This is a genomic window from Frigoribacterium sp. PvP121 (assembly GCF_017833115.1).
Lineage (GTDB): Bacteria > Actinomycetota > Actinomycetes > Actinomycetales > Microbacteriaceae > Frigoribacterium > Frigoribacterium endophyticum.
On the sequence record NZ_JAFIBR010000001.1, the window covers coordinates 1533446 to 1763449 of the forward strand.

206 protein-coding genes, 7 tRNA genes, 1 other RNA gene and 3 pseudogenes (2 of these 217 only partly in view) are annotated in these 230004 nt (G+C 73.6%); 138 read left to right on the forward strand and 79 right to left on the reverse strand.

Annotated elements, in window-relative coordinates:
- Window positions 1-1479 carry the 5' portion of an Ig-like domain repeat protein gene (locus JOE43_RS16160; protein ID WP_209516419.1) on the reverse strand. It extends 723 nt beyond the left edge of the window, so 1479 of the gene's 2202 nt are visible here — the first part of the coding sequence; it begins with the start codon at window positions 1477-1479; the stop codon falls past the left edge of the window.
- A gap of 174 nt (window positions 1480-1653) precedes the next feature.
- Between JOE43_RS16160 and JOE43_RS07165 the strand changes: the two genes are divergently transcribed.
- From JOE43_RS07165 to ribH, 5 genes and pseudogenes are all read left to right on the forward strand, one after another.
- A complete protein-coding gene (locus JOE43_RS07165) occupies window positions 1654-2358 on the forward strand; it encodes a pentapeptide repeat-containing protein (RefSeq protein WP_209516422.1) in 705 nt (234 codons plus the stop codon).
- Window positions 2359-2431: 73 nt separating this feature from the next.
- On the forward strand, window positions 2432-3019 hold the full coding sequence (locus JOE43_RS07170) for a DUF1349 domain-containing protein (protein ID WP_209516425.1): 588 nt from the start codon (window positions 2432-2434) through the stop codon (window positions 3017-3019).
- A gap of 386 nt (window positions 3020-3405) precedes the next feature.
- Window positions 3406-4047 (forward strand): riboflavin synthase, encoded by a 642-nt coding sequence (locus JOE43_RS07175; RefSeq protein WP_209516428.1) that lies wholly within the window; start codon window positions 3406-3408, stop codon window positions 4045-4047.
- A gap of 113 nt (window positions 4048-4160) precedes the next feature.
- Window positions 4161-4697 (forward strand): annotated as a pseudogene (ribB, locus tag JOE43_RS07180) (3,4-dihydroxy-2-butanone-4-phosphate synthase); the annotation flags it as partial.
- Window positions 4698-4768: 71 nt separating this feature from the next.
- Window positions 4769-5275 carry a 6,7-dimethyl-8-ribityllumazine synthase gene (gene ribH / locus JOE43_RS07185; RefSeq protein WP_209516434.1) on the forward strand — a complete coding sequence of 169 codons (507 nt, stop codon included), beginning with the start codon at window positions 4769-4771 and terminating at the stop codon, window positions 5273-5275.
- A 75-nt stretch (window positions 5276-5350) separates the two neighbouring features.
- Here the strand turns inward: ribH and JOE43_RS07190 are convergent, their stop codons facing one another.
- From JOE43_RS07190 to upp, 9 genes are all read right to left on the reverse strand, one after another.
- A complete protein-coding gene (locus JOE43_RS07190) occupies window positions 5351-6151 on the reverse strand; it encodes a dienelactone hydrolase family protein (RefSeq protein ID WP_209516438.1) in 801 nt (266 codons plus the stop codon).
- Window positions 6152-6170: 19 nt separating this feature from the next.
- Complete coding sequence (locus JOE43_RS07195; protein ID WP_209516441.1) at window positions 6171-6728, reverse strand: TetR family transcriptional regulator; 558 nt, start codon at window positions 6726-6728, stop codon at window positions 6171-6173.
- A gap of 140 nt (window positions 6729-6868) precedes the next feature.
- Entirely contained in the window at window positions 6869-7312 is a 444-nt protein-coding gene (locus JOE43_RS07200) for a GNAT family N-acetyltransferase (RefSeq protein ID WP_209516444.1), read from the reverse strand.
- A 91-nt stretch (window positions 7313-7403) separates the two neighbouring features.
- Window positions 7404-8189 (reverse strand): NAD(P)-dependent oxidoreductase, encoded by a 786-nt coding sequence (locus JOE43_RS07205; protein ID WP_209516447.1) that lies wholly within the window; start codon window positions 8187-8189, stop codon window positions 7404-7406.
- 4 nt (window positions 8190-8193) lie between these two features.
- Window positions 8194-9603, reverse strand: coding sequence for a serine hydrolase (locus JOE43_RS07210; protein WP_209516450.1), 1410 nt, complete (start codon window positions 9601-9603; stop codon window positions 8194-8196).
- Between the two features lie 66 nt (window positions 9604-9669).
- Window positions 9670-11049: a deoxyribodipyrimidine photo-lyase gene (locus JOE43_RS07215; protein WP_209516453.1), complete on the reverse strand. Its 1380-nt coding sequence runs from the start codon at window positions 11047-11049 to the stop codon at window positions 9670-9672.
- Window positions 11046-11546, reverse strand: coding sequence for a MarR family winged helix-turn-helix transcriptional regulator (locus JOE43_RS07220; RefSeq protein ID WP_209516455.1), 501 nt, complete (start codon window positions 11544-11546; stop codon window positions 11046-11048). Before JOE43_RS07220 ends, JOE43_RS07215 begins: the two co-directional genes overlap by 4 nt.
- 324 nt (window positions 11547-11870) lie before the next feature.
- Window positions 11871-12638: a winged helix-turn-helix domain-containing protein gene (locus tag JOE43_RS07225; RefSeq protein WP_209516458.1), complete on the reverse strand. Its 768-nt coding sequence runs from the start codon at window positions 12636-12638 to the stop codon at window positions 11871-11873.
- Between the two features lie 524 nt (window positions 12639-13162).
- Complete coding sequence (gene upp / locus JOE43_RS07230; RefSeq protein ID WP_167258435.1) at window positions 13163-13795, reverse strand: uracil phosphoribosyltransferase; 633 nt, start codon at window positions 13793-13795, stop codon at window positions 13163-13165.
- An 89-nt stretch (window positions 13796-13884) separates the two neighbouring features.
- Between upp and JOE43_RS07235 the strand changes: the two genes are divergently transcribed.
- A complete protein-coding gene (locus tag JOE43_RS07235; protein ID WP_209519126.1) occupies window positions 13885-14391 on the forward strand; it encodes a nucleoside deaminase in 507 nt (168 codons plus the stop codon).
- Here the strand turns inward: JOE43_RS07235 and JOE43_RS07240 are convergent.
- Window positions 14388-15350, reverse strand: a complete 963-nt coding sequence (locus tag JOE43_RS07240) for a cation diffusion facilitator family transporter (protein ID WP_209516461.1) — start codon at window positions 15348-15350, stop codon at window positions 14388-14390. The genes JOE43_RS07235 and JOE43_RS07240 overlap by 4 nt on opposite strands.
- Window positions 15351-15397: 47 nt before the next feature.
- On the opposite strand from JOE43_RS07240, the gene proC reads away from it, so the two are divergent.
- Entirely contained in the window at window positions 15398-16249 is an 852-nt protein-coding gene (gene proC, locus JOE43_RS07245; RefSeq protein ID WP_209516464.1) for a pyrroline-5-carboxylate reductase, read from the forward strand.
- Window positions 16250-16310: 61 nt separating this feature from the next.
- On the opposite strand, the gene JOE43_RS07250 is transcribed toward proC, so the two are convergent.
- Both JOE43_RS07250 and JOE43_RS07255 read right to left on the reverse strand, forming a co-directional pair.
- Window positions 16311-16982, reverse strand: coding sequence for a TrkA family potassium uptake protein (locus JOE43_RS07250; RefSeq protein ID WP_056052929.1), 672 nt, complete (start codon window positions 16980-16982; stop codon window positions 16311-16313).
- On the reverse strand, window positions 16975-18345 hold the full coding sequence (locus JOE43_RS07255; protein WP_307803423.1) for a potassium transporter TrkG: 1371 nt from the start codon (window positions 18343-18345) through the stop codon (window positions 16975-16977). The genes JOE43_RS07250 and JOE43_RS07255 overlap by 8 nt, the downstream gene beginning before the upstream one ends.
- Before the next feature lie 121 nt (window positions 18346-18466).
- Between JOE43_RS07255 and JOE43_RS07260 the strand changes: the two genes are divergently transcribed.
- The 4 genes from JOE43_RS07260 (at window position 18467) to JOE43_RS07275 (ending at window position 20104) form a co-directional block, all read left to right on the forward strand.
- Window positions 18467-18988 (forward strand): helix-turn-helix transcriptional regulator, encoded by a 522-nt coding sequence (locus JOE43_RS07260; protein ID WP_209516472.1) that lies wholly within the window; start codon window positions 18467-18469, stop codon window positions 18986-18988.
- A 92-nt stretch (window positions 18989-19080) separates the two neighbouring features.
- A complete protein-coding gene (locus tag JOE43_RS15940) occupies window positions 19081-19275 on the forward strand; it encodes a helix-turn-helix domain-containing protein (protein WP_082514421.1) in 195 nt (64 codons plus the stop codon).
- Window positions 19276-19383: 108 nt separating this feature from the next.
- Window positions 19384-19482: a 30S ribosomal protein bS22 gene (locus tag JOE43_RS07270; RefSeq protein WP_003792170.1), complete on the forward strand. Its 99-nt coding sequence runs from the start codon at window positions 19384-19386 to the stop codon at window positions 19480-19482.
- 355 nt (window positions 19483-19837) lie between these two features.
- A complete protein-coding gene (locus JOE43_RS07275) occupies window positions 19838-20104 on the forward strand; it encodes a glutaredoxin family protein (RefSeq protein ID WP_209516475.1) in 267 nt (88 codons plus the stop codon).
- Window positions 20105-20258: 154 nt separating this feature from the next.
- Here the strand turns inward: JOE43_RS07275 and aspS are convergent, their stop codons facing one another.
- A complete protein-coding gene (gene aspS / locus JOE43_RS07280; RefSeq protein ID WP_209516478.1) occupies window positions 20259-21593 on the reverse strand; it encodes an aspartate--tRNA(Asn) ligase in 1335 nt (444 codons plus the stop codon).
- A 108-nt stretch (window positions 21594-21701) separates the two neighbouring features.
- On the opposite strand from aspS, the gene JOE43_RS07285 reads away from it, so the two are divergent.
- Genes JOE43_RS07285 through ccsB form a run of 5 tightly spaced genes read left to right on the forward strand, consistent with a single transcriptional unit; the run spans window position 21702 to window position 26626 of the window.
- Window positions 21702-22349: a histidine phosphatase family protein gene (locus JOE43_RS07285; protein ID WP_209516480.1), complete on the forward strand. Its 648-nt coding sequence runs from the start codon at window positions 21702-21704 to the stop codon at window positions 22347-22349.
- Window positions 22346-23008 (forward strand): TlpA disulfide reductase family protein, encoded by a 663-nt coding sequence (locus tag JOE43_RS07290; protein ID WP_209516484.1) that lies wholly within the window; start codon window positions 22346-22348, stop codon window positions 23006-23008. Before JOE43_RS07285 ends, JOE43_RS07290 begins: the two co-directional genes overlap by 4 nt.
- Window positions 23009-23773, forward strand: a complete 765-nt coding sequence (locus tag JOE43_RS07295; protein WP_056052949.1) for a cytochrome c biogenesis CcdA family protein — start codon at window positions 23009-23011, stop codon at window positions 23771-23773.
- A complete protein-coding gene (locus tag JOE43_RS07300; RefSeq protein ID WP_209516488.1) occupies window positions 23757-25610 on the forward strand; it encodes a cytochrome c biogenesis protein ResB in 1854 nt (617 codons plus the stop codon). The genes JOE43_RS07295 and JOE43_RS07300 overlap by 17 nt, the downstream gene beginning before the upstream one ends.
- Window positions 25607-26626, forward strand: coding sequence for a c-type cytochrome biogenesis protein CcsB (gene ccsB, locus JOE43_RS07305; protein WP_374072902.1), 1020 nt, complete (start codon window positions 25607-25609; stop codon window positions 26624-26626). The genes JOE43_RS07300 and ccsB overlap by 4 nt, the downstream gene beginning before the upstream one ends.
- A gap of 40 nt (window positions 26627-26666) precedes the next feature.
- Here the strand turns inward: ccsB and JOE43_RS07310 are convergent, their stop codons facing one another.
- On the reverse strand, window positions 26667-27680 hold the full coding sequence (locus tag JOE43_RS07310; protein WP_209516491.1) for an o-succinylbenzoate synthase: 1014 nt from the start codon (window positions 27678-27680) through the stop codon (window positions 26667-26669).
- Window positions 27681-27722: 42 nt separating this feature from the next.
- On the opposite strand from JOE43_RS07310, the gene JOE43_RS07315 reads away from it, so the two are divergent.
- The 4 genes from JOE43_RS07315 (at window position 27723) to JOE43_RS07330 (ending at window position 31304) form a co-directional block, all read left to right on the forward strand.
- Window positions 27723-28136, forward strand: coding sequence for a hypothetical protein (locus JOE43_RS07315; RefSeq protein WP_209516494.1), 414 nt, complete (start codon window positions 27723-27725; stop codon window positions 28134-28136).
- A 115-nt stretch (window positions 28137-28251) separates the two neighbouring features.
- The gene (locus JOE43_RS07320) at window positions 28252-29160 is read left to right on the forward strand and encodes a 1,4-dihydroxy-2-naphthoyl-CoA synthase (RefSeq protein WP_209516498.1); all 909 of its coding nucleotides are present in this window, start codon (window positions 28252-28254) and stop codon (window positions 29158-29160) included.
- A gap of 28 nt (window positions 29161-29188) precedes the next feature.
- Window positions 29189-30328 carry an AMP-binding protein gene (locus JOE43_RS07325; RefSeq protein ID WP_209516500.1) on the forward strand — a complete coding sequence of 380 codons (1140 nt, stop codon included), beginning with the start codon at window positions 29189-29191 and terminating at the stop codon, window positions 30326-30328.
- Window positions 30329-30359: 31 nt separating this feature from the next.
- A complete protein-coding gene (locus JOE43_RS07330; RefSeq protein WP_056052963.1) occupies window positions 30360-31304 on the forward strand; it encodes a 1,4-dihydroxy-2-naphthoate polyprenyltransferase in 945 nt (314 codons plus the stop codon).
- Here the strand turns inward: JOE43_RS07330 and JOE43_RS07335 are convergent.
- Window positions 31301-31660, reverse strand: coding sequence for a DUF4229 domain-containing protein (locus JOE43_RS07335; RefSeq protein ID WP_209516503.1), 360 nt, complete (start codon window positions 31658-31660; stop codon window positions 31301-31303). The genes JOE43_RS07330 and JOE43_RS07335 overlap by 4 nt on opposite strands.
- A 107-nt stretch (window positions 31661-31767) precedes the next feature.
- On the opposite strand from JOE43_RS07335, the gene JOE43_RS07340 reads away from it, so the two are divergent.
- The 3 genes from JOE43_RS07340 (at window position 31768) to JOE43_RS07350 (ending at window position 34925) form a co-directional block, all read left to right on the forward strand.
- Complete coding sequence (locus JOE43_RS07340) at window positions 31768-32127, forward strand: PLD nuclease N-terminal domain-containing protein (RefSeq protein WP_167258456.1); 360 nt, start codon at window positions 31768-31770, stop codon at window positions 32125-32127.
- A gap of 82 nt (window positions 32128-32209) precedes the next feature.
- Window positions 32210-33982 carry a 2-succinyl-5-enolpyruvyl-6-hydroxy-3-cyclohexene-1-carboxylic-acid synthase gene (gene menD, locus JOE43_RS07345; protein ID WP_209519128.1) on the forward strand — a complete coding sequence of 591 codons (1773 nt, stop codon included), beginning with the start codon at window positions 32210-32212 and terminating at the stop codon, window positions 33980-33982.
- A gap of 91 nt (window positions 33983-34073) precedes the next feature.
- Window positions 34074-34925 (forward strand): PPK2 family polyphosphate kinase, encoded by an 852-nt coding sequence (locus JOE43_RS07350; RefSeq protein ID WP_209516506.1) that lies wholly within the window; start codon window positions 34074-34076, stop codon window positions 34923-34925.
- A gap of 32 nt (window positions 34926-34957) precedes the next feature.
- On the opposite strand, the gene JOE43_RS07355 is transcribed toward JOE43_RS07350, so the two are convergent.
- Both JOE43_RS07355 and JOE43_RS07360 read right to left on the reverse strand, forming a co-directional pair.
- Window positions 34958-36319: an MFS transporter gene (locus JOE43_RS07355; protein WP_209516509.1), complete on the reverse strand. Its 1362-nt coding sequence runs from the start codon at window positions 36317-36319 to the stop codon at window positions 34958-34960.
- 101 nt (window positions 36320-36420) lie between these two features.
- Window positions 36421-37653, reverse strand: coding sequence for an isochorismate synthase MenF (locus JOE43_RS07360; RefSeq protein WP_209516512.1), 1233 nt, complete (start codon window positions 37651-37653; stop codon window positions 36421-36423).
- A 52-nt stretch (window positions 37654-37705) separates the two neighbouring features.
- On the opposite strand from JOE43_RS07360, the gene ubiE reads away from it, so the two are divergent.
- The 5 genes from ubiE to cls all read left to right on the forward strand — a co-directional run bounded on the left by ubiE (window position 37706) and on the right by cls (window position 43155).
- Window positions 37706-38440 (forward strand): bifunctional demethylmenaquinone methyltransferase/2-methoxy-6-polyprenyl-1,4-benzoquinol methylase UbiE, encoded by a 735-nt coding sequence (gene ubiE, locus JOE43_RS07365; RefSeq protein WP_056052980.1) that lies wholly within the window; start codon window positions 37706-37708, stop codon window positions 38438-38440.
- Window positions 38441-38485: 45 nt separating this feature from the next.
- On the forward strand, window positions 38486-39571 hold the full coding sequence (locus tag JOE43_RS07370; protein WP_167258464.1) for a polyprenyl synthetase family protein: 1086 nt from the start codon (window positions 38486-38488) through the stop codon (window positions 39569-39571).
- Between the two features lie 119 nt (window positions 39572-39690).
- Window positions 39691-41067 carry an FAD-dependent oxidoreductase gene (locus JOE43_RS07375; protein ID WP_209516515.1) on the forward strand — a complete coding sequence of 459 codons (1377 nt, stop codon included), beginning with the start codon at window positions 39691-39693 and terminating at the stop codon, window positions 41065-41067.
- A gap of 126 nt (window positions 41068-41193) precedes the next feature.
- Window positions 41194-41682, forward strand: coding sequence for a YajQ family cyclic di-GMP-binding protein (locus JOE43_RS07380; RefSeq protein WP_056052987.1), 489 nt, complete (start codon window positions 41194-41196; stop codon window positions 41680-41682).
- 6 nt (window positions 41683-41688) lie between these two features.
- Window positions 41689-43155: a cardiolipin synthase gene (cls, locus tag JOE43_RS07385; protein WP_307803278.1), complete on the forward strand. Its 1467-nt coding sequence runs from the start codon at window positions 41689-41691 to the stop codon at window positions 43153-43155.
- A gap of 345 nt (window positions 43156-43500) precedes the next feature.
- Here the strand turns inward: cls and JOE43_RS07390 are convergent, their stop codons facing one another.
- Window positions 43501-44076 (reverse strand): endonuclease domain-containing protein, encoded by a 576-nt coding sequence (locus JOE43_RS07390; protein WP_209516518.1) that lies wholly within the window; start codon window positions 44074-44076, stop codon window positions 43501-43503.
- Between the two features lie 180 nt (window positions 44077-44256).
- Window positions 44257-44598 (reverse strand): annotated as a pseudogene (locus tag JOE43_RS16265) (type IV toxin-antitoxin system AbiEi family antitoxin domain-containing protein); the annotation flags it as partial.
- A 118-nt stretch (window positions 44599-44716) separates the two neighbouring features.
- Between JOE43_RS16265 and JOE43_RS07395 the strand changes: the two are divergent.
- The 3 genes from JOE43_RS07395 to JOE43_RS16165 all read left to right on the forward strand — a co-directional run bounded on the left by JOE43_RS07395 (window position 44717) and on the right by JOE43_RS16165 (window position 47148).
- Window positions 44717-44798: transfer RNA gene (locus tag JOE43_RS07395), tRNA-Tyr, on the forward strand.
- Window positions 44799-44904: 106 nt separating this feature from the next.
- Window positions 44905-45756, forward strand: a complete 852-nt coding sequence (locus JOE43_RS07400; RefSeq protein ID WP_209516521.1) for an inositol monophosphatase family protein — start codon at window positions 44905-44907, stop codon at window positions 45754-45756.
- Window positions 45757-45978: 222 nt separating this feature from the next.
- Complete coding sequence (locus JOE43_RS16165) at window positions 45979-47148, forward strand: M23 family metallopeptidase (RefSeq protein WP_209516523.1); 1170 nt, start codon at window positions 45979-45981, stop codon at window positions 47146-47148.
- A 66-nt stretch (window positions 47149-47214) separates the two neighbouring features.
- Here the strand turns inward: JOE43_RS16165 and JOE43_RS07410 are convergent, their stop codons facing one another.
- On the reverse strand, window positions 47215-48972 hold the full coding sequence (locus JOE43_RS07410) for an alpha-amylase family glycosyl hydrolase (protein WP_209516525.1): 1758 nt from the start codon (window positions 48970-48972) through the stop codon (window positions 47215-47217).
- Between the two features lie 110 nt (window positions 48973-49082).
- Between JOE43_RS07410 and JOE43_RS07415 the strand changes: the two genes are divergently transcribed.
- A complete protein-coding gene (locus JOE43_RS07415) occupies window positions 49083-50015 on the forward strand; it encodes an aldo/keto reductase (RefSeq protein ID WP_167258476.1) in 933 nt (310 codons plus the stop codon).
- Here the strand turns inward: JOE43_RS07415 and JOE43_RS07420 are convergent.
- On the reverse strand, window positions 50012-50611 hold the full coding sequence (locus JOE43_RS07420) for a 2'-5' RNA ligase family protein (protein WP_209516528.1): 600 nt from the start codon (window positions 50609-50611) through the stop codon (window positions 50012-50014). The genes JOE43_RS07415 and JOE43_RS07420 overlap by 4 nt on opposite strands.
- A gap of 125 nt (window positions 50612-50736) precedes the next feature.
- Here JOE43_RS07420 and JOE43_RS07425 point away from each other — a divergent pair.
- From JOE43_RS07425 to JOE43_RS07445, 5 genes are all read left to right on the forward strand, one after another.
- Window positions 50737-50811: transfer RNA gene (locus JOE43_RS07425), tRNA-Thr, on the forward strand.
- 31 nt (window positions 50812-50842) lie between these two features.
- Window positions 50843-50916, forward strand: a tRNA-Met gene (locus tag JOE43_RS07430).
- Window positions 50917-51096: 180 nt separating this feature from the next.
- Entirely contained in the window at window positions 51097-52362 is a 1266-nt protein-coding gene (locus JOE43_RS07435) for a type III polyketide synthase (RefSeq protein ID WP_209516531.1), read from the forward strand.
- Window positions 52359-53120, forward strand: a complete 762-nt coding sequence (locus JOE43_RS07440) for a methyltransferase domain-containing protein (RefSeq protein WP_307803279.1) — start codon at window positions 52359-52361, stop codon at window positions 53118-53120. Before JOE43_RS07435 ends, JOE43_RS07440 begins: the two co-directional genes overlap by 4 nt.
- Window positions 53117-54277 carry an NAD(P)/FAD-dependent oxidoreductase gene (locus JOE43_RS07445; protein WP_209516534.1) on the forward strand — a complete coding sequence of 387 codons (1161 nt, stop codon included), beginning with the start codon at window positions 53117-53119 and terminating at the stop codon, window positions 54275-54277. Before JOE43_RS07440 ends, JOE43_RS07445 begins: the two co-directional genes overlap by 4 nt.
- 85 nt (window positions 54278-54362) lie before the next feature.
- On the opposite strand, the gene JOE43_RS07450 is transcribed toward JOE43_RS07445, so the two are convergent.
- Both JOE43_RS07450 and JOE43_RS15610 read right to left on the reverse strand, forming a co-directional pair.
- Window positions 54363-55208 carry a UbiA family prenyltransferase gene (locus JOE43_RS07450; RefSeq protein WP_209516536.1) on the reverse strand — a complete coding sequence of 282 codons (846 nt, stop codon included), beginning with the start codon at window positions 55206-55208 and terminating at the stop codon, window positions 54363-54365.
- Window positions 55209-55316: 108 nt separating this feature from the next.
- Window positions 55317-55526, reverse strand: a complete 210-nt coding sequence (locus JOE43_RS15610) for a DUF3072 domain-containing protein (RefSeq protein WP_056055668.1) — start codon at window positions 55524-55526, stop codon at window positions 55317-55319.
- A 278-nt stretch (window positions 55527-55804) separates the two neighbouring features.
- Between JOE43_RS15610 and JOE43_RS07460 the strand changes: the two genes are divergently transcribed.
- From JOE43_RS07460 to JOE43_RS07470, 3 genes are read left to right on the forward strand one after another with little or no spacing between them, the layout of a single operon-like run.
- The gene (locus tag JOE43_RS07460; RefSeq protein WP_185231778.1) at window positions 55805-56254 is read left to right on the forward strand and encodes a MaoC family dehydratase N-terminal domain-containing protein; all 450 of its coding nucleotides are present in this window, start codon (window positions 55805-55807) and stop codon (window positions 56252-56254) included.
- Window positions 56251-56682, forward strand: a complete 432-nt coding sequence (locus tag JOE43_RS07465) for a MaoC/PaaZ C-terminal domain-containing protein (protein ID WP_209516541.1) — start codon at window positions 56251-56253, stop codon at window positions 56680-56682. Before JOE43_RS07460 ends, JOE43_RS07465 begins: the two co-directional genes overlap by 4 nt.
- Entirely contained in the window at window positions 56679-57770 is a 1092-nt protein-coding gene (locus JOE43_RS07470) for a UDP-N-acetylmuramate dehydrogenase (RefSeq protein ID WP_209516544.1), read from the forward strand. The genes JOE43_RS07465 and JOE43_RS07470 overlap by 4 nt, the downstream gene beginning before the upstream one ends.
- Before the next feature lie 68 nt (window positions 57771-57838).
- Here the strand turns inward: JOE43_RS07470 and JOE43_RS07475 are convergent, their stop codons facing one another.
- A complete protein-coding gene (locus tag JOE43_RS07475; protein WP_209516547.1) occupies window positions 57839-59041 on the reverse strand; it encodes a pyridoxal phosphate-dependent aminotransferase in 1203 nt (400 codons plus the stop codon).
- Between the two features lie 155 nt (window positions 59042-59196).
- Between JOE43_RS07475 and JOE43_RS07480 the strand changes: the two genes are divergently transcribed.
- The 6 genes from JOE43_RS07480 to JOE43_RS07505 all read left to right on the forward strand — a co-directional run bounded on the left by JOE43_RS07480 (window position 59197) and on the right by JOE43_RS07505 (window position 62939).
- Window positions 59197-59269, forward strand: a tRNA-Trp gene (locus JOE43_RS07480).
- A 136-nt stretch (window positions 59270-59405) separates the two neighbouring features.
- On the forward strand, window positions 59406-59687 hold the full coding sequence (gene secE, locus JOE43_RS07485) for a preprotein translocase subunit SecE (RefSeq protein ID WP_209516550.1): 282 nt from the start codon (window positions 59406-59408) through the stop codon (window positions 59685-59687).
- An 87-nt stretch (window positions 59688-59774) separates the two neighbouring features.
- Window positions 59775-60866, forward strand: a complete 1092-nt coding sequence (nusG, locus tag JOE43_RS07490) for a transcription termination/antitermination protein NusG (RefSeq protein ID WP_209516553.1) — start codon at window positions 59775-59777, stop codon at window positions 60864-60866.
- Window positions 60867-61044: 178 nt separating this feature from the next.
- Complete coding sequence (gene rplK, locus JOE43_RS07495; RefSeq protein WP_056053026.1) at window positions 61045-61476, forward strand: 50S ribosomal protein L11; 432 nt, start codon at window positions 61045-61047, stop codon at window positions 61474-61476.
- Between the two features lie 100 nt (window positions 61477-61576).
- Complete coding sequence (gene rplA / locus JOE43_RS07500; protein WP_043592944.1) at window positions 61577-62266, forward strand: 50S ribosomal protein L1; 690 nt, start codon at window positions 61577-61579, stop codon at window positions 62264-62266.
- Window positions 62267-62402: 136 nt separating this feature from the next.
- A complete protein-coding gene (locus JOE43_RS07505; RefSeq protein WP_209516556.1) occupies window positions 62403-62939 on the forward strand; it encodes an N-acetyltransferase in 537 nt (178 codons plus the stop codon).
- 32 nt (window positions 62940-62971) lie between these two features.
- Here the strand turns inward: JOE43_RS07505 and JOE43_RS07510 are convergent, their stop codons facing one another.
- From JOE43_RS07510 to JOE43_RS07520, 3 genes are all read right to left on the reverse strand, one after another.
- Window positions 62972-63937, reverse strand: coding sequence for an NADP-dependent oxidoreductase (locus JOE43_RS07510; RefSeq protein WP_374072907.1), 966 nt, complete (start codon window positions 63935-63937; stop codon window positions 62972-62974).
- 183 nt (window positions 63938-64120) lie between these two features.
- Window positions 64121-64825 (reverse strand): YqaJ viral recombinase family protein, encoded by a 705-nt coding sequence (locus JOE43_RS07515; protein ID WP_235491144.1) that lies wholly within the window; start codon window positions 64823-64825, stop codon window positions 64121-64123.
- Between the two features lie 88 nt (window positions 64826-64913).
- On the reverse strand, window positions 64914-66104 hold the full coding sequence (locus JOE43_RS07520; RefSeq protein ID WP_209516559.1) for an ROK family transcriptional regulator: 1191 nt from the start codon (window positions 66102-66104) through the stop codon (window positions 64914-64916).
- Window positions 66105-66278: 174 nt separating this feature from the next.
- On the opposite strand from JOE43_RS07520, the gene JOE43_RS07525 reads away from it, so the two are divergent.
- The 12 genes from JOE43_RS07525 (at window position 66279) to rplL (ending at window position 78681) form a co-directional block, all read left to right on the forward strand.
- The gene (locus tag JOE43_RS07525; RefSeq protein WP_307803280.1) at window positions 66279-67016 is read left to right on the forward strand and encodes a sugar phosphate isomerase/epimerase; all 738 of its coding nucleotides are present in this window, start codon (window positions 66279-66281) and stop codon (window positions 67014-67016) included.
- Window positions 67013-68167: a Gfo/Idh/MocA family protein gene (locus JOE43_RS07530; protein ID WP_209516566.1), complete on the forward strand. Its 1155-nt coding sequence runs from the start codon at window positions 67013-67015 to the stop codon at window positions 68165-68167. The genes JOE43_RS07525 and JOE43_RS07530 overlap by 4 nt, the downstream gene beginning before the upstream one ends.
- Before the next feature lie 172 nt (window positions 68168-68339).
- The gene (locus JOE43_RS07535) at window positions 68340-69671 is read left to right on the forward strand and encodes an extracellular solute-binding protein (protein ID WP_209516568.1); all 1332 of its coding nucleotides are present in this window, start codon (window positions 68340-68342) and stop codon (window positions 69669-69671) included.
- A gap of 77 nt (window positions 69672-69748) precedes the next feature.
- Window positions 69749-70747 carry a carbohydrate ABC transporter permease gene (locus JOE43_RS07540; RefSeq protein WP_082514255.1) on the forward strand — a complete coding sequence of 333 codons (999 nt, stop codon included), beginning with the start codon at window positions 69749-69751 and terminating at the stop codon, window positions 70745-70747.
- Window positions 70740-71579: a carbohydrate ABC transporter permease gene (locus tag JOE43_RS07545; protein ID WP_056053048.1), complete on the forward strand. Its 840-nt coding sequence runs from the start codon at window positions 70740-70742 to the stop codon at window positions 71577-71579. Before JOE43_RS07540 ends, JOE43_RS07545 begins: the two co-directional genes overlap by 8 nt.
- 59 nt (window positions 71580-71638) lie before the next feature.
- Window positions 71639-72745 carry a Gfo/Idh/MocA family protein gene (locus JOE43_RS07550; RefSeq protein WP_374073171.1) on the forward strand — a complete coding sequence of 369 codons (1107 nt, stop codon included), beginning with the start codon at window positions 71639-71641 and terminating at the stop codon, window positions 72743-72745.
- Between the two features lie 197 nt (window positions 72746-72942).
- Window positions 72943-73956 carry a sugar phosphate isomerase/epimerase gene (locus JOE43_RS07555; RefSeq protein ID WP_209516571.1) on the forward strand — a complete coding sequence of 338 codons (1014 nt, stop codon included), beginning with the start codon at window positions 72943-72945 and terminating at the stop codon, window positions 73954-73956.
- Window positions 73957-73971: 15 nt separating this feature from the next.
- Window positions 73972-74937, forward strand: a complete 966-nt coding sequence (locus tag JOE43_RS07560; RefSeq protein ID WP_209516575.1) for a PD40 domain-containing protein — start codon at window positions 73972-73974, stop codon at window positions 74935-74937.
- 122 nt (window positions 74938-75059) lie between these two features.
- On the forward strand, window positions 75060-75818 hold the full coding sequence (locus JOE43_RS07565; protein WP_374073172.1) for a response regulator transcription factor: 759 nt from the start codon (window positions 75060-75062) through the stop codon (window positions 75816-75818).
- Window positions 75815-77476 carry a HAMP domain-containing sensor histidine kinase gene (locus JOE43_RS07570; protein ID WP_307803282.1) on the forward strand — a complete coding sequence of 554 codons (1662 nt, stop codon included), beginning with the start codon at window positions 75815-75817 and terminating at the stop codon, window positions 77474-77476. Before JOE43_RS07565 ends, JOE43_RS07570 begins: the two co-directional genes overlap by 4 nt.
- Window positions 77477-77730: 254 nt before the next feature.
- Entirely contained in the window at window positions 77731-78246 is a 516-nt protein-coding gene (gene rplJ, locus JOE43_RS07575) for a 50S ribosomal protein L10 (RefSeq protein ID WP_056053061.1), read from the forward strand.
- Window positions 78247-78297: 51 nt separating this feature from the next.
- A complete protein-coding gene (gene rplL / locus JOE43_RS07580; RefSeq protein WP_056053063.1) occupies window positions 78298-78681 on the forward strand; it encodes a 50S ribosomal protein L7/L12 in 384 nt (127 codons plus the stop codon).
- 222 nt (window positions 78682-78903) lie between these two features.
- On the opposite strand, the gene JOE43_RS07585 is transcribed toward rplL, so the two are convergent.
- On the reverse strand, window positions 78904-80355 hold the full coding sequence (locus tag JOE43_RS07585; RefSeq protein WP_209516580.1) for an APC family permease: 1452 nt from the start codon (window positions 80353-80355) through the stop codon (window positions 78904-78906).
- A gap of 91 nt (window positions 80356-80446) precedes the next feature.
- Entirely contained in the window at window positions 80447-82045 is a 1599-nt protein-coding gene (locus JOE43_RS16170; RefSeq protein ID WP_209516583.1) for a LuxR C-terminal-related transcriptional regulator, read from the reverse strand.
- Window positions 82046-82273: 228 nt separating this feature from the next.
- Between JOE43_RS16170 and JOE43_RS07595 the strand changes: the two genes are divergently transcribed.
- Entirely contained in the window at window positions 82274-84211 is a 1938-nt protein-coding gene (locus tag JOE43_RS07595; RefSeq protein ID WP_209516586.1) for an ABC transporter ATP-binding protein, read from the forward strand.
- On the opposite strand, the gene JOE43_RS07600 is transcribed toward JOE43_RS07595, so the two are convergent.
- Together JOE43_RS07600 and JOE43_RS07605 are read right to left on the reverse strand one after the other, a co-directional pair.
- Window positions 84208-84948 carry a DUF305 domain-containing protein gene (locus JOE43_RS07600; protein WP_307803283.1) on the reverse strand — a complete coding sequence of 247 codons (741 nt, stop codon included), beginning with the start codon at window positions 84946-84948 and terminating at the stop codon, window positions 84208-84210. The two genes, JOE43_RS07595 and JOE43_RS07600, sit on opposite strands and share 4 nt — an antisense overlap.
- Window positions 84945-85607, reverse strand: coding sequence for a DUF3105 domain-containing protein (locus JOE43_RS07605; RefSeq protein WP_307803284.1), 663 nt, complete (start codon window positions 85605-85607; stop codon window positions 84945-84947). The genes JOE43_RS07600 and JOE43_RS07605 overlap by 4 nt, the downstream gene beginning before the upstream one ends.
- A 397-nt stretch (window positions 85608-86004) precedes the next feature.
- Between JOE43_RS07605 and JOE43_RS07610 the strand changes: the two genes are divergently transcribed.
- The 8 genes from JOE43_RS07610 to JOE43_RS07645 all read left to right on the forward strand — a co-directional run bounded on the left by JOE43_RS07610 (window position 86005) and on the right by JOE43_RS07645 (window position 96387).
- Complete coding sequence (locus tag JOE43_RS07610; protein ID WP_209516592.1) at window positions 86005-87369, forward strand: cystathionine beta-synthase; 1365 nt, start codon at window positions 86005-86007, stop codon at window positions 87367-87369.
- Between the two features lie 92 nt (window positions 87370-87461).
- On the forward strand, window positions 87462-88640 hold the full coding sequence (locus JOE43_RS07615; protein WP_209516594.1) for a cystathionine gamma-synthase: 1179 nt from the start codon (window positions 87462-87464) through the stop codon (window positions 88638-88640).
- 29 nt (window positions 88641-88669) lie between these two features.
- Window positions 88670-90055 carry an MFS transporter gene (locus JOE43_RS07620; RefSeq protein WP_209516596.1) on the forward strand — a complete coding sequence of 462 codons (1386 nt, stop codon included), beginning with the start codon at window positions 88670-88672 and terminating at the stop codon, window positions 90053-90055.
- Between the two features lie 112 nt (window positions 90056-90167).
- Window positions 90168-91187 (forward strand): LacI family DNA-binding transcriptional regulator, encoded by a 1020-nt coding sequence (locus tag JOE43_RS07625; RefSeq protein WP_307803285.1) that lies wholly within the window; start codon window positions 90168-90170, stop codon window positions 91185-91187.
- Window positions 91188-91594: 407 nt separating this feature from the next.
- The gene (gene mmsA, locus JOE43_RS07630; protein WP_056055678.1) at window positions 91595-93118 is read left to right on the forward strand and encodes a multiple monosaccharide ABC transporter ATP-binding protein; all 1524 of its coding nucleotides are present in this window, start codon (window positions 91595-91597) and stop codon (window positions 93116-93118) included.
- A complete protein-coding gene (mmsB, locus tag JOE43_RS07635; protein WP_209516603.1) occupies window positions 93115-94488 on the forward strand; it encodes a multiple monosaccharide ABC transporter permease in 1374 nt (457 codons plus the stop codon). The genes mmsA and mmsB overlap by 4 nt, the downstream gene beginning before the upstream one ends.
- Before the next feature lie 108 nt (window positions 94489-94596).
- Complete coding sequence (locus JOE43_RS07640; RefSeq protein ID WP_209516607.1) at window positions 94597-95694, forward strand: sugar-binding protein; 1098 nt, start codon at window positions 94597-94599, stop codon at window positions 95692-95694.
- Between the two features lie 99 nt (window positions 95695-95793).
- The gene (locus tag JOE43_RS07645) at window positions 95794-96387 is read left to right on the forward strand and encodes an MOSC domain-containing protein (RefSeq protein ID WP_307803286.1); all 594 of its coding nucleotides are present in this window, start codon (window positions 95794-95796) and stop codon (window positions 96385-96387) included.
- 121 nt (window positions 96388-96508) lie between these two features.
- On the opposite strand, the gene JOE43_RS07650 is transcribed toward JOE43_RS07645, so the two are convergent.
- Window positions 96509-97078 carry a TetR/AcrR family transcriptional regulator gene (locus JOE43_RS07650; protein ID WP_209516609.1) on the reverse strand — a complete coding sequence of 190 codons (570 nt, stop codon included), beginning with the start codon at window positions 97076-97078 and terminating at the stop codon, window positions 96509-96511.
- Between the two features lie 258 nt (window positions 97079-97336).
- Between JOE43_RS07650 and JOE43_RS07655 the strand changes: the two genes are divergently transcribed.
- Genes JOE43_RS07655 through JOE43_RS07665 form a run of 3 tightly spaced genes read left to right on the forward strand, consistent with a single transcriptional unit; the run spans window position 97337 to window position 101187 of the window.
- Window positions 97337-98566: a multidrug effflux MFS transporter gene (locus tag JOE43_RS07655; protein WP_209516612.1), complete on the forward strand. Its 1230-nt coding sequence runs from the start codon at window positions 97337-97339 to the stop codon at window positions 98564-98566.
- Window positions 98567-98593: 27 nt separating this feature from the next.
- Window positions 98594-99322 carry a phosphatase PAP2 family protein gene (locus tag JOE43_RS07660; RefSeq protein ID WP_245187126.1) on the forward strand — a complete coding sequence of 243 codons (729 nt, stop codon included), beginning with the start codon at window positions 98594-98596 and terminating at the stop codon, window positions 99320-99322.
- Window positions 99319-101187, forward strand: coding sequence for a helicase HerA-like domain-containing protein (locus JOE43_RS07665; RefSeq protein WP_209516615.1), 1869 nt, complete (start codon window positions 99319-99321; stop codon window positions 101185-101187). Before JOE43_RS07660 ends, JOE43_RS07665 begins: the two co-directional genes overlap by 4 nt.
- A gap of 16 nt (window positions 101188-101203) precedes the next feature.
- Here the strand turns inward: JOE43_RS07665 and JOE43_RS07670 are convergent, their stop codons facing one another.
- Together JOE43_RS07670 and JOE43_RS07675 are read right to left on the reverse strand one after the other, a co-directional pair.
- A complete protein-coding gene (locus JOE43_RS07670; RefSeq protein WP_209516618.1) occupies window positions 101204-101830 on the reverse strand; it encodes a hypothetical protein in 627 nt (208 codons plus the stop codon).
- 204 nt (window positions 101831-102034) lie between these two features.
- On the reverse strand, window positions 102035-102406 hold the full coding sequence (locus tag JOE43_RS07675; RefSeq protein WP_209516621.1) for an RNA-binding S4 domain-containing protein: 372 nt from the start codon (window positions 102404-102406) through the stop codon (window positions 102035-102037).
- A gap of 102 nt (window positions 102407-102508) precedes the next feature.
- On the opposite strand from JOE43_RS07675, the gene JOE43_RS07680 reads away from it, so the two are divergent.
- Window positions 102509-102593, forward strand: a tRNA-Ser gene (locus JOE43_RS07680).
- A gap of 173 nt (window positions 102594-102766) precedes the next feature.
- On the opposite strand, the gene JOE43_RS07685 is transcribed toward JOE43_RS07680, so the two are convergent.
- Window positions 102767-103282, reverse strand: coding sequence for a GNAT family N-acetyltransferase (locus JOE43_RS07685; protein ID WP_209516624.1), 516 nt, complete (start codon window positions 103280-103282; stop codon window positions 102767-102769).
- A gap of 64 nt (window positions 103283-103346) precedes the next feature.
- Here JOE43_RS07685 and JOE43_RS07690 point away from each other — a divergent pair, with 64 nt between their 5' ends.
- Window positions 103347-103565 carry a hypothetical protein gene (locus tag JOE43_RS07690; protein ID WP_056053120.1) on the forward strand — a complete coding sequence of 73 codons (219 nt, stop codon included), beginning with the start codon at window positions 103347-103349 and terminating at the stop codon, window positions 103563-103565.
- A gap of 13 nt (window positions 103566-103578) precedes the next feature.
- Here the strand turns inward: JOE43_RS07690 and JOE43_RS07695 are convergent, their stop codons facing one another.
- Window positions 103579-104151, reverse strand: a complete 573-nt coding sequence (locus JOE43_RS07695; protein ID WP_209516627.1) for a Fic family protein — start codon at window positions 104149-104151, stop codon at window positions 103579-103581.
- A gap of 5 nt (window positions 104152-104156) precedes the next feature.
- Window positions 104157-104351, reverse strand: a complete 195-nt coding sequence (locus tag JOE43_RS07700) for a hypothetical protein (RefSeq protein WP_209516630.1) — start codon at window positions 104349-104351, stop codon at window positions 104157-104159.
- 159 nt (window positions 104352-104510) lie between these two features.
- Here JOE43_RS07700 and JOE43_RS07705 point away from each other — a divergent pair, with 159 nt between their 5' ends.
- The 3 genes from JOE43_RS07705 (at window position 104511) to JOE43_RS07715 (ending at window position 109417) form a co-directional block, all read left to right on the forward strand.
- Window positions 104511-105947 (forward strand): amino acid permease, encoded by a 1437-nt coding sequence (locus JOE43_RS07705; RefSeq protein ID WP_209516633.1) that lies wholly within the window; start codon window positions 104511-104513, stop codon window positions 105945-105947.
- A gap of 81 nt (window positions 105948-106028) precedes the next feature.
- A complete protein-coding gene (gene pta / locus JOE43_RS07710) occupies window positions 106029-108227 on the forward strand; it encodes a phosphate acetyltransferase (protein ID WP_209516636.1) in 2199 nt (732 codons plus the stop codon).
- Entirely contained in the window at window positions 108224-109417 is a 1194-nt protein-coding gene (locus JOE43_RS07715; protein ID WP_209516639.1) for an acetate/propionate family kinase, read from the forward strand. Before pta ends, JOE43_RS07715 begins: the two co-directional genes overlap by 4 nt.
- 105 nt (window positions 109418-109522) lie before the next feature.
- Here JOE43_RS07715 and JOE43_RS07720 read toward each other — a convergent pair whose 3' ends face one another.
- On the reverse strand, window positions 109523-110203 hold the full coding sequence (locus tag JOE43_RS07720) for an SDR family oxidoreductase (RefSeq protein ID WP_209516643.1): 681 nt from the start codon (window positions 110201-110203) through the stop codon (window positions 109523-109525).
- A 54-nt stretch (window positions 110204-110257) separates the two neighbouring features.
- Here JOE43_RS07720 and ffs point away from each other — a divergent pair.
- The 4 genes from ffs to recR all read left to right on the forward strand — a co-directional run bounded on the left by ffs (window position 110258) and on the right by recR (window position 125157).
- Window positions 110258-110354: signal recognition particle sRNA small type (gene ffs, locus JOE43_RS07725), an RNA gene on the forward strand.
- Between the two features lie 625 nt (window positions 110355-110979).
- Complete coding sequence (locus tag JOE43_RS07730; RefSeq protein ID WP_209516646.1) at window positions 110980-121992, forward strand: hypothetical protein; 11013 nt, start codon at window positions 110980-110982, stop codon at window positions 121990-121992.
- A gap of 144 nt (window positions 121993-122136) precedes the next feature.
- The gene (locus JOE43_RS07735) at window positions 122137-124554 is read left to right on the forward strand and encodes a DNA polymerase III subunit gamma and tau (RefSeq protein WP_209516649.1); all 2418 of its coding nucleotides are present in this window, start codon (window positions 122137-122139) and stop codon (window positions 124552-124554) included.
- A gap of 3 nt (window positions 124555-124557) precedes the next feature.
- Window positions 124558-125157 (forward strand): recombination mediator RecR, encoded by a 600-nt coding sequence (gene recR, locus JOE43_RS07740; RefSeq protein WP_209516652.1) that lies wholly within the window; start codon window positions 124558-124560, stop codon window positions 125155-125157.
- A 24-nt stretch (window positions 125158-125181) separates the two neighbouring features.
- Here recR and JOE43_RS07745 read toward each other — a convergent pair whose 3' ends face one another.
- Entirely contained in the window at window positions 125182-125988 is an 807-nt protein-coding gene (locus tag JOE43_RS07745) for a DUF1206 domain-containing protein (RefSeq protein WP_209516655.1), read from the reverse strand.
- A gap of 134 nt (window positions 125989-126122) precedes the next feature.
- Between JOE43_RS07745 and JOE43_RS07750 the strand changes: the two genes are divergently transcribed.
- The 9 genes from JOE43_RS07750 (at window position 126123) to JOE43_RS07790 (ending at window position 135922) form a co-directional block, all read left to right on the forward strand.
- The gene (locus tag JOE43_RS07750; protein WP_056053143.1) at window positions 126123-127388 is read left to right on the forward strand and encodes an aspartate kinase; all 1266 of its coding nucleotides are present in this window, start codon (window positions 126123-126125) and stop codon (window positions 127386-127388) included.
- Window positions 127389-127460: 72 nt separating this feature from the next.
- Window positions 127461-128531, forward strand: coding sequence for an aspartate-semialdehyde dehydrogenase (locus JOE43_RS07755; protein ID WP_209516658.1), 1071 nt, complete (start codon window positions 127461-127463; stop codon window positions 128529-128531).
- Between the two features lie 67 nt (window positions 128532-128598).
- A complete protein-coding gene (locus tag JOE43_RS07760; protein WP_209516661.1) occupies window positions 128599-129282 on the forward strand; it encodes an SGNH/GDSL hydrolase family protein in 684 nt (227 codons plus the stop codon).
- Between the two features lie 115 nt (window positions 129283-129397).
- Window positions 129398-130879 (forward strand): malate:quinone oxidoreductase, encoded by a 1482-nt coding sequence (locus JOE43_RS07765; RefSeq protein WP_209516664.1) that lies wholly within the window; start codon window positions 129398-129400, stop codon window positions 130877-130879.
- A 46-nt stretch (window positions 130880-130925) separates the two neighbouring features.
- Entirely contained in the window at window positions 130926-132038 is a 1113-nt protein-coding gene (locus JOE43_RS07770; protein ID WP_209516668.1) for an Rv2578c family radical SAM protein, read from the forward strand.
- Window positions 132039-132164: 126 nt separating this feature from the next.
- Window positions 132165-133442, forward strand: a complete 1278-nt coding sequence (locus JOE43_RS07775) for a sensor histidine kinase (protein WP_209516671.1) — start codon at window positions 132165-132167, stop codon at window positions 133440-133442.
- Window positions 133439-134581 (forward strand): hypothetical protein, encoded by a 1143-nt coding sequence (locus tag JOE43_RS07780; RefSeq protein WP_209516673.1) that lies wholly within the window; start codon window positions 133439-133441, stop codon window positions 134579-134581. The genes JOE43_RS07775 and JOE43_RS07780 overlap by 4 nt, the downstream gene beginning before the upstream one ends.
- Window positions 134568-135317, forward strand: coding sequence for a response regulator (locus tag JOE43_RS07785; RefSeq protein ID WP_082514262.1), 750 nt, complete (start codon window positions 134568-134570; stop codon window positions 135315-135317). Before JOE43_RS07780 ends, JOE43_RS07785 begins: the two co-directional genes overlap by 14 nt.
- Complete coding sequence (locus JOE43_RS07790) at window positions 135317-135922, forward strand: thymidine kinase (RefSeq protein ID WP_209516675.1); 606 nt, start codon at window positions 135317-135319, stop codon at window positions 135920-135922. The genes JOE43_RS07785 and JOE43_RS07790 overlap by 1 nt, the downstream gene beginning before the upstream one ends.
- Before the next feature lie 207 nt (window positions 135923-136129).
- On the opposite strand, the gene JOE43_RS07795 is transcribed toward JOE43_RS07790, so the two are convergent.
- The 3 genes from JOE43_RS07795 to JOE43_RS07805 form a co-directional block, all read right to left on the reverse strand.
- Window positions 136130-136203 (reverse strand) — tRNA-Pro (locus JOE43_RS07795).
- 103 nt (window positions 136204-136306) lie between these two features.
- A complete protein-coding gene (locus JOE43_RS07800; RefSeq protein ID WP_209516678.1) occupies window positions 136307-137257 on the reverse strand; it encodes a metallophosphoesterase in 951 nt (316 codons plus the stop codon).
- Entirely contained in the window at window positions 137254-139815 is a 2562-nt protein-coding gene (locus tag JOE43_RS07805) for a transglycosylase domain-containing protein (protein ID WP_209516681.1), read from the reverse strand. The genes JOE43_RS07800 and JOE43_RS07805 overlap by 4 nt, the downstream gene beginning before the upstream one ends.
- Window positions 139816-139865: 50 nt before the next feature.
- Between JOE43_RS07805 and JOE43_RS07810 the strand changes: the two genes are divergently transcribed.
- Both JOE43_RS07810 and JOE43_RS07815 read left to right on the forward strand, forming a co-directional pair.
- Window positions 139866-140027: a hypothetical protein gene (locus JOE43_RS07810; RefSeq protein WP_167258574.1), complete on the forward strand. Its 162-nt coding sequence runs from the start codon at window positions 139866-139868 to the stop codon at window positions 140025-140027.
- Entirely contained in the window at window positions 140027-140497 is a 471-nt protein-coding gene (locus JOE43_RS07815; protein ID WP_209516684.1) for a RidA family protein, read from the forward strand. The genes JOE43_RS07810 and JOE43_RS07815 overlap by 1 nt, the downstream gene beginning before the upstream one ends.
- Window positions 140498-140581: 84 nt before the next feature.
- Here JOE43_RS07815 and acs read toward each other — a convergent pair whose 3' ends face one another.
- Complete coding sequence (gene acs / locus JOE43_RS07820) at window positions 140582-142564, reverse strand: acetate--CoA ligase (RefSeq protein WP_209516687.1); 1983 nt, start codon at window positions 142562-142564, stop codon at window positions 140582-140584.
- Between the two features lie 392 nt (window positions 142565-142956).
- Between acs and JOE43_RS07825 the strand changes: the two genes are divergently transcribed.
- The 14 genes from JOE43_RS07825 (at window position 142957) to JOE43_RS07890 (ending at window position 156243) form a co-directional block, all read left to right on the forward strand.
- Entirely contained in the window at window positions 142957-144081 is a 1125-nt protein-coding gene (locus tag JOE43_RS07825; RefSeq protein WP_209516690.1) for a TadA family conjugal transfer-associated ATPase, read from the forward strand.
- Window positions 144078-145079 (forward strand): type II secretion system F family protein, encoded by a 1002-nt coding sequence (locus JOE43_RS07830; RefSeq protein ID WP_209516693.1) that lies wholly within the window; start codon window positions 144078-144080, stop codon window positions 145077-145079. Before JOE43_RS07825 ends, JOE43_RS07830 begins: the two co-directional genes overlap by 4 nt.
- Before the next feature lie 126 nt (window positions 145080-145205).
- Window positions 145206-145523, forward strand: a complete 318-nt coding sequence (locus JOE43_RS07835) for a DUF4244 domain-containing protein (protein ID WP_209516696.1) — start codon at window positions 145206-145208, stop codon at window positions 145521-145523.
- Between the two features lie 36 nt (window positions 145524-145559).
- Window positions 145560-145871 carry a TadE family type IV pilus minor pilin gene (locus JOE43_RS07840; protein WP_307803288.1) on the forward strand — a complete coding sequence of 104 codons (312 nt, stop codon included), beginning with the start codon at window positions 145560-145562 and terminating at the stop codon, window positions 145869-145871.
- Between the two features lies 1 nt (window position 145872).
- Window positions 145873-146259 (forward strand): Rv3654c family TadE-like protein, encoded by a 387-nt coding sequence (locus JOE43_RS07845; protein WP_209516704.1) that lies wholly within the window; start codon window positions 145873-145875, stop codon window positions 146257-146259.
- Between the two features lie 155 nt (window positions 146260-146414).
- Window positions 146415-149309 (forward strand): type I DNA topoisomerase, encoded by a 2895-nt coding sequence (gene topA, locus JOE43_RS07850; protein ID WP_209516707.1) that lies wholly within the window; start codon window positions 146415-146417, stop codon window positions 149307-149309.
- Complete coding sequence (tmk, locus tag JOE43_RS07855) at window positions 149309-149935, forward strand: dTMP kinase (protein ID WP_209516710.1); 627 nt, start codon at window positions 149309-149311, stop codon at window positions 149933-149935. The genes topA and tmk overlap by 1 nt, the downstream gene beginning before the upstream one ends.
- Entirely contained in the window at window positions 149932-151074 is a 1143-nt protein-coding gene (locus JOE43_RS07860; RefSeq protein WP_209516713.1) for a DNA polymerase III subunit delta', read from the forward strand. The genes tmk and JOE43_RS07860 overlap by 4 nt, the downstream gene beginning before the upstream one ends.
- Before the next feature lie 14 nt (window positions 151075-151088).
- Window positions 151089-151766: a TetR family transcriptional regulator gene (locus JOE43_RS07865; protein WP_209516715.1), complete on the forward strand. Its 678-nt coding sequence runs from the start codon at window positions 151089-151091 to the stop codon at window positions 151764-151766.
- Between the two features lie 60 nt (window positions 151767-151826).
- Window positions 151827-151899: transfer RNA gene (locus JOE43_RS07870), tRNA-Thr, on the forward strand.
- Between the two features lie 111 nt (window positions 151900-152010).
- Entirely contained in the window at window positions 152011-153015 is a 1005-nt protein-coding gene (locus JOE43_RS07875; RefSeq protein ID WP_209516718.1) for a Gfo/Idh/MocA family protein, read from the forward strand.
- Window positions 153016-153025: 10 nt separating this feature from the next.
- On the forward strand, window positions 153026-154540 hold the full coding sequence (locus tag JOE43_RS07880; RefSeq protein WP_209516721.1) for a D-alanyl-D-alanine carboxypeptidase/D-alanyl-D-alanine-endopeptidase: 1515 nt from the start codon (window positions 153026-153028) through the stop codon (window positions 154538-154540).
- A gap of 51 nt (window positions 154541-154591) precedes the next feature.
- Entirely contained in the window at window positions 154592-155179 is a 588-nt protein-coding gene (locus JOE43_RS07885; RefSeq protein ID WP_209516724.1) for an isochorismatase family protein, read from the forward strand.
- Window positions 155176-156243 (forward strand): Gfo/Idh/MocA family oxidoreductase, encoded by a 1068-nt coding sequence (locus tag JOE43_RS07890; RefSeq protein WP_209516728.1) that lies wholly within the window; start codon window positions 155176-155178, stop codon window positions 156241-156243. Before JOE43_RS07885 ends, JOE43_RS07890 begins: the two co-directional genes overlap by 4 nt.
- 27 nt (window positions 156244-156270) lie before the next feature.
- Here the strand turns inward: JOE43_RS07890 and JOE43_RS07895 are convergent, their stop codons facing one another.
- The 8 genes and pseudogenes from JOE43_RS07895 to JOE43_RS07930 form a co-directional block, all read right to left on the reverse strand.
- Window positions 156271-158199, reverse strand: a complete 1929-nt coding sequence (locus JOE43_RS07895) for an ABC transporter ATP-binding protein (protein WP_209516731.1) — start codon at window positions 158197-158199, stop codon at window positions 156271-156273.
- Window positions 158200-158382: 183 nt separating this feature from the next.
- Window positions 158383-159729, reverse strand: coding sequence for an MFS transporter (locus tag JOE43_RS07900; RefSeq protein ID WP_167258608.1), 1347 nt, complete (start codon window positions 159727-159729; stop codon window positions 158383-158385).
- Window positions 159730-159953: 224 nt separating this feature from the next.
- Window positions 159954-160568: pseudogene (gene ribA / locus JOE43_RS07905) on the reverse strand (GTP cyclohydrolase II); the annotation flags it as partial.
- Between the two features lie 62 nt (window positions 160569-160630).
- Window positions 160631-161632 (reverse strand): bifunctional diaminohydroxyphosphoribosylaminopyrimidine deaminase/5-amino-6-(5-phosphoribosylamino)uracil reductase RibD, encoded by a 1002-nt coding sequence (gene ribD, locus JOE43_RS07910; protein WP_209519136.1) that lies wholly within the window; start codon window positions 161630-161632, stop codon window positions 160631-160633.
- Between the two features lie 29 nt (window positions 161633-161661).
- Window positions 161662-162375: a GNAT family N-acetyltransferase gene (locus JOE43_RS07915; protein ID WP_209516737.1), complete on the reverse strand. Its 714-nt coding sequence runs from the start codon at window positions 162373-162375 to the stop codon at window positions 161662-161664.
- Window positions 162376-162377: 2 nt separating this feature from the next.
- The gene (gene trpS, locus JOE43_RS07920) at window positions 162378-163424 is read right to left on the reverse strand and encodes a tryptophan--tRNA ligase (RefSeq protein ID WP_209516740.1); all 1047 of its coding nucleotides are present in this window, start codon (window positions 163422-163424) and stop codon (window positions 162378-162380) included.
- A gap of 27 nt (window positions 163425-163451) precedes the next feature.
- The gene (locus JOE43_RS07925) at window positions 163452-164297 is read right to left on the reverse strand and encodes an exodeoxyribonuclease III (protein ID WP_056053214.1); all 846 of its coding nucleotides are present in this window, start codon (window positions 164295-164297) and stop codon (window positions 163452-163454) included.
- Window positions 164298-164307: 10 nt separating this feature from the next.
- Complete coding sequence (locus JOE43_RS07930; protein ID WP_209516742.1) at window positions 164308-165420, reverse strand: YihY/virulence factor BrkB family protein; 1113 nt, start codon at window positions 165418-165420, stop codon at window positions 164308-164310.
- A 131-nt stretch (window positions 165421-165551) separates the two neighbouring features.
- On the opposite strand from JOE43_RS07930, the gene ptsP reads away from it, so the two are divergent.
- On the forward strand, window positions 165552-167201 hold the full coding sequence (gene ptsP, locus JOE43_RS07935) for a phosphoenolpyruvate--protein phosphotransferase (protein WP_209516745.1): 1650 nt from the start codon (window positions 165552-165554) through the stop codon (window positions 167199-167201).
- 81 nt (window positions 167202-167282) lie between these two features.
- On the opposite strand, the gene JOE43_RS07940 is transcribed toward ptsP, so the two are convergent.
- Window positions 167283-168206, reverse strand: coding sequence for a hypothetical protein (locus tag JOE43_RS07940; protein ID WP_209516747.1), 924 nt, complete (start codon window positions 168204-168206; stop codon window positions 167283-167285).
- A 195-nt stretch (window positions 168207-168401) separates the two neighbouring features.
- Between JOE43_RS07940 and JOE43_RS07945 the strand changes: the two genes are divergently transcribed.
- Window positions 168402-169601, forward strand: a complete 1200-nt coding sequence (locus tag JOE43_RS07945; protein ID WP_209516750.1) for a DUF6177 family protein — start codon at window positions 168402-168404, stop codon at window positions 169599-169601.
- Window positions 169591-169938, forward strand: a complete 348-nt coding sequence (locus tag JOE43_RS07950) for a hypothetical protein (RefSeq protein WP_209516753.1) — start codon at window positions 169591-169593, stop codon at window positions 169936-169938. Before JOE43_RS07945 ends, JOE43_RS07950 begins: the two co-directional genes overlap by 11 nt.
- A gap of 114 nt (window positions 169939-170052) precedes the next feature.
- Here JOE43_RS07950 and JOE43_RS07955 read toward each other — a convergent pair whose 3' ends face one another.
- The 5 genes from JOE43_RS07955 to JOE43_RS07975 form a co-directional block, all read right to left on the reverse strand.
- Entirely contained in the window at window positions 170053-170808 is a 756-nt protein-coding gene (locus JOE43_RS07955) for a succinate dehydrogenase iron-sulfur subunit (protein ID WP_167258628.1), read from the reverse strand.
- A 2-nt stretch (window positions 170809-170810) separates the two neighbouring features.
- On the reverse strand, window positions 170811-172619 hold the full coding sequence (gene sdhA / locus JOE43_RS07960; RefSeq protein WP_209516756.1) for a succinate dehydrogenase flavoprotein subunit: 1809 nt from the start codon (window positions 172617-172619) through the stop codon (window positions 170811-170813).
- A 76-nt stretch (window positions 172620-172695) separates the two neighbouring features.
- A complete protein-coding gene (locus tag JOE43_RS07965) occupies window positions 172696-173142 on the reverse strand; it encodes a succinate dehydrogenase hydrophobic membrane anchor subunit (RefSeq protein ID WP_167258631.1) in 447 nt (148 codons plus the stop codon).
- 4 nt (window positions 173143-173146) lie between these two features.
- Window positions 173147-173608, reverse strand: coding sequence for a succinate dehydrogenase, cytochrome b556 subunit (sdhC, locus tag JOE43_RS07970; RefSeq protein ID WP_082514271.1), 462 nt, complete (start codon window positions 173606-173608; stop codon window positions 173147-173149).
- Between the two features lie 149 nt (window positions 173609-173757).
- Window positions 173758-174927, reverse strand: a complete 1170-nt coding sequence (locus JOE43_RS07975) for a glycosyltransferase family 1 protein (RefSeq protein WP_209516759.1) — start codon at window positions 174925-174927, stop codon at window positions 173758-173760.
- Between the two features lie 194 nt (window positions 174928-175121).
- Between JOE43_RS07975 and JOE43_RS07980 the strand changes: the two genes are divergently transcribed.
- The 10 genes from JOE43_RS07980 to JOE43_RS08025 all read left to right on the forward strand — a co-directional run bounded on the left by JOE43_RS07980 (window position 175122) and on the right by JOE43_RS08025 (window position 185499).
- Window positions 175122-176240 carry a mannose-1-phosphate guanylyltransferase gene (locus JOE43_RS07980; protein WP_209516762.1) on the forward strand — a complete coding sequence of 373 codons (1119 nt, stop codon included), beginning with the start codon at window positions 175122-175124 and terminating at the stop codon, window positions 176238-176240.
- A 165-nt stretch (window positions 176241-176405) separates the two neighbouring features.
- Window positions 176406-177485 (forward strand): BMP family protein, encoded by a 1080-nt coding sequence (locus JOE43_RS07985; protein ID WP_209516766.1) that lies wholly within the window; start codon window positions 176406-176408, stop codon window positions 177483-177485.
- A gap of 119 nt (window positions 177486-177604) precedes the next feature.
- Window positions 177605-179125 (forward strand): ABC transporter ATP-binding protein, encoded by a 1521-nt coding sequence (locus JOE43_RS07990; protein WP_167258639.1) that lies wholly within the window; start codon window positions 177605-177607, stop codon window positions 179123-179125.
- Window positions 179122-180399 (forward strand): ABC transporter permease, encoded by a 1278-nt coding sequence (locus JOE43_RS07995; RefSeq protein ID WP_209516769.1) that lies wholly within the window; start codon window positions 179122-179124, stop codon window positions 180397-180399. The genes JOE43_RS07990 and JOE43_RS07995 overlap by 4 nt, the downstream gene beginning before the upstream one ends.
- Complete coding sequence (locus JOE43_RS08000; protein WP_209516773.1) at window positions 180396-181685, forward strand: ABC transporter permease; 1290 nt, start codon at window positions 180396-180398, stop codon at window positions 181683-181685. The genes JOE43_RS07995 and JOE43_RS08000 overlap by 4 nt, the downstream gene beginning before the upstream one ends.
- Window positions 181682-182101 carry a cytidine deaminase gene (locus JOE43_RS08005; RefSeq protein WP_307803289.1) on the forward strand — a complete coding sequence of 140 codons (420 nt, stop codon included), beginning with the start codon at window positions 181682-181684 and terminating at the stop codon, window positions 182099-182101. Before JOE43_RS08000 ends, JOE43_RS08005 begins: the two co-directional genes overlap by 4 nt.
- 110 nt (window positions 182102-182211) lie before the next feature.
- Window positions 182212-183504 (forward strand): thymidine phosphorylase, encoded by a 1293-nt coding sequence (locus JOE43_RS08010; protein WP_209516776.1) that lies wholly within the window; start codon window positions 182212-182214, stop codon window positions 183502-183504.
- 111 nt (window positions 183505-183615) lie between these two features.
- The gene (locus JOE43_RS08015) at window positions 183616-184740 is read left to right on the forward strand and encodes an adenosine deaminase (protein ID WP_209516778.1); all 1125 of its coding nucleotides are present in this window, start codon (window positions 183616-183618) and stop codon (window positions 184738-184740) included.
- A gap of 1 nt (window position 184741) precedes the next feature.
- Window positions 184742-185230 carry a PTS sugar transporter subunit IIA gene (locus JOE43_RS08020; RefSeq protein WP_209516781.1) on the forward strand — a complete coding sequence of 163 codons (489 nt, stop codon included), beginning with the start codon at window positions 184742-184744 and terminating at the stop codon, window positions 185228-185230.
- A complete protein-coding gene (locus JOE43_RS08025) occupies window positions 185227-185499 on the forward strand; it encodes a PTS sugar transporter subunit IIB (protein ID WP_209516784.1) in 273 nt (90 codons plus the stop codon). Before JOE43_RS08020 ends, JOE43_RS08025 begins: the two co-directional genes overlap by 4 nt.
- Window positions 185500-185576: 77 nt before the next feature.
- On the opposite strand, the gene JOE43_RS08030 is transcribed toward JOE43_RS08025, so the two are convergent.
- From JOE43_RS08030 to JOE43_RS08045, 4 genes are all read right to left on the reverse strand, one after another.
- Window positions 185577-187253, reverse strand: a complete 1677-nt coding sequence (locus JOE43_RS08030) for a phospho-sugar mutase (protein ID WP_209516787.1) — start codon at window positions 187251-187253, stop codon at window positions 185577-185579.
- Window positions 187250-188083, reverse strand: coding sequence for a purine-nucleoside phosphorylase (locus tag JOE43_RS08035; RefSeq protein ID WP_209516790.1), 834 nt, complete (start codon window positions 188081-188083; stop codon window positions 187250-187252). The genes JOE43_RS08030 and JOE43_RS08035 overlap by 4 nt, the downstream gene beginning before the upstream one ends.
- A 50-nt stretch (window positions 188084-188133) precedes the next feature.
- Window positions 188134-189888: a biotin carboxylase N-terminal domain-containing protein gene (locus JOE43_RS08040; RefSeq protein WP_209516793.1), complete on the reverse strand. Its 1755-nt coding sequence runs from the start codon at window positions 189886-189888 to the stop codon at window positions 188134-188136.
- A gap of 79 nt (window positions 189889-189967) precedes the next feature.
- Window positions 189968-190657 (reverse strand): nucleoside triphosphate pyrophosphatase, encoded by a 690-nt coding sequence (locus JOE43_RS08045; RefSeq protein ID WP_209516796.1) that lies wholly within the window; start codon window positions 190655-190657, stop codon window positions 189968-189970.
- A 26-nt stretch (window positions 190658-190683) separates the two neighbouring features.
- Between JOE43_RS08045 and JOE43_RS08050 the strand changes: the two genes are divergently transcribed.
- From JOE43_RS08050 to JOE43_RS08065, 4 genes are all read left to right on the forward strand, one after another.
- Window positions 190684-191925 (forward strand): class I SAM-dependent RNA methyltransferase, encoded by a 1242-nt coding sequence (locus tag JOE43_RS08050; protein WP_209516799.1) that lies wholly within the window; start codon window positions 190684-190686, stop codon window positions 191923-191925.
- A gap of 81 nt (window positions 191926-192006) precedes the next feature.
- A complete protein-coding gene (locus tag JOE43_RS08055; RefSeq protein WP_056053280.1) occupies window positions 192007-192711 on the forward strand; it encodes a response regulator transcription factor in 705 nt (234 codons plus the stop codon).
- Window positions 192701-193963, forward strand: a complete 1263-nt coding sequence (locus tag JOE43_RS08060; protein ID WP_209516802.1) for a sensor histidine kinase — start codon at window positions 192701-192703, stop codon at window positions 193961-193963. The genes JOE43_RS08055 and JOE43_RS08060 overlap by 11 nt, the downstream gene beginning before the upstream one ends.
- Window positions 193960-195021 carry a hypothetical protein gene (locus tag JOE43_RS08065; protein WP_209516805.1) on the forward strand — a complete coding sequence of 354 codons (1062 nt, stop codon included), beginning with the start codon at window positions 193960-193962 and terminating at the stop codon, window positions 195019-195021. Before JOE43_RS08060 ends, JOE43_RS08065 begins: the two co-directional genes overlap by 4 nt.
- 427 nt (window positions 195022-195448) lie before the next feature.
- On the opposite strand, the gene JOE43_RS08070 is transcribed toward JOE43_RS08065, so the two are convergent.
- Both JOE43_RS08070 and JOE43_RS08075 read right to left on the reverse strand, forming a co-directional pair.
- Complete coding sequence (locus JOE43_RS08070; RefSeq protein WP_209516806.1) at window positions 195449-195661, reverse strand: acyl-CoA carboxylase epsilon subunit; 213 nt, start codon at window positions 195659-195661, stop codon at window positions 195449-195451.
- On the reverse strand, window positions 195658-197286 hold the full coding sequence (locus JOE43_RS08075) for an acyl-CoA carboxylase subunit beta (protein WP_167258662.1): 1629 nt from the start codon (window positions 197284-197286) through the stop codon (window positions 195658-195660). The genes JOE43_RS08070 and JOE43_RS08075 overlap by 4 nt, the downstream gene beginning before the upstream one ends.
- A 101-nt stretch (window positions 197287-197387) precedes the next feature.
- On the opposite strand from JOE43_RS08075, the gene JOE43_RS08080 reads away from it, so the two are divergent.
- The 3 genes from JOE43_RS08080 to JOE43_RS08090 all read left to right on the forward strand — a co-directional run bounded on the left by JOE43_RS08080 (window position 197388) and on the right by JOE43_RS08090 (window position 200086).
- Complete coding sequence (locus tag JOE43_RS08080; RefSeq protein WP_209516814.1) at window positions 197388-198164, forward strand: biotin--[acetyl-CoA-carboxylase] ligase; 777 nt, start codon at window positions 197388-197390, stop codon at window positions 198162-198164.
- Window positions 198157-198720 carry a PH domain-containing protein gene (locus JOE43_RS08085; protein WP_209516817.1) on the forward strand — a complete coding sequence of 188 codons (564 nt, stop codon included), beginning with the start codon at window positions 198157-198159 and terminating at the stop codon, window positions 198718-198720. The genes JOE43_RS08080 and JOE43_RS08085 overlap by 8 nt, the downstream gene beginning before the upstream one ends.
- 61 nt (window positions 198721-198781) lie before the next feature.
- Window positions 198782-200086: a UDP-glucose/GDP-mannose dehydrogenase family protein gene (locus tag JOE43_RS08090; RefSeq protein ID WP_209516820.1), complete on the forward strand. Its 1305-nt coding sequence runs from the start codon at window positions 198782-198784 to the stop codon at window positions 200084-200086.
- Here the strand turns inward: JOE43_RS08090 and JOE43_RS08095 are convergent.
- Entirely contained in the window at window positions 200083-200589 is a 507-nt protein-coding gene (locus tag JOE43_RS08095) for a GtrA family protein (RefSeq protein ID WP_209516823.1), read from the reverse strand. The two genes, JOE43_RS08090 and JOE43_RS08095, sit on opposite strands and share 4 nt — an antisense overlap.
- Before the next feature lie 100 nt (window positions 200590-200689).
- On the opposite strand from JOE43_RS08095, the gene JOE43_RS08100 reads away from it, so the two are divergent.
- From JOE43_RS08100 to JOE43_RS08110, 3 genes are all read left to right on the forward strand, one after another.
- Window positions 200690-201826, forward strand: a complete 1137-nt coding sequence (locus JOE43_RS08100; RefSeq protein ID WP_209516826.1) for a 5-(carboxyamino)imidazole ribonucleotide synthase — start codon at window positions 200690-200692, stop codon at window positions 201824-201826.
- 98 nt (window positions 201827-201924) lie between these two features.
- Window positions 201925-202392: a 5-(carboxyamino)imidazole ribonucleotide mutase gene (gene purE, locus JOE43_RS08105; RefSeq protein WP_209519138.1), complete on the forward strand. Its 468-nt coding sequence runs from the start codon at window positions 201925-201927 to the stop codon at window positions 202390-202392.
- Complete coding sequence (locus JOE43_RS08110) at window positions 202389-203735, forward strand: LCP family protein (protein WP_209516829.1); 1347 nt, start codon at window positions 202389-202391, stop codon at window positions 203733-203735. The genes purE and JOE43_RS08110 overlap by 4 nt, the downstream gene beginning before the upstream one ends.
- 78 nt (window positions 203736-203813) lie before the next feature.
- Here JOE43_RS08110 and JOE43_RS08115 read toward each other — a convergent pair whose 3' ends face one another.
- The 3 genes from JOE43_RS08115 to rfbB are packed head-to-tail and all read right to left on the reverse strand — an operon-like array spanning window position 203814 to window position 206814.
- Window positions 203814-204953 (reverse strand): glycosyltransferase family 1 protein, encoded by a 1140-nt coding sequence (locus JOE43_RS08115; RefSeq protein ID WP_209516833.1) that lies wholly within the window; start codon window positions 204951-204953, stop codon window positions 203814-203816.
- Window positions 204950-205831, reverse strand: coding sequence for a dTDP-4-dehydrorhamnose reductase (gene rfbD / locus JOE43_RS08120; protein WP_209516837.1), 882 nt, complete (start codon window positions 205829-205831; stop codon window positions 204950-204952). Before rfbD ends, JOE43_RS08115 begins: the two co-directional genes overlap by 4 nt.
- Entirely contained in the window at window positions 205831-206814 is a 984-nt protein-coding gene (rfbB, locus tag JOE43_RS08125; protein WP_209516840.1) for a dTDP-glucose 4,6-dehydratase, read from the reverse strand. The genes rfbD and rfbB overlap by 1 nt, the downstream gene beginning before the upstream one ends.
- 39 nt (window positions 206815-206853) lie before the next feature.
- Between rfbB and JOE43_RS08130 the strand changes: the two genes are divergently transcribed.
- The 4 genes from JOE43_RS08130 to JOE43_RS08145 all read left to right on the forward strand — a co-directional run bounded on the left by JOE43_RS08130 (window position 206854) and on the right by JOE43_RS08145 (window position 209563).
- Window positions 206854-207462 (forward strand): dTDP-4-dehydrorhamnose 3,5-epimerase family protein, encoded by a 609-nt coding sequence (locus JOE43_RS08130; protein ID WP_209516845.1) that lies wholly within the window; start codon window positions 206854-206856, stop codon window positions 207460-207462.
- 6 nt (window positions 207463-207468) lie between these two features.
- Window positions 207469-208329, forward strand: a complete 861-nt coding sequence (gene rfbA, locus JOE43_RS08135; RefSeq protein WP_167258683.1) for a glucose-1-phosphate thymidylyltransferase RfbA — start codon at window positions 207469-207471, stop codon at window positions 208327-208329.
- Between the two features lie 69 nt (window positions 208330-208398).
- The gene (locus tag JOE43_RS08140; RefSeq protein ID WP_209516848.1) at window positions 208399-209295 is read left to right on the forward strand and encodes a D-alanyl-D-alanine carboxypeptidase family protein; all 897 of its coding nucleotides are present in this window, start codon (window positions 208399-208401) and stop codon (window positions 209293-209295) included.
- Window positions 209296-209332: 37 nt separating this feature from the next.
- On the forward strand, window positions 209333-209563 hold the full coding sequence (locus JOE43_RS08145; RefSeq protein WP_167258687.1) for a hypothetical protein: 231 nt from the start codon (window positions 209333-209335) through the stop codon (window positions 209561-209563).
- Between the two features lie 72 nt (window positions 209564-209635).
- On the opposite strand, the gene JOE43_RS08150 is transcribed toward JOE43_RS08145, so the two are convergent.
- The 6 genes from JOE43_RS08150 to JOE43_RS08175 all read right to left on the reverse strand — a co-directional run bounded on the left by JOE43_RS08150 (window position 209636) and on the right by JOE43_RS08175 (window position 216408).
- A complete protein-coding gene (locus JOE43_RS08150; RefSeq protein WP_307803290.1) occupies window positions 209636-210499 on the reverse strand; it encodes a glycosyltransferase family 2 protein in 864 nt (287 codons plus the stop codon).
- Window positions 210496-211635: a glycosyltransferase family 1 protein gene (locus JOE43_RS16175; protein ID WP_209516851.1), complete on the reverse strand. Its 1140-nt coding sequence runs from the start codon at window positions 211633-211635 to the stop codon at window positions 210496-210498. The genes JOE43_RS08150 and JOE43_RS16175 overlap by 4 nt, the downstream gene beginning before the upstream one ends.
- Window positions 211636-211681: 46 nt before the next feature.
- A complete protein-coding gene (locus JOE43_RS08160; RefSeq protein WP_209516854.1) occupies window positions 211682-212635 on the reverse strand; it encodes a GDP-mannose 4,6-dehydratase in 954 nt (317 codons plus the stop codon).
- Window positions 212636-212638: 3 nt separating this feature from the next.
- A complete protein-coding gene (locus JOE43_RS08165; RefSeq protein WP_209516858.1) occupies window positions 212639-213628 on the reverse strand; it encodes a GDP-mannose 4,6-dehydratase in 990 nt (329 codons plus the stop codon).
- A 78-nt stretch (window positions 213629-213706) separates the two neighbouring features.
- Window positions 213707-215839, reverse strand: a complete 2133-nt coding sequence (locus JOE43_RS08170; protein ID WP_209516861.1) for a carbohydrate binding domain-containing protein — start codon at window positions 215837-215839, stop codon at window positions 213707-213709.
- Window positions 215836-216408, reverse strand: coding sequence for a hypothetical protein (locus JOE43_RS08175; RefSeq protein ID WP_209516864.1), 573 nt, complete (start codon window positions 216406-216408; stop codon window positions 215836-215838). The genes JOE43_RS08170 and JOE43_RS08175 overlap by 4 nt, the downstream gene beginning before the upstream one ends.
- Window positions 216409-216567: 159 nt before the next feature.
- Between JOE43_RS08175 and JOE43_RS08180 the strand changes: the two genes are divergently transcribed.
- The 3 genes from JOE43_RS08180 to JOE43_RS08190 are packed head-to-tail and all read left to right on the forward strand — an operon-like array spanning window position 216568 to window position 219865.
- Window positions 216568-216816 carry a hypothetical protein gene (locus tag JOE43_RS08180; protein WP_167258701.1) on the forward strand — a complete coding sequence of 83 codons (249 nt, stop codon included), beginning with the start codon at window positions 216568-216570 and terminating at the stop codon, window positions 216814-216816.
- Complete coding sequence (locus JOE43_RS08185; RefSeq protein ID WP_209516867.1) at window positions 216813-218336, forward strand: glycosyltransferase; 1524 nt, start codon at window positions 216813-216815, stop codon at window positions 218334-218336. The genes JOE43_RS08180 and JOE43_RS08185 overlap by 4 nt, the downstream gene beginning before the upstream one ends.
- Window positions 218333-219865 carry a glycosyltransferase family 1 protein gene (locus JOE43_RS08190; RefSeq protein WP_209516870.1) on the forward strand — a complete coding sequence of 511 codons (1533 nt, stop codon included), beginning with the start codon at window positions 218333-218335 and terminating at the stop codon, window positions 219863-219865. The genes JOE43_RS08185 and JOE43_RS08190 overlap by 4 nt, the downstream gene beginning before the upstream one ends.
- A 52-nt stretch (window positions 219866-219917) precedes the next feature.
- Here JOE43_RS08190 and JOE43_RS08195 read toward each other — a convergent pair whose 3' ends face one another.
- The 5 genes from JOE43_RS08195 to JOE43_RS08215 all read right to left on the reverse strand — a co-directional run bounded on the left by JOE43_RS08195 (window position 219918) and on the right by JOE43_RS08215 (window position 226344).
- Window positions 219918-221111 (reverse strand): glycosyltransferase family 2 protein, encoded by a 1194-nt coding sequence (locus JOE43_RS08195; RefSeq protein WP_209516874.1) that lies wholly within the window; start codon window positions 221109-221111, stop codon window positions 219918-219920.
- Window positions 221108-222073: an NAD-dependent epimerase/dehydratase family protein gene (locus JOE43_RS08200; protein WP_209516876.1), complete on the reverse strand. Its 966-nt coding sequence runs from the start codon at window positions 222071-222073 to the stop codon at window positions 221108-221110. The genes JOE43_RS08195 and JOE43_RS08200 overlap by 4 nt, the downstream gene beginning before the upstream one ends.
- A 16-nt stretch (window positions 222074-222089) precedes the next feature.
- A complete protein-coding gene (locus tag JOE43_RS08205) occupies window positions 222090-223103 on the reverse strand; it encodes a glycosyltransferase (protein WP_307803291.1) in 1014 nt (337 codons plus the stop codon).
- Window positions 223104-223168: 65 nt separating this feature from the next.
- Window positions 223169-225427 (reverse strand): hypothetical protein, encoded by a 2259-nt coding sequence (locus JOE43_RS08210; protein ID WP_209516884.1) that lies wholly within the window; start codon window positions 225425-225427, stop codon window positions 223169-223171.
- Window positions 225428-225489: 62 nt separating this feature from the next.
- Window positions 225490-226344 (reverse strand): glycosyltransferase family 2 protein, encoded by an 855-nt coding sequence (locus JOE43_RS08215; protein WP_209516887.1) that lies wholly within the window; start codon window positions 226342-226344, stop codon window positions 225490-225492.
- A 173-nt stretch (window positions 226345-226517) separates the two neighbouring features.
- Here JOE43_RS08215 and JOE43_RS08220 point away from each other — a divergent pair, with 173 nt between their 5' ends.
- The 4 genes from JOE43_RS08220 to JOE43_RS08235 all read left to right on the forward strand — a co-directional run.
- Window positions 226518-227471 carry an ABC transporter permease gene (locus JOE43_RS08220; RefSeq protein WP_209516890.1) on the forward strand — a complete coding sequence of 318 codons (954 nt, stop codon included), beginning with the start codon at window positions 226518-226520 and terminating at the stop codon, window positions 227469-227471.
- A gap of 3 nt (window positions 227472-227474) precedes the next feature.
- Window positions 227475-228218: an ABC transporter ATP-binding protein gene (locus tag JOE43_RS08225; protein ID WP_374072938.1), complete on the forward strand. Its 744-nt coding sequence runs from the start codon at window positions 227475-227477 to the stop codon at window positions 228216-228218.
- Between the two features lies 1 nt (window position 228219).
- Window positions 228220-229605, forward strand: coding sequence for a hypothetical protein (locus tag JOE43_RS08230; RefSeq protein ID WP_209516894.1), 1386 nt, complete (start codon window positions 228220-228222; stop codon window positions 229603-229605).
- A 64-nt stretch (window positions 229606-229669) separates the two neighbouring features.
- On the forward strand, window positions 229670-230004 hold the start of the coding sequence (locus JOE43_RS08235) for a polyprenol monophosphomannose synthase (RefSeq protein ID WP_307803292.1). Its footprint extends 466 nt past the window's final position; 335 of the gene's 801 nt are visible here — the first part of the coding sequence; the start codon lies at window positions 229670-229672; the stop codon falls past the right edge of the window.

The following is a 230004-nucleotide window of genomic DNA, read 5'->3' on the forward strand; positions in this document are numbered from 1 at the left end:
GGTGCCCACGGGCACGGTCGACAGCACGGTCGAGCCGTCCACCAGGCTCACGGTGCCCGCGGGCGCCGTGCCGTCGGCGCGGGAGACGACGGCGGTCGCCGTGGCGCCGGCGCCGCCGTAGGTCTGCGAGGCGGTCGAGAGGGTCAGCGCGGTCGACGTGGACACGGCGCCGCGGGGCCCGCGGAGGGAGACGTCGAGCACGGCGCCGCCCTGGGGCGAGAGGCTCGCGACGGCGACGGTGAAGCCGCCGCCGGCGCTCGTGAACGACTCGCCGGCGTCGAGGTGCGTGTCGCGGCGGGCGGGGTCGGCGGCCGCGTCGGTGCCGACGGCGAGGGCCACCGTCGTGGCGAAGCCGCCGGGCTGGGGGAGGGCGCGCAGCACGCGCACGCTGCCCGTGGCGGCCGAGCTGTCGAGCGCGCACTTCGTGAAGCCGGTCGCGACGACCGTGCAGCGGGGGGCGCCGCCGGCGAACTCGGCGCTCGACCGGTCGCGACCGGTCGCCGTGCGGTACTCCAGCACGTAGTGCTGGCCGCTGACCGGGTCGGTGACGTCGACGGCGCGGCCGGCGTCCGCGGTGTCGAGCGAGGGCAGCACGACGCGCTTGCTGGTCGCCGGCGTGCTCAGCGCGACGGTGCTCGGCATCCAGCCGAGGCGCATCCGCTGCGGGGACGACAGGTGGGGGCGGGCGCCCGACACCGAGTAGCCCATGATGTCGAGGTGGTCGCCGTACTCCTCGGTGGGGCAGGCGGCGTCGGCCGTGCTGCGGAAGTCGCCGGGGGCGCCGTCGAACGAGGTCGTGCTGCGGCAGAGCGCCGAGCCGGCGTGGCCGAGCCCGAGGTTGTGGCCGAACTCGTGCAGCAGCACGGGCACGCCGAGCTGCTGGCCGAGGCCGTACGAGCTGACGATCTCGCCGCCGTCGCCGCCGATGGTGCCGAACGCCTGCGTGCCGCACGCCTCGCGGGGCAGCACGAGCAGGTGCTTCTCGGTGCCGGCCCAGCCGTACGAGGCGAAGGAGCCGCCGAAGGCCGAGGCCTTGACCTTGCTCAGGGTCGCGGAGGCGTCGCAGCTCGTGCCGCCGAGCGAGCGCTCCTCGACGCCGCCGAGGCGGACGTCGACGCGACCGCCGGACTCCTCCCACCAGTAGTCGTGCAGGGCGGTGACGGCGGCGTCGACCGACGCGCGGTCGAGCGAGGTGACCGTGTCGTCGGTCGTGGCGGCGGTGGCCGACACGGTGCTCACCCAGAGGGTGTGGACGACCGGGCCGGTCGTGGGCGCGTCGTCGAGGGCGTCGGCCCGGGCGAGCGCCGAGGGCGGCACGACGAGCTGGTCCTTCGGCAGGGAGGCGGTGGTCGGGGCGGGCGCCGGCGCGGCGCTCGCGGGCGCGGCGGGCGCGGCGACCAGGCCGGCGAGCAGCAGGCCGGTCGCGAGGAGGCCGGCGGCGAGGGCCGACGGCAGGCGGGCAGGGAGGGATGACGGCACGGGGGTTCTCCGGTCGGGGCGGGGGAGGGGCGCGGCCCGACCGTCGGGTGGTCAGGGCAGCGGCGCGCAGCGTTCATGCATGCGCATGGAGTTGATCGTGCCCCCCTCCTGCCGGGGCGGCACTCCCCAGAACGAGTCCGTCCGGTGTCGGCGGCCATCGGTAGCCTCGTCCGCATGGCCGCTCCCCGTCGTTCCTCCTCCCGCGCCGGGCGCTCGGGCGCCGTCCCGGGCGGCGGCACCGACGCGCCCCGCATCGACCACGTCGACCCGACCGGCCTCGTCGACGTGACGGGCGACTCCCTCGCCCCGCACGACGACCGCGAGCGGGAGCGCCTCGTCGACGCCGACCTCGCCGACCGCGACCTCGAGGGCGTCGTCCTCCGCGAGTGCGTGCTCGAGGCGCCCCGGCTCGGCGGGGCGCGCCTGCGGGGCGCGCGGTTCGTCGAGATGGTCGTCGCCGACTCGTTCGCCCCCGAGCTCGCCGCCGGGCGCAGCACCTGGCACGACGTCCGCGTCGAGCGCCCGCGCTGGGGCTCGGCCGAGCTGTTCGACGCCGACTGGCGCTCCGTCCGGGTCGTCGGCGGCAAGATCGACTACCTGAACCTGCGGGGGGCCCGGCTCACCGACGTCGTGCTCGAGGGCTGCAGCATCGGCGAGCTCGACCTCGGCGGTGCGGAGGCCCTGCGGGTGGCCCTCGTCGACTGCCGCGTGGGCACGCTCGACGTGACCCGCGCCTCCCTCGCCCACGTCGACCTGCGCACGACCTCGTTCGACCGCGTCGACGGGCTCGACGGGCTCCGGGGGGCGACCGTCGACGCGCTGCAGCTGCAGGTGCTGGCGCCTGCCCTGGCGGCGCACCTGGGGCTCGTCGTCGACTGATCCCGCCACCGTGTCGCGGCGTCGCGGCGTCCGCGGTCGGGGCGCCGCGGCCCGGCGGCGTAGCCTCGAGCGCATGATCGACGTCGACTGGAGCACCGGCAGCTGGACGACCGCGCCCGCGCGCGTGGAGGTGGGCGACGACGGGATGCGCGTGACCGCCGTCGAGGGCAGCGACGCCTGGCGGGTCACCTCGTACGGGTTCGTGCACGACACGGAGCACGCCCTCCTCGCGCCGCTCGAGCAGGGCACCGCGGTGGAGGTCTCGTTCCGCCTCGACCTCTCGGCCCAGTTCGACCAGGCCGGCGTCTTCGTCAGGGTCGACGACGAGACGTGGACGAAGGCCGGCGTCGAGCGGAGCGACGGTGAGGACGGCCTCGGCGCCGTCGTCACGCGGGGCGTCTCGGACTGGTCGCTCGCGCCCGTCCCCGGCTGGCACGGCCGCGAGGTCACCGTCCGGGCCAGCCGCTCCGGCGACGCCCTGACCGTCCGTGCCCGGGTGGACGACGAACCGTGGCGCCTGGTCCGGGTGTCGCCGCTCGACCCCGACGCGGCGGCGACGGCCGGGCCGATGTGCTGCGCCCCCTCGCGCGACGGCCTCACCGTGCACTTCACCGCCTGGCGGACCGGGCCGGCCGACGAGGGCCTGCACCCGCCGACCTGACCCGACGGGGCGACGTGACGGGGCGTGACGGCGGCCGAGGCCGCTGTCGGGGCCCGGTGCTATCGTCGCCGGTGAGCAACGCGCTCCGGGGTCAGCGAAAATCTGAACCGGCGGTCACAGTCCGCGACCCGGTGCGGCCCCCAGACGGTGGTCGCCCCGGTTGAACCGGTGGAACTCCGGTACCGACGGTCACAGTCCGGAAGGGAGGCAGCGCGGGCCAGGGCTCGTCGACGACGGCGCCCGGGCTGGCCGCGACCTCGCGTCGTCCCCGGAGAGCCCCAGCAGGCTCACCGACGGAGACAGCATGACCCCCACCCTCGCCCCGCGGCGCCGGCCGACGCCGGTGCTCGCCCTCCCGTCCCTCCTGCCGACGGCGGTGATCTGACGTGTTCACCGGTCTCGTCGAGGAGAAGGGCCGCGTCGTGCGGCTCGCCGACGCGGGCGACAGCGTCCGGCTCACCGTGCACGGGCCGCTCGCGGTCGACGGTGCCGGGCACGGTGACTCCATCTCGGTCAGCGGCGTCTGCCTCACCGTGGTCGAGCGCGACGGGGAGTCCTTCACGGCCGACGTCATGAAGCAGACGCTGGTCATGAGCACGCTCGGCGACCTGGCGCCCGGCCTCCCCGTGAACCTCGAGCGGGCCGCCCGCGTGGGCGACCGGCTCGGCGGCCACATCGTGCAGGGCCACGTCGACGGCACGGCGACCGTCCTCGAGACCGAGGAGGGCGACGCGTGGCGGCGCGTGCGCCTCAGCCTCGCCGACGACCTCTCGCCCCTCCTCGTCGACAAGGGCTCCGTCACGCTCGACGGCGTGAGCCTCACCGTCAGCGGCATCAGCGAGCCGGGGGCCGACGAGGGGTGGTTCGAGGTCAGCCTCATCCCCGAGACGCTCGCGGCCACGACGCTCGGCGAGAAGGCCGCGGGCGACCGCGTCAACGTCGAGACCGACGTCCTGGCGCGCCACGTGCGGCGCATGCTCGCCCTCGACGCGACCGCCGGGGCCCACCGCTCCGGCCGGGCGTCGTGACCGGGGCGCCGAGCGCCCGCGGGGGCGCCTCCGAGGCACCCCGGCGCACGGGCACCGAGCGCCTCGACGACGTCGCGACCGCCCTCGACCACCTCCGTCGCGGGCGCCCGGTCATCGTCGTCGACGACGAGTCGCGCGAGAACGAGGGCGACGTCGTGCTGAGCGCCGAGCTGGCGAGCCAGGAGTGGCTGGCCTGGACGGTGCGGGTCTCGTCCGGGTTCGTCTGTGCCCCGATGTCGGCGGAGATCGCCGACCTCCTCGACCTGCCGCCCATGGTCGCCCGCAACGAGGACGCCCGCGGCACCGCCTACACGGTCAGCGTCGACGCCGCCGAGGGCGTGACCACCGGCATCAGCGCCTCCGACCGCGCGCGCACCCTCCGGGTCCTGGCCGACCCGGCCTCCGTCCGCGACGACCTGCACCGCCCGGGCCACGTCATCCCGCTCCGGGCGCGGCCCGGCGGAGTGCTCGAGCGTGACGGCCACACCGAGGCCGCCGTCGACCTGATGGTGGCCGCCGGTCTCCGTCCCGTCGCCGCCATCAGCGAGATCGTCGCCGACGACGGCGAGATGATGCGGCTGCCGGGGCTGATCGAGCTGGGGCGCCGCGAGGGCGTCCCCGTCGTGACCATCGCCCAGGTCGTCGCCCACCGCCTCGCGGCCGCCCCGGCCGTCCCCGGCGACCTCCCCGGTCGCCCCGCCCCCACCGAGAGGACCACCGCATGAGCGGCGCAGGAGCACCCACCGAGCAGGAGCCCGTCGACGGCCGCGGCCTCCGCGTCACCGTCGTCGCCGGCACCTGGCACACCCAGATCAGCGACGGGCTGCTCGCGGGCGCCCTCGCGACGATCGCCGAGCTCGGCGCCGAGGCGACCGTCGTCCGCGTGCCGGGCAGCTTCGAGCTGCCCGTGGTCGCGAAGGCCGCCCTCGAGGCCGGGGCCGACGCCGTCGTGGCGCTCGGCGTGATCATCCGCGGCGGCACGCCGCACTTCGAGTACGTCTCCGACGCCGCGACGTCGGGCCTGCTCCGCGTGACGCTCGACACCGGCAAGCCGGTCGGCTTCGGCGTGCTCACCCTCGACGACGAGCAGCAGGGCCTCGACCGGGCCGGGCTGCCCGGCTCGAAGGAGGACAAGGGGCGCGAGGCCGCCCACGCGGCCGTCTCGACCGCCGTCCAGCTGCGCGACCTCGCGCGCCGCGCCTCCTCGGGGCGTGTCGTCGGGTTCTGACGCCCCCGGGGCCTGACGGCCGAGGCGACGACGGCCGGCCCCCGAGGGGGCCGGCCGTCGTCGCGGAGGGGGCTACTAGTGCTCGCCGAGGACCTCGTCCAGGAAGCCGCGCATCTGCAGCCACGACCGGCGGTTCGCCGTCTCCTGGAACTGCGCGCCGTGCTCGGGGCTGTCGGTGCCCGGCACCGCGAAGGCGTGCATCGCCCCGCTGTAGCTGACGACCTGCCAGTCGCCGACCTCGGCGTCGCGCAGCTCGTCCTCGAAGCCGACGACCGCGTCGTCCGGCACGACCGGGTCGGCCGCGCCCGTCAGCACGAGCAGGGGCGCCTTGACCGCGCCCTTCTCGGCGGGCGCGCCGGTGCCGAGACCGCCGTGGAACGACACGACCCCCGCCACCTCGGCACCCGAGCGGGCGAGCTCGAGCGCGCCGGAGCCGCCGAAGCAGTAGCCCATCACGGCGATGCGCTCGGGGTCGACGCCGGGCTCGGAGCGGAGGCGCTCGAGGTTCGCGGTGAGGCGGGCGCGGAACGCCGCGACGTCGCCGTACCAGGCGCCGGCCTCGGCCGCCGCCTCACCGGGGCCGGGGCGGACGCCCTGGCCGTAGACGTCGCCGGCCAGCGCGACGTAGCCGAGGCGGGCCAGCATCTGGGCGCGCACCTTGACGTGGTCGACGACGCCGAACCAGTCGTGCAGCACGAGCACCGCGGGCCGGAGGGCGCCCTCGGCGTCGCCGGGCGTGGCGAGGAAGCCCTCGAGGGGCGTGCCGTCGTGGTCGTACACCACGTCGCCCGCCTCGACGGTGCCGGTGTCGGGCACGCTGTCGAGCAGGTCGCGGAGGTCGGGGGAGAGGTCGGGGGCAGGGGTCGTCGTGGTCACCCCGTGACGGTACTCCCGCTCAGCCGACGAGTCGCCGGACCGCCTGCTCGACGACGTCGCACCGCCGCTGGTGCGGGCCCTGGTGCAGGTTCGTCGCGGTCGGCGTGACGAACCAGGCCAGCACGCTGCCGAACACCATCGTCAGCAGCTCGTCGGCGTCCCAGTCGGAGGGGATGTCGCCCGACGCCTGCGCGGCCCGGACGGCCTCGCGGCGGCGGTCGAGCTGCTCGTGGTCGACGACCCCGGGGCTCGGCAGCGTGACGCCCTCGATCTGGCCCCAGAGCAGCAGGCGTGCGTCGTCGGCGTGCGTCGCCAGGTGGTCGTAGAGCCTGCTCGCCCACTGCGGCAGGTCGTGCGCGTCGAACGGGACGGCCTCGAGCCACCGGTCGATGCTCTCGCCCAGGGCGGCGTCGAACAGGTCGCGCTTCGTCGAGAAGTGGGCGTAGAGCCGCTCCTTGCTCGCCTCGGCCTCGCGGGCGATGGAGTCGACGCGGGCACCGGCGAGGCCGCGGGCGGCGAACTCGACGTGCGCCGCCTCGAGGATGCGGTCCCGCGGAGGGGTTGCTCGACGTGGCATGGCCCGAGCTTAGGGCGCGCGCGGACCGGACGGAACGGTCCGGACGACCCCCGTCCAGGTCCGGCCAGGACGGGGGCGGCGGCGCCGACGACGGGGCGGACGACGTGCGGGAGGGGCAGGGCCTGCCCGGAGGCGCGGGCTCAGACGGCCGGGACGACCCGCGACATCGGCACGTGCGGGATGCCGTCCTCCAGGAACGGCCCGCCGTCCACGGCGAAGCCGAAGCGCGCGTACCAGCCCTCGAGGTGCGCCTGGGCGTCGAGCCGCACGAGGCGGCCGGGGCAGTCGGCGAGGGCCCGCTCCATCAGCTGGGCGGCGAGCCCGCGGCCCCGGGCCGACGCGGCGGTCGCGACACGGCCGATCCGCCGGTCGTCGCCGTCGCAGAGCAGCCGGACGGTGGCCAGCACCTCGCCGTCCTCCTCGACCCAGAGCATCTGCGCGTCGGGCTCGACGTCGCGCCCGTCGAGCTCGGGGTAAGGGCAGTCCTGCTCGACGACGAAGACGTCGACCCGCAGCTTCAGCAGGCCGTAGAGCGCGAGGGGGTCGATGTCACGGACGGCGGAGGCGCGGTGCAGGAGGGTCACGGAGTCACGGTAGCGTCCGGTCGCCCCGAGCACCTTCCCGGCGACGCTGCGTCGGCAGGGGCCGCTGCGCCGGCGCGCGACCGGGCGCGGCTCACATCGGCTCCCCGAGCGGATGGTCGACGAAGCCGCCGCCGATCGGCGTCGAGCCGCCCACCGGCGGCTCGTCGACCTCGTCGGCGTACGCCTCGGCGTCGTCGACCGGGTGGTAGCCGATCGCCTCGCCCGCCGCGAGCGAGACCGGGCGCCGCGTGTTGCGCGAGACGCCCCAGACGACGTGGTGGCCGGTGGCCGTGGTGGTCAGGGCGGCCTCGACGAGGCGGGCGGCGTCGCCGGCCGAGAGCCAGGTGCCGAGGCTCCGGGCGTCGAAGGGCCGCTCGACCGCGGTCATGATGCGCGCCGAGACGACGAGCTGGCCCGCGCGGTCGGCGTAGAGGCTGCCCATGGCCTCCAGCACGACCTTGCTCAGGCCGTAGAACGTGTCGGGACGCGCGGCCGGCACCTCGTGCTCGGCCGCGGCGCTCCAGGGCAGGTAGCCGGCGGCGTGCACCGAGCTCGCGGCGAGCACCCGCCGCACCCCGGCCCGCACGGCGGCCTCGTGCACGGCGTGGGCCCCCTCGACGTTGACGTCGCGGATGTCGTCCCACGACCGCTCGTCGGCGTACGCGGCGAGGTGCACGACGAGGTCGGCGCCGCGGATCGCCTCGGTCAGGGCGTCGAGGTCGGTCACCCCGACGACCGCGGCCGACTCGGTCGGCGCGAGCGGCTCGGCCGGGGCGACCAGGTCGAGCAGGCGCACGTCGTGCCCCGCCGCGGCGAGGTGCGGCCGGAGCATGGCCGCGACCTTGCCGGCGCCCCCGGTGACGGCGATGACCGACACGGCGTCAGCGCCCGGTGTCGGCGCGCACCGACAGGGTCTGCACGCGGGGAGGGTCCTCCGGGGTCAGCCGGACCTCGAGCCGCAGGGCCCCGCGTCGCCCCGGCAGCCACCACACGCGGTGCGACGGGGTCGCCGACTCCGCGGTGGGCAGATCGCGTGCGTCGTCGTCGTCGAGCAGCCCGCCGACCGCCTCGAGCTCGCGGGCCCACAGGGCGCGACGTCGAGCGAGCGGCACGTCGAGCTCGACGTTCTCGCTGAGCAGGCCCTCGGGCACGTCGCGACCGCGCACCACGGCCTCGACGAGGGGCATCGCCGCGAGGGTCTCGGGCCACGGATCGGCGACGACCCGCGCCTCCGCCGCGTCGGCCATCATGCCGTCGAGGGCCCGGCTGACAGGTACGGCGACCTGGGCGTAGGTGGCGTTCTCGAGGCCGACGGCACCGAGGCCGGTGGCGGTCTGCCAGCGCATGTGGGCCGAGAAGCCCGGGTAGCCGCCGGAGTGCGAGACGACGGTGCCGAAGTCGGGGTACTGCTCGACGAAGAGGCCGAAGCCGTAGCCCGAGGGGTGGGCCCCCCGGCCGGGCACGAGCCGGTGGAGCTGCTGCATCTCGCGGCGGGAGGCGCGGCTGAGCACCCCGTCGACGTCGCCGCGGCCCTCGGGGTCGAACGCCGACGACAGCCACCGGGCCCAGCGGGCGAGGTCGGTCGTGGTGCTGAACAGCCCGCCGATGGGCGAGAAGGCGCCGGGGCCCGAGAAGGGCAGGGGGTCCCAGCCGTCGTCGACCGGCCGGTGCCCGACGGCGACGCCGCCGGTGGCGGGCACGTCGGCCTCGAAGCCGGTCGAGGGCAGCCCGAGGGGGCCGAGCAGCGTCTGCTCGACGACCTCGCGGTAGGGCCGGCCGGCCGCGCTCGCGACGACGCGGCCGAGCAGCGCCCAGCCCAGGTTCGAGTAGGCGAACGTCGTGCCGGGCACGCTGTCGAACCGCAGGCCGCGCCGCAGCAGGGCGTCGAGCTCGTCGTCGGTGATCGACTCCTGCCGGTCGCCCCAGGGGTCGTCGGTCGGCAGGCCGCCCGACATCGTCATCAGCATCCGCACGGTCGGCACGGGCGAGTCGCCCGTGGGCAGCGCGACGTCAGCGAAGGCGGGCACGAAGTCGGTGACGGGCGCGTCGAGCACGAGCTGCCCCGCGTCGCGCAGGGCCAGCAGCGCCGCCGCGGTGAAGCTCTTGGTGCAGGAGGCGATCCGGTAGGCGGTGTGCGGACCCGGCAGGGCGCCCGCCACCTCGCCGCGGGCGCCGTGGTGCGTGACGCCGTCGTGGTCGAAGGTCGCGAACACGACGCTCGGCGCTCGGCGTTCGGCCTGACGCGCGTCGAAGACGGCGTCGATGCCGGAGGGGCGGGCGGAGTCGGTCATGATGCCTCTCGGTGCTCGGTGCTCGGTGCTCGGTGCTCGGTGCTCGGTGCGCGGGCGGCGCGGCGGTCAGGGCGACGCGGGGGAGGAGCGGCGCATCGTCTCGTAGGCGTCGAGGGCGCGACGCCGGGACTCCTTGAGGTCGACCAGCGGCTCGGGGTAGTCCTCGGTGTCGATCTCGGGCACCCACGCCCTCACGTAGTTGCGCTCCTTGTCGAACTTCTCGCCCTGCAGCACGGGGTTGAACACCCGGAAGTAGGGCGCGGCGTCGGCGCCGGAGCCCGCCGTCCACTGCCAGTTGGCGGGGTTGTTCGCCTCGTCGGCGTCGACCAGGGTGTCCCAGAACCACTGCTCGCCGACCCGCCAGTCGACCAGGAGGTTCTTGATCAGGAAGCTCGCCGTCACCATCCGCACCCGGTTGTGCATCCACCCGGTCGTCCAGAGCTGACGCATGCCGGCGTCGACGAGCGGCACGCCCGTCCGGCCGTGACGCCAGGCGTCGACCTCCGACTCGGGCACGTCGGCCCACGGGAACGCCTCGAACTCGGGGCGGTAGCTGACGGTCGCCAGGTCGGGCGAGGTGAAGAGGATGGTGTGGTTGAACTCGCGCCAGACCACCTCGCGGAGGAACGACTGCGCCCGCTCCCGCGAGGCGGGCGGGAGGTCGCCCCGCATGCGGTGCCAGATCTGGAACGGGCTGACCTCGCCGAAGCGCAGCCGGGGCGACATGCGGCTCGTCGCCTCCTGGGCGGGGAAGTCGCGCTCGCCGTAGTCGGCCAGGTGGCCGGTGGCGAACTCCTCCAGGGCGTCCAGCGCGGCGGCCTCGCCCGGGGTCCAGGTCTCGCGCAGCCCGGCGGCCCAGTCGGGCTGCGTCGGCAGCAGCTGCCACGAGTCGAGGTCGTCGCTGGCCGGGGCGGTCTCGGGAGGGCGCAGGGAGTCGGGAGCGTCGAGCGGGTGCCGGGGCTCGGGCCGGTCGAGGCAGGCCCGCCAGAACGGGGTGAAGACCTTGAACGGCTGGCCCTGGCCGGTCTGCACCGTCCACGGCTCGAAGAGGAGGTTCGCGGCGAAGCTCTCGGCCACGAGGCCCTCGTCGCGGAGCGCGGTCTTGAGGGCCGCGTCGGTGTCGCGGGGCACCTTGCCGTAGCGGCGGTTCCAGTACACGGCGCCGGCGCCGACCTCGGCCACGACGGCCGGGAGCACCTCGGCGGCGGGGCCGCGGCGGAGCGTCAGGCCGGCCCCGAGCTCGCGGAGCGCGCCGTCGAGCGCCACCAGGCTGTGGTGGAGCCACCAGCGCGCGGCTCCGCCGAGGGGGCGGATGCCCGGGGTCTCGTCGTCGAGGACGACGAGCACGACCACCGGCTCGCCACGGTCGACCGCGGCGACGAGGGCGGGGTTGTCGGCGACGCGGAGGTCGTCGCGCAGCCAGACGACGGAGGGGGACGAGGTCACGAGGCGGCACCGACCTCGGCGTCGACCCGGGCAGACCCGCCCGGGGCGCCGCCACCGCCGCCCGTCTCGCCGAGGCGGAGCCGCGTGCAGAGGTCGGTCAGCGCGACGAGCTCGTCGTGGTCGAGGCTGCCGCCCACGCGGCGTCGGATCGCGGCGGCGTGGTCCACGGCGGTGCGCCGGTAGAGGTCGTAGCCGTGGTCGGTGAGGGCGACGATGATGCCGCGCCCGTCGCCGGGGTCGGTCTGCTTCTCGACGATGCCCTTGCTCGCCAGGCGGTCGACGAGGCGGCTGATGCTCGGCTGGGTGAGCAGGAGGTGACGGGTGAGGTCGCGGATGCGAGCCCGCCGCTCGGGCTGGCTCGACAGGTTGAACAGCACGTCGTACTCGTTGAACGAGATGTCGTCGGTCGGGAAGGCGGCGTTCAGCTCGCGCATGATGCTCACTTGTGCTCGGAACAGGGCCTCCCAGGCCCCGACGGCCACGGCTGTCTCGCTCATGTCGCCACCTCGTCTCGTGTCGACGTCGAGTCTACGAAGAACGGCCGACAGGGGGACGCCGCGGTGCGGGCGGGCCGGAGTGCGAGCCGGTGAACGGACCGGCGAGCATCGGCGAGCGGCGGGCCGGCCCGGACGTGACAGAGGGCCGGTCGCGAGGCGACCGGCCCTCTTCCCTTGCACCAAGAGTGTCCTGCAATCACATTCCGTGTCGGCTGCCACAGCAAACAACCTCAACGCGGTCAATCTATAACGGTGCGGTAACGGAGGTCTAGTTACCGAACCGTTATCTTGCTGGGAACTTCCCCTGAGGGGGACCCCGGTGCCTCAGAAGACGTCGGGCGACGGCGTCGACGCGTGGCGGATCGACACGTCGGCGTGGCGGTCGAAGCGGTAGCCGACCCCGCGGACGGTGCGCACGATGTCCTCGAAGGCCCCGAGCTTCGACCGCAGCCGCCGGACGTGCACGTCGATCGTGCGCTCGTTGGGCGCTTCGCCGTCGTCCTCCGACCAGAGGCTCGAGATCAGCTCGGCGCGCTCGATCGTGCGCCCCTCCCGCAGCACGAGGTACTGCAGCAGCTCGAACTCCTTGTAGGTCAGCGGGGCGGTCTCGCCGTCGAGCAGGAGGCGCTTGCGCGAGATGTCGACGACGACGCCCCCGCGGGCCCCGGGCTCCTCGTCCTCGACGGTCGGCCGCCGGGCCGCGAGGGCGGAGGGGTCGTGCAGGGCGAGGCGGACGACGTCGACGTCGCGTCCGCCGGCGCCGGTCGGGGCGAGCGCCACGGCCGCGTGGGTCTCCGCGGCGGGGGCGATCCGCGCGACGAGGGCCTTGATCTGGGCGACGATCTCGCCGAGGTCGGTGTCGGCCTCCGCGGCCTTGAGCTCGTCGATGCCGACGTACAGGGCGAAACCGCGGGCCTCGGTGCCCTCGGGCACCGTGCGGGGCCGGGGGGCGGCGGGCCGGGCCGAGGCGCTCGCCTCGGGAGCCGGGGCGGCGACCGGCGCGGCGCTCAGGGGGCGGCCGCTCGGAGCGACGGCGCGGGGGCTGGTGGCGACGGCGGGGGCGGTGACGGGGCGGTCGAGGATGAGGGACATGGGTACGCGGGATCCTTGCGTGAGGTGAGCCGCGCCCCCGGGCGTCGTCGGCCGGGGGAGTGCTCGGTGTGTGTCGGTGCCCGGGGCCTCGATGTCGAGGGCTCTGCCGGTGGGCAGCGGTGCCGGGGCGGACGGCCGGTCGAGCGGGAGCTCAGGGCCGTGGGGATGCGCGTCGGAGGTGGTGACGCGTGTGCATCCGGGAGTCGCGGTTCAGCTGCAGGGTCGTGCGGCGAACTCGGCAGCGCGCGGGGCGCGGCACGGCGACTCGGCGAGGTGCGGCCGGATCAGGCACACATTCGACACAGGACGACGGCGCTCGGCATCATCATGCCGGTGCTCCCGGAGGCCTCGGGGGAGGTCGGGATGAACACGCTGTCAGTCATGGGGTCGATCTTCTGTCACCCGTGCACGACCTGTCAAGGCAGCACGACGAAGCGCCCGATCCGTGCGCCACGTCGAGTGGCGTGGCCGGATCGGGCGCTGCGGGGAGGGGGAGAGGGGGAGGCGCCGGTGCGGTGCCGAGGTCAGGCCAGGCCGTAGAGGCGGTCGCCCGCGTCGCCCAGCCCGGGCACGATGTAGCCGTTCTCGTCGAGCTTCTCGTCGACGGCGCCGAGCACGATGCTGACGTCGCGGCCGTGCATCGCGGCCTCGACCGCGGCGAGGCCCTCGGGGGCCGCGATCAGGCAGACGGCCGTCACGTCGACGGCGCCGCGCTCGAGCAGGTAGTCGATGGCGGCGATCAGCGAGCCGCCGGTCGCGAGCATCGGGTCGAGCACGAAGCACTGGCGGTTCGACAGGTCGTCGGGCAGCCGCTCGGCGTACGTCGTCGGCTGCAGGGTCTCCTCGTCGCGGACCATGCCGAGGAACCCGACCTCGGCGGTCGGCACCAGCGTCGTCATGCCCTCGAGCATGCCGAGGCCGGCGCGGAGGATCGGCACCACGAGCGGCCGCGGCTGGCTGATCGCCAGCCCGGTGGTCGGGCCGACGGGGGTCTGGATCTCGATGGGCGTGGTGCGGACCCCCCGGGTGGCCTCGTAGGCCAGCAGCGTGACGAGCTCCTCCGTCAGGGCCCGGAAGGTCGGTGACGGCGTGCTCGCGTCGCGGAGCACGGTCAGCTTGTGGGTGATCAGGGGATGGTCCGCTACGTGCACTCGCATAGGCTCCACGGTAGCGGAGTCGTCCGCCCCCGACGCCCGTCGACCCGAGGAGCCCCGTGACCGCCGTGCCCCCCGAGCTCGCCCGGTGGATGGGGGCCGCGCTCGCCGAGGCGGAGGGCTGCGCCGTCTCCGACGACGTGCCCGTCGGGGCCGTGGTGCTCGACGCCGACGGCGTCGTGATCGCGACCGGCCGCAACGAGCGGGAGCTCTCGCAGGACCCGACCGCCCACGCCGAGGTCCTGGCCCTCCGGGCCGCCGCGCGCCACACCGGCGACTGGCACCTGACCGGCACGACCCTGGTGGTCACCCTCGAGCCGTGCCCGATGTGCGCGGGCGCGATCCTCGCGGCCCGGGTGCCGCGGGTGGTCTTCGGGGCCTGGGACGAGAAGGCGGGAGGCGCGGGCAGCGTCTACGACATCCTCCGCGACCGCCGGCTGCCGCACCGCGCCGAGGTCGTGGCGGGGGTCCGCGAGCCGGAGTGCCGGGCCCAGCTGGACGAGTTCTTCGCCGCCCGTCGTGCCGACGACGACACCGGCACCGGCACCGGCACCGGCGCCGGGACCGGCGCCGCGGCCGCGGCCGTGGCCGACGCCTAGTCGGCCGCGCGGATCACGATCGCGTCGGTCGCCGGCGCCACGTGGCCCGGCTCCACCCAGACGTCGGGCTCGACGTAGATCACGCGGGCGATCGGCACGGCCTCGCGCACGCGCGACTCGACCGTGTTGATCGCGGCGGCGACGTCGCTGAGCAGCGTGCGGCCGGGCATGGCGACCTTCGCGGCGACGAGCAGCTCCTCCGGGCCGAGGTAGAGGGTCTTCATGTGGATGATCGACTCGACCTCCGGGCCGTCGGTCACGGCGGCGCGGATGGCGGCGACGTCGGCGGCCGAGGCGCCCTCGCCGACCAGCAGGCTCTTCGTCTCGATGCCGAGCACGACCGCCACCGCGACGAGCAGCACGCCGATGAGGAGCGTCCCGATCGCGTCGAAGACCCCGTCGCCCGTGATCCAGGTCAGCACGACGCCGACCATGGCGAAGGTGAGGCCCAGGAGGGCCGCGGCGTCCTCCAGGAGCACGACCGGCAGCTCGGGGGCCTTGGCGCGGCGGATGAACGAGACCCAGCTCTGGCTCCCCTTCGACGGCCGCGCCTCCCGGATCGCGGTGCGGAGCGAGAAGCCCTCCAGTCCCAGCGAGATCGCGAGCACGAGGACGGGCAGCCAGGGCACCTCGAGGGGGTGCGGCTCGCGGAGCTTCTCCACGCCCTCGTAGAGGGAGAAGACCCCGCCCACGCTGAACAGGATGATCGAGACGACGAAGGCGAAGACGTAGCGCTCGCGCCCGTAGCCGAAGGGGTGCTCCTCGTCGGCGGCCTTCTTCGCGCGCCGCCCGCCCAGCAGCAGGAGCAGCTGGTTGCCGGAGTCGGCCAGCGAGTGCACGCCCTCGGCGAGCATCGACGACGACCCGGAGAAGGCCCAGGCGATGAACTTGGTCACCGCGATGCCGAGGTTCGCGGCCAGTGCCGCGAAGATCGCCTTGTTGCCGCCGGAAGTGCTCATGGTGTCCGATCCCCTCGTGGTGCTCAGCTCGATCTTAGGATGGCCTGATGGTCACCACTCTCCCCACCACGGCGATCCTCGGCGCCGGGTCCATGGGCGGCGCGATCCTCGCGGGTCTGCTCTCGCCGGAGGTCGTCGTCGAGGGCGGCGTCCGCGTCACGAACCGCACCGAGGCGAAGGCCGTCGCGCTCCGCCGCGGCCCGGTCACCTCGTTCGCGACCGAGACCGACCCGACCGCCAACGCCTCGGCGGTCGTCGGGGCGTCGGTCGTGCTGGTCGGCGTCAAGCCCGGCATGGTCGTCGACCTCCTCCGCGAGATCGGCCCGGCGCTCGAGCCCGGCACCGTCATCGTCAGCCTCGCCGCGGGAGTCACGACCGCCACGATGGAGGCGGCGTTGCCCGAGCACGTGCCCGTGCTGCGGTCGATGCCCAACACGCCCGCCGTGGTGGGCCTCGCCGTCACGGGCCTGGCCGCCGGCTCGCGCTCGTCCGAGGCCGACCTCGCGCTGGCCCGACGGGTCTTCGAGGTCGTCGGCGACGTCGTCGTCGTCCCCGAGGAGCAGATCGACGCCCTCAGCACGATCTCCGGCTCGGGCCCGGCCTACGTCTTCTACCTGATCGAGCAGCTGCAGGAGGCGGCGGTCGCGCTGGGCTTCACGCCCGCCCAGGCGGCCACGCTCGTCCAGGGCACGTTCCGCGGGGCGAGCGAGCTGCTCGCCGCGAGCGACCTGCTGCCGGCCGACGAGGCCCCGGCGGAGCTGCGTCGTCGCGTGACGAGCCCGGGCGGCACCACCGAGCGGGCGGTCGCCGAGCTCGCCGACGGCGGCCTGCGCGAGCTGTTCGAGCGTGCGACCCAGGCCGCGCTGGCCCGCAACCGGGAGATCGCGGCCGGGAGCTGAGCCCTGCCGCCCCCGGTGGCTGGCGGCGACGAGTCGACCCGCTCGTCCTCCGCGACGCGGCTCAGCTGTCGAGGGCCGCGAACCGCTCGATCGCCCGGCTGTCGCCGGAGACGATGATGAGGTCGTGGTCGCTGATGACCGTCTCGGGCGTCGCCTCCTCGAACGCGCCTCCCGGGCTCTTCACGCCGACGATGGTGATGCCGTACTTCTTGCGGATGTTCGAGCTCGCCAGCGAGGCGCCCCGCACCGGCTTCGGCGGGTACATCTTGACGATCGCGAAGGCGTCGTCGAACTCGATGTAGTCGAGCATGCGGCCGGAGACGAGGTGCGCGACGCGCTCGCCGGCCTCGCGCTCCGGGTAGATCACGTGGTTCGCGCCGATGCGGGCCAGGATCTTGCCGTGCGACTGGCTGATCGCCTTCGCCCAGATCTGCGGCACCTTCAGATCGACGAGGTTCGCGGTGATCAGCACGCTCGCCTCGATCGACGAGCCGACGGCGACGACCGCGATCGAGAAGTCCTGGGCACCGATCTGCTTGAGCGCGTCGATGCTGCGGGCGTCGGCCTGCACCGCGTGGGTGACCCGGTCGGCCCACTTCTGCACGAGGCCCGCGTCGGTGTCGACCGCGAGCACGTCCCTGTCCTGTCGCTCGAGCTGGCCGGCGGTGGCGGCGCCGAAGCGGCCGAGGCCGATGACGAGCACCGGGGCGTCGTGCTTGATCTTGTCAACCAACGATCGGTCGCTCCTCGGCTCGCGTGAACAGCTGGCGTCGCTGGCTGGCGGCCAGGGCGACGGAGAGTGTCACTGTACCAACGCGGCCCATCCACATCGTGACGGCGAGGATGTACTTGCCGGAGTCGGGGAGGCGGTCGGTCAGCCCCGTCGACAGCCCCGAGGTGGCGAAGGCCGAGATCGACTCGAACAGCACGTGGTCGAGGGGCTCCTTCGTGATGTGCATGATCAGGATGCTCGACACGGCGACGATCGTCGCGCCCCAGAGCACCACGCTGACCGACAGGCGGAGGACGTCGCTCGGGATCCGGCGGCCGAACGCCTCCATCGAGCGGTTGCCCCGGGCCTCGGCGAACGCGGCGAGGAAGAGCACGGCCAGCGTCGTCACCTTGATGCCGCCGGCCGTCGACGCCGACCCGCCGCCGATGAACATGAGCATGTCGGTGACGAGCAGCGACGATCCGTTGAGTTCGGAGATGTCGATCGTCGCGAAGCCGCCCGACCTCGTCATCGTGCTGAGGAAGAGCGACTGGAAGATCGTCGGCCCGGCCGCGATGTCGCCGAAGGTCTCCGGGTTGTCGAACTCGAGCACGATGTAGAGGACGGTGCCCGCCAGGAGCAGGACGCCGCTCGTCACCAGCGTCAGCTTGACGTGGACCGACCAGCGGCGCGGGTTGCGCGGGTTGCGGGCCAGGGCGTAGATGACGGGGAACCCGATGCTGCCGAGGAAGACCCCGACCATGATCAGCGACAAGAACCAGTAGTCGCCGGCGAACGGGGCGAGCCCGTCGGCGTTCGGCGTGAAGCCCGTGTTCGTGAAGGCCATCGCCGAGTAGTAGAAGCTGTCGAGCACCGCGTCGCCGAGGGGGATCCCGTCGAGCAGCACGCGCGGGATCAGCAGCAGCGCGATGACGGTCTGGATCACTGCCGAGCTGAGCGCGACGGTGGCGAGCAGCCCGCCCACCTCGCCCAGCCGCACGGCCTGGCCCTCGGGCACCGGGCCCGCGTGCACGCGCAGCGGGTTGCTGTCGGAGGCGGCCATCAGCCGGGCGCGGAGGCCCAGCTTCCGCGAGACCACCAGCCCCATGATCGACGCGAGCGTCAGCACGCCGATGGCGCCGATCTGCACCCCGATGAAGATGACCACGTGCCCGAACAGCGACCAGTGCGTGGCCATGTCGACGGTGGCGAGCCCGGTGACGCAGATGACCGACACGGCCGTGAAGAGGGAGTCGGCCAGCGGCGTCCTGCTGCCCTCGGCCGACGAGACCGGCAGCGAGAACACCAGCGTGAAGACGACGATGAGGCCGGTGAAGATCATGATGGCGAAGCGGGCCGGCGAGTGCCGCCCGATGTCGTCGATCCACTCGGAGAGCCGCGCGAAGGGGGTGCGGGGGTCTCGACGGGGCAGGCGCCGATCGGCGACGGAGGGGCGCGACACGGTCGTCATGGTACTCGGGGGCCGTGGTCGTTACTGTGGCTGCATGCCCGACATCTTCAGCGTGATCGCCGACGGGACGCGCCGCGACCTCCTGAGGGTGCTGCTCGACGCGCACGTCTCCGCCGACTCGGCCACCGGCGACGTCAGCGTCGGCGAGATGGTCACGGCCCTCGGGCTCAGCCAGCCGACGGTGTCGAAGCACCTCCGCGTGCTCCGCGACGCCGGGCTCGTGCACGTGCGTGAGGTCGGCCAGCACCGCTACTACGGCATCGAGACCGTCCCGCTCGAGACCGTCGAGGACTGGCTCATCCCCTTCCTCGGCGCGGGCGCCGCGGACGAGCTCGACGGGGTCGCCTCCGGGGCGTTCGCCGCGTGGGCAGGCGTCGCGATGCCGGCGCCCATCCGCCGGGCGGCCGAGAACCTCCCCGACGCGGGCGACGTCGGGAGCACGCTGGGCCGGGCCGTCGCGGACGCCCAGCACCGCGCCTCCTCGGCCCTCCACGACGCGCAGAGCGCGCTCGACGAGCGGGTCATCGAGCCGGTGCGCAAGCGCCTCGGCCGCTGACGACCGATCCGTTGCACGGGGTCGGCCACGCCCCTAGAGTGGCCACGACCCGGGAGCTGCCGCTGCCGGTGCCCGACGACGAAGGTGGACCCGTGGCGCACGACCTGTCAGACGTGAGGTTCCTCACGGTGGCCGAGGTGGCCGACATGATGCGCGTGTCGCGGATGACCGTGTACCGCATGGTGCACTCCGGCGAGCTGCCCGCGATCCGTTTCGGCCGCTCGTTCCGGGTGCCCGAGTCCGCCGTCGCGGCCGTCCTGCAGATCGGCGTCGCCGACGTCGGCTGACGCCACTTCGACATTCGGGTCCGGCCCTTGTAGACTGCCCCGAGGTATTTTTCCGCGGTTCTGTTTCGGACCCGGTTGTTCCGATCCAGTCCAATCAGCGAGGTCCACATGGGTTCTGTCATCAAGAAGCGTCGCAAGCGCATGGCGAAGAAGAAGCACCGCAAGCTGCTCCGCAAGACGCGCCACCAGCGTCGCAACAAGAAGTAGCCGCCAGGCTCCGCGTGCCCCTGACCGTTCCGGTCAGGGGCCGCTTTCTTTTGTCGGCTCCTTCGGTGCCCATGGCGCCCTGCCGGGCGCGGGGCCCTGCCGGGCGCGGCCCTGCGGGCCAGCTGCCGACGCCGTAGCTTCCTGCTTCCCCTCCTTGCTGCTGCTCCTGCTTCGTCGTTGGTGACAGCAAATGCCGACCGATCTGCAGCCTGATCATGTCTAGGGCGTGGATTCTCCTGTATCAGGAGGCCGTGTGTCGGCAATTGCGACAGAGGGGGGCGGGGAGAGGGCAGCGGGGAGCGGGGCGGGACGCCACCCCGGGATGCGCGGAGGCGGGGGCCGGTAGGGTCGGGGCGTGAGTGCTCCCCGCCTGTCCCTGCTGACGAAGCCCGGCTGCCACCTGTGCGACGACGCCCGCACCGCCCTCGACGCTGTGCTCGCCGAGCCCGAGTTCGCAGCCCTCGACCTCGGCTACGTCGAGACGAACATCCTCGACGACGCCGCCCTCCGCGACGAGTACGCGGAGGAGATCCCCGTCGTCCTCATCGACGACCGGGTCCACACCATCTGGCGCGTCGAGCCCGACCGCCTGCGCACCGCGCTGCGCAAGGCCGTCCTCTGACCAGCTGACGCCCGGCGCCGCTGCCCTGGCCGGCGTCGGCACGCCGTCGCTCGTCGGCACGCCGCCGCTCGACGGCACGCCGCCGCTCGGCGGAACGACGCCGGGCCCGGTGAGATCGCTCTCACCGGGCCCGGCGTCGTCGTGCGGGGGAGACCTACGGCGTGAGGCGCGTCGGCCCGCGGAACAGGTACGTCACCTCGCGGAGGTTCGGCTGGTGCAGCATCAGCATCAGCACGCGCGCCAGGCCCATGCCGAAGCCACCGTGCGACGGGGCGCCGTAGCGGAAGAAGTCGAGGTAGCCGCCGAGCTCCTCCGGCTTCATGCCCTTCTCGCGGATCTGCGCCTCGAGCACCTCGACGCGGTGCTCGCGCTGCGCGCCCGTGGTGATCTCCGTGCCGTTGTAGATGAGGTCGTAGCTCTTCGTGAGCTGCGGGTCGTCGTCGTGGCGCATGTGGTAGAACGGCCGGATCGACGCGTCGTAGTCGGTGAGGAAGACGAAGTCGTGGTCGAACGTCTCCTTCACGTAGGCGGCGATCTGGCGCTCGCCCTCCGGGTCCATGTCGGCGTCGGCACGGGGCACGACGTAGCCGCGGTCGGCCACGATCTGCTTCGCCTCGGCCAGGGGGATGCGCGGGAACGGCGTCGTGGGCACGGTCACCTCGACGTCGAAGAGGTCCTTGATCTCGGCGCCGTGCTTCTCGACGACGGCCGTGAACGCGGCGACCAGGAGCTCCTCCTGCATCTGCATGATGTCCTCGTGGGAGTCGACGTAGCTGATCTCGGCGTCGACGCTGGTGTACTCGGTCGCGTGCCGCGAGGTGAACGACGGGTCGGCGCGGAAGACCGGGGCGATCTCGAAGATCTTGCCGAAGCCCGCCGACTGCGCCATCTGCTTGAAGAACTGGGGGCTCTGGGCGAGGAAGGCGCTGCCCTCGAAGTAGTCGACCTTGAAGAGCTCGGCGTTCGACTCGCTGGCCGACGCCATGATCTTCGGCGTGTGGATCTCGATGTAGCCGCGCTCGACCCAGTAGGTGCGCATGGCGTGCTCGAAGGTCGTCTGCACCCGGAAGATGAGGGCGTTGCGCGGCACGCGCAGGTCGAGGAAGCGCCAGTCCATGCGCTTGTCGATGCCGCTGTCGGCGGCGATCGGGGTCTCGGGGTCGGCGAGGCTGTCGACGACGAGGGTGTCGATCTTCACCTCGATGCCGCCGAGCTTGACCCGCTCGTCGTGCTTGAGCTGGCCCGTCACGGTGACGAAGCTGCCCTGCGACAGGCCGGAGATCGCGTCGGCGACCTCGTCGGTCTCGCCCGCCTCGGCGAGGACGTCGGCCGCGGTGCGCGGGCGGACGAGCTGGACGGCGCCGGACTCGTCGCGGAGGACGACGAACTGCACCTTCTTCTGGTCACGGACCGTGTCGACCCAGCCCGCCACCGTGACGGTGCCGTCGGGGAGGGGAGCGAGGTCGTTGATGAGGGTGCGTTCGATCACGAGGCCCGAGTTTACCGTGCGCGGGCGGCCCTGCGGGCCCCGCACCGCGCCTCCTGTGGGTCTCCCCGGTGGGAGGTGTGCGCCGGGCCCCGACCTAGACTGGGGCGCATGCCCGCCCAGCAGATCCACCTCGTGCGCCACGGCGAGGTGCAGAACCCCGACCACGTCCTCTACGGCCGACTCGAGGGCTTCGGGCTCAGCGAGCTCGGCCACCGCATGGCCGCCTCGTCGGCCGCGATGCTGCAGGCGCAGGGCGCCCCGGTGGCCGCGATCGTCGCCAGCCCGCTGCAGCGCACGCGCGAGAGCGCCGCGCCGTGGGCCGAGGCCTTCGACCTGCCGGTGCAGGTCGACGAGCGCCTCATCGAGCCGACCAACAAGTACGAGGGGCGGCGGAGCGACTTCACGGTCGCGAAGCAGCTGGCCGTGCCCGCCGAGTGGCCGTGGATCGTCAACCCGCTGAAGCCGAGCTGGGGCGAGGCCTACGTCAGCATCGCCGCCCGCATGCTCGCCGCGGTCGACGAGGCCTGGTCGAGCGTCGACGCCGGCGACGTCGTCCTGGTCAGCCACCAGCTGCCGATCTGGATGGTGCACCGCAGCGTCACCGGCGCGCGCCTCTTCCACGACCCCCGTCGTCGCCGGTGCTCGCTGTCGAGCGTGACGACCCTCGAGCGTCGCGGCGACCGCTTCGTCGAGGTGGGCTATCAGGATCCCGCGGCAGACTTGCTCGCGAACGCCGTCGACCTGGGAGCAGTGTGACCACCCGAGCACCGTCCGACGGAGCCTCCGCGGCCCCGTCCACCGTCCGTCCGTCCCTGCGCCGGCGCACCGTCCGCGGCCTCGCCGCGGCGGCGGTGCTGGCCCTCGCCCTCGCCGGCTGCACGTCGGCGAACGACGGGCTCGCCCAGCAGTACGCCGACGGCGGCACCGAGAACTACATCTCCGGCGAGGGCACCGTCAAGGAGGTCCCCGCCGACGAGCGACGCGACCCGGTCGAGTTCAGCGCGACCACCGACGCCGGCGACGAGATCTCGCGCTCCGACCTCGACGGCCAGGTCGTCGTGCTCAACTTCTGGTACGCCAGCTGCCCGCCCTGCCGCCAGGAGGCGCCCGACCTGCAGCAGCTCAGCCAGGAGCACGAGGGCGACGGCGTGCAGTTCCTCGGCGTGAACGTGCGCGACCAGGCCAAGACGTCGCTCGCCTTCGCCGAGAAGTTCGGCGTCACCTACCCCTCGGTCGTCGACACCAACGACGGCACCGTGCAGCTCGCGCTGGCGGGCACCATCGCCCCGAACTCCGTGCCGACGACGATCGTGCTCGACAAGCAGGGCCGCATCGCCGCGCGCATCCTGGGCGGGCTGCAGGGCCCCAGCATCCTCGACCAGCTGATCAAAGACGCCGTCGCCGAGCAGGCCTAGGTGTACCAGGGCAATCCCTTCTTCGACGCGGTCGCCGGCGGGCAGCTGGCCGTCGCGCTGCCCGTGGCGGTGCTGGCGGGCCTGATCTCGTTCCTGTCGCCCTGCGTCCTCCCGCTCGTGCCCGGCTACCTCGGCTACGTCGGCGGCCTGACCGGCGGCGCCCGCGACGACGCCGGCCGTGCCCGCGACCGTCGCCGCGTCGTGATCGGCGTGCTGCTCTTCATCGCCGGCTTCTCCGTCGTGTTCGTCGGGGCGAACCTCGCCTTCGGCGCCGTCGGCTTCTGGCTGATCCAGTGGCGCGAGCTGATCGTGCGCGTGATGGGGCTCGTCGTGATCGCGCTCGGCCTCGTCTTCATCGGCCAGTTCACGGTGCTGCAGCGCACCCTCAAGCCGGGCTTCACCCCGGCGACCGGCCTCGCCGGCGCCCCGCTGCTCGGCATCGTGTTCGGCCTGGGCTGGACCCCGTGCGTCGGGCCCACGCTCGCCGCCATCACGGCGATGTCGCTGAACACCGGGTCGGTCGGCCAGAGCGTGCTGCTCGGCGTGGCCTACTGCGTCGGCCTCGGCGTGCCCTTCCTGCTCGTCGCCCTCGGCCTCGGCTGGGCGTCGCGCTCCATCTCGTTCGTCAAGCGGCACATCCGCGTCGTCAACATCGTCGGAGGTTCCGTCCTGGTGGTCATCGGTCTTCTCATGGTCACCGGGCTCTGGTCCGCGCTGATGTCCGAGGTCGGGGCGGTGATCGCGGGCTATGGCACGATCGTCTGACCGAGCGCCCGGCGCGACCGGCACCCCCGACGCCGTCGACAGCACCGAGGTCACCGACGGCTCCGACGCCGTCGGCGACCCGCTGAGGCCGAGCGACCACTACGACTCGGTCGCCCCCGCCGAGCCCGCCGCCGGCGACACGGCCGCGTCCTCCGGTGGCGACCGCGACGGCGGGGTCACGAACCCACGCCTCGGCCTGGTCGGCTACCTGCGCTTCTTCTGGCGCCAGCTGACGAGCATGAAGACCGCGCTCTTCCTCCTCATGCTGCTCGCGGTGGCGGCGATCCCCGGCTCGCTCGTGCCGCAGCGCACCTCCGACCCGAACGGTGTGGTGCAGTACCGGGCCGACCACCCCGACCTCTTCCCCGTGCTCGACAAGCTCGGCGTCTTCGACACCTACTCGTCGCCGTGGTTCTCCGCCGTCTACCTGCTGCTGTTCATCTCGCTGATCGGCTGCATCATCCCGCGCACGAAGCACCACTTCGAGGCGCTCCGGGCCCGCCCGCCGCGGACTCCCGCGCGGCTCTCCCGCCTCGCCGGCTACCGCTCCGTCACGCTGGAGGCCGGCGAGGGAGGCGCGTCGGGCGTCGATCTCGACCCCGCCGCCGCCGTCACGGCGGCCCGGGCCCAGCTGAAGCGCGCCGGCTACCGCACCGAGGTCTTCGGCGACTCGGTCAGCGCCGAGCGCGGCTACCTCCGCGAGACCGGCAACCTCGTCTTCCACTCGGCGCTCGTCGGGGTGCTCCTCACCGTCGGCGTCGGCGGGGGGTTCGGCTACACCGGCCAGCGCGTGATCGTCGAGGGCCAGACCTTCACGAACGCGCTCGTGTCGTACGACTCGTTCAACCCCGGCCGGTGGTTCAGCGACTCGCAGCTGTCGCCGTACAACATCACCCTCGACAAGTTCCGCACGACGTACGAGGAGACCAACACCGACGCGCTCGGGCAGCCGACCGACTACACGGCCGACGTCACGACCCGCACGCAGGGCGGCGACCCGCGCTCCACGCAGATCAAGGTCAACAGCCCGCTCGCCATCGGCGGCTCGACGGTCTACCTGCTCGGCAACGGCTACGCGGTCGACGTGACCGTCACGGCACCTGACGGCAGCGAACCGTTCACCGACACGATCCCCTTCCTCCCGCAGGACGCGAACCTGACGTCGCAGGGGGTCATCAAGGTGCCGGACGGCCTCTCCGAGCAGGTCGGCATGATCGGCTTCTTCTACCCGTCCGCGGTCGAGACCGGCGACGGTTCGGGCATCCTCGCCTCCAGCTACCCCGACCTCCTCAACCCGGTCCTGAGCCTCAACGTCTACGACGGCGACCTCGCGCTCGACGACGGCGTGCCGCAGTCGGTCTACTCGCTGAAGACCGACGACATGACCGAGATCGCCGGCGCGGGGGCGGAGAACGGCCAGAAGGCCCTCCAGCTGACCCCGGGCGAGACGGTCGACCTGCCGAACGGCCTCGGCACGATCACCTTCAACGACGTGAAGCGCTTCGCGTCGCTCGACGTCCACCACGACCCCTCGCAGGTGTGGGTGCTGCTCTTCGCCGTGCTCACCTTCGGCGGCCTGCTCACGGCCCTCTTCGTGCCGCGTCGCCGCGTCTGGGTCACGGCCACGGCCACCGGCGCCGGCCTCCGGCTCGAGTACGCGGGCCTCGCCCGCGGCGAGGACCCGACGCTCGACCGGGCCGTCGGCGAGGTCGCCCGCACGCACCTCACGACCCTCGGCGTGCCCGCCGAGGCGGCGAAGGCGGCGTCGCGCCCCGGCTCGACGTCGAACGACACGGGGCCCTCCGCGCCCCGCGGCGGACGTAGGATCACTCCGTGACCGCCGACCTCGCCTACTACTCGCTCGTCGCCGTCTACTCGGCGATGGCGATCTACACGATCTCCTTCGTGACCTTCGCCCTCGACCTGGCGAAGCGCTCCGGCGACGCCCAGCAGGCCGCCTCGGCCGTCGCCGTCCCGGCCGCCCCGGTGGGGTCGTCGGGCGGCACGCTCCGCAAGGGCGCCGGCGGGGGCAGCACCATCGTGCTCGACCGTGCCGACACCGTCACCGGCGGTGCCGACGTGCCCGGCGCCTCCGGCGGTCGTCGCGCCTCGAAGTTCGAGCGCGTCGCCACGTCGCTGCTCGTGCTGGGCCTGCTCGTGCACGTCGCCTCGGTCGTCATGCGCGGCGTCGCCGCGGGCCGCGTGCCGTGGGCCAACATGTTCGAGTTCTCGCTGACCGGCACCGCGATCATCGTCGGCGTCTACCTGGTCGTGAAGCTGTTCGTCGACATCTCGTACCTCGGCGCCTACGTCACCGGGCTCAACCTCATCCTGCTGGCCATCGGCACCGTCAACTACTACGTCGCCGTCTCGCCGCTGCAGCCCGCGCTGCAGTCCGCGTGGCTGGTCATCCACGTGCTCGTGGCCATCCTCGGCACGGGCTTCTTCGCGATCGCGGCCGGCCTCTCCGTCGCGCAGCTGATCCAGACCAAGCGCGAGCAGGCGAAGCTCGCGAACCTCCGGTTCATGGACACCCTGCCCGCGGCCGACCGCCTGGAGGACCTGGCGTACCGGGTGGCCCTCGTCGGCTTCGTGCTCTGGACCTTCACCCTCATCGCCGGCGCCGTCTGGGCTGAGCGCGCCTGGGGGCGCTACTGGGGCTGGGACACCAAGGAGGTCTGGACCTTCATCATCTGGGTGCTCTACGCCGGCTACATCCACGCCCGGGCGACGCGCGGCTGGCGCGGCGCCCGCTCGTCGTGGCTGTCGATCATCGGCTTCGCGGCCGTCATGTTCAACTTCTCGATCGTCAACGTCTTCTTCAAGGGCCTGCACGCCTACTCGGGCCTCTGAACCCGTCGGTCGGCCCTGAGCGGGCCGGCCCCCGCGGCCCTCAGGAGTCGCGGGTCGCGGAGAGCACGTCGTGGCAGGCCCGCAGACGGTCCCGCCACCATCGCTGCCTCTCGTCGGGGGCGGCGTGCTCGCGCAGCAGGTCGCGGTCGACCTCCACCCGGCGCACCTCGATCGCCCCGTCGACCGGGAGCAGCGGCTGCCGCGTCACGTCGGCGGCGAGCAGCGCGGCCGTGCCGAGCCCGCAGTCGTGCTCGAGCCCGGGCAGCGCCGCCGCGAGGTGGGCGCCGGTGCTGAGGCCGACGGAGGTGTCGAGGGCGCTCGAGACGACGACGGGCAGGCCCGCCGCCTCGACGACCTCGAGGGCCGCGCGGATCCCGCCGAGCGGCTGGGCCTTGATCACCAGCAGGTCCGCGGCGCCCGCCCGGGCGACCGCCAGGGGGTCGTCGGCCCGACGCACGCTCTCGTCGGCCGCGACCAGGGTCCCGAGGCCGGCCGTGCGGCGTCGCAGCTCGGCGAGCTCGGGCACCGTGGCGCAGGGCTGCTCCGCGTACTCCAGGGCGTACGGAGCCAGCGCGAGCAGCGCCTCCTCGGCCTCGTCGACCGACCAGCCGCCGTTGGCGTCGATCCGCACGCGGCCGTCGGGGCCGACGTGGCGGCGGGCGGCGGCGACGCGGGCGACGTCGTCCGCCAGCGTCTGGGTGCGGTCGGCGACCTTGACCTTCACCGTCCGGCAGCCGGGGAAGCGCGCGAGCACGCCCGCGACCTCGTCGGGGCCGACGGCCGGCAGGGTCGCGTTCACGCGCACGGTGTCGACCCGGGCGACGTGCGGTGCCCCCCAGCCGAAGTCGACGGAGGCGGCGAGCCAGGTGGCCGCCTCGGCGGGGAGGTACTCGACGAACGGGCTGAACTCCGTCCAGCCGCGCGGCCCCTCGACGAGGAGGGCCTCGCGCACGACGATGCCGCGGAACCGCGTCCGCAGCGGGAGGGCCACCACGTGGGCGCCGTCGAGCAGCTCGTCGACGGGCGGGAGGAGGGCGGATCTGGCACTCGGCACGTCTCCAGTGTGTCACCGGGCGGGCCGCTAGGGTCGGGCACCATGGCCGTTCCCGAGACCGACCCGACCGATCCCCGCGACCCCGGCGCGCGCCCCGAGCAGCCGGTCACCGCCGCCGGCGACGACGGCCTCGCCGTGTTCGACGAGGCCACCCACGACGAGGCCGCCCAGCCGGCCCGCAGCCGACGGCTCGGCGTCGTCACCCTCGGTCTCGGCCTGCTCCTCCTGGCGCTCGACGGCCTGGCCGTCGGCCTCCTCGCCGCCGACCTCGTCACCGCCGCGGCCTCGATCGCGCTCGTCACGATGCTCGCGTCGGTCGTCGTGGGCGTCGTCGCGCTCGTCGCCGTGGCGCTCCGCCGCGGTCGGTGGCCGGGCGTCGCCGCCGTGCTGGTCTGCGTGCTCGCGAACCCGTTCGTCTTCGTCTACCTGCTGGGCCGCGCGCTGCCGCAGTTCTAGGCCCGTCGAGCCGGGGACGCGGCCGTCGCGGAGGGCCCGTTCCCGGCCGGGCCCTGCTCCGAGCGCAGGCCCCGCGCGAGGCCCCGTCCCTGCCGCCGGTCGTAGGCTGGCGACCATGCGCGACACCGTCTCCGACCTCTTCGACCCGACCGAGTGGCGCGAGGTGCCCGGCTTCGCCGACCTCACCGACGTCACCTACCACCTCGACGTCGAGGGCCGCGTGGCGCGGGTCGCCATCGACCGCCCCGAGGTCCGCAACGCCTTCCGGCCGCGCACGGTCGACGAGCTGTACCGCACGCTCGACCACGCCCGGCAGCAGAGCCGGGTCGGCGTCGTGCTGCTGACCGGCAACGGACCCAGCGCGAAGGACGGCGGCTGGGCCTTCTGCAGCGGTGGTGACCAGCGGATCCGCGGCCGCGACGGCTACAAGGCCGAGGGCGACGAGGCGAACGTGGCCGACCTCGCCTCGGCCGGCCGCCTCCACATCCTCGAGGTGCAGCGGCTGATCCGCTTCATGCCCAAGGTGGTCATCGCGGTGGTGCCCGGCTGGGCCGCGGGCGGCGGCCACTCGCTGCACGTCGTCTGCGACCTCACGATCGCCAGCCGCGAGCACGGCCGGTTCAAGCAGACCGACGCTGACGTCGGCTCGTTCGACGCCGGCTACGGCAGCGCCTACTTCGCGAAGCAGATCGGCCAGAAGCTCGCCCGCGAGGTGTTCTTCCTCGCCGAGGAGTACAGCGCCGACCGTGCGCACGAGATGGGCGCGGTCAACCGCGTCGTGCCCCACGCCGACCTCGAGAAGGAGGCGCTGGCGATGGCCCGCGTCGTGCTCACGAAGTCGCCCACCGCGATCCGCATGCTCAAGTTCGCCTTCAACGCGACCGACGACGGCATCGTGGGCCAGCAGGTCTTCGCGGGCGAGGCGACGCGCCTGGCGTACGGCACCGACGAGGCCGTCGAGGGCCGCGACTCCTTCCTCGAGAAGCGCGAGCCCGACTGGTCGCCGTTCCCGTGGCAGTACTGAGGGCGCCGGGGCCGGGGAGGCGCGGAGCATGACCCGGCCCCTGGTCGCGGTCGACGCCCGCTCGCCCGAGCGCGTCCTGCTCGCGCTGCGGGCGGCGCTCGCGTGCGGCCCCGCCGTCGCCCCGCGGACGGACGACGTCGTGCCCGCCGACCTGCCGGCGACCGTGCCGGTGCCGGTCGCCCTCGTCATCGAGACGAGCGGCTCGAGCGGCCGGCCCAAGCGGATCGCGCTCGGCACCGACGCGCTCCTGGCCGGCGCGGCCGCCGCCGACGGGGCGCTGGGCGGGCCGGGGCAGTGGCTCCTCGCCCTCCCCGCGCACTACGTCGCCGGCACCAACGTGCTCGTGCGCTCGATCGCCGCCGGCACCGAGCCGGAGCTGCTCGCGCCCGGCCACTTCGACGCCGCGGACTTCGCGCGGGCGGCCGCCCGCCTCACGCACCCCGTGCGGTACACCTCGCTCGTCCCCGCGCAGCTGGTGACCGCGCTCGACGCCGCCGAGCACGACGAGGGCGTCGCCGCGGCGCTCCGCGGCTTCACGGCCGTCCTGGTGGGCGGGCAGGCGACGCCGGCCTCCGTCGTCGACCGGGCCCGCGCCTCCGGCGTCCGCGTGGTGCGCACCTACGGGTCGAGCGAGACGAGCGGCGGCTGCGTGTACGACGGCCGGCCCGTGGGGCAGGCCCGCGTGGCCGTCGTGGACGGCCAGGTCGAGCTCTCCGGCCCGTCGCTCGCCGAGGGCTACCTCGACGACGAGGCCCGGACGGCCGCCGCGTTCGTCGAGCGCGACGGGCGGCGCTGGTACCGCACGGGCGACGCGGGCACGGTGAGCGACGAGGGCCTCCTCACGGTGACCGGGCGCCTCGACGACGTCGTGGTCTCGGGCGGCGAGAAGGTGTCGCTCGGGGCCGTCGAGAGGGTCGTCCGCGAGCTGCCGGGCTGGGCCGGCGCCGTCGTCGTCCGGTCGGTGCACGAGCGCTGGGGCGAGGTCCCGGTCGTCGTGCGCGCGGGGGAGGGCCCGGAGGGCGGCTCGCTGGCCGAGCTCCGTGCGGCCGTGGTGGCCGAGGCGGGCCGCGCCGCGGCGCCCGACCGGGTCGTCGTCGTCGAGCGGCTGCCCCTGCTGCCGAGCGGCAAGCCCGACCGGCTCGCGCTCGAGCGCCTCGTCGCGCCCTGACCGCGCCGGGGGCGGGAACTACACTCGTCGGGTGGCCAAGACGACGACATCCAGGACGAAGCGCAGCGGACGACCGGGCGGCCGCCCGGGGAAGCAGCCCGCACGTCGGGTCACGGCCCGCGACTGGATCGGCGGGGCCCGGCTCCGCACCCTGCCGCTCGCCGTCGCGCCCGTCGCCCTCGGCACCGGCGTCGCCCGCGCGAACGGCGACTGGGACCTGCTCCTCGCCCTCCTCTGCCTCGCCGTGGCGGTCTTCCTCCAGGTCGGCGTCAACTACTCGAACGACTACTCCGACGGCATCCGCGGCACCGACGAGTTCCGGGTCGGGCCCGCCCGCCTGACGGGCTCGGGCGCGGTCCGGCCCCGCACCGTGCTGCGCGTCGCCCTCGTCTCGTTCGCCGTCGCCGCGGTCGCCGGCGTCGCGGTCGTCGTGCTCACGCAGCAGTGGTGGATGCTGGCGGTCGGCGCCGCCGCCGTGGTCGCCGCCTGGTTCTACACCGGGGGCAAGCGGCCCTACGGCTACAACGCGCTCGGCGAGGTGTTCGTCTTCGTCTTCTTCGGGCTCGTGGCGACGGTCGGCACGACCTTCGTGCAGCTCGGGCGGTTCCCCGCCGACGCCTGGGTCGCGGGCGTCTCCGCCGGGCTCTTCGCCTGCGCGGTGCTGATGGTCAACAACATCCGCGACATCCCCCAGGACCGCGCGGCCGGCAAGCGCACCCTGGCGGTCGTCGTCGGCGACCCGGTGGCCCGCGCGCTCTACGCGTCGTTCCTGCTGTTGCCGTTCCTCATCCTCGTGTACTTCGGCTTCCTGTACTTCCACGCGCCGTACGTGTACTTCACGCTGCTGACGGCCGTGCCCGCAGCCGTCATCGGAGTCACGGGCAAGACCCCGAAGGAGCTGATCCTCGCCCTGCAGCTGGCGTCGCTCACGGCGCTCCTGTACGGGCTGGCCCTCGCCGCCGTGCTGTTCGCCTAGGCGCTGCGGCCGGGGCCCTCGGGCCGGTCGTCCGCCGGGCGCGATCCGGCGTCGTCGGCGGCGGTCGGGTCGGCGGCATGGGCCTCGGCCTCCGCCAGGCGGGCGTCCTGCTCGGCGAGGTCGTCGTCCTCCGCGAGCGTGTCGCGGTCGAGCGGCTCCGGCCGCGAGCGGCGGTCGGCCAGCTCGAGGGCGACCTGCCGTCGCAGGCCGGCGAAGAAGATGTACGAGACGCAGAACGCCACCACCGCCGCGAGCAGCGTCGCGAGGTAGGGGTTCGGCAGCAGCAGCACGAACAGCACCAGCGCCACGAGGAAGATGCCGAGGCGCAGGACCGTGTACTTGACCCAGGGTTTCACGCGCTGATCCTAACCGCGGCCGCCGGTGCGCCCGCCGTGGGCCGCTCGGCGGCACCGGGCGCCGCGTGCCCAGCCGACCCCCGGGAGCGACGCCTATGATCGTCGCCATGGTCAAGTTCTGGGTGGTGGCGATCGTCGCAGCGTCGGCGTTCGTGATCTACGCCCTCGTCGACTGCCTCTTCGCGGAGTCGAGCCGGTTCCGGGCGCTGAACAAGCCGCTCTGGGCGGCGATCATCGTCCTGCTGCCCGTCGTCGGCGCCGTCCTCTGGTTCCTGCTCGGCCGGGCCCGCAAGGCAGGCCGGGGCCCGCAGCGCCGGTTCATCGCCCCCGACGACGACCCCGACTTCTCCGGCCGCTCGGCCGCCACGGTGACCGACCTCGACCGGGAGACCACCGACGAGCGCATCCGACGCCTCGAGCAGGAGCTCTCCGAGCTCGACAACGACGACAAGACCGGCACGGCCTGAGGCCGTGAGCACCGACTCCTCGGGCTCCGCGGTGCCCGACGACCACGACGCCGACCAGGGCGAGGCCGAGGCCGACACCGACGTGTCCGCCGGATGGCCCGCCGACGACGCCGGCAGCGGCACCGACCGCGGGCTCGGCGCGGAACGCTCCGGCAGCGTCGCCACCGACTACGCCGTCGCGCTGCTCGCCGCGCTCGTCGACGCGGGCGTGCACGAGCTCGTCCTCAGCCCCGGCTCGCGGTCGCAGGCCCTGGCGCTCGCGGCCGCCGAGTTCGAGCGGGCGGGCCGCCTCCGCCTCCGCGTGCGGATCGACGAGCGGAGCGCCGGCTTCACCGCCCTCGGCCTCGCCGTCGAGACCGGCCGGCCGACCGCGGTCGTGACGACCTCCGGCACGGCCGTGGCGAACCTCCACCCGGCCGTCCTGGAGGCCCACCACTCCGGGGTGCCGCTCGTCCTCCTCACCGCCGACCGGCCGGTCGAGCTGCGGGGCGTCGGCAGCAACCAGACGACCGTGCAGCCCGGTCTCTTCGGCCCGGCCGTCCCGTGGGTGCGCGACGTCGAGGCGCCGTCCGAGGGCGACGTCGACGTCGAGGCCGTCCGTCGCTTGGCCCGGGCGGCGGTCGCGGCCTCGCTCGGGGCCGGCGGCGACGACGGCCGCGACACTCCCGGCCCCGTCCAGCTGAACGTCGCGCTGCGCGAGCCGCTCTCGGCGGCCGTGACGACGCTGCCCGCAGCCCGCCCGGCCGAGGTGGCCCCCGCCTCCCCGGGGCCCGCCCACCGGATCTCCGTCGACGACGACCCGGCCACGGTGGTCGTGGCGGGGCACGACGCGGGGCCCGACGCGGAGCGCCTCGCCCGCGAGCTCGGTGCCCCCCTCGTGGCGGAGGTCTCGAGCGGGGCGCACTTCGGTCCGAACCTCGCCCTCGGGTGGCGCACGCTGCTCGCCGACCCGGAGTTCGGCGGGCTCGTCCGCCGCGTGGTGGTCGTCGGCCACCCGACCCTGACCCGTCAGGTGCCCGCCCTGCTGGGGCGCCGCGACGTCGAGGTCGTCGTCGTCCGCGGCCGCACCGCCGACGCCTACGACCCCAGCCGCCGCGCGACCGTGGTCGCCGCCGTCGAGGTCGCCGCCGGTGGGGGAGGCGCCCCCGACGACCGTGCCCACCGGGCCTGGGTGGGCCGTTGGGTGCACGCCGGCCGCGCGCTCGTCGGCGACCCGGAGCAGGCGCCCGACCTCGACGCCGCGACGAGCGACGACGCCTCGGTGCGGGCGGAGTTCCTCCGCGGCGAGGTGCAGCTGCTGCGCCGCGGGGTCACGCGACGGGCCCTGGCCGAGACGCTCTGGCGCGTCACCTGGCCGCACGACCGCCTCGTGCTCGGCGCCTCGCGGCTCATCCGCGAGGTCGACGAGGTCGTGCCCGGCAAGAAGGTGCCCGTCCACGCGAACCGCGGCCTCGCCGGCATCGACGGCACCGTCGCGACCGCGACCGGAATCGCCCTCGCGAGCCAGCTCGACGAGTCGCGGCCCGGCGTGACGCGCGTGCTGCTCGGCGACCTCACCCTGCTGCACGACGTCGGCTCGCTCCTCTTCGGCGACGGCGAGGTGCGCCCCCGCCTGCAGGTCGTCGTGGGCAACGACGGCGGCGGCACGATCTTCGACGGCCTCGAGGTGTCGGCGACGGCGCCCGCCGACGCGATGACCCGGGTCCAGTTCACCCCGCAGAGCGTCGCGCTCGCCCCGCTGGCCGCCGCCTACGGCTGGCACCACGTGCGGGCCGCGACCCGGGCCGAGCTCGACCAGGCGCTGGCCCGCCGCTGGGACGGCCCGGTGCTGATCGAGGTCCCGCTCGCGCGGTGAGGCCCGGCGGTCGGCGACCCTGCCCCGCCTCGGCGGTCGGCCCGCGACTCCGCCCGGCCCCCGCCGGCCCGCCGCACGTAGGCTCGGCCGCATGGCCACCACCTGGACGTCCGAGCCCGCCGAGATCCTCCGTGCGGGCACCGACTTCGCCCTCGCCGACGTCGACCCCCGGTCGACGCCGGGGTTCGCGGGCGACAAGGGCTACGCGCGGCAGGTGCTCGAGTCCGGCCGGGAGGCGCTGAGCGACCTCCAGGAGCGCCTCTTCGCCAGCAGCCGGACGGGCGGCGACCAGGGCTCCGTCCTCCTCGTGCTGCAGGGCACCGACACCTCGGGCAAGGGCGGCGTCGTCCGTCACGTCGTGGGGTCGGTCGACCCGCAGGGCGTCGCCCACCACGCGTTCAAGCAGCCCACCGAGGAGGAGCTCGCGCACGACTTCCTCTGGCGCGTGCGCCGTGAGCTGCCCGGCCCCGGCATGATCGGCGTCTTCGACCGCTCGCACTACGAGGACGTGCTGATCGGCAAGGTGCGTCGCCTCGCGTCGCCCGAGGAGGTCGAGCAGCGCTACGACGACATCGTCGCCTTCGAGCGCGAGCTGGTGGAGTCGGGCACGACGATCGTCAAGGTCATGCTGCACATCTCGCGCGACGAGCAGGGCGAGCGGCTGCGAGCCCGTCTCGACGACCCGGAGAAGCACTGGAAGTACGTGCCCGGCGACCTCGACGACCGCCTGCTCTGGTCGGACTACCAGGAGGCGTACGAGACGGCCATCCGGCGCACGAGCACGGAGGCGGCGCCGTGGTTCGTCGTGCCCGCCGACCGCAAGTGGTACGCGCGCGTCGCCGTGCAGCGCCTGCTGACGGCGGCGCTGAGGGCGCGCGACCCGCGCTGGCCGGCCGCGCCGTACGACGTCGAGCTGGAGAAGGTGCGGCTCGCCTCGACGTGATCCGCCGCCGGAGCGCCCTCGGGGGCACTCCGTCAGGAGGCGCGGCTCCGGAGGGCGTCGCCGGTTCCCTTGGGCAGTCGGAGGCCCTCCGGCAGGCTGACGAGGGCGAGCGCCGCGAGCACGACGAGCGCCACCTGGTACCCGGTGGCCGGGTCGGAGCCGCCGTCGGCGGACGCCGCGAGGTCGGCGAGGCGGACGGCGAGGGCGGTCACGGCGACCCCGAGGCCGACGGCGAGCTGGCTCGTGATGGACGCGATGGCGTTCGCCGGGCCGATCATCGGCGCGGGCACGTCGGCGAACTGCAGGGTGTTGTAGGCAGTGAAGCCCACCGAGCGGAACACGCCGCTCAGCAGCAGCACCGCCGCGACCAGCACCGGCGAGTCGTCGGGCCGCACGAGCGCCGTCGCGACGAAGGTCGCGGCGAGCCCGACGGTCGCGACGACGATGATCGGCACGACCCGGAAGCGGTGCAGCAGGGGAGTGGTGAGCGGCTTGACGGCGAGGTTGCCGACGAAGACCCACATCAGCATCACGCCGGCCTCGACCGGCGACCAGCCGAAGCCGTCCTGCAGCAGCAGGGGCACGACGAACGGCACGCCGTTGACGACCGCGCGGTAGAGCGAGCCGCTGAGGTTCGTCACGCGGAACGAGCCGATGCGGAACGCCGCCAGGTCGAGCAGCGGGTGCCGTGCGCGCCGGAACCACCGCACGGCCGCCACGCCCGCGAGCAGCGCGACGACCACGAGGGCCGCCCCGAGGGCGACCGTCGACGGGGCGCCCAGCAGGTCGAAGGCCACCACCAGCGAGACGATCGACGTCACGACGAGCAGCAGGCCGACCACGTCGAGAGGCTGGGGGTCGCCCGGCTCCGGGCTCGGCACGACCCGCCACGCGACGACGAGGAGGGCGACTCCGACCGGCACGTTGACGAGGAAGACCCACTGCCAGCCGAGGTGCTCCGTCAGCAGCCCGCCGATCAGCGGGGCGACGACGGGGGCGACGAGCGCCGGCCAGGTCAGGTAGGCGATGGCGCGGATGAGCTCGGACTTCTCCGTGCTGCGGAGCACGATCAGCCGCCCGATCGGCACCATCATGCTGCCGGCGAGCCCCTGCACCACGCGCGACGCCGTCAGCGAGACGAGGTCGCCGCTCAGCGCGCAGGCCACCGACGCCAGCGTGAAGAGCACCACGGCGGCGAGGAACACCCGTCGGGCGCCCCACCGCTCCGCGAGCCAGGCGCCGAGCGGGATGAACGCGGCGACGGCGACGAGGTAGCCCGTGACGGCGATGCCGAGCTGCGCGGGCTGCACTCGGAAGTCTGCCGCGACGGAGGCGGTGGCCGTCGACAGGATCGTGGCGTCGAGGTTCTCCATGAAGAAGGCCGCTGCGACCACGAGCGCGACCGGTCGCGACCAGCCCTGGCCGGCCCGCGCCTCCCCGGCTCCGGCCCCCCGCGGAGCGTCCTGCCCCGCGCCCCCTCGCGCCCCCGGCGACGTCACTGCGAGAACGCCTGCACGACGGGCTGGAACTTCATGGTGGTCTCGGCGACCTCGCGCTCGGGGACGGACTCGGCCACGACGCCGGCGCCGGCGAAGGCGCGCACCTCGCCCGTGGGTGAGACGTGGGCGCAGCGCAGGGCGATCGCCCACTCGCCGTCGCCGTCGGCGCCGACCCAGCCGACGGGCCCGGCGTAGCGGCCGCGGTCGAACGGCTCGAGCTCGCGGATCAGCGCGAGCGCCTCGCGGGTCGGCGTGCCGGCCACGGCGGCCGTGGGGTGCAGCGAGTCGATCAGGTCGAGCGAGCTCGACCCGTCGGTCAGGCGCCCGCGCACGTCGCTCGCCAGGTGCCAGAGGTTGGGCAGCTTGAGGGTGAACGGCTGCTCGCCCGTCACGACGTCGGTGGCGTGCGGGCCGAGCGAGAGCAGCAGGCTGCGGAGCGCGAAGGCGTGCTCGTCGAGGTCCTTGGGCGAGGTCGCCAGGGCGTGGGCGGCGCGCTCGTCGCTCACGGCGTCGACGCCCCGGGCGGCGCTGCCCGCGAGCACGCGCGCCGAGACCTCGCCGCGCTCCGAGCGCACGAGGGTCTCGGGGCTCGCGCCGATCAGCCCGTCGACCGCGAAGGCGTAGCAGTCCGGGTAGGCGGTGAGCAGCGTGGCGGCGACGAGGCGCAGGTCGGCCTCGGGCGGCAGCTGCCCGACGAGGTCGCGGGCGAGCACCACCTTGCTGACGTCGCCGGCGCTGATGGCGTCGACGGCCCGGGCGACGGCGTCGGCGTAGCCCGCGGCCGACAGCTCGCCCTCCCGCAGGCGGAGGCGCACCGAGGCCCCCACGGGCGTGCCCGCGGGCAGCTCGGCCCCGTCGACGCGGGTGATCCACGCGACGCCGTCACGACGGCCGATGACGATGCTCGGCACGATCAGCACGCTCGTGTCGGCGGACTCGTCGTCGAAGGCGAACGAGCCGAAGGCGATCAGGCCGGTGCCCGGCACGCGGACCTCGTCGTCGACGGTCGCTCGGCCGGCCAGCTCGCGCCAGGCGGCCGCCGCGTCGCGCATGCGCGAGGGGCCGGAGAACTCGAGCCGGACGGCCTCGCCGATGCCGGCCATGCCGGCGCCGCCGCGCACGAACACGAGCGGCGACCTGCGGTCGACGACGTCGAGCAGGGGGCTGATGTGGTCGATCTGGGTGGTGCGGACGGAGAGGGACGGGACGCGCGGCGACGGGAGATCCACCGCGTCAGCCTACTCGGGCAGCGCCCAGTGCATGCCGGTAGGATCCACCATCGTGACCAAGGCCGATATGAACAAGCAGCCCAGCGAGGTCGCGTCCATGTTCGACGGCGTCGCCCAGCACTACGACCGCACGAACGACGTGCTCTCCGCGGGCAACGCCGTCCTGTGGCGCGTCGCGACCGTGAAGGCCATCGGCGCGGGCCCGGCCGACAAGGTCCTCGACATCGCCGCCGGCACCGGGACGAGCTCCGTCGCCATCGCGCGCCGCGGGGCCGAGGTGATCGCGCTCGACTTCTCTCACGGCATGGTCGAGGTCGGTCGCCAGCGCCACCCCGAGATCGAGTTCGTCGAGGGCGACGCCGAGTCGCTGCCCTTCGACGACGACACCTTCGACGCCGTCACAATCTCGTTCGGCCTCCGCAACGTCAACCGGCCGAAGGTCGCGCTCGCCGAGATGCACCGGGTGCTCAAGCCCGGCGGCCGCCTCGTCGTGTGCGAGTTCTCGACGCCGCCGTTCGGCCTGCTCCGCGCGGCGTACCACGCGTACCTCCGCGTCGGGCTGCCCCTGATCTCCAAGGTCACCAGCAGCAACAGCCCCGCCTACTCCTACCTCGCCGAGTCGATCGAGAAGTGGCCCGAGCAGCAGGTGCTCAGCCAGTGGCTGCGCGGCGCCGGCTTCACGCGGGTCGCGCACCGGAACCTGAGCGCGGGCATCGTGGCCCTGCACCGGGGTCGCAAGCCCTCCTCGACGCCCTCGCGCGCCTCCTCGTCCTCGACGGCGAAGTAACCGACCCACGCCGGTCCTGCCCGACCAGACGACAAGGTGACCCCCATGAACCCGAGCGTGCCGCTGACCCGCAACTCCCTGAGCGCGAGCCTCGGCCTCGGCGAGAAGCTCTTCGCCTCGCCCGCCGAGCGCCGCTTCGTCGCGGCCGTCGACGACGGCCTCGAGCTGGTCGAGTCCGGCCTGCTCCGCGAGATCGCCTTCGCGGACGAGATCGCCGACGCGACGACCCGCTACCTGCTCGCCGCCGGCGGCAAGCGCGTCCGGCCCACGCTGACGCTCCTCATCGCCCAGCTCGGCGAGGGGGCGACCCCCGGCATCGTCGCCTCGGCGCAGGCGACGGAGATCACGCACCTGGCGTCGCTCTACCACGACGACGTCATGGACGAAGCGCAGATGCGCCGGGGCGTGCCGAGCGCCCAGACGGTCTGGGGCAACAACGTCGCCATCCTCAGCGGCGACCTGCTCTTCGCCCGCGCCAGCACCATCGTCTCGGGCCTCGGCCAGGAGGCGATCCTGCTGCAGGCCGAGACGTTCGAGCGCCTCTGCCTCGGCCAGCTGCACGAGACGATCGGGCCGAAGGCCGACGACGACCCCATCGCCCACTACATCGACGTGCTGGCCGACAAGACCGGGTCGCTCATCTCGACGGCCGCCCGCGCCGGAGTGATGTTCTCCGGTGCTCCCCGCGAGTACCTCGAGCCCGTCGCGACCTTCGGCGAGAAGATCGGCATCGCGTTCCAGCTGATCGACGACGTCATCGACCTCTCCGACCCCGCCGACCACACCGGCAAGGCCGCCGGCACCGACCTCCGGGCCGGCGTCGTCACCCTGCCGCTCCTGTACCTCCGCAAGGAGGCGCAGACCGACATGGAGGCCGCGGCCCTGCTCGGCCTCATCGAGCGCGTCGTCGAGGTCACCCAGGCCGACGACGACGAGGCGCCCCGCGTCGACGAGGAGGCGTTCGCCGACATCGTTCGCCAGCTCCGCGAGCACGAGGTCACCGAGCGCACCCGGCTCGAGGCGCACCGCTGGGCGAACGAGGCCCTCGAGGCGCTGGCGCCCCTGCCGTCCGGGCCCGTCAAGAAGGCACTGACCCGGTTCGCCGACCGGGTGGTCGAGCGCTCCGCCTGACGGGCACCGCGCCTCCCGGGGCCTCGGCTCCGAACCACGACAGCACCACCACGACCTGCGGTGCCCCGCACCGACCACCGGCCGGCACCCCCGCGCCACCCACCAGAGGGAGAACCCCCGTGACCACCTTGCGTCTGGCCATCGTCGGCGCCGGCCCCGCCGGCATCTACGCCGCCGACATCCTGCTCAAGGCCGAGAAGGCCTTCGACGTGTCGATCGACCTCTTCGAGCAGCTGCCCGCGCCGTACGGCCTCGTCCGCTACGGCGTCGCCCCCGACCACCCCCGCATCAAGGGCATCGTCAACGCGCTGCGCGACGTGCTCGACAGCGGCGACATCCGCGTCTTCGGCAACGTCCGCTACGGCGTCGACATCACCCTCGACGACCTCAAGGCGCACTACAACGCCGTCATCTTCTCGACCGGCGCCATCAAGGACGCCGACCTCGACGTGCCCGGCATCGACCTCGAGGGCAGCTACGGCGCCGCCGACTTCGTCAGCTGGTTCGACGGCCACCCCGACTTCCCGCGCACGTGGCCGCTCGACGCGCAGTCGGTCGCCGTCGTGGGCGTCGGCAACGTCGCCCTCGACGTGTCGCGCATCCTCGCGAAGCACGCCGACGACCTGCTGCCGACCGAGATCCCCGACAACGTCTACGAGGGGCTCAAGCAGTCGTCGATCACCGACGTGCACGTCTTCGGGCGCCGGGGGCCGGCGCAGGTGAAGTTCACCCCGCTCGAGCTCCGCGAGCTCGGCGAGGTGCGCGACGTCGACATGATCGTCCACGACGAGGACTTCGACCACGACGAGGCGTCGAAGACCGCCATCGCGACGAACAAGCAGGTCTTCGTCATCGACAAGGTGCTGAACCAGTGGCGCCAGCGCGAGGTCGGCACGGCGTCGCGCCGCCTGCACCTGCACTTCTACGCCAAGCCCGTGGAGGTCGTCGGCGACGAGCAGGGCCGCGTCGCGGCCTTCCGGTACGAGCGCACCCGGCCCGACGGCCAGGGCGGCGTCGAGGGCACCGGCGAGATCCGCGACGTGCCCGTGCAGGCGATCTACCGCGCCGTCGGCTACTTCGGCTCGCCGCTCGACGGCATCCCCTTCGACGAGCGTCGCGGCGTGATCCCGAACCACGAGGGCCAGGTGATGGACGACGAGAACCAGATCGTCCCCGGCGTCTACGCCACCGGCTGGATCAAGCGCGGGCCGGTCGGCCTCATCGGGCACACGAAGTCCGACGCGATGGAGACCGTGAAGCACGTCATCAACGACCAGGCGAGCTGGTGGCAGCCCGGCGACCCCTCCGAGGAGGCGATGCCGGCCCTGCTCGAGCAGCGCGGAGTGGCCTACACCGACCTCGAGGGCTGGCACCGACTCGACGAGCACGAGCAGGCGCTCGGCTCGGCGCACGAGCACGAGCGGGCGCGCGTCAAGGTCGTGCCTCGCGACGAGATGGTGCGCGTCTCGCGGGCCGTGGAGTCCGCCGACGCGTAGGCGACCCGCCCTGTCGACCTCGACCGCGCCTCCGGCGCCTTCCCCTCGCGGGGCGGGCCGGGGGCGCGTCGTCGTCCGTGGGGGAGGCGCGGGCCGAGGTCGGCCGTCGCCGCTAAGCTGACCGTCATGGCAGACAGCTCCTTCGACGTGGTCAGCAAGGTCGACAAGATGGAGGCGGACAACGCCCTCCACCAGGCACAGAAGGAGATCGAGCAGCGCTACGACTTCAAGAACGTCGGCGCCTCGGTCGACTGGAGCGGCGAGAAGCTCCTCCTCAAGGCCTCTACGGAGGAGCGCGTCAAGGCCGTCCTCGACGTGCTCGAGTCGAAGTTCATCAAGCGCAGCATCAGCCTGAAGCACCTCGACGTGGGCGAGCCGTTCGCGAGCGGCAAGGAGTACCGCATCGAGGCCGCCCTCAAGGAGGGCATCGAGCAGGAGCACGCGAAGAAGATCGGCAAGATCATCCGCGACGAGGCCCCGAAGAGCGTCAAGAGCCAGATCCAGGGCGACGAGCTGCGCGTGACGTCGAAGAGCCGTGACGACCTCCAGGCCACGATGGCGTTGCTGAAGAAGGCCGACCTCGACGTCGACCTGCAGTTCGTCAACTTCCGCTAGCCCTCCGTGACCGAGCCCGCGTGGCTGCCCGCCACCGTCGCGGTGCTCGGCGTCGTCTTCGACATCGCCATCCGCGTCTTCGCGATCGTCTACGTGCCGATCAACCGTCGGCCCACGACGGCGACGGCCTGGCTGCTGGCGATCTTCCTCATCCCGTACGTGGGGTTCCTCCTCTTCCTGCTCTTCGGCAGCACGAAGCTCCCGCGTCGGCGGCGGGAGAAACAGCAGGAGATCAACACCTACATCGTCGAGACGACCGAGGGCATGGAGCGCGTGACGCGCGACCACCCCTGGCCCCTCTGGCTCGACTCGGTGATCGCGCTGAACCGCACGCTCGGCGCCATGCCGCTCGTGGGCGGCAACACCGCTGAGCTGCACTCCGACTACGCGAGGTCGATGGAGGCGATGGTCGAGGCCGTCGACGGAGCCCATCGCTGGGTGCACGCCGAGTTCTACATCACGAGCCTCGACGCGACGACGGAGCCCTTCTTCCTCGCCCTCGAGAACGCGCGCCGCCGCGGCGTCACGGTGCGGGTGCTGATGGACCACATCGCGAGCCGGGGCTACCCCGGCTACCGCCGGACGCGTCGCCGCCTCACGCGCATCGGGGTCGAGTGGCAGCTCATGCTGCCCGTGCAGCCGCTGCGGGGCCGCTATCAGCGGCCTGACCTGCGCAACCACCGCAAGTTGCTGGTCATCGACGGGCAGGTCGCCTTCACCGGCTCGCAGAACATGATCGAGCGGGGCTACCAGCGGCGCGGCAACCGGCGGCGCGGGCTGCAGTGGAAGGACTTCATGGTCCGCTTCGAGGGGCCGATCGTCGCGGGCGTCAACGCGCTCTTCGTCACGGACTGGTACTCGGAGACCGACGAGCTGCTGCTCCGTGAGGCCGACCCCGTGGTCGTCGCCGACGACGTGCCCACGGTCGACTGCCAGGTCGTGCCGAGCGGCCCGGGCTTCGACGGCGAGAACAACCTGCGGCTCTTCAACACGCTCCTCTACAACGCGCAGGAGCGCATCATCATCACGAGCCCGTACTTCGTGCCCGACGAGTCGATGCTCTACGCGGTCACGACCGCGGCGCAGCGCGGCATCGAGGTGCAGCTCTTCGTCAGCGAGATCGGTGACCAGGCTGTCGTCTACCACGCGCAGCGCTCGTACTACGAGGCGCTGCTGCGGGCCGGCGTGCGCATCTTCCTGTACCGGTCGCCCACGGTGCTGCACGCGAAGCACCTCACCGTCGACGACGAGGTCGCCGTGATCGGCTCGAGCAACATGGACATGCGGTCGTTCAGCCTCAACCTCGAGATCTCGGTCATGATCCGCGGCCGGAGCTTCGTGCGGCAGCTGCGCGAGGTCGAGCAGTCGTACCGCGACGCCAGCCGCGAGCTCCTGCTCGACGAGTGGCTCGTCCGCCCCTTCCGCTCGAAGGTGCTCGACAACGTCGCCCGCCTCACCTCCGCGGTGCAGTAGCCGGGCGCCGGGCGCTGCGGCTGGCGGCTGCGGCTGCGGTGCTGGCGGCTGCCTGCCGGCCTGACCCGCGCCTCCAGCCGGTCCTCTGCCCCGGCTTCCGGCCCGCCCGCCTGCCCCGCGCCTCCGCCCGCCTGCCCCGCGCCTCCGCCCGCCTGCCCCGCGCCTCCGCCCGCCCCCAAAGGCAGCAAATGCCGACAATTTGCGAGATCCAGTTCGCGTAGTACGCGGATATCCGGTCATCAGGGAGGCGTCGGTCGGGTTCTGCAGGCCCAGGCCCAGGCCCAGGCCCAGGCCGAGGCCAAGGCGCGACGGCGGGTCGGATCCTCCGATGTGCATCATCCGGCGTCACCGGGGCATCTGCCGGGGACGAGCAGTGGCGAGGAGGTGTCGGACGGCAGCGAGGACCGTGTCCCACTCCTCGAACACCTGCCGGTAGGTCACCTCGAGGACCACGTAGCCGGCGGTGGTGAGGGCGACCGTTCTCCGTCTGTCGTCGGCGTACTGCTGGGGCGAAGCGTGGAACTCCCAGCTCGTGCACTCGATGACGAGCCAGCCGTCGACCAGCAAGTCCACCCGGTACCTGTCGGAGACCCACACCTGGACGTCGGCGCGGACGCCCGCCTCCAGGAGCCGGACACGGACGACGGATTCGGTGCCCGACTCCGCTCGAGCGTCGACCAGACGGAGGAGCTCGCGGGCCCGGCCCGATCGGAGGAGACGGGCGACGTCAGCGAGTCGCGGGCGGCCCTCCGGGGGCAGCCTCAGCGCGGAGTCGACGACCGCGATCGAGAGCGCGAGATCCCCGGGCGGGTGCAGGAGGGCCTGGGCCGCCGCCTCGGACGGGGTCACCATCACGCGGTCGCACCCCCCGAGACGGCTCCGGTCACGGAGCACCTGGACGTCGGGGTGGTCATCGTCCAAGCGTCGGCCCGCGTCGTCCGGATCACGAAGGTCCCGGGCGTTGTGGTCGACCGACACGACGAGGGGCTGTCGTGGTGCTCGCCATGCGCCTCGGGCCACCAGTGCCGACGACCCTGCCAGCACGCCCCCGACCCTCGCCGCTCGCACGACGGGCTCAGGGAGGTCCGGTCGGCCGTAGAGGCCGTGCCGGATGCGCTGGAGCGTCCCGCTCCGCCAGGCGTCGTCGACGTCGTGCCTCGAACAGCCCGCTGCGAGCAGTTCTCGACGATGGGCGACACCGCCGAGACGATCCGTGGTCAGGCGCAGCAGCTCGTTCATGGCAGGACTCTGGCGCGGCCCAGGGCGAGGCAGCCGCTCACCGTCGCTCTGCCGGTGGACCGATGACCGTTCGTCGAACAGCGGAGGGGATGCCGGGCGCCCTGGCTGTGGACACGGGCCCGCTCTCGCCCCTTCGGCGCAAATGCCGACTTGTCTCCTCCTAGGCGTGGACTGATCGAGGGAAATCCCGGTATTGCATCGCATCTGGTCGGCATTTGCCGCGGAGGGTGGCGGGGGAGGCGGGGGTGGTCGTGAGGGGGCTCGGGAGGCTGTATATTTGTCGGGCGCCTCCGGTCGGTGAACACATGGGCCGGGCGTGCATGGCAAGTTACCCAAGCGGCCAAAGGGATCTGACTGTAAATCAGCCGGCGTAGCCTTCGGGGGTTCGAATCCCTCACTTGCCACCCCCGTTCGACGTGATCACCCACGTCGACACCACGGAACGGACTCGAGACCTCGGGTCCGTTCCGTCGTTCCGGGCGCGGCGACGACACCGACCGACGGAGCACCATGACCGACCAGCCCGACGCCACGTCCGAGCCCGCCCCCGCCACCTCCGCGACCTCGCCCGCCGCCCTGCTCGAGGTGGCCCGCACGGTCGCCGTCGAGGCGGCGGCGCTCGCCGCCCGCCGCCGCTCCGAGGGCGTCGCCGTCGCCGCGACGAAGAGCAGCGTCGTCGACGTGGTCACCCACACCGACCGCGAGGTCGAGGAGCACCTCCGTGCCCGCCTGGCCGAGCTGCGCCCCGGCGACGGCTTCCTCGGCGAGGAGGGCGCCGAGCACGGCTCGACCACGGGCCTCACCTGGGTCGTCGACCCCATCGACGGCACGGTGAACTTCCTGTACGGGATGCCGCAGTGGGCCGTCAGCGTCGCCGTCGTCGAGGGCGACCCGGTGCCGGGCACCTGGCGGGCGCTCGCCGGCTGCGTCGTGAACCCGTCGTCGGGCGAGACCTGGACGGCGTCCCGAGGGGGAGGCGCGTGGCTGGGCGACCAGCGCCTCCGTCCGTCCTCCCCGGCCACGCTGGCGGAGTCGCTCGTGGCGACGGGCTTCTCGTACGAGGCCGAGCGTCGCGTCGAGCAGGTCGCCGCCGTGGGACGGCTGATCGGGAAGGTCCGGGACATCCGGCGGCAGGGAGCGGCCTCGCTCGATCTCTGCGCGGTCGCGACCGGACGGCTCGACGCCTACGTCGAGCGCGGCCTGAAGCCGTGGGACCACGCCGCGGGCGCGCTCGTCGCCGAGGAGGCGGGCGCCGTCGTCCGCGCGTCGGACGATTCCGCCGAGGGCGGACGCCTGACCTCGGCCGCCGCCCCGAACATCGCCGACGCGCTCTGGCGGGCGGTCGTCGAGGCCCGGATCTGAGCGGATCGAGCGGGGTCGACGGCCCCGTTCTCGAGTCTCGGGACTCCGGATCTGACATGCCACGACGGACATGACCCCCTGACTCGGGTAGCCATCCGTGGCCTGAGCGGCTACCCTTGACTGGTTCGTTACTTTTCCGTGACCTGAGTCACCGGTGTAGCGGCCGAGAAGAAGAGGGTGCATCCGCCTCTCCGTCCCGACGACCCCGAGGACCATCACGACGTGTCGAACCCCCAGACCTTCGCCGAGCACGACCGCGACGAGACTCCGTCGCCCCGAGCCGACGATGCTCTGACGACACCCACCGGCGAGGCCCCTGCTCCCGTCTTCCTCACCCGTCGCGAAGCCCGCGAGGCCGAGCGCCGCGCCGCCGCGGCGGGCCCCGCCACGCCGGCCCCCGCCACGATCGCCCCCGCTGCCGCGGCCGCTCAGCCCGTCGTCGCCGAGACCACCGTCCCGACGGTCGCCGGCCCCGAGGTCGCCGCTCAGCAGGCCCTGCCGACCCGCGCCTCCCTGCGGGCCGCCGAGGCCGCCTCCCGTCGTGGCCGCACCGCACCCCAGCGTCCTTCCGCACCCCAGCGCCCCGCCGCGGCGCCGCGTGCCGCCGCCGGCCCGCGCCGCACCCGGTCCGCGAGCCCCGCCGCCGCGACCACCGCCTCCGCCCGGTCGACCCCGGCGGCCCGCACGGCTCCCTCGGCCTTCCAACGCACCTCCAAGCGCGTCACCGTCGTCGGCGCGATGATGTTCGCGGGCGCGATGCTCGTGGCCACGTCGGTGCCCGCCAACGCCTTCTTCGTCGACACCCCCGAGGCCACCGTCGCGAAGAAGAGCGCCGCGGCCGCCCAGAGCTTCGTCGCGGGCGGAGCGACCGACGACGACGTGAGCCGCGACGGCTACTCGGTCACCGAGATGAAGGTCGCCTCCGAGTACGCGTCGACCAGCTCGAGCACGTTCTCGAACGACATGGCCGGCACCGTCCAGTGGCCCTTCCAGACCGGCGTGCCGATCAGCAGCGGCTTCGGCGCCCGCCAGGTCTCGAACTGCAGCTTCTGCTCCACCTTCCACGAGGGCCTCGACTTCGTGCCCGGCGCCGGGTCGCCCATCCAGGCCATCGCCGACGGCACCGTCAGCGTCGTCACCGGCCCGTCGGGCGCCTTCGGCAACCACGTCGAGATCGAGCACGTCATCGACGGCCAGAAGGTCACCTCGACCTACTCGCACATGCAGACCGGCTCCGTCGAGGTGAAGGTGGGCGACACCGTCACCGTCGGTCAGCTCGTCGGCAAGGTCGGCAGCACCGGCAACAGCACCGGCGCGCACCTGCACTTCGAGATCCACCTCGCCGGCGTGCCCGTCGACCCGTACCCCTGGCTCCAGGCCAACACCAACTGACGCACCCCCCTCGCACGACGAAGCCCCCCGGCACCGGCCGGGGGGCTTCGTCGTGGGCGGGCGGCCTCAGCCGGTGACGCCCTCCGCCCGCAGCCAGACGGCGGCGTTGGCGGGCAGAGCCGGACCGTCGAGGGCCATGGTCGAGAGCAGCACGTCGGCGACGGGAAGCTCGACGGGCACCTCGCCGGTGTTCGCGAGCACCACGACGTCGCCGTTGCGGAAGGCCACCACGTCGTCCGACCAGCCGCTCAGCCACTCGAGACGCCCCGCGCCGAGCTCGTGCTCCGAGCGGAGGGCCAGGGCCGAGCGGTAGAGCTCGAGGGTCGACCCGGGCACCCCGCGCTGCTCGTCGCGCGCGTAGGTGCTCCAGTCGTCGGGCTGCGGCAGCCAGGAGGCGCCGGTCTCGCTGAACCCGAAGGCGGGCGACCCCGACTCCCAGGGCAGCGGCACACGGCAGCCGTCGCGGCCGTAGCGCTCACCGTCCGTGCGGAACCACGTCGGGTCCTGACGCGCCTCGTCGGGCAGGTCCACCGCCTCCGGCAGCCCCAGCTCCTCGCCCTGGTAGAGGTAGGCGCTCCCGGGGAGGGCGAGCATGACGGCCGTCGCGGCACGGGCCCGCGCCAGGCCGAGCTCGGGGATCGGCAGGCCGGGGCTGCGCGGGCCGATGCCGTGACCCTGCGGGTTCTCGGCGGTGAGGGCGAGCCGGCTCGCGTGGCGGACGACGTCGTGGTTGCTCAGCACCCAGGTGCTCGGGGCGCCGACGCTCGCGAAGACCTCGATCGACGAGTCGACGACGCGGCGGATCTCGGCGGCCGACCAGCCCGTCTCGAGGTAGGCGAAGTTGAACGCCTGGTGCATCTCGTCGGGGCGCACCCAGTTCGCCAGCTTCGAGAGCGGCTCGACCCAGGCCTCGGCGACGAGCACGCGGTCGCCCGGGTACTCGTCGAGCACCCGGCGCCACTCGCGCCAGATCTCGTGCACGCCGTCCTGGCCCCAGTAGGGCGGGGTGCGGTCCTCGCCGAGGCCGCCGCCCATGCTGCCCGCGTCGGCCGGCGGGGTGTAGTCGGGCAGGCCCTCGGCCTTGACCAGGCCGTGGGCGACGTCGACCCGGAAGCCGTCGACGCCGCGGTCGAGCCAGAAGCGGAGCACGTCGAGGAAGGTGGAGCGCACCCAGGGGTTCGTCCAGTCGAGGTCGGGCTGTGACGAGTCGAAGAGGTGCAGGTACCACTGGCCGGGGCTGCCGTCGGCCTCGGTGATGCGGCTCCACGCCGGGCCGCCGAAGATCGACTCCCAGTTGTTCGGCGGCAGCTCGCCCTCGGCTCCCCGCCCCTCGCGGAACATGTACCGGGCGCGCTCGGGCGACCCGGGCGCGGCCGCGAGGGCCTCCCGGAACCAGACGTGGGCCGACGACGAGTGGTTGGGCACCAGGTCGACGATGAGGCGCAGGCCGAGTTCGGTCGCGCGGGCGCGCAGGGAGTCGAAGTCCGCCAGCGTGCCGAAGAGCGGGTCGACGTCGGTGTAGTCGGCGACGTCGTAGCCGGCGTCGGCCTGGGGCGACGTGTAGAACGGCGACAGCCAGACGGCGTCGACGCCGAGCTCGACCAGGGCGTCGAGCCGGGCCGTGATGCCGGGGAGGTCGCCCACCCCGTCGCCGTCGCCGTCGGCGAAGGAGCGCGGGTAGACCTGGTAGATGACGGCGGTGCGCCACCACTCGAGGTCGTCGGCTGAGGTGGCGAGGCCCTCCGTCTCGGGATCGGCGGGTGCCTGGACGTCGGTCTCGGAGGGGGAGTCGAGCGTGTCGCCCGTGGTCTCGGTAGAGGACATGCGCCCACGATACGGCAGGCTCGGAGGCCCCCATCCAGTACCGTTGACCACACCTCACGACCCCGAACGGAGCGCTCCTGGACGCCTCGACCACCCCCGTCGCCGACGCCGTGTTCCCCGACGGCGACGGCTTCCCCCTCGCCCTCGGCACCAACGTGTTCGGCTGGACGGTCGGGGCCCCCACCGCGCTCGAGGTGCTCGACGTCTTCGCGGGCGACGGCGGGCGCGTGATCGACACGGCCGACGTCTACTCGGCGTGGCTGCCCGGCAACTCCGGCGGCGAGTCGGAGGCGATCATCGGCCGCTGGCTGGCGCGCCCCGGCAACCGCGAGAAGGTCGTCATCAGCACCAAGTGCGGCCAGCACCCCGACGCCCCCGGTCTCGGCCGGGCCAGCATCCGCCGGGCGGTCGAGGCGTCGCTGCTCCGGCTGCGCACGGACCACATCGACCTCTACGCGACGCACTTCGACGACGACGAGACCCCCCTGGAGGAGACCGTCGGGGCGCTCAGCGAGCTCGTCGACGAGGGCAAGATCCGCTGGCCCGCCGCCTCGAACTACACCGGCGCGCGCCTCCGCCAGGCGCTCGCCATCGCCGACCGCGACGGGCTCCACCCGTTCGCCGCCGTCCAGGCCGCCTACAACCTCGTGCGTCGCGGCGACTACGAATCGGACGTCGCCCCGATCGTCGACCACTTCGGCCTGGCCGTCCTGCCGCACTCCTCGCTCGCGAGCGGGTTCCTGACCGGCAAGTACCGCGGCGACGCCGGCCGCGGCGACTCGCCCCGGGGCGGCCGGGCGATGAGCTACGTCACCCCGCAGAACCAGGGCACCGTCGAGGTGCTCGTCGAGATCGCCGAGCGCCAGGGCGTCCAGCCCGGAGCCGTGGCCATCGCCTGGCTCGCCAGCCGCCAGAACGTCATCGGCGCGCTCGCCAGCGCCCGCACGGTGATCCAGCTGGAGGGCCTGCTCGAGTCCGCCGACGTCGAGCTCACGGCCGACGACCTCGCGAGCCTCGAGCTCGTCTCCACCCCGCTCGACTAGCGGGCGGGGCCCAGCGCGACCACGGCCCTGCGGTCGCTGTCCCAGCGGCGCATCGCGGCCAGCAAGGTCGTCGAGGAGTCGCGGGCGGGGTCGCCGCCGACCCGTGCCTCCTCGACGGTGGCCGTCTCGCGTGCCGACGCACCGTCGGCCAGCGCCTCCAGCGCGGTCGCCACCCCGGCCGGGGTGAGGCGTCGGGCCAGGGCGACGTGCGGCGTCCACGCGTCGGGCCGGGTGTGCTCGACGGTCTCGTCGCTGCCCCGGCCGGGCCCGACCAGGTCGTGGACGGCGCGGTGCAGCCCGAGGAGGCGGTCGGTCGGCACGACGGACCGCACCAGGACGAGCCCCCGCCGCCCGGTGCCGAAGACCAGGGGAGCGCCCAGCTCGACGGGCAGCGGGAGGGTCGCGGCCGCCAGCTCGCGGAGCGCGGCGTCGGCCTCGTCGTCGAGGGCGGGCCGGGCGAGCAGCGTCACGTGCGGGGCGTTGGTCTCGCCCGTGTGCTCGCCGAGCGACGGCAGTCCCGCCGCGGAGAGCAGGGCCCACTCGGCGCGCACGGCGGCGTCGGCGGCGGGATCGAGCAGGACCTCGAGGCTGTGCATGACCCGATCCTGGCCTCGACCGCCGACACCCGGACGGTGTCGTCACGGTGTGCACGAGAGCTCCCGTGTTCTGCTAAAGTCGTCAGGTGCCGATCGGCAGCAGCTCGTCTGCGGCCCGGTCTCACGCCCCGATAGCTCAGTGGTAGAGCACTTCCATGGTAAGGAAGGGGTCGTCAGTTCAAACCTGACTCGGGGCTCCAGCTGGTTACGCCCACCGTGGCGACAGCTTGCGGCGGGGTAGCTCAGTTGGTTAGAGCACACGGCTCATAATCGTGGTGTCGCGGGTTCGAGTCCCGCCCTCGCTACCGCAGTTCTTCTCGAGAGGTCATCCTCCGCCGCCCCACCTCGGCGGCGTCACCTCGAGACCGTCTCCTCGTGTCGGCAGGTGCCGCGAGCTCCGTCGGCCCTCTGCACAGTCGCGCCTCCGACGGCAAGCCCTGCGCCCGCCCGGGCCGACGCTCGGGGCCCCGGGCATACCATGACGCATGCCCGTGAGCATCCGAAGCATCGGAACAGCCCTGCCCCCGACCGTCATCGACCAGCCCCACATCCGCGACGTCTTCCGGTCGCAGCCCGGCCTCGGCAGGCTCGCTCCGCGGCTCATCGGGGCCGTCTTCGACGGTGCCGCCATCGACACCCGGCACACCGTCATCGCCGAGCTCGGCGCCGAGCCCACCGGCGCGGGCGGGGCGCCCGACGCGGCCCCGCTCTCGGCTGACGGCGGTCCCGACGACGACGCCGCGACTCCCACGTTCTACGACCGGGCCGAGGGTCGCATCCTCCGCCCGACGACGGGGACGCGCAACGACGTCTACGTGGCCGAGAGCCCCGACCTCTTCGCCCGGGCCGCCGAGGAGGCGCTGGCCGGCGCCGCGGGGATCACCGCGGCCGACGTCACCCACGTCGTGACCGTCTCGTGCACCGGCTTCTTCGCGCCCGGCCCCGACTACCTGCTGGTGCGCCGCCTCGGCCTGCCCGCGACGACGCGACGGCTGCACATCGGCTTCATGGGCTGCTACGGAGCGTTCCCGGCCCTGCGGTCGGCCCGCGACACGTGCCTAGCCGACCCGGACGCCGTCGTCCTCGTCGTCTGTGCCGAGCTCTGCACCCTCCACCTGCGCAGCAGCGACGACCCCGACGCGATCATCGCCTCCTCCGTCTTCGCCGACGGCGCGGCGGCCGCGGTCGTGACGGCGCGCCCGGCTCCCACCGGCGAGACGGTGCTCGACCTCGACGTGCTCGAGACCGTGCTGACCCCGGTGGGGGAGGACGACATGGCCTGGAGCATCGGCGACCAGGGCTTCGACATGGTCCTCAGCAGCTACGTGCCGCACATCGTCGAGGAGAACATCGACGACGCCCTCGTGCCGCTGCTCGCCGCGGAGGGCGTGGGCGTCGGCGACGTGACGCGCTGGGCGGTGCACCCGGGCGGGCGGAGCATCCTGGACCGCGTGCAGCAGCGGCTCGGCCTCAGCGACCCGCAGATGGCGCCGTCGCGCGAGGTGCTGCGGACGCGGGGCAACATGTCGAGCGCGACGGTGCTGTTCATCCTGCGCGAGCACCTGGTGCCCGACGCCGTGTCCGACGCCGTGCCCGACGGGGCGCGCGACGGGGCGCTCGTCGACGTGAGCGCCGCCGCTCCGGCCGGCGCCGCCGACGTCGCGCCTGTCCGGGAGCGCGTCTGCGCCATGGCCTTCGGCCCCGGCCTCACCGTCGAGACGAGCCTGCTGACGCGCCGGGTCGCGGCGTGACGCTGCTCCTACCCGACCTGCGCGGGCGGGCGGAGCACCTCGCCGAGCTCATGGACGACCCCGACTGCGACCTCGCGGCGCTGCGGCGCACCTACGCGGTCTTCCCGCTCGTGAACGGGCTCGTGGCAGGCTGGCGGCGGGCCTGGACGGAGCGCCTCCGGCCCCTCGTGGCCTCGGCTGGCGCCCCGACCACCCTGCTCGACCTCGGCTCGGGCGGCGGCGACCTCGCGAGGGCGCTGGCGCGGTGGGCCGAGCGTGACGGGCTCGCGCTGCACGTCACGGCGGTCGACCCCGACGAGCGGGCCCACGCCTTCGCGTCGGCCCGGCCCCGACGCGGGGTCGACTACCGGCGGGCCTCGAGCGCCGACCTGGTGGCGGCGGGCGAGACCTTCGACGTCGTCGTGTCGAACCACGTCCTGCACCACCTCGACGACGCCGCCCGCACGGCCGTCCTCTCCGACAGCGAGCGGCTGGCCCGACGGCTCGCCCTGCACAGCGACATCCGACGCTCGCGGGCGGCCTACGCCGCCTACGCGGTCGGGACCCTGCCGCTGGCGGGGTCGTCGTTCGTCCGGGTCGACGGCCTCCGCTCGATCCGCCGCAGCTGGCGCGTCGACGAGCTCCGCGCCGTGGCGCCGCCGCGCTGGCGCGTGCTGGCCCGGCCGCCGATGCGCGTCTGGCTGACCTGGGAGCCGCTCCGCGCCTCCTCGGAGCCGGGGGGAGTCGCGGGTCGGGCGGCCGCGGAGGTCGCCTCGTGATCACGCACGACGTCGTGGTCGTCGGCGGCGGCCCCGTCGGGGTGCACGCCGCGGCCCTCTTCGCGCACCTCGGCCTCGACGTCGCCGTCTGGGAGCGCCGCACCGACGAGCCGCAGCTCTCGCGCGCGATCGGCGTCCACCCGCCCTCGCTCGACGCCCTGGCCGCCGTCGGCGCCGCCGAGGAGCTGGTGGAGTCGGCGGTGCGGATCCGCCGCGGCGTCGCCCGGAGCGCCGGCCGGACGCTCGGCACCGTCGACTTCGACCGCCGGCCGGGAGCGCGCTGGCCCTTCGTCGCCGCCGTGCCCCAGCACCGCACCGAGGCCGTGCTGCGCGCCCGTCTCGAGGTGCTGGCCCCCGGGGCGCTGCGCCGGGGCGTGAGCCTCACCGGCCTCGTCGAGGAGGGCGAACGGGTCGTGCTGACCGGCGAGGGGCCGTCGGGGCCGGTCGAGCTCGCCGCGCGCTTCGTCGTCGCCGCGGACGGCTCGCGGAGCGGCGTCCGTGACCTGCTGCACGTCGACGCGCCCGTCCGCCGCTACCGCGACCGCTTCGTGATGGGCGACTTCGCCGACGAGACCGGCGACGGTGCCGACGCCGTCGTGAACGTCGAGGGCGACGGCGTGGTCGAGTCGTTCCCGCTCCCGGGGGGCGTGCGCCGCTTCGTGGTGTCGCTGCCCGAGGGCGGGCCCGCCGGCCCCGACGTCGACGAGGTCGCCGACCTCGTCCGGCGCCGCACGGGCCTCCGCGTCGACGCCGCCTCGTCGACCATGCTCAGCGCGTTCTCGGTGCAGCGGCGGCTGGCTGCGCGCACCGCGGTCGGGCGCGTCCTGCTGATCGGCGACGCCGCCCACGAGATCAGCCCCATCGGCGGGCAGGGCATGAACCTCGGCTGGCTCGACGCCGTGGCCTGGGCCCCCGTGCTCTCGCGGGCGCTCCGGACCGCGGGCGGTCGTCGACACGACCCGGGCGCCTTCCGCGCCGTCGAGGCGTCCCGGCGTCGAGCCGCCCTCCGGGCCGCCCGCCAGGCCGAGCTCAACATGGCGCTCGGCCGTCCGGCGGGCCCCGCCGCCCTGGCCGCGCGTCGCGCGGGGCTCACGGTCGCCCTCCGGTCGCCGGCCTCGCGCCTCCTCGCCGACACCTACGCGATGCGCTTCGCCTGATCGGTCACGGGCGCCCGTCCGGCGCCGAGGCCGGGCCGGGACCGTGGCCGTGCCGGTTCCGGGTCGGGGGCCGGAGCTGCACGGCTCAGGCGACGATCGCCGCGCCGCTCAGGGCGAGCTGCCCGACGAGCACGAGGGCGGCCACGATGATCAGCCGGAACAGCAGGCGCGTGTCGCCGCCCCGCACCACGACGACCGTGCCCGCGACGGCGATCCCGATCACGACGACGAAGCCGAGCACGGCCACGACGGGGCCGACGACCGTGGCGCCGCTGCCGAGCTGGCCCGCGAGGGTGAGGCAGGCCGCGACCGCGAGGGCGGCGAAGGCGACCACCCCGGCGGGCAGGCGGCCGAGGCGGTGCGGCAGGCCGGCCACGCCGGTGGCCGCGTCGTCGCCGAGGTCGGGCAGCACGTTGGTGAAGTGGATGGCGACGCCGAAGACGGCCCCGACCCCGAGGGCCCAGGCCGCGGGAGGCGCGGGAGGCGTGAGCGCGAGGGTCACCACCGCGGGCAGCAGCCCGAAGCTCACCACGAACGGGGCGACAGAGGCGACGGTGCGCTTCAGCCCCAGGTTGTAGGCCCAGCCGGAGGCGACGAGCACGAGGTGAGCGAGCCCCGCGGGCACCGAGAGGAGGAACGGGGCGGCGACCCCGACGACGAGGGACGCGACCGCGGCTGCGCCGACCACGCCGGGGGAGACCTGGCCCAGCGCGACGGGCTTGTCGGCCCGGCCGACGCTGCGGTCACGGTCGAGGTCGACGAGGTCGTTGGAGAGCCCGATCGAGACCTGGCCCGCCAGCACGGCGACGGTGACCACGACGAGGGGAGCCGCCTCGAGCGAGACGGCCAGGCCGAGCACGAGGCTGAGGAGCGTGACGGTCGCCGTGGGGCCGGGGTGGGTGCTGCGCACCAGCGCGGAGACTGTCGACATCGGACCCAGCCTGGCAGAGGTCGGGCCGCTCGGCCCGACGGTCGGGGCCGGGGGGCGGGCTGGCGGGGGTGACCCCGGCCCCACGGGCCCGGGGTCACCCGACGGGGATCAGGCCCCGCGACCGGTCTTCTGCTGCAGGCGGTCGATGTTCTCGCTGGCCTCGGCCTTCGTCATGTCGGCCGGGAGCTCCTCGCCGGCCTCGCGGGCCAGCGTGTCGAGGTAGCTCGCCTGCGGGCCGGTGATCGGCTCGTCACCGGTCACCCACTGCTCAGGGTCCTTCGAGGCGGTGTTGGAGGAGTCGGGGCGCTCGCCGCCCAGGGTGGCGCCGGCGGGCGGGGTGCCCTGCGACTGGTCGGAGCCCTCGGCGGGGCCGGAGGCAGCGTTCTCGTCGGCCTCGGGGGCCGCGGGATCGACGGGCGTGATGTCGGGATCGATGTTGGCGTCGCTCATGGGGAGAACGTACGCCGCCCCTCCGACAAAGGCCCCCGCGCTCCCTGGACGGAAGGCCCCCGCGCTCCCCGGACGGAGGGGCTCCGCCCTCCCGGGACCGAGGGCCCCCGCCCGTCCCCGACGTCGCCCCTGGCTAGACTCGACGGGTGCCAGTGAACCCCGAGCTCCGAGGGCGGGTCTTCCCGCCGACCGCCCCGTACCTCGTCGGCCGTGAGAAGGTGCGCGAGTTCGCGCGCGCCACCGCGTCCACGAGCCCGCTCTCGCTCGACGTCGAGGCGGCCCGCGCCGCCGGCCACGCCGACCTCGTCGCCCCGCCCACCTTCCCCGTCGTCGTGCAGGAGGCCACGCTCGCGCAGCTGCTGGCCGAGCCGGGCGCCGGCATCGACTTCTCCCGTGTGGTGCACGGCGAGCAGCGCTTCAGCTACTCGCGACCGGTCGTCGCCGGCGACGAGCTCACGGCCACCCTCACGGTGACCGGCGTCAAGACCCTCGGCGGCAACGCGATGGTCACGGCGTCGTCCGCCATGGTCGACCAGACCGGCGCGCACGTCGTGACCGCCGTCTCCACCCTCGTGGTCCGGGGGGACGACGCGTGAGCGCCCTCGAGGTCGGCCTCGTGGTCGCCGAGAAGTCCTACGCGGTCTCGCGCGACTCCCTCGTCCGCTACGCCGGCGCCTCCGGCGACTTCAACCCCATCCACTACCGCGACGACGTCGCGGAGTCGGTCGGGCTGCCGGGCGTGCTCGCCCACGGCATGCTGACGATGGGCACCGCCGTCCAGCCCGTCGTGGAGTGGCTCGACGGCGCGGGCGACGACGCCGGCGTGCTGGGCTGGGTCAGCGACTACCAGGTGCGCTTCACGCGACCCGTCGTCGTCGACCCCGCCGACGGGGCCGAGATCACCGTCACGGCCACGGTCGGCGCGCTGGACCCCGAGGCCGGCACCGCGCGCATCGACCTCCGGGTGTCGGCCGCGGGCCAGACCGTGCTCGGCAAGGCGCAGGTCGTGGTGACGCTGGCGTGACCGACCTCGCCGACCTGACCACGATGCGCGTCGGCGGCGAGCCGACGCGGCTCGTCGAGGCCGCCACGACCGACGAGCTCCTCGAGCTCGCCCGGGAGGTCACGGCCGACGGCGACGACTGGTTCGTGCTCGGCGGCGGCTCGAACACCCTGGCCGCCGACGAGGGCTTCGACGGCACCGTGCTCCGGGTCGCCACCCGGGGCGTCGAGCGCCTCGACGACGTCGACGGCCACGTGCGCCTCCGCGTCGCGGCGGGCGAGCCGTGGGAGGACCTCGTCGCCCACACCGTCGACCAGGGCTGGTCGGGCTTCGAGGCCCTCAGCGGCATCCCGGGCTCGACGGGCGCCTCGCCGATCCAGAACATCGGGGCCTACGGCCAGGAGGTCGCGCAGACGCTCGTCTCGGTCGACTTCCTCGACGCCGAGACGGGCGAGTTCGTCCGCGTCCCGGCCGCGAACCTCGGGCTCGGCTACCGCACGAGCGTGTTCAAGCGGGGCCGACGCGGCGTCGTGACCGCGGTCGAGTTCGCCCTCGTCGACGACGGCGGCACGAGCGCCCAGGTCTCGTACCCGCAGCTGGCGACCGCGCTCGGCGTGGGGCTGGGCGACCGGGTGCCGGTCGCCGACGTGCGGGCGAGCGTGCTGGCCCTCCGCGCCTCCAAGGGCATGGTGCTCGACCCCGCCGACGCCGACGCGACCTCGTGCGGGTCGTTCTTCACGAACCCGATCGTTCCACGTCAGGTCGCCGCGGCGCTGCCGTCGGCGGCGCCGCGCTGGCCCGTCGACCCGGAGCCGGAGGCGCGGGTCGTCCCCCTGGGCGACGCGCCCGCACCGCCGCCCCCTCCGTCGTCGGGCCTGGTGAAGCTCAGCGCCGCGTGGCTGATCGAGCAGGCCGGGATCGGTCGGGGGTTCCGGCTGCCGGGCTCCGGCGCGGCGATCTCGTCGAAGCACACCCTCGCCCTGACGAACCGGGGGAGCGCCACCGCGGCGGACGTCGCGGAGCTGGCGCGCTTCGTGCAGCAGCGCGTCTCGGCCGAGTTCGGGGTCGTGCTGCACCCCGAGCCCGTGCTGCTCGGGCTCTCGCTCTAGGGCGCCCCGGCCGAGGCCCGCGCGGGCCGGAGCCGACCGACCCGGCCCCGGCCCCGGCCCCGGCCCGCTTAGGAGAACAGGCGCTGGAGGCGCCGGACGCCCTCCAGGAGCTGGTCGTCGCCGAGCGCGTACGACAGTCGGAGGTAGCCGCTCGGGCCGAAGGCCTCGCCGGGCACCGTGGCCACGTCGGCGTGCTCGAGGATGAGGTCGGCGAGCTCGAGCGACGTCGTCGGGGTGCTGCCGGCCCACTCGCGGCCGAGGAGGCCCCGCACGTCGGGGTAGACGTAGAAGGCGCCCTGCGGCGTCGGGGTGACGATGCCGTCGACGGCGTTCAGCTCGCGGACGATGACGGCCCGGCGGGCGTCGAAGGCGAGGCGCATGGCCTCGACGTCGTCCTGCGGGCCCGTCAGGGCCGCGAGGGCCGCGCGCTGGGAGACGTTGGAGACGTTCGAGGTCAGGTGCGACTGGAGGTTCGACGCCCCGGCGATCACGTCGGCGGGCCCGACCATCCAGCCCACCCGCCAGCCGGTCATGGCGTAGGTCTTCGCGACGCCGTTGACGAGGATCGTCTGGTCGGCGACCTCGGGCACGGCGGCGGTGATCGAGACGGCCTCGACGCCGTCGTAGGTGAGGTCCTGGTAGATCTCGTCACTGATGACCCAGACGCCGGCCTCGACGGCCCAGCGGCCGATGGCGGCCACCTCGTCGGGCGTGTACACGGACCCCGTCGGGTTGGAGGGGGAGCAGAACAGGACGACCTTCGTCCGGCTCGTCCGGGCGGCCTCGAGCTGGTCGACCGTGACCTTGTACTGCTGGTCGGCGCCGGCGAAGACCTCGACGGTGACGCCGCCCGCGAGCTTCACGGCCTCGGGGTAGGTGGTCCAGTACGGCGAGGGGAGGAGGACCTCGTCGCCCTCGTCGAGGAGCGCGGCGAAGGCCTGGTAGACGGCCTGCTTGCCGCCGTTGGTGACGACGACCTGGCTGGCGGAGACCTCGGTGCCGCTGTCGCGGAGGGTCTTCTCGACGATCGCCTCGCGCAGCTCGGGGAGGCCGGCGCCGGCGGTGTACCGGTGGTTGCGCGGGTCGCGGGCTGCCGCGACGGCCGCCTCGACGATGTGGTCGGGGGTCGGGAAGTTGGGCTCGCCCGGGCCGTAGCTGATGATCGGCCGACCCTCGGCCAGCAGGGCCTTGGCCTTGGCGTCGACCGCGAGGGTCGCGGACGGGGCGATGGAGGCGATGCGGGACGAGAGGCGGCGCGCTGGCGTGGTCACGGGGCCAGCCTAGCCGCGGCGGCCCCGGGGGCGGCAGGGCCTCCGCCCCTCCGCTTTGCACCGGGGTCGGGGTTCGCCTACACTTGCCGAGGCGCCGACGAGCGCGGAGTTCCTGCGCGCCTCACGGTGTCGCCGGGCCCTGATCGTCAGCCCGAAGGGCGGTGGCTCAATTGGTAGAGCAGCGGTCTCCAAAACCGCAGGTTGCAGGTTCGAGTCCTGTCCGCCCTGCAGCCCGGCCGGGTCGTCGCGACCGACACTAGTCAGAGCGGCGGCCCGGGACACCGGACGACCGTCCGGTCCCCGGACGACTGTCCGTCCATCGGACACCAGGCCCCGCGGGCCGAGCTCGGAAGGTACCCAGACAGTGGCGAGAAAAGACCTCGACGTCCCCAGTGAGGACGTCGTCGAGAAGGCGAAGAACGACGTCGCCGTCCGGCGCAGCCCCTTCGCGCGCATCGCGCTGTTCATCCGCCAGGTGATCGGTGAGCTGAAGAAGGTCGTCACCCCGACCCGCAAGGAGCTCTTCAGCTACACGGGCGTCGTGCTCGTCTTCGTCGTCATCATGATGGCCCTGGTCACCGGCCTCGACTCCCTCTTCGGCCTCGCCGTCGGGTACGTCTTCGGCAACGGCCCGACCGGCAGCTGACACGACACCGCGCGGTCCCCTCGACCGCGCCGCGCGGCCGCCGCGGCGGCCCGCCAGCCCGACACCCCACGAACGGAAGAAGAACCCTTGCCTGAGAACGAGCGCGACGACATCGACCTGGCCCCCGCCGCCGAGCAGTCCTCGGAGGTCGGCGAGACCCAGGAGGGCGACGTCCTCGACGTCGACACCGACGGCGACGCGGGCTCGGCGGAGGAGAGCGCGATCTCGATCGTCGACGAGGGCGACGAAGGCACCGACGACTCGGGCGACCTCGACGAGCTGCTCGACACCCTGGCCGAGGCGTCCGACCCCGAGGCCGACGCCGTCGTCGACGACGCGCTCGACATCGACGACGCCGCCGAGGCGGAGGCCGCCGTCGAGGCGACCGACGACGAGGCCGACACCGAGGCGGAGGAGCTGGCCGCCGAGGGCGACGCCAGCGGGGCGAACGCCGTCATCGCCGAGGCCGAGCAGTCCGTCCAGGACGCCGACGCCGAGGCCGCGTTCGACGACGTCGCCGTCGACGTCGAGTCGGAGGAGGTCGACGAGGAGGCCGAGGTCGACCCGTACGAGGCCTTCCGCTACGACCTGCGCGGCAAGCCCGGCAAGTGGTACGTCATCCACAGCTACGCGGGCTTCGAGCGCCGCGTGAAGCAGAACATCGAGAACCGCATGGTCTCCATGACCATGGAGGACTACATCTACCAGGTCGAGGTCCCGATGGAGGACGTCGTCGAGATCAAGAACGGGCAGCGCAAGCTGGTCACCCGTGTGCGGATCCCCGGCTACGTGCTCGTCCGCATGGACCTCAACGAGGACTCCTGGTCGGTCGTCCGCCACACCCCCGGCGTCACCGGCTTCGTGGGCAACGCCCACAACCCGACGCCCCTCCGCTTCGAGGAGGCCTTCAACATGCTGAAGAGCCTCGTCCAGGTCCAGGAGGCGGCCCCCGCCTCGAAGGGCGGCGCCAAGGGCGGCAAGCAGACCCAGCGCGTCATCCCCGCCGAGGTCGACTTCGAGATCGGCGAGACGATCACGATCAAGGAGGGCTCGTTCGCGGGCCTCCCCGGCACGATCAACGAGATCAAGCCCGAGAGCGGCAAGCTCACCGTGCTCGTCTCGCTCTTCGAGCGCGAGACCCCGGTCGAGCTCAGCTTCGACCAGGTCACGAAGCTCTAGCACCGCGTCGCCCGTCGGGGGTGTGATCCACGCCCTCGTCCAGTACGCTGTGTCGAGTGCCGGCCTCGTCCGCACCTCCCCCCAGTCTTGACACCTCACCGGAGTCCGTCCCCACGGGCCACCGGGAGAGCCAGCGGCAGCCGCCGTCGGCTCGAACCCCAGAAGAAGGAAAAGAACAATGGCACCGAAAAAGAAGGTCACGGGTCTGATCAAGCTTCAGATCAACGCCGGCGCCGCGAACCCCGCCCCGCCCATCGGCCCGGCCCTGGGTCAGCACGGCGTGAACATCATGGAGTTCTGCAAGGCCTACAACGCCGCGACCGAGTCGCAGCGTGGCAACGTCGTGCCGGTCGAGATCACGGTCTACGAAGACCGCTCGTTCACGTTCGTCCTGAAGACCCCGCCCGCCGCCGAGCTCATCAAGAAGGCCGCCGGCGTCGCCAAGGGCTCCTCGACCCCGCACACCGCCAAGGTCGGCACGCTGACCATGGAGCAGGTCCGCGAGATCGCCACGACGAAGCAGGCCGACCTGAACGCCAACGACATCGACGCCGCGGCGAAGATCATCGCCGGCACCGCCCGTTCCATGGGCATCACGGTCGACGCCTAAGCAGCACCCCTCCGTGCAGGCGACCCGCCTGCACGACCCAGACACCAGTGGGAGAGCCGGCCAGGCTCGCTACCACGTCCCCAGTACGAAGAGGTCCAACATGGCTCAGAAGTCCAAGGCGTACCGCGCCGCTGCCGAGAAGATCGAGGCAGGCAAGTTCTACAGCACCAGCGAGGCCGTCGCCGTCGCCCGCGAGACCGGCTCGAAGAAGTTCGACTCGACCGTCGAGGTCGCGCTCAAGCTCGGCGTCGACCCCCGCAAGGCCGACCAGATGGTGCGCGGCACCGTCATCCTCCCGCACGGCACGGGCAAGACCGCCCGCGTCATCGTCTTCGCGACGGGTGCCGCCGCTGAGGCCGCCATCGCGGCCGGTGCCGACGAGGTCGGCGGCGACGAGCTCATCGAGAAGGTCGCCGGCGGCTACACGTCGTTCGACTCGGCCGTCTCGACCCCTGAGCTCATGGGCAAGGTCGGCCGTCTCGGAAAGGTGCTCGGCCCCCGCGGCCTCATGCCCAACCCGAAGACCGGCACCGTGACCCCCAACGTCGCCCAGGCCGTCAACGACATCAAGGGCGGAAAGATCGAGTTCCGTGTCGACAAGCACAGCAACGTGCACTTCGTCATCGGCAAGGCCGGCTTCTCGGAAGAGCAGCTGAACACCAACCTCGACGCCGCCCTCGAAGAGGTCGTCCGTCTGAAGCCGTCCTCCTCCAAGGGCCGCTACATCACCAAGGGCACGCTGTCGACGACCTTCGGTCCCGGCATCCCCCTCGACATCAACGTCTTCTAGGTCTCACCGACCCGAAAGCGCGCAGTCGCCCGAAGGCCGTCCCACTCTCGAGTGGGGCGGCCTTCGTCGTGCCCGTCGTCACGTGCCGGGGCATCCCTGGTCAGGGCAGGAGGCGCGGGTGCGGCACCATGGGCAGATGACCGTCATCGTCCGCCCCGCCACGCCCGCCGACTCCGCCCTGCTCGCCGAGGTGGCGGCGGTGACCTTCCCCCTGGCCTGCCCGCCCGGCTCGTCGCTGACGGACATCGCGCGCATCGTGACGACGACCCTGTCGGAGGAGGCGTTCTCCCGGTACCTGGCCGACGAGTCGCGCATCGTCCTGCTCGCCGTCGATACGACGAAGTCCGGTGCTCTGGGCTACAGCATGCTGGTCACGGGCGATCCGGTGGACCCTGATGTCGCCGCCGCCGTGGCGTCCCGGCCGACGGTGGAGCTGAGCAAGTTCTACGTCATGCCCCAGGGGCACGGGACGGGTGCGGCCTCGACCCTGATGGCCGCGACCATCGACGCGGCCGGCGCGACGGGCGCCTCCTCGGTGTGGCTCGGCGTCAACCAGCAGAACGACCGCGCACTGCGCTTCTACGCCAAGCACGGCCTGGAGCGCGTCGGCACCCGCACCTTCGCCCTCGGCGACGACCCGCAGGCCGACTTCGTGCTCGAGCGTCGCCTCTAGGCTCCCGCGCATCGGCCCCGCCTGACGAGACGTCACTCGTCGGCGACGCGGAGGACGAGCTTGCCGCGCGTGTGGCAGCGCTCCAGCCGGGTGTGGGCGTCGGCCGCCTCGTCGAGGTCGTAGACGTCGTCGACGTAGACGCGCAGGTCGCCCGAGTCGAGCAGCCGGGCGATCACCGAGAGCGTGGCGGCGTCGGGGCTCACGGCGAAGCCGGTGGTCCGGACGCCGGCGGCCTCGGCCGCGACGGAGGCCCCGGCGTAGGAGGCGGTGGGCGCGTGCACGACGACGCCGCCGGGCCGCAGCACGCGCAGGCTGGCCTCGGCCACCGCGACGTCGTCCACGAGGGTGACCACGACGTCGACGTCGCGCACCGTCCGCTCGAGGTCGACGGCGTCGTAGTCGACGACCTCGGCGGCCCCGAGCTCGCGGAGCCAGCCCGCGTTGCGCTGCGAGCCGGTCGCGACGACGTGCGCCCCGAAGTAGGCGGCGATCTGGACGGCGAAGTGGCCCACGCCCCCGGCCCCCGCGTGCACGAGGATGCGCTGGCCCTCGTGGGCCTTGGCGACGTCGACCACCATGCCCCAGGCGGTGAGGGCGGCCAGCGGCACGCCCGCGGCCTCGACGTGCGAGAGCGTCGCGGGCTTCCGCGCGACGGACGACGACGGCACGCTGACGTACTCGGCGTAGCTGCCGCCCGCGCGGGGGAAGGGCGCCATGCCGTAGACGGCGTCGCCCACGTGGAGCGCGTGCGCCGCGTACGGCACCTCGACGACGACGCCGCTGAAGTCGTGCCCGAGCACGGCCGGGAACACCGGGACGCCCGCGCTGTCGCCCAGGCCGGCCCGCGCCTCCGCGTCCACCCGGTTGACCCCGGCGGCGAGCACCCGCACCAGCACCTCCGAGCCGACCCGCGTCGGCACGGGCACCTCCGCCGCGACGAGCTGCTCGGGCCCGCCCGTCCGCTCGATGACCATGGCCCGCATCGTCGTGTGCGTCATCGCACCCTCCCTGTCGTCGCGGAGCGCTCGGTGACGAGCAGGCTCCCTGCACGACCCATCAGACAGGGCGGATGGGTCGGTCGTGTTTCGGCCGCGTCACGGGGGCGGAAAACCTCGCCGCGGTCGAGGGGCACGGCAGCGGGGGACCGCAGCCGGTCAGCGCAACCGGTCAGCGCGAGCGGGTCAACGCAGCGGGTCGTAGGGCGGCGGCTCGTAGGCCCGCACGCCCGGGGCGAACGGGTCGACCGGAGCCTGGCGCGCCAGGGTGTCGAGCACGGTGTCGGCGAGGCCGACGAGGCGGTGGATCTCGTCGTCGTCTCGGTCGACCCACCGGCACATCGGCACGGCGTCGAGCGGCACGAAGTCCACGTGCTGCTCCCAGACGACGAGCGTGCGCTCGGCCCCGAGCACGTACTGCTGCCAGAACACCTGGCGGAGGTACGAGCGGGGGATGCTCGTCCACGCCTTCTTCGTCGTCTTGATCTCGCAGAGCTCCACCGCGCCGTCGGCCCGGACGGCCACGCCGTCGGGGGTGGCGAGGTGCCGCGGTCGGTCGGCGGCGTGGAAGAGCTTCGAGCTCGGCGCGATGCGGTGCTCCGCGAGCACCCAGCGCGCGATCTCGGGCTCGCGGGCCCGGCCGTGGTCGGTGTAGGCGTTGCCGCCGAAGCCGTTGCCGTAGAGCTTGTCGAGCACCACGGCCTGGACGGCCCGCGGGCTCGAGAGCCGCGCGACGTCGGTCGCGGTGATGCCGCGGCTCCGGGCCCGGAGCCACGCGATCCGGTCGCTCGAGTCGGCGAGCACGCGCTGCTCGTGGGCGGGCCGTGCCGGAGGCGCGGGCGGGGTCGGCTCGTCGTCCCACAGGGAGAGCATGGGCTGGACGATCGACATGCCTCCATGCTCTCACCGGAGAGGCGGCGGGCGCGACACCGCGCCTCCTCGTGTCTCGACGTCGTGCCGGGGAGACGGGGCGCCCGGCCTAGACGGCGGCGGCCAGCTCGTCGATGGCGGCGGGGGAGAGCGCGTGGTGGATGGCGAGCATGCTCGCCCCGATGATCGCGGCGCGGTCGCCGGCCCGCGACTGCACGATGCTCAGGTGCTCGGTGGCGAGGGGCATCGAGCGCGAGTAGACGACCTCGCGGACCCCGGCGATCAGGTGCTCGCCGGCCTGGGCCATCGAGCCTCCGATGGCGATCACCGACGGGTTGATCAGGTTGACGCACGCCGTCAGCACCTCGCCGAGGTCGCGGCCGGCCTGACGGACGGCCATGATCGCGTCGAGGTCGCCGGCGCGCACGAGGTCGATGACCTCCTTGCCGCCCGGCACGTCGCGGCCGCCGCGGCGCAGCGACGCGGCGATGGCGGGGCCGGAGGCGACGGCCTCCAGGCAGCCGACGTTGCCGCAGTGGCACGGGATGCCCGCGCCCCGGGGGATCTGCACGTGGCCGATGTCGCCGGCGATGCCCTGGGCGCCGCGCTGCAGGCGCCCGCTCGAGATGATGCCCGAGCCGATGCCCGTGGCGACCTTGACGAAGAGGAAGTGGTCGGTGCCGGCGAAGGCGTGGCTCCGCTCGCCGAGGGCCATGATGTTGACGTCGTTGTCGACGAGCACGGGCACGTCGAGGTGGCGCCGCACCCAGCCGGGCACGTCGAACCCGTCCCAGCCGGGCATGATCGGCGGGTTGACCGGGCGACCGGTGCTGAACTGCACGGGGCCGGGCAGGCCGATGCCGACGCCGATCAGGTCGGCGCGGCTGCGGCCGAGGTCGTCGAGGAGGGCGTCCGCCTCGGCGACCATGGTCGTGAGCACGGCCTCCGGCCCGTCGGCGATGGCGAGCTCGACGTGGCGGCTGAGCAGCACCTCGCCCATCAGGTCGGTGAGGGCGGTCGTGAGGTGGCCGGCGCCGAAGTCGGCGCCCAGCACGACGCGGGCCGACGGGATCATCGCGACGCGCGAGGGCGGGCGACCGCCGGTCGAGACGGCGTCGGCGAAGGGGCCGACGAGACCCAGGGCGCTCAGCGCGTCGAGGCGGAGCCCGATCGTCGACCGGGCGAGGCCGGTCATCGCCGCGAGCTCTGCCCGGGTGCGCGGCCTGCCGTCGCGCAGCAGCTGGAAGAGCTCGCTGGCTCCCGTGCTGCCGAGGGCGGACGGCCGCGTCGTGTCGGACATGAAGGCAGTAAAGCACAGGCCCCGACGACGCTCGAGACAAGGGTGGCGATGATTCGTCGACTTTTGCTTGCGCTCCGACAGAAGTGGTCCTATCGTCGGTCTCGATCAGCGGTGATCGACCCCCGTCGGGGGGTGGACCACCCGCATCCACCTACTCGAAGAGGAGTCTCCCAGGTGACATCACCGATCTCGGTCCAGCTCTACACGGTGAGGGACGCCATCGCGGCCGACCTGCCCGGCACCCTCCGCCGCCTCGCCGACATCGGCTTCACGCAGGTCGAGCCCTGGGGCTTCGTCGAGCGCGTCGACGAGTACGCCGAGGCGCTGCCGGCGGCCGGGCTCACCGCGCCGAGCGCCCACGCCAAGCTCGTCGGCCAGGACCTCGAGCCGATCTTCGCGGCGGCCGTGCGCCTGGGCGTCTCCACGGTCATCGACCCGCACGTCGACGAGACCCGCTGGATCACCCGCGAGGACGTCGAGTCGGTCGCGGCCGACCTGGGCCGCATCGCCGAGCAGGCCGCCGAGCACGGGCTCACGGTCGGCTACCACAACCACGCCTTCGAGCTGGAGAACACGATCGACGGCACGCCCGCCCTCGAGGTCCTCGCCGCGGCCCTGCCCCCGACCGTCGTGCTCGAGATCGACACCTACTGGGTCGAGGTCGGGGGCGTCGGCGCGGCCGAGCTCCTCGCCCGCCTCGGCGACCAGGTCCAGTTCCTCCACGTCAAGGACGGCCCCCTGACGAAGGACGACTCCGAGCAGGTCGCCGTCGGCCGCGGCAGCATGCCCGTCCGCGACATCCTGCGCGCGGCGCCCCAGGCCCTCGCCGTCGTCGAGCTCGACGACCACGCGGGCGACGTCTTCACCGCCCTCGCCGACAGCTTCGAGTACCTCCAGGGAGTCCGCGCATGACCGACACCACCACGGCCGACCGGGCCACCGCCTCCTCGTCCGGAGCCCCGCGCACGGGGCCGGTCGGCGTCGGCGTCGTCGGCGCCGGCGTGATCAGCGACCAGTACCTCGGCAACCTCACGCAGTTCCCCGACCTCCGGGTGCTGTTCATCGCCGACATCGACGAGGCGCGCGCCGCGGCCCAGGCCGAGAAGTGGGGCGTGCCCGGCAGCGGCTCGGTCGCCGAGCTGCTCGCCCACGACGACGTCGAGATCGTCGTCAACCTGACCATCCCGGCCGCCCACGTCGAGGTCGCCCTCGCCGCCGTCGCCGCCGGCAAGCACGTCTGGGGCGAGAAGCCCTACGCGCTCGACCGCGAGAGCGGGCAGCGACTGCTCGCGGCCGCGCAGGAGGCGGGGGTCCGGGTGGCCGTCGCGCCCGACACCTTCCTCGGCGCCGGCCTGCAGACGGCGCTCCGCGTCGTGCGCCAGGGCGACATCGGCGCCCCGCTGACCGGCCTCGCGCTCTTCCAGGTGCCCGGCCCCGAGTCGTGGCACCCGAGCCCGGAGTTCCTCTTCGCGCACGGCGCCGGCCCGATGTTCGACGTCGGCCCGTACTACCTCACGACCCTCGTGCAGGTCTTCGGCCCCGTGGCCAAGGTCACCGCGACGGCGTCGAAGGCCCGCGAGACCCGCGTGATCGGCTCCGGCCCCAAGGCGGGGACGGAGTTCCCGGTGGAGGTGCCGACGCACGTCAGCGCGCTGCTCCAGTTCGAGAGCGGCGCCAGCGCGCAGGCGGTCTTCAGCTTCGACTCGAAGCTCGCCCGTGCCGGCTTCGTCGAGATCGCCGGCACGGAGGGCACCGCGGTGTTCCCCGACCCGAACATGTTCGACGGCGACACGCTGGTGCACACGGGCGGCGACGAGCCGACCGTCGTGCCGGCGTCGGGGTCGACCTTCACCCGGGGCACCGGCGTCGCCGAGCTCGCCCAGGCGATCCGCGGCGGCCGCCGGGAGCGGGTGCCCGGCGAGCTCGCGTTCCACGTGCTCGACGTCATGGTCTCGCTCGCCGAGTCGGCGGAGCGCGACGAGAGCGTCGTCGTGGCGTCGTCGCTCGACCCGACGCCCGAGCTGCCCGAGGACTGGGACCCGTCGGTCGCCACCCTCAGCTAGTCGTCGACGGGCCGGCGTCGACGACGAGGCCGGCCCGCCGCGGGGGCACCCGCCCCCACCCCTCACCAGCCCACCACCGAGACAGCACCACCGCAGCACAGCACCACCCCGAACACAGCACTTCCCCCACTCGATGAAGAGACCTCTCGAAGAAGAGACACCAGGAGAAGACATGAACACGAAGAAGTTCCGCTGGGTCGCCGCCCTCGCCGTCGGCGTCGTGGCAGCCGGATCGATGACCGCCTGCTCCGCCGACGGCGGCAGCGACGGCGGCGACGAGACCATCACCTACTGGGCCAGCAACCAGGCACCCACCGTCGAGCGCGACGCCGAGGTGCTTCAGGAGTCGATCGACCGGTACACGGAGGAGACCGGGGTGAAGGTCGACCTCGAGGTCATCCCGTGGTCCGACCTCTACAACCGCATCCTCACCGCCGTCTCGAGCGGCGAGGGCCCCGACGTGCTCAACATCGGCAACACCTGGGCGGTGTCGCTGCAGTCCAGCGGCGCGTTCGTGCCGTGGGAGGGCGACGCCCTCGAGGCCATCGGCGGCCAGGACCGCTTCGTGCAGTCCAGCTTCGCGACCGGCGGCGCCGAGGGCCAGGCCCCGACCTCCGTGCCGCTCTACGGCCTGGCGTACTCGCTGTACTACAACACGGCGATGTTCGAGGCCGCCGGCATCACCGAGCCGCCCGCCACGTGGGAGGAGTTCGTCGAGGACGCCAAGAAGCTGACGATCGACACCGACGGCGACGGGCAGATCGACCAGTGGGGCGTCACGATGGCGGGCTCGAGCATCTCGAACAACGCCCACCAGGCGTTCGTCCGCGGCCTGCAGAACGGCGGCGAGCTGTACAACGAGGACGGCGAGCCCGACTTCGGCAACGACGGCGTCGTCGCGGGCGTCAAGGAGTGGGTGGACCTGATGGCCGTCGACAAGGTCGTCTCGCCCTCCGACGCGGAGAGCGTCAACGGCTCCGACATGGCGGCGACCTTCGCCGACGGCCAGGCCGCGATGTTCTTCGACCAGGCCCCGACCGACAACCTCAAGAGCCGTGACTTCACCGACTACGCGGCCGCTCCGGTGCCGATGGAGTCCGCCGACGCCACCGGCCTCGAGGGCACGCAGAGCCACGTCGCCGGCATCAACATCAGCGTCTTCGAGAACAGCGACGACAAGGACGCCGCGATCGACTTCGTGAAGCACCTGACGAGCGACGACGAGCAGAAGTACCTCAACGAGTCGTTCGGCGCGCTGCCCGTCGTCACGGCGGCGTACGACGACCCGGCGTTCCAGTCGGAGGCCATCAAGCTGAAGCAGGTCACGCTCGCCGACCACGCCCAGCCGATGCCGCTCTACCCCTCTGAAGGACAGATGGAGACCCTCGTCGGCACGGCGATCAAGGACCTCCTCGCGTCTGCAGCCCAGGGCCAGTCGGTCAGCGAGGACGACGTCAAGTCGGCCCTCGAGGACGCGGCCAGCCAGATGAGCTCGGGTCAGTAGCCCGTCCCACCGCCGCGCGCCGGGGCGGCCGGTCACCACGACCGGCCGCCCCGGCACCCGCACCCGAGAGGACCCTCATGACCGTCAACCTGCTGCCGCCCGCCCCCGCCGAGGAGGCGACCCCGCCCGACCGCCACCAGGCGGCGCCCCTCCAGCCCGCCCAGAAGCGCAAGGCGCACCGCTCGCCGCTCGCGTACTTCCTGGTCGCGCCCGCCGCCCTCGCCGAGCTGCTCGTCCACATCATCCCGATGGTGCTGGGCGTCTGGATCGCGTTCATCACGCTCAACCAGCTCAGCATCGCCAACTGGGTCAACGCACCCTTCGTCGGCCTCCGCAACTTCGTCACGGCCCTCGACCCCAGCTCGCCCATCGCGGGCCAGCTCTACGGGGCCCTCGGCCGCACCCTGCTCTTCACCGTCATCGTCGTCGCCATCGCCTGGAGCATGGGCATGCTGGGAGCGGTGCTGCTCACCAGCTCGTTCAAGGGCCGCGGGATCCTCCGCACGCTCTTCCTCGTGCCCTACGCCCTGCCGTCCTACGTCGGGACGATCGCGTGGGCCTTCATGTTCAACCAGCGCGACGGAGCCATCAACCGCTTCCTGGTCGACGACCTGGGCATCCTCCAGGACCGCCCGTTCTGGCTGCTCGGCGGCAACTCGTTCTGGGCGATCGTGATCGTCACGGCCTGGCAGTTCTGGCCGTTCGCCTTCCTCATGCTCCTCGCCGCGCTGCAGAACATCCCGGGCGACGTCTACGAGGCCGCGAGCCTCGACGGCGCGAGCCTCTGGAAGCAGTTCACGCAGATCACGCTGCCCATGGTGAAGCCGGCCAACGCCGTGCTGCTGCTCATCATGAGCCTCTGGATCTTCAACCAGTTCAACGTGCCCTACGTGCTGTTCGGCCCGGCGTCGCCGGAGCAGGCGACGCTCATCTCGCCGCTGATCTACCAGCAGAGCTTCAACAACTGGAACTTCGGCCTCGGCGGAGCCATGAGCGTGATGCTCCTGATCGTCCTGCTGATCGCGTCGGCGTTCTACATCCGCATGGTTCTCCCGAAGGGACAGCACGATGATTGAGACCCGTGGCTTCAAGATCTTCCGGTTCTTCGGGCTGGCCTTCCTGTCGCTCGTCGTGGTCGTGCCGCTCTACGTGGTGCTGACGACGTCGATCAAGCCGCTCGCCGACGTCCAGGGGCTCTTCACCTGGATCCCCACGCGGGTGACGCTCGAGCCGTACGTGCAGATCTGGCAGACCGTGCCGCTCGCGTCGTACTTCAAGAACAGCCTCATCGTCACCGTCTCGGCGACGGTGCTCTCGGTGGCCATGGCGGTGCTGGCGGCCTACTCGCTGGCCCGCCTGCGCTTCCGCGGGCAGCGGAGCTTCAGCCTCGTGGTGCTGTCGACCCAGATGTTCCCCGGCATCCTGTTCCTGCTGCCGCTCTTCCTCATCTTCGTGCAGATCCAGCGCACGGTCGGGGTCCAGCTGACCGGCAGCTACCTCGGGCTGATCATCACCTACATGACGTTCAGCCTGCCGTTCTCGATCTGGATGCTGACGGGCTACTTCGCCTCGATCCCGAAGGAGCTCGAGGAGGCGTCGATGATCGACGGGACGGGCCGCCTCGGCGCGCTCTTCCGCGTCATCATCCCCGTCGCGAAGCCCGGCATCATCGCCGTCGCGGTCTACGCCTTCATCACGGCGTGGGGCGAGGTGCTCTTCGCGTCGGTGCTGACCAGCAAGGACACGCGCACCCTGTCGATCGGCCTCCGCGCGTACGCGTCGCAGCAGGACGTCTACTGGAACCAGCTGATGGCCGCGTCGGTGGTCGTCTCGCTGCCCGTGCTGATCGGCTTCATGCTCGTGCAGAAGCACCTGATCACGGGGCTCTCCTCGGGCGCGGTCAAGTGACCCGCCCGGGAGGCGCCGCCCCGGTCGTCACGGCGGGGGCGGCCGGCCCCGCCCCCGCCGTGGAGGCCGGAGGCGCCTCCCGGCCCGGGCGCGTCCGCGTCGGCATCGTGGGCGGCGGCTTCATGGCCCGCGTGCACGCGGCCGCCGCCCGCACCGCCGGCGCCGAGGTCGTCGCCCTCGCGTCGTCGACCCCGGAGAGCGCCGCCCGCGCGGCGGCCTCGCTCCGCGTCGCCCGGGCGCACGCGTCGGTCGCCGACCTGGTCGACGACCCCGCCGTCGACGTCGTGCACGTCTGCTCGCCGAACGCCAGCCACGCGCCGGTCGCGCTCGCCGCGCTCCGGGCCGGCAAGCACGTCGTCTGCGAGAAGCCCCTGGCGACGACGAGCCAGGAGGGGGAGGCGCTGGTCGCCGCCGCCTCCGCCGCGGGCCGCGTCGCCGCGGTGCCCTTCGTCTACCGCTACCACCCGATGGTCCGGGAGGCGCGGGCCCGGATCGCCCGGGGAGACACCGGCCGGGTGCTCAGCGTCCGCGGGAGCTACCTGCAGGACTGGCTGCTCGAGAGCGACGACGTCGACTGGCGCGTCGACTCCGCGGCCGGCGGCCCGTCGCGGGCCTTCGCCGACATCGGCAGCCACCTCGTCGACCTCCTGGAGTTCGTGCTCGGCGACGCCGGGCGCCTCGTGCGCCTGTCGTCGACCACCACGACGGTGCACCGCGAACGCGGCGGCCGGCCCGTCGACACCGAGGACGAGGCCGCCGTCGTCTTCGAGACCGTCGGCGGAGCCATCGGCACCCTCTTCGTGTCGCAGGTCGCGCCGGGGCGCAAGAACCGCCTCCTCCTCGACGTCGCGGGCACGGTCGAGAGCCTCGAGTTCTCGCAGGAGGAGCCCGAGACGCTGTGGGTGGGGCGGCGACGCGGCACCGAGGTGTTCGCTCGCGACGCGGCGGCCCTGTCGCCCGACGCCGCGCGCCTGTCGATCGTGCCGGCGGGTCACCCGCTCGGCTACGTGGACGCCTTCGCGGCGTTCGTCGCCGACGTCTACGACGCGGTCGACGGCGGCACGCCCGAGGGGCTGCCGACCTTCGACGACGGCCTCCGGGCGATCCGCGTCACCGAGGGCGTCCTGGCCGCAGCGGCCGGGCGTCGCTGGGTCGACGTGCCCTGACGGGGCCGCGCCCCCTGCCATGCTGGCGGGGACGCCCGCTCGGCACCCGCGCCTCCGCCCGCCCCGCCGGCCCGCACCGGCAGCACCAGCGCCGCCGCCGCACCGCCCGCACCGCCGCACCGCCCGCACCGCCGCACCGCCCGCACCACGGCACCGCCCGCACCACCGCACCGCCCGCCCCGCCCGGAGAGGACCCCATGAGCGAGAGCTCCCGCCCCGTCACCCTGTTCACCGGCCAGTGGGCCGACCTGCCCCTCGAGGAGGTCGCGGCGCTCGCCGCGGGCTGGGGCTACGACGGCCTCGAGATCGCGGCCTCGGGCGACCACCTCGACCTCGAGCGGGCCGACCAGGACGACGCGTACCTCCGGTCGCGCCTCGACGTGCTCGACCGCCACGGCCTGCGCGTCTGGGCGATCTCGAACCACCTGACGGGCCAGGCGGTCTGCGACGACCCGATCGACTTCCGCCACCAGGCGATCCTGCGGCCGTCGACCTGGGGCGACGGCGACCCCGAGGGCGTGCGGCAGCGCGCCGCGGAGGACATGAAGCGGGCGGCCCGCGTCGCCCGCAAGATGGGCGTCGACACCGTCGTCGGCTTCACCGGGTCGGCGATCTGGCCGTACGTCGCGATGTTCCCGCCCGTGCCCGCCAGCGTCATCGACGCCGGCTACGAGGACTTCGCCACGCGCTGGAACCCCATCCTCGACGTGTTCGACGCCGAGGGGGTGCGGTTCGCGCACGAGGTGCACCCGAGCGAGATCGCCTACGACCACTGGACGAGCGTGCGCACGCTCGAGGCCATCGAGCACCGCGAGGCGTTCGGCTTCAACTGGGACCCGTCGCACATGCTCTGGCAGGGCGTCGACGTCGTCGGCTTCATCACCGACTTCGCGTCGCGGATCTACCACGTCGACTGCAAGGACACGCGCCTGCGCCCCGCGACGGGCCGCTCGGGCGTGCTCGGCTCGCACCTGCCGTGGGGCGACCCGCGCCGCGGCTGGGACTTCGTGTCGACCGGGCACGGCGACGTGCACTGGGAGGACGCCTTCCGCGCCCTCGACGCCGTCGGCTACGACGGCCCCATCTCGATCGAGTGGGAGGACGCCGGCATGGACCGCCTGCACGGCGCCCCGGAGGCCCTGGCCCACGTGCGCTCGCTGCTCTGGCCCCGGCCCACCGCCTCCTTCGACGCCGCGTTCTCGAACCAGTAGCAGGGAGACCGACCCGTGCCCCGCCTCCTCCTCCCCGGCCAGACCAGCCGCCTCCTCGTCGTCGACGCCGTCACCGGCGAGGCCGAGGTCGCCTTCCGCAGCGACCGCGTGCTCGTCGAGGCCCCGAACTGGAGCCCCGACGGCCGCTGGCTCGTCGTCAACGGCGACGGCCTGCTCTGGCGCCTGCCGGCCACCGCCCGCGACGCCGACGAGACCGACCTCGTGCCCGTGCCGCTCGGCGACGTGCCCGAGATCAACAACGACCACGTGATCGCGCCCGACCAGCGCACGGTCGTGGTGAGCGCCCGCGACGGGCACCTCTACGAGGTGCCGTGGGACGGGGCGGAGCCGGGCGGGAGGGCCCGACGAGTGACTCGCGACCACCCTCCTCGCAGGAACCACAAGAACTACCTGCACGGCGTCTCGCCCGACGGCACGCAGCTGAGCGTGGTCGTCGGCGCCCTGCCGACGCCCGTCGACGACCCGGACGGCGAGGAGGCGCGGGCCGACTGGCGGACGGACGTCGCCCTGGTCTCCGTGGCCGACGGCAGCGCGACCGCCGTCACCGCCGACGAGCACCCCGACGACGGCCCCGAGTTCTCGCCCGACGGCCGGTGGCTGTGGTGGAACTCCGAGCGTGCCTCCCACGGGGTCGCGGGGCACGCCCAGCTCTTCCGGGCCGCGCTCGACGGCGGCGACCTCGTGCAGGTGACCGACGACGAGCGGGTGAACTGGTTCCCGCACGTGTCGCCCGACGGCCGCACGCTGCTCTGGCTGGCGTACGAGCCGGGCACGACCGGGCACCCGGCCGACCGCGACGTCGAGCTGCGGACGATGCCGCTCGGCGACGACGGGCTGCCGGTGCCGGGTGCCGGGCCCCGCACCCTGCGGGCGCTGCAGGGCGGCCAGGGCACGGTCAACGTGCCGTGCTGGGCGCCCGACTCGCGCCGCTTCGCCTGCGCGGACTACCCCCGGGGCTGAGCGGCGGCCGACGACCGTCCGCGGCGCGACGGTGCGAGCCCGGTGTGCCGCCGATGAAGGCCCTGTGAGCGGTGCACGGCTCACGCATGGCGCCACCACAGGCCCCTCATAGGAATCCCTCGATACTGGGGAGGGTGACCACATCGACCCCCGCCCCCGCAGCCGCCCCGAGACTCACCCGGGCCGACGGATCGCCCCTCCGCGTCCTCGTCGTCGACGACGAGGCCAGCCTCACCGACCTGCTCTCGATGGCGCTCCGCTACGAGGGGTACGACGTGAAGGCGGCCGCCGACGGGCAGGGCGCCCTCGCCCTCGCCCGTGAGTTCCAGCCCGACGCCATCGTGCTCGACTGGATGCTGCCCGACATCGACGGCATCCAGGTGCTCGGTCGGCTCCGGCAGGGCGGCGACGACACCCCCATCCTCTTCCTCACGGCGAAGGACAGCGTCGAGGACCGCGTCTCGGGCCTCACCGCGGGCGGCGACGACTACGTCACGAAGCCCTTCTCCCTCGAGGAGGTCGTCGCCCGGCTGCGCGGCCTGATCCGCCGCAGCGCCTCCGCGATCAGCGAGCACGGCGACTCGCGGATCGTGGTGGGCGACCTCGTCCTCGACGAGGAGAGCTACGAGGTGTCGCGCGCCGGCCGCGAGATCGAGCTGACCGCCACCGAGTTCGAGCTGCTGCGCTTCCTCATGCGGAACCCTCGTCGCGTGCTGAGCAAGGCCCAGATCCTCGACCGGGTCTGGAGCTACGACTTCGGCGGCAAGTCGAGCGTCGTCGAGATCTACATCTCGTACCTGCGCAAGAAGATCGACGCGGGCGAGGAGCCCATGATCCACACCGTGCGCGGCGTCGGCTACGTGATCAAGCCCACGTCGTGAGCGACGCGCTGCCCGCCCGGGTCGGCGGGCGGCTGAGGGGGGCCCTCGGCCGGGTCCCCGCCCCCGGGGCCCCGCTGACGCTCCGCAACCGGCTGATCCTCAGCATCGTCGCGCTCGTCGTGCTGCTCACGGTCGTGATCGGGGCGGTGAGCGTGGTGGCGCTGCGCGGGTCGCTGATGAACCAGCTCGACGCCGACCTGTCGCAGGCCGTGCAGCGCGCGGTCGCCGGGTCGGGGCCGGGCACGGGCGGCCGCCCGACGGTCTCGCCCGACTACGAGGACCTCAGCGGGCCCCGTCAGGCTCCCGGCACCTTCACCGCCCTCCTCCAGGGCGACAGCGTCGTGCAGGTGCACATCGACGACGACGGCCAGGTCACGACGCAGACGAGCACCTCCGACGACACGGCGGTGCAGCGGGTGGCGCAGTCGGCCGTGCCGGTCACCGCCGACCTCGGCGGCGACCTCGGCAGCTACCGCCTGCAGGCCGTGCCCGTGCAGATCCGGACGAGCTCCGCCTCCGTCAGCACGGTCGTCGCGGCGACGCTGGTGGTGGGCCTGCCGACCGACACCGTGTCGCGCACGGTCACCAGCCTCGTCACGATCATCGCCCTGGTCACCCTCGTCGGGCTCGCCCTCGCGGTCGTGATCGCCTACGGCGTCGTCCGCTACGCCCTCCGCCCGCTCGAGCGGATGACCGACACGGCGCTCCGGGTCGCCGAGCTGCCGCTCGACCGCGGCGAGGTCGCCCTCGCCGAGCGCGTCGCCGAGCCCGACGCCGACGTCCGCACCGAGGTCGGCCGCGTCGGTGCGGCCTTCAACCGCATGCTCGGCCACGTGGCCGGAGCGCTGGAGGCGCGTCAGCAGAGCGAGAACAAGGTGCGGCAGTTCGTCGCCGACGCCTCGCACGAGCTCCGCACCCCGCTCGCGTCGGTGCGGGGCTACGCCGAGCTCACCCGGCGCATGGGCACCGACCTGCCGCCGGACGTCGTCTACGCGATGGGCCGGATCGAGTCGGAGGCCGTCCGCATGACGTCGCTCGTCGAGGACCTCCTCCTGCTCGCACGCCTCGACGAGGGCCGCGACCTGGTGGTCGGCGACGTCGACCTGACCCGCGTCGTGCTCGACGCCGTCAACGACGCCCACGTGGCCAGCGACTCGCACCCCGTCGACCTCGACCTGCCCGACCGGCCGGTCGTCGTGCCGGGCGACGCCATGCGCCTCCACCAGATCGTCGCCAACCTGCTGACCAACGCCCGCACCCACACCCCCGACGGCACGAGGGTCCACGTCGCGCTCGGCGTCGACCCGTCGGGCCGGGACGCGCTCGTCACGGTCGCCGACGAGGGCCCCGGCATCGAGCCGAGCGTGCTGCCCGTGCTGTTCGAGCGCTTCGCCCGCGCCGACAGCTCTCGGTCGCGCACGGCCGGGTCGACCGGCCTCGGCCTCGCCATCGTCGAAGCGGTCGTGCACGCCCACGGGGGGCACGTCTCGGTCGAGAGCAGCCCGGCGGGCGCCGTCTTCACGGTGCGCCTGCCGCTCGAGGGGCCGACGGCGCCCGACGCGGCGGCGACGGCGGCGACGTCGCGGACGGCGGGGCCGACGACCACGGCCGCGCAGGGGCAGGGGCAGGGCGAGGAGGCCCGACTTGCGCGAGCGTGAGTCGTACGTCTACTCTGTACCCAGCCCAAGACCGCCGGTTGTCATCGCCTGCGCTCAGCCTCGCTGAGACAGACGGAGACCGAAGGTTCTCGAGAGAGAGCGACCAGCGCAGGTGTGTGAAGTCGTTCCTCTTCTCGAAGAGACTCAGCTCCGTGCGCCCGCGCCGGAGCTTTTTTCTTTGCCCCGGCACCGATCTCGGTGTCGTGGGCCTCGAGGTCCCGGGGGCTGCCGGCACACCCACGTTTAGGAGAGCCATGGCGAACAAGGAAGCATCGGTCGCCGAGCTCACGGAGAACTTCCGTGACTCGACCGCCGTCCTGCTCACCGAGTACCGCGGTCTCACTGTTGCTGAGCTCAAGGAGCTCCGCAAGTCCATCAGTGCAGACGCGACGTACGCCGTGGTGAAGAACACGCTCAGCAAGATCGCGGCCAACAACGCCGGAATCAGCTCGTTCGACGACGAACTCGTCGGGCCTTCTGCGATCGCCTTCGTGCACGGTGACCCTGTCACCGTCGCGAAGAGCCTGCGTGACTTCGCCAAGGCACACCCCGCTCTGATCGTGAAGAACGGTTACTTCGACGGTAACCCTCTCTCGGCAGACGAGGTCAACAAGCTCGCCGATCTCGAGTCGCGGGAGGTGCTGCTGGGCAAGCTGGCCGGCGCCTTCAAGGCTTCGCTCTTCGGTGCTGCTTACCTGTTCCAGGCTCCGCTCTCTCAGGCCGTCCGCACGGTCGAGGCGCTGCGCGCGAAGCAGGACGCCGACAGCTAACAGCTGTCGTCGCAACCACCACCACTTCAAGAACACAACAAGGAGAACACCATGGCGAAGCTCACGCAGGACGAACTGATCGAGGCCTTCAAGGAGCTCACGCTCATCGAGCTCAGCGAGTTCGTGAAGAAGTTCGAAGAGGTCTTCGAGGTCACCGCTGCGGCCCCCGTCGCCGCCGCCGGTGCCGCCGGCCCCGCCGCCGCTGCCGAAGAGGTCGAGGAGAAGGACTCCTTCGACGTCGTCCTCGACTCGGTCGGCGACAAGAAGATCCAGGTCATCAAGGAGGTCCGCGCGCTCACGAGCCTCGGCCTCGGCGAGGCCAAGGCCGTCGTCGACGGTGCGCCCAGCACCGTCCTCGAGGGCGCCAACAAGGAGACCGCCGAGAAGGCGAAGGCTCAGCTCGAGGCTGCCGGCGCCACCGTCACCCTCAAGTAGTCGGCGGGGCCCACGGCCCCACCGCTCCTGCACCACAGCAGAAGGCGTCGCCCCTCGGGGCGGCGCCTTCCGCCGTTCCCGGGCGACTGCGACAGCACCCGGGGCCGTCTCGCGGGCCGGGCAGCCGGGAGGCCCCGCGCAGCCGGGAGGCCCGAGCAGCCGGGAGGCCCCGCGCAGCCGGGAGGCCCCGCGCAGCCGGGAGGCCCCGCGCAGCCGGGAGGGCTAGGAGGCGCGGCCCACGACGGAGTGCCGACGCCCGTACCCGAGGTACACCGCGGTGCCCACGACCATCCAGAGCGCGAAGGCGACCCAGGTGACCCAGCCGAGCGTCACCATGAGCAGCACGCACGCGGCGAACCCGAGCACCGGCACGACCGGGTAGAGCGGCACGCGGAACGTCCGGTCGAGCTCGGGCCGGTTGCGCCGCAGCCAGACGACCGACACGTTGACGAGCGCGAACGCGAAGAGCGTGCCGATGCTCGTGGCGTCGGCCAGCGCGCCGAGCGGCACGAGGGCCGCCGTGACCGCGACCGCCCCGCCGACGATCAGCGTGCCCGCCACGGGCGTGCGCGTGCGCGGCGAGACGCGGCCCAGCACGCGCGGCACGAGGCCGTCGCGGGCCATCGCCACGAAGATGCGGGTCTGGCCGTAGAGCACGGTGAGCACGACGCTGGCGATGGCGGCCACGGCCGTCACGGCGAACAGGAAGGCCACCCACGGCTGGCCCGTGATGTCGGCCACGATCGTCACGAGGGTCGCCTCGCCGTCGGTGAACTCCGTCCACGGCCGCGCGCCGATCGCCGCGACCGCCACGAGCACGTAGAGCACGGTGATGATCACGATCGAGGCGATGATGGCCCGGGGCAGGTCGCGCCGGGCGTCACGGGCCTCCTCGCCCGCCGTCGAGGCCGCGTCGAAGCCGATGTAGGAGAAGAACAGGCGGGAGGCGGCGGCCGAGACCCCCGCCGCGCCCATCGGGGCGAGGGGCTCGAAGTTGCCCGAGCGGAACGCCGAGAAGGCCACGACCACGAAGAAGACCAGCAGCCCGACCTTGACGACGACGAGGACGGTGTTGACCCAGGCCCCCTCGCGGGCGCCGGGCAGCAGCACGACGGTGGCGAGCAGCACGAGCACGGCCGCGGGCAGGTTGAGCAGGCCGCCGGCCCCGGGCGGGTCGGCGAGGGCGGCCGGCAGGGCGAGGCCGACCACGTCGAGCGCCTCGTTCACGTACTGGCCCGCTCCGACGGCCACCGCGGCGACCGACACCGCGTACTCGAGCACGAGGCACCAGCCGCAGACCCAGGCCAGGCCCTCGCCGAGCGTCGCGTAGGCGTAGCTGTAGCTCGACCCGGAGACGGGCACGCTGCCGGCCATCTCGGCGTACGAGAGGGCGGAGAGCAGCGCCGCGACGCCGGCGAGCACGAAGGCCATCCAGACGGCGGGGCCGGCCAGGGGCACGGCGGTGCCGAGCACCACGAGGATCCCCGTGCCGAGCGTCGCGCCGATGCTGATCGCGGTCAGGTGCCAGACGCCGAGGGTGCGTCGGAGCGCCGGCTGGCCCGAGGCCTCCTGGTCGTCGGCGAACGACTCCAGGGGCTTCCGGCGGCGCAGCTGGACGCCCAGCGAGGGGCGGACGGAGGGCGCGGGGGAGGCGGGGGCGACGTCGTCAGGCACCCGCGAGAGGTTACCGCACGGCCGGCCCGCGACTCCCGCGCCCGGTCACGGCCCAGCCGGTCCCGCTCGGGCCGACCCGCCCCTCCGGCCGTCAGTCCGCCTCGACGTCCAGCCCGAGCTGCCGCACCCGCGCCATCGCCTCCCGGCGTGACGTGGCCTGCAGCTTGCGGTAGATGCTCCGCACGTGGCTCTTCACCGTGTTGACGGAGATGTAGAGCTGGTTGCCGATCTGGCCGAGGGTCTGGCCGGTGGCCAGGTGCCGGACGATCACGAGCTCCCGGTCGCTGAGCGGCTCGGCCAGCTCGTCGACGGCGTCGCCGGTCGCGCCGCGCAGGCGGTCGAGGGCCCCCTGGATCACGTCGGGCTGGTCGCGCTGCGCCGCCCGCGACGCGAGGTGGTCGAGGGTCTGGGCGGGCAGGGTGGCGAACGGCCAGAGCGAGCCCATCCGCGCGACGGAGAGCAGGGCGCGGTCGAAGGCGATGTCGGCACGGCCGCCGTCGCCGGTCAGGGCGTGCGCCGCCGCGGCGATCGCGTGCACGTGGCCCATCGTCCGCTCGGTGTGCAGGTCGCCGAGGGCCAGGCAGCCCTCGAGGGCGTCGAGCGCCGCCTCGGGCTCGCCGGCCTGGAGGTGCACGAGGGCGAGCACGCGGCTCGGGCAGAGCACGTGGCGGTCGCTCGGCGCGAGCGGGGCGGCGAGGCGGCGGGCCTCCTGCGGCTGGCCGAGGGCGCGCATCGTCTCGGCGCGCAGGGCGGCCACGGACGACGGCACGACGGGGTGGCCCGTGAAGCCCTGGGTCAGGCGGGTGATCCGCCCGAGGTGGTCGAGCAGCTCGATGTACCGCTGCTCGACGAGGCAGACGTGGGCCTCGGCGAGCCAGCCGAGCGCCTCCCAGTCGCTGCCGCGCGACGACTCGCGCACGGCGGCGACGATCTGCTCGACCTCCGCGAGCGGCCGGTCGCGCTCGAGGGCCACGTGCAGCCGGGTGATCTGGGCGAGCGCGCCGAACGAGCTCACGAGGAGGTCGGTGCCGAGCGCGAGCTGCTCGGCGTGGGCGACGTGCTCGTCGGCGACGGCGAAGTCGCCGAGCAGCATCGCGACGTAGGCGAGGGCCGAGAGGCACTCGACGCGCTCGGCGGTGCTCAGGTGCTCCTCGCCGAGGCCGGCGGCGAGGCCCAGGGCGAACTGGGCCTGGTCGTACTCGCCGTAGTGGACCCGGATGAGGCCGAGCTGGAGGCTGAACGAGGCGCTGAGGCCGATGCGCGCGCTGATCGCCTGCGCGAGGTCGGTCTCGATCATCGTGCGGGCGATCTCGAGGTGCTCGTGCGCGACGACGAAGTTGCCGAGGGTGCGCAGCGTGGCCGCGAGGTGGACGTGGTAGCCGGCGCGGACGTCGAGGCCGAGGGTCGGGTCGGCGTCGATGGCCTTGGCCACCCCGCGGAACCACGGCAGCGCGGCGCTGGCCGAACGCGAGCCGACAGAGCGGTGGCTGGCCGCGAGGGCGAGCAGGATGCGGGGCCGGGAGCGCCACTCCTCCTCGGGGAAGGAGCGCACGGCCTCGCGGAGGCGCGCGCCCTGCACGGGCGCGATGCGGCTCCAGCCGTCCTCGATGGCGTCGAGTGACGCCCGGTGGTCGGTGAGCTGGAGCTCAGCGCTCGGGGGTGCGACGGACGTGTCGTCAGGCGTGTTCACGGGTCCTACCTCTGCCACATCGGGTAGTTCTCCGTCGGGTACGGAGAATGCGGCCACGGGGTGCGGTGAACCACCCCGGCGCCTATCCTAAACTGAGTGTTCTTCCTGGTCACTGCGAAAACGTCGGCCGACCCGAACTGGGGTGGGCAGAAAGGTCGTTCGGCGGCGCGGCGAGTCCCCGGGAGGCGGTGGTCCGGCGGTGTCGTCGGCACGGCGTACCGTGACGACATGAGCAGGACGAACTCGGTCGCCGCGGGCGGCGTCCGCGGCGGCGGCCGCATCTCGAGCGGCGACGCGCAGGCGCAGAAGGCCGCCAACGCCGCCGCGCCGCGCATCCCCGATCTCTTCCGCCGCATCCGGGGCCTCTTCGACCCGTACCGCCGGGCCCTCGTCGTCACGGTCGTGCTCGTGCTGATCGGGGCGGCGATCAGCGTGCTGCCCCCGCTCTTGACCAAGCAGGCGTTCGACCTCGGGCTCTTCCCCGCCGGCGGCCCCGACGTGCCCGTGCTGCTCGAGCTCGTGGGCGCCATGGTGCTGCTCTGGGTGCTGAGCGCGGGCATCGGCGTGTGGCAGACCTGGCTGACGGCGACGGTCGGCAACCAGGTGATGGGCGCCCTCCGCATCCGGCTCTTCGGCCACCTGCAGCGGATGGAGCTGGCGTTCTTCACCCGGACGAAGACGGGCGTCATCCAGTCTCGGCTGCAGAACGACGTCGGCGGCGTGGCCAACGTCCTCAGCAACACGATCTCGAGCGTCCTCGGCAACACCGTCACGGTCATCGCCGCGTTCGTCTCGATGCTCGTGCTGAGCTGGCAGATGACGGTCGTGACCGTCATCCTCCTGCCGCTCCTCGTCGTCGCCCAGCGCCGGGTGGGCCAGGTGCGCGCGCGGATCGCCACGAAGACGCAGGAGTCCCTCTCCGACATGACCGCCATCACGCAGGAGGCGCTCAGCGTCAGCGGCATCCTGCTGGCGAAGAGCTTCAACCAGCAGCAGGCCGAGGTCGAGCGCTACTCGGCCGAGAACCGCACCCAGATCGGGCTCCAGGTGCGTCAGCAGATGAGCGGCCAGTGGTTCTTCGCCGTCGTCCAGATCTTCCTGTCGGTGATCCCCGCGCTGATCTACCTGGTGGCCGCCTGGCTCATCCTCCGCGACGTGCCCGTGACCGCCGGCACGATCGTCGCCTTCACGACCGTCCAGGCGCGCCTCACCTTCCCGCTGATGGGGCTGCTCCGGGTGGCCCTCGACCTCCAGACCTCCGGGGCGCTCTTCGCGCGCATCTTCGAGTACCTCGACCTGCAGCCGGCGATCACCGAGACGAGCACGCCGCGGCGCGTCGACCGCTCGGCCCTCGGCCGCGTCGAGTTCGACGACGTCGTGTTCGCCTACCCCGACGCCGAGCCGGGCCAGAAGACCCTCCGCGGCGTGAGCTTCGACATCGAGCCGGGGCAGTTCGCGGCCTTCGTCGGGCCGAGCGGCGCGGGCAAGACGACCGTCTCGTACCTCATCCCGCGGTTCTACGAGGCGTCGTCGGGCGCCGTGCGCTTCGCGGGAACGGACGTGCGCGAGCTCGACCAGGAGGACCTCGTGGCGAACATCGGCATCGTCAGCCAAGAGACGTACCTCTTCCACGCGACGATCGGCGACAACCTGCGCTACGCCCGCCCCGACGCCACCGACGAGCAGCTCGTCGCGGCTGCGCGGCAGGCGAACATCCACGAGACGATCGTCTCGTTCCCCGAGGGCTACGACACGGTCGTGGGGGAGCGCGGCTACCGCCTCTCCGGCGGCGAGAAGCAACGCATCGCCATCGCGCGCGTCCTCCTGAAGGACCCCGCGGTGCTCGTGCTCGACGAGGCGACGAGCGCGCTCGACACGGTGAGCGAGCGCGTGGTGCAGCAGGCGCTCGACGCCGCCGCCCGCGGCCGGACGACGATCGCCATCGCGCACCGGCTCTCCACCGTGCGCGCGGCGGACGTCATCTTCGTCGTCGCGGCGGGCGAGGTCGTCGAGCGCGGCACGCACGACGAGCTGGTGCAGCGCGGCGGGGTCTACGCCGGCCTCTACGGCCAGCAGGTCGCCTCGGTCGAGGCGGGGGCGGGGGCAGGGGCGGCGGGGGCCCGCCTCGCCGACGCGCCCGGGGCCTCGGCGGCGGGGGAGGCCTAGGCGCGCGCTGCGAGCATCTGCTCCATCGCGTCGATGTCGCTCTCCTGGGTCATGATCATGCCCCGGGCGAAGTCGCCGACCTGACGGTCGTCGCTCCGGGCCAGCACGGCCTCGGCCATCTCGATGCCGCCCCGGTGGTGGGCGATCATCAGGGTCAGGAAGAGTCGCTCGGCGTCGACGCCGTCGGCCGCGCGCAGCTCGGCCATCTGCTCGGGGGTCGCGAGGCCCGGCATCGGGTCGCCCGGCGTGTGCGACGGCGCCGACGACCCGTCGGTCGGCGCCGCGCCGGCCGTGTGGTCGTGGTCGCCGTAGCTGCCGTCGAGGGTGGGTCGCGTCATCCACGTCATCGTGGGCTCCGTCGGCGCCTGCGAGTCGCCCCAGAGCTCGAGCCACGCGTACATCTGCCCGGCCTGCTGCGACTGCGCGGTCGCGATGTCGTAGGCGATCGTCCTGACGTCGTCGGCGTCGCTCCGGTCACGGACGGCCATCGCCATCTCGACCGCCTGCTCGTGGTGCACCTGCATGTCGCGCGAGAAGCCCGCCTCCACGCTGCGCTCGCCGGGCACGACCGGCGCCGGCGCGCTCAGGCGGCCGACGGCGACGCCGGCCACGAGCACGATCGCGAGGGCGAGCACCGCCGCGACCACGAGACGGAGCCGACGGGCCCCGGAGTCGCGGGGCGCGCCTCCCTGACCGGTCGCGTCGGAGCGCGTGGTGCCGTCGCCCGCGTCGGTCACGAGACCCGGCCGGGCCCGTCGACGCCTCCGCTGCACGCGGCACCGGGCTCGGGGGCGGCGCTGGACTTCCAGTACTTGGTGACGAAGTCGGCGACGGCCGGGTCGGCCGGGTCGTCGAAGGCGAGCTGGGCGCCCCAGGCGCTCACGTACATCGGGCTGTCCATGCCCTCGTAGGGCGAGACCACGGAGTAGGTCGAGGGCGCCAGGTCGGTGACGGCGGCGATCTGGTCGTCCGTCACCTGTGCCGGGTCGTAGGTGAACCAGATCGCGCCGTGCTCGAGGTCGTGCACCGCGTTCTCGTTCGGCACCTGCTCGGTGTAGACGCCGCAGTTCATCCAGACGCCCGCGTGGTCGCCGCCGGCCGGCGGGGTCATCTCGTAGTCGACGGAGCCCGTGACGTGGTTCGCCGTCAGGTCGTCCCAGGTCTGCACGCCGGCGACGGTGATGTCGTCAGGGTCTTGCTTGGGCTGGCCGCTCGTCACGACGAAGGTGACGAGCAGGGCGACGGCCGCGGCGCCCGCGACGGCCGCGATCGAGATGCCCACGACCCGGTTGCGCTTCTGGACGGCCTGCTGGCGCTTCAGCGCCGCGACCTTCTCCTGGCGGCGGGCGTCGCGCTGCTGCTTGACGCTGGGCTTGTTCTTGTCGGTGCTGGCCACGGTGCTGGTCCTCTGCGATGGGGGATCGGTGGTCGGGGGCGGTCCTCGTCGTGCGACGCCGGACGAGCTCGCCGCTCCGGCGCACGCTCGTCTCCGCGAGACCAGTCTGCGTGACGGAGGCCGGGAGCACGAGGGCCCCGGCGCGGCCGGGGCCGCGGACGGTCGTGGATGCGTCACCGACATTCTCCCCAGGCCCGTCTGGGAAGCGCGTCCACAGGGCGCGTGTCGGCGAGGCCCGTCCCCGCCGCCCGTCGTCCACCGTCACACGTCGGAGGGCCGCCGGTAGACTCGGGGGGCGGGTGAACCTCCCGCCCCCGACCCTCACCACAGGCCCCGCCCCGTGCGGCGGCCACCGATCCGCGAGCCCCACGACGGCGGCGGAGAACCCGGAGACGCCGTGAAGTACGCCGAGACCGTCCTCGACCTGGTGGGCGACACCCCGCTCGTCAAGCTGAACAAGGTGACCGAGGGCATCACGGCCACGGTGCTGGTCAAGGTCGAGTACCTCAACCCGGGCGGCTCCTCGAAGGACAGGATCGCGACGCGCATCGTCGACGCCGCCGAGCGCGACGGCCTGCTGAAGCCCGGCGGCACGATCGTCGAGCCGACGAGCGGCAACACCGGCGTCGGCCTCGCCCTCGTGGCGCAGCAGCGCGGCTACCGCTGCGTGTTCGTGCTGCCCGACAAGGTCGGCGACGACAAGCGCAACGTGCTCAAGGCCTACGGCGCCGAGATCGTCGTGACGCCGACGGCCGTCGAGCCCACCAGCCCCGAGTCGTACTACAGCGTCTCCGACCGGCTCGTCCGCGAGATCCCCGGTGCCTTCAAGCCGAACCAGTACGCCAACCCGGCCGGGCCGCAGAGCCACTACGAGACGACGGGCCCCGAGATCTGGCGCGACACCGAGGGGCGCGTGACCCACTTCGTCGCCGGCGTGGGCACGGGCGGCACCATCAGCGGCACCGGCCGGTACCTGAAAGAGGTCAGCGGCGGCGCCGTCCAGATCATCGGCGCCGACCCTGAGGGCAGTGTCTACAGCGGCGGGACGGGCCGGCCGTACCTCGTGGAGGGCGTCGGCGAGGACTTCTGGCCCTCGGCCTACGACCCCAGCGTCGTCGACCGGATCATCGCCGCCTCCGACGCCCGCTCGTTCGAGCTCACGCGTCGGCTGGCCCGCGAGGAGGGCCTGCTCGTCGGCGGCTCGTCGGGGCTCGCCGTCGCGGCGGCCCTCGACGTCGCCCGTGACCTCGGCCCCGACGACGTCGTCGTCGTGCTGCTGCCCGACGGCGGCCGCGGCTACCTCGGCAAGATCTTCAACGACTCCTGGATGCGCGCCTACGGGTTCAGCGAGAGCGTCGACGAGCGCACCGTGCGCGACGTCCTCGCCGCGAAGGCGAGCGAGCTGCCCGACCTGGTGCACGCGCGCCCCGCCGACACCGTCCGCGACGTGGTCGGAATCATGTCGCGCTGGGGCGTCTCGCAGATGCCCGTCCTCACGGCCGAGCCCCCGGTCGTGATCGGGGAGGTCGTCGGTGCCGTCACGGAGAAGGCACTGCTCGAGCAGGTCTTCACCGGGGCGGTCGGCATGGACGACACGCTCGACGCCGTCGTCGGGGCGGCCCTGCCGCTGATCGGCGTCAACGAGTCGCTGGCCGGTCTCCGAGCGTCGCTCGAGACGGCCGACGCCCTGCTCGTCACCGACGACGGCGCCCCCGTGGGCGTCGTCACGCGGCACGACGTCCTGGCCTTCCTCTCCGCCTAGGCCCGGCCAGCGCGGCCAGGGCCCGGCGGCCTCTCCCGGCCTCCGGCACCCCGCTCCCTCACCGACTTCCTGCACACCCCGAAAGGCGCCCCATGAGCGACACCAGCTACGACCTCGGCTCCGCCGGCTTCTCCACCCGGGCGATCCACGCCGGTCAGCCCTTCGACCCCAGCACCGGCGCGGTCGTGCCGCCGATCTACCAGTCGTCGACCTTCGTCCAGGACGGCATCGGCGGGTTCCGCGGCGGCTACGAGTACGCGCGGTCGGCGAACCCGACCCGCGACTCCCTGCAGGAGCTCCTGGCCGCCCTCGAGGGCGGCACCGCGGCGTTCAGCTTCGCCTCCGGCCTGGCGGCCGAGGACGCGTTGCTCCGGTCGGTGCTGAAGCCCGGGTCGCGCATCGTGATGGGCAACGACGTCTACGGCGGGACGCACCGCCTGGTGAACCGGGTCTGGACCCCGTGGGGCGTGACGCTCGAGACGGCCGAGATGACCGACCTCGACGCGGTGCGCGCCGCCGTCCGCCCCGGCGAGACCGCCGTGCTCTGGGTCGAGACCCCCAGCAACCCGCTGATGAAGATCAGCGACATCGCGGCCCTCGCGGAGATCGGCCACGCGGCCGGCGCGCTCGTGGTGGTCGACAACACGTTCGCCTCGCCCTACCTCCAGCAGCCCCTCGCCCTGGGCGCCGACGTGGTCGTGCACTCGACGACGAAGTACATCGGCGGGCACTCCGACGTGGTCGGCGGGGCGCTCGTCGTGAAGGACGACGCCCTGGCCGAGGCGATCGGCTTCATCCAGTTCGGTGCCGGCGCGGTCTCGGCGCCCATGGAGGCCTGGCTGACGGTGCGCGGCATCAAGACCCTCGGCGTGCGCGTCGACCGGCACTCGTCGAACGGCCTGGCCCTCGCCCGCGCCCTCGAGGCGCACCCTGCCATCGACCGCGTCTACTACCCGGGCCTCGAGTCGCACCCGGGCCACGAGCTGGCGGCCCGCCAGATGAAGGCCTTCGGCGGCATGATCTCGGTGTCGCTCGCCCAGGGCCCGGCCGCGGCCCGTCGCTTCGCCGAGTCGACGGAGCTCTTCCAGCTCGCCGAGTCGCTCGGGGGCGTCGAGTCGCTGATCGGCTACCCGACCGAGATGACCCACGCCTCGGTGCGCGGCACCGAGCTCGAGGTGCCCGACACCGTCGTGCGCCTCTCGGTCGGCATCGAGGACGTCGCCGACCTGCTGGCGGACGTCGAGCAGGCGCTCGACCGCAGCGCCTCCTGAGCCGCGCGGCACCGGCCTAGGCTGGCCGCATGAGCACCGTCGCCCCCTCCGCCGAGCGCGAGGGCGGCGTCCTCTCGCGGCGGTACCTCCTGGCGACACTCGGCATGGTGGCGCTGATCGGCATCGCGGCGTTCGAGTCGCTCGCGGTCACGACCGTGATGCCGATCATCGCCCGCGAGCTCGACGGCGAGCAGCTGTACTCGCTCGCCTTCGCCGCCCCGTTGGCGACGGGCGTTGTCGGCATGGTGGTGGCCGGCAACTGGGCCGACCGCAGCGGGCCCCGGGTGGTGATCGTCGCCTCCGTGCTGGCCTTCGGGGTCGGCCTGGCGATCGTCGGCACGGCGCCCGACATGGTCGTGCTGCTCGCCGGCCGGCTCGTCCAGGGGCTCGGCTCGGGCGCCGTCATCGTCGGCCTCTACGTGATGGTCTCGCGGCTCTACCCGCCGGCGCTCCACCCGTCGATCTTCGCGGGCTTCGCCGCGGCCTGGGTCGTGCCCGGGCTCGTCGGCCCGGTCGTCGCGGGCACCGTCGCGGAGACCGTCGGCTGGCACTGGGTGTTCCTCGGCGCGCTCGTGCTCGCGGTGCCGGCCTTCTTCATGATCCTCCCGAGCCTCCGTCGGGTCGGCCCGCCGGTCGTCGCCCCGGGGGAGCCCCGCGTCGCGTGGAGCGTCGGCCGCATCGCGTGGTCCGGGGGAGCGGCGCTCGCCGTGCTGGCGCTCAACCTCCTCAGCGAGCTGCCCCTGTGGGCGGCCGCCGTCGTGGTCGTCGCGGCGGTCGCCGTGCTCGGCGTCGCGCTGCGGCCGCTGCTGCCCCGGGGCACGCTCCGGGCGGCCCCCGGCGTGCCCACGCTCGTGCTGCTCCGCGGCCTCGTGGGCGCCGCCTTCCTCGGCAGCGACGTCTACCTGCCCTACATGCTCTCGTCCGAGCACGGGTTCTCCGCGTCGGCGTCGGGCATCACGCTGACGCTCGGCGCGGTGGCCTGGGCCGGTGCGAGCTGGGCGCAGGGCCGCCTGGGCGCGCGCGTGCCGCAGCTGCTCGGCATCCGGATCGGCGTCGCGTTCGTCGTGGTCGGCGTGCTCTCGGCCGTGGCGTCGCCGCTCCTGCACCTCACGCCCGCCGTCGTCATCGTGGGGTGGTCGCTGGCCGGGGCGGGCATGGGCTTCATGTACCCCCGCTTCTCCGTCCTCGTGCTGCGCGGCTCGGGCGACGATGAAAAAGGCTTCAACAGCTCGGCGCTCACGATCGCCGACTCGTCGGGCTCCGCCGTCGCGCTCGCCGTCACCGGTGCGGCCTTCGTCCAGCTCGGCGGGGCCGCCGAGCCGGTCGCGTTCGTGGCGTGCTTCACCGTCGCGCTCGCGGTGGCGCTGCTCGCCCTCTCGGTGACCGGGCGGGCCGTGCCGCGCGACGTGACCTGACCGGCCGCGGGCACCGCGCATCCCCGTCCGGCGGTCGTCGTCGTCGGAGCAGCGCTGCATAATGGTCTCCGCGCGATGTGTACGGTCACATCGCCATCAGCGACGGAGCGACGTGAAACCTGAGACGGACAAGGTGCGCGCTCCCAACATCCGCGACGTCGCGGCACTGTCGGGGGTCTCGTACCAGACCGTCTCGAGGGTGCTGAACGACAGCCCGAGCATCCGGCCGGCGACGCGGCAGCGCGTGCTCGACGTCATCGAGCAGATCGGCTACCGCCCGAACCAGGCGGCCAGGGCCCTCGTCACGAGCCGCTCCCGCGCGATCGGCGTCCTCACGCTGCAGAACGTCCACTTCGGCCCGCAGACCATGGTGAACGCCATCGAGCTCGAGGCGCGTGCGGCCGGCTACCGGCTCAGCATCGCGAGCACGACGCGCGCCGACGACGACGTCCGGGCCAGCGTCGACCTGCTGACGAACCAGGCGGTGGAGGCGATCATCGTCATCGCCCCCCAGCGCAAGTTCTTCGACGTGCTCGACCAGCTCGACCTCGGCGTGCCGATCGTCGCGCTCGACAGCACCCGCCGCACGACCGCCCACAGCCTCTCGGTCGACCAGCACGCCGGGGCCCGCCTGGCCACCCGGCACCTCATCGACCTCGGCCACAAGCACATCGTCCACGTCGCCGGCCCGCAGGACTGGATCGAGGCCGACGAGCGCATGCAGGGGTTCCTCTACGAGATGGGCGAGGCAGAGCTCTCGATCGAGCCGCCCATCCTCGGCGACCTCACCGCCGACTTCGGCTACCTCGCGGGCAAGGAGCTGCTGCGCCGCCGCGACTTCACGGCGGTCTTCTCGGCGAACGACCTCATGGCCGTCGGCCTGCTGCACGCGTTCCGCGAGGCCAGCGTCGACGTGCCGCGGGAGGTCAGCGTCGTGGGCTTCGACGACTCCCCGACGGCGGCGCACCTCTGGCCCCCGCTGACGACCGTGCGGCAGGACTTCGAGCTGATCGGGCGACGGGCCGTGGAGCTCGTCGTCTCCGAGCTCGAGGGCGGCACGGTCGTCGACCGGACCCTGGTCGCGCCCGAGCTGATCGTGCGCGGCTCGACGGCCCGCCCGTGGTTCCTCTGAGGGCACCGCGTCGACCTTCCGCCCCGACGGTCGACGTCGCTCGCGCGCGGCGATCGTGACAGCGTTGTCGGCCGACGGTGACGGACCTGAGGGAGGCGGGCCCCGCCTCCCTCAGACCGGTGCGGATAACGGAACGGCAACGGCATTTGACAGCGGCCATGAGCGGGTCTAGCTTTGCTCCAGTCGCGGTGTGAACGGTCACATCCGGTGTCACAGGAGCCAGGTCGTCAGACCCGGCCGCCAGGCCCGGACAGCGACGAGTCAGGACGAGCCCGCCGCACCCGTGAGGGGCGGTCGGCCGACGAAGAGGTCGAACGTGGAGGTCAGTGTGCCCAGTGCACCGAACACGATGAGCGGGATCCCCGGGGGTGCCGGCCGTGGCCGTTGACTCTCCCGTCATCCTCGAGATGCGCTCCATCACCAAGGAGTTCCCGGGCGTCAAGGCGCTCGACGACGTGTCGATGCAGGTGCGTGCCGGTGAGGTCCACGCGATCTGCGGCGAGAACGGCGCCGGCAAGTCGACGCTGATGAAGGTGCTGTCGGGCGTCTACCCGTACGGCAGCTACAGCGGCGACATCGTCTACCAGGGCGACGTCATGCGCTTCCGCGACATCCGCTCCAGCGAGTCGCAGGGCATCGTCATCATCCACCAGGAGCTGGCGCTCATCCCCGAGCTCTCGATCACCGAGAACATCTTCCTCGGCAACGAGCCGACGAAGTTCGGCGGGGCCATCGACTGGCGCGCGGCCAAGACCCGCGCCGTCGACCTGCTCGCCCGCGTGGGCCTCGGCGACGACCCCGACACGGCGATCAAGAACCTCGGCGTCGGCAAGCAGCAGCTGGTCGAGATCGCCAAGGCGCTGAACAAGAACGTGAAGCTGCTCATCCTCGACGAGCCCACCGCGGCGCTCAACGAGGCCGACTCGCAGCACCTGCTCGACCTCATCCGCGGGCTCAAGGGCCGCGGCATCTCGTCGATCATGATCAGCCACAAGCTCAACGAGATCGAGGCGATCGCCGACTCGATCACGATCATCCGCGACGGCAAGACCATCGAGACGCTCGACGTCAAGGCCGACGGCGTGAACGAGGACCGCATCATCCGCGGCATGGTCGGCCGCAACCTCGCGAGCCGCTTCCCCGACCGCACCCCGAAGATCGGCGAGGTCTTCTTCGAGGTCAAGGACTGGTGGGTCCGCCACCCGCAGACCGCCGAGCGCTTCGTCTGCAAGGGCTCGAACATCTCCGTGCGCCGCGGCGAGATCGTCGGCCTGGCGGGCCTCATGGGCGCCGGTCGCACCGAGCTCGCGATGAGCATCTTCGGCCGCTCGTACGGCCAGTTCGTCTCGGGCCAGATCATCAAGGACGGCGAGACGGTCCAGATCAAGAACGTCTCCGACGCCATCGACAACGGCCTCGCCTACGTCTCGGAGGACCGCAAGGTGCTCGGGCTGAACCTGCTCGACGACATCAAGCGCTCCACGGTCGCCGCGAAGCTCTCCAAGATCTCGAAGGCCTCCGTCGTCAACACCTACGAGGAGCACTCGATCGCGGAGGAGTACCGCAAGAGCCTCCGCGTCAAGACGCCCACGGTCGACGAGGGCGTGGCCAAGCTCTCCGGCGGCAACCAGCAGAAGGTCGTGCTGGCGAAGTGGATGTTCACCGACCCCGACCTGCTCATCCTCGACGAGCCGACCCGCGGCATCGACGTGGGCGCGAAGTTCGAGATCTACAACATCATCAACCAGCTCGCGGCACAGGGGAAGGGCGTCATCGTCATCTCCTCCGAGCTGCCCGAGCTGCTGGGGCTCTCCGACCGGATCTACACGATCTTCGAGGGCACCGTCACCAACGAGATGGACGCGTCCGAGGCCGATGCCGAGACGCTCATGAGAAGCATGACTTCGAAGAAGAGGGAGAACGCCGCATGAGTGGCATCAAAGACCTGAAGAAGGTGTTCGGCGGCAACCAGTCGAACGCTCGCCAGTTCGGCATGATCGCGACGCTCGTCGTGGCCATCCTGATCTTCCAGTTCCTCACCGGCGGGCTCACGCTCGACCCGACCAACCTGATCGCCCTGGTCAGCCAGTACTCGTACATCCTCATCCTCGCCATCGGCATGGTGATGGTCATCGTGGCCGGCCACATCGACCTCTCGGTCGGCTCGGTCGCCGCCTTCAGCGGCATCATGGTCGCCACGTCGATGACGAGCTGGAACTTCCCGTGGCCCGTCGCCATCGTGTTCGGCCTCGTCGTCGGCGCCGTGATCGGTGCCTGGCAGGGCTTCTGGGTCGCCTACGTCGGCGTGCCCGCGTTCATCGTGACCCTGGCCGGCATGCTCCTCTTCCGTGGTGCGAACCAGTTCGTCGGCAACGCCGACACGCTGCCCGTCCCCGAGGGCTTCACCGTCATCGGCGCCGGGTACCTGCCCGAGTTCGGCCCGAACACGGGCTACAACAACGCCACGCTGCTCCTCGGCCTGGTGCTCGCGCTCGTCGTGGTCTACCGCGAGTTCCGCCTCCGCCGCGTCCAGCGCGCCATGGGCTCCGAGATGGCGCCCCTCTGGGTCAGCGTCCTCAAGCTCGTCGTGCTCGTCGGCATCATCGCCTACGCCGCGACCCTCTTCGGCGGCGGCCGCGTCGGCACCTCCTTCCCGATCTCGGGCATCATCCTCGGTGTGCTCGTCCTGGTCTACGGCTTCGTGACGCAGAACACGATCTTCGGCCGCCACATCTACGCGGTCGGCGGCAACTCGCACGCCGCCGAGCTCTCCGGCGTCAAGGCGAAGCGGATCAACTTCTTCGTCATGATGAACATGTCGGTGCTCGCCTCGCTGGCCGGCATGATCTACGTCGCCCGCGCCGGGGCCTCCGGCCCCCAGGACGGCCTCAACTGGGAGCTCGACGCGATCGCCTCGGTCTTCATCGGCGGCGCCGCCGTCGCCGGCGGCATCGGCACCGTGACCGGCTCGATCGTCGGTGGCTTCGTCATCGCCGTCCTGAACAACGGCCTCCAGCTCATGGGCGTCGGCTCCGACAAGGTGCAGATGATCAAGGGCCTCGTGCTGCTGATCGCCGTGGCCGTCGACGTCTACAACAAGAGCCAGGGCCGCCCGTCGATCACGGGCTTCCTCACCCGGGGCCTCCGCCGCGACAAGAACGGCGTCGCCGCTCCCGCCGACGGTGCCCTGGCGAGCAACCAGTCCGGCGTCGCCACCGGGCCGGAGAGCACCACGCCGGCCCTGCAGCCGAACGGCGACCTGAGCGACGTGCAGCGCCCGAAGGCGTCGACCCCCAACTAGACCCACCCGCGGTCCGACCACCGACGGTCGGCTCCGCCTCCCCGGGCGGTCGTCACCACGACCGCCCCCCGCACCACCAAGTGATCCCTACGAGAAAGTAGACACAGCATGCGCAAAATCGCGCTGGCGACCATGGCGGTCGCCGCAGCAACGACGCTGATCCTGAGCGGCTGCTCCAACTCCGCCCGCACCGACGCCGGTTCCGGCGACGCGGCGTCCGGCTTCGAGCAGGGCTCGACCATCGGCGTGGCGCTGCCCGCGAAGACCAGCGAGAACTGGGTCCTCGCCGGCGACCTCTTCACCGAGGGCCTCACCGAGGCGGGCTTCAAGCCCGACGTGCAGTACGCGGCCGCCTCCGGCACCGTCGCGAACCAGCAGGAGGAGATCCAGTCCATGGTCACCAAGGGCGCGAAGGTGATCATCATCGGCGCGGCCGACGGTGCTCAGCTCGGCACCCAGGTCAAGGCCGCGCACGACGCCGGCGCCGTGGTCATCGCCTACGACCGCCTCATCCTCAACACCGAGGACGTCGACTACTACGTCGCGTACGACAACTTCAAGGTCGGCGAGCTCCAGGGCCAGGCCCTGCTCGACGGCATGGCCGCCAAGAAGGCGGAGGGCCCGTACAACGTCGAGCTCTTCTCCGGCTCGTCCGACGACGCCAACTCGAAGGTCTTCTTCGACGGCGCCATGAGCGTCCTGCAGCCGAAGATCGACGACGGCACCGTCGTCGTCGCCTCGGGCCAGACCGACATCAAGCAGACCGCGACCGACGGCTGGAAGGCCGAGAACGCCCAGCGTCGCATGGACTCGCTGCTCACCAGCACCTACGGCTCCACCGAGCTCGACGGCGTCCTGAGCCCCAACGACACCCTCGCCCGCGCCATCATCACCTCGGTGAAGCAGGCCGGCAAGACGGTCCCCGTCGTCACGGGTCAGGACTCCGAGGTCGAGTCGGTCAAGTCGATCATGGCCGGCGAGCAGTACAGCACCATCAACAAGGACACCCGCAACCTGGTCAAGCAGGCCATCGCGATGGTCTCCTCGCTGTCCGAGGGCGACACCGCCGAGACGAACGACGACGAGTCGTACGACAACGGCAGCAAGGTCGTCCCGGCCTACCTCCTGCCCCCGCAGATCGTCACGAAGGACAACGCGGCCGAGGCCTACGCCAACGACCCGACCCTCGAGCCGCTGACGAAGTAGTCCCACCCGCACCGCAGCAGCACAGCACCACAGCAGCGAGAGCCGATCGCCCCTCCGGGCGGTCGGCTCTCGTCGTCCCGGCCCCGGTACGGTGGTGCCGTGACCGGAGGCGCAGGGCAGGGCGGAGGCCCCGAGGAGGCGCGGGGCGGCGAGGCCGGCCCGCCCCCGTCGGTGCCCGTCACGGTCGAGCTGCTGCTCGCCTCTCCGCGCTCACGCTACGTGGGGCGACCCGCCGACGGCGCGGAACCGGCGGCCGGCCCGGAGACGCCGAGCTCCGTCGAGGTCCGGGCCGGGCTCGGCATCGTCGGCGACCGGTACTTCGGCCGGGCCGCCCACCGCGGGGCGCAGGTGACCGTGTTCGCGGCGGAGTCCCTGGAGACCGTGGCGCGCCTCCTCGGGGTCGACGGGCCGCTCGACGCGGCCGCCACGCGGCGCAACGTCGTGCTGCGAGGCCTCGACGTCGACGCGCTGCGCGGCACGACGTTCAGCATCGACTCGGGGGAGGGGCCGGTGCTGCTGCGCGCGACCCGCGCGGCGAACCCGTGCGCCTGGATGGACCACGAGCTCGCTCCGGGGGCCTTCCGCGCCATGCGGGGCCGCGGCGGCGTGCGCTGCGAGCCGCTCAGCGACGGGGTGCTGCGGCTCGGCCCGGCCGTCGTGCAGCTCGGGCTCACCGACGACACGGACCGCTGACGACACGGGCCGCTGACGACACGGGCCGCTGACGAGCGGGCTGGCCGACGGGCGGCGGCCTGGCGGGGGCTCACCCGAGAGGTGCGCGCGGCGAGGCAGCGCCGCGGCGGTCAGCTCGGGGTCACTGCCACCAGCTGGGCACCATCGCGACGATGGTGTCGAGCAGGGTCTTGCGGCTGGTGCGCTTGCCGCCGAGCCAGGCCTCGACCGCGCCGACCAGGGCGTGGGCGAAGAACCCCGCCGCGATGTGCACCGACAGCCCCTCGGGCAGAGTGCCCTCGGGCAGGCGCGAGATGTGCTGCAGCGAGGAGGTCTCGAAGTGGCCGGCGAGGGCCTGGTGGATCGACGCGTCGAGGGGGTCGGGCAGCGCGAGGCGGTACATCTCGCGGTAGCGCACGACGTGGTCGACGACCTTCTCGACCCCGCGACGGGTGATCTCGGCGCCGTCGACGTCGACCGCGGCCTCGCGGGCCGCGGTGTCGGCGGCCCGGATGGCGTCGAGCTCGGGGGTGATCACCGCGGTCAGCAGCGCACCGGGCGAGGTGGCGTGGCTGTAGAACGTCGCCCGGTTGATGCCGGCGGCGCGGGTGACGTCGGCCACGGTGATGGTCGACACGGGCTGCTTCGACGCGAGGTCGACGATGGCCGTGTGCAGGGCCTTCGTCGTCTGCACGATGCGGGCGTCCACCATGGTGACCTCCAGTCGGTACGGGTGCTGGGGCCGAGCTTAGGGGGTCGCCGACGGTCGTCGCGCTAGCCGACATCGGGTGTCGGTCGGGACTGTCGGAGCCCGCCCGCGCCCCGGTAGTCTCGACGAGGCGGCCCCGCGTCGACGGGCCGACCGCCGCCTCCCCCCCTCCCCTCCTCACCGCCGGGAGCGCACGCCCTCCGCTCGAAACGATTCGAGCGCGGCGCCCCGCCGGCCCCTCCTCGACCACGAAGGCACCGCGTGACCACCGTCCTCCACCCCGGCGACGCCCTGACCCGCCGTCAGCGTCTCGTCTACGTGATCGTGCTCGGCGCGCTGACCGCGCTCGGCCCGTTCACCATCGACCTCTACCTGCCGGCCTTCCCGGCGCTCGAGGACGACCTGGGGGTGTCGACCGGGCTCGTCCAGCTCACGCTGACCGCGACGACGATCGGCTTCGGCGTCGGGCAGCTGCTCGTCGGCCCGTGGAGCGACAAGGTGGGCCGTCGGGCGCCGCTGATCGCCGCGACCGCCCTGCACGTGGTCGCCAGCATCGGCGCCGCCGCCGCCCCCGACATCGTCTGGCTCGGCGTCTTCCGGGTGCTGCAGGGCATGGGCGCCGCAGCCGGCGGCGTGGTCGCCCTCGCGATGGTCCGCGACCTCTTCGGCGGCCTGCCGCTCGTCCGGATGCTCTCCCGCCTCGCGCTCGTCAACGGCCTCGCTCCCATCCTCGCGCCGGTCATCGGCTCGCAGCTGCTCGCCTTCACGAGCTGGCGCGGCGTCTTCGTCTTCCTCGTCGCCTACGGCGCCCTCGTCATCGTCGCGGCGATGTTCCTCATCGTCGAGACCCTGCCGAAGGAGCGCCGCCACGAGCCCGGCCACTCGAGCCTCGGCCAGCGCTACCGGGTGCTCTTCGGCGACCGCGTCTTCGTCGGCGTCGCCCTGATCGGCGCGATGGTCTTCTCGGGGCTCTTCACCTACCTCTCGGCGTCGTCGTTCCTCTTCCAGGAGGTCTACGGCCTCGACGCCCAGCAGTACGGCTACCTCTTCGCCGTGAACTCGCTCGGCATCGTGGCGGGCGTTCAGATCAGCTCGCGCCTGGCCCGGAGGTACGGCCCGCAGTGGATCCTCGCGGCGGCCACCGCCGTGCTGCTCGTCAGCGCGACCACCATCGTCGTGCTCGACTCGCTGCAGGTGGGCCTCGTCGGCATCCTCGTGCCGCTCTGGTTCTTCATCGCGGCCTGCGGGTTCACCTTCCCCCAGGTGCAGGTGCTCGGCCTCGCGAACCACGGCAAGGAGGCCGGCACGGCCGCGTCCCTCCTCGGGGCGCTCAACTTCGGCCTCGCAGGCCTCATCTCGCCCGTCGTCGGGTTCCTCGGCATCGGCTCCGCCGTGCCGATGGGCAGCGTGATGATCTGCACCTCCGTGGTGGCGATCGCCGCGCTGTGGCTGCTGGTGCGACCTCGGACGGTGCCGGCCCTCGGGCACTGACCCGCGACTCCCCGGTACGTTCTGGGGATGACGACCGACCCGCTCTCGCCGAAGCCGCCGACCCCCGCCGAGGAACGGGTCGCCCGCCGCGTGCAGCGCCGGTGGTGGGTGGTGAGCGCCCTCGGCGCCATCGGGGTCGTGCTGCTGCTCGGCGTCGTCATCACGGCCCGGGCCGGCAGCCTCGGAATCGACGAGGAGTTCATGGGCGAGCTCGTCGAGCACCGCAGCCCGTTCTGGCAGGCGCCGGCGCTCGTCTTCAACGTGATCGGGGCCGGGGTCATCGGGGTGTTCGTCGTGCCGCTCGGCGTGGGGGCCGTGCTGCTGCTGCGGCGTCGGCCGTGGGCGGCCCTGTACTGGATCGCGTCGTGCGCCCTCAGCGCGGGCGTCGTGCAGGTGATCAAGCACACCTTCGGGCGGGCGCGGCCGGAGGAGATCCTCGTGGTGAGCGACTACGGATCGTTCCCGTCGGGGCACACGGCCAACGCCGCGACGCTCGCCGTCGTGCTCGGGGTGATCCTGCGGCGCGCCTGGGTCTGGGTCGCGGGCGTCGTCTACACCGTGGCGATGCTCCTCAGCCGGACGTACCTCGGGGCGCACTGGCTCACCGACACGGTCGGCGGCCTGCTGATCGGCGCGGGCGTGGCGGTCGTGCTGTGGGCGCCGGTGGCCCACCGGCTGCTCGCCGAGCAGGAGCGCGTGCGGGGCCTCGGCTGGGCCTGGCAGCACCGCGGCGACCGCGCGGCGGTGACGTCGTGAGCGACGAGCTCGCGCGGGCCCGCGCGGAGGCCGAGGCGGCGGAGGCCGTGGCCGCCGCCGCCCGTGCCGCGGCGGACGCCGCCGTCGCGCGCGCCCGGGTGCTGGCGCTCGAGGCGGAGGCTGCCGGCGGCGCGACGCCCGACGGCCCGGCCACCCCGCCCGCCCCGCCCGCTCCGGCCGCCCCGCCTGCAGCACCCGCGCCTGCTGCGCCCGTCGACACGCCGACCCCGCCCGCGGGCCCGCTCAGCGAGTCCGCGGTCGACCAGGTCCGCCGCGGCTACGCGTCCACCGGCCCCGTGCTCGAGATCGGCGCCCTCGTCAACGGCGAGGCCCGGCCCGACGTGCCCGTGCGGGTGCCGATCGGCATGCTGACGCGGCACGGCCTCGTGGCCGGAGCCACCGGCACCGGCAAGACCCGCACGTTGCAGGTGCTCGCCGAGCAGCTCTCGGCCGCGGGCGTCCCGGTGTTCGCCGCCGACGTGAAGGGCGACCTCTCGGGCATCGCCCGCCCCGGCGCCCCGAGCGACGCGCTCCTGGAGCGCACCGAGGGCATCGGGCAGGACTGGACGCCCGAGGCCGCCCCGACCGAGTTCTTCGCTCTCGGCGGCGTCGGCACGGGCGTGCCCGTTCGGGCCACCGTCAGCGGCTTCGGGCCCCTCCTGCTCAGCAAGGTGCTCGGCCTCAACGACACCCAGGAGTCGAGCCTCGGCCTCGTCTTCCACTGGGCCGCCCGCGCCGGGCTGCCCCTCGTCGACCTCGCCGACCTGCGGAGCGTCCTCACCCACCTGGCCAGCCCCGCGGGCAAGGCCGAGCTGGCCGACCTCGGCGGCCTCAGCACCGCGACCGTCGGCGTCGTCCTCCGCGAGCTCGTCGCGTTCGCCGACCAGGGCGCCGACCGGTTCTTCGGCGAGCCCGAGATCGACACGGCGGAGTTCCTCCGCACAGCCGCCGACGGCCGCGGCGTCGTCAGCCTGCTCGAGGTGCCCGGCGTGCAGGACCGCCCGGTGCTCTACTCCACCTTCCTCATGTGGCTGCTCGCCGACCTCTACAACGACCTGCCCGAGGTGGGCGACGTCGCGCTGCCGAAGCTCGTCTTCTTCTTCGACGAGGCCCACCTGCTGTTCCGCGACGCGTCGCGGGACTTCCTCGCGCAGGTCACGCAGACGGTGCGGCTGATCCGCTCGAAGGGCGTCGGGATCGTCTTCGTCACGCAGACCCCGAAGGACGTGCCCGGCGACGTCCTCGCGCAGCTCGGCTCGCGCATCCAGCACCAGCTGCGGGCCTTCACGCCCGACGACGCCAAGGCCCTCCGCGCGACCGTGTCGACCTACCCGACGAGCGACTACGACCTTGCGGAGGTGCTGACCAGCCTCGCCACGGGGGAGGCGGTCGTGACGGTGATGAGCGAGCGCGGCGCCCCCAGCCCGGTCGCCTGGACCCGCCTGCGCGCCCCACGCGGCTCGATGGCCCCGACCCCCGCCGACGAGATGGCGGCCGACGTCGCGGCCTCGCCGCTGACCGCCGTCTACGGCACCGCCGTCGACCGCGACTCCGCCCGCGAGATGCTCGCCCGGAAGCTCGACGCGGCGGCCGCGGCCGACCGCGCCCGCGAGGAGCGCGAGGCCGAGCAGGCAGCGACGCAGGCCGAGTACGACCGTCAGCAGCGCGAGTTCGAGCGGGCCGAGGCGACCGCGTCGCGGCGGGAGCGGCGCACGGGCTCGACCCGCGCCTCCGGCGGCTCGCGCACTTCCCGCTCCGGACGCGACGACGGCGGGCTGCTCGACGACGTGCTCGGCTCGTCGGCCGGGCGGGCGGTCGTCCGCGAGGTGGTGAAGGGCATCTTCGGCACGCTGCGCCGCCGCTGACCCGACGGGCACGCGGTCACGAGCCGGAGAGCACGCCCCAGAGCACCGTGAGGCCGCCGGCGGCGAGGGCGAAGACGACCACGACGGCGAGGGCGGCGAGCACGGGCCGGCCCTCGTACCACGAGCGGCTGCCCGGGTACTGGCGGTAGAGCTCGCTGAACGAGAGGGGCTTCGGCACCGTCGTGGTCGGCGAGCCGAGCGTCTCGGCGACGAGGGCGATCGCCTCCTCCGACCAGTACGTGCCGCGCATGCGGAAGAGCGGGGCGCCGTCGGCGTCGGTCGCGAAGAGCTGGGGCACCGTGTCGACCGAGTCGGAGCGGTAGGTGCGCACCACGACCACCGCCGCGATGCGCTCGCGGCGGAGCCGGACGAACCCGGGCAGCCAGCCGCGCTTGATGAACTCGTCGGCCGTGACCCCGACGAACGAGACGCTGTACCGCCAGTAGCAGATCAGCCCGACGACGACCGCGACGTCGGCCGCCCAGATCACCGCCGGCCAGTGGGCCGTGCCGCGGGTCAGCCAGAGCAGGGCGAGCACGACGGGCACGAGGCCGAAGACGGCCGTGAGCACGGCCGTGCGGGCGACGGAGGCGCGCGGCAGGGCGTACGCCTCGAAGTCGTCGCGTGCGACGCCAGCCCTCATCCCGTCCCCCTGTGCGGCACGACGACGCCCCCGCCCGCGGAGGAGGACCGCCACCCCTGACAGTCCTTCGTGCAGCTCCGAGCCTACGGGATCAGCCCTCCCCGACCGCACCGGGCGGTGCGGTCACGGCACCCCAGAGCGGGCAGCCCGCGAACGGGGGGAGTCGCGGGTCGAGCCCCCGCAGCGCCCGCCCCGGGCTCCGGCTCAGCGGTCGCGGAGGCGCTCCAGCTCTCGCCGCTCGCGCTTCGTCGGCCGCCCCGCCCCGCGCTCGCGCACCGGCACCGCGGCGACCTCCTCGCGCGGCGGGGGAGGCGGCGTGAGGTCGGTGACGGCCAGGGCCGCGACCGGCGCGCCGACCCGCTTCACGAGGCACTGGCGGACGACGAGGACCCGCTCGAGCCCCCCGAGGCGCACCCGCACCTCGTCGCCCGGCCGGACGGCCTGCGCGGCCTTGACGCGCTCGCCGTTGACCCGCACGTGCCCCGCCCGGCACGCGGTCGTCGCGGCCGACCGGGTCTTCACCACGCGCACGGCCCACAGCCAGGCGTCGACGCGGCAGGAGGCGGGGGAGTCCATCCGACGATGCTACGCGCGGACGACGCCCGGACCGTCCGCAGCACCCCTCCGCGTCCGCTACCATTGACGAGGTCGTGCGCCGGTCTCACCGTGCTCACCTCAGGAGGATTCGCCTAGTGGCCTATGGCGCACGCTTGGAAAGCGTGTTGGGTGCAAGCCCTCAGGGGTTCGAATCCCCTATCCTCCGCGACTGAATGGCCTTCCCGTACGGGAGGGCCATTCGTCGCTCTGTGCTTGTCTGGCGCCTCTCGGCGCTGGTGCGGGCGGCTTCGCCGCCGCACCGGAGGGGCGCTGGGCGGCTTCGCCGCCTCCGCGATCCGTCGGGAATGCGTGAGTTCGCCGCCTGCGCGATCGGGCGGGTCAGGGGGCGGGGTCGGCGGGGGCGTCGTCGAGGCGGAGGGTCATGTAGCGGAGGTCGAGCCAGCGGCCGAACTTCGTGCCGACCTCGCGCAGCAGGCCCGCGTCCTCGAAGCCGAGCGACCGGTGCAGCCGGGCCGAGCCCTCGTTGCCCGCCTCCACCAGGGCGACCATCACGTGGTGGCCGGCCTCCCTCGACGACGCGATCAGCGACTCCATCAGGGCCCGCCCGGTGCCGCGGCCCTGGTGGCCCTCGCGCACGTACACGCTGTTCTCGACCGTGTGGCGGTAGCCGGGCTTCGCGTGGAACGGCCCGACGCTGCCGTAGCCGACGACGAGGTCGCCCTCCACCGCCACGATCGCGCTGCGCCCCGGCTCGCGGTGCGCGGCCAGCCAGTCGCGTCGACCCTGCAGGTCGGGCGGCACCTCCGTGAAGATGGCGGTCGAGCGGGCCACGGCGTGGGCGTGGATCTCGAGCACGCCCGGCAGGTCGGCCTCGGTCGCGGTGCGGATCAGCATGCGACGAGCTTAGGAGGCGCGGTGCGGCCGGTCACGTCGCCCGCGTCACGCGTAGGTTCGGCTCATGAGCGACGACACCTACACCGCATCCTTCATCGGCGAAGACGGCGCCGAGGTCTCCTCCGAGCAGCTCGCCTACATCGACGGCCTCCCGCAGAAGAGCGTCATGCGGCCCGGCGCCGACGACGGCGAGGACCTCAACTGGGAGCTCGACACCGACACCACCAGTGACGACGGCTTCGTCTACCGCTCCATGGGCGTCGCGCAGCACGACTACTCCTGAGCCCCCGGGCTGGTCACTCCTCGGCGACGAGGATCCTGTCGAGCATGCGAGTGAGCGGTCCCAAGTGGCCCCTGTCGGCGTCACGCGACGCCGAGTCGTTCTCCTCCTTCTCGACGCGATCCCACCGGAGCGCGTAGCCGTACTCACGGCAGAAGAGCTCCCAGAACGCCCGCTGGGTCCGTCCGTTGCCCTCACGGAACGGATGAGCGTGGTTGAGCCGCCGGTACGCCGAGACCAGGAACGCCAGGAGCTGTGGCCTGGTGGCGTCCGCGGGGAACTCAGCGAGTTCGAGCGCGATCGATTCGAGCTCTTCGTCGATCAACTCCGGAGGCATGAACTGGGAGGCCTGGTCCTTGGCGATGCCGACGGTGCGTCGCGAGCCAGCCCAGGCGTAGACGTGCTGGAAGAGGAGCCGATGGATCTCCGACAGCAACGCCCACCCGTACTCGCCGGGGAGGCTCGCGTCGGACAGGGTGGCCATGGCCGCTCCCGCCACGCCGTCTTCGACCTCGCGGAGCTCTGCCCGGTCTTGGATGCCGTACTCGTTGACGAGGACCCACGTCTCGGGGTCCAGGTACGGGTCCACAGTGGTCAGGCCTTCCGGCCGTTCTCCCGCGCGGCCTTCATCACCGATGACCCGGAGACCTGACCGTCACGGTAGAGCGTGATCAGAGCTCTCTGCGCGTCCGACAGTCGACCGCCCTCGAGTCGCGTCGACGCCTCGGCGCGCACCAGCGCGTCACCGCGACGGAACGTCGCGGTGCGTGCCTTGCGTGCCGGGGCCATGAGGTGATCATACGGATCCCGCGGCGCGGGAGACAGGGCCAGGCCCCGGCAGCACGACTACTCCTGAGCCCCCCGGGCTCGATAGGGTCGGTCGCGGGGCGGCACCCCGTCCCACCGGACCGACCGCGCACGACGGCGTGCGCGCAGGAGGAGATCGTCATGGCCCCGAAGGACGCGTCACGGTCCGTGCTCCGCAAGAAGCCCGTTCTCGAGATCGAGGACGAGACGAGCGGCACGGGCCTCTTCAAGAGCCTCGGGCTCTGGCAGCTGACCGCCATCGGCGTCGGCGGGATCATCGGGGTCGGCATCTTCTCGCTCGCCGGCCTCGTGGCCCACGGCGACGACGCGAACCCCGGTGTCGGGCCGGCCGTGCTGTTCTCGTTCCTGATCGCCGGGCTCGCCAGCGCGGCCGCCGCGCTCTCCTACGCCGAGTTCGCCGGCATGGTGCCCCGCGCCGGCTCCGCCTACACCTACGGGTACGTCGCCCTCGGCGAGATCGTCGGCTGGTTCATCGGGTGGGACCTCCTGCTCGAGTACGTCGCCATCGTCGCGGTCGTGGCGATCGGCATCTCCGGGTACTTCGACGCGTTCCTCTCCGGTCTCGGCCTCGACCTCCCGGCGTCGATCGCCTCGACGCCCGACGCGGGGGAGGGCGGCGTCGTCAACCTGCCCGCCATCGTCGTCTGCCTGCTCGTCACGTTCATCCTCAGCCGGGGCTCGAAGGCCTTCGGCCGGTTCGAGATCGTCGCCGTCGGCATCAAGGTGCTGCTCGTGCTCTTCATCATCGGCCTCGGGCTCTTCCACCTGAACGCCGAGAACTTCTCTCCGTTCGTGCCCAACGGGTTCGGCCCGGTGTTCACCGGCGCCCCCACCGTGTTCTTCGCGGTGTTCGGCTACGACGCGATGAGCACCGCCGCGGAGGAGAGCGTCGACGGCAAGAAGCACATGCCGAAGGCGATCGTTCTCTCGCTGATCATCGCGATGATCCTCTACGTCGCCGCCACCCTGGTGCTCACGGGCATGCAGGACTGGCGCGAGATCGACCCGGCCGCCGGCTTCGCGTCGGCGTTCACGAGCGTCGGCCTGCCGGTCGTGGCCACGATCATCTCGGTCTTCGCCGTCATCTCCATCCTCACCGTCATGCTCACCTTCCTGCTCGGCGTCACGCGGGTCTGGTTCTCGATGAGCCGCGACGGCCTCCTGCCCGGCTGGTTCGCCCGCACCGACCGCAAGGGCGTCCCGCAGCGCGTGACGTGGATCGCGGGCATCGCGTCCGCCCTGCTCGCGGGCGTCTTCCCGATCCGGGCCGTCGCCGACCTCACGAACATCGGCATCCTCGCCGCGTTCGTCGTCGTCTGCGTCGCCGTCATCGTCTTCCGGTACCGCAAGCCGGAGGCGCCCCGCACCTTCCGCCTCCCGCTCATGCCCTTCGTGCCCGCGTTCGGCGTCCTCGCCAGCGGCTTCCTGATCGCCCAGCTGCACTGGGAGACCTGGCTGCGCTTCGGCGTCTGGCTCGTCGTCGGCCTCGTCGTCTACTTCGGCTACGGCCGCCGCCACTCGCTGATGAACCCGGACAGCCCGCGCCTGCCCCGCTGAGCGCTCCGGTGTCCGCCTCCGCTCCGTGCCGACCCCCGCCTCACCGGCGGCTCGGAGCCGGCCGGTCGTAGGCTGAGGGCCGTGTCGACCCGCATCTACATCACGTCCGCAGAAGGCCACACCGGCAAGTCGACGATCGCGCTCGGCGTGCTCGACACGCTCGGTCACGAGGTGGGCCGGGTGGGGGTGTTCCGCCCCGTCGCGCGCTCCACCGACGAACGCGACTACGTGCTCGAGCTGCTGCTCGCCCACGACAGCGTCGACCTCGCCTACGACGAGTGCGTCGGCGTCACCTACGACGACGTGCACCGTGACTCCGACGCCGCGCTCGCGACCATCGTCAGCCGCTTCGCCGCGGTCGAGCGCCAGTGCGACGCCGTCGTCGTGATCGGCTCCGACTACACCGACGTCGGCAGCCCCACCGAGCTCTCGTTCAACGCGCGGGTCGCGGCCAACCTCGGCGCCCCGGTGCTGCTCGTGCTCGGCGGCCGCACCGCCGACGGCACCGCGGCCCGCACCGGCATCGACATGCGCCAGGTCGCCGAGGTCACCACCGCAGAGCTCCGCAGCGAGCACGCCAGCCTCCTCGCCGTCGTCGCGAACCGGGTCGACCCCGACCGGCTCGACGAGGTCGTCGGAGGCATCGGCTCGGCCCTCGAGACCGCACCCGGCGGCCGGGTGCCCGTCTGGGCGCTGCCGGAGGACCGCCTCCTCGTGGCTCCGACCGTCCGCGCCGTCCTGGCGGCCACCGGCGCGACGCTCGTCCGCGGCGACGACGCCCTGCTCGACCGCGAGGCGGTCGGCGTGGTCGTGGCGGCCATGTCGATGGAGAACGTGCTGCCCCGCCTCACCGAGGGCGCCGTCGTCGTCGTGCCGGGCGACCGGTCCGACGTGCTCGTCGCCACGGTGCTCGCCCACGCCTCGGAGACCTTCCCCTCGCTCGCCGGGATCGTGCTCAACGGCGGCTTCGACCTCGCGCCCCAGGTCGACCTGTTGCTCGAGGGCCTCGGCAGCTCGCTCCCGGTCGCCCGCAACGAGCTGGGCACCTACGACACCGCGCTCGCGATCACGCAGACGCGCGGGCGCCTCGCCGCCGACTCACCGCGCAAGTACGACCTCGCTCTCGCCCTGTTCGAGCGCCACGTCGACGCCGCCGAGCTGCTCCGCCTGCTGCAGGTGAGCCCGTCGGGCGTCGTCACGCCGCTGATGTTCGAGTACCAGCTGCTCGAGCGCGCCCGCGGCGCCGCGAAGCACATCGTGCTGCCCGAGGGCGACGACGACCGCATCCTCCGCGCCGCGTCGTCGCTGCTGCAGCGGAACGTCGCGAAGCTCACGCTGCTCGGCGACGAGACCGCCGTCCGCGCCCGCGGGGCCGAGCTCGGCCTCGACCTCGCCGAGGCGCGGGTGCTCGACCCGTTCGACCCGAGCCTCCAGGTGCAGTTCGCGACGGAGTACGCGCGGCTGCGCGCCCACAAGGGCATCTCGGCCGCGATGGCGATGGACACCGTCACCGACGTCTCGTACTTCGGCACGATGATGGTCAAGCTCGGGCTCGCCGACGGCATGGTCTCCGGCGCGGCCCACACCACCGCCCACACCATCCGCCCGGCCTTCGAGGTCATCAAGACGCTGCCCGACGTCGGCGTCGTGTCGAGCGTCTTCCTCATGGCGCTCGCCGACCGGGTGCTCGTCTACGGCGACTGCGCCGTCATCCCCGACCCGACGGCCGAGCAGCTGGCCGACATCGCCATCTCGTCGGCGCAGACGGCCGAGCAGTTCGGCATCGAGCCCCGCGTGGCCATGCTCAGCTACAGCACCGGCGACAGCGGCTCGGGCGCCGACGTCGAGAAGGTGCGCGCCGCGACCGCCCTCGTGCGCGAGCGCCGCCCCGACCTCCTCGTCGAGGGCCCGATCCAGTACGACGCGGCCGCCGACCCGACGGTCGCCGCCGCGAAGATGCCCGACTCCGACGTCGCCGGCCGGGCGACGGTGTTCATCTTCCCCGACCTCAACACGGGCAACAACACCTACAAGGCCGTCCAGCGGAGCGCCGGAGCGGTCGCGATCGGCCCGATCCTCCAGGGGCTCCGCAAGCCGATCAACGACCTCTCGCGCGGAGCCCTCGTCAGCGACATCGTCAACACGGTCGCGATCACCGCCATCCAGGCCGGGACCCCCGCCGCGGAGGCGCGGGTCACCGCCGACCCCGCGGTCGCGGCCCTGCCCGCCCCCGTCACCACCGCCTCCACCCCCGCCCCCGCAGAAGGGAACACCCCGTGAGCGCAGTCCTCGTCGTCAACTCCGGATCGTCGTCGTTCAAGTACCAGCTGATCGAGCTCGACGGCGAGGCCACCCTCGCGAGCGGCCTGGTCGAGCGCATCGGCGAGGCCACCGGGTCGACGAAGCACCGCAACCACCTCACGGGGGAGGAGACCAGCAGCGACTCCGCCCCCGTCGCCGACCACGCCGCCGGCTTCGCCGCGATGCTCGACGCCTTCCGCGACCACGGCCCGTCGTTCGACGAGCACCCGCCCGTGGCGGTCGGCCACCGCGTCGTGCACGGCGGCGAGGAGTTCGACCGGGCCACGGTCGTCACCGACGACGTCGAGGCCGCGATCGACCGCCTCTCGGCCCTCGCGCCCCTCCACAACCCCGCCAACCTGCAGGGCATCCGCGCCGCGAAGGAGGCCTTCGCGGACGTGCCGCACGTCGCCGTCTTCGACACCGCCTTCCACCAGACGCTCGCGCCCGCCGCGTACACCTACGCGATCGACGCCGAGCTGGCGTCGAAGCACCACGTGCGCCGCTACGGCTTCCACGGCACGTCGCACAAGTACGTCTCCGAGGCGACGGCGGCCTTCCTCGGGCGGCCGCTCGCCGAGCTCAAGATCATCGTGCTGCACCTCGGCAACGGGGCGTCGGTCGCAGCGATCGACGGGGGCCGCTCGGTCGAGACGAGCATGGGCATGACCCCGCTCGAGGGCCTCGTGATGGGCACCCGCTCGGGCGACATCGACCCGGCCGCGGTCTTCCACCTGCACCGCGAGGCCGGACTCGGCTTCGACGAGCTCGAGACCCTGCTCAACAAGCAGAGCGGCCTGCTGGGCCTCACCGGCAGCGGCGACATGCGCGACGTGCAGGACAGCGCGTCGCGCGGAGACGCCGTCTCCGAGGCGGCGCTCGCCGTCTACCGACACCGGATCCGGCACTACGTCGGCGCCTACGTCGCCCAGCTGGGCGGGCTCGACGCCGTCGTGTTCACCGCCGGCGTGGGCGAGAACAACGCCCTGCTGCGACGACGCACGCTGGCCGGCCTCGACTTCTTCGGCATCCGCGTCGACGACGACCGCAACGAGCTGTCCTCCCGCGAGGCGCGGCTCATCTCGCCCGAGGGCGCCGCCGTCTCGGTGCTCGTCGTGCCGACGAACGAGGAGCTCGAGATCGCACGTCAGGCCGCGGCGCTCAGCTGACCGACCCGACGACGAGAGGGACCAGCCAGGCGCGGGTCGCGCCTTGCTGGTCCCTCTCGTCGTGCAGGGGGCCGGCCTCCCGTCGTGGGGGAGGCGTGGGCCGGGTCAGTACTTGATCGTGGCGAGCGCGTCGGAGACGGGCGTCTCGCCGGAGACGAGCTCGAACTGCGTCTTCACGGCCGTGCCCTCGAGGATCGCGGTGGCGATGACCTCGGCGACGTCGGCCCGGGGCACGGTGCCGCGCTCGACCGTGGTGCCCACCGTGACCTGGCCGGTGCCGGCGTCGTCGGTGAGGCCCCCGGGGCGCACGATGGTCCAGTCGAGGCCGTCACGGGCGCGGAGGTCGGCGTCGGCCTCGCTCTTCGCGCGCATGTACACCTGATAGACGGCGTCGTCGTCCTCCGCGGGCAGCTGGGCCTTCTCCGGGTCGAAGTCGTCGGTGCCGATGGCCGAGACCATCACGTACCGCGGGACGCCCGCGGCCTCCGCGGCGTCGGCGAGCAGGACGGCGCCGTCACGGTCGATGGTGAGCTTGCGCTCGGCACCGCTCCCGCCGCCGCCTCCCGCGGCGAAGACGACGGCGTCGGCCCCGTCGAGGTGCCCGGCGAGGGTCTGCACGTCGGTCTGCTCGAGGTCGAGCACGAGGGCACGGGCCCCCGCCGACTCGAGGTCGGCCGTGTGGTCGGGGTTGCGGACGATGCCGACGGGGTCGTGCCCGGCGTCGGCGAGGCGGCGTTCGAGGAGCTGGGCGATCTTGCCGTGTCCTCCGGCGATGACGATTCTCATGCCCCCATCGAACGCCCCGTGTCGCCGGAGCCGCTCAGGAGCCGCTAAACTTCTCGAGGCTCCCCACGTGGCGTCATCCAGGCCAACTCCCCCAGGGCGGAAACGCAGCAAGGGCAACCTGGCTCTGGCGGGTGCGTGGGGAGTCTTCCTTTTTTCTCGCGCCGCCGCCCCTGCGGCGCGACGTGCGCGGTGCGGGGGCGCGACGGGATGAGCGGGTCGCGATCCCGAGGGGGGCGCCGCCGCCCCTGCGGCGCGACGGGGCGCGGCGCAGGGGCGCGGCGCGACGGGGTGCGGGGGACATTGCGGGGTGTGCAAAGAGCGCGGAGGCCCGGACGTCGTGGGGCAGACCGCTCGGTCGGGGGACACCTGCCCCCCGGGATGGGGGCAACGGAGGGATGTTCAGCTTCGCGCCCTCTGCATAGGATGACGTCACGACGAGACCCACCACCTCGTCGGCACGGCTCACCACCGTGCCGGTCCGCCCCTCACCAGGGCGGTCCGCCGACCGTGCGGCACCGCAGCCGCCCGACCGTCAGGATCAGGACGATGAGCCCCTCACCACGGCACGTCAGCACCACCCGCAGGCGAACGACCCCGCGCACCCCGCGCTAGGCCGCTCGCCTCTTCGTCGTGCCCGCAGGGGCTCATCGGCGACGGCCCGAACACCCGAACACCCGAACACCCGAACCACAACTGAACACACGCACCCCTCCCGTCTCACCAGCGGGGGTTCCGGATCAGGCGGCGGGTCAGTCCCGCCAGGAAGAGGCACGCACATGCGACGTCATGTGGCGGAGCGCAGCACCCGCGAGCGCACCCTCAGCAAGGCCCTCGGGCTCAGGATCGCGGCGACCGCGGCCATCGCGGCCGTCGTCGGCGCCCTCGCGGTCGTCCCGGCGCAGGCCGCGACGACCGACGTCAGCGAGGCCGAGGCCTCCCTGCTGAGCGGCTCGGGCATCGTCGGCCTCGACAGCATCGTGCAGCTCCAGGGCGCGTACTCCGCCACGGGTGCGGCCGGCACCGGCGGGGTGGTGGACAAGGGCCTGTCGGTCCAGGCCCTCAACGCCCTCCAGGTGGGCCTCGGCCCCGTCGACCTCCTCGGGCAGAACGGCATCCTGAAGCTCGGCGTCGCCGGTCAGTACGCGAGCACGACGCCGACCGGCGCCTACGCGAGCGCCGGCGCCGTCGGCGCGAACGGGGCCATCGCCGTCGGCAGCGGCGCTCCCGGCACCGGGGCGACCCTGAACCTGACGCCCCTGCTCGGTCGGGTGCCGGCCGCGAGCGGCGTCGTCAGCGACGTCACCCTCGGCCTCGGCGCGCTGTCGTCGTCGATCACCGAGACGCGCACCGCCGCCGGCTCCGACGTCAGCACCGCCTACCAGGTCGCGGGCGCCCGCTACACGATGACGAGCCCCGCGGTCTCCGCGCTCACCGGGCAGCTGCAGACCAGCCTCCGAGGCGTCAGCACGGGCATCAACGGAGCCACGAGCACCACGGGTCTGGCCGGTGCGACCACCGGGGTGGTCGCCCCGTTGGCCTCGGCCCTCAGCACCCTCGGGCTCGGGGGCGTCGTCAGCCTCGACGGCACGGCCGTGACCGCCACCGCCACCGTCGACCTCGACTCCACCGTCGCCGCCGAGCTCGCGAAGCCGCTCACCTCCGGCCCCGTGACGATCACCCCGAGCACCGGCCAGGTCGTCATCGACGTGGGTGCGCTCAACAACCTCGGCCCGAACAGCGAGCTGTTGACGACCCAGCGGGTCACGGCCATCACGAACGGCATCGCCGACATCCTGGACGTCCAGCTGCCGACGAACCTGACGGCCGCCGTCGACCGGGCCGTCAAGGCCACCGCCGTCCGCGTCGGCCTGACCACCGACGTCCAGCTGAAGACCGGGATCCTGCCGCCCGTGCGCGTCGCGGGCCTGACCGCGACCGTCGACACGACCATCGGCCAGCTCCTCGCCGGCACGACCCCCGCCTCCGCGGTCTCGGTCACGGGCACCGGCGCCCTGGACACCGTCCTCGTCCGGCCCCTCCTGCGCGGGGTCGTCGTGCCCGTCGTGACCGGCACGCTGCTGCCCGCCGTCGGCGCGGTCTACTCGCCCCTCGTCACCGGCGCCGGCCTCACGGGCACGACCACGGCGATCACCACGGTGACCGGCGCGACGCTGCTCGCCCTCTCGCCCCTCACGGCCGTGCTCGGCCAGCTCGCCGGCGTCACGATCAACGCGCAGGACGCCCCCGGCTTCCGCGACCCCCGCGGCACCGACGCCGGCTCGCGCAGCGTCCACGCCGTCCGCCTCACCGTCCTGCCCGCGCTCGCGGGCGGGCTCCGCGTCGACCTCGCGACCTCGACGGCCCGTGCCGCCGCGTTCGTCGGCCTCACCGTGCAGACCCCCGCCCCCGGCCAGCAGTTCGTCGTCGCCGCGACGCCCGGGGCCACCCGGACCGTGACGCTCACCGGCACCGGCGAGCCCGGCGCGACCGTGCGGGTCAGCGTGCCCGCCCCCGTGGCGGGTGCCCCGGCCCTCACCGGCACCGCGACCGTGGCGGGCGACGGCACCTGGAGCGTGCCCGTCGCCGCCGTGCCCGCCGGCCAGTACCAGGCGACCGTGACGCAGACCGTCGGCGGCACCGTGACCGGCACGCAGACGCGCGCCTTCGTGGTCGTCGCGCAGCAGCCCCTCGTCGTCACCAGCCCGACGGCGGGCCGGGTCTACACGGTGCTCGACGGCGCGTCGACGACCCCCGTCGTCGTGGCGGGCACCGGCACCCCCGGCGCCGCGGTCGCGATCGACCTCGGTGGCGGGCGCACCGCGACCGCCACCGTCGGCCCCGACGGCAGCTGGACGACCACCGTCGACGGCGTCCCCGTCGGCTCGTACACCGCCTCCGTCACGCAGTCGCTCGGCGGCGACACCTCCGCCGTCGTCACGCGGGCCTTCAGCGTGCAGGCGGGCACCGCGCTCGCCCTGACCGCCCCGACGCCCGGCACCGTCCTGCGCGTGCCCGGTGCCGACTCCACCCGTGACGTCACCGTGAGCGGCACCGGCCAGCCCGGCGCGACCGTCACGGTCGCCCTCCCCGGCGACCGCACGCAGACCGCGACCGTCGCGGCCGGCGGCACCTGGTCGACGGTCTTCACCGCCCTGCCCGTCGGCGCCTACCCCGTCTCCGCCACGCAGACGGTGGGAGGCGCCACCAGCGCCCCGCTGACCACGGACGTCACGATCGAGGCCGCCGAGGGCGTCGCGATCACCACGCCCGACGACGGCGCCGTGATCACCCTCGCCGACGCCGGCTCCGTCACCCCGGTGACCGTGACCGGCACGGCCGAGCCCGGAGCCCCCGTCCGCGTCGACCTCGGCGACGGACACCTCGCGACCACGACGGCGGACGCCGAGGGCGACTGGACCGTGACGATCCAGAGCGTGCCGGTCGGTCCGCAGCGCACCGTGAGCGTGACCCAGACCGTCGCGGGCGTCGTCTCGAGCCCGGTCACCCGGGCGCTCACCGTCACGGCGGGCGCGCCCCTCGTGGTCGACGCCCCCACGGTCGGCCAGGAGTTCCGCGTGCCCGCTGCGGGCTCGGTCACCACCGTGCCCGTCTCCGGCACCGCCGCGGTCGGCGCCACGGTCTCGCTCTCGCTCGGCACCGGGCTGCCGACGCAGACCGTCGTCGCCGTCGACGGCACCTGGTCGACGACCTTCGAGGCCGTGCCCGTGGGCGGCCGCACCCTGACGGCGACCCAGTCGATCGGCGGCACGACGTCGCCGGCGCAGACGCGGCCGATCTCCGTGGTCGCGGGCGCCCCGCTCCTGATCGACTCGCCGACCCCCGGCGCGGTCGTCGCCGTGGCGGAGGCGGGCGACGTCGCGGACGTCGTCGTCACCGGCCGCGCCGACCCCGGCGCCGCGGTGCAGGTCGGCCTCGGCGCCCTCCTCGCCTCCACCGTCGCCGACCCGACCACGGGAGCGTGGACGGCGACGATCACCGGCGTGCCCGAGGGCACGTACACGCTCGGCGCCACGCAGGTCGTCGGCGGCGTCACCTCCCCGCGCGTGACCCAGCCGCTCACGGTGGAGGTCGGCGAGCCGATCGAGATCACCGGCCCGGCCGACCAGACCGTCTACTACGTGCCGGGCGCGACCGGCACGGCGACCGTCCCGGTCACCGGCACGGCCGATCCCGGCGCTGCCGTGCTCGTCGACCTCGGCGGCGGGCGCACGGCACGAGTCACCGCGACAGCGGTCGGCACCTGGAGCGTCGACGTGGCCGGCGTGCCGATCGGCAGCTACGAGGTCGCGGCCACGCAGACGGTGAACGGCAGCACCTCCTCGGCGACGACCCGCGTCGTCGTCGTGGAGCAGGGCGGCTTCGTCGTCATCACCGCCCCCGCCACCGGCAGCCGCCTCACGGTGGCCGACACGGCCGGCCGCACGTCGGTCGTGGTCCGCGGCACCGGCGTCGCCGGCGTCCCCGTCGCCGTCACGGTGTCGGGCGGGGTCGTCGGGCCCGTCACCCGCGACGGCGCGCTGTGGGAGGCGACCGTCACGGGCCTGGCCGTCGGCACGCACACGGTCGACGCCCGGCAGGTGCAGGGCGGTCAGACGCTCTCGGCGGCCCCCACCACGTTCCAGGTGGTCGCGGCCGAGCCCCTCGTCGTCGTCTCGCCCGCCGACGGTGACGACCCCGTGCGGATCGTCGGCCCGGGCACCGCGTCGGTGCCCGTCACGGGCACGGCGGCGCCCGGCGCCGTGGTCGCCCTCTCCGTCACCGACGCCGACGACGAGCCCGTCGGCGACGCCCCCGCCCCGGTCACCGCCGACGGCGCCGGCGCGTGGAGCGCCGTGCTGACCGGGCTGCCGGTCGGGCCGCTCACCGTCAGCGCGACCCAGACCGTCGGCGGCTCGACGTCGACCACCCCGGAGACCGTCGTCGTGCGCATCGAGCGCGCGGACGACCTCGTGATCGACACGCCCCTCGGCGACCCCGACTACGTCGTGCTCGACGCCGCGGGGGTGTCCGACGTCCTCGTGCAGGGCCGTGCGGCCGCCGGGGCGACGGTCGAGGTCAGCCTCGACGGCGCCCTCGTGGGTCGGACCGTCGCGGACGGCGCCGGCGCGTGGAGCCAGCTCCTGCAGGCCGTGCCGGTCGGCGACCACGAGGTCACCGCCACCCAGCTGCTCGGCGGCACGAGCCAGGACGCCGGCCCGGCGACCTTCTCGGTCACAGCGTCGCCCCTCGCCGTGACGACGCCCGACGCCGTGACCCTGGCCGACGAGCTCGCCACGACCGCCGTCACCGTCCGCGGCACCGCCGCCGCCGGGGCCTCGGTGGCGGTCACGCTCGACGGCGTCACCGTGACGGTGACCGCCGCCGGGGGAGCCTGGTCGGCCGACTTCGACGACGTGCCCGTGGGCACGCACCAGATCACGGCCGTCCAGTCCCTCGGCGGCCGCACCTCCCTGCCGCAGACGGCGCAGCTGACCGTGCAGGCCGGCGCGCCCGTCACCGTCGACGCGCCCGTCGCCGGCTCCGTGGTCGAGGCGTTCGGCTCGCAGCTGCCGGCCACCGTCACGGTCACCGGCCGGGCCGAGCCCGGCGCGACGGTCGACGTCGCCCTCGGCGGCGTCGTCCGCCAGGTGGTCGCCGACGACGGCACCTGGTCGACGACCTTCCCCGTCGGGGCGGGCAGCGCCACCGTCACCGCCGTGCAGACGGTCGGCGGCACCACGTCGACCGTCCCCGCGACGACGACGTTCCAGGTCGTGGCCCTGCCCGACCTCGACGTCGTCGAGCCCGGCGGCGACCCGATCGTGGTCGTCGACGACGAGGCGACGGTGAGCGTGCCCGTCTCGGGCACCGCGGCGCCCGGCGCGACCGTCACCGTCGTGCTCGACGGGACGGCCACCGCGACCGTCCAGGCCGACCCCGCGTCGGGCGACTGGTCGACCGTCCTCGAGGGCGTCCGCACCGGAGTCCACGAGGTCGTCGTGACCCAGTCGCTCCGCGACCTGGTCTCGGCCCCCGAGACCGTCGAGTTCACCGTCGAGGCCGGAGCTCCGCTCGTCGTCCTCGACCCGCAGCGCGACGCGACGGTCACCGTCCCCGACGCCGCCGCCCGCGCGGTCGTCACCGTGACCGGCACCGCCCAGCCCGGAGCCCGCGTCCGGGTCGACCTCGGCGACGACCGGGTCGTCTCGACCGACGCCGACGACGCGACCGGCGCCTGGTCGGTCGACGTGGCCGGCGTCCCGGTCGGGGTGCACGTGGTCAGCGTCACCCAGACGGTCGGCGGCACGACCTCCGCCGCCGACGAGCGCACCCTCACGGTCGCGGCCGCCCCGCCCGTCACCATCGCCACCCCGCAGGCCGGCGTCCCCGTCGTCCTGGCCGAGGCCGGCTCGGTGACCGACGTCACGCTCAGCGGCACCTCGGCGCCGGGCGTCGACGTCGTCGTGCAGCTGGGCGACCTGCCCGCCCGCACGGTCACCGCCACCGGCACCGAGGGCGGCCCCGGCACCGGCACCTGGACGCTCCTCGTCGAGGACGTCACCGTGGGCGACCGCGAGATCAGCGTCGTCCAGGTCGTCGGCGGAGCCACGTCGACCCCGGTCACGCAGCTGCTGCAGATCGTGGCCGGGGCCCCCGTCGTCGTCGCTGAGCCCACGGGCGCGGACGACGTCGTCGTGATCGACGCCGACGCCACCGCCTCGGTGGTCGTCTCGGGCACGGCCCAGCCGCAGGCCGTGGTCACGGTGACCCTGGCCGGCACCACGGTGCCGACCCGGGCCGACGGCGAGGGCCGCTGGTCGGTCACCGTGCCGGGCGTGCCCGTCGGCGACCAGGTCGTCAGCGTCGTCCAGACGGTCGGCGGCACGACCTCGACGCCCGTGACCGTCGACCTCACCGTCCGCGCCGCGGGCGACCTGGTCGTCGAGCGGCCGGCCGACGAGCTCGTCGCCACCCTCGTCGACCCCGCCGGCGTCGTCGACGTGCCCGTCTCGGGCACGGCCGAGCGCCTCGCCACGGTGCGGGTCAGCCTCGGCGGCGACCGCGTCGTCGAGGTGCAGGCCGACGACCAGGGCGCGTGGAGCACGGTCGTGCCCGGCGTCCCCGCCGGCCGCTACGAGCTCGTCGTCACGCAGACGGTGGGAGGCGCGACCTCGGCCCCCGAGACCCGCCCCGTCCTCGTCGCGGTCGCCGACGCCCTCGTCCTCGACGAGCCGGTCGACGGCACGGTCGTGCCGCTGATCGCGGCCGGCGACACCACCGACGTCACCGTCTCGGGCTCCGCGGACCCGGGGGCGACGGTCACCGTCGACCTCGGCGCGGCGGGCACCCGGACGGTCGTCGCCGACGACGTCGACGGCTCCTGGACGACGACGTTCCCGGGCGTCGGCGTCGGCGAGTACGCCGCCACCGTCACCCAGACGGTCGACGGCCGCGTCTCCGCCGCCGTCACCGCCGACGTCTCCGTCGTCGTGGCCGCCCCCGTGGTGGTCACGGTGCCCGACGTCGACGCCTCGTACACCGTCCCGACGGCCGGCGGCACCGCCGACGTCGTCGTGGTCGGCACCGCCCAGCCCGGCGCCTCGGTCGAGGTCGTCGTGGTCGACGACGACGGCACGAGCCACACCGGCACCGGCACGGTCGGCGTCGACGGCGGCTTCACCGTCACCGTCCCCGGGGTCCCCGTCGGGGAGCACACCGCGAGCGTCGTCCAGACGGTGCCCGCGGGCAGCTCCGACCCCGTGACCCGCGACTTCTCCGTCGTCGTCGCCGACGGCGTCGTCCTGACCGCGCCCGAGGCCGGCACGCCGTTCGTCGTCATCGACGCCGCGGCCACGACCGACGTCGTCGTCAGCGGCACCGCCGAGGGCGACGCCGAGGTCACGGTGACCGTCGGCGGCCTCCCGCCGGTCGTCGTCACCGCCGACGCCGAGGGGGCGTGGACGGCCACCGTGCCCGACGTGCCCGTGGGCACGACCACCATCTCGGTCGTGCAGCGGTTCGGCGGGGTCGTCACGACCCCCGTCACCCAGCCGCTCGTCGTCGCCGCGGCCGCCCCGGTCGTCGTGGCCGCGCCGGCCCCCGCCGAGCAGGTGGCGGTCCTGACCGCCGCCGACCTGGCCGACGTGACGGTGAGCGGCACCGCTCAGCCGGGCACCGTCGTCCGGGTCGACCTCGGGGACGGCCGCGTGCTGACCGCCGACCTCGGCCAGTCGACCACCTGGTCGGTCCGCTTCGCCGACCTCCGGGTGGGGGCCTACCGGGCCTCGGTCACGCAGTCGCTCGACGGCGCCGTCTCGGCGCCCGTCACCCGCGACTTCTCCGTGGTGCCCGCCGCCGCCCTCCTCGTCGAGTCGCCGGCCGACGGAGAGGTCGTCACCGTGCCCACGGCCGACGGAACCGCCGACGTGACCGTCTCGGGCCGTGCGCAGGCCGGCGCGACCGTCCGCGTCGACCTCGGCGACGGGTTCGTCCGCACCGTGCGGGCGTCCGGCGACGGCACCTGGTCGGCCGTCATCGCCGGCGTCCCCGCCGGGGACCGCACCGTCTCGGTGACCCAGACGGTCGGCGACCGGACCTCGGCGCCCGACCGGCGACTCCTCAGGGTCGTCGCCCTCGCCCCGGTCGTGGTCTCGGCCCCGGCCGCCGGCGCGGTGGTCACCACCGCCGACCCGTCGGGCACCGCCGACGTCGTCGTGAGCGGGACGGCGGCGCCCGGCGCGACCGTCACCGTCGACCTCGGCGACGGCCTGGTCGAGGTCGCCACCGCCGACCCGACGACGGGCGCCTGGATCGTCACCGTCGCCGACGTCCCGGCCGGCGACCGCACCGTGACCGTGAGCCAGGTCCGTGACGGGGTCACCAACGCCCCCGTCGCGCAGCCCCTCACGGTCGCGCTCGCCGAGCCCGTCTCGGTCGACCAGCCCGCCGACGGCGACACCGTCGTCGTGCTCGCCCCCGGCGACAGCGCACCGGTGACGGTCCGCGGCGAGGCCCAGCCCGGGGCGACGGTCACCGTCGACCTCGGGGACGGCCGCACCGTCGACCTCCCGGTCGGCGCCGACGGCAGCTGGACCACCGGGCCCGTCGACCTCCCCGTCGGCGGCACGACGGTCACGGTCACGCAGACGATCGACGGCTCGACCTCCGCTCCCGTGGTCGTCGACCTGACGGTCGCCGTCGCGGCCCCGGTCGTCATCACGACGCCGCCCGCGGGCACGGTCGTGACGGTGCCCACGGCGGGCGCGACGACCACGGTCGTCGTCGCCGGCTCCGCCCAGCCGAGCGCGTCGGTCACGGTCGACCTCGGCGACGGCCTCGTCGGCACGGGGACGGTCGGCGTCGACGGCTCGTTCTCGGTGAACGTCGCCGGCGTGCCCGTCGGTGACCGCGTGGTCAGCGTCACGCAGACCGTGCCGGCCGGCACGACGCTGCCCGTCGAGCAGCCGCTCACGGTCGTCGTCGCCGCCGCCGTCGTGGTCGAGACGCCGCGGGCCGACCGGCCCGTCGTGGTCGTCGACGACGCCGCGACCACCGACGTGCTGGTCTTCGGCACCGCCGAGCCTGGCGCGAGCGTCGTGGTCGGTCTCGACGGCGACCGGAGCCAGACGGTCTCGGCCGACTCGACGACCGGTCGGTGGGCGACCACCTTCCTCGCGGTCGGCGTCGGCACGCACGTCTTCTCGGTCTCCGAGCGGCTCGACGGCGTGCTCACCGCACCCGTGACCCGCACGCTGGTCGTGCAGGCAGCGACGCCCGTGTCGGTCACGGCCCCCCTCGACGGCAGCAGCACGACCGTCGCGACGGCCGCCTCCACCGCCGACCTGACCGCCGGAGGCGCGGCGCAGCCGGGTGCACCGGTGCGCGTCTCGCTCGACGGCGGCGACCCCGTCACCGTGACGACCGGGGCGGACGGCCGGTGGTCCCTGCCCCTCCCGGCCCTCGCGGTCGGGACCCACGAGCTGTCGGTCGTCCAGACCGTCGGCGGGGTCGACTCGCAGCCGGTGACCTCGCAGTTCGAGGTCGTGGTCGCGGCGGCCGTGGTCATCACGTCGCCGACCACCGACGAGCGCTTCGTCGTCGACGGGGCCGGCACGGCCGCCGTGGTCGTGCGCGGCCAGGCCGAGCCGGGCGCGCCCGTGTCGGTCTCGCTCGACGGCGACGACCCGGTGACGGTCACCGCCGACGCCCGCGGCGCGTGGCAGGTGAGCGTCGAGGTCCGCCCCGGCGTGCACCTCGCCTCGGCCAGCCAGGTCGTCGCGGGCGGGGCCACGGCCCCGGTCGAGGTCCGGTTCGTGGTCGACCCGGCGCCGACCGTGCCGGTCGCGCCCCTGGTCGTCACCTCGCCGGCCGCCGGCCAGCTCGTGGTCGACGCCGACGGCGACGGCACCGTCGACCTCACGGTCACGGGCACCGGCCAGCCGGGCGCGGTCGTGACCGTCGACCTCGGCGCCGGCGTCGGGGCCACCGGCCAGGTGAGCCCGGAGGGCGACTTCACCGTCGTCGTCCCGGGAGTCACGGTCGGGTCGCAGGTGATCACCGTCGAGCAGTCCGAGGGCGGCGTCGTCGTCGGCAGCGTCACCGTGCCCGTCACGGTGGCGCCCGCCGCCACGGTCGCGCCGCTCCGGATCAGCTCGCCCGCCCAGGGCGACGTCGTGCCGGGAGGCACCGACGGCGTCGCGGACGTGCTCGTCCGGGGCACCGGGCAGCCCGGCGCCTCCCTCTCGCTGGTGCTCGACGGCGGCGACCCCGTCGCCCTCGAGGTCACGGCGGGCGGCACGTGGGAGCTGCCCCTCGCCGCGCTGGCCTCCGGCCAGCACGCCGTCGCGGTGACCCAGACCGTGGGAGGCGCGACCTCCGCCCCCGAGACCGTCTCGTTCTCGGTGGCCCCGGCCGCCGCGGTCGGCACCCTGACCATCACGGCCCCGGCCCCCGACGAGCTGATCCGCGACGCGGACGGCGACGGGCTCGAGGACGTCGTGGTCTCGGGCACGGGCCAGCCGGGCGCCGTGGTCGTCGTCCAGGTCGCCGGCCGTGACCAGAGCGTCGTGGTCGACGAGGCCGGCCGGTGGACGCTGCCCTTCCGGGCGGTGCCCGTCGGGGCGACCCAGGTGATCGCCACCCAGGTCGTCGACGGGGTCACGAGCGTCGTCTCGCAGGGCCTCGTGATCGCCGCGGTCGCGCCGGTCGTCATCGACGACCCGGCGGCGGGGGCGCAGCTCCCGGCCGGCGCCGCGGGCACGGCCCCGGTGACGGTGTCGGGCTCGGCCGAGCCGGGCGCGCTCGTCACGGTCGTCCTCGACGACGACCGGACGGCGACCGTGACGGCCGACCCGGACACCGGCGCCTGGACCGTCGCGTTCGCGGACGTGCCGGTCGGCGACCACGTGGTCTCCGCGGCGCAGACCGTCGACGGCGCCACGGGCGACCCCGTGACGACCGGCTTCAGCGTCGTCGCGGCCGACGAGCCGGGCCAGGCGGGCGAGCCGGGCACGCCTGGTCAGCCGGGCACGCCGGGCCAGCCCGGGTTCCCGGGCCTGCCCGGGCAGCCGGGCACGCCGGGCCAGCCCGGGGCCCCCGGCCAGCCGGGCACGCCGGGCCAGCCCGGCGGCGCCTCGCCCGCGCCGATCGTGGCGGGGTCGTCCGGCCTCGCCTTCACCGGACAGGACGCCCTCGGGTGGGCGTCCGCGGGTGCCGGCCTCCTCCTGCTCGGCCTGGGGCTGCTCACCGCAGCCCGGGTGCGCCGGGCCGTCCGGTCGAGGAGGGCGTAGCACCCCGCGTGCCCCGTCCCGTTCGGGTCGGGACGGGGCACGCCCCGACGGCCCCCGTGCAGCCTGCACGGGGGCCGTCGCCGTGCCCGGCGGGCGGTCGCCCGGCCGGGTCGCCGTGTCGGTGGCGGCGGCTACTCTTGGGGGGTGGTCACCGCCCTGTATCGCCGTTACCGGCCAGAGAACTTCGCCGAGCTGATCGGGCAGTCGCAGGTGACGGATCCCCTCCGCACGGCGCTCCGCACCGACCGCGTCAACCACGCGTACCTCTTCAGCGGCCCGCGGGGCTGCGGCAAGACGACGTCCGCGCGCATCCTCGCCCGCTGCCTCAACTGCGCCGAGGGCCCCACCGACACCCCGTGCGGCGTCTGCCCCTCCTGCGTCGAGCTCGCGCGCGACGGCGGCGGCTCGCTCGACGTGATCGAGATCGACGCGGCCAGCCACAACGGCGTCGACGACGCCCGCGACATCCGCGACCGCGCCGTCTTCGCCCCGGCCCGCGACCGCTTCAAGATCTTCATCCTCGACGAGGCGCACATGGTGACCCCCCAGGGGTTCAACGCGCTGCTGAAGGTCGTGGAGGAGCCGCCGGAGCACGTCAAGTTCATCTTCGCGACGACGGAGCCCGACAAGGTCATCGGCACGATCCGCTCGCGCACGCACCACTACCCCTTCCGCCTCGTGCCCCCGGCGCAGATGCTCGAGTACGTCCAGGAGCTCAGCGCGAGCGAGCAGGTCGCGGCCGCCCCCGGCGTGCTGCCCCTCGTGGTCCGGGCCGGGGGAGGCTCGGTGCGCGACACCCTGTCGCTGCTCGACCAGCTGATGGCCGGCAGCGACGACGGCGGCATCGACTACGAGCGCGCGGTGGCGCTGCTCGGCTACACGCACGCCTCGCTCCTCGACGACGTCGTCGAGGCCCTGGGGGCCCGTGACGGCGCCGCGGCCTTCGCGGCCGTCGACCGGGTCGTCCAGACCGGGCAAGATCCCCGGCGCTTCGTCGAGGACCTCCTCGAGCGCCTCCGCGACCTCATCGTGGTCGGCGCGACCGTCGAGGGCGCCGCCGCCGTGCTGCGCGGCGTCACGCCGGAGGAGCTCGACCGGCTCACGGCCCAGTCGCACGCCTTCGGCGCCGCGGAGCTCTCCCGCTCGGCCGACGTCGTCAACCGCGCCCTCACCGACATGACCGGGGCGACCTCTCCCCGCCTGCACCTCGAGCTGATGATCGCGCGCGTGCTCGTGCCGGAGTCCGACGAGACCACCCGCGGCGCGCTCGCCCGGGTCGAGCGCCTGGAGCGCCGGGTCGGCGTCGACGGCGGAGCGGAGCCCGCGCGGGGCGCAGCGCCCGCGACGTCGCAGCCCGCCGGCCGCGGCACGGCCCCGGCAGCGCCGCGAGCGTCGGCGCCCGGCCAGGTCGAGTCGGCCCCCGCCGCGTCGTCCTCGACGTCGTCGGCGTCGCCCGCCTCGGCGGCCGAGGCCTGGTCGTCGGTCGCCCCCGTCGCCCCCTCCGCGACCCCGGCTCGCGAGGGCGCCGACCCCGCCGCGAGCGAGCCGGCCCCGCCGAGCGCTCCGCACTCCGCGGCCTGGGCCCAGGCCCCCGCCGTCGAGAACGCGGTGCCGCCGGAGCCCGAGCGTGCCTCGTCGCCGGTCGGGCCGGTCAGCCTCCAGCAGCTGCGCGACGCCTGGCCGGAGATCGTCGAGGTCGTCGAGAAGTCGAAGCGGACGGCGTGGATGGTCGTCGTCACCGCCACCGTGCAGGCCTTCGCCGACGACGTCCTGACGCTGACCTTCCCGAGCGCGCACGACGTCGAGAGCTTCAAGAAGCCCCAGGGCGCCGGCGACGGCGTCAGCGAGCACCTGCGACGCGCCATCCAGCACGTGCTCGGCGTCAAGGTGAAGTACATCGCCCGGGTCGAGGGCCCGACCGACGCCCCGGGCGCGCCCACGGGCGCGTCGGCGACGCCCGTGGCTCCTGCGCCCGTCGAGGCGCCGGCGGCCGCTCCTGCCCCTGCCCCTGCTCCGGTGGCCGCCGCTCCTGCCGCGACCGCCCCGGTCGACGCTCCGGCTCGCCGGGAGGCGCCCGTCGTCGCGCCGGCACCGGCCCGGCCCGCGGAGTCCGCCGGGGCGCCGGCCGCCTCGGCTCCGACGGCCGCTCCGGCCCGCCGCCCCGCCGCGGCCCCGACGCGGGCGACGTCGTCCGACCCGGTCACCGGCTGGGACGTCGCGCCGATCCCGCAGTCGGCTCCGCCCGAGCCCGACGAGCCCGAGCACATCACCGAGGAGCCCCCGGGAGGCGTGCCCACCGTCGACGCCGCGCCCCCGCCCGCCGAGGCCGTCGCCCCGCGCACGGCGCCGACCGCCTCGGGCACCGGGCCGGCCCCCGAGGCTCGACCCGCGACTCCCGCCGGTCCGCCCGCGGCCGCCCGACGGGCCGCCGCCGGCGACCCGCGTCGCGGCATCCCGAACGGCTCGCGCTACGGCGAGGCCGTCGTGCGCGAGATCCTGGGCGCCCAGTTCATCGAAGAAGAGACGGTCGCCCCCCGCGTCACGCCTCAGAGAAGCGAGTAGCCCGTGTACGAGGGAATCGTCCAGGAGCTGATCGACGAGTTCGGTCGCCTCCCGGGCATCGGGCCGAAGTCGGCGCAGCGCATCGCCTTCCACATCCTGCAGAGCGAGTCGTTCGACACGACGCGGCTCTCGGAGCTGCTGATGGACGTCAAGACGAAGGTGCGGTTCTGCGAGGTCTGCGGCAACGTCACCGAGCAGGAGACCTGCGTGATCTGCCGTGATCCGCGCCGGTCGCCCGCGACGATCTGCGTCGTCGAGGAAGCGAAGGACGTCCAGGCGATCGAGCGCACCCGCGAGTTCCGCGGTCTCTACCACGTGCTCGGCGGGGCGATCAGCCCCATCGACGGCATCGGGCCCGACGACCTGCGCATCCGGCAGCTCGTGCAGCGCCTCGCCGACGACACCGTCCAGGAGGTCATCATCGCGACCGACCCGAACCTGGAGGGGGAGGCCACCGCGACCTACCTCTCGCGGATGCTCGCCCCGTTCGGGCTCCGCGTCACGAGGCTCGCCTCGGGCCTGCCGGTCGGCGGCGACCTGGAGTACGCCGACGAGGTCACGCTCGGCCGTGCCTTCGAGGGGCGCCGGGTCGTCGGCGAGTAGCCGAGGGCCGACCGAGCCCGACGGTCAGAGCCGGGCGCGGCGGGCCCGGACGAAGCTGTAGAGGCCGAACGCCACGAGCCCGACCGCGACGGCCGTGAGCACGACCGTGCCGAACGGCAGCTCGGCCAGCGACCGCAGGGCCCCGTCGAGCCCGCTGGCCTCCTCCGGGTCGGAGGTGATCGCCGCCACGCCGAAGAGCACGCCGACGACGGCCAGGGCGACGCCCTTCGCGACGTAGCCGGCCACGCCGAGCCCGACGGTCGCCCGCCCGGCGCTGCCCGACGGCACGACGAGGTCCTGGCGGAACTTCTGCCTGACCCCCTTGACCACGAAGTAGACGCCGACGGCGACGATCGCGAGGGCCAGCACGACGAGGAGCACGACGCCGCCGGGCGTCGCGATCAGCCGCGCGCTCAGCGACTCGGTCTGGTCGGAGCTGTCGGAGGAGCCGCCCCGGGCGAAGGTGAACGCGGTGGCGCCGACGGCGAGGTAGGCGACGCCCTTGCCGCCCTCCTTGGCCCGCGCGCCCCACGCCTCCCCGTCGGTCCCGCGCACCAGTGCGGCCTCGAGCAGCTGGAAGAGGCCCAGGGCCCAGAGCCCGACGACGATCACCCAGAGCACGACGGCCCCGGCGGGCTGCGCCGCGAGCTGGCCGAGGGCGCCGCCCTGGTCGGCCTCGCCCCCGCCGCCGAAGGCGATGCCCACGGCGATGCCGCCGATGAGCACGTGCAGCACGCCGTTCATGGCGAAGCCCACGCGGGCGAGGGTCTGGAGGGCGCGGCTGTCCTGGACCCGCGAGGCGGCTCCGCGGGCGTCGTCGGTGTCGGGCATGCCCCCACCGTACGGGGAGCGCGGCGTCGCGGGCCGCGCGACGTCACACGGTGCGCGCGCCGTTAGGATCGGACCACGCCCGCGCGGGCCCCGCCCGCCGCGAGCGGCCCCTCGTACCCGTCCCTGGAGTCACCGTGAGCTTGATCGTGCAGAAATTCGGCGGGTCGTCCGTCGCCGACGCCGAGAGCATCAAGCGCGTGGCCAAGCGCATCGTCGAGACCCGCAAGGCGGGCAACGACGTCGTGGTCGCCGTCAGCGCCATGGGCGACACGACCGACGAGCTGCTCGACCTCGCCCACGAGGTCACGCCGATCCCCGGGGGCCGCGAGCTCGACATGCTGCTCACCGCGGGCGAGCGCATCAGCATGGCCCTGCTCGCCATGGCCATCCGCAGCCTCGGCGTCGAGGCCCGCTCGTACACCGGCAGCCAGGCAGGCATGCTCACCGACGCACAGCACGGCAAGGCCCGCATCGTCGACGTCACGCCCGGCCGCATCCGCGACGCGCTCGACGCCGGGTCGGTCGCGATCGTCGCCGGCTTCCAGGGCTTCAACCGCACGACCGGCGACATCACCACCCTCGGCCGGGGCGGCAGCGACACGACGGCCGTGGCGCTCGCCGCGGCGCTCGACGCCGACGTCTGCGAGATCTACACCGACGTGGACGGCATCTTCACCGCCGACCCCCGCGTCGTGCCCAAGGCCCGCAAGCTCGACCGCATCACCAGCGAGGAGATGCTCGAGCTCGCCGCCGCGGGGTCGAAGGTGCTGTACATCCGGGCCGTCGAGTACGCCCGGCGGCACGGTGTCACCCTGCACGTGCGCTCGTCGTTCCACAACGGCGAGGGCACGCTGGTCGTCAACCCGAAAGAGGGAGAGAACGTGGAAGAGCCCATCATCAGCGGCGTCGCCGGAGACCTCAGCGAGGGCAAGATCACGGTCGTCGGCGTGCCCGACGTGCCCGGCAAGGCCGCGCAGATCTTCCGCACGGTCGCCAAGACCGGCGCCAACATCGACATGATCGTGCAGAACATCTCGGCGGCGTCGACGAGCCGCACCGACATCTCGTTCACGCTGCCGAAGTCCGAGGGCGCGACCGTGCTCCAGGCGCTCGAGTCCGACCGGGCCGAGATCGGCTTCGAGTCGCTCCAGTACGACGACCAGATCGGCAAGCTCGCGCTCGTCGGCGCGGGCATGCGCACGAACGCCGGCGTCTCGGCACGCCTCTTCACGGCCCTCTTCGAGGCCGGCATCAACATCGAGATGATCTCGACCAGCGAGATCCGCATCTCGGTCGTCACCCGGGCCGACACGCTCGCCGACGCCCTCCGCGTCGTGCACACCGCGTTCGAGCTCGACGGCGACGTCGAGGCCGTCGTCTGGGCCGGCACCGGCCGCTGACCGCGCCGCCCGGCTCAGCCCCCGACTCCGCCCCGCCCCGTCCCCGCACCACCCGTCACGAAGGAGCACGAGATGTCCGACACCCTGCGCGAGGGAGGGCTGCGCGTCGGCGTGGTCGGCGCCACCGGCCAGGTCGGCAAGGTCATGCGGAAGCTGCTCGACGAGCGCGACTTCCCGCTGCGCGAGATCCGCTTCTTCGCGACGGCGCGCTCCGCCGGCACGACCCTGTCGTTCCGCGGCGTCGACGTCGTCGTCGAGGACGTCGAGACCGCCGACCCGACGGGCCTCGACATCGCCCTGTTCTCCGCCGGTGCGACCGGCAGCCGGGCGCACGCCCCGCGCTTCGCGGCCGCGGGCGTGCTGGTCATCGACAACTCGAGCGCCTTCCGGATGGACCCGGAGGTGCCCCTCGTCGTCAGCGAGGTGAACCCCCACGCCATCGACCAGGCCGTCAAGGGCATCATCGCCAACCCGAACTGCACGACGATGGCCGCGATGCCCGTCCTCAAGGTCCTCGACGCGGAGGCGACCCTCGAGCGCCTGATCGTCAGCACCTACCAGGCGGTCAGCGGCAGCGGGCTCGCCGGCGCCGACGAGCTGCTCGGCCAGGTGCGGGCCGCCCTCGAGGGCGACACGGCCGGCCTCGTCCACGACGGAGGCGCGGTGCAGATGCCGGAGCCCGCCGTCTACGTGCGCCCCATCGCCTTCGACGTCATCCCGCTCGCCGGCTCGATCGTCGACGACGGCCTCGACGAGACCGACGAGGAGAAGAAGCTCCGCAACGAGAGCCGCAAGATCCTCGAGCGCCCCGACCTGCGGGTCAGCGGCACCTGCGTGCGCGTGCCGGTCTTCACGGGTCACTCGCTCTCGATCAACGCCGAGTTCGCCGACGCGATCACGGTGGCCCGGGCGAAGGAGCTCCTCGCCGACGCCCCCGGCGTCGTGCTGACCGACGTGCCGACGCCGCTCCAGGCCGCGGGCTCCGACCCGTCGTACGTGGGTCGCATCCGGCGAGACGAGGGTGTGCCCGGCGACCGTGGCCTCGCCCTCTTCATCAGCAACGACAACCTCCGCAAGGGCGCGGCCCTGAACGCGGTGCAGATCGCGGAGATCGTCGCGGCCCGACGCCTCGCCGACGCCTGAGCCCGGCAGGGGAGCGGGGGAGGCGCGGGGCACCGAACCCGCGCCTCCCGCGCTCCGAACAGCGAGAGTGACCCGTCTCGCCCGCTCCCTCGTCGTCGTCGCGACGGCCGTCCTCCTCCTCACCGGCTGCGCGCCCGACCCCGCAGCGCCGTCGGCCGGCGACGGCCGGGCCGGCGTCCCCGACGGAGACGGGCCGGTCGTCTCCTTCTACGGCGACTCGTACACCCTGGGCACCGGCGCGAGCGACCCGTCGAAGCGGTGGTCGACCGTCGTCAGCGCGGAGCGCGGCTGGCGGGAGCACAACGAGAGCGTGAACGGCCTGGGCTTCGTGAACAACCGGACGTCGTTCGAGGGCGGCGACCTGCCCGGCCAGGTGATCGCGGCCGACCCCGACATCGTCATCGTCACGATGGGGCTCAACGACGCCTTCTCGTACGACCGCAGCGCCGACGAGATCCACGAGCAGATCGGCGTCGACCTGCACCGCCTCGACGACGCCCTGCCCGAGGCGCGCTTCGTCGTCGTCGAGCCGTTCTGGTACACCGACGAGCGGCCCGAGAGCGTCGACGTCATCGCCGGCTGGGTGCGGGAGGCGGCCGACGAGATCGACGCCGACCAGGTGCCGGGGGCCTCGCGCTGGCTGACCGGCCACCCGGAGTGGATGGCGGCCGACGGGCTGCACCCGAACGACGACGGCTACGCCGAGCTGGCACGGCGCATGGACGAGGAGCTGACCGGGCTCGGGCTCTGACCGGGGTCGGGCACCGACCGGCGGGGCGTCGGCGGGTCGTTCGACGTCGAGAGGCCTGCGCCGCCAGCCCGGGGCCGCTCGCCCCGCCGTGGGCGCGTCGGCCTAGACTGACGCCGTGACCGATGCACCGAAGCCAGTCGACGTCGCCCTGATCGGGGCGGGCATCATGAGCGCCACCCTCGGCGCGATGATCAAGCAGCTCGAGCCGACGTGGACGATCCAGATCTACGAGGCCCTCGGCGACGTGGCCCAGGAGTCGAGCAACCCCTGGAACAACGCGGGCACCGGCCACTCCGCGCTCTGTGAGCTGAACTACACGCCCGAGCGCTCCGACGGCACGATCGACATCAGCAGCGCGGTCAAGGTCAACGAGCAGTTCCAGGTCTCGCGGCAGTTCTGGTCGCACCTCGTCGCCGAGGGCGCCCTGCCCGACCCGTCCGCCTTCATCTCGTCGACGCCCCACATGAGCTTCGTCTGGGGCGAGAAGAACGTCGAGTACCTGCGCAAGCGCCACGAGGCCCTGCGCGACCACCCGCTCTTCCGCGGTCTCGAGTTCAGCACCGACGCCTCCGTCATCCGCTCGTGGGCCCCCGTGCTCATCCCCGGCCGCTCGAAGGGGCAGCCGATCGCCGCGACCCGCATCGAGGCCGGCACCGACGTCGACTTCGGGGCGCTGACCCGGCTGCTCATCGAGCACCTCGAGGCGAACGACGCCCGGCTCGAGCTCGACCACCGCGTGACGGGCCTCAAGAAGCTCGGCGACGGCACCTGGCGCATCAAGATGCGCAAGCAGGTCGGCGGCACGCCCACGACGGTCGACGCCCGCTTCGTCTTCGTGGGGGCCGGGGGAGGCGCGCTGCACCTCCTGCAGAAGTCGCGCATCGACGAGATCAAGGGCTTCGGCGGCTTCCCGGTCAGCGGCGAGTTCCTCCGCACCGACGACCCCGAGGTCGTCGCCAAGCACCGCGCGAAGGTCTACGGAAAGGCCGCCGTCGGGTCACCGCCCATGTCGGTGCCGCACCTCGACACCCGCATCGTCGACGGCGAGGCGAGCCTGATGTTCGGGCCCTACGCCGGCTTCAGCCCGAAGTTCCTGAAGAACGGGTCGGTGCTCGACCTCGTGCTGTCGATCCGCCCGCACAACCTCTACCCGATGATCCGGGCGGGCCTCGCCAACCTCGGGCTGGTGAAGTACCTCGTCGGCCAGCTGGCCGCGAGCAAGGAGACCAAGTTCGAGGCGCTGCGCGAGTTCATGCCCGACGCCGACCCCGCCGACTGGTACCGCATCACCGCGGGCCAGCGGGTCCAGGTGATCAAGCGCGACGCGGAGAAGGGCGGGGTGCTGCAGTTCGGCACCGAGGTCGTCGCCGCGGCGGACGGCAGCATCGCCGGCCTCCTCGGCGCCTCGCCCGGTGCCTCGACGGCCGTCCCGATCATGCTCGACGTGCTGGAGCGCTGCTTCCCCGACCGCATCGCGGGCTGGACGCCGATGCTCCGCCGCCTCGTGCCGACCTACGGCGAGGCCGTCGCGACGGACGAGCAGCGGGCCGCCGCCACCCTCGGCGCCACGGCGGAGGCGCTCCGCATCCACGCCTGACCCGCTCACGAGCGACGCTCGCTCGAACGTGTGTTCTAATGGACGCATGCGGTGGAGCGGGCAGGCGATGGCGACGGAGAGCGACTCCGCCCTGCCCGGGCTCGCGAAGCTGTCGAACCTCGTGGCGTCGGTCACGACGCCGGAGTTCGCCGGCGTCACCTTCCACGAGATCCTCGCCAAGAGCGCGCTGAACCGCGTGCCCGGCGGAGACAGCGCCCTGCCGTTCGGCTGGACGGTCAACCCGTACCGGGGGTGCAGCCACGCCTGCGTCTACTGCTTCGCCCGGCCCACCCACGAGTACCTCGACCTCGACGGCGGCGACGACTTCGACCGTCAGATCGTCGTCAAGGTCAACGTCGCCGAGGTCCTGGCCCGCGAGCTGGCACGGCCGTCCTGGCAGCGTCACCCGGTCGCCCTCGGCACGAACACCGACCCGTACCAGCGGGCGGAGGGGCGCTACCGCCTCATGCCGGGCATCATCGCAGCGCTGGCCGACTCGGGCACGCCGTTCAGCATCCTGACGAAGGGCACCCTCCTCCGGCGCGACCTCCCGCTGCTGGCGGAGGCGGCGGAGCACGTGCCGGTCGACATCGCGATGTCGGTGGCCGTCCACGACGACGAGCTGCAGCAGTCGATCGAGCCGGGCACGCCGACGACCGCGGCCCGGCTCGCCACCGTCCGGGCCGCGACCGACGCGGGCCTCCGCTGCTCCGTGTTCATGATGCCGGTGCTGCCGTACCTCACCGACACCCGCGAGCACCTCACCACGGCGCTCGAGGCCGTCCGCGACTCCGGGGCCACCACCGTGCTCTACAGCGCGCTGCACCTCAAGCCCGGGGTGAAGGAGTGGTTCTTCGCCTGGCTCGAGCGCGAGCACCCGGAGCTGCTGCCGAAGTACCGCGAGCTCTACGCGCACGGGACCTACGCGCCCACGGGGTACCGCCGCTGGCTCGCGGGGCGCATGCGGCCGCTGCTGGCCCAGCACGGGCTCCAGCGCGGCGAGGCCGACCCCTCGACGGGGACGACCAGGTCGCGGGCGCTCGACGACGCGGAGCAGTCGCTGCGGCTGATGAACCTCACCCCGACGTCGGCTCCCCGGTCCCTCCTGGCAGAGGAGCTCCCGCGCGGCGCGCGCTCGGCGCAGCCGCGGCTCTTCTGAGCGACCGGGGCACAGATCGCGACCCTCCTCCGAGTCGATCCGGGGGTGGCCCCAGATAACGGGGTACATGAGCCGGTCCGTGTTCTGGCATGATCATCAGGCCAGCCACGGAGCGAAGGAGGCACGGTGCTGCTCGGACTGCCCGCCCACCTCGCTCCCCAGAGCACCGGTCGCGCGCTCGCGCGCTCCTGCCACGTGATCGCGTGCGTCGTCCTCACCGGCGCGGCCCTCCTGCTCGTCAGCAACCAGGTGGGCATGCCGTCGCTCATCCTGTGGCCCGCGCTCGTCGCGGTCGTGACGATGGCGGCGCTCGTCTTCGTCGTCGTGGCCTCCCGCAGCGCCACGAGCTACGCGGCCTACCTCCTCCTCGGCTCGGCGTGCCTCTACTGGTACGCGCTCACCCTCTTCGCCCAGGTCCCGTCGATCCAGGCCTCCGACGCCTTCTCGTTGACGCTCCCCAAGATCGCTCTCGTCATGGTGGGGGCGAGCGGGGTGCGTCCGCGACACAGCATCGCCTGGGCGACGGGCGGCCTCGTGCTCGGCGAGGTGGCCACCCAGCTCGCGACGTGGCAGACCGGCTCCGCCCCCAAGGTCGACGTGACGACGGTGGTGGCCTGGGCGGTCGTGGTCGCCACGCTCGGCTACGCCCTCGTCGCCCGTGACCGGGCCCGGCGGGCCCAGCCGAGCATCCACCGCGCCGCCGTCGACCAGCAGCTCCAGAGCATCCGCCACGACATGGAGCAGCAGGCTGCGGCGCTCGTCCACGACACCGTCCTCAACCACCTCGCCGCCGTCGCGACGGCGGGCCCCGGGCGGCTCGACCCGTCGCTGGCCTCGTCGATGGCGTCGGACCTCGAGACCCTGGTCGGTCAGGAGTGGCTCCGCGACCCCGCCCCGCCGGGGGTCGACGCCGCGACGGCCGAGTGGGACGACAGCCAGCTCGCGCGCGCGGTCGAGCAGGGGCGTGCCCGGGGGCTGGAGATCGGCGTCACGGGCGACGTCGCGGCCGTGGCCCGCCTGGCGCCGGTGGTGGGCCAGGCGCTCGGCCTGGCCGTCACCCAGTGCCTGACGAACGTCGAGAAGCACAGCGGCGTGCGGCGCGCGGAGGTCGTCGTCTACGGCGACGGCGGAGAGCTCTCGGTGATGGTCATCGACGACGGTGCGGGCTTCGACCAGGACACGGTGCCGCGTGACCGGCTCGGCCTCAGCAACTCGGTCAGGGCACGCATGGAGCGCGTCGGGGGCTCGGCGCAGGTCTGGTCGTCACCGGGCAGCGGGACCTCGGTCGTCATCCGCGTGCCGGCGACCGGCCCCGACGGGCCCGGCGACACGGTGCCGGTCGCCGGCGCCGACGGGGCCACGGGTGACGTGCGCTCGGACGGCCGGACGGACGACGCCGCGTGACCGACCGAGAGCGCACGCCGCAGCAGGTCGACCCCGTGGGGGCCCTCGCCTCCCGCCCGGTCTCGCTGATCACCGTCCTGGCGGCCCTCGTCGTGGCCGTGTCGGCGACCCTGAGCGGGCGCGCCCAGATCGTCGACCCGGCAGCGGCGGTGGGCGCCGTCGCGGCCCTCGCGGCGGCGGGGCTCGTCCTGGTGCTCTCCGCCAGCCCGCTCCGAGCCCCCTTCCGGCGTCGTTCCCTGGTGGCCGTCGTGGTGCTCTCCTGCGCCGCCGTGGCCCTCGAGGCGCTCGGGCTCCTCGGGCAGAACGAGCTCGTCCGCGACGACTGGTCGTCGCTCGCGGTCGGCGTCCTGCTGCTCGGCGTCGCCCCCTACCGGCCCGCCGTCGAGATCCTCGCCGCCGGCCTCGTCGTGGCGGTCGTCGTCGCCGCGGTCGTCCTGCTCGAACGGCCCTGGTTCGTGACCGCCGTGCCGACCACGACGTTCGTCATCGTCGCCGTCGTGCCGGTCGTGGCCCTCTCCGCGGCCGCCGCCTCCTTCTCCCGCACCTTCACCCTCCTGGTCGAGCGGTGGATCGACCGTGCGACGACCTTCCGCCGCGCCAGCGCCGACGAGCTGCGGGCGAGCATCGCGCGGTCGGTGCAGCAGGACCGCGTCACCATCCTGAACCGCGACGTCGTCCCGTTCTTCGCGTCCCTCGTCGACCGCGGGGCGGTCACGGCCGCCGACGCGCAGCGCGCCCGGGACATCGCCGACCAGCTGCGGGTGTCCATGGTGGCGGAGGCCGACCGGTCGTGGCTCGAGCACCTCTTCGTCAGCCCGACGAGCGGAGTCTCCGGGATCGTGGTCGACCCCGACTTCGTGGCCTCCGCGATGACCCCCGACCACCGTACGTCGCTGCGCGCCCTCCTCGTCGCCTTCGGCGAGCGTGACGGCGTCCAGGCCGACGACGTCCGGGTCGACCTGCGTCGGGTCGACGAGCGCGTCGAGGCCCTCGTCAGCGTCCCGACCACGGTGGGGGAGTTCGTCGTCCGTCGGCGCTTCGCCCCGTGGTTCGCCGTGCTCCGCATCGTCTTCGGCGACCTGCAGGTCGACGCCACCTCACCCCTCCTGACACTAAGGTTTTCTTATGACCAGCACTGAGTCGAGCGGTCGCTCGTCCCTCCGCCCGGGCTTCGGCAGGCCCGCCGCCGCCCCGTCGTGGAGCACGGTCGGCCCCGGCGACGAGACGCCCGCGACGCGCCGGGTGCGCCTCGCCATCCTCGACGACCACGAGGTCCTCCTGGACAGCCTCTCGAGCTGGATCAACGTCAACGCCTACGACTTCGACCTCGTGCTCACGGCGCACACGTGGCTGCAGCTGGTCCACAGCGACAACTTCCCGACCGACCTCGTGTTCCTCGACTTCCAGCTCAAGGAGCCCGTCTCGATCGAGGCGCGGGTCCGCACCTGCCGCGCCGCCGGCGCGAAGGTCGTCGTCCTGTCGAGCCTCGACACGCGGGAGTCGCGGGAGCGCGCGCTCGACGCCGGCGCCAGCGCGTTCCTGTCGAAGTCGCTGCCCATGCGCGAGGTGATGGACGCCGCGCGCCAGGTGATGGGCGTCGCCCGCGACTCGTCGCCGCAGCGCGACTGGCGGCCGCTCCCGGTCGGCGCCACGAACCAGAGCCGGCCCAAGCTGAGCGCCGGGGAGGCCGAGGCCTTCCGTCTGTACGTGTCGGGCTTCAGCACGAACGAGGTCGCCGCGCAGATGAACGTCCAGTACGAGACGGCGAAGACGTACCTGCGCCGGGTGCGCGAGAAGTACGCCAAGGCCAACCGGCCGGCGAGCAAGAAGAGCGAGCTGATCCGTCGGGCGGCGGAGGACGGCTACCTCCAGTAGTGGCGAAGCTCTACTTCCGCTACGGGGCCATGAACAGCGGCAAGAGCACGGCTCTGCTGCAGGCGGCCTTCAACTACGAGGAGCGCGGCCAGCGCGTCCTGCTGGCCAAGCCCCGGGTCGACACGAAGGGCGACGACGCGGTCGTGTCGCGGCTCGGCGTCACGCGGACCGTCGACGTGACGTTCGCGCCCGGTGACGACGTGCTGGCGGTGTTCTGCGCCGAGCGAGCCCGCGTGCGCGACGAGACCGGCTCCGACCTCGCGTGCCTGCTGGTCGACGAGGTGCAGTTCCTGTCGCCGGGGCAGGTCGACGACCTGCTCCGCATCGCCGTGCTGGAGGGCGTGCCCGTGCTGGCCTACGGCATCCGGACGGACTTCCGGACACTGGCGTTCCCGGGGAGCCGGCGCCTGATGGAGGTGTCGCACAGCCTGGAGGAGCTGAAGACGATCTGCCGCTGCGGGAGGAAGGCCGTCTTCAACGCCCGCAAGGTCGGCGACCGGTTCGTCTTCGACGGCGACCAGGTGGCCATCGACGGCGAGCAGGTGACGTACGAGTCGCTCTGCGGCGCCTGCTACCTCGCCGAGAGCGGCGGCCGCCTGGCCTGACCCGGCCCGCGCCTCCCTGCGTCGTCGAGGAAGCACAGACCGACGAGAAGGCCGGACCGACAGGGCCCAGCCCTCTCGTCAGCGTCGTGGAGAAAGCACAGACGACAAGAAGGCTGGACCCGCAGGGTCCAGCCTTCCCTTCAGCGTCGTGAAGAAAGCACAGAACGACGAATGGCTGGACCCTGAGGTCCAGCCATTCGTCGTGTGTCGGGGTAGCGGGATTCGAACCCACGACCTCCTCGTCCCGAACGAGGCGCGCTACCAAGCTGCGCCACACCCCGTCGTCTCGATCGGCATCTCTGCCGGTCGAAGCAACGTCTACAAGGATAGCGGATGAATCGGGTTCCGCGTGCCACCGCCGAGCGGTGATCGCCGGGGGGCGACTCAGGCGGTCAGCGTCACGACGACCGCCTCGGGGCGACAGTCGAACCGCACGGGGGCGTAGATCGACGTGCCCAGCCCCGCCGAGATCTCGAGGTGCGCGGTGCGCCGTGCGTGGCTCCAGGTCGACAGCCCGCTCACCTTGCTGCGGGGGATGTCGCAGTTGGTCACGAGCGCGCCGTAGCCGGGCACCCGTACCTGCCCCCCGTGCGTGTGGCCGCCGAAGATGACGTCGGCGCCGTTCGTGACGAACGAGTTGAGCACCCGCTGGTAAGGCGCGTGCGTCACGCCGATGCCGATGGGGTCCGGCCCGCCGCGGTCGTCGTGCCAGCCGACGTTCTCGCGGAGGTCGTCGAGGGCACCGGGGAGGCGGTCCAGGCGGTCCCAGCCCCGGTGGGCGTCGTTCACCCCGAAGAGCTCGAGCCGGTTGCCCCGGAGCTCCAGGGCGCGCGCGGTGTTGTTGAGGTCGAGCCAGCCCAGGTCGGCGAAGAAGGCCTGCATGCGGTCGACGTCGAGCGGCGCGGGGGCCCGGTGCGGCCTGCTGGGCCCGGCGAAGTACCGGAGCGGGCTCTTGGCGACGGGCCCGTAGTAGTCGTTGGACCCGTTGACCCACACGCCCGGCACGCCGCGGAACGGCTCCAGGGTGTACTCGAGCGCCGTGTGGGCGTCGGCGTGGCCGAGGTTGTCACCGGTGTTGACGACGAGGTCCGGCTCGTAGACCGACAGCCCGCGGACCCATTCATGCTTCTCCGACTGCCACGGGGCCAGGTGCAGGTCTGACAGGTGCAGGACGGTGAGCGACCGTGACCCCGCCTCGAGGATCGGGAGGACCTCGTGACGCACCGTGAAGCGGTTGCGCTCGACGAGCGCGCCCCAGGCGAAGGCTCCCAGGCCGACGGCCGCGCCCGCCGCAGCGGTCGCGGCCGTCAGACGTCCGGCGGAGACGGGGCTCACGAGCAGCCTCCGGGGTCGTTGCCGTCCTTGCCGCCGTAGAGCACGACGGAGATGGCGGTGTCCTTCGCGACGGACGTGCCCGCGGCGGGATCGCTGCTCGCGACCCGGCACTGGTTCTTGCCGTCGCCGGTGGTGAAGCCGGAGACGCCGAGGGCGGTGGTGAAGCCGGCCCCGGCCACGGTGGCCCCGGCGCCCTTGAGGTCCTGGCCCACGAGGTCGGGGACGGTCGTGGCCAGCGAGCCGTCCGAGGTGAAGACGCGCACCGTGGAGCCCTTGGCGACGAGCGTGCCGCCGGCCGGGTCCGACCCGCTGACCTGGCCGGCCGGGAGGGTCGACGCCTGGACGCCGCCGTCCTCGTACTTCAGGCCCGTGCTGCGGAGGAGGGTCTGGGCTGCGCTGGGCGTGCTGCCGGCGAGGTCGGGGACGCTGACGCCGGTGCCGCGCAGGACGGCGTTCGAGGGGGCGGCGAAGGCGCCGCCCGGGTACGCGGCGTTGTTGACGGTCTGGACCTCACGGAAGAAGGCCGACCGGGCGTTCGCGTAGCTGCCGTTCCGGGGCTGCACGGGCGACGAGTAGGCGCGGAGGCTCTTCTTGCCGCCGTTGAAGTCGTAGTTGCCCTGCCAGATGGCGGTGGCGACGCGGGTGGACGCGCCGATGATCCAGATCTGGTCCTTGTCGTCGGTCGTGCCGGTCTTGCCGATCTCCGGGATGCCGTCCGCGGGCAGGCCGCCCACGGCCGTGCCGGACGTCCACAGGCCGGACATCGCCCGGGCGGCGCCCGCCGCCACGTCCGGGTCGAGAGCCTGCGTGCAGGCCTGCGGCTGACCGCCGATGTCGGTGCCCGCGGCGTCCTTGATGTTGTCGACGATGATCGACTCGCAGTACTTGCCCCCGGCGGCGATGGCGGCGTAGGCGGTCGCCATCGTCAGCGGAGCGACCTCGTTCGAGCCGAGGATCGACGAGGGGTTCTCGTACGCGAGGGGCTTGCCGTCGGCGCGGTGCACGCCCAGCTTCTCGGCGACGCCCGCGATGTCGGCCAGGTCGAGCTGGGAGGCCATGGCGGCGTACGCCGTGTTCATCGACTGCGCGGTGGCCGCGGCGACGGTCATGCTGCCGGGCTTCTCGCCCGCGTCGTTCTTCGGCGTCCAGCGCACGGTCGGGCGGCCGTCCGCCGTGAGCTGGAAGGTGCGGGGCGTGGCGTTGACCGACTGGTTCACGCCGTTGCCCTGCTCCAGCCAGTCGAGCAGGGTGAACGGCTTGTAGGTCGACCCGGGCTGGAACCCGCCGGAGCCGCCGTACTGCTGGTCCGTGCTGAAGTTCACCGACGTCTGCGTGCGGTCGTCGGAGGCCACCTCGGAGAAGGTCGTGTTCTGCGCCATGACGAGCACGCGGCCGGTGCCGGCCTCGACGGTGTTGACCACCGAGCCGAGCTGCAGGCGGGTCTCGGTGGCCGGGGCGTAGCGGTCCACCTTCTCCTTCGCGCTGGCGGTGAGGTCGAGGTCGAGGGTCGTGTAGACGTTGTAGCCGCCGGTGGCCCAGTTCTTCTCGCGCTCCTCGGGCGAGGAGCCGAGCACGGCGAGGTTCTTGATGTTCTTCTTGACGTAGTCGCAGAAGTACTGCGCGCCGGCCGCCGTGACGGCCGCGCAGCCCTGGGTCGGCGTCGTGAGGTGCACGTAGCCCGCGATGTCCGACGCGAGCGAGGCCTGCATCTGGGCCTCGTCGATGTAGCCCTCGGCCTTCATCGACTTGAGGATGACGTCGCGTCGGGCCTTGTTGCCCTCGTACTTCTCCGGGGTCGAGAGGTTGCGCGTGTCGGGGTACTGGACGATCGCGATGAGGCTCGCGGCCTCCTCGACCGTGAGGTCGGTCGCCGACTTGTTGTAGTAGTGCTGCGCGGCGGCCTGGACGCCGTAGGTCTGGTCGCCGAAGTAGGCGATGTTGAGGTACGCCAGGAGGATGGAGTCCTTGGTGTACTTCTTCTCGAGCCCGATCGCGAACTTCATCTCCTCGAGCTTGCGGTCGAGGGTCGTGGTGGTCGCCTCCTTGTAGGCGGCGTCACGCTCCTCCTGCGTGTCGAGCTGCTGCGACTGAGCGATCCGGATGTTGCGGACGAGCTGCATCGTCAGCGTCGACCCGCCACCGCTCGCCCCGAGCTCACCGCCGCCGAGCGACCCCACCGCGGCGCGCACGAGCGAGGTGACGTCGACGCCGCCGTGGTCGTAGAAGCGGCGGTCCTCACCGGCGAGGACGGCGTTCTTGAGGTTCGGCGAGACCTGGTCCCACTTGAGCTCGACGCGGTTCTCGCTGTAGAGGGTCGCGAAGGGGACGTCCTGCCCGCCCTGCTTGGCGTACAGCGTGTTGCGCTGCGACAGCTTCCCGATCTCGATGTACTCGGGGATCGACTCGAAGACCCCGATCGAGCTCGAGGCGGTCATGCCGGCCACGGCGATCGCCGGCGTCACGCCGATGGTGACGAGGAGGCCGGCCAGCACGCTGAAGCCGACGAATCCGAAGAGCGCCCCGATGACGGACGTGGGCTTCGATTTTTGGGCAGACATAAGATCAGGGTAAGTGACACCGACGACATCCGAGCTGATAGGAACCACAAATGGTCCTTTGGGAGTACATGACCACGCCGCTCATGGTGCACAACAGCACCGCGATCCTGAACAACTGGGGGAGCGAGGGCTGGGAGCTCGTGCAGGTCACGCAGGGGCCGGAGGGCGGCCCCGTCGCCTGGTTCAAGCGCGAGAAGGCGCAGGGCGCCTGATGGTCGACGTCGCCGCGCGCCTCGCCGACCTCGGCCTCGAGCTCCCGGCGGTGGCGGCCCCGGCGGGCGACTACCTCCCCGCCGTCCGCAGCGGGCAGCTGGTCTTCACCGCCGGCCAGCTGCCGTTCGTCGAGGGCGCCCTCCCGGCGACCGGCGTCGTCGGCGAGGCCCCCGGCCAGGTCACGCCGGAGGCCGCCCGCGACCTGGCGGCACGGTCCGCCCTCAACGCCCTCGCCGCCGCCGCGACCGTCCTCGGGTCGCTCGACGAGGTCGTCCGGGTCGTCAAGGTCACGGGCTTCGTCGCCTCCGACCCGGCCTTCACCGGGCAGCCGGGCGTCATCAACGGCGCGTCCGAGCTGCTGGCCCGGGTGTTCGGCGAGGCGGGCCGCCACGCTCGCAGCGCCGTCGGCGTCGCCGCGCTCCCGCTCGGCAGCCCGGTCGAGGTCGAGCTCGTGCTCGAGGTGGCCTGACCCCTCCCGGTGCCTGACCCCCCCCCGCGTGGCCTGACCCGTCCCGGTCGCGGGGTCCCGGCGCGGGGCCCCGCGCGGGGCGGGTCAGCGCAGGCCGGCGCTGATCGCGCTCATCACCGTCGCGTCGGCGAGGGTGGTCGTGTCGCCGACCTCCCGGCCCTCCGCGACGTCGCGGAGGAGCCGCCGCATGATCTTCCCCGAGCGGGTCTTGGGCAGCTCGTCGACCAGCACGACGGTGCGCGGGCGCGCGATCGAGCCGATCTGGCGCGCGACGTGCTCCCGCAGCGCGACCACCGCCTCCTCGGGGGCCTGGGCGCCGCGGGCGCCGTCCCGCAGCACGACGAAGGCGACGACGGCCTGCCCCGTCGCCTCGTCCGCCGCCCCGACGACGGCCGACTCGGCCACGGAGGGGTGGGCGACGAGCGACGACTCGATCTCGGCGGTCGAGAGCCGGTGCCCCGACACGTTCATCACGTCGTCGACGCGCCCGAGCAGCCAGATGTCGCCGTCGGCGTCGCGACGCGCGCCGTCGCCGGCGAAGTAGCGGTCGCCGAAGCGCCCCCAGTAGGTCTCGACGTAGCGCTCGTGGTCGCCCCAGATGCCCCGCAGCATCGACGGCCACGGCTCGGTGACGACGAGCAGCCCGCTGCCCCCGGGGCCGACGGGGGCCCCGTCGTCGTCGACCACGTCGACCACCACGCCGGGCATCGGGGTCTGGGCGGCCCCGGGCTTGGCGGCCGTGACGCCGGGCAGCGGCGAGACCATGATCGCGCCCGTCTCCGTCTGCCACCACGTGTCGACGACCGGGGTGCGGCCCGAGCCGATCACCTCGCGGTACCACAGCCAGGCCTCGGGGTTGATGGGCTCGCCGACGGAGCCCAGCAGGCGCAGCGACGAGAGGTCACGGGCGAGGGGCAGCTGTCGCCCGGCCTTCATGGCGGCCCGGATCGCCGTCGGCGCCGTGTAGAAGAGGGTCACCCCGTACTTCTCGACGATGTCCCACCAGCGCCCCGGAGCGGGGGAGTCGGGGGTCCCCTCGTAGAGGACCTGCGTCGCTCCGTTCGCGAGGGGCCCGTACACGACGTAGCTGTGGCCGGTGATCCAGCCGACGTCGGCGGTGCACCACCAGACGTCGGTGGCCGGGCGGAGGTCGAACACCGTCGCGTGGGTCGTCGCGACCTGGGTCAGGTAGCCGCCCGAGGTGTGCAGGATGCCCTTCGGTCGGCCCGTGGTGCCGCTCGTGTAGAGGATGAACAGCGGGTGCTCGGCCGGGAAGGGCTGCGCGACGTGGTCGTCGCCCACGCCCTCGAGGGCCTCGTGCCACCAGAGGTCGCGGCCCTCGACCCAGTCGACGGCCTGGCCGCCCCGGCGCACGACGAGCACGGTCTCGACGGTGGACGGCCCGCCCGTGGCGAGCGCGGCGTCGACGGCGGGCTTGAGGGGCGAGACGGCTCCGCGCCGCCAGCCGCCGTCGGCGGTGACGACGACCGTGGCCCCGGCGTCGTCGATGCGGGCCCTCAGGCTCTCGGCGCTGAACCCGCCGAAGACGACCGAGTGCACGGCGCCGAGGCGGGCCACGGCGAGCATGACCACGACCGCCTCCGGGATCTGGGGCAGGTAGACGACGACGCGGTCGCCCGCTCCGACGCCGAGCGAGGCGAGGAGGTTCGCGGCGCGCTTCACCTCACGGGTCAGCTCGGCGTAGGTGACGGCACGGCTGTCGCCGGGCTCGCCCTCCCAGAGCAGGGCGACGCGGTCGCCGTGGCCTGCCTCGACGTGCCGGTCGAGGCAGTTGTAGGCGACGTTGAGCGTTCCGTCGGCGAACCAGCGGGCGACCGGGGCCCCCGACCAGTCGAGCGCCTCGCCGGGCGGGCGGTGCCAGGTGAGCCGCTCGTGCGCCTGACGGAGCCACCAGCCCTCGCGGTCCGTGGCCGCGGCGGCGGCGAGCTCGGGGCCCGCGACGGCCTCCTCGACGAACCGGGCCGAGGGGCGGAAGACCAGGCCGGGGGAGGCGGCGGCCCCGTGGTCGTCACCGGTGGGGGCGGAGGGGGCGGTGCCGTCGGTCATGTCGGTCCTCTCGCGTCGTCGCGTGCGGCGGCCGGGGCCGTCGCGCCGACCCTACTCCGACGGTCGTCGTCGACCGGGTCGCCCCGCGAGGTCGACGACGTCGCGACACGCCGAGATCCGCCCTCGTCACCCGTGGCGCGGGAGCGGGTGGCTGGGGTACAGTGATGCACGTCGGGATTCGTCCCGACAGGCAGTGCGAGCGATTCCCCCCGATCCAGCACTGCCGTGGCGGCACCCGTTCCCCCCGACTGGTGCCGCCCCTCTCGTTTAACCCGGTCGTCGCCCCCGGGTGGCCCGGGCGTCGTCCCTCCCCAGGGCTCGCCGAACCAGATCGTTCCGCGGTGTGCGTGCACTGATCTGTCTGCGCCGCCTCCTCTCGTTAGCGTCGGCGGATGGACGAGACCGATCCCCCCGCCGCCCGGCGTCACCCTGGCCTCACCCGCGGGTGGCCGCCGGGGCGGTACGTGCCCGAGGTGCCGGCCAGGGGGCGTCGTGATCGGGGTACGGGCGACCGATACGGGGTACAGGCGCCCGTCGACGGAGACGTCACCGCGCCTCCTGACGGCGGCCGGGTCGCCGCGGGCCACGACCTCGGGCCGCTCGGCGTGCTGCTCGACGTCGACGTCACCGACGTCTTCGTGAACGGAGGGGCGGGCACCTGGGTCGACCGCGGGGCGGGCGCCCGGCCCGATCCCCGGGTGCACCTCTCCGAGGTCGACGTGCGCTCCCTGGCCGCCCGGCTCGTCGCCCGGGGCGGGCGTCACGTCGACGAGGCGACGCCGTGCGTCGACGTCCGGCTGCCGGGGGGCGTCCGAGTGCACGCCGTGCTGCCGCCGGTCTCGACGACGGGCACCCTTCTCTCCGTCCGGCTGCCCCGACCCGAGCCGCTCGGCCTCGACGAGCTCGCGGCCGCCGGGTTCTTCGCCCCGGGCGACGACGCGGTCGTGCGGGGGCTCGTGGCGAGGCGCGCCAACGTCCTGGTGACGGGTGCGGGAGGGGCGGGCAAGACGACCTTCCTGGCGGCGTTCCTCTCCGCCGCCGACCCCGCAGACCGCGTCGTCCTGATCGAGGACGTCGCGGAGCTGAGGCTCCGGCACCCCCACGTGGTCTCGCTCGAGGCCCGACAGCCCAACCTGGAGGGCGTCGGCGGCATCGACACGGCGCGCCTGCTGCGGGAGGCCCTGCGGATGCGTCCCGACCGGCTCGTTGTGGGGGAGTGCCGGGGCGTGGAGGTGCGCGAGCTGCTGTCGGCCCTCAACACAGGCCACGACGGCGGGGCGGGCACGCTGCACGCCAACGGGCTCGCCGACGTCCCCGCGCGGCTCGAGGCGCTCGGGGCCGTCGCCGGCCTCACCCCGGGAGCGCTCGCCCGGCAGGCGGTCAGCGCCGTCGACGCCGTGCTGCACGTCGAGCGCCGGGACGGCCGTCGCCGTCTCGCGCAGATCGGCTCGCTGGCCCTCGGTCCGACCGGCGAGCTCGTCGCCCGGCCCGGTCTCGGCTCGACGGGGGCGACGTGAGGCGGGCCCGAGGGCGGCCCGAGGGGCCGGTCGTCCCGGGGTCGGGCCGGCCGGCGCGCCGGGCCCCGCCCACGGCCGTCGCCGTCGTCCTGGAGCGAACCGCGGTCCTGCTCGGGGTCGGGGTCGCCCCCGCGTCGGCCTGGCGCCACCTCGCCCGTTCGGAGCGTCACGCCGTGGTGGCGGCCGTCGCGGAGCGCGTCGCCGCGGCGGCGGCCCGCGGCGCACCGGTCTCCGTCGCCCTGCTCGAGGCCCTCGACACCGAGCCCTTCGCGGCCGTGCCCGACGGGCGCCGTGCGGACAGGGAGTGGCGGCAGGTCGCGTGCGCCTGGCGCGTCGCCGAGCAGAGCGGCGCGCCCCTGGCCGACTGCCTGAGGTCGTTCGCCCGCGCACTGCGCCAGTCCGAGGAGGTGCGCCGGGAGGTCGAGGTGGCGCTCGCCGGCCCCCGCGCCGCCGCGAGGATCGTGCTCGGCCTCCCCGTGGTCGGCCTCCTCTTCTCTCTCGGCGCAGGCGTCGACACGGGCGCCGTGCTGGTCTCGCCCCTCGGTGGAGCGTGCCTCGTGGGCGGCGGAGCCCTGGTCGCCGCAGCCCGGGCCTGGAACGCCCGGCTCGTCCGCGGAGCGGTGCCCCGGGGCGACGTGCCGGGCCTCCGGCAGGAGCTGCTGGCCGTGGCGCTGGCGGGGGGCGGCTCCTGGCAGGCGGCGGTGGCGCTCGTCGCGCGGGCCGTGGAGGAGTGCCTCGCCGACGGGACGTCCGACGACGACGACGGCACGAGCGTCCTGGAGCTGTCACGCCGGGCCGGCGCCCCGGCGGCCGAGCTCCTGCGCGCCGCCGCCGCGGAGGAGCGGCTGGAGGCAGCCACCACGGCCCGTTCGGCGGCGGCACGGCTCGGGTCGACCCTGATGCTCCCCCTGGGGGCCTGTGTGCTGCCCGCCTTCCTGCTGGTGGGCGTCGTGCCGCTCGTCGCGGCCCTCGTCTCCTCCACCGCCGGCGACCTGTGACCTCTCTCCCCAGGGCCGTGTGGCCGTCCGCTGGTCGGGCCCGGGGCGGTCGCACACTCGGAGCAGGTCGCCGCGGCGGCCCGTCGACCCGGCCGGGTCGGCGAACGACGAGAAGAAGAGGACTCCATGACCACTGCCCAGACATCCGTCACCCGCTGCTCGGCCCCGGGCCGCTGCTCGACGCCCGCACCCGGGCCCGCACGGTCGTCGGCCGAGGCCGGCACGAGCGAGCCCAGCGCCACCACGGGCCTGCCCGGGCGGGCAGCACGGCGCCGCCGGCTCGTCGAGCACCTCCGCACGGAGGCCGGTGCGGCGACGGCGGAGTACGCCATCGTGATCATGGCCGCGGTCGGCTTCGCCGGCGTGCTGCTCGCCGTGATGCGCAGCGACGAGGTGCGGGGCGTGCTCAGCGACCTCGTGCGGTCGGCCCTGTCGGTGGGCTGACCGGTGCACCGCGGGCTCCGCGACGACGCGGGGAGCGTGACCGTCGAGTTCGCGGTCGTGCTGCCTGCCGTGCTGCTCCTCCTCGCGCTGGTGGTCGGGGCGTCGTCCGCCGCCGCGCAGTCGATCCGCCTCGCCGACGCGGCGGCGGTGACCGCCCGGCAGACGGCGCGCGGCGACGGCGGGCGGGCCGGGGAGGTGCTCCGGCAGCTCGCGCCGGGCGCCGCGGCGCAGTCGTCCGAGCGTGAGGGGCTGGTCTGCGTGACGCTGCGCCGCCCCGTCGACGCCGGGCCGCTCACGGGCGTCGTCGTCCTGACCTCCCGCAGCTGCGCCCCGGCGCTCGGGGGCTGAGGTGGGCGGGAGCGCCTCGGGCGCCGTCGGCGGCGACGACGGCACAGCCTCCGTCCTGGTCGTCGCCGTCCTGGTCGGCGTCGTCGTCCTCGCGGTCGCCGTCGTGGGCGGCGGGCGCGTCCTGGCGGAGCGCAGCCGGGTCAGCGGCGCCGCCGACGCGACGGCGCTGGCGGCGGCCGACGTCGCCGCCGGCCTCGTCGCCGGCTCTCCCTGCGACCGGGCCGGGGCCCTCGCGACGGCCAACGGGGTCGTCCTGTCGAGCTGTCGCGTCGACGAGCTGATCGTCACCGTGAGGGTGACGACGAGCCTCGCCGGGGTGGTCGTGGGGGCCTCCGCGACGGCGGGGCCGCCGCCGACCGGCACCGCGCCTCCCGGGCTCCCGCCGTGAGGTGGCCGCCCGCCGCGTGTGTGTATGGTGTGCCTGTCGGCGGCACACGTCAGCGCCGTCGCGCTGGTCGGGGTGCGACGCGAGTCGCCCGCCGCCGACCGTCTGACCGGCCTCCCGGGGCTGGTCCCGTCGTTCCCCCCAATGCAAGGAGTCCCGTGCCAGGCACGAAGAAACTGGTCATCGTCGAGTCGCCCGCGAAGGCCAAGACGATCGCCCAGTACCTCGGCAGCGGCTACGAGGTGCTCGCCTCGGTCGGCCACATCCGCGACCTCGTCGAGCCGAAGAACCTGCCGGCCGAGCTCAAGAAGGGCTCGCTGGGCAAGTTCTCCGTCGACGTCGAGAACGGCTTCGAGCCCTACTACGTCGTCTCCGACGCCAAGAAGAAGACGGTCTCCGACCTCAAGCGGGCGCTCAAGGGCGCCGACGAGCTCTACCTCGCCACTGATGAGGACCGCGAGGGCGAGGCCATCGCGTGGCACCTCCTCCAGGAGCTCAAGCCGAAGGTCCCCGTGAAGCGGATGGTCTTCCACGAGATCACGAAGGACGCCATCCAGCAGGCGCAGGAGAACACACGCGAGCTCGACACCGCGCTCGTCGACGCCCAGGAGACCCGACGCATCCTCGACCGTCTCTACGGCTACGAGGTCTCGCCGGTCCTCTGGCGCAAGGTCGGCCCCGGCCTCTCGGCCGGCCGCGTGCAGTCCGCCGCCACGCGGCTCGTCGTCGACCGGGAGCGCGAGCGCCTCGCGTTCGTCTCGGCCTCCTACTGGGACCTCACGGCGACCTTCGAGCCCGACGGGGAGGCTCTGCCCTTCTCCTCGCGGCTCGTCCGGGTCAACGGCTCGCGCGTCGCCAGCGGCCGCGACTTCGACGACCGCGGCCAGCTCAAGGGCGAGGCCGTCTCGCTCGACGAGCAGTCGGCCACGGCGCTGACCCGCGCCCTCGAGGCCGAGGGCGTCGACGTCGTCGTGTCGTCGGTCGAGTCGAAGCCCTACACCCGTCGCCCCGCAGCGCCCTTCACCACCTCGACCCTGCAGCAGGAGGCGGCGCGCAAGCTCCGCTTCTCGGCCCGCCAGACGATGAGCGTCGCGCAGTCCCTGTACGAGAACGGGCACATCACCTACATGCGCACCGACTCGCCGTCGCTGTCGCAGCAGGCCACGAACGCGGCCCGCAAGCAGGCCGCCTCCCTCTACGGCGCCGAGACGGTGCCCGAGAAGCCCCGCACCTACGCCGGCAAGAGCAAGAACGCCCAGGAGGCTCACGAGGCGATCCGCCCCTCGGGCGACACCTTCCGCACCCCGAGCGAGATGCAGGGTGCGCTCCGCGGCAACGACTGGAAGCTGTACGACCTGATCTGGAAGCGCACCGTCGCCTCGCAGATGGCCGACGCCAAGGGGTCGACGGCCTCGGTCGTCGTCTCGGCGACGACGCCCGACGACGTCGCGGGCATCACGCCCCGCACCGCCGACGGCACCCTGGCGGAGTTCGTCGCGACCGGCACCGTCATCACCTTCCGCGGCTTCCTCGCCGCCTACGAGGAGGGGCGCGACGAAGACCGCCACGGCGCCGCGGAGACCGCGGACGCGAAGCTGCCCGTGCTCGCCGAGGGCCAGCACCTCGTCCTCGACGACGTCGAGGCGAAGGGCCACGACACCAGCGCGCCGCCCCGCTACACCGAGGCGAGCCTGGTCAAGACCCTCGAGGAGCTCGGCATCGGGCGACCGTCGACGTACGCCGCCATCATGTCGACGATCGTCGACCGTGGCTACGTGACCCCGCGCGGCACCGCCCTCGTGCCCAACTGGATCGCCTTCTCGGTCGTCCGGCTGCTGGAGGAGTACTTCGGCGACCTCGTCGAGTACGACTTCACGGCCAGCATGGAGGACGACCTCGACCAGATCGCCGGCGGCGACGCCGACCGGGTCGACTGGCTGAACGGCTTCTACTTCGGCAACGAGACCCACCGCGGCCTCCGCAAGGTCATCGACAACCTCGGCGAGATCGACGCCCGCGACATCAACTCCATCCCGCTGGGCGAGGGCATCACGCTCCGCATCGGCCGCTACGGTCCGTACCTCGAGGCGCCCGGCGACGACCCGGAGACCCCTCGGCGCGTCAACGTGCCCGAGGACCTCGCCCCCGACGAGCTCACGCCCGCCAAGGCGCGCGAGCTGATCGAGGCGCCCGTCGTCGGCGACCGCGTGGTGGGGACGAACCCGGAGACGGGCAAGGAGGTCGTCGCGAAGGACGGCCGCTTCGGCCCGTACGTCACCGAGCGCACCCCGGAGGAGGTCGACGCCGACCCGGCGACCGGCGAGGTCGTCGAGGCGCCCGCCGCCGCGGCGCCCGCGACGGCGACGAAGGCCCCGGCCAAGAAGCCCGCCGCCAAGAAGGCCGCCCCGAAGGAGCGCACGGCGTCGCTCTTCAAGAGCATGAGCGTCGACACCGTCGACCTGCAGACCGCCCTCGCGCTGCTCGACCTGCCCCGCACGGTCGGCCTCGACCCCGAGAGCGGCGACGAGATCCAGGCGCAGAACGGCCGCTACGGCCCCTACCTGAAGAAGGGCACCGACACCCGGTCGCTCACCTCGGAGGACCAGATCTTCGAGATCGACCTCGCCGGGGCCCTCGAGGCGTTCGCGCAGCCCAAGTACGGCGCCCGCCGGGCCAGCAGTGCCCTCGCCGAGTTCGCGGCCGACCCGGTCAGCGGCAAGCCCATCAAGGTCAAGGACGGCCGGTTCGGGCCGTACGTGACCGACGGCGAGACGAACGCCACCATCCCCCGCGGCGAGACGGTGGAGGAGGTCGACTTCGACCGTGCCGTCGAGCTGCTCGCCGACAAGCGCGCCAAGGGGCCGGCGAAGCCCAAGGCCAAGGCCCCGGCGAAGAAGGCCCCCGCGAAGAAGGCCCCCGCCAAGAAAGCGCCCGTGAAGAAGGCCACGACCACGAAGGCGGCGACCACGAAGGCGGCGACGACGAAGGCCGCGACCACCAAGGCCGCGACGGCCGAGGCCACGGGGCCGACGACAGAGGCGACGAGCGAGTAGTGGCGGGCCTCTTCGTCACGTTCGAGGGCGGCGACGGCTCGGGCAAGACCACGCAGGCGGGCCTGCTCGAGTCGTGGCTGACCGAGCAGGGCCGCGGCGTCGTCCGCACCCGCGAGCCCGGCGGCACCGACCTGGGCCTGGAGCTGCGCGACATCGTGCTGCACCGCCGCGGCCACATCGCCCCGCGCGCGGAGGCCCTGCTCTACGCGGCCGACCGGGCACAGCACGTCGAGACCCTCGTGCGCCCCGCCCTCGACCGCGGTGACGTGGTCGTCCAGGACCGCTACATCGACTCCTCGGTCGCCTACCAGGGCGCCGGTCGCGTGCTGGGCGGCGACGAGGTGCGCGACCTGTCGCGGTGGGCCGTGGAGGGCCTCGCCCCCGACCTGACCGTCCTGCTCGACCTCGACGAGGCCGCGGCCCGCTCACGCCTCGACGCGTCGCGCACCACCTACGACCGCCTCGAGGCCGAGGCCCAGGACTTCCACGCGAGGGTCCGTGCGGCCTTCCTCGCGATCGCCGAGGCCGAGCCCGAGCGCGTCCTCGTGGTCGACGCGACCCAGCCCGTCGACGCGATCGCCGCCTCCGTCCGGGCTCGCGTCGAGACCCTCCTCGCCCGCCCGTGACGTTCTGGGACGACCTCACCGGTCAGGCCGACGCCATCGACTCCCTGCGGGCCGCGGCCTCGGCCGACCCGGCGAACTCGTCGATGACGCACTCGTGGCTGATCACCGGCCCGCCCGGCTCGGGGCGCTCGAACCTGGCCTACGCCTTCGCCGGGGCGCTCCTCGGCCGCGGCGACGACGACGAGGCGACGGCGCGCCAGGTGGCGGCACGGTCGCACCCCGACCTCGCCGTGCTGAGCACGGAGCGCATCATCATCACGATCGACGAGGTCCGGTCGCTCGTCGCGGCCTCGCAGTTCTCGCCCTCGGTCGGGCGCTACCGCGTCGTGGTCATCGAGGACGCCGACCGGATGACCGAGCGGACGTCCAACCTGCTGCTCAAGGCCCTCGAGGAGCCGCCGCCCCGCACGGTGTGGATCCTCTGCGCGCCGAGCGAGGCCGACCTCATCCCGACGATCCGGTCCCGCGTGCGGAGCGTGCGCCTCCGCGTCCCGTCCGCGGACGACGTCGCGGCCCTGCTCGAGCGCCGGGGGGTCGAGCCCGCCACCGCCCTGGTCGCCGCCCGCGAGGCGCAGAGCCACATCGGCATGGCGCAGCGGCTCGCGACCAACCCCGAGGCGCGTGCCCGACGCCGCACGACCCTCGAGACCGCCCTCGGCATCCGCTCCGTCTCCGACGCGGTCATCGCCGCCTCCACCATGCTCGCCGTGGCGGGTGACGACGCCAAGGCCATCACCGAGGAGCGCGACGCGGAGGAGCGCGCGAGCGCCCTGCGCTCGCTCGGCGTGGAGCCCGGCGGCACCGTCCCGCCCGCTCTGCGGAGCCAGCTGCGCGCCCTCGACGACGACCAGAAGCGGCGCGCCACGCGCAGCCTCCGCGACGGCATCGACCGCATCATGGTCGACCTGCTCTCGCTCTACCGCGACGTCCTGCTGCTGCACCTCGGCGTCGGCGACGACCTCGTCAACGAGAGCATCCGGCCGCAGCTGGAGCAGGCCATGACGGCCTCGACGCCGGCGACCACCCTCGCCGTGATGGACGCGATCAGCGTGGCCCGGCGTCGCATCGAGTCGAACGTCGCCCCCGCCCTCGCGCTGGAGGCGATGCTGGTCGCCGTCAGCAGGCACGCGGTCCGGTGAGGCAGGATGTGCCCATGACCGACCCCACAGCGACAGCCCCTCCCGGACTGCGCGAGCGCAAGAGGCTGGCCACCCGACGAGCGATCCAGGTCGCCGTCCTCGACCTCATCGCCGAGAACGGCTTCGACGCCGTGACCGTCGAGATGATCAGTCGTCGCGCCGACGTCTCGCCCCGCACCTTCTTCAACTACTTCACGTCGAAGGAGGAGGCCGTCGTCGGCGACCCGCCCGAGCTGCCCGACGGCGCCGCCATCGACCACTTCGTCGACGGGCACGACGAGCCCATCCTCGACGGACTCGTCGCCCTCCTCGACCAGGCCGTCGTGACGGCGACGGTCGACCGCGAGCTCGTGCAGCGCCGGCGGATCGTCCTGCGCGCCCACCCCGACCTGTTCGCGAAGCGGATAGCGTCGATGCGCGACTTCGAGGAGAGGCTGTCCGAGATCGTCGCCCGTCGCTTCACCGCCGACCCGCGCCTGGCCGCCGCCGTCTCCGACGGGGGAGGGCGCGCGCTGCTCGAGAGCCGCGCGCACCTGGTCACGCTCGTCGTCATCGCGGCGCTCCGCCACGCCTGGGCCGAGTGGATCGACGACGACGACGCCGACCACGCCGCGGACCACCGCTTCAGCCTCCGAGCCCGCATGGAGGACTCCTTCGCCGACCTCCGCCGGGTCGTGACGCGAGAGCTCTGAGAATCCGCTACAGTTGGTGATCGTGCCGAGAGGCACGGGTTCTCGATCTGATCGAGATCCGCCGCTTTAGCTCAGTCGGTAGAGCGTCTCACTCGTAATGAGAAGGTCTGGAGTTCGATTCTCCAAAGCGGCTCCCCCAGAGGCCCGGATCCGCACGGATCCGGGCCTCTCCTCGTCCCGGCCGGGCCGCTGCGGCTCAGCGGCGCGGGCGTCCGGCCGTCCCCGGGCCTGGTAGACAGGGCTGATGACGACTCGATGGGGCATCCTCGGCGCCGGCGGCATCGCCGACGCGTTCACGACCGACCTGATCGGCGCCGGCCTGACGGTCACCGCCGTCGGCTCGCGCCAGCTCGACAAGGCCCGGGAGTTCGCCGACCGCCACGGCGTGGCCGGAGCGCCCGGCAGCTACGAGGAGCTCGTGGCCGACCCCGAGGTCGACGCGGTCTACGTCGCCACGCCCCACCCCTTCCACCGCGACGCGGCCCTGCTCGCGATCCGCGCGGGCAAGCACGTGCTCGTCGAGAAGCCCTTCACGGTGAACGAGGCCGAGGCGGCCGAGGTGCTCGACGCGGCCCGTGAGGCCGACGTGGTGGCGCTCGAGGCGATGTGGACGCGCTTCCTGCCGCAGCAGGTGCGGCTCCGCGAGATCGTGCGGGCCGGCGTCGTCGGCGACCCGCGACTCCTCACGGCCCACCACCTCCAGGCGCTGCCCACCGACCCGCGGCACCGCATCAACGACCCCGCCCTCGGAGGCGGTGCGCTGCTCGACCTCGGCGTCTACCCCGTCTCGTTCGCCGCCGACCTGCTGGGGCCGGTCGAGACGGTCGCCGCCACCGGCCTGCTCAGCGACCAGGGCGTCGACCGCCGCATCGGCGCGTCGCTGCTGCACGCCTCGGGCGCGACGTCGACGGTGTTCGCCGCCCTCGACACCGCCGGCGAGAACACCGCCGTGCTGTACGGCAGCGCGGGGCGCATCGAGGTCGACGCCACGTTCTACTCCCCGGGCGGCTTCACCGTCCTCGACGCCGAGGGCGCCGTGGTCGAGCGCTTCGACGCCGTCGACGACGGGCTGCGCGGCATGCACCACCAGGCGATCGAGCTCGAGCGCCTCGTCGCCGCCGGGGAGCGCGAGAGCCCCGCCCTGACCCACGCCGACATGCTCGAGGTGATGCGCGTGATGGACGAGATGCGCCGGCAGGTGGGCGTCCGCTACCCCGGAGAGGCCGGAGGCGCGGTCCCGGTTCCGTAGGATGACCCCGATGAACGATCAGGGCGACCTCACCGACCACCCCGACGCGCCCGCCGCGGGCGAGACCGACGCGCCCGCCCGCAAGGGCCTCGGGCGCCTCGTCCGCGAGCACCCCCGCGCCGCCCTCGTCACGGCCGCCGTCACCGCCTTCGCCCTCCTCGGCGGCGGGGCCGTGGCCGCCGGCGCCGCGACCGCCCCGTCGTCGGGCGGAGCCGCGTCGTCCGCGTCGCCGGCCTCGACCGACCCGGCCGCCGCCGTCACGGTGACGCCGACGCCCACCGCCGAGGCCGACCCCGTCCGGTCCGTCCCGGGCGAGATCCCGGCCCCCACGCGCCTCCGCACCTGCTCGGTCTCCGGCCCGGCCGCCGACTCCCGCCTGGCCCAGTTCGAGGGGACCGTCGTGAACGCCGCGACCGGCGAGGTCCTCCTCGACCGGGACGGCTCGACGCCCGCGCGCACGGGGAGCGTGCTCAAGACGCTGACGAGCGCGGTCGCGCTCTCGGTGCTGGGCGCCGACCACCGCCTCCGCACGCAGGTCACGGGCGACCCCGGCACGGGCTCGATCGCCCTCGTCGGCGGCGGCGACGCGACCCTCAGCGTCACGGGCCGCAGCGTCTACTCGGGGGCCCCCACGCTCGCCGACCTCGCGGGCCAGGTCAAGGCCTCGCTCGGCGACCAGCCCGTGAGCCAGATCACCCTCGACGCGACCTGGTGGAGCGCCGCCGACAAGTGGGACCCGTCGTGGAAGCGCACCGAGCAGACGATCGGCTACCACAGCGAGGTGACCGCGCTCATGGTCGACGGCGACCGCGCCGACCCCTCCGCCCAGACCAGCCCGCGCAGCACCGACCCCGTGGCCCGTGCCGGCGACGCCTTCCGGGCCGCCCTCGTCGCGGCCGGGGTCGCCGGGGCCGACAGCGCGACCATGGCCCCGGGGTCGGCGACGAGCTCGACCGTGCTCGGCAGCGTGTCGTCGCAGCCCGTCTCGACGCTCATCTCGCAGATGCTGCCCGTCTCCGACAACACCCTCGCCGAGATGCTGGCCCGGGCGTCGTCGAAGGAGTCGGGCGCGGACGGCTCGGCGGCGTCGCTCACGACGCTCTACCGCTCCGTGCTGGGCACGGCCTACGGGCTCGACGCGTCGACCGTGACCATCGTCGACGGCTCGGGGCTCAGCGAGGGCAACGCCGTGCCCTCGACCTTCGTCGCGCGCCTGATGGTGAAGGTCCTCGACCGCGAGGGCGGCCTCGGCGTGGTCTACGACGCCCTGCCCATCTCGGGCCGCACGGGCACGCTGGCCTCGCGCTTCACGGGCTCGAACGCCGTCGCCCGCGGTGCGGTGCACGCCAAGACCGGCTGGATCGACACGGCCTACACCCTCGCCGGCACCGTCGCGGCCGCCGACGGGACACCGCTCGCCTTCGCGTTCTACGCGATCGGCGACGTCCGTGACGACGCCCGGGTGGCCCTCGACACGCTCACAGCGGCCGTGTACAGCTGCGGCGACTCGCTCTCCAACACCTGACCCGGCGCCGCCCGGCGTGCGCCTCGCCGTCCGGCACGCGAAGATGGGGCCATGAGCAGAGCCCTGATCGTCGTCGACGTCCAGAACGACTTCACCGAGGGAGGCGCGCTGGCCGTCGCCGGCGGCGCCCACGTCGCCGAGGCGGTCACCGACCACCTCCGCCGCTCCGGCGACCGCTACGACCTCGTCGTCGCGAGCCGCGACTGGCACGCCGCCGACGGTGACAACGGCGGCCACTTCAGCGCCGAGCCCGACTGGGTCGACTCGTGGCCGGTGCACTGCGTGGCGGGCACCCCCGGGGCGGACTACCACCCGGCCCTCGACGCGACGCTCGTCGACGTGCACGTGACCAAGGGCACCGGGTCGCCGGCCTACTCGATGTTCGAGGGCGTGACGGGCGACGGGTCCTCCACGGCCCAGGCCCTCGCGTCGCGGGGCGTCGACGAGGTCGACGTGGTGGGCCTGGCGACGGACCACTGCGTGCGGGCGTCGGCGCTCGACGCGGCCCGGGCCGGCCTCCGGGTCCGGGTGCTGACCGACCTCGTCGCGGGGGTCGGGGCGGAGTCGTCGGCCGCGGCGCTCGACGAGCTCCGCGCCGCCGGGGTCGAGACCGTCCCGTCGACCGAGGTCGCCGCGTGAGCGGGCCCGGCCCGGAGCAGCGCGACGAGCGCGCCCCGCTCCGCGTCGGCGTCGTGGGCTACGGCCTCGCCGGCCGCGTCTTCCACGCGCCCCTCCTCGCAGCCGACCCGGCGTTCGACCTCGTCGCCGTCGTCACGCGCGACCCGGCCAAGGCCGACGCGGCCCGGGCCGCCCACCCCGGCGTGGAGGTGGTCGACGCCCTCGACGGCCTCTGGTCGCTCGCGCTCGACCTCGTCGTCGTCGCCACCCCCAACGACACCCACGTCGAGGTGGCCGCGGAGGCCCTGCAGCGCGGGGCGGCGGTCGTCGTGGACAAGCCGCTGGCCACCAGCGCGGAGGCGGCCCGCGGGCTCGTGGAGCTCGCGGAGTCGCTGGGGCGGCCCCTCACCGTCTACCAGAACCGCCGGTGGGACGGTGACTTCCTGACCGCGTCACGCCTCGTGCGAGACGGCGCACTCGGCGAGGTGCACACCCTCGAGTCGCGCTTCGAGCCGTGGAAGACCGCCAACCGTGCCGGCTGGAAGGCGTCCGCCACCGCCGAGCAGGGCGGGGGGATCCTCCTCGACCTCGGCCCCCACCTCGTCGACCAGGCGCTGCGGCTCTTCGGCCCCGCCGCGGAGGTGCACGCCGAGATCGCCGTGCGGCGGCCCGGCGCGGTCGCCGACGACGACGTCATGCTGTCGCTCCGCCACGAGGGCGGTGTCCGCTCGCGCCTCTGGATGAGCCACGTGGCCGCGCAGCCCGGCCCGCGCCTCCGTGTCCTGGGCACGCGGGGGGCCTACGTCGTGCACGGGCTCGACCCGCAGGAGGCGCAGCTCGCGGCGGGCGTCTCGCCCGCCGACCCGGGGTACGGGCTCACGGACCCGGCCCGGCCCGGCCTCGTCGGCATCGGCGCTGACGCGCGGCCCGAGGCGACCGACCGCGGCGACTACCCCGCGTTCTACGCGCAGCTGGCCGTGGCGCTCCGGGGAGAGGGGCCGCTGCCCGTCGACCCCCGTGACGCGGTCGCCGCCCTCGAGGTCGTCGAGCGGGCACGCCGGTCGGCGGAGCCCCGGCAGCGCTGACCGGCAGCGCTGACCGGCGCCGGCCGCTCAGACCAGGAGCTGGTGCTTCGCGAGGTCGCGATAGAGCGGCGTGCTGACGACGAGCTCGGAGTGGGTGCCCACCCCGACGACGCGCCCGGCCTCGACGACGACGATCTGGTCGCTGTCGACCACGGTCGAGAGCCGGTGCGCGATGACGATGAGAGTCCTGTTCTCGGCCACCGCGTCGATGGCCTCGCGGAGACGCTGCTCGTTGAGGCCGTCGAGGCTCGAGGTCGACTCGTCGAGGAGCAGCACCGGGGGAGCGTTGAGCAGGGTCCGGGCGATGGCGAGGCGCTGGCGCTCGCCGCCGGAGAGCATCACGCCGTCCTCGCCGACCTGGGCGTCGAGCCCCTGCTCGCCGCGCTCGAGGACCCCGGTGAGGTTGACGGCCTCGAGCACCCGGCGGCAGTCGTCGTCGGACGCGTCGGGCGACCCGAGGGTCAGGTTGTCGCGGAGGGTCCCGGCGAGCACCGGAGCGTCCTGCTCGACGTACCCGATCTGGGCCCGCAGCTCGGCGCGGTCGAGGGCCCGCACGTCGACGCCGCCGAGGCGCACGACGCCGCCGGTCGGGTCGTAGAAGCGCTCGATGAGGGCGAGGATCGTGCTCTTGCCGGCGCCGGAGGGGCCGACGAGGGCCGTCCGCCGGCCGACGGGCACGGAGAACGAGACGCCGTGCAGGACGGTGAGGTCGTCGCCCGCCCGCTCGCCCGCGGCGGCCGCCGCGACGGCCCCGGGCGAGGTGGCCGCTCCCGTCGCCACGGGGGAGTCGGGGTAGCGGAAGTGCACGTCCTCGAAGGTCACGGCGTCACCGGTCTCTACGCGGGCGTCGGGTCCGAGCCCCCGCGCCGTCTCGGCGTCGTGCTCCGTCTCGCCGGGCAGGTCGAGGATCTCCTGGATCCGGCCCAGGGCGCCCAGCGCCTGGTTGACGCTGAGCACGGCGCCGAGGGCCTGGCCGAGCGGCATGATCATCAGGAACAGGAAGAGGATGAACGAGACGAGCGACGCGATGGTGATGGAGCCGCTCGCGACGCGGTAGCCGCCGACGCCGAGCACGACGAGGAACGACGTCTGCATCGCGACCGAGGCGATGGGCACGACGAGGGCCGAGATGCGCGCCACCTGCAGGCCGCGCTCGTAGGCGCCCACGGCGTCCTCCTCGACGCCGGCGATCTCGCGCTCGGTCGCCCCGGACGCCCGGATCGTGCGGACCGAGCTGATCGCCCGCTCGACCGACGAGGTCAGGTCGCCGACCTTCTCCTGCGCCTGGCGGCTGGCCACGCGGATGCGGCCGCTGAGCAGCACCACGACGGCGACCGAGACGGCCACGACGAGCACGGTGAGCCCGAGCAGCACCGGGTCGATGAGGAACATGCCCACCAGCGCCCCGACGAAGGTGAGCGAGCCGCCGATGGCCTCGACGAGCCCCTGGGTCAGGACGGCGCGGAGGAGCGTCGTGTCGGAGCCGACGCGGCTCACCAGGTCGCCCGTGCGCCGCACGTCGAACTGGCTGATCGGCAGGTTGAGCATGCGGCCGACGAGGCGGCGCCGGCTCGAGAGCACCACGCCCTCGCCGGTGCGCTGCAGCAGGTAGTGCTGGAACCCGCTGATCAGGCCCGCGACGACGACCAGCGCGACGAGCAGCCAGACGAGCCGGCCGAGGGGATCGCCGGCCTGGACGACCGAGATGACCCGGCTGACCAGCAGGGGCTGGGCGAGCGAGGCGGCGGCGCCCAGCACGCTGAGCACGATGATGAACACCATCACCTTCCGGTGCTCGAACAGGTAGGGCACGAGCTGGCGGAAGGTCGCGCGCGGACCCTCGGGGCGGGGGCGTCGACCCAGGCCCCTGCGGGCCGGGGGCGGCGTCGCGGAGCCGACCCGCGCCTCCTCGGCCTGGGCGGCGGCGCGCTTGCGGGTGCTCGTGTCGGAGCTCATGGTGCCTCTCGTGCTCGGTCGTCGCGGCGACGGGTCGCGACCGGTGGGCGCGACGCGACCGGGGTCACGGGCACCGAGTCGAGGGTACTGCCGCGTGGCCGCGAGCCGCCTGTCGGGGGACGCTGACGGCCCGCCCCCCGAGGGGAGCGGGCCGGGGTCGTGCAGGAGGCGCGGTGCGGCCCGTCAGCTCGAGGTCTCGTACTGCACGTCGCGGGTCTCCGAGCTCAGCAGCAGGGCGATCAGCGTCAGCACCGCCATCGACGACAGGTACAGCCCCACCAGCCAGGTGCTGCCCCCGGCGGCCTGCCACAGCGCCACGGCGATGAACGGCGCGACGGCCGCGCCGAGGATGCTGGCGACGTTGTAGCTGATGGCCGAGCCGGTGTAGCGGACGCTGGTCGGGAACAGCTCGGGCAGCACGGCGCCCATCGGCCCGAACGTCAGCCCCATCAGCACGAAGCCGATGATGAGCAGCGCCTGGGCGCCGAGCGCTCCCGCCGCGAAGAGCGGGGCGAAGAGGAAGCCGAAGACGAGGATGCCCGCGGTGACGCAGATCAGCAGGGCGCGGCGGCCGAACTTCTCCGCCAGCGGGCCGGAGACGAGCGTGAAGACGCCGAAGAAGACGACGCCGAGGATGAGCATCCAGAGGAACTGGTTGCGCGCGATGCCGAGGCCCGGCGCCGCGCCCTCCGCGGGGGCGGTGCCGTACGTCAGGGTGAACGTCGTCATCAGGTAGAAGAGCGTGTACGTCGCCAGCATGATGAACGTGCCGAGGATGAGCGGGCGCCAGCTCGTCGAGAACACCCGTGCGAGGGGCAGGGTCGCGACGTTGCCCGAGTCGACGACCTTCTGGAAGGCCGGCGTCTCGATGAGCTTGAAGCGGACGTAGAGGCCGATCACGACGAGCACGGCGCTGGCCAGGAAGGGCAGGCGCCAGCCCCAGCTGAGGAACTGCTCCTCCGTGAGCGTGCTGTTGAGCACGACGAACAGCAGGTTCGCGATGATGAAGCCGATCGGGGCGCCGAGCTGCGGGAAGGTGCCGTAGATCGCCCGGCGCTTCGCGGGGGCGTTCTCGGTCGCCAACAGGGCGGCGCCGCTCCACTCGCCGCCGAGGCCGAGGCCCTGGCAGAAGCGCAGCACGACGAGGCAGGCGGGGCCGGCGACGGCCCAGCCGGGCGTGGTGCCGGCGGGGATGCAGCCGATCAGCACCGTCGCGACGCCCATCGTGAGCAGGGAGGCGACCAGGGTGCCCTTGCGGCCGATGCGGTCGCCGAAGTGCCCGAAGATCACCGAGCCGACGGGTCGGGCGATGAAGGCGACGCCGAAGACCGCGAAGGAGGCGAGGCGCGCGACGGCGGGGTCGTCGTTCGCGAAGAAGACGGTCGGGAAGACGAGCACGGCGGCCGTCGCGTAGACGTAGAAGTCGTAGAACTCGATCGAGGTGCCGACGAGGCTCGCGACGATGACGCGCGAGCGCTTGTTGGCGGGAGGGGCGGGGGGCGTCGACGAGGCGACGGTGCTGGCAGACATGGGGGCTCCGGAGCGGCAGGCAGGGCGGCGGGTGCGGACGGGCGACGGCCTCGACGTCGCCCGGCGCGAGGTGTGCGCTGCAGGTGGCGGAGGCGGCTGGTGCGGAGCTCGGTGGGCGCACGTCGCCGGTGGTGCGGGGCGCTGCTCGTGACAGCGTCCTCCCAGCTTACCTCCGCGACGGCGTCGCGGCGGACGTCTGGGCGACGACCGTCGTCGACGCGGGGTCAGGCCCCGGCGAGGTCGTCCGGCAGCTCGTGGCCCATCCGGTCGCGCTTCGTGTCGAGGTAGCCGGCGTTGAACGTGCCGACGCCGACGACGAGCGGCACGGTCTCGGTGACCGCGATCCCGTGCGCGGCCAGCTGGCGCCGCTTCTCCGGGTTGTTGCTCAGCAGCCGGATCGAGGTGACGCCGAGGTCGCGCAGCATGTCGGCCGCCGCGCCGTAGTCGCGGGAGTCGGCGGGGAGGCCCAGGGCGAGGTTGGCGTCGAGCGTGTCGAGGCCGTCCTCCTGGAGCCGGTAGGCGCGGAGCTTCGCCACGAGGCCGATGCCCCGGCCCTCGTGGCCGCGCAGGTAGACGACCACGCCGCCGTGGGCGTGGATCGTGTCGAGGGCGGCGTCGAGCTGAGGGCCGCACTCGCACTTCAGCGAGCCGAGGGCCTCGCCCGTCAGGCACTCGCTGTGCACCCGCACGAGGGCACCGTCGCGCGGCGGCGAGCCGTCGGGGGCGGACGCCACGATCGCGATGTGGTCGGCCCCGGTCAGGGTGTCGGCGTAGGCGCGCATGCGGAACGTGCCGTGGCTCGTCGGGACGGTCGTCTCGACCTCGAACCGCACCTGCGACGAGACGGCGGGGGCGGCCGAGGGCCCGGCGGTGGGGGTGTCGGCGGCGGCGGGGGTGTCGGTCACGGGGTCCTCCGGTGCGGGGCGCGGGCCACGACGAGGAGGTCGTCGCCCAGCATGGCGGTGCTCACGACGCGTAGTCGGCGCTGGTCGTCGATGGTGTCGACGCCGAGGTCGTCGAGGGCCGTCCGGGGCCCGCCGAGCAGCGTCGGGGCGAGGTAGACGAGGTACTCGTCGACGAGCCCGCGCCGCACGACCTCGCTCGCCACGGTCGGCCCGCCCTCGACGAGCACGCTCCGGACGTCACGCCGCCACAGGTCGTCGAGCACGGCGGCGAGGTCGTGGGTCGTCGCCCGGACGAGCCCGCGGGGGTGTGCGCGGAGGGCGGCCCCGGCGGGCAGCTCGCGGTCGCCGACGACGACGGGCAGGGGCTGCTCGGGCAGCAGCCGGCCGTCGTCGTCGCGGGCGGTGAGCGACGGGTCGTCGGCGAGGGCGGTGCCGGTGCCGACCAGGATCGCGTCGTGCCCGGCCCGCCGGTCGTGGACGTCGCGGCGTGCGGCCTCGCCGGTGATCCAGCGGCTCGACCCGTCCGCCGCGGCCACGCGGCCGTCGAGGCTCGACGCCCACTTGAGCGTGACGAACGGGCGGCGGAGCTCCACGGCCGTGAGCCACCGGTGCAGGAACTCGCGGCCCTCGGCCTCGAGCACCCCGCCGACCACGTCCACGCCGGAGGCGCGGAGCCGCTCCGCCCCTCCCGACGAGTCACGACCGGGGTCGCCGACGGCGTACACGACGCGCTCGACGCCGGCCGCCAGCAGGGCCTCGCTGCAGGGCCCCGTCCGCCCGGTGTGGTCGCAGGGCTCGAGGGTCACGACCGCGGTCGTGCCGCGGGCCTCGCCGGGGGCCAGCTGCGACAGGGCGTCGACCTCGGCGTGCGCCGTCCCGGCGCCGCGGTGCCAGCCCTCGCCGACGACCGTGCCGTCAGGCCGGAGCAGGACACAGCCGACCCGCGGGTTGACCCCGAGCGGCGTGCCGCGGGCCGCCAGCTCGAGGGCGCGGCGCATGGCCGTCTCGAGCACGGCGGGGGCGAGGGTCACGGGGTCTCCGGGGGAGTGGTCGGCGGGGTCGTGGTCGGCGGGGCGGACGGGGTCGGTGCCGGGTCGGGGGTCACGGCGGGACGGCGGTCGTCGGACCCGACGGGCGCGTCGACCCTCGACCCAACGCGGGCGGCACCCGGGAATTCCCCGGCGAGGGGCACGGGCCAGCCCGGTGCGGGCTCGCGGTCGTCGTCGGCGCCGAGCCGGGCCGTCCAGCACAGGGGGTGCTCCCCGTCGCGCCCCGGGTGCAGGCCGGGCGCCTCTCCGAGGTAGCGGAAGCCCACGCGGCGGGCGACCGCGGCCGAGGCGACGTTGCCGACGTGGCCCTCCCATCGCACCTCGGGCAGGCCTCCCTCGCCGAGGGCCCAGTCGACCACCAGCCGCACCGCCTCGGTCATGAGGCCTCGGCCCCGGGCCGCCGGCGCCGTCCAGAAGCCGACGTCGCGGCCCGCCGTCCGCACGCTGACCACGCCGACCAGCTCGGACGACCCGGGCGCCCGGAGGCCCCAGGTCATCTCCCGCCCCGTGGCCCAGCCGTGGTCGACGATCCGGTCGAGGAAGAACTCGGCGTCGGAGCGCTCGTAGGGCGAGGGCACGGTCGTCCAGCGGACGGTCTCGGGGTCGCGGCAGGCCGCGACGATCGCCTCGACGTCGCTCGAGTCTGGGGCTCGCAGCTCGACGAGCGGCGACCGGAGCGTGAACGCGCGCACCGTCAGGCCCTCGCGAGGAACCCGATGCGCTCGTACACGGTGGCGAGGGTCGCCTCGGCGATCTCCCCGGCCCGGTCGGCGGCGCCGGCCAGCACGCGGTCCAGCTCGGCGGGGTCGTCGAGCAGCTCGAGCGCCCGGGCGCGGATCGGGGTGAACGTCTCGACCACCGCCTCCGCGACGTCCTTCTTGAGGTCGCCGTAGCCGCGACCCGCGTACTGCTCCTCCAGCGAGGCGACGGGGGTCTCGGTGAAGGCGGAGAGGATGGTCAGCAGGTTCGAGACCCCGGGCTTCGCGCCGCGGTCGAAGCGGATCTCGCGCTCGGCGTCGGTCACGGCCGACTTGATCTTCTTCGCGGTGCGGCTGGGCTCGTCGAGCATCCACACCACGCCGGCCTCGGTGGCCGCCGACTTGCTCATCTTCGACTCCGGGGACTGCAGGTCGTAGACCCGCGCGCCCTCCGCCTGGACGACCGCCTCCGGCACGACGAGCGTCGGGCCGAAGCGCGAGTTGAAGCGGTTCGCGAGGTCGCGCGTCAGCTCGACGTGCTGGCGCTGGTCGTCGCCGACCGGCACCTCGTGCGCGCCGTAGAGGAGGATGTCGGCGGCCATCAGGGTCGGGTAGGCGAAGAGGCCGAGCGAGGCCGTGTCGGCGCCCTGCTTCGCCGCCTTGTCCTTGAACTGGGTCATGCGGCTGGCCTCGCCGAAGCCGGTGAGGGTGTTGAGCACCCACGCGAGCTGGGCGTGCGCCGGCACGTGCGACTGGATGAAGAGCGTCGAGCGCTCCGGGTCGATGCCGGCGGCGATGTACTGCGCCGCGGTGCGCCGCGTGGACTCGCGGAGCGTCGCCGGCTCCTGGGCCACGGTGATCGCGTGCATGTCGACGACGCAGAAGAGCGCGTCGTGCGTCGACTGCATCTCGCGCCACTGCAGCAGGGCGCCGACGTAGTTGCCGATGTGCAGCGAGTCGGCCGACGGCTGCATGCCCGAGAACAGGCGGGGCTTGGCGCCCGTCGGGGCGGCCGGGGCGGGGGAGGGGGGGAGCGTGGTCATGGTGTCCTCGTGAGGGGGCGGTGCGGGTCAGATGTCGTAGTCGACGACGACGGGAGCGTGGTCGGACCAGCGCTTGTCGTACGACGCGGCGCGGTCGATCGTGTAGCCCGAGGCGCGCTCGGCGAGGGCCGGGGTCGCCACGTGGTAGTCGATGCGCCAGCCCGTGTCGTTGTCGAAGGCCTGGCCGCGCCACGACCACCACGAGTACGGCCCCTCGACCTCGCCCGAGAGACGGCGCCCGACGTCGACCCAGCCGAGGCCGGTGCCGCCGCTGCCGTCGACGGTCTCGACGGGCTGGCCGGCCTCGCCGAAGAAGCGGTCGAAGTAGGCGCGCTCGCGGGGCAGGAAGCCGGCGCGCTTGACGTTGCCCTTCCAGTTCTTGATGTCGAGCTCGCGGTGGCCGACGTTGAGGTCGCCCGTCACGACGGCGAGCTCGGAGTGCGCCGCGAGCTGCGGGAGCCTCTCCGACATCGCGTCGAGGAACCGCCACTTCTCGTCCTGCTTCTCGGTGCCGACCTCGCCCGAGTGCACGTAGGTGCTCACGACGGTGACGATCGTGCCGTCGACGTCGTAGTCGGCCTCGATCCAGCGGCCGGCGCTGTCGAAGTCGTCGGGCCCGAGCTCGACGCGGTGGATGACCGCGGCGCCGCGCGACGCGATGGCGACGCCGGCGCGGCCCTTCGCGGTGGCGGGGTGGTGGATGACGTTCCACTCGGGGCCGAGCAGGCCCTCGAGGTCGTCGGTGGTGGCCCGCACCTCCTGCAGGGTCAGCACGTCGACGTCGCGGTCGGCCAGCCACTCGCCCATGCCCTTGCGGTACGCGGCGCGGATGCCGTTGACGTTGACGGACGCGAGTCGGAGGCGTTGTGACATGCCGACGAGACTACCGGCGGCCGCCGACGTCGCCGCCCCGGCGCCGCACCGACCCGGCGGCCCGTGCGACGTGGGCGGCGAGGCCCCGCACCCGCGACGCCGCGCGCCGGGGGGCGGAGACGACCCGCGCCTCCTGGGCGAGCCGTTCCTCCTCGAGGCGGCGCAGCCGCTCGGCCTCCTCGCGGGGGTCGGCCCGCACGCCGATGTCGTCGAGCCCGACGGCGATCCACGCCGCGGCGAGCAGCAGCACCTGGCAGAGCAGGTTGATGACGAGCAGGAGGCCGACGATGGCGGCGAACGACGCGAGCAGCGGGTTGGACCCGGCCGCCCGCAGCAGGGTGCCGCCGACGAAGGTGATGAGCACGAAGCCGGCCGCGCCGAGCGCCGACCCCGCGAGGAGTCGCCGGCCGGGGATGTGCAGGCCGGCCAGCACCCGGAAGAGCGCGACGAGCACCGCGGTGTCGAACGCGAAGACCAGGACGAGCGCCACGACGCGCAGCAGCACGACGGACGCCGCGGACGCCGTGGAGAGGCCGACGAGGTGCAGGCCCCAGGTCACCGCCGTGGTGCTCAGCAGGGAGATCGACGCCGAGACGAGGACGGCCACGCCGAAGGCCACGGCGAGGGCCAGGTCGCGCAGCACGAGGACGATCAGCGACGGGGCGGGCGTCGGGGCCCGGAAGACCGTGCGGACGGAGTCGCGCATGCTGCCGAACAGGCGGACCGACCCGAACAGCAGCCCCACGAGCGCGACCGTGCCCGTCCAGCCGAAGACCGAGGCGTTCATGAGGGCGCCGGGCTCGACCACCCCTGCTCCCGAGTCGTCCTTGATCACGCCGGGCACGGCCGACTGGATGAAGACGACGAGCTCGTCGCGGAGGACGACGTCGCCCGCCACGACGAAGCCCGCCACGCTGAAGCCGACCCAGAGGGCCGAGAAGAGGGCGAAGAGCGCTTGGTACGTGAGGCCGGCCGCGAGCAGCGGCCCCTTCGAGGCGACGTGGCGCCCGACCACGCGGACGAGGCGCGACCCGAGCAGCCGCGCCGCCGCGGAGGGACCCGCGGGCGTCGCGGGGGCGGGGGCCGGGGGCGCAGTCGCTTCGTCGTCGGGTCGGCGTCGCATGCCCCCAGCGTAGGTGCCCGCGCGCCGAGGGGCCGCGGACGGACAGGCCCGCTCGCGTACGATGTGGACGACCGTGCGGCGCCGCCCCTCCCGTGTGCGCCGTCCACACCCGAGCATGAAGAGGTACGACCGTGGCACTACAGGGCGTTGGCGTCGGACGTGGAGTGGCCGTCGGCCCCGTCCTGAGGATGCCCGAGCCGCTGCCGGAACCCGGCACCGAGGCGCGCACCGCCGACGCGTCGACCGAGCTGGCCCGCGTGCGCGAGTCGCTCGAGGCCGTCGCGGCCGACCTGACCGCGCGCGGCGAGAAGGCCGGCGGCGAGGCGAAGGACGTCCTCGACGCCCAGGCCCTCATGGCCCAGGACCCGACCCTCGTCGACGACGTCGAGCAGCGCATCGACGGCGGCGTCACGGGCGAGCGGGCGGTCTTCGAGGCCTTCGGCGCCTTCCAGGAGATGCTCGTCGGCATGGGCGGCTACATGGCCGAGCGCGCGACCGACCTGGGCGACGTCGCCCAGCGCGTGATCGCCGCCCTCCGCGGCGTGCCCGCCCCCGGCGTGCCCGAGAGCGACTCGCCCTTCGTGCTGGTGGCTCCCGACCTGGCCCCGGCCGACACGGCGCTGCTCGACCTCGACAAGGTGCTCGCGCTCATCACCCGCGACGGCGGCCCCACCTCGCACACCGCGATCCTCGCGCGCTCGAAGTCGATCCCGGCGATCGTCGGCGTGACCGGTGCCCTCGACCTGGTCGACGGCACCGTCGTCGTCGCCGACGCCGTCTCCGGGGTCGTCACCGTCGACCCCTCCGCCGACGAGGTGGCCGCCGCCGAGCAGCGCATCGCCGACCGCCGGGCCGCCGCGGCCGCCCCGCTCACCGACGGCGCCCTCGCCGACGGCCACGCGGTGCCGCTGCTCGCGAACCTCGGCTCGCCCGACGAGGCCGCGGGCGCCGTCGCGCTCGGCGCCGAGGGGGTCGGCCTCTTCCGCACCGAGTTCCTGTTCCTCGGCGCGAGCCAGGCCCCGACGGTCGAGAGCCAGACCGCCAGCTACACCGCCCTGCTCGAGGCCTTCCCCGGCCGCAAGGTCGTCGTGCGGGCCCTCGACGCCGGGGCCGACAAGCCCCTCGCCTTCCTCAACGACGCCCACGAGGAGAACCCCGCCCTCGGCCTCCGCGGCCTGCGCGCGCTGCGGGTCAAGGAGCAGATCCTCCGCGACCAGCTGACGGCGCTCGCCGCGGCCCAGGCCGCCACCACGGCGGACCTCTGGGTGATGGCGCCCATGGTGAGCGACGCGGAGGAGACCGAGTACTTCGTCTCCCTCGGCCGCGAGCTCGGCCTCCGCACCGTCGGCGTCATGGCCGAGGTGCCCTCGCTGGCCGTCCTCGCCGACCAGGTGATGCAGACCGCGGACTTCGTGAGCATCGGCACGAACGACCTCACGCAGTACACGCTCGCCGCCGACCGCATGCTCGGCTCGGTCGCCAGCTACCAGGACCCGTGGCACCCGGCGGTGCTCCGCCTGGTGTCGACGCTCGGCGAGGCCGGCCGCGCCGCCTCGAAGCCGGTCGGCATCTGCGGCGAGGCGGCGGCCGACCCGCTGCTCGCCGTCGTGCTCGTCGGGCTCGGGGCGACCACCCTGTCGATGACCCCGGCCGCCCTGGCCGACGTCCGGCTCGAGCTGTCGAAGCACACGCTGGAGCAGGCGAAGGCCCTCGCGGCCGCCGCGGTCGCCGCGACGACCGCCGCCAGGGCCCGTCAGGCCGCCGAGGCCCTCGCCGGCTAGCCCGGCAGCGGTGCGGGCCGGGCGATCCCGGCCCGCACCCGCCGCACGCCGCGCCCGACGCCGCGCCGCGCCCCCCTGGCCTCAGCCCGCGACGGCCTGCTGCAGGTGGGCGGCGACCACGGCGTCGACGACCTGGCCGACCGCGGCCTCGACGGCCGCGACGATCTCCGGGGCCGCGACCCGCGCCTCCTCGAGCGACAGGTCGCCGTCGACGGCGTCGGCGCCCTCGACGCCGGGCAGCAGCCCGGCCGCGACGGCCTCCTCGTGCAGGCGCAGCAGCGTCGCGACGCGGTGCGGGGCGATCACGTCGGCGACGACGGCCTCGCGCACGAGGGGAGCCAGCTGGTCGACGGTGAGCACGGGGGAGTCGCTCGACGTCGCGCCCTCGTCCGCTCCGGCCACGTCTGCTCCGGTCACCGACGAGACCGGCGCCGTCGCCGTCTGCTGCGCGACGCTCTCGAGCACGCCCGGCCAGCCCCAGCGGCCCTCGAGGGCCGCGAGGGCGGTGGGCAGGGCGACGGAGGCGGGGGTCGCGGAGGCCGTGCCCGTCGCCTCGGCAGTGGCGGCGGCCGGCAGCCACTCGGGCCGGTAGCGCTCCGCGCGCGGGAACCGCTCGAGGTCGGCGGCGTAGTCGGCGTCCGACGGCAGCACCCCGGCGTCGCCGGGCTCGAACGGCGAGCCCGGGTTCACCCAGACGCGTCGGTCGAGGTTGAACCGGGCGGTGAACGAGCCGTCGCGCGAGACGGTGAGCGAGAGGGAGAACCACGCGCCCTTCTCCGGGTCGGCCATGACCTCGCGGAGCTGCTCGCCGAGGGCGGCGACGTCGGGCACCGTGCCCACCGTGCGGCTGCTGCCCGCCGCGTCGACGGCGTCGACCCAGAGGCGCGAGACCGAGCCCACCTCGAGCAGCTGCAGCGTGGCCTCCGCCCAGTCGGTGCCCTCGAGGCTGGCGGCGAAGCGCTCGGCGATGTCGTTCTGGAGCTGCTGCTGGCGGGGGACGTCCATGTCGGCGCGGCCTCTCGGTCGTGGTCGGTGATCGGGGGCGGTGCCGGCGACGGGTCGGGGCCCGGCAGGACGGCACGAGAAGCATATGCGCCCCGGCCGGGCCGTGCCCTGATCCGGGGGACGCCGGGCTCGGACCGGTCAGCGCGCAGGGGCGTGGAGCAGACTGTCCCCGTGGGCACCCCTATACGACACCCGATGGTCGACGCGGTCACCGCGCAGGTCGTCCGGGTCGACAGCCGGGCCCGGGTCGTGCGGCTGAGCGCGCCGTTCGCCGACCTCCTCGCGCGACGCCGCAGTCGTCGGCGGGTCGTCCTCGTCACGAGCGACCGCTCGCGGCTGACGGTCGGCGTGCGCGCCGCGCTCGTCGACGCCGGCGGGGCCTGGGCGGTCCACGACGAGGCCGGGGCGCTCCGCGACGGGCTGACCGGCCTGCCCTACGCCGACGTCGACGCCGCCGGCCGGCCCCAGGAGGACCCCCTCGCCCCGGTCGTCCCGGTCGACGTGCCGGCCGCCGTCGGCACCGCCCCCCAGCTCAGCGTCGACCTCACGGTGCTGCACCGCGCCTCCCACGACACCAGCCTGGGAGGCGCGCTCGAGGCCCTCGGGACGGCCGTCTCCGGCTCCGGCCCCGCCTCCTGGGGCAGCTCCGAGCCCCTCCTGCACGACTGGGACCGCTGGGTCCTCACGCAGCACGCCCGGCACGCCGCCCCGGAGACCGTACGGGTCGTCGTGGAGGGCCCCCACCTCTCGGGCACCGTGACGGCCCGGGTGACCGAGCACGGCATCGAGGAGACCACCGCTGTGACCATCGACGTGCCCGTCGCGGAGACCGTCACCGAGGGCTCGGGCGCGGACGGGGAGGACGCCCGACGGACGCTCGACGCGGCGATCGCGCGCCTCACCGAGGCGCTCTCCGTCATCGCCGGGTCGTCGCTGCCCACCTTCGCGCTCGTCGTGGCGCGGGAGGGCGACGTCGACCGCTGCGTGCGGGCCAAGACGTACCCGCCGCCGAACCCGGTCGCGCTGCTCATCGGCGCGCCCTCCGTCAAGCGGCTCGGCCTCGAGCTGTCGGCCCTCCCCGCGACCCGCCCCGTGGTGGTCGTGGGCCGGCCGCGGCTGCCCGCCTACGTCGTGCCGCTCGGCGACGCGAGCACCTCCGGCTGGGACGCCCTGCACGACACCCTCGACGCCGTGGGGCCCGAGCGGCTCGCCACCATGGTGGCCACGCCGCTGCTCCAGGCCTGGGAGGAGGACCTCGCCGAGGCCGACCTCCTGCACGAGAGCGTGGTCGACGGCGCCGTCGGGGTCGCGGGGGCCGGCCGCCCCCGCGAGGGCGAGGCCGACGACGACGACCAGCAGCACGACGACGAGGAGGCGCCTCCCGGTGCCCCGTGACATCACGATCCTGAGCCCCAGCGTCCCCGACGCCCTCGACCTCGCCACTGCGGCGCGCGCCGTCGACGAGTCGTACGGCGTCCGCGAGATCGACGAGGGCGACGCCCTGCAGGTCTTCGCCGAGGGCGGAGAGCCCCTGCTCACCGTGTGGGGCGCGCGGGAGCTGGCCACGGTGGGGGAGGTCGAACGGCTGCTGCCGCACCCTCCCGAGGTGCGCCTCCCCGTCTTCTGGGTCGACGCCGTGGCGCCCCTGACCGAGGCGGGGGAGGCCGGCGTCTCCGTGGCCCTGCGCCTGGCGCTCGGGCTCGACGCGACGTGCATCGTCGAGGACGACTGACCCGTCCCCGTCACGACGGCCCCGGGCGGCCGACGGTCGCCCGACACGACGAGAGGCCCGGACCCCCTGGGGGAGTCCGGGCCTCTCGTCGTCGTTCGGCGGTGCCGCCGGGGGCTACGCCCGCCCGCGGAGCACGGCCTGCTTGACCTCGGCGATGGCCTGGGTCACCTGGATGCCGCGGGGGCACGCCTCGGTGCAGTTGAAGGTGGTGCGGCAGCGCCACACCCCCTCCTTGTCGTTGAGGATGTCGAGGCGCACCTGGGCGCCCTCGTCGCGGGAGTCGAAGATGAAGCGGTGTGCGTTGACGATCGCGGCGGGGCCGAAGTACTGGCCGTCCGTCCAGAAGACGGGGCAGCTCGAGGTGCAGGCGGCGCAGAGGATGCACTTTGTGGTGTCGTCGAAGCGCTCGCGCTGCGTCGCGCTCTGGATGCGCTCCTTCTCCGGCTTCGACGAGGCCATCAGGAACGGCTGGATCTCGCGGTACGACTGGAAGAAGGGCTCCATGTCGACGACGAGGTCCTTCTCGAGCGGCAGGCCCTTGATGGCCTCGACGTAGATCGGCTGCGTGATGTCGAGGTCCTTGATCAGGGTCTTGCAGGCGAGCCGGTTGCGCCCGTTGATGCGCATCGCGTCGGAGCCGCAGACGCCGTGGGCGCACGAGCGACGGAAGGTCAGCGAGCCGTCCTGCTCCCACTTGATCTGGTGCAGGGCGTCGAGGACGCGGTCGGTGGGCAGCACCTCGACGTCGAAGTCCTGCCAGCGCGGCTCCGTGTCGACGTCCGGGTCGAACCGTCGGATGATGAGGGTGGCGGTGAAGGTGGGGATCGCGTCGGCGCCGGCGGGGGCGTTCTCGAGGACAGCGGTGCTCATGCTCAGTACTTCCGTTCCATCGGCTGGTAGTTCGTGATCACGACGGGCTTCGTGTCGAGGCGGATGTGGTCGCCCGCGAGCGACGAGTGCGCGTCGCCGGTGAGGTAGGCCATCGTGTGCACCAGCCAGTTCTCGTCGTCGCGCGTCGGGTAGTCCTCGCGGAAGTGCCCGCCGCGGCTCTCCTGGCGGGAGCGGGCCGAGTAGACCACGACCTCGGCGAGGTCGAGCAGGAAGCCCAGCTCGATCGCCTCGAGCAGGTCGGTGTTGAACCGCTTGCCCTTGTCCTGCACGGAGATGTTCTTGAAGCGGTCGCGCAGGTCGGCGATCACGTGGGTGACCTCGTCGAGGGTCTCCTCCGTGCGGAACACCTGGGCGTTGCGGTCCATGCTGTCCTGCAGCTCCTTGCGCAGGGTCGCGATGCGCTCGGTGCCGGTGGCGGACCGCACGTCGTCGACGAGGCCCCGCACGAAGCCGGCCGGGTCGTCGGGCAGCGGCACGAACTCGGCCGTCTTCACGAACTCGACGGCGTTGTTGCCGGCGCGCTTGCCGAAGACGTTGATGTCGAGCAGCGAGTTGGTGCCGAGCCGGTTCGAGCCGTGCACGCTGACGCAGGCGCACTCGCCCGCGGCGTACAGCCCGGGCACCACGGTCGTGTTGTCGCGGAGCACCTCGGCGTGGACGTTGGTGGGGATGCCGCCCATCGCGTAGTGCGCCGTGGGGAGGACGGGCACGGGCTCGGTGTAGGGCTCGACGCCGAGGTAGGTGCGGGCGAACTCCGTGATGTCGGGCAGCTTCGCGTCGATGACGGCCGGGTCGAGGTGCGTGATGTCGAGGTAGACGTAGTCCTTGTGCGGACCGCCGCCCCGGCCCTCGCGGATCTCGGTGGCCATGCACCGTGCGACGATGTCGCGGGGCGCGAGGTCCTTGATGGTCGGCGCGTAGCGCTCCATGAAGCGCTCGCCCTCGCTGTTGCGGAGGATGGCGCCCTCGCCGCGGGCGGCCTCGGAGAGGAGGATGCCGAGGCCCGCGAGGCCGGTGGGGTGGAACTGGAAGAACTCCATGTCCTCCAGCGGGAGGCCCTTGCGCCAGATGATGCCCACGCCGTCGCCCGTCAGCGTGTGCGCGTTCGACGTCGTCTTGTAGATCTTGCCGAAGCCGCCCGTCGCGAAGATGACGGCCTTGCCCTGGAAGACGTGCAGCTCGCCGGTCGAGAGCTCGTAGGCGACGACGCCCGCGGGGCGCTCGACGCCGTCGACCTCGCCCATGATCAGGTCGAGGACGTAGAACTCGTTGAAGAACTCGATGCCGTGCTTGACGCAGTTCTGGTACAGCGTCTGCAGGATCATGTGGCCGGTCCGGTCGGCCGCGTAGCAGGCACGACGCACGGGGCTCTTGCCGTGCTCGGCCGTGTGGCCGCCGAAGCGCCGCTGGTCGATCTTGCCCTCGGGGGTGCGGTTGAACGGCAGGCCCATGTTCTCGAGGTCGAGGACGGCGTCGATCGCCTCCTTCGCGAGGATCTCGGCGGCGTCCTGGTCGACGAGGTAGTCGCCGCCCTTGACCGTGTCGAAGGTGTGCCACTCCCAGTTGTCGTCCTCGACGTTGGCGAGGGCCGCGGCCATGCCGCCCTGGGCGGCGCCGGTGTGCGATCGCGTGGGGTAGAGCTTCGAGATGACCGCCGTGCTGGCGTTCGGCCCGGCCTCGATGGCCGCGCGCATCCCCGCCCCTCCGGCACCGACGATGACGATGTCGTGCTGGTGGTAGTGGATGCCGTCGACGACGGAGCTCTGGGCGGAGGGTGCAGGTGTGGTCACGGTGCTTCCAGGTGGGACGTGGTGCAGGTGGACGGGGTGGTCGGTCGTGGGGCTCCGGCGCGGCGCCCGCCGAGGGTCAGCGGGAGCAGATCGAGGGGAGCAGGTCGGCCGGGGCGCCGGCGGGGCAGGGGTCGAAGGTCCAGATGACGAGCGAGCCGAGCAGCAGCAGCACGGCGCTGGAGACGACCAGGGCGCCGAGGAAGACCTTGCGGGTCGTGGGGCGGCCCACGTAGTCGTTGACGATCGTGCGCATGCCGTTCGAGCCGTGGATCAGCGCCAGCCAGAGCAGGAGCGTGTCGTAGACCTGCCAGAACGGGTCGGCCCACTTGCCCGCCACGAACGCGAAGTCGATCGCCTTGACGCCGCCCTCCCCGGCGAGCAGGTTGATGAAGAGGTGGCCGAAGATCAGCACGACGAGCACGAGCCCGCTCGCGCGCATGTAGATCCAGCCCCACTTCTCCCAGTTGGTGCTGCGCTGGGCGGTGCGGGCCGACCGGGGGGCCTCGATGGTCTCAGTGGTCATCGCTCTACTCCGAGAAGACGTTCATGAGGTGGCGGGGGGCGAAGCCGAGCATCAGCACGGCCCAGAGGCCGATCACGACCCAGAACATGACGCGCTGGTGCTTGGTGCCCGCGCTCCAGAAGTCGATCAGGATGATCCGCAGGCCGTTGAGGGCGTGGAAGAGGATGGCGGCGACGAGGCCGGTCTCGCCGAGCCCCATCACCGGGTTCTTGTACGTGCCGATGACTGCGTCGTAGGCCTCGGGGCTGATCCGCACGAGGGCCGTGTCGAGGATGTGCACGAGCAGGAAGAAGTAGATGCTCACGCCGGTGATGCGGTGCAGCACCCACGACCACATGCCCTCACGGCCGCGGTAGAGCGTGCCCTGGAAGCGCTTCGCGCGCTGCGGCTCGCTGATGGTCGGTGCACCAGGTCGCCCCGAGGGCGTGCCCGGTGACGCCAGTGTTCCCGTCGACTGCTCGGCCATGAGCTGCCCTCCTCGCGGCTGGGGCGGTCGGCTGTGGTCAGGGAGGACAGCCGTGTCCACCGTGTGTTCTCAGAACACCCCGAGCATACGGAACGCGCGGCGGCCACCGCTGCCGAGGCTGCCCTAACTAGTTCGATGTCGAGAGACGGTCAGCTCGTCGCCGACAGCTGTCGGGCCCGGGCGGAGGCGCGGGCCGGCACCGCCGGGGCGGCCACCGCGTCGGCGTAGTGCCCGAGCAGCTCGTCGCCGAGGCGTTCCCAGGTGCGGCCGACGACGGCCCGGCGCCCGGCCTCGCCGAACCGGGCCCGCAGGGCCGGGTCGTCGACCAGCAGCCGGACGGCCCGGCGGAGCGAGTGGTCGTGCAGGGGATCGACCAGGAACCCGTCGACGCCGTGCCGGACGAGGTCGAGGGGCCCGCCCGCGGCCGGCGCGACGACCGGCGTCCCGCTGGCGTGCGCCTCCTGGACTGTCTGCCCGAAGGTCTCCGTCACGCCGGTGTGCACGAAGACGTCGAGGGCCGCGTAGGCGTCCGCCAGCTCGTCGCCGTGCAGCGCGCCGGTGAAGACCGGGTCGAGGTGCCGGAGCCGCCGCCGCAGCGACGGCAGCGCCGGCCCGTCGCCCACCACGACGAGGCGCGTGCCGGGCGTACGGTGCAGGGCCGCGAGGCGCTCGACCTGCTTCTCGGGGGCGAGGCGTCCCACGTAGCCGACCAGCGCCTCCCCGGGGCTCGCGCCGACCGCCGCCCGGAAGGCCGCGGAGCCCTCGCCCGAGCGCCGGTTGGGGTGGTAGCGCACCGAGTCGACGCCGCGCCCCCAGGTCGCGAGCCGGTCGACCCCGGCGCGGCGCAGGTCGCGCAGTGAGGCCGACGACGGCACGAGGGTCACGGTGGCCTGCTCGTGCAGCCGTCGGACCAGGCGCCAGGCCACCGCGGCCGTGACCGGGCCGAGGCCGCTGGTGCTCGCGTAGCGGGCGACGTCGGTCTGGAAGACCGCGACGCTCGGCAGGCCGAGGCGGGCCGCCGCCGCGATCGCGTGACCGCCGAGGAGGAAGGGGGAGGCGACGTGGACGACGTCGGGGCAGAAGTCCGCGAGGGCCCCCGCCACGACCGGCGAGGGCAGCCCGACGGGGAACTGCCGGTAGGCCACGCTGGGCACGCGGTGGACCCTGGCGGGGCCGTAGGAGTCGTGGCCCCGGCCCGCGGGAGCGATGACGATGGCCTCGTGGCCGCGTCGCTCCAGGTGGTCGAGCACCCGCAGCACGCTCGTCGTCACCCCGTTGACGGTGGGCAGGAAGCTCTCGGTCACGATGGCGACCCTCATGGGGACCTCCTCGGCTCGGCGTCCTCCCAGGCTCCGCCCGGGGCGTGGCCGGGGCGGGGCCCTGCCGTGGCCGGGCCGTGGCGGCCTCGTGAACGGGCGGCGACGACGGGCCCCACGGGCAGCGCCGCCCCGGGTGCCCGCCCCGGAGGCGCGCCCCGCCGGCTCCCGACCGTCCCGTCGCTAGGGTGGCCGTCATGAGCATCCCCGAGAGCGTCGAGCGCTTCTACAGCATCATCCCCGCCGGCGGCATCGGCTCCCGGCTCTGGCCCCTCAGCCGTGCCGACGCCCCCAAGTTCCTGCACGACCTCACGGGCAGCGGCTCGACGCTGCTGCGCGGCACCTGGGACCGCCTGGCGCCCCTCGCGGGGGAGCAGCGCATCATGGTCGTGACCGGCCGCGCGCACCGCGCGGCCGTCGAGGCCCAGCTGCCCACGCTCGCCGACCACAACGTGGTGCTCGAGAGCGAGCCGAAGGACAGCACGGCGGCCATCGGCCTCGCCGCGGCGATCCTCCGTCGCCGCGAGCCGGACGTCATCATCGGCTCGTTCGCGGCCGACCACGTCATCGCCGACACCCGCGGCTTCCAGCGTGCGGTCGGCGAGGCCATCGTCGCCGCCGACGCCGGGTACATCGCCACGATCGGCATCACCCCGACCGAGCCCGCCATCGGCTTCGGCTACATCCACGCGGGCGACGCCCTCGCCGTCGAGGGCGCGCCGAGCGCCCTGCGGGTCGAGTCGTTCGTCGAGAAGCCGGACCTCGAGACGGCCGAGCGGTACGTGGCCGGGGGCGACTACCTCTGGAACGGGGGCATGTTCATCGCGCGCGCCGACCGCCTCCTCGAGCAGCTCGGCGAGACCCGCCCGGAGCTGCTCGCGGGCCTCGAGGAGCTCGCCGAGGCGTGGGACACCCCGCGCCGGGGCGCCGTCGTGGACCGCATCTGGCCGGGCCTCGAGAAGATCGCGATCGACTACACGGTCGCCGAGCCCGCGGCGGCCGCGGGCCGCCTCGCGGTGATCCCCGGCGCCTTCGACTGGGACGACGTGGGCGACTTCGCCTCGATCGCCAAGCTGCACTCCGGCGGGCGCAAGAGCGACCTCGCCATCCTCGGCGAGAACGCCCGCGTGCTCGCGGACGCCTCCAGCGGCATCGTCGTCGGCCACAGCGGCCGGCTGATCTCGCTGATCGGGGTGAACGACATCATCGTGGTCGACACGCCGGACGCCCTCCTGGTGACCACGACGGCGAACGCTCAGCGCGTCAAGTCGGTCGTCGACGCCCTCAAGCTGAGCGGCCGCAGCGACGTCCTCTGACGGGCCCGACCGGGCTGTCCTGTTACGGGCCCGTTACACGACGGTCGCGGTCGTGTAACGCCTCGGTCTCACTCTCCCGGAGCGGTCGGAGGGGCTCCGCGCAGTAGGTAACCTGTCGCCATACGTGCCCGGCGTCTCGTGCCGGGCAGCACCTTGGAGGACAACTTGACTACAACTGCGCGCAGGGCCGTCTTCAGCGGCCTCGCCCTGGCGAGCACCGTCGCCATCCTGGCCGGCTGTGCCTCGGCCCCCGAGAGCGACGACGCCGCGGGCGGCAGCTCCAGCGACTTCGTGCCCTGCATGGTGTCCGACGCCGGCGGCTTCGACGACAAGTCGTTCAACCAGCTGGGCTACGAGGGCCTGACCGAGGCTGCCGAGACCGCGGGCGCCGAGGCCAAGACCGTCGAGTCCGCCGACGAGACCGTCTACGACGCCAACCTCTCGAACCTCGCCGACCAGGGCTGCGGCCTCATCGTCACGGTCGGCTTCGCCCTCGCCGACGCGACGAAGACGGCGGCCGAGGCCAACACCGGCATCGACTACGCCACCATCGACGACGCGTCGATCACGGCCGACAACGTCAAGCCGATCACGTTCAACACGTCCGAGGCGGCCTTCCTGGCCGGCTACGCCGCGGCGAGCTACTCGAAGACCGGCACCGTCGGCACCTTCGGCGGCATGCAGTTCCCGACCGTCACCATCTTCATGGACGGCTTCGCCGACGGCGTCGAGTACTACAACGAGCAGAAGAGCGCCGACGTCAAGGTCGTCGGCTGGGACGTCCCGTCGCAGACCGGCACCTTCACCGGCGGCTTCGAGGCTGGCACCACGGCCAAGCAGAGCGCCCAGACCCTGATCGACCAGGGCGCGGACGTCATCCTGCCCGTCGGCGGCCCGATCTACCAGAGCGCCGCCGAGGCCATCCGCGACTCCGGCTCGGACGTCGTCCTGGTCGGCGCCGACTCCGACACCTACGAGACCGACAGCGCCAACAGCGACCTGTTCCTGACCTCGGTGCTCAAGGGCATCAAGCAGGCCACGAACGACGTCGTGACCCAGTCGGCCGACGGCTCGTTCTCGAACGAGCCCTACGTGGGCACCCTCGAGAACGACGGCGTGGGCATCGCTCCGTTCCACGACTACGAGGACAAGGTCGACGCCGGGCTGCAGGACGAGCTCGACACGATCAAGGCCGGCATCATCGACGGCTCGATCGAGGTCGAGTCGCCCTCGGCCCTCAGCTGAGCCGAGCCGCCACCCCCTCAGGCATCGTCTAGCATTGCCTGATCGAGGGCCCGGTCCGGACGGTCTCCACCGTTCGGCCCGGGCCCTTCCCACGCCTACACCCGAGGTAGATTGACGAGATGAAGCTCGAGCTCCAGGGCATCACCAAGCGATTCGGCGCACTGACCGCCAACGACCACATCAGCCTCACCGTCGAGCCGGGCGAGATCCACGCCCTCCTCGGTGAGAACGGCGCCGGCAAGTCGACGCTCATGAACGTGCTCTACGGCCTGTACCAGGCCGACGAGGGCGAGATCCTGCTCGACGACGTCGTCCAGCGGTTCTCCGGCCCCGGCGACGCCATGGCGGCGGGCATCGGCATGGTCCACCAGCACTTCATGCTCGTCCCCGTCTTCACCGTGGCGGAGAACGTGATGCTGGGCAACGAGGAGACCCGCCCCGGCGGGCGGCTCGACCTGCAGGCCGCCCGCGCGAAGGTGCGCGAGATCTCCCGGCGCTTCGGCTTCGACATCGACCCCGACGCCGTCGTCGAGGAGCTCCCGGTCGGGGTGCAGCAGCGCGTCGAGATCGTCAAGGCGCTGTCGCGCGACGCCGAGGTCCTCGTCTTCGACGAGCCGACCGCCGTGCTCACCCCTCAGGAGACCGACGAGCTGATGGTCATCATGCGCCAGCTCCGCGACGCCGGCACGGGCATCGTCTTCATCACCCACAAGCTGCGCGAGGTGCGCGAGGTCGCCGACCGGATCACCGTCATCCGCCTCGGCAAGGTCGTCGGCGAGGCCGAGCCCACCGCGACCAACGCCGAGCTGGCGTCGCTCATGGTCGGCCGTGCGGTGGAGCTCACCGTGCAGAAGGCCCCCGCCGCCCCGGGCGAGGCCGCCCTGGTCGTCGAGGGGCTCCGCGTGCTCGACCCGATCGGCCAGGTCGTCGTCGACGACGTCTCGTTCGAGGTGCGCCGCGGCGAGGTGCTCGCCATCGCGGGCGTGCAGGGCAACGGGCAGACCGAGCTGACGGAGGCGATCCTCGGCCTCCAGGGCCGGGTCGAGGGGCGCGTCACGCTCGACGGGCGCGACATCACGGGCCTGAGCGTCCGCCGCGTGCTGGACGCCGGGGTCGGCTTCGTCCCCGAGGACCGCAACGAGGACGGCCTCGTCGGCGAGTTCACCGTCGCCGAGAACCTCATGCTCGACCGCTCGCAGTCCGGCCCGTTCGTGAAGCGCGGCTCGCTGCGCCTCGCCGAGCTGGCCGCGTTCGCGGTCGAGAAGGTGCGGGAGTTCGACATCCGCACCCAGGGCATCACCACGCCGGCCGGGCGCCTGTCGGGCGGCAACCAGCAGAAGGTCGTGCTCGCGCGCGAGCTGAGCCGCGACCTGCGCCTCTTCGTGGCCGCCCAGCCCACCCGCGGCATCGACGTCGGGTCGATCGAGTTCGTCCACAAGCGCATCGTGGAGACGCGCGACCAGGGCGTGCCCGTCATCGTCGTCTCGACCGAGCTCGACGAGGTCGTGGCCCTGGCCGACCGCATCGCCGTGATGTACCGCGGCTCGATCATCGGCATCGTCCCCGCCGACACCCCCCGCGACGTGCTGGGGCTCATGATGGCCGGCGAGACGCCGCACGGAACGGAGCAGGCAGCGTGAGCGACGCCACCACCACGACCACCCCGACCCCGGCGGGCGGCCCGGCCGCCCCGGAGACACGACCCGGCGACTCTCGCGGGTCGCGCCTCCTGCGGGAGATCACGACCGGCAACGCCGCCATCTCGGTCCTCGCCGTCGTGCTCGCCCTCGTCGTCTCGGGCCTGCTGATCGGCTTCACCGACCCCACGGTGCAGTCGACCCTCGGGTACTTCGCGTCGCGGCCGACGGACTTCTTCCAGGCCTTCGGCCGCACGGTGGGCGGGGCGTACTCCTCGCTCTTCCAGGGGGCGGTCTACAACTTCCGGGTCGACGGCTTCGCCGCCGGGATCCGCCCGCTGACCGAGACCCTGAACTACTCGGTGCCCCTGATCGCCGCGGGCCTCGGCGTCGCCCTCGCCTTCCGGGTCGGCCTCTTCAACATCGGCGCCCGCGGCCAGATGCTCGTCGCGGCGGGCGCGGCCGGCTGGGTCGGCTTCTCGTTCGACCTGCCGCTCGCGGTGCACCTGCCCCTCGCGCTCCTGGCCGGCATCGCCGGCGGCGCCGTGTGGGGAGGGCTCGTCGGCCTGCTCAAGGCCAGGACGGGCGCGCACGAGGTGATCCTCACGATCATGCTCAACTACATCGCCTTCTACCTGATCTCGTTCGCGCTGCGCACCCCGGGCCTCCTCCAGGCTCCGGGCAGCCCCAACCCGAAGTCGCCCGCGACGCTGCCGAGCGCCGTGCTGCCCGACCTCTTCGGGGCCCGCTACAACCTCAACTGGGGCTTCATCCTGGTGATCGTCGTGACGGCGGTCGTCTGGTGGCTGATCAACCGGTCGACGCTGGGGTTCCGGTTCCGCGCGGTCGGCGAGAACCCGCACGCCGCCCGGACGGCCGGCATGGACGTCAAGAACATCTACCTGTACGCCATGCTGATCTCCGGTGCGCTGGCGGGCGTCGCCGGCTCCACCCAGGTGCTCGGCACGCTCACCACGGGCTTCACCGCGGGCATCGACGCCGGCATCGGCTTCGACGCCATCACCGTCGCGCTGCTCGGTCGCTCGCGGCCCTGGGGCGTCTTCGGGGCCGGCGTGCTGTTCGGCGCCCTCAAGGCCGGCGGCTACTCGATGCAGGCGGCCAACGGCGTACCGATCGACATCGTGCTCGTCGTGCAGTCCCTCATCGTGCTGTTCGTCGCGGCCCCGCCGCTCGTGCGCAGCATCTTCCGTCTGCCCGCGCCGGGTGCCCGCAGGGCCCCCCGCGCCTCGAAGAAGGAGGCGGTGGTCACCAAGTGAGCACCCTCACCCCCGACGTCGCGGCTCCCGCGGCGCCCACGCCCGGCCTCGCCCGCGCGGTCACGCGCAGCTTCAAGGCCCCGATCGCCTTCGCCGTCTTCTCGGTCATCGCCGTCGTGCTCTTCGTCGGCCTGCAGCGGGAGGGGCGGAGCACCTTCCGCCTCTCGACGCCGACCGACTTCTTCGCCCTGCCCGACGCGGTGCTGCCCTCGGCCGCGACGGGCGTCGTCCTCACCGTCGTGCTCGTGCTGCTGACCGTCGGCGCGTTCCTGCTCGCCGCCCGCGCCTCCCGGGTGCCGATCTGGTTGGTCAGCGTGTTCGGCGTGGTCTTCCTGGTCGCCTTCCTGACCTGGACGAGCGCCGACGCGACGATCCCCGTGCCGGGCCTCCTGCTCGGGGCCCTCGCGCTCAGCACGCCGCTGATCTTCGGAGCCCTGGGCGGCGTCATCTCGGAGCGGGTCGGCGTCGTGAACGTCGCCATCGAGGGGCAGCTGCTCGCCGGCGCCTTCGTCTCGGCCGTGGTGGCCTCGGCCACAGGGTCGGCCGTCGTCGGCCTCGCCTCGGCCATGGTCGCGGGCGTGCTCGTCTCGATGGTCCTGGCGGTGTTCAGCATCCGCTACATCGTCGACCAGGTGATCGTCGGCGTCGTGCTGAACGTGCTCGTCACGGGCCTCACGAGCTTCCTGTACTCACAGGTGCTCACGAAGTCGGAGGCGCTCAACGAGGGCGTCCGGTTCCCGCAGCTGCCGATCCCGGGCCTCAGCCAGATCCCGATCATCGGGCCGGTGTTCTTCCGCCAGACGATCATCGTCTACCTCATGTACGTCGCGATCGCCGTGGTCTTCTACGGGCTCTTCCGCACCCGGTGGGGGCTGCGCCTCCGCGCCGTCGGCGAGCACCCGCAGGCCGCCGACACCGTGGGCATCAAGGTCAACGCGACCAGGTTCTGGAACGTCTCCCTCGCCGGCGCGATCGCGGGCCTGGGCGGGGCGTACTTCACCCTCGGCTCGCTCGGCAACTTCCAGAAGGAGATGACGGCGGGCGCGGGCTTCATCGCCCTGGCCGCCGTGATCTTCGGCCGGTGGGACCCGATCAAGGCCACGCTGGCGGCCCTGCTGTTCGGCTTCGCGTCGAACCTCCAGAACGTGCTCGGGGCCATCGGCTCGCCGGTGCCGAGCGAGTTCATGCTGATGCTGCCCTACGTCGTGACGATCTTCGCCGTCGCGGGGCTGGTCGGCCAGTCGCGCGGCCCGGCCGCCTCCGGCAAGGCGTACGTGAAGTCGTGAGCGTCGTCGAGTCCACCGACTGGGAGGCCCTCCGTGCCGCGGCCCGGGCGGCCATGTCCAAGGCGTACGTCCCCTACTCGCAGTTCCCCGTGGGGGCGGCCGCCCTCACGACCGACGGCCGCCTCGTCTCGGGCTGCAACATTGAGAACGCGTCGTACGGCATCACGCTCTGCGCCGAGTGCTCGCTCGTCACCGACCTCGTCATGGGCGGCGGGGGTCGGCTCGTCGCCTTCGCCTGCGTCGACGGCAACGGCGACGTGCTGATGCCCTGCGGCCGCTGCCGGCAGCTGCTCTACGAGCACTCCGACGCCTCCATGGTGCTCGACACCGTCTCGGGCTTCCGCACGATCGACGAGGTCATCCCCGACGCGTTCGGGCCGCGCCAGCTCGAGGAGTTCCGCGCCTCGCAGACGTAGGCGCCCCTCGGGGCGCGCACCGCGCCTCCTCGCCCCTGCCCTCCGTCCGGCGTCGTTCCGGGGCCGGCGAGACCCCTCCGGAACGACGCCGCCACTGCTCGGGAGACCCCATGACCACCACCGTCGAGCCCTTCGACACCGTCGACCTGATCCGCGTCAAGCGCGGCTCGGGCGCCCTCAGCACCGCCCAGATCGACTGGCTGATCGACGCCTACACGCGCGGGTACGTGGCCGACGAGCAGATGTCGGCGCTGACCATGGCCATCTTCCTCAACGGCATGGAGCGCCGCGAGATCCGCGACATGACCCTGGCCATGATCCGCAGCGGCGAGACGATGGACTTCGCCGGCCTCGGCAAGACCACCGTCGACAAGCACTCGACCGGGGGAGTGGGCGACAAGATCACGCTGCCGCTCGCCCCGCTCGTGGCCTCGTTCGGCGTCGCCGTGCCGCAGCTCTCGGGCCGCGGCCTCGGCCACACGGGCGGCACGCTCGACAAGCTCGAGTCGATCCCCGGCTGGCAGGCGTCGATCTCGAACGAGCGGATGCGCGAGATCATGGCCGACACCGGTGCGGTCGTCTGCGCGGCCGGCTCGGGCCTCGCCTCCGCCGACGGCAAGCTGTACGCGCTCCGCGACATCACCGGCACCGTGGAGTGCATCCCCCTCATCGCGTCGTCGATCATGAGCAAGAAGATCGCGGAGGGCACCGCGGCCCTCGTGCTCGACGTCAAGTTCGGGTCGGGCGCCTTCATCCAGGACATCGAGCAGTCCCGCCTGCTCGCGCGCACGATGGTCGACCTCGGCACCGACGCCGGGGTCGCGACGACCGCCCTGCTCACCGACATGAACGTGCCGCTCGGCCTGACGATCGGCAACGCCCTCGAGGTGCGCGAGTCCGTCGAGACCCTCGCGGGCGGGGGCCCGGCCGACATCCGCGAGCTCACGGTGGCGCTCGCGCGCGAGATGCTGACCCTGGCCGGGCAGCCCGACGCCGACGTCGAGGCCGCGCTCGACGACGGCCGCGCGATGGACGCCTGGAAGGCCATGATCCGCGCCCAGGGCGGCGACCCCGACGCCGCGCTGCCGACGGCGCGGGAGACCCACGTCGTCACCGCCGAGCGCAGTGGGTACCTCACCGAGCAGCGGGCGCTGCCCTTCGGCGTGGGCGCCTGGCGCCTGGGCGCGGGCCGGGCCCGCAAGCAGGACCCCGTGCAGGCGGCGGCCGGCATCGAGCTGCACGCGAAGCCGGGCGACGCGGTGACGGCGGGCCAGCCCCTGTTCACGCTGCACACCGACGAGCCCGCGCGGTTCGAGCGGGCGCTCGAGGCGGTGCAGGGCGCCTGGAGCATCGGCGACGAGCGGACGACGCGCGGCCCGATCGTGGCCGAGCGCGTCTCCTGACGCCCCGGCCGGCGGCGTCCAGCCGGCGCGCCGGGCGTGCCCGACGCGTGCCCGGCTGGCTCGCCGCCGCCGTCCAGGGTCAGGGGCCCGCGCACGGGTAGGTTGTTCCCCATGAGCGCTCCGGACAAGGACTACCGACTGCCTGACGGCGGCCCCAGCATCGTCTCCCTCCCCAAGGTGTCGTTGCACGACCACCTCGACGGCGGGCTCCGCCCCGCGACCATCATCGAGCTGGCCGACGAGATCGGCTACGACCTGCCGGTCGGCGGCGACGCGGAGGCGCTCGAGCGCTGGTTCGTCGAGAGCGCCGACTCCGGCAACCTGCCCGACTACCTCGCGACCTTCGACGTCACCACGGCGGTCATGCAGACCGAGGCGGGCCTGCACCGCGTGGCCCGCGAGTTCGTTCTCGACCTCGCGGCCGACGGCGTCGTGCACGGCGAGGTCCGGTGGGCTCCCGAGCAGCACCTCACCGCAGGCCTGTCGCTCGACGCGACCGTCGAGGCCGTCCAGGCGGGCATCGACCAGGCCGTGGAGGAGCTCTCCGGCCAGGGCCACGACATCTCCGTCGGCCAGCTGATCACGGCGATGCGCCACGCCGACCGGGGGCTCGAGATCGCCCAGCTCGCGGTGCGCCACCGCGAGAACGGCGTCGTCGGCTTCGACATCGCCGGTGCCGAGGCGGGCTTCCCCGCCAGCGCCCACCGCCCCGCCTTCGACCTCCTCGCGCGCGAGTTCTTCCCGGTCACCGTGCACGCCGGCGAGGCGGACGGCCTCGACAGCATCCGCAGCGCCCTCCTCGACGGCCGGGCCCTGCGCCTCGGCCACGGAGTCCGCCTCGCGGAGGACATCCGCGTCGTCGAGGCCCGCGGCGGCCAGACCACGGTCGAGCTCGGCCCGATCGCCTCGTGGGTCCGCGACCGCGAGATCGCCCTCGAGCTCTCCCCGCAGTCGAACCTGCAGACCGGCGCCATCGCCGCCTGGGGCACCGACCTCGACGACCACCCGTTCGACCTGCTCTACCAGCTCGGCTACCGGGTGACGGTCAACACCGACAACCGCCTGATGAGCGACACGAGCCTCAGCAAGGAGCTCGCGCTGCTGGCCCAGGCGTTCGACTACGGCCTCGACGACCTGCTCGCCTTCCAGCTCAACGCCGCCGCGTCGAGCTTCCTCCCGCTGGAGGACCGCGACGAGCTGGCCGACCGCATCACGGCGGGGTTCGAGGCGGTCTGACGTGACGCTGCCCCCGGTGCCCGACTCCGCCGTCGTGATCGCCGCGCCCGTCACCGACTGGCGCGCGGCGGTGCACGCGGCGGCCGACGCCCTCGTCGCCTCCGGCTCGGCGCTGCCGGGCTACGGCGACGAGATGGTGCGGATGATCGACGAGCACGGCCCGTACGTCGTGATCGCCCCGGGCCTCGCGCTCGCCCACGCCCGGCCCGACGACCAGGTGCTGCGTGACGGTCTCGCCGTCGTCACCCTCGCGGCTCCCGTGGCCTTCGGGCACCCGCACAACGACCCCGTGAGCGTCGTCCTCGGCCTCGCGATCGAGTCGGTGGGCGGCCACCTCGAGTCCGTCGCCGACATCGCGAACGTCTTCAACGACGCCTCGGTCATCCCCGCGCTCGCCAGCGCGGCCTCCGCCGACGAGGTGCGTCGGCTCCTCGGCGCCCCCGCCACGGCCGACGGCGGCCGCTCGACGCCCGAGGAGGGCTCCCCGTGAAGATCGTGACAATCTGCGGCGTCGGCATCGGCAGCAGCGGCATCCTCAAGGTCAACGCGGAGCGCGTGCTGGCCAAGCTCGACATCGAGGCGGACGTCGTCGCCGCCGACATCGGGTCGTTGGCCGGCGTCGCCGACGACGCGCAGGTGATCCTGACCTCGGCCGAGTTCGTCGAGGCCATCGGCGAGACCTTCGCCGACGTCATCGTCATCCAGAACCACTTCGACCAGCAGGAGCTCACCGAGAAGCTGCAGCGCTCGCTCGGCTGACGGCAGGGGCCCGGGCCCGGACGGACGGAGGCCGCTCCCCCGAGGGGAGCGGCCTCCGTCCGTCCGGTCGCCGACGACTACGCGAGCAGTGCGCGCATGCCCGCGTCGAGGTCGGCCACGGCCGCCTCGGCGGCGGCTCGGCGGGCCGGGGCGTCGCCGTCGGTGCTCGACGCGTCGATGTAGACCTTCAGCTTCGGCTCCGTGCCGCTCGGTCGCACGATCACCCTCGAGCCGTCCGTGAACCAGAACCGCAGCACGTCGCCGGCGGGGAACTCGCCGAAGCCGTCGATGAAGTCGTCGACGTGGTCGACCTGTCGGGCGCCCACCTGTCGGGGCGGCGACTGGCGGAGTCGCGAGGTCAGCTCCGTGATCCGCTCCAGGTCGTCGACGCGCAGCGAGATCTGCGACGAGGCGTAGGCGCCGAACTCCGCGTCGAAGTCGCGCAGGTGCTCGGCGATGCTCGAGCCGCGGCCGTGCAGCTCGGTGGCGAGCGCCAGGATCTCGACGGCGGCGGAGATGCCGTCCTTGTCACGGACCTTGGCCGGGTCGACCAGGTAGCCGAGCGCCTCCTCGTAGCCGTAGAGCAGGCCGCCGACGCGCGAGACCCACTTGAAGCCGGTGAGGGTGTCGCGGTAGTCGAGGTCGTAGCGGCGGGCGACCTCGCGGAGGGCCGGCGACGAGACGATGCTCGCAGCGAGCGTTCCGTCGACGTCGTCACGGCGCGCGCGCTCGGCCGCTCGCCAGCCCAGCAGCGCCCCGACCTCGTTGCCGGTCAGGCGCCGCCAGCCGCCCGGCCCCGGAACGGCGACCGCGAGGCGGTCGGCGTCGGGGTCGTTGGCGATGACGAGGTCGGCCGAGACGCGGTCGGCGGTGGCGAAGGCCAGGTCGAGCGCGCCGGGCTCTTCCGGGTTCGGGAAGGCGACCGTGGGGAAGGCGGGGTCGGGCGCCGACTGCTCCGCGACGGGCACGGGCTCGGTGAAGCCCGCCGTCGCGAAGACGCGCCGCGCGACCTCCCACCCGACGCCGTGCATCGCCGTGTAGACGACGCGCGGCTGCGACCCCGAGGCGGCGCTGCCGGCGAGGGCCGCGGTGCGGGCCACGTACTCGCCGACGAGGTCGTCGCCGGCCTGTCGGTGGTCGTCGGAGCGGGGGATCTCCGACACCGGGCGGCGCGCGGCCTCCTCGATCAGGGCGGCGATCTCCGCGTCGACCGGCGACACGATCTGCGACCCCGCGTCGAGGCCGCCCAGGTAGACCTTGTAGCCGTTGTCGGCGGCGGGGTTGTGGCTCGCGGTCACCATGACGCCGGCGCTGACGTCGAGGTGCCGCACGGCGAACGCGAGCACCGGGGTGGGGAGCGCCCGGGGCAGCAGCGTGGCGGCGACGCCCGCCGCGGCCATGATCTCGGCCGTGTCGCGGGCGAACACGTCGCTGTTGGTCCGGCCGTCGTAGCCGATGACGATCGACGGCGAGGCCTCGCGGGCGACGAGGAACGCCGCGAAGCCCGCGGCCGCCTGGGCCACGAGGACGCGGTTCATGCGGTTCGGGCCGGCTCCGAGGGCCCCGCGGAGGCCCGCCGTGCCGAACTGCAGGCGGCCGTCGAAGCGGTCGCGCAGCTCGCTGGTCGCCCCGTCGTCGCCCGAGCGCGCCGCCGTCAGCAGCGCGGCGAGCTCGGCGCGGGTGACCTCGTCAGGGTCCTGGTCGAGCCAGGCCTGCGCGTCGGCGAGGAGCCCGGCGGTCGCGTCGCCGCTCACAGGGCCGCCACGATGCGCGAGAGCAGGTCGCTGATGGCGGCCTCGGCGTCGCGGCCCGCCTGCAGCACCTCCTGGTGCGACAGCGGCTCCTTCTGGATGCCCGCGGCGAGGTTGGTGATCAGCGACATGCCGAGGATCTCCATGCCGGCCTGGCGGGCGGCGATGGCCTCGAGGGCCGTCGACATCCCGACGATGTGGCCGCCCATGGCCTTGGCCATCTGCACCTCGGCGGGCGTCTCGTAGTGCGGCCCGCGGAACTGCGTGTAGACGCCCTCGTCGAGCGAGGGGTCGATCCCCTTGGCGAGCTCGCGGAGCCGGGCCGAGTAGAGGTCGGTCAGGTCGATGAAGGTCGCGCCCTCGAGGGGGGAGTCGGCGGTCAGGTTGATGTGGTCGCTGATCAGCACGGGGCTGCCGGGCGCCCAGGTCTCCTTGATGCCGCCCGCGCCGTTCGTGAGGATCATCGTGGTCGCGCCGGCGGCGGCCGCCGTGCGGACGCTGTGGACGACGCGGCGGACGCCGTGGCCCTCGTAGTAGTGCGTGCGGGCGCCGATGACGAGGGCGTGCTTGCCGCTCGGCAGCAGGATGCTGCGGATCGAGCCGGTGTGGCCGACCACCGCGGAGGCGCTGAAGCCGGTGATCTCGGTGGCGGGCACCTCGGCGACGGTCTCGCCGATCAGGTCGGCCGCCGCGGCCCAGCCGCTGCCCAGCGTGAGGGCGATGTCGTGGCGCTCGACGCCGGTGGCCCGGGCGATGTCGGCAGCGGCGGTGCGGGCGACCTCGAACGGGTCGGCAGCGGGGTCGTCGAGGGGGTGCGTGGGTGTCTCGGACATGCGCTCCACTCTAGGGTCTGCTCCCCGGGCCGGGGGCGCCTCCGCGGGCGTCAGTCGATGCTGAGCAGCACGTGGCCCGACGACACCGTCTGGCCGACCGCGGCCGAGATGCCCGAGACGACGCCGTCGCGGTGGGCCGCGACCGGCTGCTCCATCTTCATGGCCTCGAGCACGAGCACGAGGTCGCCCTTGACGACCGACTGGCCCTCCTCGACGGCGAGCTTGACGACGGTGGCCTGCATCGGCGAGGTCACCTGCGAGCCCGTCGCGGTGACGACGGTCGACCCGCCGGAGCGCCGGCGGGGAGCGGCGGCGGCAGGCGCGGTGCGGGCGCCCAGACCGGCCGGCAGCGAGACCTCGACGCGCTTGCCTCCGACCTCGACCACGACGGTGGTGCGCTCGTCGAGCGCGCGCGGCGCCTCGGCCTCGCCGCTCCAGGCGGGGATGTCGTTCTCGAACTCGGTCTCGATCCAGCGGGTGTAGATCGAGAACGGCGCCCCGTCGGCCGGGGCGAAGGCGGGGTCGCGAACGATGGCGCGGTGGAACGGCAGCACGGTGGGGAGGCCGGCGACCGTGAACTCGTCGAGGGCACGCCGCGACCGCTCGAGGGCCTCCTCGCGGGTGGCTCCGGTGACGATCAGCTTGGCCAGCAGGGAGTCGAACGACCCGCTGATCTCGTCGCCCGCCTGCACGCCGCTGTCGACGCGGACGCCGGGGCCGGTCGGGGCCGAGAACACGTGCACGGGCCCGGGCGCCGGCATGAAGCCCCGCCCGGCGTCCTCGCCGTTGATGCGGAACTCGAACGAGTGGCCGCGGGCGACGGGGTCGCCGTACTCGAGCACGCCGCCCTCGGCGAGGCGGAACTGCTCGCGCACGAGGTCGATGCCGGTGACCTCCTCCGAGACGGGGTGCTCGACCTGGAGGCGCGTGTTGACCTCGAGGAACGAGACGGTGCCGTCCTTGCCGACCAGGAACTCGCAGGTGCCGGCGCCCACGTAGCCGACCTCGCGGAGGATGGCCTTCGACGCGCTATAGAGCGCCTCCACCTGGGACTCCGTCAGGAACGGCGCGGGCGCCTCCTCGACGAGCTTCTGGTGACGGCGCTGCAGCGAGCAGTCGCGCGTGGAGACGACGACGACGTTGCCGTGCTGGTCGGCGAGGCACTGGGTCTCGACGTGACGGGGCTGGTCGAGGTACTTCTCGACGAAGCACTCGCCGCGGCCGAAGGCGGCGACGGCCTCGCGGGTCGCCGACTCGAAGAGCTCGGGGACCTCCTCGCGGGTGCGGGCGACCTTGAGGCCGCGGCCGCCGCCGCCGAAGGCCGCCTTGATGGCGACGGGCAGGCCGTGCTGGTCGACGAACTCGAGCACCTCGTCGGCGCCGGAGACCGGGTTGAGCGTGCCGGGGGCGAGCGGTGCGCCGACGCGCTCGGCGATGTGGCGGGCGCTGACCTTGTCGCCCAGCTGCTCGATGGCCTCGGGCGAGGGCCCGATCCAGACGAGCCCGGCGGCCGTGACGGCGCGCGCGAAGTCCGCGTTCTCGGCGAGGAACCCGTAGCCCGGGTGCACCGCGTCCGCGCCGGAGCGGCGGGCGACGGAGAGGATCTTGTCGATGACGAGGTAGGTCTCGGCGCTCGTCGTGCCCTCGAGCGCGTAGGCCTCGTCGGCGAGGCGGGCGTGCTGGGCGTCGCGGTCCTGGTCGGCGTAGACGGCGACGGAGCCGATGCCGCTGTCGCGGGCGGCCCGGATCACGCGGACGGCGATCTCTCCACGGTTGGCGATGAGGACCTTGCTGATACGAGGCATAGTTCCTCACCCTATTGCGCGGTCGACCCTTTTCTTTGGCTGACGTGCACAAGAACACGCGGGAGGCGCGTGATGCTTCCTACGAGGACGCCCCGGTCGGAGAGGTCCAGAGCTCCGGCCAGCCGACGCCGAAGCCGCGCACGAGCGAGCGGAGCACCGGCACGGAGAGCCCCACGACGGCGCTCGGCGTGCCGTCGATGTGGCTGATGAAGGCGGAGGCCCGGCCGTCGATGGTGAAGGCGCCGGCCACCTCGAGGGGCTCCCCGGTGGCCACGTAGGCGTCGAGCTCGGCCGGGTCGAGGTCGTCGGCGAAGGTGAGGTCGGCCGAGGCGACGGCGCCCGCGCCCCCCGACGGGTGCTGCTCCGTGGCGCGGGGCGCGCCTCCCCGGTGGTCGATCAGCCAGTGGCCCGACCGGAGGGTCCCGTGCCCGACCTCGGCCATGCGGCGCCAGCGGTCGAGCGCGAGCCGGGGCAGGTGCGGCTTGCCGTGCACCTCGCCGTCGAACTCGAAGGCGCTGTCGCCGCCGAGCACGAGGCCGTCGAGCGGGCGGCCGTCGACGGTGACGTCGAGCACGGCCTCGGCCTTGGCCCTGGCCAGGAGCGACACGGTCTCGGAGGCGCTCAGTCGACGCCCCGCCTCCTCCTCGGCCGCGGCGACCGCGGCGTCCTCGTCGACGCCGGGGCTGATCAGGACGGGCTCGACGCCCGCGGCCCGGAGGAGGGCGAGGCGGGCGGGGGAGGTGCTGGCCAGGTAGAGCGCGACGGTCATGCCCGCCAGCCTGTCAGACTCGAGGCATGGGAGACATGCTGGGCCGCGAGGTCGAACTGGACGTGACGGGCATCGCACACGGGGGCATCTCGGTGGCCCGCCTCGACGGGCGCGTGGTGTTCGTCAGCGACACCCTGCCGGGCGAGAAGGTGGTCGCCCGCGTGACCGACGACAAGAAGAAGTCGTTCTGGCGCGCCGACACCGTGTCGGTCGTCGAGGCCAGCGAGCACCGTCGCCCGCACGTGTGGTCCGCCGCCGCCCTCGAGGTCGACCCGGTCGACCGGGCCGGCGGCGCCGAGTTCGGCCACGTCGACCTCGCCCACCAGCGCGAGCTCAAGTCGCAGGTGCTGCGCGACGCGCTCGTCCGGACGGGCGGCGTGCCCGAGGCCGAGGCGACGGTGACCGTCGAGGCCCTGCCGGGCGACCACGAGCGCCGGGGCACGGGCTGGCGGACACGCGTCCGGCTGCACCTCGACGCCGACGGTCGACCCGGCCAGTACGCGGCGCGCTCGCACCGCGTCGTGCCCGTCCGCGACCTGCCGCTCGCCACCGACGAGGTGGCCGCCGCGGCGCCCCTCGGCCAGGCCTTCGTCGGTGGGGAGCACGTCGACGTGCTCGCGCCGAGCACCGGCGGAGCGCGCCTCGTCATCGGGCGCCAGGCGCCCAGCACGATCACGGAGACGGTCGGCGACCGGAGCTTCCGCCTCGACGACCGCGGCTTCTGGCAGGTGCACCGCGAGGCCGCGGCGACGCTGACGGCCGCCGTGCAGCAGATGGTCGACGTCGACCTGTTCGACCCGCGCGCCGACAACCTCGACCTCTACGGCGGCGTCGGCCTCCTCGCGGCCGCGCTCGGCGACGCGTTCGGTCCCTCCGTCCGCGTGACGAGCGTCGAGAGCGACGCGCGCGCCACCGAGCACGCCTCCGAGAACCTGGCCGAGTGGCTCGGCGCCTCGGCCGAGACGGGCCGCGTCGAGCGCTGGATCCGCCAGCGCGCCGACCGGGCGACCGCCGCCGAGCGCGACCGGGCCCGGGCCGCGACCGTCGTGCTCGACCCGCCCCGCTCGGGCGCCGGCAAGGAGGTCGTCGCGGCCCTCGGCGAGCTGTCGCCCGCCCAGGTCGTCTACGTGGCCTGCGACCCGGTCGCCCTCGCCCGCGACGTCGCCCTGTTCCGCGACGCGGGCTACGACGCCGTCCGCCTCCGGGCCTTCGACCTCTTCCCGAACACGCACCACGTCGAGACCGTCGTGCAGCTGCGTCGACGCTGACGCGGCCGCCCCGGGCGGATACGATGGCGTCGTGCACGGCCGGGATCAGGGACCGGCCGCACGCCGACAGAAGGACCCACCGTGACTGACGCCACGACCGACGCTCCGGTCTCGCCCCCGCCCGCTCCGCCCGTGAGGGTCGCCATCGTCGACGACCACGAGTCGGTGCGCCTCGGCATCCAGGCCGCGTGCCAGAACGAGGGCTTCGACGTCGTGCTCACCGCCGCGGGGGTGCAGGAGCTCGTCGAGGCGCTCGCCGGCCGCGAGGTCGACGTCGTCGTGCTCGACCTCTCCCTCGGCGACGGCTCCACGGTCACCGAGAACGTCAAGCGCGTCCAGGCCACCGGCTCGGCCGTCCTGGTGCACAGCATCGCCGACCGGGTCGCCAGCGTGCGCGAGGCGCTCGCGGCGGGCGCGGCGGGCGTCATCCCCAAGTCGTCGGCGACGAAGACCGTCATGGCCGCCGTCGCCACGGTCGCCCGCGGCGACGTGCTGAACAACCTCGAGTGGGCGAGCGCGATCGACGCCGACCGCGACTTCGCCAAGGCCCAGCTCGGCCGGCGCGAGCGCGAGATCCTCCACCTCTACGCCTCGGGCCTGCCGCTCAAGCTCGCCGCGCAGCAGCTCGGCATCGGCTACTCGACGGCCCGCGAGTACCTCGACCGCATCCGCGTCAAGTACGTCGAGGTCGGCCGCCCGGCACCCACCAAGGTCGACCTGCTGCGTCGCGCCGTCGAGGACGGCATCCTGCCGGGCCTCGACGCGGACGGCGGCGATGGCCGCTGAGCGGGCGCTCACCGCACCCGCCCCGCCCCGCGCCTCGCGCAACCCGATCAGCCAGGCCCTCTTCGACAAGGTCCTCGGCCGGGTCATCGCGCTCGCGGGCCTGATCTTCGGGCTGCAGGCCTTCCCGAGCATGCTCGCCCAGATCGGCAGCATGCAGGTCGCGTGGGCCTGGATCATCGGGCTGGCCATGTTCGGCGGCTTCGTCGCCATCGGGGTGGCGAGCCTCCTCGTCCGCGGCGTCGAGACGGCCAGCGCCTTCGTGGCGGTGGCCTACCTCATCGCCCTCATCACCTGGCCGCTGGCCGTGCAGGACCCGAGCGTCGTGCAGCCCTCCGTGCCCTGGCTCTGGTACCTCTGCACGGTGGCCACCGCGGCGGCCGCCTTCGCCTTCTCGGCCTGGATCGCGACCGGCTACCTCTTCGTCGCCCCGCTGGTCTACGGGCTCATCCGGCTGACGCCCTCGGGGGGCGGGGCGACGGTCTCCCGCGCCGCCCTCGACTCCGTCTACGCCGTGCTGCTCGGCGGAGCCGTGCTGATCCTCGTCCTGATCCTGCGGCAGGCCAGCGCCAACGTCGACGCGGCCCAGGCGACGGCGGTGGCGCGGTACTCGAACGCGATCCGCGAGCACGCGACCGAGCTCGAGCGCGTCGAGGTCGACGCGATCGTCCACGACAGCGTCCTGACGACCTTCATCCAGGCCTCGCGGGCCTACAGCGCGGAGGAGAAGGTCCTCGCGACCTCGATGGCCCGGAACGCGGTGGCGCACCTCTCCAGCGCCGCCAGCCAGACGCCCTTCGACGAGTCGGCGACGACCCTCGGCTCCATGCGCGACCGGCTGGTCGTCGTCACGAGCGAGATGGGCGCCGACGTGGAGGTCAGCACGCGCGGCATCGACGGCCACGGCATCCCCTCGCCGGCGGCCGAGGCGCTCTACAGCGCGGCCGTCCAGGCCGTCGTCAACAGCTGCCAGCACGCCGGCGGCGACGACGTCCGACGGTGGGTGACGGTCGAGTGGACCGAGACCGGCGGAGCGCTCGTCGAGGTCGGCGACACCGGCCGGGGGTTCGACCCCGGGCACGTGCCGGAGGGGCGCCTCGGCGTCCGGGTCTCCATCGTCGAGCGGCTCGCCAACGCGGGCGGGCTCGCCTGCATCGACTCGCGCCCCGGTGAGGGCACCGTCGTGCGCCTCGCCTGGCCGAGCGGCGACGTGGTCGGCCCCGCCGACGCCGCGCGCACGGAGGCCGCGTCGTGAGGGTCAGCGTCCCGCGGTGGCTGATCGTCCTGCTGGCCGCCGTCTTCTCCGGCTACCACCTCGTCCTCGCCGCCGTCAGCCTCGACCGCTTCGACGATCCGTGGCCCGTCGTCGCCTGCATGGTCGTCTACGTCGTCGTCACCGTGATGGTGCTCTGGCCCTCGGCCCGCGCGCGCATGCCCGTCTGGCTCGCCGCGTTCGCGCTGGCCGTCAGCGTCGTCATGCCGCTCCTCGTGACGTCGCAGCTCGACCCGTCGCAGAAGAACGGCTACGCGACCTGGTACGTCGCGGCGATCGGCACGCTGATGGTCATCGTCGCCACCCGTCGCCGCCAGGGGTTCGCCTGGCTCGGGGTCGGCTTCCTGGCCGTCCACGGCGTGACCTGGGGCGGGCTCGGCGCCGTCGCCGACCTCGGGGTCGTCGGCAGCGTCTCGTGGGTCGCCTTCGCGCACGCGATGACGGCCACCCTGACCCGCGCCGGTCGGGAGACGCGCGAGTTCATCCTCGCCGAGCACGAGGCGGCCGACTGGCAGGCCGCCCAGGAGGCGCACGTCAACGAACGCCAGTACCGCCTCCTCCAGACCAGCCGCACCGCACGGCCGATGCTGCAGGAGATCGTGGCCCAGGGCGGCGACCTCACGCCCGAGCAGCGGCAGGAGTGCCTCCACCTCGAGGGCGCGATCCGCGACGAGATCCGCGGCCGCCGCCTCCTCGACGACGATGTGCGGCGTGAGGTCATGGCCGCCCGGCGTCGCGGCGCCGTCGTCAGCCTGCTCGACGAGGGTGGCATCGACGACCTCGACGCCCGCGAGCTGCGCCGCATCCACCAGGCCCTCGCCGAGGCGCTGCACGGCTCGTCCGCCGACCGCATCATCATCCGGACGGCCTCCGGCGGAGGCGACGACGCGGTGACGGTCGTGGGCCTCGGCTCGGCCGACCTGAGCTCCAGCGCCCTCGGGCGAGGAGTCGCGGCGGAGGCCGACGAGGACGACGACGCCGACGAGGTCCAGCTCTGGCTGCAGATCCCGCGGTCGGTGCCGGAGCAGGCGACGCCCTAGCGGCACCGCCCGGCGGTCACCGCTCCGAGGGCACGACCGGCCGCGCACGGCGCACCCCACGGGCCCCCGGACGAAGAAGGAGGGCCGGACGATGAGTCCGGCCCTCCTGGGGAACGTCACTGGGTCAGGGCGGTAACCCGAATACCGCCCTGACCCGCCCCCGGTCGAGGAACCTGCTTACCCTAGTCGGCCCTCGATCGGCGGTGCTACTCAGAGAGAGACACCTAGCACTGATGACTATGCCGGTCGGCGCACAGTGTGCACAGTCGTCATTTAGGGGGACACCGAGGGGACGATAGGTCGGTCTACCCCCGTTCGGGAGCAGTGACGGCGCGGATCTCGTGCTGCCCGGGCCCGCGGGGCCGGATCGATCGGGGGACAAGGCGGGGTACGTCAGCCGGGCCCGTGACGACCGCTCGCCGTGGGGTCAGCGGACGGGGCTGCGCCAGGCGCCCGGGCCGCGGGGGAGCGGCCGACGGACGGCCCTGGCCCGCGATGACCACTCCGAGGGGCTCGCCGGCACGGCCTCGGTGTCGCGTCGGCTCCGGGTCTCCGCCTCGACGGCCGCGAGGACGGCCGTGACGGCGGCGAGCTCTTCCGGGGTCGGCGACCCGGCCACGACGCGGAGGACGTCGCTCACAGCGGGATGTTCCCGTGCTTCTTGGGCGGCAGCTCGGCCCGCTTGGTGCGCAGGGCGCGGAGCGCCTTGATGACCGAGACCCGGGTGGCCGCCGGCTCGATGACGCCGTCGAGCTCGCCGCGCTCGGCCGCCAGGAACGGGCTGGCCACGTTGTAGGTGTACTCGCTCGCCAGTCGGGCCCGCACCTCGGCGACGTCCTCGCCGGCGGCCTCGGCGGCCTTGATCTCGCCCCGGTAGAGGATGTTGACGGCGCCCTGGCCGCCCATGACGGCGATCTCGGCGGTCGGCCAGGCGAGGTTGATGTCGGCCCCGAGCTGCTTGGAGCCCATGACGATGTAGGCCCCGCCGTAGGCCTTCCGCGTGATGACGGTGACCAGCGGGACGGTCGCCTCCGCGTACGCGTAGAGGAGCTTGGCCCCGCGGCGGATGACGCCCGTCCACTCCTGGTCGGTGCCCGGCAGGTAGCCGGGGACGTCGACGAGCGTGAGGATGGGGATGCCGAAGGCGTCGCAGAAGCGCACGAACCGGCTGGCCTTCTCGCCGGCCTCGATGTTGAGCGTGCCGGCCATGGCCGAGGGCTGGTTGGCGATGACGCCCACCGAGCGGCCCTCGACGCGGCCGAACCCGATGACGATGTTGGGGGCGAAGAGGGGCTGGACCTCGAGGAACTCGCCGTCGTCGACGACGTGCTCGATCACGGTCGTCACGTCGTAGGGCTGGTTGGGGCTGTCGGGGATCAGCGTGTTGAGCGTGCGGTCGGCGTCCGTCGTCTCGAGCTCGACCGGCCGGTCGAACACGTGCGGCTCCGAGAGGTTGTTGTCGGGCAGGTACGACAGCAGCGACCGGGCGTAGTCGAGGGCGTCGTCCTCGTCGCTCGCGAGGTAGTGCGAGACGCCGCTGACCTTGTTGTGCGTCAGCGCGCCGCCGAGCTCCTCGAAGCCGACGTCCTCTCCCGTGACGGTCTTGATGACGTCCGGGCCGGTGACGAACATGTGGCTCGTCTTGTCGACCATGATGACGAAGTCCGTCAGCGCGGGCGAGTACACCGCGCCTCCCGCGGCCGGGCCCATGATCAGCGAGATCTGCGGGATGACGCCCGAGGCGGCCGTGTTCAGCCGGAAGATCTCGCCGTACTTGCCGAGGGCGACGACGCCCTCCTGGATGCGCGCTCCGCCGCTGTCGAGGATGCCGATGATCGGCACGCCCGTCTTCAGCGCGAGCTGCATCACCTTGATGATCTTCTCGCCCGCGACCTCGCCGAGCGAGCCGCCGAAGATCGTGAAGTCCTGCGAGTAGACCGCCACCTGGCGGCCGTGGATGGTGCCCGTGCCGGTGACGACGGCGTCGCCGTAGGGGCGCTTGGCCTCCATGCCGAAGGCGTGGGTGCGGTGCCGGACGAACTCGTCGAGCTCGACGAACGACCCGGGGTCGAGCAGCCCGTCGATGCGCTCGCGGGCGGTCATCTTGCCCTTGGCGTGCTGCTTGGCGACGGCGGCCTCGCCGCTGGCGGTCACGGCCTCGTGGTACCGGGTCTTCAGGTCGGCGAGCTTGCCCGCCGTCGTCCGCAGGTCGGGCTGGGGGGCCGCCGGGCCGTCGGCCTCGGGGCGGGTGGTGTCGGAAGTCACGCGCCTCACTCTACCCAGCGGGCGGTCGTGGGCCGTTGGAGCTCGTCGCACGTGGATCGGCTCCCGGGCTGTGGGAGTCCTCACACGCCTAGGCTGACCGCGTGACGTTCCCGCTCGCCTCCGCCCGTTCGCCCCGCTTCGTCCACGTCGCCGAGACCGGCTCGACGAACGCCGACCTGCTGGCCGACGCGTCGGCCCCGCACGGCGCCGTCCTGGCCACGCTCTCGCAGACGGCCGGCCGTGGCCGGCTCGACCGACGGTGGGTCGCCCGCCCGGGCCGCACCGTCGCGGTCAGCCTCCTCCTCGAGCGCGGCTCCCTGCCGGTCGACGCGCTGGGCTGGGTGCCCCTGCTGGCGGGCGTCGCGATGCGCGTCGCCGTGGCGTCGCTGGTGAGCGCCGACCGCGTCGGCCTCAAGTGGCCCAACGACGTGCAGGTCGGCGGGGCCAAGGTGTGCGGGGTGCTGGCCGAGCTGCGCCCCGACGCCTCGGCCGTGGTGGTCGGCGCGGGCGTCAACCTCACGACGCCCCGCGACGAGCTGCCCACCGACTCCGCCACGTCGCTCCGCCTGGAGGGGGCCGAGGGGGACGCGGAGTCGCTGGCCGACCTGGTCGTGGCCGGCTGGGTCTCCGAGGTGCTCACCGGGTTCGACGCGCTCGTCGCCGCCGGGGGCGACGCCGTCTCCTCGGGCCTCCACGGCCGCGTCGCCGCCGAGTGCAGCACCCTCGGCCGACAAGTCCGGGCGGAGCTGCCGTCGGGGGAGGTGCTCACGGGCCTCGCCGTCGCGGTCGACGAGGGCGGCCGGCTCGTCGTCCGCACGCCGTCGGGCGCCGAGCGGGCGGTGGCCTCGGGCGACGTCACCCACGTGCGCCATGACTGACGCGGCGGGCACCGTCGACCAGCAGCCGCCCGAGGTCGTGGTCGCGCGGCTGCGCCCCCACGCACGCGTGCTCTTCTGGCCCTCGGTGGCCCTCATCGCGATCTGCGCGGGCGCCGGGTGGCTGAGCGGCCGCGTCGAGGCCGGGTGGCAGACGTGGGCCGTGCTCGGGGCCGCGGCGCTCCTCGCCGTGCTGCTCTGGGCGGTGCCGCTGCTCGTCTGGCTGGGCCGCCACACCGTGATCACCACGCGGCGCCTCATCGTCCGGCGGGGCTTCGTCGTGCGCACCCGTCAGGAGCTGCTGCACAGCCGGGGCTACGACCTGACCGTGCGGCGGAACGCCGCGCAGAGCCTCTTCCGCAGCGGCGACGTGCTCGTGGGCACGGGCCTCGACCGGCCGGTCGTGCTGTGGGACGTGCCGTCGGCCGACCTGGTCCAGGCCACGCTGCACGACCTCATGGAGGCGGCGACCGACCCGCTCCTGCGGCGACGTCCGGTCGACCGCCCCGAGCCCTGGGGGGACGACGCCGGCTGGCGGACCGATCACCCCGACCGCTGAGGCGCCCCGCCCGCGGAGCGACGGACTGGCGCCCGGGCCTGAACTGGAATAAGGTATGTCGATGCGAATCTCTGTGATCGGTTGCGGTTATCTCGGTGCGGTCCACGCGGCCTGCATGGCCGAGCTCGGGCACGACGTCGTCGGCGTCGACGTCGACGAGCACAAGGTCGCCGAGCTGTCGGCCGGTCGGGCGCCGTTCTTCGAGCCGGGGCTGCCCGAGGTCCTCGCCCGCGGCGTCGCGAGCGGGCGGCTGCGCTTCACGACCGACATGGCGGAGGCGGCCGGGGCGCAGGTGCACTTCGTCGCCGTCGGCACCCCGCAGACGGCCGGCAGCCACGCCGCCGACCTCCGCTACGTCGACGCGGCCGTGGGCGGCCTGCTGCCGTACCTCGCCGACGGCGACCTCGTGGTCGGCAAGTCGACCGTCCCCGTGGGCACCGCAGCCCGTCTCGGCGACCTGGTCCGCGCCTCCTCGGGGGCGGACCTCGCCTGGAACCCCGAGTTCCTCCGGGAGGGGTTCGCCGTGGCCGACACCCTCTCGCCCGACCGCTTCGTCTACGGCGTGCCCGGCGGCGAGGGCGGCGACCGGGCGACCGCCCTGCTCGACGAGGTCTACGCCGGCCCGCTCGCCGGCGGCATGCCCCGGCTCGTGACGGACTACGCGACGGCCGAGCTGGTGAAGGTGTCGGCCAATGCCTTCCTGGCCACCAAGATCTCCTTCATCAACGCCATGGCCGAGATCGCCGAGGCGACGGGGGCCGACGTCACGCAGCTGGCCGACGCGATCGGGCACGACGCACGCATCGGCCGTCGCTTCCTCAACGCCGGGCTCGGCTTCGGCGGCGGGTGCCTCCCGAAGGACATCCGGGCGTTCCAGGCCCGGGCCGACGAGCTCGGGCTCGACTCGCTGGCGTTCCTCGCCGACGTCGACGCGGTGAACCTGCGACGGCGACGGAGGGTCGTCGACCTCACCGCCGAGATGCTCGGCGTCGTCGAGGGGGCCCGCGTCGCCGTGCTCGGCGTCGCTTTCAAGCCCGACAGCGACGACGTGCGCGACTCGCCGGCGCTCGACGTCGCCCGTGCCCTCCGGGCCGCCGGCGCGGACGTCGTGGTCCACGACCCCGAGGCCACCGCGACCGCGGCGAAGGTGGCTCCCGAGCTCGTCTACGTCGACGACGCCGACACGGCCCTGGCCGGTGCGGACATCGTCCTGGTGCTGACGGAGTGGCGCGTCTTCCGCGATCTCGACCCCGCGCACGTGGCCTCGCTCGTCGCGGGCCGGCGCATCGTCGACGCCCGGAACGTCCTCGACCTCGGCGCCTGGCGCGCGGCCGGCTTCGACGCGCGGGGCCTCGGGCGTCCCTAGCGGCGGGCCTCCGCGGGCTCGGAGCTCCCGAGACGGTCCTCCCGGGCCACGGCGGTGTCGGCGGGGCGTCGTCGGCCCCGCCGCCGGGGGCTGAACACCCAGGCCCTGTAGAGCGTGAACCGGAACGCCGTGCCGAGCGCGAGCCCGACGACGTTGGACGACACGTTGTCGGCCAGCGCCGACCGGAGCCCCAGCACCGAGTGGGACACGACCAGGCAGGCGAGCCCGATGGCGAGGCCGCCGAGGGCCACGGCGAAGAACTCCGCCGCCTCGCGGACGGGGCGGTCGCTCCGCGTCGCCCGGAACGTCCAGAGCCGGTTGCCCACCCAGACCACGACGATGGAGACCACGCCGGAGACGACCTTGGCGACGACGGCGCCCTCGCTCACCTGCTCCGGGTCGAGCACGGTGGCGCGGAGCAGGTTGAACAGGCCGAGGTCGACGACCAGCCCCACCCCGCCCACGGTGCCGTAGCGCAGGAGCTGCTCGACGAGTCGTCGCATGCGCCTCTCCCGGTGATCGGCCAAGATGGTGGGTGGCTCGGAGGAGCCGTGACGACGATACAGCGTCGCCCGACCGCGGGGGCGTGAGCGAGGAGACGAGATGGCCCACAGCATCGGAGTGATCGGCGGCGGCCAGCTCGCACGGATGATGGTGCCCCCGGCGGTGCACCTCGGGTTCGACCTGCGGGTGCTCGCCGAGGCGGAGGGCACCTCCGCACGGCTCGCGGCGACGGCCGTCGGCGACCACCACGACGCCCGTGCCGTCCTCGACTTCGCCCGCGACGTCGACGTCGTCACCTTCGACCACGAGCACGTGCCGCAGGAGGTGCTCCGCGCGCTCGTCGAGGCCGGCGTGGCCGTGCACCCGTCCCCGGGCGCCCTGGCCGTCGCCCAGGACAAGATCGTCATGCGGGAGCGCCTGACGGCGCTCGGGCTCCCCGTCCCGCAGTGGGCCGCCGTGCACGACTCCGCCGAGCTCGGCGCGTTCCTCGAGGGCCACGGCGGGCGGGCGGTCGTGAAGACCCCGCGCGGCGGCTACGACGGCAAGGGCGTCCGGGTCGTCCGGGCCGCCGACGAGGCCGACGACTGGTTCGCCGTCGTGGCCGAGCACGGCGCCGACGCCGTGCTGCTGGTGGAGGAGCTCGTCGGGTTCCGCCGCGAGCTCTCGCAGCTGGTCGCGCGCCGCCCGAGCGGCGAGATCGCGGCGTGGCCCCTGGTCGAGACCGTGCAGCGCGACGGGGTGTGCGCCGAGGTGACCGCTCCTGCTCCCGGCGCCTCGGAGGCCCTCGTCCGCGAGGCCGAGGCGATCGCCCGGTCGGTCGCCGAGCAGCTCGAGGTGACCGGCGTGCTCGCCGTGGAGCTCTTCGAGACCGCCGACGGCCGCCTGCTGATCAACGAGCTCGCCATGAGGCCGCACAACACCGGTCACTGGACGATCGACGGTGCCGTCACGAGCCAGTTCGAACAGCACCTGCGGGCCGTCCTCGACCTCCCCCTGGGCGAGACGACCGCCCACCGCCCCTGGAGCGTCATGGTCAACGTGCTCGGAGGGCCGTCCGAGGGCACGATGGGGGAGAGGCTCGCGGCGCTCATGGCCGACCAGCCGGGCGCCAAGGTGCACGACTACGGCAAGGACCCCCGCCCCGGGCGGAAGGTCGGGCACGTCACGACGACGGGCGACGACCTCGACGACGTCACCGCGCGGGCGCGCGCCGCTGTCCGTTTCTTCGAGGGCTGACGGCTATCCTCTCCTTCGTGCCCGACCCGACCGCTCCCGCCCCGACCCCTGCGACGAGGCCGAACGACCCCCTCGTGGGGCCGCTCGTGTCGATCGTCATGGGGTCCGACAGCGACTGGCCGACCCTGCGCGCCGCCTCCGACGTCCTCGTCGAGCTCGGCATCGCGCACGAGGTCGAGGTCGTGTCGGCCCACCGCACGCCCGACAAGATGGTCGCCTTCGCCAAGGCCGTCGCGGGGCGGGGCGTCCGCGTGGTGATCGCCGGGGCCGGCGGCGCCGCCCACCTGCCCGGCATGATCGCCTCGCTCACCACGCTCCCCGTCGTGGGCGTCCCGGTGGCGCTGGCGACGCTCGACGGGCTCGACTCCCTCCTCTCGATCGTCCAGATGCCCGCGGGCATCCCGGTCGCCACCGTCTCCATCGGGGGCGCCGCCAACGCCGGCCTGCTCGCCGCGCGCATCCTCGGCACCGCCGACCCCGACGTCTCGGCCCGCCTGGCCGACCACGCGGCCGGCCTGGGCGAGCTGGTCGAGCAGAAGAACGCCGCCCTGCGCCGGTCGCTGTGAGCGCCGCGCTCCCCGTCCGCCACCCCGACCTCGGGTCGCCGTCGTTCATGACGAGGCGCGCCTGGGCGCTCGTCGTGCTCAACGTGCTGGTGCCGGGGTCGGCCCAGGTCCTGGCGGGCAGCCGACGCCTGGGCCGGTGGGGGCTCGCCTCGACCCTGGTCTTCTGGGCCGCGGCCGTCGTCACGGTCGTCCTCGCCCTGGTCTGGCGCACCCCGCTCTTCGAGGTCGCGACCAACGTCGTGGCCCTCACCGTCGTCCAGGTCTTCCTGATCTACTACGCGGCGCTCTGGCTGGTGCTGACGATCGACACGCTCCGCCTCCTCCGCATCGTGCGGACGGTGCCCACGGCCCGGGGCTTCCTGGCCGGGGTGATGGTGCTCCTCCTGGCGGGCACGGTGGGCCCCGCGGCCTACGGGGCGTACCTGAGCGGGGTGCAGCACGGCCTGCTCGACTCGCTGTTCACCTCCCGGCAGGCGGCGGCCGACCCGGTCGACGGGCGCTACAACATCCTGCTGCTCGGCGGCGACGCGGGTGCCGACCGCACGGGCCTCCGCCCCGACAGCATCTCGGTCGCGAGCATCGACGCGGAGACCGGTGCGACGACCATCGTGGGGATCCCGCGGAACCTCTACAACGCGCCGTTCTCCGAGGGGTCCCCGCTCTGGGGCGAGTTCCCCGACGGGTACTCCTGCGGTGACGACTGCCTCGTGAGCTACCTGTACACCTACGGCGAGGAGCACCCGGAGCTCTACCCCGACGCCGAGTCGCGGGGGAGCAACCCCGGGATCGAGGCCATGCGCGACGCCGTGCAGGGCGTCACGGGGCTGACCCTCCAGTACTACGTCCTCATCGACATGCAGGGCTTCGTCCAGCTGATCGACGCCCTCGGCGGCATCACGATCGACAACACCGAGGGGCGCCTGCCGATCAACGGCGGCGTCGACGCCGCGGGCCAGCCGATCAACGTCGACGGCTGGATCGAGCCGGGCGAGCAGGTGATGGACGGCTACCACGCCCTCTGGTACGCCAGGGCCCGCCACGGCTCCGACGACTACCACCGCATGGCACGCCAGCGGGAGGTGCAGCAGGCGCTGCTGTCGCAGTTCCAGCCCGCCACGGTGCTGTCGAAGTTCCAGTCGGTCGCGGCCGCGGGCGCGCAGACGGTCGACACCGACATCCCGCAGGGGGCGCTGGGCGCCTTCGTCGAGCTCGCGCTCGAGGCGAAGTCGCAGCCGATCACCGACCTCGAGATCGTGCCGCCGACCTACTCGAACGTCTACCCCGACTTCGACGTGATCCACGCCGCCGTGGCGGCCGCGACGACCTCGACGCCGGCCGGCTGACGAGGCACGTCACGACCACCGGCTCCGCCCCCGCTCGGACGGCGGGCGGGGGCGGGGGCGGAGGCCGGTGCGTCGGCGCTACAGGTCGGCGTGCAGCTGCCAGACCTTGTCGGCCGAGTCCCGCCAGCTGAAGGCGCGCGCGCGGTCGAGCCCCGCGATGCCGAGCCGCGAGGAGAGCTCGAGGTCGGTGACGACCTGGAAGATCGCCTGCGCCAGCCGGGCCGGGTAGCCCTCGGCGTCGGCGCGCGGCACCACGACGGCCGCTTCGTCCGCGACCTCGACGAGGGCCGGGGCGTCGGAGACGATCGTGGGCGTGCCGAGGCTGAGCGCCTCGACGACGGGGAGGCCGAAGCCCTCCGCGAGGCTCGGGAAGACGAACACCGAGGCCCGCTGCAGCAGGACGGCCAGCTGGGCGTCCGACACGAAGCCCAGCGTGCGGACGCGGTCCGGCGCGAGCCCGGCCTCGGCCGCGATGTCGGCGACGCGGACGTCGCCCCAGCCGTCCGGGCCGACGACGAGGAGGGGCAGGTCGGGCGCGTCGGGGTGGGCGAGCGACTCGATCAGGGGCCGCAGGCCCTTCCGGGGCTCCAGCGTCCCGACGCTCAGCACGTAGCGCTCGGGGAGGTCGAGCGCGTCGGCCAGGGCGTCCGCGTCGGCGGGGACCCTCAGGTCGTCGCTCACCGCGCCCCCGACGACCCGGATCCGGTCGCCGAAGGGGAAGAGCTCGGCCAGGTCGGCCGCGACGGCGTGCGTGGGCACGACGACGGCGTCGGCGTACCGGAAGGCGCGCTTGGTCATCGCCCGGTGCCAGCGCACCCCGCGGGGGGTCAGCGTCTCGGGGTGCGTCCACGGCACGGTGTCGTGCAGGGTCACCACGGTCTGGTCGCCGGGGGAGAGGTCGCGGTCGTGTCGACCGAGGGGAGCCAGCAGGCTGGTCGCGTGGACCATGCCCCGGCCGGGGAGGCCGAGGACCCCGGCCTGCCAGGCGAGGGAGAGCTCCCGGCGGCCGAGCGGCGACTTCGTCAGGCGGGCGAGCCCGGGGACGAGGTCGGTGAGCCGGTCGTAGTCGTCCTGGGGATGGGCCGCGACGACGCCCTCGACCTCGCACCCGCGGGGCGCGGTCGCGACGAGGGCCCGGGTGAGCTCGCTCGTGTAACGACCGACGCCGCCGGGGACGGGGGCGAGGATCTGGTCGACGACGACCCGCAGCGTGGTCATCGTCCTCCCGCCGGCTCGGTGAGGACGCCGGTGGCGCTGGCCTCGGCCAGGGCCTCGCGCCAGTCGCGCATCGGCTCGAGGCCGGCTCGGCGCCACGCGTCGTGGCCGAGCACGCTGTAGGCGGGTCGGGGCGCCGGGCGCACGAAGCTCGAGCTGTCGGTCGGCAGCACGCGCTCGGGGTCGAGCCCCGCGAGCCGCAGGGTCTCCTGCGCGAACTCGAACCAGCTCGCCTGCCCCGAGGCCGTGCCGTGGTAGACGCCGGCGGGGGCGTCGGCGTCGACGAGGGCGACGATCCGGTGCGCGAGGTCGAGGGTCCAGGTGGGCTGCCCGACCTGGTCGGCGACGACCGAGAAGGTGTCGCGCGTGGCCGCGAGGCCGAGCATCGTGCGCGGGAAGTTCGCGCCGTGCCGCCCGTACAGCCAGGCCGTGCGGACGACGTAGGTGCCCCGCGGGTTGGCCGCCAGGGCGGCCCGCTCACCGACGGCCTTGGTGCGGCCGTAGGCGTTGAGCGGAGCGTAGGGGGCGTCCTCGGCGTAGGGAGCGACGGCGTCGCCGGCGAAGACGTAGTCGGTCGACACCGTGACCAGCTTCGCGCCGGAGGCGGCGGTCGCCTCGCCGAGGAGGCCCACGGCCGTCCCGTTCACCGCCAGCGCCGCCTCCTCGTCGGTCTCGGCCGCGTCGACGGCGGTCCAGGCCGCGGCGTTCACCACGACGTCGTGGCCCTCCACGGCGGCGAACACGGCGTCGCGGTCGGTGACGTCGAGCTCGGAGCGCCCGAGGAGGGTGACGTCGCGGCCGAAGAGGGCCTCGACCAGGTCGGAGCCCAGCATGCCGCGGGCGCCGGTGACGAGGTACTTGGCGTGCTGGGGCGTCGTCATCAGAGGGCCGCGCGCTCCTTCAGGGGCTCCCACCACTGGCGGTTGTCGCGGTACCACTGCACGACCTCGGCGAGGCCCTGGGCGAACGGCACCTGCGGCTCGTAGCCGAGCTCGGCGCGGATCTTCGAGATGTCGACCGAGTAGCGCAGGTCGTGGCCGAGGCGGTCCTGGACGCGGTCGACGTACGACCAGTCCTTGCCGGTGGCCTCGAGCAGCATCTCGGTGAGCTCCTTGTTCGTGAGCTCCGTCCCGCCGCCGATGTTGTAGATCTCGCCCGGGCGGCCGTCCACCAGGACCATCGCGATGCCGCGGGTGTGGTCGTCGACGTGCAGCCAGTCGCGGATGTTGTTCCCCTCGCCGTAGAGGGGCACGTGGCGGTCGTCGATGAGGTTGGTGACGAAGAGCGGGATGACCTTCTCGGGGAAGTGGTACGGGCCGTAGTTGTTGCTGCAGCGGGTGATCGAGACGTTCAGGCCGTGGGTGCGGTGGTAGCTGCGCGCGAGCAGGTCGCTGCCGGCCTTCGACGCCGAGTACGGCGAGTTCGGCTCGAGGGGGCGGTCCTCCGCCCACGAGCCCTCGGCGATGGAGCCGTAGACCTCGTCGGTGGAGACGTGGACGAAGCGCGCGAGGTCGTTGCGGAGCGCCGCGTCGAGCAGCTGCTGCGTGCCGAGGACGTTCGTCTCGACGAAGATCGAGGCGTCGCGGACGGACCGGTCGACGTGCGACTCGGCCGCGAAGTGGACGACGGCGTCGACCTCGGGGAAGAGCGTGTCGAGGAGCGCGCCGTCGCGGATGTCGCCCTGCACGAAGCGGTACCGGGGGGAGTCGGCCACGCTGGCGAGGTTCTCGAGGTTGCCCGAGTAGGTCAGGGCGTCGAGCACGACGACCTCCGCGCCCTCGAGGCCCGGGTACGCGTCCTCCAGGGTGCGACGCACGAAATTGGATCCGATGAAGCCGGCGCCGCCGGTGACGAGGATTTTCACGGTCCCAGCCTACAAGGCGTCCGTTGCTAGACTCCCGACGTGCAGATCCGTGAGTTGACCGTGCCCGGCGCCTGGGAGTTCGTCCCGACACAGCACGGCGACGACCGTGGCGTGTTCTTCGAGCAGTACCGGTTCGATCGCGTGCAGGAGACCGTGGGCCACCCGCTCGCGCTGAAGCAGGTCAACACCTCGGTGTCGGCCCGCGGCGTCGCCCGGGGCGTCCACTACGCGCTCGTGCCGCCCAGCCAGGCGAAGTACGTCTCGGCACCCAAGGGCGCCTTCATCGACTTCGTCGTCGACATCCGCGTCGGGTCGCCGACCTTCGGCCAGTGGGACTCCGTGCTCATCGACGACGTCGACCGTCGTGCCGTCTACCTCTCCGAGGGCCTCGGCCACGCCATCGTCGCCCTCACCGAGGGCGCGACGGTCAACTACCTCGTCACCGAGACCTTCAACCCGGAGCGTGAGAAGGGCCTCAGCGTCCTCGACCCCGACATCGGGCTCACGTTCCCCACCGACATCGGCGAGATCCTCCTCTCGCCGAAGGACACCTCGGCCCCCACCCTGGCCGAGGCCGAGTCCCAGGGGCTCCTGCCGACGTGGCAGGAGTGCCAGGACCTCTACCAGCAGCTCCGAGCTGCGAACTAGGCAGGCATGCGCGGAATCATCTTGGCCGGCGGGTCCGGCACACGTCTCTACCCCATCACCAAGGGCATCTCGAAGCAGCTGATGCCGATCTACGACAAGCCGATGGTCTACTACCCCTTGTCGACGCTGCTCTCCGCGGGCATCCGCGAGATCCTCATCATCACGACCCCGGACGACGCGCCCCAGTTCCGGAGGCTGCTCGGCGACGGCTCCGACCTCGGCATCGAGCTGACCTACGCCGTCCAGCCGTCGCCCGACGGCCTGGCCCAGGCCTTCGTCATCGGCGAGGAGTTCATCGGCGACGAGAAGGTCGCGCTCGTGCTCGGCGACAACATCTTCCACGGGGTGGGCCTCGGCTCGAACCTGCGGGCGAACACCGACCCGGACGGCGGGGTCATCTTCGCCTACCACGTCGCCAACCCGCGGGCCTACGGCGTCGTCGACTTCGACGACACCTTCACCGCGCGCTCCATCGAGGAGAAGCCCGAGCACCCCAAGAGCAACTACGCGGTGCCCGGCCTCTACTTCTACGACAACTCCGTCGTCGAGGTCGCGAAGTCGATCGAGCCGAGCGCTCGTGGCGAGCTCGAGATCACCACCGTCAACGAGGCGTTCCTCACGGCCGGCAAGCTGCAGGTGCAGGTCCTCGACCGGGGCACGGCGTGGCTCGACACCGGCACCCACGAGTCGATGATGCAGGCCTCCGAGTACGTGCGCGTCATCGAGCAGCGTCAGGGCTTCAAGATCGGCTGCGTCGAGGAGATCGCGTGGCGTCGGGGCTGGATCGACGACGACCAGCTCCGGGCGCTCGCCGCCCCGCTCGTCAAGAGCGGCTACGGGGAGTACCTGCTGGGCCTGCTCGGCTAGTCCTCCGTTCTGCCGACGCCCTCTCGGGGGGTGGTGGTGTCCCGGGCGCCGTGGGAGGTTGGAGAGATCATGGATCGCTCTGCTGCCGACGCCGCTCCGCTCGAGCCCCGCTCCGGGCTCGACCGGCGGAGGCTCCTCTCCTACGCCGCCGCCACCGCCGTCGCGGCCGGGACGGCCGTCTCGCTCGACGCGCACCGCGCCTCCGCCGTGTCGTCCCTCGGCGAGACCGGCGCCTCCGTCCAGAGCGTGGCCCAGGCCCTCGCCGCGGCCCAGACGACGGCGTGGGGCGGCCACTCCAACGGCAACATCCCCTCGGGGGCCCTGACGCCCGTCGTGGCGAGCGTGGCGGGGTCGGGCTACCTCCGCACCGACGCTGCTCGCCAGTACCTCGCGCTCAGCCTGGCCTTCTCCAACGCGATCGGGACCCCGCTGGCCATCACGGAGGGCTACCGGAGCTACGCACGGCAGGTCGAGTACTGGAACCTCTACCAGGCGGGCAAGGGCAACCTCGCCGCGTACCCGGGCACGTCGAACCACGGCTGGGGCATCTCCTGCGACTTCGGCGCCGGGGTGGCCTCGTCCGGCTCCGCCGCCAAGCGCTGGATGGACGCCAACGCCCCCGCCTACGGGTGGAGCCCGACGGGCAACACCTTCAGCCGGCCCGAGCCCTGGCACTTCGACTACGTCGGCAACTACGTCGGCGACATCCCGCTCGACGTGGAGCGCGACCCCGACGTCGTCATCATCCGCACCACGCAGGGCCTCGACGAGCAGCAGGCGGGGTACACGGCCCTCGTCGGCCTGCACAGCCTGAGGCACCTGTCGAGCCTCGACATGATCAACAGCATGCGCGTGATCGGCACCCCGTACTACGAACTCGACCGTGGGCGCTTCTACGACGTCATCAACTCCATGGGCATCCCGCGCTCCGCGCTCACCCCGGACGCCGACTACTTCCGTCGCTGACGCGACGCCCCTCCCCGCTACAGGAACGGATCACCACATGCTCATCATCCGCTGCACGGACACCCTCGCCGAGGTCGGCGGCGGCTACATCTGCATGGTCGGAGTGCGGTCGCTGCGGCACATGACCACGATGGACATGGTCTACGCCATGCAGTCCATCGGCGTGCAGTACAAGAACCTCAACGCCGCCGCGTTCTACAACGTGCTGAGCTCGCTCTCGATCCCGCGATCGGCCCTCACCACGGGCGCCGACTACTCCGGGCGTTGACGACTCCGGGCACTGACAGCTCGGGCGCTGGCCGCTCGGGAGCTGACCGCTCCGGGCGCTGACGCCCGGCCGTCAGCCGTGGCGTCGCGCCAGGGCCACCGTCGCGCGCGAGCGCAGGCGGAGGCCGACGCCGAGGGCCCAGACCACGGGCCGCCACACGGCGCCGGGGTGCGTCTTGGCGATGTAGAGGTGCGCCGACCGGTGGTGCGCCGTGACCATGGCGTCGGCGGCCCGGGCCGTGCTCTCGCCGCCGACGTGCGTCACGACGGCGTCGGGCACGAACAGGTTCGACCAGCCGGCCTCGGCGAGGCGGCGCCCCAGGTCGACGTCCTCGAAGTACATGAAGAAGTCGTCGTCGAACCCGCCGATCTCCTCGAAGGCCTCGCGGCGGAGCAGCAGGAACGCGCCGGAGAGCCAGCCGACCTCGGCCGCGGTCTCCGAGGCCGAGACGTCGCGCTGCTGGTAGCGCCGCGTCCAGGGGTTCGACGGCCACACGCCCGACAGCAGGGCGTGGCCGATCCCGGTGCGGATCGACGGCAGGGCCCGCGCGGACGGGTACACCGAGCCGTCCGGGTCGAGCACCCGGGGCCCGAGGGCACCGGCGCGGGGGGCGCGGCGGGCAGCCTCGAGGAGGCGCGCGAGGGTGTCCGGCGTCGCCAGCGTGTCCGGGTTGCAGACCAGCAGCCACTGCTCGTCCGGCCCGGCCTGCTGCGCCCCGAGGTTGACGGCACGGCCGTACCCGACGTTGCCGGGGGACCGGACGAGCGTCACCGACCTGCGGGACTCGGCCACCGCCTCCGGGGCTCCGTCGGTCGACCCGTTGTCGACCACGACCACGCGCGCGGGCGGGAAGCCGTTCGGCACGAGGGAGTCGACGAAGGACTCCAGGGTGGGGCCGGGGGAGTAGGTCACGGTGATGCACAGGACGTCGGTCACGAGCGGCCCCCCGTCGCGGCCAGGTAGGCGCCGACGTGCTCGTCGCCGGTGCGTCGCCAGGTGAACGACAGTGCGCGCTCCCGCCCACGACGCCCCAGCTCGCGACGTCGCGGCTCGTCGTCGAGGAGCGCCTCGAGGGCGAGCTCGAGCGACCCGGCGTCGGGCTCGCTGTAGACGGCGACGTCGCCGCCGACCTCGGGGGCGGCGAGGCGGTCCGTGGTGACCACGGGCACGCCGCTGGCCAGGGCCTCCAGGATGGGCAGCCCGAACCCCTCGCCCACGCTCGGGTAGGCGACGAGGGCCGACGACGCGAGGAAGGCGGGCAGGAGGCCCTCGTCGACGTAGCCGAGCCAGCGCCACGGGTCGGAGGGGGAGGCGGCCTCGAGCCGGGCGACCGTCTCGTCGTCCCAGCCGCGGCCGCCGGCGAGCACGAGCCGGGGGCGGAGGTCGGGCCGACGGGCCGCGAGGGCGGTCACGGCGTCGAGCAGCGGGCCGACGTTCTTGCGGGGCTCGATGGTGCCGACGAAGGCCACGTAGGGCTCGTCGCCCAGGCCGAGGGCGGCACGGGCGGTGGCCTCCTCGCCCCGGGCGCTCGGGGAGTAGCGGGTCGTGTCGACGCCGTGCAGGGAGACCACGAGCGGCGCCCGCGGGGGCCCCGCCCAGCGCTCCACCTCGTCGGCCGTGGCTCGGCTCGGGGCCACGCAGCGGTCCGCGCGGCGGGCGGCGAGACGGATCCAGGCACGGAAGAAGGGGCCCTTCAGGCGGCCGTGCAGCTCGGGGTGGGAGAAGAACGTCGCGTCGTGGAGGGTCACCACGCGCGGCCGGCGGGTGAGGAGGGGCATCGTGTAGTGGGGGGAGTGGACCACGTCGGCGCCGACGGCACGGGCGAGACGGGGCAGGCCGAGCTGCTCCCACAGGAGCCGGAGCGGCACGGAGGTGGTGCGCTCGGGGACGGGGTGGAGCACCGCGGCGGGCGAGCCCTCCCGCAGCCACCCGACGTCCCGGCGCTGGCAGGCGACGTGCAGGTCGACGCCCTCGTGCCGGGCGAGGACGGGCACGAGCTCACGGAGGTACCGGCCGACCCCGCCGGAGTCGGCCGGGACGCTGGTCGCGTCGAGGAGCACCGTGACGCTCACGGGGCTCCGAGGAGGGCGTCGGCGGGGCGTGACGCGGCTGCTCGGCTCACCGATCGGCGTCCACCATGGCGTCGACGATCTCGGTGAAGGACTTCGTCGTGCTCCAGCCGAGCTCCGCCCGGATCTTCGAGGCGTCGCCGCGGAGCTCCGTCGCGTCGGCGGGGCGCACGAACTCGGCGTCGCTGCGGACCAGCCCCGTGGTGTCGTCGATGCCGACCCGGGCGAACGCCGCCGCCACGAAGTCGCGGATGCTGTGCGCGGTGCCGGTCGCGACGACGTAGTCGTCGGCCCGGTCGGAGGTGGCCACGCGCGCCAGGGCGTCCGCGTAGTCGGGGGCCCAGCCCCAGTCGCGGCGCACGTCGAGGTCGCCGAGCACGAGCTCGTCCTGCTCGCCGCGGGCGATGCGGGCCGCCGCGGCGGTGATCTTGCGCGTGACGAACTGCTCGGGGCGGCGGGGAGACTCGTGGTTGTAGAGGACCACGCTCGACGCGCGGAGCCCCGAGGCCCGGTAGGCGCCGACCAGGTGGTGCGCGTAGGCCTTGGCGGCGCCGTAGGGGTTGATGGGCGCGACGGGCGTGCGCTCGTCCTGCGGCGAGACCGGTGGCTGCCCGAAGATCTCGGCGCTCGACGCCTGCACGAACGCGGCCTCGTGCCCCGACGCCGACAGCTCGGCGACGGCGGCGATCAGGGCCGCCACGGCCGTGCCGTTGAGCAGGGAGGTCTCGAGCGGGTCACGCCACGAGGCGGCCACGCTGCTGATCGCGGCGAGGTTCACGACGACGTCGGGCCGGACGTCGAGGACGAGCGCCCGCGTGCCGGCGTGGTCGGTCAGGTCGCCGACGTGGAGCACCGCCTCGCCCGGCAGCGCGCCGGCGGTCGTGGGGGCCTCCGCGCCCCCGTCACGGACGACGCCGTGCACCTCGTGGCCCGCGGCCACGAGGTTCTCGGCGAGGTAGCTGCCGGTCTGGCCGGCGATGCCGGTGACGAGGACGCGGAGCATGCCCTACTTGCCCTGCGCGGACTTCTCGCGGGCCATGTCGGCGTCGACCATCATCGTGACGAGCTCCTCGAAGCTGACCGCGGGCTTCCAGCCCAGGGTCTCGCGGGCCTTGGTCGAGTCGCCGATCAGGAGGTCGACCTCCGCGGGGCGGAAGAACTGCGGGTCCTGGAAGACGTGCTTCTCCCAGTCGGCGATGCCGACGTGGTTGAAGGCGATGTCGAGGTACTGGCGCACCGAGTAGGTCTCGCCGGTCGAGATGACGTAGTCGTCGGCCTCGTCCTGCTGCAGCATGCGCCACATGGCCTCGACGTAGTCGCCCGCGAAGCCCCAGTCGCGCTTGGCGTCGAGGTTGCCGAGGCTGAGCTGGTCCTGGAGGCCGAGCGCGATGCGCGCGACGGCGACGCTGATCTTGCGCGTCACGAACTCCGGTCCGCGCAGCGGCGACTCGTGGTTGAACAGGACGCCCGACGAGGCGTGCATGCCGTACGACTCGCGGTAGTTGATCGTCATGTAGTGGCCGAAGACCTTGGCGACGCCGTAGGGCGAGCGCGGCCAGAGGAGCGTGGTCTCCTTCTGGGGGACCTCCTGCACGCGGCCGAACATCTCCGAGCTGGAGGCCTGGTAGAAGCGCACCTTGCCGATGTCGTCGCCCGCGTAGAGGCGGATCGCCTCGAGGATGTTCAGGACGCCGAGGCCGGTGACCTGGCTGGTCAGCTGCGCGTTCTCCCACGAGTAGGCCACGAAGGAGATGGCGCCGAGGTTGTAGACCTCGTCGGGCTTCGCGCTGTTGAGGGCGCGGAGCAGGCTGGACTGGTCGAGGAGGTCACCGGTGAGGATCTTGACCTCGGGCGCCCACTCGTTGATCACGGGGATCTTGGGGTTGTTCTGTCCGCGGACGAGTCCGTAGACCTCGTATCCCTTCGAGAGGAGGAGGCGGCTGAGGTACATGCCGTCCTGTCCCGTGACTCCGGTGATGAGGGCGCGCTTGGTCAATTCAGGTTCCTAACGGTTGATTCGGCCGACACGACATCATATCCGTGGGGCCGGGAGGGATCGGAGGCACGCCGTCGGTCAGTAGACCTGGGCGCCGTCGATCAGGAGGGTCGAGTCGGTGGAGTCCTCGTAGATCTCGAACTTCAGCTGGGTGTGGTCGTCGTGGGTGATCGGCACCTCGAACGCGACCCGGGTCCACTCTCCCGTGGTCGTGAAGGAGGTGCTGCCCGCCTCGGTCGCGCCGCCCAGCGCCCACAGGGCGAGACGCCCGCGGAACGGCGTCGGCCCGCCGGAGCGCACCCAGAGCTCGGCCGTGTACGTCTCACCGGCCAGGGGCTTGACGGACACCGTCTGCGACAGCGAGGACGCGACGGAGGTGTTGGTCGCGGCGAGGAAGTCGCCGTCCTGGGGCGGCAGCTGCGCCCGGCCGTAGACCGCGAGGTTCATGGACGGCGTGCCCCGGGTCCAGCCGGTCGACCGGCCGCCCTCGAACGACCCCGAGGTCAGCAGGTTGTCGCTCAGCCGCGCGTCGTCGAGCCAGAGGGTGGCGTTCGTGCTCCCCATGTAGACCTCGGCCTTGAGCTGGGTGGACGCCGTCGCCAGGGTGTCGGTCGTCACGCGCACCTCCTGCCAGGTCGAGCCGACGGTGAACGGCGTCTGCTGCACCACGGGGGAGCGGCCGCCGAGGCCCCAGAGGGCGAGGGTGCCGCTGAAGGGCACCGTGGCGCTGTCAGAGCGCAGCCAGACCGAGAAGGTGTACCGCTGGTTCTCACCGGTGGCGGGGACGCCCACGGTCTGGGCGAAGCTCCGGCCGGAGACAGGCGTGTTGGAGGCGGCGAACCAGGAGCCGTCGACGCTCGAGCCGGGGTCGCGGAAGATCTGCTGGTTGACGAAGCCGTTGCCCGGCACCCAGTTCGCGAAGGACGACTCGAACGAGGGGTTGGCGAGCTCGTTCTGCGGGCGGGGCGCTGCGCCGAAGGTCATCTCGGCGTCGTCCATCCACAGGTCGCCGGTGTTCGAGCCCATGTAAACGTCGAGCCGGATCGTGGAGTGCGCCGAGGACCGCACCGGGAGCTTGACCGTGACCTTCGTCCAGGTGGGCCCGACGGTGAAGTCCTTGATGGCCACCTCCTGGCTCCCGCCGAGGCCCCAGAGCACGACCTGCCCCGAGTACGGGGCCGAGGTGCCCGACCGCAGCCAGACGTTCGCGGTCGCCTGTTCGCCGACGCGGGTCGAGCGGGAGACGTCCTGCGTGATCGCCCGGCCCGTGACCGCGGTGTTCATCGCCAGGAAGTAGTTGCCGGAGTGGCTGGCCGACGGGGAGGCGACCGCGGCGCGGTTGATGGCGCCGTTGCTCCAGCCCCAGCCCGACACGGACCCGCCCTCGAAGGAGGCGGACTGCAGCCAGTTGGACGGCGCACCGAACCAGTCGGTGAAGTAGAGGTAGAAGTTCCTGTTGCCGTACGCGCTGCACGAGTCGCCCGTGCCGTAGCCGCTCGCGAGGGCCGCGGGGTTCGGCGTGTAGGGCGTGTAGAGGTAGAGGTTCGCCGTCGCCTGGTTCTGGATGTAGACGCTCTTGGTGCCGCACGCCGCGTTGGGGTGGTAGTAGACGTTGTTGTTCCGGCCGGGCTGGTAGCTCCAGGACGAGCTCGTCTTGGTGTAGCGCTGGAACTGGTGGGCGGCGTTCCAGACCTGGTTGAAGAAGCCGTAGTAGGCGGTGTCGCAGGGGGCGGTGTCGGGGCAGCCGTAGCCCATCGCGATCTTGTAGGCGGTCGCCGTCGGGCTCACCGACTGGACGAGGCCCTGCTCCTTCTGGAGCATGACGAGCAGCACCTGCGGGTTGATGCCGCAGACCTGGCCCACGCGCCAGATGATCGAGGCGGCGCTCTCGGACGCCCGGCCGTCGATCGCGGCGCAGTAGGCGTCGGCGGGCCGGCCCGTCGTCGCCTGCGAGTAGTCCTTGAGGCAGGGCTGCCCGTTCGCTCCCCGACAGGTGACCACCTGGCTGTTGAGGAACGACTGCACGCTCTCGGGCGTCATCGCCGCGGCGTTGAAGAACGTGTCGTCGGAGATGATGTTGCCCGCGTCGAACCGGCTGGCGTCGGCGGCGGCGGAGGCCGGGGCGGCGGGCGCGACGGCGACGCCGACGAGGAGGGCCGCCGCGGCGGCCACGGCGGTGGTCAGGGCGAGGAGTCGGGAGGGGCGTCTCATGGGATGGTGACCTCGTAGTCGTCGACGGAGCCGGCGGACGTGGCGGACACGTACGTGACGCTCACCGTCCACTGCCCGGGAGAGAAGGAGTCGCTCTGCAGCGACATGGAGCCGCAGTCGGTGCTGCTGGCGGAGGGGAGCGCGGCGAAGGACCCCTCGACCGTGGTCGAGCCGTCGGTGGCCGAGAGGGTGCAGGTGCCGCCCGTCTCCACCACCCCGGGGACGGTCGCGCCCACGGCGAGGGTCCGGGTGGAGGCGGTCCACTGGTCGAAGGTCACCAGCGGAGCGACCGAGGCCGGGTCGGCGGGCGGGGCCGGGGCGGGCGTCGTCGTCGCGCCGGGCGCCGCGGGCCCGGAGGCGGACGCGGGGCCGGAGGGCTCGGCCGTCGCCGGGGGCGTCGTGCTGGCCCCCGGGGAGGGCTCGGTCGTGGGGGCGCCGCTCGCGGCGGGCGTCGAGGGGGCGGCCGTGGGGCCGTCGTCGCCGACGACGAGGGCCGCCCAGGCGACGATCCCGCCCACGACCACGATCCCCGCGACGGCGCTCCACGTGATGACGGAGGCTCTCTTCATGTCCCGCTCATTCCGGGGTAGACCCTGCTCCGCCCCTCGTGTCAACACGATAGGCTAACCGCGCACTCAGCCCGACAGGGCCACGCCGGTCTGTCGCTCCAGCTCCTTCCCGGGGCACACCACGAGGTCGGTCTGGTGTGCCGAGACGGAGAACGGACCATGGACCAAGAGAAGTCGACCGCCGAGAGAGACCTCGAAGAGCTGCGCGAAGCCGTGCTCGACGACTGGCTCACCGTGACGTCGAGCGTGACCGACGCCCTGCGCGGCATCCAGCAGACCGTCTCGTGGCGCGTCACCCGCCCCCTCCGGGCGGTGCGGACCCTCTCCCGCCGTGCCGGCGAGATCGGCGTCGTGCCCACGGGCCGCCTGGTGGCCGTCGAGGTCGCGCGTCGCCTGGGCCGCCGATGACGGGGCGCACCCCGGCCGCGGAGCTCGTCGCCGACGAGATCGGCGCGCTCCGTGCCGCCCTCGGCGCCCGTCTCGCCGTGGTGGCCCCCGCCCTCGGCGTCGACGTCGACGGCCTGACCCCGTCCGAGGCCCTCGACCGCCTCGCGCGCTCCGTGCACGCGAGCGGCGACGCCTCCGCAGCCTGGCTCCTGTTCGTCGGGGTGACCGCGACCTTCCCGTCCACCACCGACCTGGCCGCCCTGCGCCGAGCGCTCCTCCTCGCGACCCCCGCCACGGCGATGCTCGTCGTCCTGGAGCGCACCATGGACGTCCAGGCGCGCATCCACTCCGGGTTCCGCACCCTCGAGCTCGTGACCGACGAGGTCCTCGTCGACGTCGACTTCTGTGCCCGGTACGAGCACAACACCGGCATCCAGCGCGTCGTCCGGCACATGGTCCCCGAGTGGGCCGACCGGGCCGACGAGCACCGTCTCGTCGCCTGGAACCAGGACAGCACGGGCTACCGCGACCTCACCGAGACCCAGCGCGACCGTGTCCTGCACTGGGGCGACCGGCGCTTCGAGAAGAGCGACGACCCGTCCCTCACCGACGCCGAGCTGCGTCGCGAGCACGTCCTCGTCCCGTGGCGGACGGCGCTCCTCGTCGCCGAGGTGCCGGCCTTCCACGTCTGCGACACGCTCACGTCGATCGCCCGCTGGTCGGGCACCGACGTCGACCTCATCGGCTACGACGCGATCCCCCTCGTCAGCGCCGACACCGTGCCCAACGCCGAGTCCGAGCGCTTCGCCCACTACCTGACCATCGTCAAGCACGCCCGCCGCGTCTACGGCATCAGCGTCTCGGCGGCCGACGAGTTCCGCGGTCTCGTCGCGGCGCTGCCCAGCCAGGGCCTGACCGGCCCCGAGGTCGTCGACGTCACCCTCGCGACCGAGGTGTCGCCCGCGGCCCGCGCGGCGGCCGCCGCCGTGTCGCCCGTGCCGGGCGCCGACCCCGTCGTGCTCTGCGTCGGCAGCCACGAGCCCCGCAAGAACCAGGACGCCACCCTCTTCGCGGCCGAGCTCCTGCACCGCGAGGGGCACCGCTTCCGGATCGTCTTCGTGGGCGGCGGGAGCCGGACGGCGACCCTGCACTTCGACCGCCGCGTGGCCAAGCTGTCGGCGGCCGGCATGCAGGTGGAGTCGCACCGCCGACTCGGCGACGACGAGCTCTGGGCCCTCTTCGGCACGGCCCGCTTCTCCGTCTTCGTCTCGCTGCACGAGGGGTTCGGGCTGCCGGTGGCGGAGTCCCTCGCGCTCGGGGTGCCGGTCGTGACGAGCGACTTCGGCAGCCTCGACGAGATCGCCCGCGAGGGGGGCTGCCTGCAGGTCGACCCCCGCGACGACACGGCCGTCGTGGACGCCATGCGCACCATGCTCACCGACGACGACCGTCACCGGGAGCTCCTGGGCGAGATCGCCGGCCAGCACCCCAAGACCTGGCGTTCGTACGCCGACGAGATCTGGACGGCGGTCACCGCATGAGCTTCCTCACGGCATCCCGGGCCACCACGGCGCGCCCGGCGCACGACGAGGCCCTCCGGGCGGCCGGTCGCCGCGCCTCCTCGGCCCCGGTCGACTGGGAGCGCCTCTCGGGGCCCGAGCTCATCGACGCCCTCGACCGTGACCTCGGCGAGGCGAGCGACCGTCTGTCGTACCTCGTCCTCGCGCTGCTCGACCGGGGCGTCCCCTCGACGGCCCGCGTCGTCGAGTTCACCCGGCGCTGGCGGGTCGACGGGCTCTCCGCGCCGCTCACCGCGGAGTACCGGCGGGGCAGGGCCCCGCGCCGGCCCCGGCCCTTCGTCATCGTCGACGGCGTGATCATGGACGTCACCGACACGAGCCGGAGCCGGTTCACGACCGGCATCCAGCGCGTCGCGCGCGAGACCGTCACCCGGTGGGGCCGTGGGCACGACGTCGTCCTCGCCGCGTGGGACGTCACCGGGCGCCAGCTCGGGGCCCTCACCGCGGAGGAGACCGGGCGGGTGCTCCTCGACGACTCGGTGGCAACCGTGCCCGTGGCCGCCGGCACCGTCGTCATCCCGTTCGACGCGACCTTCGTCCTGCCCGAGATCACGGTCGCGGCGGAGCGGACGGCCAGCGTCCGCTCCGTCGTGCGCTTCGGGACGTCGCGATCGGTCGCCATCGGCTACGACTGCATCCCGGTCACGACGGCCGAGACGAGCGGCCCGGGCATGCCCGGCGCCTTCTCCGAGTACCTCGCGACCCTCGGGCACTTCGACGTCGTCGCCCCCATCTCGAGCGCCGCGCGCACCGAGTACTCGGGCTGGGCGGCGATGCTGCCCGGCGCCGGCCTCGCCCCGCCGCGGATCGAGACCGTGTCGCTGCCGGCCGAGGTCGGGAGCGTCGACGACGAGACGGTCGACCGCGTCCGGGCCGAGCTCGGCCTCGTCGACACGCCCGTCGTCCTCTCCGTCGGCAGCCACGAGCCCCGCAAGAACCACCTCGCGCTCCTGACCGCGGCCGAGCTGAACTGGCGTGCCGGGCACGAGTTCACCCTCGTCCTGGTCGGCGGCAACGCGTGGGGCGACGGCGAGTTCCAGCACATGGTGCGGACCCTCCGGCGCAAGGGCCGCTCGGTGCAGATGCTCTCCGGCGTCGGCGACGACGTCGTCTGGAGCCTGTACCGGATGGCCCGCTTCAGCGTGTTCTGCAGCGTGAACGAGGGCTTCGGCCTGCCCGTGGTCGAGTCGCTCGTCAGCGGCGTGCCCGTCGTCACCAGCGACTTCGGCAGCATGCGCGAGCTCGGCGAGGGTCACGGCGCACTCGTCGTCGACCCGCACGCCCCCGCCGACATCGCTCACGCCATGGGGCGCCTGCTGGTCGACGACGAGCTGCGCGAGGAGCTCGTCGCGCTCACGGCGGGCATGCCGCGGCCGACCTGGGACGACTACGCGGCCCGCCTGTGGACCCTGGTCGACGGCCCGTCCGCCGGGTCCTCCGTCCCGGAGGTCGACGTGGTCCCGGCGCGCGACGGGGTCGCGGGAGCCTGACGACCGCGGCGGGGCGGCCCGGCCGGGGCCGTTCCGCCACGGCCCGACCCGCTCAGCTCGGGCGGTCCTTGTCGCGGTCTCGGTGGCGGATGGCGTCCTTGAGGTGGTCGAGCATCGTCTCGGACTCGAGGTGCTGGATGTGCAGCATCATCCCGTGGCTCGTCTGGAGCGTCTCGTGGTGCACGGCCTGCAGGTCCGCGTGGTCCGCGCGGAGGGCGTCGAGGCCCGCGACGCGCTCGGCGGCGGCGGCGAGATCGGCTCGCAGACGCGACACCTCGCCGGAGAGCCAGCGGACGTAGTCGCCCGCGACCGCGGGGTGCGGGCCGCCGACCCCCGTGGCGCCGGCCGCGGCGTCGTCGGTCGAGGGGTTCGTGAGGAGCGGCTCCCGCACGGTGCAGAGCTCGGCGAGCGGCGCGTCGGCCTCGGGGGCGTCCGCGAGCGTGGCCGCCCAGCGGGCGCTGAAGGCCCGGCCGTTGCGGAGCCCGAGGAACTCGCGGTAGAGCGGGTCGGAGCCGGTGGAGGCGCCGGACGCGTGGTGGGCCACGGCCGACGGCTCGACGACGACGTCCCTCCCGAGGCGCAGCCGGAGCCGGAACTGCAGGTCGACGTCCTCGAAGTAGGCCGGGGTGAAGAGCTCGTCGAAGCCCCCGACGAGGTCGAACGCCGAGCGCTCGACCCAGAGGGCGGCGGCGGAGCAGTAGTCGACCGGCCGCGACTCGAGGAGGCCGGCCGCCCTCGCCTCGTCGAGGCTCGCCCCGCGGCCGAGCTGCAGGGTGCCGGCGCTCGACAGCACCCGGCTGCCGGCCTCCTGCACCCGGCCGTCCGTGTCGAGGAGCAGGCTGCCGACCGCGACGGGCCGGTCGGGGGCTTGGGCGCGGGCCGCGAGGGCGGCGAGCCAGCCCCGGTCGACCACGGCGTCGTCGTTGAGGAAGACGAGCGAGGTGCCCCGCGCGCGGGCCGCCCCGGCCGCGCAGCCTCCGCCGAAGCCCGCGTTCTCCGGCAGGTCGACGACGACCGCGCCCGTGACCTGGGAGGCCGCGGCCCGGGCCGCCGGGGAGGCGCCGTTCTGGACGAGGACGACCTCGAAGGGCGGAGCGCCGACCTGGTCGGCGAGGGCCGCGAGGCAGGTCAGCAGCTCAGCGCCGAGCCGCCAGGAGAGGACGACGACCGACACGGTCGGAGAGGCCGTCACCGGCAGGGAGACGGCGGCGCCGCCGGGGAGCGGGGGAGGCGCGGTGGTGGTCATCGGGGCCTCCCGCCCTGGTGGAGCGACAGCAGCGTCCGATGGATGCCGGCGGCGATGGGGGTGAGCGACCGCCGGTCGAGCTCGGGCCAGACGAGCGACCGGAAGCGCAGGTCGAGGGCCTGGCGCGACGACGAGGCGTGGCTGCCCCAGACGATGCGCGGCCGGCGCTTGACGACCCGCTGCAGCTCCGCGATCAGCGCGCCGATCGTGACGCCCAGGCCGCTGGCCATGATCTTCGTCACGACGCTCCCCGGCGGGAGGCTGCCCGCCCGGTCGAGGGCCGCGACCGTGAGGGCCGCGGCGTCGTCGACGAAGAGGTAGTCGCGGATCGTGTCGACCGGCACGTAGATGGACGAGGGCCGGCCCTGCAGGTGCGCCAGGCACAGCTGCGAGACGAGCCCCTGGGCCTTGGCGAGGTCCTGCCCGGGCCCGTAGATGTTCGCGAAGCGGCCGACGACCACGGGCACCCCCGTCTGGCCCGCCCAGGAGCGGAAGAGCTCCTCGACGCCGAGCTTGCTCCACCCGTAGGGCGCGAGCGGTCGGGGCTCGGTGCCCTCGTCGAAGGGAGCACCGGAGGAGCCGGCGTAGACGCCGCCCGCGGAGGACGCGACGAACGCCGTGCCCCGGGCCGCCGCCTCCTCGTCCAGGAAGGCGGCCGACGACGCGAGGACGCGCTCGATGACGCGCCGCTCCCGGTCGAGGGCGTCGGGCCCGCTCGCGACCACCCCGGCCCCCGCGCACCACACGAGCGACCACCGGGCGCCGCGGTCGAGGACGGGGCGGAGCTGCTCCGTCAGGGCGGCGACCGAGGCGTCCTCGTCGCTCCACGGCACGACGGCGCGGACGACCTCGCCCCCCGGCCGGCGCGCGAGCAGGGCCGAGACGGCCCCGCCGAGCAGCCCGCCCGCGCCCACGACGAACCAGCGGTGCGGTACGGCCGAGGAGTCGGCGTCGGGCGTCACGCGCAGGCCTGGCCGATCACGCCCGGGTCCGCCCGCGGCGGCCGAGCGGACCCCGGCCCGGGTCGCTGACGATCAGGTACGACGGGCGCCCCATGGCCATGTTGACCGCGACGCCGATGTACTCGGCGACGATGCCCAGCGAGAACAGGATCGCCCCCGACGAGAGCAGGACGACCACGATGGTGGACGACCAGCCGGCCTCGAGCTCGCGCCCCGCCAGCGTCGAGACGACCACGTAGAGCGCGAAGAGCAGGCCCAGGGCCGCCAGCACGACGCCGAGCACGCTGACCACGCGGAGCCCGCGCGTGCCGGCCGTCAGCACCATGCGCCAGAAGTGCGAGAGGAGCTTGCGCATCGAGTAGCCGCTGGTGCGGTCGCCCTCGTCGCGCAGCTCGACGGGGCTCGTCGTGACGCGGCGGGTCACCCAGCTGATCGCCACGTCGAGGTAGACCCCGGAGCCCGCGTAGGCGGAGACGCTCCGGGCGACGTCGCCCAGGATGAGCCGGTAGCTCTGGAAGAGCGAGGCGTCGCCGTCGCCGAACACCGCGCGGAGGACGGCCTTGGCGCCCTTCGACGCGGCGTTGCGGACCACGCCGTGCGGCGCGGCGTTGGTGGGCCGCGCGTAGACGAGCGCCGCCTGCTCGGCCATCGCCGTGTCGAGCATCGAGTCGAGGTAGGCCGGGTCGTGCTGGCCGTCCTCGTCGATGGTGGCGACCCAGTCGCCGCCGGTCGAGGCCATGCCGGCGAGAGTCGCGGCGTGCTGCCCGAAGTTGCGGCTGAGCCAGACCCCGCGCACGAGGTCGTTCGACTGCTCGAGCTCCCGGATCACGCGGTCGGAGCCGTCGGGCCCGTTGTCGTGCACGAGCAGGATCTCGGTGATCTCGCGCGGGTGCCCCGCCGGCGTGAGCCTCTCGGAGGCGAGGCCGCTGATCTCGGCGATGAGCGCGGGGAGGGTCTTCTCCCCCTGGTAGACGGGGATCACGACCGAGATCCGGTGCGGTGTTCCCAGGTCGTCAGAGAGGCTCGGCACGGGTCCGGACTTTACCACAGGGGCGTTCACGCCCTCCGGTCGCCGAGGGGGAGGCGCGGTGCCCGTCACGGGGTGAGGTCCAGGCTCTCGACGGTCGGCTGGAGCAGCGCGATCGACGTGTAGCCGACGGCCCCGGCCTGGCCGAGCGTCGTCGAGCCGCCGTCGGCGGAGCCCGCCACGTCGAGCGTGGTCACCCCGGGCCGGACCGTCAGGTCGATCGAGACCCGGGCGACGCCGTCGACGACCGCCACGACCCGCCGGGGGACGCCGGGGCCCTCGACGACGACGCTCGTGACGCCGGACACGAGGGCCTGGAGGTCGATGTCGAGGGTCGCGGGCACGGTGACCTCGCGGTCGTTCTGCAGGACGACGCTGTTCACGGTGTCGTCACCGCCGCTGGCGACGTCGGTGTTGCCCGGGCGGGCGATCGGCGGGTCCGTGATCAGCGTCACGAGACGCTCGCGCTCGGCCGCGGGCAGCGCGGCCGCGGCGTCCCGGAGGTCGGTGGGCACCGTGTACAGCGCCCAGCGCCCGCCGTCGGACTCCGCCACGGGGGCGCCGAGGGACGGCGTGAGCGAGGCCGTGACCTCGTCGCCCTGGTCGGCGTAGCCGGTGGTGTCGACGAGCACGGCCGAGAAGCCCACGACGGCCAGCTGGTCGGCGACGGAGGCTCCGTCGTACTCCTCCAGCGACTGGACCCACTCGCTCGTCGCGCGGCCCTTGATGCCGCCCGCAGACCAGTGCACGTCCTGGGTGTGCAGGTAGGGCTTGAGGAACTCCGTGTAGCTGAGGCCGTTCGGGGTGCTGGCCTCGGGGAAGTCGACGTAGGGGAGCTGCAGGACGTCGGCCCCGGCCCCCACGGTCTGCTCCACGGAGGCGAAGAAGGCCTGGTCGGAGCTGAAGGAGGCGTCGTTGGCCTCGTACGTCGGCACGGCGCCGCCGTTCGTCTGGTCGTAGACGCCCCCGCCGAGCAGGACGACCGCGACCAGCGCGCTGGCCGCGACCGGCAGGAGGCGCGCCCGCGACGGGAGGCGCGTCGCCGCCCGGCGCACGACCAGGTCGACGAGCAGGCCGACCGCGGCGAGGCCGAACAGCGCGATGACGATGGAGAGCCGGTTCCAGCCGCGGAGGTCGCTGGTGAGGAACGACAGGAGGCTCGAGACGCCGCCGAGGGTGCCGAAGAGGAAGGCGAGGATGCTCAGGGCCGAGAGGGCGCGGAGGGTGCGGAACCGGTCGACGTCGACGGCGTCCGTCGACGCGTCGGCCCGGCGCCGGCCGAACAGGGCGACGAGCCCGAGCACCAGCAGGGCGACGAAGCCCGTGGCCGCGACGGCCCCGAGCACGGGGGTCTCGGACGGGAACGGGTACCAGCGGTCGTAGAACTGCCGCAGCTCGGCGAAGGCGTCGACGCGGTGCCCCGGGATGGGGAGCAGCAGCTGCGTCAGCTTGAACGCGTAGTACTCGGTCTCGACCGGCGACCTCGTCAGGCCGCCGTTGCTCTCGCCGTTCTGCCACGCGTAGAGCGTGTCGGGCAGCATGTTCGCGACCGCCGACGCCGCCAGGACGCCGCCGGCCGCGACGGCGCCGACGAACCGGCGCACCGAGCGGTGGCGCCAGAGCGCGGCGACCCCGGCCACCGCCAGGAGGACGACGGCGAAGAAGGCGTAGTAGGTCGAGCTGGCCGCGGCGAGGGCGAGGCCCACGGCCACGCCGGCGCCCCGGCCCGTCAGGGCGCCGAGGAGGCGGTTCCGGGCACCGGCCCGGGCGAGCCACACGGGCCGGCCCGTCGCCACGAGCCAGACGACCCAGAGGGCGATCGGAAGGAAGAAGTAGGACGAGAGCCAGAGGTGGTTCTCGTTGCGCACGAAGTGGTACGGCGCCAGCGCGAACAGGACGGACAGCGCGACGCCCACCGGCCGGGAGACCCCGACCCGCAGCAGGAAGAAGAGACCGCCGACGGCGCAGAGCAGGAAGCCGACGACGTAGTAGACGTTCATCGCGACGGCCCAGTCGCCGAGGAGCGCCCCGAGCACCGAGCCGGCGGCGAAGTTCAGGTTGTCCGCCGTCGGGAAGTCGTGGTACACCTGCCCGGCCGGGGCCCCGAGCAGGGGCTGGGACTCGTACCAGCCCGTCTCGAGGAGCGTCTTGAAGTGGGCGGCCACGGCGAGGGCGTCGCCCGAGTAGAAGAACGGCACGTGCCAGTCGGCCCGCCACAGCTTGAGGACGAAGGTCGTGGCGAGCGCGGTGAGCACGACGCTCGCGAGGTACGCCGGCCAGGTCGGCCCGCGGCGGTCCTGGTCGGACAGCGCGGAGGCCGCGACCACGGGCCGCGGGTCGGTGGTCGACGTGGGGTCCTGCTCCGGTGCCCTGCGCGCTCCTCGGGCCCTCATCGTCCGGTGCCCGCCGCCGCCGCGGTCATCCGTCGCTTGAGGACGACGTACGCGAGGCGTCGCGTCTGGGCGACGACCCGCGCCCGCAGGTCGCCGAGCCGCCGGTCCGCGGCGCTCACGACGTCGGGCCGGGTCTCGTGCAGCCGGGCGTGGAAGCCGCGCGCCTGACGCGACTGCTCGGCGGCCAGGGCGACGCTCCACTGGGTCGTGCTGAGCCGGAACCCGCCGGCGAGCTCGGGGACGGCGACGAGGTCGCCGACGAGCAGGGCGCGGCAGTAGCTGGCTTGGTCGATCAGGTAGGGGAACTCCGCGTCCCAGCCCCCGGCCGCCACGAAGGGGGCGCGGCGGAGCGTCACGCAGAAGGGCTCGCCGAACACGTTCGTGCCGGCCCGGACGGAGGCGCGGACGGCCTCGGTGCCGGGGACGACCGTCGTCGACCAGGTCCGGCCCCGTCGGGCGATGACGGTCTTCGACGCCGCGTCGACGAGCGAGCGGGGAGAGGAGGCGACCGTGGCCTCCGGGTGCGCGTCGAGCGCCTCGACGTGTCGGCGCAGCGTGTCGGGGTAGAGCAGGTCGTCACCGGGCACGAGGCGGAGGTACTCGCCGCTCGCCGCGTCGGTGACGCGCTTCCAGTTGGCGTGCGCGCCCCCTCCCGCCGGGGTCCGGAGCAGGGTCACGCGGTCGTCGTCGGCCCACTGCTGCACGATCTCCCAGGTGCTGTCGGTCGACCCGTGGTCGGCGATCACGAGCTCGAAGTCGTCGTACGCCTGGTCGAGCACGGAGCGCACCGTCTCGGCGAGGAAGTCGGCGTTGTTGAACGCGGGGATGACGACGGAAAGGCGGGGAGGCATGGCAACAACTCTCTGGATTGACCAGGGGCCGAGTCTAGCGAGGCGGCCAGGCGCGCCGGGTAGGCTGCCCCGGGCTGTCGGGAACGGCCTGTGATAATGACCAGTCGCCGCAGGTCGACCCCCGCCACCCGGGCGGGCCTCCTCCTGCGCGGCGCCGAGAGGCATGGAGATCCGTGAGTACTGAATCCGAGGCGCGAATCCAGCGCATCTCGACCCTCCCGTTCGAGAAGGCCGGCGCCGCGAGCGGCGGCCTCATCTCGGGCATCGCCCCCGCCGTGCGCGACATCTGGGCCCACCGGGCCCTCCTCGACCTGCTCATCCGACGCGAGCTCAAGGCCCGCTACAAGGACAGCGCGCTCGGGTTCGTCTGGAGCTTCATCCGCCCGCTGACGATGCTGGCGATCTACTACTTCGCCGTGGGGCAGGTGCTCGGCGCCGCCCGCGCCGTCCCGCAGTTCGCCATCTACGTCTTCGCCGGGCTCACCCTCTGGGGCCTCTACAACGAGATCATCGCGGGGGGCACGACCTCCATCCTCGCCAACGCCGGGCTCATCAAGAAGGTCTACGTGCCGCGGGAGCTCTTCCCGCTCGCGTCGCTCGGCTCGGCGCTGTTCAACTTCGTCGTCCAGTTCGCCGTCCTGCTCGCCGCCGTCCTGGTGCTCGGCCAGTTCCCCGTCTCGTGGGACCTGCTCTACATCCCGGTGGCGGTGGCGCTGACCGTGATCTACGGGCTGGCGCTCGCCCTGTTCCTGTCGGCGGTGAACGTCTACCTCCGCGACGTGCAGTACCTCGTCGAGGTGGCCCTGCTCATCCTGTTCTGGGCCTCGCCGATCGTCTACTCGTTCGGCATGGTCGTCGGCCGCGCCGCCGCCCGGGGCCAGGACTGGATCGTCACCGTGTACCAGCTGAACCCGATGACCGACATCATCCTCGCCTTCCAGAAGGGCATCTGGCGCGCGGGCAGCGAGACGACGACCCTCGCCGACGGCACCGTCGTCGGTCCGCAGCCCTACCCGGCCGACCTCGACGAGCGCCTCCTCGTCATCGGCGTCGTGGGCCTCGTCCTGCTGATCGTCGCCCAGCGCATCTTCGCCCGCCTGCAGGGCAACTTCGCCCAGGAGATCTGAACCGTGAGCACCAGACACGACGTCCCCGTCGTCACCATGACCGACATCTCGAAGCGCTTCGTGATCCGCAAGGAGAAGTCCCTGAAGGAGCGCATCGTCAACCTCGCGCGCTCGAACAAGCACAAGGACGACTTCTGGGCCCTGCGCGGCATCAGCCTCGACATCGAGGCCGGCACGACGGTCGGCCTGATCGGCGCGAACGGCAGCGGCAAGAGCACGCTGCTGAAGGTCATCGGCGGCATCCTCCAGCCGTCCACCGGCGAGGTCAAGCGACGCGGCCAGCTCGCGGCGCTGCTCGAGCTCGGCGCCGGCTTCCACCCCGACCTCACCGGGCGCGAGAACGTCTTCCTGAACGGGTCGATCCTCGGCCTCAGCCAGCAGCAGATCGCCGGGTTCTTCGACTCCATCGTCGCCTTCAGCGAGATCGGCGAGTTCATCGACACCCAGGTGAAGTTCTACTCCTCGGGCATGTACGTGCGGCTCGCCTTCGCCATCGCGATCCACGTCGACCCCGACGTGCTGCTCGTCGACGAGGTGCTCGCGGTCGGCGACGAGCCGTTCCAGAAGAAGTGCCTCGACAAGATCGCGCAGTTCCAGCGCGAGGGGCGCACCATCGTCATCGTGACCCACGACCTCGGCACCGTCGAGTCGCTGTGCGACCGGGCCATCGTGCTGTCGCACGGTGAGGTCATCTTCGACGGCGGTGCCGTCGACGGCGTCGCGGCCCTCCGCTCGACCTTCGCCTGACGTGACCGCCGTCGAGGCCGCCCCGCCCCGCCCCTCCTCCCGGCTGCGAGACCCGGTCGTCGGCCTCGCCGCCGGCACGATCGTGCTCGGGGGCTGCAACTACGTCTACCTGGCCCTCGTCGGCAACCTGGTGGGGGGAGTCGCGGGGGCGCCGGTCTCGGTGCTCTGGACGATGATGGCCGGCCTGGCCGTGGGCCTCTTCCAGCCCATCGAGCAGCTCCTCTCCCGGGGCATGGCCGCCGACCGGGCCGCCGGCGGGACGGGGCGGAGCGTGCTCGCGCGGGCCGCCGTGCTCGGCGGGGCCCTGCTCGTGGCCGCGCTCCTGGCGCTCGGCCTGGCCGCCGGGCCGGTGGCGCGCCTCCTCTTCTCGGGCGAGCGCGCCTTCGTCCTGCTCCTCGCGCTCGGACTCGTCGCGTCGACGCTGCTCTTCTTCGTGCGCGGCTGGCTCGCGGGGACGGGGCGCTTCGGCGCGTACGCGCTCGAGATGACCCTCGAGGGGGTCGTCAAGCTGGGGCTGCTGGGCGCCGTCGCCCTGGCCGGCTCCCGGGAGCCCGTGGCCCTCGGCACGTCGCTCGTCGTCGCGCCCGCGCTGGCCGCCGGGGCCGTGGCCCTCGCGGCCCTCGTGCGGCGCGCGACGGCCCCGGCGACGCCGCCCGCCGCCACGACCGGGCAGCCGCGGGCCGCGCGCCGACCGGCGGGGCTCGGCGACGACGTGCGGGCGTTCGCCGCGCTGACCACGGGGTCGCTGCTGCTGCAGGCCTTCGTGAACGCCGGCGTCCTGCTCGCGCAGGGGTCGGTCGCGGGCGAGTCGACGGCCTACACGGCCAGCCTCGTCGCCGCCCTGGCGATCGCGCGCGTGCCCCTCTTCCTCTTCAACGCTGTCCAGTCGCTGCTGCTGACGCGCTTCACCGTCGAGGTGCAGCACCGGCGCTTCCGGCCGCTCGTCCGCGCCGTCGCGAGCTGGAACGCCGCCGTCCTCGGGCTCGGCGTCGTCTGGGTCGTCATCGTGTGGGCGGCCGGGGCCGCGCTCCTGTCGCTGTTCGGCGACGACTTCGAGCTCCGGCGGGGTCAGCTCGTCCTCCTCGCGGTCTCGTGCGTGCTCCAGATCGTCACGATGGTCACGGCCCAGGCGCTCCTCGCGCTCGGGAGCGAACGCCTCGCCGTGACGGTGTGGCCCGTCGGCCTCGCCGTGCTCGCCCTCACCTACGTCGCGCCCTGGGGCGACGTAGGCTGGGCGGTGGCGGGGGCCATGGTCGCCGGCACCGCGGCGACGGCGCTCGCCGCCGTGGCGTGCCTCTGGTGGTCGCTCCGCCGGGCGGCGCGCTCGGGCGGAGCAGGGCTGCCCGACGTCGAGGTCGGCCGCGGGCCGGCCCTCGACCAGCCCTGAGCGCCTCCGGCCGTTCCCCGCACCTCGGGGCGGGCGTCGTGAGGCCGTGCACTATCCTCGAGCGGTGAACGCCTCGATCCCCGACGCCGTCGCTCCGGCGACCGCCCTCGTCATCGTCCCCACCTACGACGAGATCGACAACCTCTCGTCGATCGTCGCCCGGGTGCACGCCGCCGTCCCGACGGCCCACGTCCTCGTGGTCGACGACGGCAGCCCCGACGGCACCGGCGACCTGGCGGAGCGCATGGCCGCCTCCGACGACCGCGTCCACGTCCTCCACCGCACCGGCAAGCTCGGCCTCGGCTCCGCCTACGTCACCGGGTTCCGCTGGGGCCTCGAGCGCGGGTACGAGGTCCTCGTCGAGATGGACGCCGACGGCTCGCACCCGCCGGAGGCGCT

Coding starts and splice junctions, on each gene's coding strand:
- JOE43_RS07165 (WP_209516422.1), top strand. CDS start 1,654: ATGGCCGCTCCCCGTCGTTCCTCCTCCCGCGCCGGGCGCTCGGGCGCC.
- JOE43_RS07170 (WP_209516425.1), top strand. CDS start 2,432: ATGATCGACGTCGACTGGAGCACCGGCAGCTGGACGACCGCGCCCGCG.
- ribH (WP_209516434.1), top strand. CDS start 4,769: ATGAGCGGCGCAGGAGCACCCACCGAGCAGGAGCCCGTCGACGGCCGC.
- JOE43_RS07195 (WP_209516441.1), bottom strand. CDS start 6,728: ATGCCACGTCGAGCAACCCCTCCGCGGGACCGCATCCTCGAGGCGGCG.
- JOE43_RS07210 (WP_209516450.1), bottom strand. CDS start 9,603: ATGACCGACTCCGCCCGCCCCTCCGGCATCGACGCCGTCTTCGACGCG.
- JOE43_RS07220 (WP_209516455.1), bottom strand. CDS start 11,546: ATGAGCGAGACAGCCGTGGCCGTCGGGGCCTGGGAGGCCCTGTTCCGA.
- JOE43_RS07225 (WP_209516458.1), bottom strand. CDS start 12,638: ATGTCCCTCATCCTCGACCGCCCCGTCACCGCCCCCGCCGTCGCCACC.
- upp (WP_167258435.1), bottom strand. CDS start 13,795: ATGCGAGTGCACGTAGCGGACCATCCCCTGATCACCCACAAGCTGACC.
- JOE43_RS07235 (WP_209519126.1), top strand. CDS start 13,885: ATGGGGGCCGCGCTCGCCGAGGCGGAGGGCTGCGCCGTCTCCGACGAC.
- JOE43_RS07240 (WP_209516461.1), bottom strand. CDS start 15,350: ATGAGCACTTCCGGCGGCAACAAGGCGATCTTCGCGGCACTGGCCGCG.
- proC (WP_209516464.1), top strand. CDS start 15,398: ATGGTCACCACTCTCCCCACCACGGCGATCCTCGGCGCCGGGTCCATG.
- JOE43_RS07260 (WP_209516472.1), top strand. CDS start 18,467: ATGCCCGACATCTTCAGCGTGATCGCCGACGGGACGCGCCGCGACCTC.
- JOE43_RS07270 (WP_003792170.1), top strand. CDS start 19,384: ATGGGTTCTGTCATCAAGAAGCGTCGCAAGCGCATGGCGAAGAAGAAG.
- JOE43_RS07285 (WP_209516480.1), top strand. CDS start 21,702: ATGCCCGCCCAGCAGATCCACCTCGTGCGCCACGGCGAGGTGCAGAAC.
- JOE43_RS07300 (WP_209516488.1), top strand. CDS start 23,757: ATGGCACGATCGTCTGACCGAGCGCCCGGCGCGACCGGCACCCCCGAC.
- JOE43_RS07315 (WP_209516494.1), top strand. CDS start 27,723: ATGGCCGTTCCCGAGACCGACCCGACCGATCCCCGCGACCCCGGCGCG.
- JOE43_RS07320 (WP_209516498.1), top strand. CDS start 28,252: ATGCGCGACACCGTCTCCGACCTCTTCGACCCGACCGAGTGGCGCGAG.
- JOE43_RS07325 (WP_209516500.1), top strand. CDS start 29,189: ATGACCCGGCCCCTGGTCGCGGTCGACGCCCGCTCGCCCGAGCGCGTC.
- JOE43_RS07340 (WP_167258456.1), top strand. CDS start 31,768: ATGGTCAAGTTCTGGGTGGTGGCGATCGTCGCAGCGTCGGCGTTCGTG.
- JOE43_RS07350 (WP_209516506.1), top strand. CDS start 34,074: ATGGCCACCACCTGGACGTCCGAGCCCGCCGAGATCCTCCGTGCGGGC.
- JOE43_RS07370 (WP_167258464.1), top strand. CDS start 38,486: ATGAACCCGAGCGTGCCGCTGACCCGCAACTCCCTGAGCGCGAGCCTC.
- JOE43_RS07380 (WP_056052987.1), top strand. CDS start 41,194: ATGGCAGACAGCTCCTTCGACGTGGTCAGCAAGGTCGACAAGATGGAG.
- JOE43_RS07400 (WP_209516521.1), top strand. CDS start 44,905: ATGACCGACCAGCCCGACGCCACGTCCGAGCCCGCCCCCGCCACCTCC.
- JOE43_RS07410 (WP_209516525.1), bottom strand. CDS start 48,972: ATGTCCTCTACCGAGACCACGGGCGACACGCTCGACTCCCCCTCCGAG.
- JOE43_RS07420 (WP_209516528.1), bottom strand. CDS start 50,611: ATGCACAGCCTCGAGGTCCTGCTCGATCCCGCCGCCGACGCCGCCGTG.
- JOE43_RS07435 (WP_209516531.1), top strand. CDS start 51,097: ATGCCCGTGAGCATCCGAAGCATCGGAACAGCCCTGCCCCCGACCGTC.
- JOE43_RS07450 (WP_209516536.1), bottom strand. CDS start 55,208: ATGTCGACAGTCTCCGCGCTGGTGCGCAGCACCCACCCCGGCCCCACG.
- rplK (WP_056053026.1), top strand. CDS start 61,045: ATGGCACCGAAAAAGAAGGTCACGGGTCTGATCAAGCTTCAGATCAAC.
- rplA (WP_043592944.1), top strand. CDS start 61,577: ATGGCTCAGAAGTCCAAGGCGTACCGCGCCGCTGCCGAGAAGATCGAG.
- JOE43_RS07505 (WP_209516556.1), top strand. CDS start 62,403: ATGACCGTCATCGTCCGCCCCGCCACGCCCGCCGACTCCGCCCTGCTC.
- JOE43_RS07510 (WP_374072907.1), bottom strand. CDS start 63,937: ATGACGCACACGACGATGCGGGCCATGGTCATCGAGCGGACGGGCGGG.
- JOE43_RS07515 (WP_235491144.1), bottom strand. CDS start 64,825: ATGTCGATCGTCCAGCCCATGCTCTCCCTGTGGGACGACGAGCCGACC.
- JOE43_RS07520 (WP_209516559.1), bottom strand. CDS start 66,104: ATGTCCGACACGACGCGGCCGTCCGCCCTCGGCAGCACGGGAGCCAGC.
- JOE43_RS07530 (WP_209516566.1), top strand. CDS start 67,013: ATGACCGACACCACCACGGCCGACCGGGCCACCGCCTCCTCGTCCGGA.
- JOE43_RS07535 (WP_209516568.1), top strand. CDS start 68,340: ATGAACACGAAGAAGTTCCGCTGGGTCGCCGCCCTCGCCGTCGGCGTC.
- JOE43_RS07540 (WP_082514255.1), top strand. CDS start 69,749: ATGACCGTCAACCTGCTGCCGCCCGCCCCCGCCGAGGAGGCGACCCCG.
- JOE43_RS07545 (WP_056053048.1), top strand. CDS start 70,740: ATGATTGAGACCCGTGGCTTCAAGATCTTCCGGTTCTTCGGGCTGGCC.
- JOE43_RS07555 (WP_209516571.1), top strand. CDS start 72,943: ATGAGCGAGAGCTCCCGCCCCGTCACCCTGTTCACCGGCCAGTGGGCC.
- rplJ (WP_056053061.1), top strand. CDS start 77,731: ATGGCGAACAAGGAAGCATCGGTCGCCGAGCTCACGGAGAACTTCCGT.
- rplL (WP_056053063.1), top strand. CDS start 78,298: ATGGCGAAGCTCACGCAGGACGAACTGATCGAGGCCTTCAAGGAGCTC.
- JOE43_RS07595 (WP_209516586.1), top strand. CDS start 82,274: ATGAGCAGGACGAACTCGGTCGCCGCGGGCGGCGTCCGCGGCGGCGGC.
- JOE43_RS07615 (WP_209516594.1), top strand. CDS start 87,462: ATGAGCGACACCAGCTACGACCTCGGCTCCGCCGGCTTCTCCACCCGG.
- JOE43_RS07620 (WP_209516596.1), top strand. CDS start 88,670: ATGAGCACCGTCGCCCCCTCCGCCGAGCGCGAGGGCGGCGTCCTCTCG.
- mmsA (WP_056055678.1), top strand. CDS start 91,595: ATGCGCTCCATCACCAAGGAGTTCCCGGGCGTCAAGGCGCTCGACGAC.
- mmsB (WP_209516603.1), top strand. CDS start 93,115: ATGAGTGGCATCAAAGACCTGAAGAAGGTGTTCGGCGGCAACCAGTCG.
- JOE43_RS07640 (WP_209516607.1), top strand. CDS start 94,597: ATGCGCAAAATCGCGCTGGCGACCATGGCGGTCGCCGCAGCAACGACG.
- JOE43_RS07650 (WP_209516609.1), bottom strand. CDS start 97,078: ATGGTGGACGCCCGCATCGTGCAGACGACGAAGGCCCTGCACACGGCC.
- JOE43_RS07660 (WP_245187126.1), top strand. CDS start 98,594: ATGACGACCGACCCGCTCTCGCCGAAGCCGCCGACCCCCGCCGAGGAA.
- JOE43_RS07670 (WP_209516618.1), bottom strand. CDS start 101,830: ATGAGGGCTGGCGTCGCACGCGACGACTTCGAGGCGTACGCCCTGCCG.
- JOE43_RS07675 (WP_209516621.1), bottom strand. CDS start 102,406: ATGGACTCCCCCGCCTCCTGCCGCGTCGACGCCTGGCTGTGGGCCGTG.
- JOE43_RS07685 (WP_209516624.1), bottom strand. CDS start 103,282: ATGCTGATCCGCACCGCGACCGAGGCCGACCTGCCGGGCGTGCTCGAG.
- JOE43_RS07690 (WP_056053120.1), top strand. CDS start 103,347: ATGAGCGACGACACCTACACCGCATCCTTCATCGGCGAAGACGGCGCC.
- JOE43_RS07700 (WP_209516630.1), bottom strand. CDS start 104,351: ATGGCCCCGGCACGCAAGGCACGCACCGCGACGTTCCGTCGCGGTGAC.
- JOE43_RS07705 (WP_209516633.1), top strand. CDS start 104,511: ATGGCCCCGAAGGACGCGTCACGGTCCGTGCTCCGCAAGAAGCCCGTT.
- JOE43_RS07720 (WP_209516643.1), bottom strand. CDS start 110,203: ATGAGAATCGTCATCGCCGGAGGACACGGCAAGATCGCCCAGCTCCTC.
- JOE43_RS07730 (WP_209516646.1), top strand. CDS start 110,980: ATGCGACGTCATGTGGCGGAGCGCAGCACCCGCGAGCGCACCCTCAGC.
- JOE43_RS07745 (WP_209516655.1), bottom strand. CDS start 125,988: ATGCCCGACACCGACGACGCCCGCGGAGCCGCCTCGCGGGTCCAGGAC.
- JOE43_RS07755 (WP_209516658.1), top strand. CDS start 127,461: ATGTCCGACACCCTGCGCGAGGGAGGGCTGCGCGTCGGCGTGGTCGGC.
- JOE43_RS07770 (WP_209516668.1), top strand. CDS start 130,926: ATGCGGTGGAGCGGGCAGGCGATGGCGACGGAGAGCGACTCCGCCCTG.
- JOE43_RS07785 (WP_082514262.1), top strand. CDS start 134,568: ATGACCAGCACTGAGTCGAGCGGTCGCTCGTCCCTCCGCCCGGGCTTC.
- JOE43_RS07805 (WP_209516681.1), bottom strand. CDS start 139,815: ATGTCTGCCCAAAAATCGAAGCCCACGTCCGTCATCGGGGCGCTCTTC.
- JOE43_RS07810 (WP_167258574.1), top strand. CDS start 139,866: ATGGTCCTTTGGGAGTACATGACCACGCCGCTCATGGTGCACAACAGC.
- JOE43_RS07815 (WP_209516684.1), top strand. CDS start 140,027: ATGGTCGACGTCGCCGCGCGCCTCGCCGACCTCGGCCTCGAGCTCCCG.
- acs (WP_209516687.1), bottom strand. CDS start 142,564: ATGACCGACGGCACCGCCCCCTCCGCCCCCACCGGTGACGACCACGGG.
- JOE43_RS07825 (WP_209516690.1), top strand. CDS start 142,957: ATGGACGAGACCGATCCCCCCGCCGCCCGGCGTCACCCTGGCCTCACC.
- JOE43_RS07835 (WP_209516696.1), top strand. CDS start 145,206: ATGACCACTGCCCAGACATCCGTCACCCGCTGCTCGGCCCCGGGCCGC.
- JOE43_RS07865 (WP_209516715.1), top strand. CDS start 151,089: ATGACCGACCCCACAGCGACAGCCCCTCCCGGACTGCGCGAGCGCAAG.
- JOE43_RS07875 (WP_209516718.1), top strand. CDS start 152,011: ATGACGACTCGATGGGGCATCCTCGGCGCCGGCGGCATCGCCGACGCG.
- JOE43_RS07880 (WP_209516721.1), top strand. CDS start 153,026: ATGAACGATCAGGGCGACCTCACCGACCACCCCGACGCGCCCGCCGCG.
- JOE43_RS07885 (WP_209516724.1), top strand. CDS start 154,592: ATGAGCAGAGCCCTGATCGTCGTCGACGTCCAGAACGACTTCACCGAG.
- JOE43_RS07895 (WP_209516731.1), bottom strand. CDS start 158,199: ATGAGCTCCGACACGAGCACCCGCAAGCGCGCCGCCGCCCAGGCCGAG.
- JOE43_RS07900 (WP_167258608.1), bottom strand. CDS start 159,729: ATGTCTGCCAGCACCGTCGCCTCGTCGACGCCCCCCGCCCCTCCCGCC.
- ribD (WP_209519136.1), bottom strand. CDS start 161,632: ATGCGCCGCGCCCTCGAGCTGGCGGCCCGCGGCACGCCGCTCGGGGTC.
- trpS (WP_209516740.1), bottom strand. CDS start 163,424: ATGACCACGCTCCCCCCCTCCCCCGCCCCGGCCGCCCCGACGGGCGCC.
- JOE43_RS07925 (WP_056053214.1), bottom strand. CDS start 164,297: ATGTCACAACGCCTCCGACTCGCGTCCGTCAACGTCAACGGCATCCGC.
- JOE43_RS07930 (WP_209516742.1), bottom strand. CDS start 165,420: ATGCGACGCCGACCCGACGACGAAGCGACTGCGCCCCCGGCCCCCGCC.
- JOE43_RS07940 (WP_209516747.1), bottom strand. CDS start 168,206: ATGGACGTCCCCCGCCAGCAGCAGCTCCAGAACGACATCGCCGAGCGC.
- JOE43_RS07945 (WP_209516750.1), top strand. CDS start 168,402: ATGGTCGACGCGGTCACCGCGCAGGTCGTCCGGGTCGACAGCCGGGCC.
- JOE43_RS07955 (WP_167258628.1), bottom strand. CDS start 170,808: ATGAGCACCGCTGTCCTCGAGAACGCCCCCGCCGGCGCCGACGCGATC.
- JOE43_RS07965 (WP_167258631.1), bottom strand. CDS start 173,142: ATGACCACTGAGACCATCGAGGCCCCCCGGTCGGCCCGCACCGCCCAG.
- sdhC (WP_082514271.1), bottom strand. CDS start 173,608: ATGGCCGAGCAGTCGACGGGAACACTGGCGTCACCGGGCACGCCCTCG.
- JOE43_RS07975 (WP_209516759.1), bottom strand. CDS start 174,927: ATGAGGGTCGCCATCGTGACCGAGAGCTTCCTGCCCACCGTCAACGGG.
- JOE43_RS07980 (WP_209516762.1), top strand. CDS start 175,122: ATGAGCATCCCCGAGAGCGTCGAGCGCTTCTACAGCATCATCCCCGCC.
- JOE43_RS07990 (WP_167258639.1), top strand. CDS start 177,605: ATGAAGCTCGAGCTCCAGGGCATCACCAAGCGATTCGGCGCACTGACC.
- JOE43_RS08010 (WP_209516776.1), top strand. CDS start 182,212: ATGACCACCACCGTCGAGCCCTTCGACACCGTCGACCTGATCCGCGTC.
- JOE43_RS08015 (WP_209516778.1), top strand. CDS start 183,616: ATGAGCGCTCCGGACAAGGACTACCGACTGCCTGACGGCGGCCCCAGC.
- JOE43_RS08035 (WP_209516790.1), bottom strand. CDS start 188,083: ATGTCCGAGACACCCACGCACCCCCTCGACGACCCCGCTGCCGACCCG.
- JOE43_RS08040 (WP_209516793.1), bottom strand. CDS start 189,888: ATGCCTCGTATCAGCAAGGTCCTCATCGCCAACCGTGGAGAGATCGCC.
- JOE43_RS08045 (WP_209516796.1), bottom strand. CDS start 190,657: ATGACCGTCGCGCTCTACCTGGCCAGCACCTCCCCCGCCCGCCTCGCC.
- JOE43_RS08050 (WP_209516799.1), top strand. CDS start 190,684: ATGGGAGACATGCTGGGCCGCGAGGTCGAACTGGACGTGACGGGCATC.
- JOE43_RS08060 (WP_209516802.1), top strand. CDS start 192,701: ATGGCCGCTGAGCGGGCGCTCACCGCACCCGCCCCGCCCCGCGCCTCG.
- JOE43_RS08085 (WP_209516817.1), top strand. CDS start 198,157: ATGACTGACGCGGCGGGCACCGTCGACCAGCAGCCGCCCGAGGTCGTG.
- JOE43_RS08090 (WP_209516820.1), top strand. CDS start 198,782: ATGCGAATCTCTGTGATCGGTTGCGGTTATCTCGGTGCGGTCCACGCG.
- JOE43_RS08095 (WP_209516823.1), bottom strand. CDS start 200,589: ATGCGACGACTCGTCGAGCAGCTCCTGCGCTACGGCACCGTGGGCGGG.
- JOE43_RS08100 (WP_209516826.1), top strand. CDS start 200,690: ATGGCCCACAGCATCGGAGTGATCGGCGGCGGCCAGCTCGCACGGATG.
- purE (WP_209519138.1), top strand. CDS start 201,925: ATGGGGTCCGACAGCGACTGGCCGACCCTGCGCGCCGCCTCCGACGTC.
- JOE43_RS08115 (WP_209516833.1), bottom strand. CDS start 204,953: ATGACCACGCTGCGGGTCGTCGTCGACCAGATCCTCGCCCCCGTCCCC.
- rfbD (WP_209516837.1), bottom strand. CDS start 205,831: ATGACGACGCCCCAGCACGCCAAGTACCTCGTCACCGGCGCCCGCGGC.
- rfbA (WP_167258683.1), top strand. CDS start 207,469: ATGCGCGGAATCATCTTGGCCGGCGGGTCCGGCACACGTCTCTACCCC.
- JOE43_RS08140 (WP_209516848.1), top strand. CDS start 208,399: ATGGATCGCTCTGCTGCCGACGCCGCTCCGCTCGAGCCCCGCTCCGGG.
- JOE43_RS08145 (WP_167258687.1), top strand. CDS start 209,333: ATGCTCATCATCCGCTGCACGGACACCCTCGCCGAGGTCGGCGGCGGC.
- JOE43_RS08160 (WP_209516854.1), bottom strand. CDS start 212,635: ATGCTCCGCGTCCTCGTCACCGGCATCGCCGGCCAGACCGGCAGCTAC.
- JOE43_RS08170 (WP_209516861.1), bottom strand. CDS start 215,839: ATGAGACGCCCCTCCCGACTCCTCGCCCTGACCACCGCCGTGGCCGCC.
- JOE43_RS08175 (WP_209516864.1), bottom strand. CDS start 216,408: ATGAAGAGAGCCTCCGTCATCACGTGGAGCGCCGTCGCGGGGATCGTG.
- JOE43_RS08180 (WP_167258701.1), top strand. CDS start 216,568: ATGGACCAAGAGAAGTCGACCGCCGAGAGAGACCTCGAAGAGCTGCGC.
- JOE43_RS08185 (WP_209516867.1), top strand. CDS start 216,813: ATGACGGGGCGCACCCCGGCCGCGGAGCTCGTCGCCGACGAGATCGGC.
- JOE43_RS08190 (WP_209516870.1), top strand. CDS start 218,333: ATGAGCTTCCTCACGGCATCCCGGGCCACCACGGCGCGCCCGGCGCAC.
- JOE43_RS08195 (WP_209516874.1), bottom strand. CDS start 221,111: ATGACCACCACCGCGCCTCCCCCGCTCCCCGGCGGCGCCGCCGTCTCC.
- JOE43_RS08215 (WP_209516887.1), bottom strand. CDS start 226,344: ATGCCTCCCCGCCTTTCCGTCGTCATCCCCGCGTTCAACAACGCCGAC.